We start from the raw sequence: 230,686 nt of genomic DNA on the forward strand, positions 1-230,686 counted from the left end.
GTGGAGGCACCGTTGGGATACCACCCTGATCGTATCTAGGTTCTAACCTGGTACCGTAATCCGGTGCGGGGACAGTGTCAGGTGGGCAGTTTGACTGGGGCGGTCGCCTCCTAAAGAGTAACGGAGGCGCCCAAAGGTTCCCTCAGAATGGTTGGAAATCATTCGAAGAGTGCAAAGGCATAAGGGAGCTTGACTGCGAGACCTACAAGTCGAGCAGGGACGAAAGTCGGGCTTAGTGATCCGGTGGTACCGCATGGAAGGGCCATCGCTCAACGGATAAAAGCTACCCTGGGGATAACAGGCTTATCTCCCCCAAGAGTCCACATCGACGGGGAGGTTTGGCACCTCGATGTCGGCTCATCGCATCCTGGGGCTGAAGTAGGTCCCAAGGGTTGGGCTGTTCGCCCATTAAAGCGGTACGCGAGCTGGGTTCAGAACGTCGTGAGACAGTTCGGTCCCTATCTGTCGTGGGCGTAGGAAATTTGAGAGGAGCTGTCCTTAGTACGAGAGGACCGGGATGGACGTACCGCTGGTGTACCAGTTGTTCCGCCAGGAGCACCGCTGGGTAGCTATGTACGGAAGGGATAAGCGCTGAAAGCATCTAAGCGTGAAGCCCCCCTCAAGATGAGATTTCCCAGTATGTAAGACCCCTTGAAGACGACGAGGTAGATAGGCTGGGGGTGGAAGTGCAGCAATGCATGGAGCTGACCAGTACTAATCGGTCGAGGGCTTATCCAAGTTGCAGGTTTTAATCGCAGGTTTCGTTTCGGATCTAGTTTTCAGAGAATAATCTCTGAACGCATTTGGTATACAAATGCCCGTTTGGTGGCGATGGCGGAGGGGTTCCACACGTACCCATCCCGAACACGACCGTTAAGCCCTCTAGCGCCGATGGTACTTGGACCGCAGGGTCCTGGGAGAGTAGGACGCCGCCAAGCAATTAAAAGACACGATCATTTAATTTGATCGTGTTTTTTTGTTTTATTTTTAACTTTAGGGAGTTTGTTAAAACTACAATGAACTGTCTTTTGTACGCTTGATTGGAGAGATAAAACTCATTTTATACATAAAATACTGGCATTCTCATCATCGAAGCTGTGATACAATAAGTGAGGTCTATATAGAAACGGAAACACGATGTGTACGAGGAGGTACTGGAACACGATGAAATCAGCCCCGTTTATTGCCGTGGAAGGTCCGATTGGAGCGGGGAAAACAACATTGGCTACAATGCTTTCCCAGGAATTGAACCTTCCGCTGGTCAAGGAAATTGTAGAAGAGAATCCATTTCTGGCTTCCTTCTATCAGGATATAGATGAGTGGAGTTTCCAGCTTGAAATGTTTTTTCTGTGCAACCGGTTTAAGCAACTAGAAGACACAGGCACGCACTATATTGAACAGAACACACCGGTCATTTCGGACTATCATATCTACAAAAATATGATATTTGCCGAGCGTACCCTGAAAGGGACAAAGCGGGATAAATACCGCCAAATCTACCATCTATTAACGGATGATCTGCCGAAACCCAATCTGGTGCTCTATATCGAGGCTGAACTCGGTACATTAATGCACCGTATCAACAAACGTGGGAGGTCTTTTGAGCAGGATATGGACCCCGCTTATATGGAACAGTTAATTGCAGATTACAAAACAGGCATGGCCTACTTGGCCGGCAGCCCGAACCCGCCGATGATCATTAAGGTGAATGCGGAGCAGCTCGATTTTGTAGAACATCCGGAACATTTTAAACAGATTGTTAATCAGGTAAAGGAGTATATCACATGAATAACTATGGCATTCCGGCGAATGCATTAATTACGGTAGCAGGCACCGTTGGGGTGGGAAAATCCACACTGACAGCGGCTTTGGCCGAACGATTGAATTTCAAGACTTCTCTGGAGCAAGTTGACCACAATCCCTATCTGGAAAAGTTCTACCATGACTTCGAACGTTGGAGCTTCCATTTGCAGATTTACTTCCTGGCCGAGCGCTTCAAGGAACAGAAGAAAATCTTTGAACTGGGCGGTGGATTCGTACAGGATCGTTCCATCTATGAAGATACCGGCATCTTTGCGCAAATGCATGCGGATCAAGGCACAATGTCAGCGACAGATTTCGAGACGTACAGCAGTTTGTTTGAAGCCATGGTAATGACTCCATATTTCCCACATCCGGACGTACTGATCTATCTGGAAGGCAGTCTGCCATCCATTCTAAACCGGATTACCGTTCGTGGACGTGAGATGGAGATCCAGACAGATCGTTCTTACTGGGAACATATGCACGAGCGCTACTCCGTATGGATTAACCAATTTACGGCTTGTCCGGTGCTACGTTTGAACATTGATGAATATGATGTGAATGACCCTGCATCAGTGAATGCGATATTGGCACAGATCGCTGCTGTCATTCAACCTTCCAACGCAACACAGCTATAAATGGGAATGCACCTGAGATACACTTTCATAAGATAATGAAAGCTTATTAATAAATATAAATAGATGTAAAGATGTCCCCTCTGTGCCCAGCTTTAAGGGCGCTAGAGGGGATATTTGCGTTATTTTGAAATCATAGCATAGCGAACGCATTTATTTTATATGTCAGAAAAAAGTAGAAATTTGTTGAATAAAAGGAGGATTTGTGGTTTCATAGGAAAGGTGAATTCTGGAAAAGAAGCATAAGCATGACTCAGGAGGGAAAGACAACGTGGAAGAGAAACAAGGGATCAAGATCGGCATGCCAATCGTTGGTGGATTATTGGCAGCAATTGTAGGAGGCATTGTGTGGGCAGTGATCGCTGCCTTGACGGAGAGGGAGCTCGGGCTCATTGCTATCGTCATTGGGGCGCTTACAGGCTATGCCGTCGTATTGTTCTCAAACAAACAGATCGCGACGGTACATAAGGTCATCGCAGTTATCTTTGCACTTATCGGCATTTTGCTGGGCAAGTATCTGACAGTGGTGTATTTTACATCGGAATTGTTTAGCGATGCGGGCATGATGGATTTGGTGTTCGATGGTGAGATGGTTAGCGCGTTTGTGGATACCTTTACAGACTATTTCAGCGAACCGATTGACCTGTTATTCATTGTATTGGCCATCGTATCAGCATGGCAAATTCCAGGACGGATGGCGAGAACCAGTCTGGCATCGAATGCATCTTCATCTGACCATGCTCCAAGAGCTTAATTGATCCGACTGGAGACGCAGAAGGACTGCGAATGCAGGACTGCAAGCGTGGAAAGAGGAGTACTCAGAGTGGATGCCCGTAAAAGGCGCGTTCACATTGCGGCTGAGATACGAAAAGAGGGACGTAGCGCCAAGGGCGTACGTCCCTTTTTGAATTAACTTAGCAAGAGCCGCGTCCGAGTGATGTTCAAATCGTGTAAGTAAATGAACACCACCTAATGGCGATGGACATTGGATGATGCAAAATGGGAAGTAAAGCCTAACGTCTGATTAGCTGTTTCGGTCAGCAAACACAGACATGGCATTTCGCATAAAAACAGCTAAACCTTCACCGAATTGATCAATATTCCGTGTGAAACGTTCGTCATCCACATACATCTGGCCCAGCCCTCTAAAGGCTTCAGGGGAATAGGTTCCCATGTTGTTCAGATAGCTGTACCATTCCAAGATTCCGGCCTGAGCCTCGGCAGAGGCTGGGTCTGTGTGACGAAGTGCTGCCAGGCGGTTGTAGATTTCATTCATTTGATCGGAGAGGGCTTTTTGCTCCTCGGGAGACTGGTTCTGTAATTTTTGGTTAGCCTGATCCACTGCTTGATCTCCCCAACGTTCCCGCGCTTCCTGCTCATACGGGTTATGGCTGAAATTGAATCCTTCGAATTGTTCTTTGGCTGTCATCTTAATTTCTCCTCTCACGTGCTGAACTGATTTATCAATGGTGGCAATCATTTGGTCCAATCGCTGGCGCTTCTCCAATAGAATGCGGCGATGCATATTTAGGGCTTCTTCCCGATCGAAAGAGGGATCGCTTATAATCTCCTTGATATCTTTCAAAGAGAAATCGAGTTCTTTGAAAAATAAAATCTGCTGCAGCATTTCCAGATTGGCATCTGAATACAGTCGATATCCGGCAGAAGTCACTTCGTCCGGTGTTAACAGTCCAATCTCATCATAGTGATGCAGTGTGCGCACACTGATCCCGACAAGTTTGGCTACTTCTTTTACTTTCATGGCCATGATTGTAACCTCCTTACACCACCGATTGTACAGCGTCACGTTACGTGAGAGTCAACAGGTGAAATGGAAAAATAAGATGCGAGCATGGAAACCGCATCTTGAGAGTGGATTGGGTGACTGAATGGCTGAGTGTTTGAGTGGATAAATGATTGAGTAAATGTGTAAATTAAATGAATGATTGAGAGGTTGGATAATTTCAACAATCAGTTAGCTTAGGGCGAGCAGGAGCGCTTCTTGTCAATGTTGTAGACTGTTGCGCTGTAGGGGAGTGCGCCTGCCTCCTCTGTTATGGAGAGGAGGCAAGGCGCTTTTATGTGGGCTGCACCATCTATTCGGTGCAGCCCACGGGCTGGCGGTGCAGGGAGCGCATGGCTACGCCTGCATCCCGCGCACCGCCGCAGCGAACTGCGCAGCCGCTGCGCGCACGTCGGCCGCGCCCGCGATGGCGGAAATGACGGCTACGCCGTCGGCTCCTGCCGCCATCACGTCGGCCGTGGTATCGGGCGTAATGCCGCCGATACCCACCACCGGAACTGCGATGCCTGCGGCGCGCAGTTCGGCAACCCCGGCGGGGCCCAGCACAGCGTGGGCATCCGCTTTGGACCGCGTCGGGTACATGGGCCCGACGCCAAGATAGTCGGCGCCCGCCTGCACCGCACGGCGGGCTTCCTCCGCGGAGTGGGCGGATACGCCAAGCATCCGCCCTTCTCCGATGCGGGCGCGTACCAGCGCCGCGTCCGCATCGTCCTGGCCGACATGCACACCGTCGGCCTCCACTGCCACAGCCAGCTCCACATCATCGTTCACGATGAACGGTATCCCGTGCTGGCTGCACACCTCGCGAAGCCGCATCGCAAGCGTGATGCGTGCTTCGCCAACCAGAGCGCCTGTTCCTTTTTCCCGGAACTGGAACAGCGTAATGCCGCCAGCGATGGCTTGGCGCAGCACCTCCACAGGGTCACGCGTGGTATTCACGCTGCCCATCACCAAATACACCTGCATCGCGCGTCGTACCGCTTCTGCATCCAGATGACGCATCACTGCTCATCCCGCAGTCTGCGCTGATACGCAAAATGATTCGTTGGCCCATGTCCGGCCCCGATCCCCAGCTCATCTTCGATGGCTGCCTGAATGAATGCTCGCGCGGTCTTGACGGCAGCCAGCACAGCTGCGCCCTTCGCCAATTCGGCAGTAATGGCCGCAGAATATGTACATCCCGTACCATGGGTATGTCGAGTCACCACCCGAACGTTCTCCAGGTAATGAAAAGACTGTCCATCATAAAGCACATCGACAATCATGCCACTTCCCTCATCATGACCACCTTTTACCAAAGCATACGTAGAGCCCATCTGAACAATCCGCCTGGCGGCTTCTTCGCGCTGACTCAGATTGGTGATAGACATTCCAGTAAGAAGCTCGGCTTCCGGGATGTTCGGTGTCGTGATCAGGGCATGAGGTAGCAATGCTGTAATTAGCGCCTGAATGGCCTCTTGTTGTAGCAGAGGGGCTCCGCCTTTGGCAACCATAACCGGATCGATGACCAGATTGGACCAGCTGTATTGCTGCCATTTCTCGGCAACCAGCCGAATAATCTCGGCACTATAGAGCATACCCGTCTTCACTGCTGTAGGTTGAAAATCATCACCGGTCGAATCCAACTGTTGAGCAATACCTTCATATGAGATGGGGAAGACGCCCTGCACACCGGTTGTATTTTGGGCAGCGATAGCTGTAATTACAGTCATGCCGTATACACTGAGCTCCTGAAAGGTCTTCAGATCAGCTTGAATTCCGGCGCCGCCGCCATTATCGGAACCAGCAATCGTCAAAGCCTGCGCAATACTCATTGTGCACCTCTATCAATCCGGCGAACCTGTGCCCGCTGCGCGAGAATGTCAGGTGTTACTTGGGCCAGTTGGTTCAGCAATTCGATCTGGAAGCTGCCCGGTCCAAGGTCAGCGGTACGTTCCGCCGCAATCTCTGCTGCAACGCCATAGAAAGCGAGTGCCTCCACAACACTGCTCAGCAGGTCGTCTCCCGGTTTCGCTATGGCTGCAAATGCACCAATTACCGAGCTGAGCAAGCAGCCTGCACCAGTCACTTGGGTGAGCAAGGCATGTCCATTACTCGTCAGAAAAGTCGTTTGCCCATCCGTAATGACATCCTCGCGTCCGGTAATGACGACCACACAGCCGAGTTTTTGTGCTGCACGTTCCGCTATTCCGATTCGGTCTCCCTCACCTTGACCTGCATCCACACCTTTGATGTTCCAACGCTCGCCGATGACATTGGCGATTTCGGCCACATTGCCGCGCAATACCGTGAGGCGAATCTCGCGAACGAGCATCTGAACGGTTTCCGTTCGGTACGCGGTTGCGCCAGCTCCAACCGGATCGAGCACAACAGGCACGTTATTTGCATTAGCCGATTGCCCAGCCAGGCGAATCGCTTCAACTACTTTTTCGTCCAGTGTGCCAATGTTGAGTACCACCGCTCCCGACATCTTGGCGACGTCAGCCACTTCTTCAGGCGCATAGGCCATAAAGGGAGATGCACCTAGTGCAAGTAAACCGTTGGCTGTAAAGGGAGCAACGACAATATTAGTAATGTTATGAACAAGTGGATTTTGTGTACGAACACGTTCCAGATAAGACATATAAGATCCTCCTTATAAATATGCAATCTGATTAATAGAAGCAGACAGGGCAGGGTTGCCCTTATATCAGTTGTTAATTCTGCAATGTTGTTGAATTGGGGGGTTCCAATGAATGATAGGAATTGAATCCCGAAATTACTCAGGTGGACGACAGCAATAATGAATCGACAACTTTCAGATTTTGATTGATCTCATCCCGCAAGCGATTCCTTACTCACCCTGCAAGTTGATAAAAGCATCCTCAGCCTTCACGGAATCGGGAATCAATTCACTTTGAACCAGCCATGCACGTACGTTTTCCCAAGAAGAGGCGTCCTGCCCGCCTTTTCATTCATCAGTGGCAGTAAAATATTTAGGCTTTTGGTTTCGATCTCCGGGTCAAGTGGAGAAGTTTCGTTCTCATGCGCGAGCAGAATGTTCAGTGCGTCCTCGGGGTGCTCTGTCACATATTTTTGTCCTTCCTGCATCGCTTTGATAAAGCGGGTAAGCTGTTCTTTTTTCGCTTCAATGCCTGCATCACTTGCAGTCAGTACCAGCTCATAATAATCAGGTACGCCGTAATCGACGGGATTGATTGATTTCACAGCGTGGCTTTCCTTTTCCAGAATCAATTGCTCATGGTTAATAAAACCGCCGATAATGGCATCTGCCTGCCCGGAAGCCAGGGAAGGAATCAGGTCAAATCCCACATCTACCAGATTCATCTTGTCGGGATTACCTCCATCCTGACTGATCATGGTACGCACCATGGCTTCATACAGAGGAATTGAGGAATAGCCGACCGTCAATCCTTCAAGATCTTTAGGCGACTTTACTTTACCGTCTGCTTCAGTCAATAGATGAACGAGTGGATGCCGAACGACGGCCGCAATGGAACGTACAGGAATGTTCTCCCCGCGCGCAAGCAAAATTTGCGGCTGGTAGCTCAGCGCCAGATCGATTTTTCCGGCAGCAACCAGTTTGAGTGAGTCATTGGTGTCGGCAGGCATCTGAACATCAACATCCAGACCTTGATCCGCGAAGTATCCTTTCTCCTGAGCTACATAGATGAAGGAATGCACTGCATTCGGGTACCAATCAAGCATGATGGACAGCTTGTCTTTGGAATCTACTGACGTTTCGGTCGCAGATGATTCTGTATCTTTTGTATTGGAAGCTGAATCCGTAGCAGGCGTGTTGGTGCCCGTCTTGCTGCATCCGCTAACGATCAGCAACAGGGCTATGAGCAGGAGAGGGAGCAGGGAATATATATGCTTATTATTCATTACGTAAGTTCCTCGTTTCTTCCTTGTTATCTGTTATGAAATTCATAAAATTCTACATACCGGTGATTGGAAACCGATGTGCTGCAGTGGCCTCCCAGCGGATAGTAAGGGGAAGACGCTAAGTAAGATAAACCTGTCCCGTCAGGTCTACCTCCGAAAGTTATCCAGCCTTTCTTCTACCTGCATGACGTGGTGCACCGAATCTTCTCTCCAGCCATGCAATGTGTACAAACAGGGCGATACCAAGCAGGGATAACAGCACAATAGCGGCGAACATCGCATCCGTGTTCATGTTGCTCGACATTCTGCGACTGAAATAACCGAGACCCTTGCTTCCACCGAGCCATTCCCCAATCGTTGCACCGACCACACAGTACACCACAGACATTTTTAGTCCCGAAAAGAAGGAGGGAAGGGCATGTGGAATCTGGAGTTTGCGAAAAATATCCCACTTGCTGGCCCCCATCGTCAGCAGCAGTTCACGCTGCTCCGGATCACCCTGACGCAGCCCATCGTAGGTGCTAACTACAATCGGGAAAAATGCGATCAGGAATACCACCGCAACTTTACTCCACAGCGTGTAGCCAAACCACAGGATGAAGACGGGGGACAGGGCAATCAACGGAATCGTCTGACTGATCAAGATGAAGGGATATAACGCTTTTTCAATCGACCGATTCATATACATACCTGTTGCAAGTGCAATTCCGGCACCAATAGACAAGCCAAAACCAACGACAACTTCCATCAAGGTAGCGGGCAGATGTGTAGCCAGCAGAAGGTGGCGATGTTCATACAGCGAACTGGCAATCGCCGTCGGGGCTGGAATGATGAAGGAAGGCACCCATCCCATATGCACAATCCACTCCCAGAGGGCAAGCAGCAAGATCATGAGCAAAAGAAACAGACCATAACGGGCAAGCCAACCTCTTACGCTATGCTTCATGCTATCTCTCAAATTACCGTCTCGCATGCAATTGTTCCTCCAGTAGTCGTCTCATCTGAACGAGAGTCGGTTCGTAGATCATGTCCGAATGTCTTGGACGCGGCAAAGGTACCGTCAGATCCTGCAACTGTTGGCCTTGGCCCACCGGAGTTAACAGGATAATCCGATCACTGAGCAGCAGAGCTTCTTCAATGTCATGCGTGATGAACAACACGGTTTTGCCCAGGCCTTCCCACAGCTCCAGCAGCCACCGATGCATCTCCCGTTTGGTCAGGGCATCGAGTGCGCCGAATGGTTCATCCAGCAGCATGAGCTGGCCGCCTGTCAGCAAAGTACGAAAAAGCGCGACACGCTGGCGCATGCCACCCGACAGCTCGTCCGGGTAAGCAAGCGTGTAGCCGGATAAGCCAAATCTGTCGAGCCCAGCGAGAATGTCCGCTCGCATCCTTGCCTTATCCTGCCGCCCTGAAGCAAGTTCGGAGGGGAGCATGCAATTCTCCATGACGGTTCGCCAGGATAACAGGAGGTCCTTTTGCGGCATGTAGGCCACCTGGCCCAGTCGCTTTTCTTCTTGAACCCAAGGAATTTCAATGATTCCGTGGGTGGGCTCAAGCAAGCCTGCCAGCAGCTTGAAGAGGGTGCTTTTACCGGAGCCGCTGGAGCCGATGATCGAGACGAATTCTCCTCTCGCTACACGCATCGACACATTGGAGAGCACGGGGGAATCCCTTTTTCCCGGGAAAGCATAGCTCATGTTGTGAATGGTGATGTCGTCACCCATTTTCTCGCTTCCTTTCCTCCTCGTTATCAAACAAACAGCAAACTGCGGGATCTCTAATTACACCTTCTGATCTGCCCGCAGAACGCGAAAAAGACCCACCCATTTCCGGAGAAATGAGTGGGTCTGTAAGTTCAAATCACATTAAATTTCATCATCAACATGAAAAAATCCACTTACTGAAAGGCCGCTCCACTTCCCTCCGCTGGTATGATCCAGATCAGGTTCAAAGGGTCCGAATCGTTCGATTCGTCTCAGCCGCAAGGCTCCCCTAGTGCAATGTTCAAGATATGCAGTTGTGTACTCAGCATATATCATAAAGAAGCGGAATGTAAAGAGCCGGATCAGGCAGGTCGTGGTGAGGAAGATAAATGAATGAGGGAGAAGTCATATACCGACTAGGGAATGAGTGCGCCCAGCTCACGGATCAGACGGGCAATCTGCTCAGGTGTACCAATCGTAATCCGAAGCCAGGTAGGCATGCCGAATTCGGCACCGCCGCGAACAGAGATGCCTCGATTCAACAATTCTCTGGTAATGGGGCCACTGTCCTGTAACAGATCAACCATGATGAAATTCGTTTCGGAAGGGATGTAGGGTAATTTCCACTGATCAAAGGATTGCATTAACGTTTCCCGTCCCTGACGATTGTAGTGCAGGCAATGAGAGACAAATTCATGATCATCCAAGCTGGCCGAAGCAGCGGCTTGGGATGTGGCTGTCAGACTGATGGGCAGCTTGACCCGGTTAATGCCTTCAATGATGCTTTCATTCCCGATGCCATATCCGATTCGCAGGCCGGCCAGCCCATATATTTTGGAGAAGGTCCGCAGAATAATCAGATTATTGTACTGTTCCAGCAGCTTAACCGTATCCGGATAATCTTCGCTTTCCGCGAATTCATAATATGCTTCGTCCAGGACAACCACGACATGGGAGGGAACATGTTCGAGTAAACCAAGCAGGGCATCTGCCGTGAAAATGGTTCCGGTCGGATTATTCGGATTGCACAGCCAGATGATTCGGGTTGAAGCATTGATCCGTTGCCGGAATTGCTCCAGGTCCAGCGAATGGTTGACCAAAGGCACTTCATGAATAACACCGCCTGCCAGCAGCGTAGCACCTTTATACCAGTTAAAGGAGGGCACAGGAATGAGTGATTCCTCGCCGGGATTAAGATAAGCTTGGGCGGTAAGGGTCAGTAGCTCGAACGATCCACTGCCAAATACCAGTTGGGAGGTACGCACACCCAGCCGCTCCGCAAGTTTGTCACGCAACAATTGGCTGGAACCGTCGGGGTATTGTGCCAAAAGATCGGAGCCCAGGGATCGGACTGCTTCCGCAGCCAAGGGAGAAGAGCCAAACGGATTCTCGTTCGCTGCGAGTCGATCGACGCTTTCCAGTCCCAACTCCCGCCGAATCTGTTCCATGGATTTGGCAGGCGTATAGGCTGGAATTTGATTTAACAGGTCTTTGACAGGAGGAGAGGGAATGGGTGAAAGGGATTGCATGATCATACCTTCTTTCCAGTAGAATTAGATCGAGAATGATATCTGTTTCTGGGCAATCTGCTGTGCTGTTTCTTGTGGAGGAGTCAACAACCGATTCAGAATCAGGTTTTCAAAATGAGCAAACCCGCTATCCCGAACGCGTGGCCGCTCCAGCGTAATTCGGGTATCCATCGTTATATGACCATCCTCGATTAACAGTACCCTGTCAGCAAGTGCAACCGCCTCGCTGACATCATGAGTGACCAAAATGACGGTCAGCCCTTCTTCTACCCACAAACGTTCGATTAATTGCTGCATCTCAATACGGGTCAATGCATCCAATGCACCGAGCGGTTCATCCAGCAGCAGTAATCGCGGATGACTCGCGAGTGCCCGTGCCAAGGCGACACGTTGTTTTTGCCCGCCTGATAATACTCCTGGCCAGTCACCTTCACGCTCTCCAAGTCCTACATTGCGAAGCGACTGGCGTGCATCCTCCTTGTTCTTGTCGGGGATGCCCAGCCGTACATTGTCGAGCACGGATTTCCAAGGCAGCAGCCGGGCTTCCTGAAACAGAAATCGTGTCTCAGGTGCTGTAGTGCCAAGCTTTCTGTTACCCAGCATAATGCTTCCAGAAGAGGGGGGTTCCAGCCCGGCGATCAGACGCAGCAGCGTACTTTTGCCACAGCCGCTTCGTCCAACGATGGCTACAAACTCCCCTTGTCTCACACTGACGTTGATGTCGGATAGAATCGTGCGCTGATCATACGATTTCTGGACCCCATCCACTTGAAGAAAGGGGCTGATCTGACTTGTGCTCATGGATTCATTCACGCTCCTTTGGCTTTACTTGCGGGATAAAGCCGGGTTCCAGCGCAGCCAGCGCCGTTCCAGCCATTTGGCGATGGTATCGGACAGCTTGCCCAGCAGGGCATATAGCAGAATGCTTAAGACAATTACGTCCATTTGCATGAATTCCCGCGCGTTCATCGCCATGTATCCAATCCCCGCATCCGCTGCAACCGTCTCGGCTACGATAAGTGTCAGCCACATGATGCCAAGTGCGTACCGAATACCCACCAGAATGGAAGGCAGCGCACCAGGCAGGATAATGTCCTTATAAAGGGACCAACGGCTGAGGCCATACACTTTGCCCATTTCAATCAGACCGGGATCGACCGACCGTATGCCGTGGAACGTATTCAGATATACCGGAAAGAATACGCCCAGGGAAACGAGAAATAATTTGGCTTCTTCACCGATCCCGAACCACACAATAACGAGGGGGATCAAGGACAGATGCGGAATGTTACGGATCATCTGGACCGAGGAGTCGGCGATCTTTTCCGCAAGAGAGGAGATGCCATTCAGTACACCCAGCAGGAAACCCAGACCTCCCCCGATGACGAAACCTCCCAAAGCCCGCCTGGCGCTGATACTTATATTGTTCAGCAACTCACCGTTACGAAGCAGACGAAAGAAGGCCTCCAGCACCTGAGCGGGACGGGGCAAAATATTGGCTGCAACGACTCCAGACGCAGTGAGCCATTGCCACAGAGCCAGAATGAGCAGTGGTACAACAAAAGGAATACATTGGTTAAACCATGCCCGGTTAAAAGTGTTAGAACGCACGTTATACATACCTCCTTGCTTCGTTCGTTATTGGCTACCAGGAGCTGGAAGCTGATCACTAAGAGCGTCGCTCCAGAATTGGCTCACGTCCACTGCCTGCTCAAAAATACCCGCTTGCTGAAACGTATCCGCAACGTCCTGTTCGGACTGGATGGCCTCGTCGGATATTGAAACAATGCGTGAGGACCGTTGTGCTTCTCCATCGGTGTAGGTTTTAAGCGCTTGTTCCACAGGCTGGTGGGTGTTGTCTGCTGTAATTTGAGCCCATTCATTCTTATTTGCCCGCGCCCAATCATTGAATTTGTTGATTCGCTCCAGATAATCGGCAAGGGCCTTTTTCTGTTCCTCATTCGCAATAGCTTGATCGGAGGCGGCTACAAGGAAGCTGCCTGACAGGATATCTTTGGCGCTGGCGATCGTCGTTGCTTCATTCTGATGTGCGGAGATGATGGCATTGCCGTAACTCGCAAGGGCATCCACTTTTCCGCTGATCAGGGCGCTGAGTCCATCGGCTGTTGTAAGTTCAACCGGACTGATGTCACTCCAGGTTAATCCGGCTTCCTCCAGCATTTTGAGCAGGAAATAGTGGGCCGTTGTATTTTTCACAAAAGCAACTTTCTTGCCTTTCAGATCGGCAACCGATTTGATCGTTGAACCTTTGGGAACAACAACCTCCTGATTTAAGGTACTGCCTTGTTGTACCGCAATAATTTTGAAGCTTCCACCGTTGGCAGCCTGAGAAGCAAAAATGGGCGGGATTTCACTGGTTACACCGAAGTCCAGTTGGTTTGCAGCCATCGCTTCAAGGATCAGGTTTCCTCCCTGGAATACGTTATAAGTGACTTTATAGGGGGTGTCATCGAGTCCGGCGGCTTTTAGCCCCAATTCGAGATTGCCCCATCCGGTCTGACCAACCCGTATGGTAACGTCACTATTCGAAGCAGCTGATGCCGCTGTCGGTGTTGTGCCTGTACCTGTAGCCTGATGATCAGCTCCTGTAGAGCAGCCCGATACAATCAGCAAGAGAAGTGCGCTCACAAGCGCGGTTAAAGGTAGGGAGTAACGGCGATTTCGACGAATCATAGGGAAGAAACCTCCTTGGTATGTGAAATGCTCTCACTGGAATTACCGGACTCACTGAATTTGCTGGATGCAATAAACGCTCGGCCGATACGGTCTGCCTGAAGAATGGCTTCGGTTACCTGCGCTGTGCTAACTCCGAAGGACAGATGTACCGCACTGCCTTCCCGCAGTTGTAGTCCTGCTGCAATGCGTGCAGCAGCTTCCTGAGACTGTTGTTGTATGCCAAGTTGGGCAAGCGTGATCGGCAGATTCAGCTTATGTAACAGAGTGAGCAGCTCATGAAGCTCATCCCCTGCTTTGCCTTCAAGAATCCACTGGGTAAACAGTCCAAAGGCTACCTTTTCTCCATGTAGTGAAGTGTGTGTTTCGGGTAATTTGGTGAGGCTATCATGTAGTCCATGAGCAATCGCGGCATGAAGTGATCCATCGCTAATGCTGCCCACAAGGCCTGCGAGCACAATAATGGCATCGGCAACATCATGGAATTGAGGTGTACTACCGCTTGTATCGGTGGATTCATAGACATCGATGGCATGCGCTTCAAGAATATCGAGTGCAAGCTTGGCAGTGCTGACACTGTTTCGGAGAGTGAGGCTGGTGGCGTTGCCACTCAGATTAACGGCGAACTCATGCCATTTTACGAGCGTGTCACCGATCCCAGCGGCCAAATATCGCCTTGGTGCACTTCCGAGAATATGAGCATCTGCCAGAACGAGATCCGGCGAGCGGCGCAGGGGGCGATAACCTGCAGATCGCCCTTGATCATCATAGAGCACGGTTAAGGCGGACCAGGCAGCACAGGTTGCGGCGATGGTTGGGACTGTTACGATCGGCAGCCCGGCTTGTTCGGCAACCGCTTTGGACAGATCGAGTACTTTACCGCCCCCGACGCCGATGATCAGATCAACGTCCAGATCGAAGGCTTGCTGGGTGAACGCATCAATCTGACCTGTCGTAACTTCCCCACGAAATAGCTGCACATGGAACTTGACCTGATGCTCTTCCAGTGAAGGCAGAAGGTTGGGCTGTACAGTTTTCAACGCTGACTCACCAGCGATGATGAGAACATGCTGCCCAAGCTGTGCTATACGCGATCCGCTTTGCTCAAGAATGTTAGCCTCGTGTACATATACTGCGGGTGCTTTAACCGTAATCATGGATACACTCCCTTTATAACTTATTATTCTTACGTTTTAACTTGGTTTTTAAATTGTTTAGATTCTAGCATTGCGATCCTGCAACCACAATAACCTGGACAATCAATACATCCTATACTTCGATTGAAAGAATCTATAGGTGACAATAGAAAGGGGAAAAGAGAAACATCGACTCTCTACTCCTCTTACTGGGGCAGGTTTATTTAATAAGAAAGATACGGTACAATGTCTATTAAATTTGCTTTCGGGATATATCAAATGAAAAGGGGGAGTGTTTATGAAAACTATTGGCCTTATTGGTGGAATGAGCTGGGAATCATCGTTAGAATATTATCGAATAATTAACGAAGAAGTGAAAATTAAATTGGGAGGATTGCATTCAGCCAAGTGCATATTATATAGCGTGGATTTTGAAGAAATCGAGCGCTATCAAGCTGAAGGTGATTGGGAAAGCGCTGGTAAATTATTAGGGAATGCTGCTCAGTCTTTGGAAAAGGCAGGAGCTGAAATGATTGTAATTTGTACAAATACGATGCATAAAGTGATGAATCATATTGAAGAAAAAGTAAGCTTACCCGTTGTACACATTGCTGATTCAACTGCAGATCAAATTCATAAGTCCAAAATAAGTACGGTTGGTTTACTTGGCACTAAATATACGATGGAACAAGACTTTTATAAAAAACGAATTGAATTGAATGGTATTAAGGTTTTGATACCGAATGAAGAGGATAGAAAAATTATCAATAAAATAATATATGAGGAATTATGTTTAGGGAAAATTGAACCCTTATCAAGGGACTATTATAAAAAGGTAATCAAGAGGTTAGTTGATGATGGAGCTGAGGGGATAATATTAGGTTGCACCGAAATTGGATTATTAGTAAAACCAGAGGATTCAGAAGTTCCATTATTTGATACAACACGAATACATGCCATTGAATCTGTTAATTTGGCATTAGCTAAATAATTTTGACACAACCAGATAAACTGGTTCTCGGATTTACCTCGGCTCCCGAACCCGATATAATAGTGGTGGCGCATAAGAGCCGGATCACAAATGAGGGTGGGACTGTTCTTTTCCCTCCTAAGCAGAATGGGGACCCCGAGTTGAAAACGTTCAAGAAAGTATATATTGAGATCACAAGTATATGTAATCTGGCATGCAGCTTCTGTCCGCAGACCAAACGTGCCAAAAATTTCATTGACCCTGAAGTCTTCAACAATATATTGGATCAGATTAAACCTCACACCAAACATATATATTTACATGTTAAAGGGGAGCCTTTGCTTCATCCCAAAATTGATCTGTTACTGGATTCCGCACATGAGAAAGGATTCAAGGTCAACATTACGACCAATGGAACGTTGCTGCCCAAGACCCAGCACAAGCTGCTCGGCAAACCGGCACTGCGCCAAATGAACTTCTCTCTGCACAGCTTTGATGGTCATGAAGGTTCCACAGACCGTGAGGGTTATCTAGGCAATGTATTGTCTTTTGTCAGGGAAGCCGTAAAGCACAATGTCATTATTTCATTCCGACTCTGGAATCTGACACAGGATAACTTCACGAATGCCCAGATGAGTAGAAACCGGGAGACACTGGAGGTTCTTGAACGGGAGTTCAACCTGGATTTCCGTATCGAAGAAAAAGTTGTACCGGGGAGCGGTGTCAAAATTGCCCCGAATGTGTACCTGAATCAGGATCATGAGTTCCAGTGGCCAAGTCTTGATGCACCGGAAGACGACGGCAAAGGCTTCTGCCACGCACTTCGCAGTCAGGCGGCTGTGCTTGTCGATGGAACTGTGGTTCCATGTTGTCTTGATGGTGAGGGTGTAATTAACTTGGGCAATGTTCATGAGAAGTCGTTCTCGGAGATCGTGGATGGTGAAAGAGCCAATAATCTGTTCTATGGTTTCTCCAAACGGGAAGCAGTGGAGGAGTTATGTCGGAAGTGCGGATATCGTCAGCGGTTTGGAGCCTAGTATAACGATACACTAAGTGAAAAGTAAAAATTGAAAACATACCAAAATGAAAGATTTAATTTCATTTTGGTATGTTTTTTTATATGGACTAATCCTCTGAAGAAGAAACGAGATGAATCCAGTTTAACAACTTTTTTGTAAAATGATAGATTAATAATCTTGTTTTTATAAATTGTCATGGTATTATTATCCTATTGGCAAGGAGGTGTATTGGTTCTAAAGATTCATATTTTATAGTTTTTTACCTACCAGAAGCCTACAGAGGAGTGTGTCTTAGTTTTGAATTCGAAATGGAAAAAGTTTAACAACAAACTATCTTTAATGCTTTCTACGTCGCTGGTTGTCTCCATGTTATCAATGAGTTTATCTGTATCAGCAGAAGTAGCTACTTCTAAAAGTTCTCTTACTGATATTAATAAGTCGTATGCCAAAACTGAAATATCAAAATTGGTAGAACAAGGTATAATCACTGGATATGCAGATAACACTTTCAAGCCATCGCAATCTGTAACAAGAGCTCAATTAGCAAAAATCATGGTTGGTGCGCTTAATTTGAAGCCAGATGCTTCAGAGGCAATCCAATTTAAGGATGTTAAAGAAGATTTATGGTATGCGGGATATGTCGGTGCACTTGTCAAATCTGGGATAGCCCAAGGTACATCAAAAGAAAGTTTCTCACCTAACAAAAATGTTACTAGAGAAGAATTAGCAGTGTTTTTTGTCAGAGCCTTTGGCTGGAAACAACAAGATGTAACGGGTCAATCTGCTAAACCTTTGTTGTCCGATTTGGATCAAGTATCTAATTGGGCTAAAGAATCAGTAACTATGGCTTATCAATCCGGTTTCATCAAAGGGATGGTTCAAAAAGATGGAACTGTGAAATTTAACCCTTCAGGTGTCGCGGATCGACAGGCTCTGGCGAGACTTGCATATGAATTTGTAACCAACAAGTCTACATATGATAATTACATGACTCCTGCAAAAGCGGAGGAAGCAACAGAAGAATCAAATGAAGCAACACCGGAAAGCCCAAAACCTTCTCAAAGTAGTAATAAAGGAAATAGTGAAAGTAGCTCCAGTGGTAAGGGGAACGATAGTAACAATAGTGGGAATACTGGAGGTAATGAGCAAGTATCCAATAATCTTAAATCTCCAGGTACGTATACACTTGGGAATGTAACTGGAAATGTGACGATCAGTTCTCAAGGTGTTATATTAAAGAACACTAAAATCAACGGTAATTTGAAAGTGCTTCAATCTGTTGGCGACGGTGATGTGACACTTGATAATGTTGTCGTTACAGGAACCACAGAGATCCAAGGTGGAGGACCCAATAGTATTCATGCGGTGAACTCGATTCTGGCAACAGTCATTGTTAATAAAGCAGATGGTAGTATCCGTTTGGTACTTGAGGGTGGAAGCGATGTTCAACAGCTTGAAATCAAATCTGGAGCGATTGTAGAAAACAGCTCGACGGGTAGCATTGGTCCGATTGAAATAGCAGAATCCGTTCCACATAACTCTTTAGTAAGTTTTAAAGGAAGTTTTGATTCTGTATTGGTTCATGCCGAACAAGTGTCTGTAGAATTCGGTGATGATTCTACAATTGGTAATCTTGAAGTATTAGAAAAAGCATTGAGTTCGTCATTTAAAATTGGACAGGGAGCAGTAGTAAACAGGGCCATTTTAAATGCAATTGTTCAATTTTCTGGACAGGGAACATTAGTTTCAGCCCAAGTCAATGTAGATGGAGTTGATTTTAGCCAACTTAGTCAGTCTCCAACCATTGAAGTGGATCCCACAGTGACTCAAGTCGTTTATTCTCCTGGGTCAGTAGAGTTATCAGCAATGAATTCAACACGTCAGATTGTTTTTACTGGAATAACTGGAACGGCTTCTAAAGATATTACTTCCATGGCGAAATGGGAAGCGGAGGATAATTCCATTGTTGTTGTGAACTCAGGTAAGATTGAGGCCAAAGGCAATGGTACGACGCAAGTTAAAGTCCAATATGGCAACTTTGAAATGTATGTTCCTGTAACGGTCGCTGTTTATAATGAAGGGGAAAGTTATCCGACACTTAAAGCGATTCATGTCACAAATGGAAGTGCAAAACTTGAATTTACACCAGATATTGATATGAGCCTTCTGACTTCAGATCATTTCATCGTTACAGCCTATTTAAATGGAGCAGAAAAGCATTTGAATAATCTCCAGTATGCTAACGGAGAGTTTACTTTTGACCCTGTTGACAGTTATGGAAATACTCTATATGTTACTATAGAATCTGATGCTGATAAGACACTTTTTGCTGGAAGTCAAAGTGGAGCAATCAAGCTAACAGGTTTCAGTGGACACATCAAAGATGTGGCTGGAGAAGCAGTTGCGAATCTTGCAATTGATTTCAGAAAAGGTCTGGATAACAAGACGGGTGAAATTGTTGGATCAGTTACGACTGACACCTACGGAAATTATCAAATATATCTTCCTCCAGGCATATATACAGGTGAATTGGGCGGAGGAAGTACAAAGTATATAAAAACATTTTTAGTTGCTGTCGCAGCAGTAAATGTAGAGAATAAAAATGAGAATCAAACAGCAATTGAGGTACCTTCACAAGATGAAACACGAATCGTTTTGACATGGGGGAAAGACCCACGCGACTTAGATTCTCATCTCGTTGGTCCTGCAGGGGATGAGGGCGTATTTCATACGTTCTTCTCAGACAAGCAACATTATTACAATGACGAACTTATGGTTGATCTGGACTTAGATGATGTCACTTCCTACGGGCCTGAGACTACCACAATTCGTCACTTGCTTCCTGGAATGTATACGTTCTATGTACATCATTTTTCTGGAGAAAGTACAATTAAAAGCTCCGGTGCTAAAATTGAAGTATATCATGGAGCAGTAGCCACTCCGAGTGCACAGTATATTGTTTCAGAAGGAAGCGGCAACGAGAGATATTGGGTTGTTTTCAAAATGAACGTCTCGGATACTGGGGCAGTAACTTTTGACGCAGTAAATGAATTTACTAATATAGACCCTTTCTACACATTTCAGTAATCAAATTAGACACGTATTCTGAATAAATCATCGTTCTTATGATGTAATTCTTTTGAAGAGATCCTGTTTTTTATAGACAAGGGTTTCTTTTTTTATAGATTCTTAGTTCTTTTGTTTGAGTTTCAAGCTGTAAATGAAGCATATCTCAAGTTGAGATCAGCACATCATATGCTGTTGAGTGATAGAAGAGGACGTCAGCTACCCAGGTTTTATGCTATATATTGTAATACTGATCTAATGATTATTCTTGTTACCTTCCTTATTTGGTAGTATTAGGTTGTAATTCGGCGGAGGTGCACCTCTGCCGAACTTCCCGTACAAGCTTAGTATTGTACACTACCAAAAAACGAGTGAATAAGGGAGGAATTATTGATGAAAAAAATGTTGACGTTGTTGCTGTCCGCCGGTCTGGTCGCTTCACTATTCGGTGCAATTCCAGCTTCTGCTGCGCCTACGGTTGTAAACTCAACGATTGTTGTACCAAAGGGTACTACCTTTGATGGTAAAGGTCAAACCTATGTAGCCAACCCCTCCACACTGGGCGATGGGTCCCAAGCAGAAAATCAGAAACCGGTATTTCGTTTGGAAGCCGGCGCTTCACTCAAAAATGTAATTATCGGATCACCTGCTGCTGATGGTGTTCACTGTTATGGCAGCTGTAATATATCGAATGTAGTCTGGCAGGATGTCGGAGAAGATGCACTGACACTGAAGTCTTCCGGAACGGTCAACATCACTGGTGGGGCAGCATACAAGGCGTATGATAAAGTGTTTCAAATGAATGCAGCCGGGACAATTAATATTAAAAATTTCAGGGCAGATGATATTGGCAAGCTGGTGCGTCAAAATGGAGGGACGTCCTTCGCCGTGAACATGACGCTGGACAATTCGGACATCTCCAATGTCAAAGATTCGATTATGCGTACGGACAGCAGTACATCACAAGGGAAAATTACAAATACACGTTACTCCAAAGTACCGACCTTGTTCAAAGGCTTTGCATCGGGTAAGACAAGTCAATCGGGGAATACACCATATTAAAAAGGGAGCGTATAGTTTGAATTAAAGGTTCCTCTAAACGATATGAAGCATACAGAAGGGCTGTCTCATAAGTCATGAATATGACGGGGGACATCCCTTGTTCGCGTTATTTTGGTCTAACAAACCTGATACACGCTATTCGCTGCCATTTGCACCGTACTGAGATGTAACGAATCACAGAGACGTTATTTCATCAATGGGGTCGATTTTTAGGCTCGGACGCCGCTTTTGCACTGAAGTAACGTTACTGAAGTTCGTTAAAATTTGCATGCCTTGAGAATCGGCCGTTTAAGGTGGGCAGATTCGTTAGAACGTTGCAAGCTTGACGCATCACGCTACCAGCGGGTGTGGTCAAGCTTACGGAAATGGGAGGCCCTTTCGAGACATTCCCTTGGTGCGATGCGAAGGTTACATGCAAGAAATATGCCTTGAACCAGAAGCATATGTTCACAAGAAAAAACATATATTTAACCACTCTATCTCAAAGGTGATGCATGATTTTCCCTGATCGGGATTGTCACAAATACCCATGTGTTGTACAGTAGAAGCAATGAAATAAGTGAACCGGGAGCTCAATGAAGTTGGGCTGAGAGAGCGGCCTTGTGCCGCTGACCGTAGATCTGATCTGGGTAATGCCAGCGTAGAGAACATGAATTTGCGATGTGCAATGGTAAGGGTAAAGAATAGATGATAAATGTCAGCGTTCTTGGGTGTAGCGTTTTTTTCTGATGCGCACGAAGGATGAGGTCGTTTGTATCTACTTTTTCGATATCCGCTTACTGCGTAGCATCGTAAGAATTGTAAACTGTGCGTATGGCCTGCCAGGGAACCGGGGAGGCTTTTTTTTGTTTGTTTTATAACCCAAGGGAAACAAGGAAGGAAGTAGAGAACATGTCAACAGCAGTAAGCAGCAACAGATTGAAGTTAACCGATATTCTGGTAACGATTGTGATTGCAGTGGTATTCGGGGTGATCTACAAAATATGGGGACCTACATATGATCTGATGAAGCCATTCGGCGTTCATGCGGAGCAGATGATTTACGGCATGTGGTTTATGGCGGGCACCTTTGCCTATGTGATCATTCGCAAGCCGGGTGTAGCCATTCTGGCTGAAGTTGCGGCGTCAACAGTGAGTGCTTTTCTCGGAAGTGAATGGGGCATGTCGACACTGGTGTATGGGCTGTTGCAAGGGTTGGGTGCAGAGATCTTCTTCGCCGCCTTTCTGTATCGGAAAAGCAATCTGTTCGTGACCTGCCTTGCGGCGATTGGGGCAGCGGCGGCTTCGCTTCTGCTGGATTATCAGTACGGGTATATCGATTCCCTCTCAACGTGGAACTATACGCTGTTTATCGGTTTCCGCTTCATTGGCAGCATTCTGATTGCGGGTGTATTTGCCTATTATCTTGCCAAAGCGCTGGAGCTTACAGGGGTGACGCGATCCCTTAGACCGGTGTCGAAGCAGGATTATGAGGCACTGGACTAGATGAACGGAGCGGGGAATGCGCTGGCGGTAAGTGTCACGAATCTAAGATGCAAGTTCCCGGGAGAGAAAGCCTTGGTATTTCAAGGCTTGTCTCTTTCTGTGCGTCAAGGGGAGAAAGTATTGTTGCTTGGACCAAGCGGCTCTGGCAAATCGACCTTGCTGCAAATTCTGAGCGGCCTGATTCCGCGATCTGTGGAGATTCCGATGAAATGCGATGACATTCAGGTGCCTGAGCAGCCCGGTATTGTTTTTCAAGATCCGGACACCCAGTTCTGTATGTCATATACGGATGAAGAGATTGCTTTTGTCCTGGAGAACCGGAATATTCCACGCGAGCAGATGCCTGCTCTGATCCATCAATACTTGGATCAGGTGGGGCTGAGCTTTGAATATAATCGAGTATTCATTCAATCCATGTCTCAGGGCATGAAGCAGCGCCTTGCGATGGCTTCGATTCTCGCCATGAAGCCAGATGTACTCTTTTTGGATGAACCAACGGCACTGCTGGATGACGTGGGAACTTCTCAGGTGTGGGATACGGTGAAACAGATTGCACAGGACAAAACGCTCATTATTGTGGAACATAAAATTAATGAAATTGTCGAGTGGGTAGACCGAATCATCGTATTGTCGCCGGAAGGAAAGATTGTGGCCGATGGTCCTGCGAATCAGGTGTTTACAGATGAGCGGAATATGCTGAGAGAATACGGAATCTGGTATCCGGGCGTGTGGGAAGAGCGAGGCCAGACGAAGGCACAAGTGTTGGTCTCAGGAGAATCTATTCGTTACGGGGCCGCAGAAACGGAAAGTATGGATAACAAGGAGAGACGAGATCCTGCTCTGCTCCAGCCAGCTCTGGAAATGCTGCAATTCACCGGATGGCGCGGAAAAACGCCATTCATTCAGGTGGAACAGGCCAAGGTATGGCATGGAGATTGGGTTGGCATTATCGGGGCTAACGGGGCAGGTAAAAGTTCTTTATTGCTGTCCATGATGAATATCCTGAGAACGACAGGTCATTATGTTGTGGAAGGACAATCGGCTGGAAAAACCGAGCAGCTTGCAGATCACATTGCCTTTGTGTTTCAAAATCCGGAATTTCAATTCGTGACGAATACAGTCCGGGATGAAGTGGGATTTTCCTTGCTGGGCGGCAAACGAACTACTGAAGAAAGAGATGTCCGAACCGATCATATGCTGGAACAATTCGGACTGACAGCTCTGGCCGGGAGGCATCCATATCAACTGTCGATGGGGCAGAAACGACGGCTGAGTGTAGCTTCGGCACTGGTTCGGGAACAGCGGATTCTGTTGCTGGATGAGCCTACATTTGGACAGGATGCACGCAATACCTTTGCCATGCTGTCACAGCTGGAGCGGTTGCGGCGCGAAGGGACCGCCATTGTGATGGTTACACATGACCGGGAAATCGTGAAGCGTTACTGCAACCGAATCTGGACGGTGGATGAGGGGAGGTTGATAATAGATGCAGCTCTCGTTTCCTCATCGTGAGACCTGGCTTCATGCTGTGAATCCTGGGCTGAAAATGATTTTCCTGACATTACTGTTTGTCTTCGTTATCCTTATTCACAACCTGAATGTAATGGCTAATGTGGCAGTCGTCATGCTGTTGTTGCTGTGCTGGACAGGTCACCCATGGCCCAGACTGTTACTGTATGCTTCCCCGTTCATTCTGGTATTTATTTCAACATCTACAGGTATGATCATGTTTGGTAAAGGCGAGACCACCTGGTTTAAGTTGGGATTAATTCATATTACGGAAGAGAGCTTCTATCGCGGGTTACATCTGGGATTTCGTTCGCTGAGTATGGCGGCGGCCGGACTGTTATTCGGACTGACGACCAAGCCTGTTCGGCTCTTTTATTCCCTTATGCGGCAGTGGAAGCTTCCACCCAAGTATGCCTATAGCTTTCTGGCGGCCATGCGTATGATTCCGATTTTGCTGGATGAATTCCAGACGTTGCGATATGCCATCCGTATTCGGGGAACGATGCAGCGTGGCTCTCGCTGGAACATATACGGCATGCTGAAACGATATGCAATTCCGCTACTTGCACAGAGTATTCGTCGTGCGCAGCGTATGGCGGTAGCGATGGAAGCGAAGGGATTTACAGAAGGTGCGAGCCGGACATATTACATCCAGATCGGGTATTCTCGGGCGGATCTGTGGTTTCTGGGGTATTTTATAATTTCGCTAACGTTCGCTTGTATGCTGGGCTTGGCATTCCCGTACCATTCAGGCTTCCTGGATGTCAGATGATTAGCAGAAAAAAAATAAATGGGTAGAAACAGTAACTTTTGCTTGTTCATAACGTCTTAAATGGAAATAACTTCAAATGATTGGAGTGGACTGACGTGAAGACGGGGCGTAAAAGGCAAGGGACGGGCTACCCATGGAACATCGTTGCTGGTATTGCAGCTCTGCTGGTTACGGGGGGGCTACTGATGAATACCCATTCAATGGCGCTGGAGGGGCAAGGGGCGGGTTCAGTTACGCAAGCGCTATCTGTAAAGCAGAATTATAAAAAGGGGGATAAAGTCACGATTGCAGAAGGAGTACCTATTTACAGCCGCGTGATCGATAGTCGTGTTTCTCCTGATCTGATGGGTATAGACGGATATAGCTCCACCCAGGGGAGCTTGACCATAGATACTATTCGCGGGGAATGGATCAAATTAAAAGGTAACGACTACAGTGAATTCTGGATACCTGGCTGGTATGCCTCCAAAGAAAGCCGCAGCCTGACGAAAACAACGCCGCAGACGTTCACACTGCAATCGGGCAGCAAGCTGTACCTGTTTCCGGGAAGTGAGGCAAGCTGGTCTTCAGGAGCATTCCTGAAAGATCAGGCATTGATTGTTACAGCAACGAAGGACTGGTATGGCGTGTCGATTGCCCCGGGCGTCTGGAATAAGGAATCGTCTACCTATCGTCCTGCATTGCTTTGGGTTAAGGCAAAGGATGTAACAGAGCATACCAAGATAGCTGATGGCTGGTTCAGGAAGGAATCGGGAATGCCCACAACGACTGTACGTCATTTGACGGATATTGTGCTGAACCAAAAAACAACCTCGAAACAGGTCACGCAGTGGCTTGGCGAACCGGATTGGCAAGAGCATTCCGGCAATTTGAACGATACAGGTTATGCCATGAGCATTGGGGACACCTGGCGGTACGAGCGAGCAGATGCTCATTTTCTCGTGACATTTAACAAGAACGGCAGGCTGGTTCGAACGCGCTGGAATCTACCGCAGGATAATGGAAATGTTGTGGTTTCCAATTGGAGCACCAGTCGGTTGGGTGAATACGAGTTCACGACTAAAATATATGGCAAGAGGCTGCCTTCGACTTTACCCTGGAAGCCGATATGGACCAATCAGGGAGATATTAACTACACTTTTTTACAAGCGGCTACGGATGATGTGCTCCTGATAAAAGGAGATGATGGTGGATTTAGCGGGGGGTATTATGAAGGTTCTTTTTACGCACTTGATCGTCATTCGGGTAAGAAGTTATGGGAGATCAATGCAGGGTATGGAAGACAGCGGGCAGAGATGGATACGGGACGCCAATACGTTACAATCTATACCGATTATGACCCTGATAAGAAAGAATACGTTGATCGCATACGCCACCTCCAGTTGAAGACCGGTGATGTTGTATGGGAGTATGCTCCCAAGCAAAAATTCAGATTGAATGGCATTACTGCCGCAAAGAATGTAGTTGTTGTGAATAGTCCGGTTGTTGAAGGATCAAGCAATAGCTGGTTAACGGTGTTGGACAGTGCAAATGGAAAAACATTATGGACCAGAAAACTTAGTACAGGATATCAACTGTTAAACAAGGGGGCAGATGACCCTTATGTGATGTATTGGGAGAACAATCAACTGGTTGCAGCCGATCCGAAGTCTGGGCGAACCATATGGAGTATCAAGGTTGGCAAACCGACTGTGGATCATCCTGAGAACAATCCGTACTTTGACGGAGTATACCGTCTTGATCCGTTTTTGCCGGCTCAGCCCGAACGCTGGATGTTGTTGAGAGATCAATGGGTGCTGCTAGATCTGAACACTGGCAAGAAGCTCGCACAATTCTCTGCCAGGACTGGACAGCAAATTGAGGTTCTTAACGATGGCAGGCTGCTGATTCGTGATAACAAAAAGGGAGATATATACGGAGATTACGCGGATTTTACAACGACACTATACGATGGCAAAAGTGGCAAAAAGCTTTGGGTATTAAACGACAAGATTGAACGAGGTCTCGTGGAGGACAATCAATTATATGTAATCAAAAACGGATATCCGGCAGCCCTGGCATATGGTACGGGGGAAATACGCTGGACCTCCCAAAACACGATTGCTGCTTTGCAATACCCTACCAATCAGGGGAGTTACCTGGTATTTGATGATCAGCTTTTGTTACCGATGGGTGATGATCTTCTGGTGATGAACAAACAAGACGGTACTTTGTTGGGGCGTGTGCATGACGTAGTGATGGGTAATCCGGAGCACCGGGATCGGGATGCAAAGAACGGAACCCTGAATCGGATTGGAAATGAAGTCTATATTGGTTCGTCCAATGGGCGGTTTAGTTTATATGAGGCAAGTGCCTTGAAAACGGATATCTCACGTTAAAGCTTGTTTCATGGGGGATGATGATTTATTATAAATAAACAGGATTGCTCGCGCTCCGGTTTTATCGGCTGTGCGGGCTTTCTTCATGTGTTCTTGAAGGACCATGTACGATCAATCGCAGGAGGAATCTCCCATGATTTCATTATACGGGGTAAGCAAGCGTTATAACGAGCGTGGGTCCCGTGAAGATAAGGGATTCGAGGCGCTAAGCTCGGTGTTCCTAGAAGTAGGCCAGGGAGAGATCCACGGCATTATCGGCTCCAGTGGTGCGGGGAAATCTACGCTTCTGCGCATGCTCAATGGATTGGAGAAGCCGGATGACGGCGAAGTTATTGTGAACGGGCAGCATCTAACCCGGATGAGTGAGCAGAGTCTGCGTCAGGTGCGGAGGTCCATTGGCATGATTTTTCAGCACTTCAATCTGGTCAGCAATCGGACCGTGAGCGGCAATGTCTGTATGCCTCTGGAACTTGCGGGTGTCTCCCGTTCCGAACGGGTTGTGCGGGGACATGAAGTCTTGAGATTTGTCGGACTTGAGGATAAGGCCAATCAGTATCCTGCACAGTTAAGCGGAGGTCAAAAGCAGCGTGTGGCCATCGCCAGAGCACTTGCCAGCCGTCCGGATGTGCTGCTCTGTGATGAACCGACATCTTCGCTCGATCCGCAGACAACGAGCGGAATTCTGGATGTGCTGCGACACGTCAATGAGACGCTGGGTGTGACCATTGTGCTCGTTACACATGAGATGGAGGTTGCCCGAAAGCTCTGTGACCGGATATCGGTAATGAAGGAGGGACGGATTGTCAAAACGTTATCGGAGGCGGAAGTCTCCAGCATACCGGTACCGAAGCCTGATCTGCTGACCTCGTTGCTGATGGGTGAAGATGCATCATCCATGAGTGGACCTAATACTTCTCTTCATAACGGGGAGGACAATAATGATGATACCTGAGTCCGTTGTGAAGTATCAGCATGAAATTTGGCAGGCCATCGGGGAGACCTTTGTTATGGTGGGTATCTCCATCGCAGCGGCCGTGTTAATCGGGCTGCCTCTGGGTACACTGTTGTATCTGTTCAGAAAAGGGCAACGGTATCAGAATCGACCTCTGTCCATGATTCTGGGAAGTCTCGTCAACATCATTCGTTCCTTCCCGTTTCTGCTGCTCGTCGTATTTATGATTCCGTTCACACGTCTGGTCGTTGGAACATCCATCGGGACGCTTGCGGCAACCGTGCCGTTATCGGTCATCGCAGTTGCTTATTACGCCAGACTGGTAGAACAGGCATTGCTTGATGTACCGAAGGGGGTAGTTGAAGCTGCCTCTTCCATGGGCGCATCGACCATGCAGCTAGTGGTGAAATTCCTGTATGTGGAGGCTCGCTCAGGACTCGTCCTCGGTTTAACGACGGCAACCATCAGCTTTATCTCATACTCTACAGTCATGGGTATTGTGGGTGGTGGCGGTGTTGGTGATTTTGCCATTCGTTACGGTTATCAGCGATTCGAGACGGAGATCATGGTATTTACCATTATCATTATGATTATCCTGGTACAGATGATCCAATTTACAGGCAGCAGATTGTCCCGCTGGCTTGATCGCAGATCCTGAAGAGGGACAGGCCAGCAAAGAAAGAATGAAATACAGTATGACCAATACAGATTACATGATGAAGGGGTATATACAGATGAAAGCAAAACTAATGCTCATGCTGTTGGCAGTGATGCTGGTGGCAGTCGGATGCGGCAAAAAAGAAGAAACACCTGCGGCGGAGGGAAACAAGGAAGGCAGTCAAGCCGGACAAGAAGTGACGTTGAAAGTAGCTACTTTGATTCCGCCAATGACGGATGTGCTGGATATTGTGAAGCCATTGCTGAAAGAAGATGGCGTTAATCTGGAAGTTGTGGTACTTTCGGATAACGTTCAACCCAACACTGCACTGGCGAACAAAGAAGTAGACGCAAACTTCTTTCAGCACGTACCTTACATGAATCAGTACAATGAATCGAATAACGCGAATCTGGTTGCTGTGCAGCCTATCTACAATGCCATTTACGGAGCATATTCCAAAAAATATAAATCGATCGAGGAATTGCCTGAAGGTGCAACGGTGGCGATTGCCAACGATCCGTCCAACATTGGACGCTCGCTGGTCATGATGGAACAGAACGGCCTGATCAAACTGAAAGAAGGCGTCGGTTTCAATGCAACGCAAGCAGACATCACGGAAAACACGAAGAACTTCAAGTTTAAAGAAGTGGATCTGTTGATGCTCGCTCGCATGTTGGATGATGTTGATCTGGTTGCCATGACTCCGGCCTATGCGAGTCCGCTGGGGCTTACACCGAAGAAGGATGCGCTGTTCACCGAGAAGGATGATTCCCATTTTGCCATTACCTTGGTTGCCCGGGAAGATAACAAGGGTTCGGAAGCCATTCAGAAGCTGGCGAAGCGTATGGCGGGTCCAGAAGTGAAAGCTTTCTTTGAAGAGAAGTATGCGGATATTGCGATCCCGGCATTTCAATAAAACTCTGTTAATCTGCAAACGAAATAATTTTAAAGGTATGTTTCAAAAGAAACACGAAGACCCAGGCTCATTTGCCTGGGTCTTCTTTTACATGCATTACGATGTGAATGGGAAGAACAGCATCAGCTCTTATCAGAGTCGTGTTCTGCCTTCGGTTCCATGAGACGGATCAATTTTCGCTCGGTAGCTGTGTCTATTGCAGGTGTGTAGATGCTGCATCGCAGATCAACATTTCCTTGAACCTGTAGTGAAGTAAGATCAAAAAGCATTTTGCCAGCTTTGGAATGTCTAAATTCAATCAATACATCCGGGGCACTACTGACACTGCTTTGTTTCCAGAGGGTGTGAAAATCAGGATATCTGTCCATCATGTCGTCCAAAAACATGTTATACCATTCATCATCAACATATTGACCGTAATAAGCACGGAAAATAGCCAGGAAGCCGCTAACAAAATCCTCCCAATTGACGGCCAGTCTCCGAAATTCCTTTCGTTCAAACAACAAGCTGATCATGTTCCGCTGTTCCGCAGGAATCTGTTCAAAATCCATAAACACATGCCGGGCGGCTTCATTCCAGCCCACAATGTGACAGCGTCGATCCGAGATGATCGTGGGGCAATTGCGAAGTTCCTGCAATATTTTTTGCAAGGAGGGAGGAATTTGGAGTGGCTTCTCATCCAGGATATGAAGTTCCGAATGGTACTCCAGAGCAAGGGAAAACAAGTACTTCCGTTCGTCTGAGGTGAGCCTGAGAGCTGACGCAATATTGTCCAGCACAGAATGAGATACCTGAATATCCCGGCCTTGTTCAAGCCAGGTGTACCACGTTGTGCTTACGCCTGCCAATTGGGATACTTCCTCTCTTCTTAATCCAGGCGTTCTTCGACGCGAGCCCGCGGGTAAACCGACGGACTCCGGAGAAATTTTGGACCGCTGGTTTTTTAGAAATGCGGACAATGCCTGTAGCCTGACATCATGGTTCAATCCATCACCTTCGATCATTAGTTTATCATGGTAGTGATTATACTATTATATTTGACAACTTGTAATAGGATAATACGAATGGCAATATAAGTGCATAACTAAATTAAACAATTATTCAAGGAGCACTAAAGGAGGATGCGTTATGGAGCGTGTAGTTATTACAGGAATGGGGATTATCTCTCCTTTGGGGAATGATGTGCATACATTTTGGAATGGCTTGGTAGAAGGCAAATCCGGGGTTTCGCCTATTGAGTCGTTCGATACAACATCCTACAAAACGAAGATAGCGGGAGTTGTCCGTGATTTTGACGGAGAGGGGCGCTTTGGACGGAAGGAAGCTCGGCGCATGGACCGGTTCGTGCAATTTGCTGTTGCGGCAGCGGATCAGGCTTTGGCTGACTCCGGTCTTGTGATGGATCATGTGGACAGGGAGCGGGTTGGCGTATATATCGGTTCAGGGATCGGCGGAATCCAGACCCTGATGGAACAAGGCAAGCTCCTGTCGGAGCGTGGACCTTCCCGAGTCAGCCCAACTCTGGTGCCTATGATGATATCCAATATGGCTGCAGCCATGGTGAGCATGAGATTTGGATGTTGGGGTCCTACTCTATCACCAGTGACGGCCTGTTCGATCGGTAATACAGCGATAGGTGAGGCCTTCTGGCTGATTCGTCATGGTGGGGCAGATGTCATTTTTGCTGGTGGGACGGAGGCAGCTGTCACCGAAGTATCGCTTGCAAGCTTTGGTAACGCGACGGCACTATCTACACGAAACGATGCGTATGAAGGGGCGAGTCGACCATTTGATGCTGGCAGAGATGGTTTTGTCATGGCTGAGGGCGCCGGAGTCTTGGTTGTGGAGTCCTTGTCTCATGCCCTTGCGAGAGGCGCAAATATCCTTGCGGAGATTGTTGGTTATGGTGCCAGTTCAGATGCGTATCATATGGTCGCCACCCATCCGGAAGGGCGCGGTGCATACTTGGCTATGAAAGCCGCTTTGGCAGATGCACAGCTTCAGCCGCATGAGATCGATGTCATTAATGCTCATGCTACGAGTACCGAAGCGGGTGATCTCTCCGAGACCAGAGCGATCAAGCAGCTGTTCGGTGCAGAAGCTTATACTGTTCCGGTAACGGCAAACAAATCAATGACCGGACATATGCTGGGTGCTGCGGGTGGAGCAGAAGCCATATCGCTCATTCAAAGCTTGCGTAGCGGTATCATTCCACCGACAATCAATCAGGAGCACAGCGACCCGGAATGTGATCTAGATTATGTACCCAACGTTGCACGAGAAGCTGATCTGAAGATTGGTATGTCCAACTCATTTGGCTTTGGTGGTCATAATGCGGTTATCATTTTGCAGAAATATTCATCCTGAATAGTAGGACCTGAATACGAATCCAATCGACGAATTAACGTCTGTGTGATTCGTTACATCTCAGAACTGTGCAAATGGGAGCAAATAGTGCGTGCCAGGTTCATTAGACCAAAATAACGCGACAAAGGGGCGTCCACCGTCATGCTCATGACTAATGGGACAGCCCCGTTCCGCGTGGTGTTGATTATCTACATTTGTATACAGCAGACTGCGGACGAATACTCCTAATACTCAGGATCTCATAAGGGATGATCAGAATAATTAGGACGTGAGGGACGGAGATTCAGTGATGCTCTTGCTGCTTTTATTCAGCCAGCTGACACGCCAACGCGATTGCATGATTAGAACGAGGAACAAGGACGCAGCCGCAATCAGACTAAGAATGACAAAGCCGGGTGTATAGGAGTGGTAGGAACTGTACAGTTGACCGAGAATGAGGGGCAATGCATATCCGCCCAATCCGCCAGCGGCACCTACAATACCAGTCATCAGTCCAATCTCGTTGCCGAATCGTTGGGGAACCAGTTGGAACACGGAGCCATTCCCGGCACCAAGACACATCATGCCAAGGAACAACATGACGACCACAACGGGAAGTGGTGGCATGAAGGACACGCCAATCAGCATGATACATGCTCCTGTGTACAGAAAGGTCAGCATGCGTGTTCCGCCAATTTTGTCAGACAGGTAACCCCCGACAGGCCGGAAGAAACTGCCTGCGATCACACAGAATGTGGTAATGTCCGCGGCATGAACTGGAGAAAGGCCATACTGGGTGTTGAAGAAGATGGTCAGATAGTTGCATAACCCCACGAAGCCACCAAAGGTAACACAATAAAAGGCACAGAATACCCATGCATCCTTTTGTTTCAGCAGGCTTCCGTATTGAGACAGTTTCTTTGGTTCAGGCCGGTTGGGGCTGTTACGAGCAAAGAGAGAAAAGAGAATAAATACGATTGCGATGGGGATAATCGCCAGTCCAAATACCACTTCCCAGCTGCCATAATGGGTAGCCAATCGATTGGCAAACAACGTTGCGAGTACTGTTCCGCTGTTACCTGCCCCAGCAATACCCATGGCCAGACCCTGATGCTCCTTGGGATACCACTGTCCCGCCAAAGGAAGAGCAGCAGCAAAGGAGGCGCCTGCTACACCAAGCAAGAGAGCTACTACATACAGTTGGCTCAGGGAGTCAACCCACAGCCAGCCCAGTAGCAGAGGCACAAGTGTGACGAGCATCCCGATCTGTGCGGTCAGCTTCGGCCCGATATAATCGGACAGGAAGCCAAGTACAAGTCGCAGAATTGAGCCGCCAAGAATAGGCAAGGCCACCAGATTGGCTTTTTCCAATGGTGTCATTGGATAATCCAGGGCAATCACTACGGCGAGTGGACCAAGCATACCCCATATCATAAAACTGATGTCAAAATACATAAACGCCCCGAACAGGGTAGGCTTATGCCCGCTCTTCCAAAAACTTTTACTCTCCATCATCCATCATCGCTCCTCATCCAATTGAGATCTTCGAGACTTGTCTATGTGCATGTTCAGGCAGAAAAAGGCCGCAATTCGTCCTGATAAGAACGATTTGCGGCCCCGTTGCCGACAGGCGGTACACGTCATTGTGTTCCCGCACCTGAGTTGATCACAGCACTGTGATTTTGATTCAAATTATAAAAAGGGAAATTTGAGATGTCAACAAAAATTACATGAAATTTAAAATATTTTGATTTTTTATGATTTTTATAATCATTATGTTAATTTTATTGACATATGTTTGAGATTACCTTAATCTGAATCTATTATGAGTCTACACAATGGCGTGTGGATTCCGGAGGCAACGGTGCCCTTTTCCGATATATGGAGAAGGGATTTTTCTGTTTATTTTCAGATGTGTGACAGAGATTAGGGGGCAGCCCATGAGCAAAAAGAAACTGGTGATTATCGGGAATGGTATGGCCGGTGTGAAGTGTGTAGAAGAGATTATTGCATTGGAGCCTGACAGATATGAGATTGTGATCTACGGGAATGAACCCCGTCCCAATTACAATCGCATTATGTTGTCGAAAGTGTTGCAGGGTGAGCATTCGCTACAGGATATCATTATTAATGATTGGAATTGGTATAAGGAGCATGGTATTCGGCTCTGTACAGGAGAAACGGTGCACAGGATCAATACTCAGGCGAACTATATAGAGACTGAATCCGGCATAAGGGAAACATACGATATTCTGATACTGGCAACTGGATCTTCTCCGTTTGTTCCACCGATTCCCGGCATAGATAAAGAGAGGGTCATGTCTTTCCGCACGATCGATGATTGTACACGCATGTCGGAGTATTCGAAGGAGTATCGTAAGGCAGCGGTAATTGGTGGGGGATTGCTTGGGTTGGAGGCTGCACGTGGATTGCTGCATCTAGGCATGGAAGCGGTGGTAGTGCACAACGCACATTATATTATGAACCGACAGCTGGATCTGAAGGCTGCCTCGATGCTTCAACAGGAGCTTGAGGCTCAGGGGATGACCTTCCTTTTGGCGAAAAATACTCAGAAAATTATCGGTCGTTCGCAGGCCCAAGGTCTCCTTTTTACCGATGGCTCCAAGCTTGAGGCTCAGGTTGTTGTTGTGGCTGTGGGCATTCGCCCAAATGTGGATCTGGCTAGGCGTAGTGGGATTGCTACGAATCGGGCGATCGTGGTCGATGACTATATGCGTACGAGTGTACGGGGTATATACGCGGTTGGGGAATGCGCTGAACATCGAGGGATCAGTTATGGTCTGGTGGCCCCGTTATACGAACAGGGAAAGGTCCTCGCACGTACATTATGTGGGCAGGACACGCCGGAATATAAGGGATCAATTCCATACTCCCAACTGAAAGTATCGGGGGTCGATGTTTTCTCAGCGGGTGAGATCAGTGGTGAAGGATTGCAGACTGCTATTCAAACGCTGGACGGGATTCGCGGCACATACAAAAAAGTGCTGATGAAGGCTGGTAAGGTGCGTGGAGCCATTTTGTTCGGGGATACGGCTGAGGGGAGAGCATTGCTGGGACTGGTGCAACGCGGGGCAGAGGTCGCGGAACTGGCTCCACGCGAGGATGCCCCCGACCCTGCCGAAATGGCAGCTGCTGCACTGCCGGATCAGGAGACCGTATGTGCCTGCAACAATGTGACCAAGGCTGTCATCATGAAGGCTATTCAGGGGCAGGGTCTTCAGACGGCAGATCAGGTAAGGGAGCAAACTAAAGCTTCAGGGTCATGCGGTGGATGTCGCCCCATGGTTGCTGCTCTGGTGAAACACACACATAATCAGAAGAATAACGGCGGTGCGGGTACGGTAACCCAACTGGAGGAAAAGTCTGTCATACCAGTATGCAGCTGTACATATCTTGGCCACGCCGGACTGAAGGAAGCGCTGGATCACATTCTTAGAGAAGAACACATGGATATATTACATCATCAACCTGTGATAACTCGGCAGATAGACATAACCTTGATCTTACAGAAACTGGATTGGGGCACAGAGCAAGGATGCACGGTATGTCGTCCTTCGATCCACTATTACTTGCAGGTATCCACTTCAACGATGAATGAGCGGGTGACGATTACTGATGAACATCCGGCGGCTGAGCGGGTAGGTATGCAGCAGCATTTAATGGAGGCCGGAATCAAGCGTAAACATGAAATTCAGATCCGCTGGGATGATGGTAATCCTTTGTCATCCTACACCCTGGATGTGGGAGACTTGGCGGCGAAACTTCGTTCGAGCTGGACAGATGCACATATGCCATCCCTCGTGAACGTGGGTATTGCACCTCGGCCTGGCTCATTGGTGAGTGCACTGGTTCAGGACCTTGGCTTGCTGGCTTCTCCTGTAGGATGGGAAATTTACGCAGGCGGACATGCGGAGCATCCAGTCAAGGAAGGCAGATTGCTCGGCGTTGCAGAAACAGAGCTGCAAGCAGCATTGCTCGCAACTGCCTGCCTGCAGTGGTACCGTCAAACTGCTTGGTATGATGAACCATTATGGGCATGGACGGAGCGATTGGGATTTATGGCGATTCGGGAAACGCTTTTGGATGATCAGTTCCAGAAGGAACTTGCGATGGGTATCATAGCTGAAAGGCAGGGATGGGGAAATGAAATTACCCGTGAATTCAGAATTGACAGCTTCAAGGCTTCTTGTAAAGGAGACTCAATGTCCGTATTGCAGTGTGCAGTGCAAAATGACCGTTGAAGAACTTGCTGAACCTGTTAAGGGAGAGCATCGTGGGGAGTATTCGGTTCAGGGCGTTCCGAATGAAGCCTCCCAGGGCAGATTGTGTGTTAAAGGCATGAATGCACATCAGCATGCGCTCAGTGGCCAACGATTGCTGCACCCTTTAATCCGTCGCAATGGCGAACTTGAGACGTGTTCCTGGGAAGAGGCCATCCAATATATCGTAAAGCAATTTCAGAGTATGAAAGATATCTATGGAGCAGATACGATTGGGGTATACGGAGGCGGATCTTTGACAAATGAAACAGCTTATCTTCTTGGCAAATTCGCAAGAGTTGCAATAGGTACGAAGCACATTGATTATAATGGACGATTCTGCATGTCAGCCGCAGCATCTGCCGGGAGCAAAGTATTCGGCATGGACCGTGGACTGACGTTCCGGTTATCCGATATTCCCAAAGCGAGTTGCATTATACTGGCAGGCACCAACATTGCGGAGTGTCAGCCAACCCTGCTGCCATACTTCAATCAGGCAAAGGAGAATGGGGCTTTCATTATTGTTATTGATCCGCGGAGGACTGCCACCGCGGCGATGGCCGATCTTCACTTGCAAGTGAAACCCGGGATGGATGCTTTGCTGGCAGATATGATGCTGAAGGTGATTATGGATGCCGGCCTAGTAGACCCTCATTTTATAGAAGTTAAAACGCATGGATACGAACAATTAACGTATGGTTTGGCAGATTTACAACTGGAGCAGGCCGCAACGGCATGTGGGATTGATCTGGCTCAGGTTCGTCAGGCAGCAATGGCATACGGTAAAGCAGACACTGGAATGATTATGACAGCGCGGGGAGTGGAGCAGCAAACGGACGGTCATTTGGCAGTCAGACATTTTCTGAATTTGGTTCTGGCGACTGGCAAAATTGGCAAACCAGGCTGCGGATACGGGGCCATCACAGGTCAGGGGAATGGGCAAGGCGGGCGGGAGCATGGGCAAAAGGCCGACCAGCTGCCTGGCTATCGCTCCATCGAAAATGAAGCAGATCGTGCCTATGTAGCTTCAGTCTGGGGAGTGGACCCGGCAAGTTTACCAGGAAAAGGGGTCTCGGCCTACGAGATGATGGAGCGTGTGCATAATCAGGATATTCGGGCGTTGCTTGTGATGGGGTCGAATCCGGTGGTATCCAATCCCAATGTGCGTTTGGTGGAGGAGGCACTGCGTAAACTGGATTTCCTGGTGGTGGCAGATATGTTTCTGTCGGAGACAGCCCGATTGGCCGATCTGGTTCTCCCGGTCACGGCCTATCTGGAGAATGAAGGTACACTGACCAATCTGGAAGGACGTGTTTTGTTGCGAGAACAAGGCCGACCTTCCCCCGGAGAAACGCTTCATGATTGGGATGTTTTGTGCCGAATTGCTGCAGAATTGGGCAAAGGCACTTACTTTCAATATGATTGTGCTGAAGACATATTTAATGAGCTTAGGGTAGCCAGCCGCGGGGGGATCGCTGATTATTATGGGATAACCTATGAGCGTCTGCGTAACGAAAAGGGGGTATACTGGCCATGTCCTGCTCCAGAGGAACAGGGGGAAGGGTTGCTATTCAGTGAGCGATTTGCCCACCCGGATGGCAAAGCTGTATTTACAGCCGAGTTAAGCCCGGGCTGGAATGAAGTATCCCCGGAATTCCCCTTGATTCTCACCAATGGACGTGTGCTTCCTCATTACCTGACAGGGGTTCAGACACATCGAAGTGCAGCGCTCGCAGCTCGTGAATTGGAGAACTTCGTTGAACTTCATCCGGCTGCCGCAGCCCGTAATCGTGTACTGGATGGTGAATGGGTAGAAATACAATCGGTGTACGGGAGCTTCACCGTTCGTGCCCGAGTCAAAGCATATATTCGAGAAGATACCTTGTTCGTGCCGATGCACTGGGGTGGTGTTCAGAATGTGAATCGGGCAACAAGACCGGAATTGGATCCCTATTGCCGTATGCCAGGATTCAAGACGGTCGCAGTAACCATTCATCCTTTACGATTAGTCAGGTGAGTAATACGAGTCGAATAACACTATGAGTGTCTGATGAAGAGCTTAACGGCTGTGTAGTCCCATATTTATATGAGACTGCGCGGCTTTTTTTGCGTATTAAACGTAGAAATGCAATAGTTCCGAGGTTCCAGCTAAACATGAGGATTGGCCCATGAATATGGCTGGAATATTCGTTATGATGTTAATTAGGGGCACATATGTACGTATTTTGGAGTGGGTAATGAAACAAGCTGATGATTAAGTTAGGTCCATTATCCATGGTGGTATAGATATAAGGGCTGTATAGAAGCTTCTTATTAATATAAAGCAGTACATAGGAGGGAAAGCGGTGAACGTATGGATTACGGTGAAAAGTCTGGGTAGACGCAAGCCGGCACTTGCCAAACAAGCTGCCGAACTTCCGGAAACAACCGATACGTTGAGACAGCTTATTAAGAACATGGTGGCTCAGCAGGTTAAGGTTCTTCAGGACAAGAACGATGATGCGGAATGGCTTGCATACCTGATGCCAGAGGACATTCAGGAGCAGGGGGCTGCGGGGAAAGTGGGCTTTGGTGCAATTTACAACCAAGAGATTCCCAATGTAGAAGGCGCCATGGATACAGCTGTAACCGCATATGAAGATGGATTATTTAAAGTGTTTCTCAATGATGAAGAACTGCAGGGACTGGACGAGCCGCTAATGTTGCAGGAAGACGATAACGTGGTGTTTATCCGCTTTACAATGCTTGCCGGGCGTCTGTGGTAGATAGTGACGAGGAGGAGAATGGAATGGATCAGGAAGATAAAGTTCAACAGTATCAACAAGAGTTGCAGGAAAAGGTGGAATCGCTGGATGGTGTAGAGCAGGAGCTCGCAGGTTATGTCGCAGAGATGGCTGGTTTCACTTATTTGCGCGAAGACGAAAAGGCCTATTTGAATACAGATGAACTATTGAAGCGTGTGGCCGAGGAGACGCAAACGCCATTGTTCCGTCCTTTGCTTGATGTGCTGGTGCATCTGGTCAGTGAACCATTCCTGGCACGTTTCCGTTATATTGCAGAACGAGCAGTGAATTTTCCTTATAGTAAAAATTATGAGCGCAGACCATTTCGTACGACCGATCCCGAACAGCATATTGGACAGGTTCTTCGTAAAATGATTGCCTTGTTTCGTATGGAGATGCATGGCTTCTCTCTGAACGAATATGTATCCATGCGGGAATACAAGTTTGATTATCTTCATGAGATTAGAGCCGTTTTACCGGATTGCATTGCCTATGAATTGGATCATGAAACCGGCTATATGCAGCAGGCGCTGCATGATATTATCTATGGCGACAATCAGAATGCATTGCTGACCACTGAAATGATCAAAGGTATCTTTATGAGTGATCAGATGGATGCCTACCAGATGGTTGGGGAACTGCTGATTGCGGCCAGACTGCAGGAGGGTCTGCGCCAAAGTATTGTAGAACGAATGGATGAAGGAACGCTTGAGGCGTATATATACATATTAAAAATAATCATCGACAACAACCTGATTCGGTTCAGTTCGGTGGTGAGAGCGCTCGCGGTATGGACAGGGATTGGAATTGAAGCGGCGAATCAGCGTGTTGCTGCGCAATTAATTACACAAGCGCATCAAGCATTGACTGATCCTGCGGTGCGAGAGGAATGGCGGCAAAGTGACAATGCAAACCAATTGTTCATCAGTCTCTGGGCAACCGCAGTCATCGAAGAGAATGAGTTGGAGCGAAAAGTCATCCAAATCATGGATCACGGGAAAGTATATCAGCAGATTGTTGCACAATACGTACTTGCTAACAGTCAGAACAGAGGGCTGCGCTTAAACATGGCACGTCAGTATCTTGAAGTACAGGATATGGAGTTGCTGCATTGGGTGATTGAGAATTATGATGCCATGTACATGTTTAACTGGAGCTTTGAAAATGGGGAGAATCAACGTAGTGTTCACGTCTGGCCACTGCCTGTTTTTGAGGATAAAGCCGTACGTCGGCGTGACTTTGATTTGTTTAAACAAATGCTGGCCTACATTCCGCAAGGAGGGGCTGGTGGACCATCTGGTGTTCTTGAATTTGTTCAATATCGGATCGATCCAGATGATGTAGTGAAAAAAATGCTGTACCTTGCTGCGTATGACATGGACCCGGAATGGATTGGCGAGGTCATTGCACTTAAGGACAAGCTGAGCCCGGACCTGCGAGGAGAATTATTGTCCCAGTTTGTCCATCATCCCGAGATTGAAGTACAAAGAAAATTTATTTTTGACAGTCTGTCGGATAAAAGCATGAACAACCGTGAGAATGCTCTGCTCAAAGCCAAGCTGTTGACGCTGACGCTCGAAGAGATGCTGCAAATGGAGGCGTTGCTCAAACTGAAGACGGGATCGCTGCGTCAGAAGATCATTCAAGTATTATTGCTTCAGCCAACTGATCAGCTGATGGTATCGTTGAAACGACTTATACAATCCAAAAGTGAACTGCAGCGATTGGGTGCGTTGGAACTGTTGACCGAGATCTCCGCAGATCCACAACGCACCGAGCAGCAGGAGCAGATTCAGCCAATCATAGCGTTAATCAAGACACCAACAGCCAAGGAACAGAAACTGCTGGACAAGCTTACAGAACAGAGCAACAGGTATACGGAGGCTAATGGATTCGGCTTGTATGATCCTTCATGGGAAAATCCACGGCTTCATGAAGAACGTGATCTCGGCGGCTTCAAGCCAAAGGACCTGTTTACCCTTTCCCTGGAAAAAGCGAAGCAGTTTCTTGAAGGTTTGGATGCGTTGCTGCATGAGCACAGAGACCATGAATATGAGGCTGAATATTATGCGGGTTACAAAGAAACCTTGCTTGTAGGAGCGACTTTGCGCCCTGTGGTCTTCACCCCTTATGATCAGCGGCAAGATATAGCGTTATTGGAGCAATTCCCCCTCCATAATATTTGGGGGGAATATGTGCAGAAGAGTGGTCTGGATAGTAAGGAACTGCTGCAAATTTTGTTTGCGATCCGTTTGGAGGATCTGAATAAGAAGCTGGATCATTATTATCGATACTATTCCAACGTGTACGACTACAGTGAGTTGGAGAAACACTGGCTGCTGGAAGGATGGCGTAAAGAATTTGCCGAGGAAGTCTATCCGCTTCAGTATATCCAGGACCTAAAAAAGATGACCAGCCAGCTTCGTTACCAAGATCAGGTGAAAACACTGATTGAGGCCGTGTATGAGGACAGTGATAAGTCAGATACATTTGAAATCGCTGAACGGACACTGTATGCACTGATGAGAATGATGCCTGAAGAACAAATGGAAAAGGAATCGGGCATGCTCGATCTTTTGTCTGGTCCATGGTTCTATATTGTGCGGGATCGTGTACATGATGATGACAGTTTCATGCGATACTTTCAGACACTATGTCAATTCGACAGATTAAACAAGGACAGTCATCGAAACTCCTTCCTCACTCTGAACGATTATCTGCGTGCCTATGAACTGGGTTTCATTGATGCTCAGGTAGTCTACAAGCAGCTGCTTGTGGGAGAGTCCCGTGCCCTGTTTATTCGGGAATTGACATCCAGTCGGTCTGACTGGATTGCGGAGAAACCGGTATTGGCAGAACTGCGAAGAGCAGTTGTTGAACGAATTTTGGAGATTGAGTTGACCCGAGGAGAGCTCTCAACAGAAGTAAGTACGCTGGCCATGAAGCTTGAACGCATTGAAGGTATGGAGCATTGGGTGCATCTTGTTGCCGCCATGGATCAGGACACCTTTGTCCGTGGATATATCTATAGCTACGGCGATAATACAACACGTAAAGAAACGTTCAGCCATCTGATTCAGGTTTGCCATCCGCGTGCTGGAGAGGATGAACTGCTGTTGGGACAGTTGCTGGCGAAGCATCCCATTCAGGAAAAAAAATTGTTGGAAGCCGCGATGTACGCGCCGCAATGGATGGAGATCGTTGCGAAGCATCTGGGATGGGAAGGCCTGCGTAGTGCAGCGTGGTACTTCCATGCTCATATTAATGAACGATTCACCGCTGAAAAAGAAACTATTGTGGCGCATTATTCTCCAATTTCGCCCCAGGACTTTAACGAAGGCGCATTTGATATCGCCTGGTTTGAGGAGGCGTATGAGGCCGTCGGTGAGGAGCGGTTCAGTCTGCTGTACGATTGTGCCAAGTATATTTCCGGGGGAGCCAATCACCGCAGATCACAACTGTTCGCGGATGCAGCACTTGGGAAGCTGAAACTTGAAGACATGCGTGAATCCGTGGAAGAGAAGCGAAATAAAGATCATTTGTTGACCTACAGCCTGATTCCGTTTGCGGAAGAAAGGGAACAGGATCTGCGCGAGCGGTATGACTTCATTCAGAAGTTTCTGATGCAGAGCAAGCAGTTTGGTGCACAGCGCCGGGCTAGTGAAAGCCTGGTATCCCAGATTGCCCTTGGCAACCTTGCCCGTAATGCAGGATATGCTGATGTTACCCGGCTGATGTGGGATATGGAAGCTCGCAAGCTGGATGAGATGAAATCCTATTTTGAGCCGCATGAACTGGATGATAGTACTACAGCCCAATTGGTCATTGATGAAGAAGGTCAGCCTGAAATGGTCATCGTGAGCAAAGGGAAGACACTTAAGTCTGTACCTGCCCGGTTCAAGAAAGATGGTTACATCACCGAATTGAAAGAATTAAAGGCGGATCTGGTGGATCAGTACCGCCGGGCAAGACAGGAATTGGAGCGTTCCATGACGGCTGGAACATTCTTCACACGTGAGGAAATCTCCAATCTGATGCAGAATCCAATCCTTCGTCCACTGGTTCGCAGCCTTGTATTCCAGGCTGGTGACAAATTGGGACGCTTCGATGTAACTTCTGGTGGTCTTATTGCTCCAGATTCGGCGGGTACAGATAGCTCGATTCAAACCTTGGCGGAACAGGATACATTGCTGATTGCACATCCATTGCATCTGTTCCAGAGTGGAAGCTGGAGCGAATTCCAACGGGATCTGTTCAACCGTCAGGAACGGCAGCCATTCAAGCAGGTGTTCCGTGAGCTTTATCTTCCTAACGAGGACGAGTTGGCCAACGGTACAGTATCCCGCCGGTATGCCGGTTATCAGATTCAACCCAAAAAGGCGGTTGCCCTCCTCAAAGCACGTCAATGGACCGTCAGTTATGAGGAAGGCCTGCAAAAGGTTAGCTATGAGCATAATCTGATCGCCAATCTCTATGCCATGGCAGACTGGTTCTCGCCCGCAGATACAGAAGCACCTACTCTGGAGACGGTGCAGTTCTATGATCGGAAGACGTATAAACCTGTCGCGTTAAAGGATGTACCGCAGGTCTTCTTCTCAGAAGTCATGCGTGACATCGATCTGGTCGTTAGTGTTGCCCATGTTGGCGGCGTAGATCCGGAAGCCAGCTTGACCACGATTGAGATGCGTCACGTGATTGTGAATGAGTCGCTGCGTCTGTTGAAGGTCGATAACGTACGTCTCGATGGAAATTATGCTCGAATTGATGGTGAACTGGGAGAGTATGCCGTTCATCTGGGCAGCGGCAATGTGTTCAAACAGGCGACGGGCGCACTTCATATCGTACCTGTGCATAGTCAGCACCGAGGCAGGATCTTCCTGCCATTCCTGGATGAAGATCCGAGAACGGCTGAGATTTTGTCCAAAGTGATGCTGCTTGCTGAAGATAAAAAAATCAAGGACCCGCAAATTCTGGCACAGCTTCAACTATAGGAACCGATTGTGCCGCCCCGTTTGGGGCGGTTTTTTTACGTGTTATTCCGAAATCCAATGTAACCAGTGGGGAGAAATGAATGGAATCAATTATACGTTGGAGGAGGGAAAAGTAAAGAAACATCCAACATAAAAGCAGCTGAAGAACCTATTAAAGGGGACCTCAGTTGCTTTTTAATTTTCTATTTATTTATTGGCCGGAATGGTTCCGGTTTCAAAAAGACTTTGGACCCAGGGGATCGCGGAATATTCCTTAATCTGATAATTAATTGAATTAATTGGTTGAACGGATATGGGCCCATTTGACTGTTTTTAAAGGTTAAGAAATTGTTCAACAATAGTTACGGAAATGTAAATAATTCGTTTTCTTGTATTGTTATTTGAACTCGAAGAGGGGTGATGCGAAAGAACTAGAAACGTGTGGAACGCTTTTTTACCAAATTTAAGGGGGTGTAATCTGCGAGCAGGTCGGCTATCGTTAGGAAACGAAATTGCTGTCTTGCTTGCGAGTTGCAGTTTCAGAAGCTCTGTGCAAGATAACCTGAATGCTTGAAAGACTGGGATTAAGCCAGTACGTATTCCCTTGTATACATGTATTCAAGATGTATGCAGAAAAATGATCAAGAGAGAAGGAGAACTTACAACATGAACAGAAGACTCAATCTGATTTTCCTCAAACGATGGTTTATGCTGTTAATCATCGTGGCAGTAGCGGCTATGCCGTTGCACGCCTTCGCCGCAGAAGCGGAATCCGGGGCTGATCGCCCATGGATGAACAAATCCCTGTCTGCGGAGGAGCGTACAGCGTTGTTGCTCAAGGCGATGACACTGGAGGAGAAAGTCGGATTCGTTACCGGTAAAGTAAATAACTATTATGGTTTCTATAATGATGGACTGGAGCGCCTCGGCATTCCAGCGTTACAGATGGCGGATGGGCCTGCTGGGGTACGTGTGGCGAACCCAGATGTTCAGGACAAAAAGTCAACGGCACTGCCCGCACCAATTGCGCTGGCGGCTTCATGGGACACCGATCTTGCCAAGAAATACGGTGATCTTATCGGGCAGGAAGCACACGATACAACACATAATGTCGTTCTTGGCCCTGGGCTGGATATTGCGCGTACCCCATGGGGCTCACGTAACTTCGAATCCCTCGGTGAAGATCCGTTGCTCGCTTCCGGCATGGGTGCAGCGTATGTGAACGGGATTCAAAGTAATCCGGTTATTGCTACTGCGAAGCACTATATCCTGAATAACCAGGAGACGGAGCGTTTCACGACCAATGCAAAAGCAAGTGAACGTTCCATTCAGGAAATCTATGCACGTCCGTTCCAGGCGATGGTCGAAAAAGCGAATCTCGGTTCGGCAATGTGTTCGTTTAACCAGGTGAACGGTACATACGCTTGTGAGAACAAGGAGATGCTGACCAATGTCCTTAGAGACCAGTTTGGCTTCGAAGGGTTCGTCATGAGTGATTACGGTGCAAACTTCAGTACAGCCAAATCTGCCAATGCGGGTCTGGATCTGGAGACACCGGGAGAGCCTTATGGCAAATGGGGAGACAAGCTGCTCGAAGCTGTAAACAACGGCGAAGTTAGCGAACAGACTATTGATGAGAAGGTTAGACGGATTTTGCTTCAGATGTTCGAGAAAGGGCTGTTCGACAGCCCTGTAACGAATACACAGATCAATGCGAAGAAAGATGGCAAACAAGCACGTGAAATTGCGGAGCAGAGTATGGTGCTCTTGCAAAACAACGATAATACGCTGCCATTGTCCAGCAAAAACATGAAATCAATCGCTGTCATCGGACCAGATGCAGATAACGCATCTGCTGCTGGTGGAGGTAGCAGTATGGTTAACCCGACGTATACCGTAAGTCCACTGCAAGGTATTCGTAATCGTGCTGGTAACGGGGTGGATGTAAAATATGCAGCTGGAACTGATCCGATCTCTGCAGGGGATGCATTTAACGGTCCTTCCGCTGTTCCATCCACACTCCTGTCTCCGGCAAATGCCGAGAAGAGCGAGCAGAACTATGGTACGGAGAAAGCAGAGTATGGTCTGCGTGCCGAATACTGGACCAACACGAACATGGAAGGTGATCCTTCTCTGGTTCGTACAGACAATCAGGTCAACATGAATCTTGGATTTTACAACTATGAAGGGTTCAACGCTCAGTCATCCAAGCTTCCGGTGACACCAACGAAATTCAACAGTAAAATGTCCGCTCGTTGGACGGGTTCCATTACGGCACCCAAAACGGGTGAATACAAATTGTCTCTAACGAGTCTGGGCTCTGCGAAATTGTACGTGGATGATCAACTGCTCGTAGACAATCAAGGTGAAAATTTGAGCACGACCAAGAAAGAAATCACGTTAGAAGAAGGCAAGTCCCACAACATTCGCATTGAATATCGTACCGATTTCCCGGTACAGTCGAGTCATGATATGGGTGCCCAAGTTCGTTTCGGCTGGGAAGCACCTGAAGATGCTGTGGATGCCAAGATGCAAAAGGCAGTTGATCTGGCCAAAAAATCGGATGTCGCGGTTGTCGTGACACGTACGTACGACAGTGAAGGTTATGTAGACCGTTCCGATCTGGAACTTCCGAACAACCAGGAGCAGTTGATCCGCGAAGTGGCGGCAGCCAATCCCAAAACGATTGTGGTACAAATGAGTGGGCGCGCCGTGGAAATGGATTCTTGGCAAAAAGAAGTGCCATCCATTGTTCAAGCCTGGTATGCAGGTCAAGAACAAGGTAACGCGGTCGCACGGGTTCTATTTGGTGATGTGAATCCATCCGGCAAACTGCCCGTGACGTTCCCGTCTGATGATTCACAGACCCCGGTATCCACTGCGGAACAATTCCCAGGTGTGAATGGGGTGGGCAACTACTCCGAGGGTATCTTTGTAGGGTATAAAGGATATGACAAAGAAGGCATGACACCGGCGTTTGCTTTTGGACACGGATTGTCTTACACGAACTTTGACTACCGTAACCTGCATGTGAAAAATACAGGCAAAGGTGATAAGGCAACGGTAGAAGTATCCCTGAACCTGCGTAATACCGGTAAAGTTACCGGTGCAGAAGTGGTACAGGTCTATGTTGGCAATCTGCCAACCAAGGTGGAGACACCGGAGAAGCAGCTTGCTGGCTGGGCGAAGGTCGATCTGAATGCTGGCAAGCAGCAGCGTGTCAATATTCAACTGGATCGCAGTGCACTGTCCTATTGGGATGAAACGTCGCATGAATGGGTAATGCCTAAGGGTAAAGTCCAGGTGTATGTTGGCAGTGCATCGGATGATATTCGTCTGACAGGCAGTGTGAATATCGGAAGCAAGTCTGGTAAATAAAAGTTATAAATGAGTCGTGGCCGAATGGCCGCGGCTTTTTCCAATCAACGTGGGAGGAGAGTGATGAGTGATGAACATAGGCTGGCGAGAGCATCCCAAACGATGGATCATCCTATCAATCGCTGTTTGTTGTGTCGCCGTAGGAATCGGGCTTATCATCAACCGAAGCGAATCACCTGTTCCACCGCCAGTAGAGGACAAGCATGCAGAGGCTGAAGTCTGGCTGACGACGGGAGATCAGCAACATTTGCTGGAACCGCAACCAGCGATCCCTATAGCAGATAACCACGATGCTGGCACAACCTCCGTTGATTCCGCATCACAGCAGGCGGAACATTCCCGGTTGGAGTTCACCATACGAATTGACCCGGAGAAGACCTATCAGACCATGGATGGATTTGGCGCAGCTATGACGGGTTCGTCGGCACATCTGATCAACCAGCTCCCAGAGGAACAGCGAGAACAACTGCTGAAGGAACTGTTTACGACTGAAGGGCTGAACATGGATATGGTGCGTCATACGATTGGTGCCTCGGATTATTCGGTGGATGAATCAGGTCAGGCATCAAGTTATACCTATGATGATATCGCGTCAGGCACGGATTACAACATGGAACATTTTTCGATTGATAAGGATCAGGAAGTCGTGAAGATCTTGGAGCAGGTAGCTCGATTAAAGTCGGACCTTAAAGTGTTGGGCACACCATGGACGGCCCCGGCCTGGATGAAATATGGGGAGAAGACCACGAACGGCTGGTATCTGGATTACAACGATCCCCGGGTGTATGAAGCTTATGCGCGATATTTTATGAAGTACATTGAAGCTTATCATGAGAAAGGCATACCCATCTACGGGATAACGTTGCAGAATGAACCGGAGTTTACTACAGCTGACTATCCAAGCATGAGTATGGACGCTGAGGAACAGGCGATGTTCATTCGGGATTATCTCGGTCCGGCTCTCAAAGATGCAGGACTGGACACGCGAATCATCGCGTATGACCATAACTGGGATCAGGCGGTCGAATACACCAGCAAGGTGCTTGAAGATGAGCAGGCTGCTGCATACATCGATGGATCGGCCTTCCATTGTTATGCGGGTGATCCGTCCGCCATGTCGGAAGTATATGATCGGTTCCCGGGCAAAGATATTTATTTTACCGAATGTAGTGGCGGGGAATGGAGCCCTGATTTTGGCGAGAATTTGAGCTGGCAGATGTCAAACCTCATGATCGGTGCTCCGCGAAACTGGACGAAGAACGTGCTGCTCTGGAACATCGCACTTGATCCGCAGGGTGGACCAACCAATGGCGGCTGTGCGAACTGTCGTGGGGTGGTGACGATTGATCCCGAGAGCGGTGAGATAACCCGGAATGTGGAGTATTATGCATTGGGTCATATTAGCAAGTACGTTCGTCCAGGAGCTGTTAGGATCGATTCTACGCAAGAACAGGGCAAGATCGAGAACGTCGTTTTCCACAACCCGGATGGAACCATGGTGATGGTTGCAGCTAACACGGGAGAGGCAGAAGTTTCGTTTGATGTAGTCCTGGACAGAGATTCGTTTCGATACTCATTACCTTCCCACTCGGCAGCAACATTCCGCTGGAATCCGGAAATGGCGGTAGAAAGTTGACTCAAGTTTGGCAATGATGGGTACAGATTGGAGGTTGGACATGTTAATCGCTTCATATCGTGAACAGGATCATGACAAGTTGGTCGAGATTTGGGAGAGCGCAGTTCGGGCAACACATACCTTTCTGGAAGAACATCACATTCAGTTCTATAAAAAAGTGGTGAGCGACGTATTGCAGCAAAGGCAAGTCGAGGTGTGGGAAGCGTTGAATGCTGACAATGAACCCGTTGGTTTTATCGGTTTGGATGATAACTTTATCGAGATGTTGTTTGTAGACGTTAGTCAGCATGGACAGGGTGTGGGACGTCTTCTGGTTAACCATACCCTTAACATCAAAGGCCTCTACCTCAAAGTGGACGTCAACGAACAGAATACCGGGGCAGCCCGTTTCTATGAGAAAATGGGATTTGTACAAATAGGTCGTTCCGAATTGGATGGTTCCGGTAATCCGTTTCCGCTGTTGCATCTGGAGATCAACGCAGATCAACCGATCAAGGCACAATGAAGTCAGTCCTTGATCTGGTCTTGTCGATCCAATCCGAACTCAAGAAAATTGCCGAGCGTTTCCGTACGACGGATCAAGATGCCGTGAACAATGCCCTTATGGCGGCGCTAACCGCAGCGCAGGCAAGCGGGCAACGCAGGGTTACCTGATAGAGTGCCTGCTTGTCGACCCAGAGCTTGGAGTCATGTGGTTGTTTAATACATGGCTAATAGCTAAGAGGGCAGACGGCTCTTCCGTGAGCCTGCCCACAGACAAACACCCCCGCAACCTTCATCGTAAGATGGAAGGGTTGCGGGGGTGTTTCAGATTTCCCTTACCGGTTAGCCGAGGTCGATAGACCGGGCCGGGAGGGGATCTTTTTTTCAAAGATTAGTGTGTCTCTTCGTCCAGAAACGGTTTGTTCACGGCATAGTACATAAAGCCCATCAGCAGCACACCGCCCACCAGATTGCCGAGCGTTACCGGAACCAGGTTGTGGATCACCCCGCCCAATGAGATGGTCCCCGGATGATTCAGTACCAGTGCAATTGCGAACGTACACATATTGGCGACGCTGTGCTCATATCCCGAGATGAAAAAGCAGAAGACAAAGAGCATCATGGCGAACATTTTGGCTCCATTCTCCTTCATGAACATTGGCACAAAGAACGCCAGACATACGAGCCAGTTACACAAAATACCCCGGAAAAAGAGCTGCATGGCCGGAGCCTCCATCTTGTGCTCTACGACACTTAGCAGAAAACCGTTCACTTGAGAAGAATCGAACAGTCCTGTCAGATAGATTAAAAGCGCAAATACCGCGGCACCCATCAGATTCCCGCTGTAACTGGCGATCCACAGCTTGACCACTTCGAACCATTTCAGTTTTTTGCGTAATGCAGCATACGTGTAGTAGAACGTATTTCCGGTGAACAGGTCACCGCCACCATAGGCGATCAGAATAATTGCCGCGCCGAACGTGAGGGCAGCCATAGGGTATGTAAAAGGGGAGTCCTCCATATAAAAGAAGTTACCCGTCTTGAACGCCACGATGACGCCAAACCCGATAAACATGCTGGCGAGCATGGAACGTGCAAGGTACCTGACCAAGCTTTGTTTGTAGATCTTGTGTTTCTTCAGCGCCAGCTTCTCGACGTTGCGTAAACCTTCCGTTTCCATAATTCTCCTCCAATAACGTGATGTCTTGTTTACATTATAACGAAAATATGGAAGTTGGGGAGGGGAGATTGGATTTGTGATTTTTATTTAACGGGATAAGGATACATGCAGCACCTGAGAATTTCTGCCTTCTGCTCTTCTGTACGCTCACGCGGGGCAAGTTCTTCTGCATAGGAACGCTCAAGTTTGTCGCGCATAAATATCTCTGCACGTTCATTTGGCCTGGAGTAGAGGTCTTTGGCGTACGCTCCGAAAACATGGACATCCTGTACTTTTTCCATCACACTGTTCAGTAGCGGGCTACCCGCGTAGAGCAGGGAATCGGTTTCTTCACATTCAAACTTGAGAAAAAGAAGAGCCTTCTGTAATGCATTAATCTCACCCTGGGTAAGGTAAACAGGCTTCGTAGTGTCTATTCCTGATTCTTTATTGCACTGATCAGGGTTCTCATAAGGTTCATGTGTATGAGAACGGTCGTCACGTTTGTTCATTGAATATCACCTTAATTCGGATGAAGTTCCCGTCTCGCAGATGCGCCAAAATCGGGATGGTATTGAAGTGACTCTATTGCGGACCTGGCACCAGAAACATGTTGATGTGCAACAAGAATAGCAAAGGCAGCCCATTTGACCAAAATATACGCATCCCCCTCCAGAACCTCCTGAGCCAATTGGATCTCGGCTTCTGTAATGGGCAATAACGCGAGAGTTTGTAAGACGTAGTTCTGTACATCCTCATCTTCTTCCGAATCTCGAACAAGTTGCGCGGCAGCATGAAGGATCTCATCCAGAAGAGCAGAGGAGCCTGCCATACCAAGAGCACGCCAAGCTTCTATACGTACCAGATCTTCTTCGTGTGAATCCAAGCCAACAGCGAGGACTTGGTGAATAAGGTGGTTATCCGTTTAGCTCAATCAGATCACGAAGTGCCTGCAGTTTTTCTTCTCCACGGACTGCGGCAAAATCGGGCTGTTTATTTTTGTTGTTGTCGTTGTCGTTATAATTCATATCAGACATATCCGATCATTCACCTCCTGAAGTATGTTAGGGCTGGGGCGGAAGAATGATTGGACGAGCAGCCAGGGCTTCCTCCACGATCTGTTCGGGTGTCAAGTCCCGATCATCCCAGAAAATCAGATTACTGATCTCCGCATAAGGCTGCTCTTGCTCTAACTCGTTTAGCATGTCATCCAGTTCATCCTCAGTTCCTTCGGCATTCATCAGCTTGCGAACCAAATCGATTAAATGCACATGGTTGGACATATTCATACCTCCTAAATGATTCATAGAGTGAACAATCTAGTCTTTCATGGGCTGATCCAATGGATCATACGTAACGAGTACTGGTAAAAATTTTGGCTCAAGCATCAGATTAAAGGTTTTTCCGTCTTGATCAGCATAAGAAATGAAATAGCTCCCAAAATGAGATTCATAGATGAAATCCCTGTATTGAAAGGAGCGTTCGGGGTACTTTATGTTCACATATAATGTTGTTACCCCTCTGGAAAAGGTCTCTTTCAACATCGGAATTTGGGCCAAAAGCATAATAGCGGCAAGAACAATGGCTATACGTTTAGCGAGACGGGTCAGATGGATTCCCCCCATTATCGAAAATGATTTTTACCCATTAATGAAGGTCCATCTAAAATCAGATGTCACTCCACGAGTATAGCAAGATTGCCAAACTGCTCGGCCTTTTCCATACGTTCGAATGCTTTCGCTGTATCCTGCAACGGATATATGCCATCGATTACAGGATGTATATCCTGTTGCTCCACCCAATGGAGCATCTGGACAAACTCTTCACGGCTGCCCATGGAAGTTCCAATCAGGCTGATTTGCGGGAAAAAGATGGAGCGGATCGGAACAGTCAGATCATCTCCCGAGCTTGCACCGTACATCACGATACGTCCACCTGGTCTGATTATATCAAAATATTTCGGGAACATGTCTTGTCCGATGCTATCCAAGATGAAGTCAACGGGTTCCAGATCGTTCTGCAAACTCCAATTGGTATGGCTATCCAATGCACGGGTAGCGCCCAGACGCAAGGCCTCTTTTCTTTTGGCTTCACTTCTGGAGGTGACGGTTACCTGGGCACCAGCAGCTACAGCCATGAGCAGGGCATAGGTCGCTACACCGCCACCGATGCCGGGAATGAGGATATGTTCACCCTCACCCTGCTTAAGTGCGCCACGAGTGAATAGTGCGCGATATGCGGTCAATGCCGAAAGGGACAACACGCCTGCTTCCGTCCATGATAGATGAGTGGGTTTTGGCAAGGCATTTCTGGCAGGGAGCGTAATATATTGTGCGAGCGTTCCATCCGCAGGTCCCCCTATAATATCAGGCACGATGGGTACGTCAACTGCGTGCTCCCAACCGAGAGTAGGGTGGATGATGACCTCATCACCCACAGATAATTCGTCTACACCTTCTCCAATCTCTACGATTACACCTGCTCCATCTGAACCAAGAATGAGAGGTGCGTCCTGTGAGGTACGTCCTGCCATGATGAACAGATCTCGATGATTGACTCCAGCGGATTTCAGTTGGATCTGTACTTCACCGGCTTCGGGTGCCCGAGATGTTGTCTCTGTATATTGAAGACCTTCAAGGCCGCTTTGGCCGGAATGTATAATAGCTTTCATTTTCACAATTCCTCCCTGTCTATATAAATACTTCACTACTGAGCCTCATTGTACAGATGGGGCAGATTCACGTAAAATGAACAAAAATGAATGTCAGTATCAATTCAGATCATAGATAACAAGCAGGTGATCAGGGCATGGATGCAGGAGATTTGAAAATATTTCAGACGGTTGCCCGTGAAGGCAGTATCAGCAAAGCCGCATTAGCGCTGAATTATGTGCAATCCAATGTAACAACGCGAATCAAACAGCTGGAAGAACAGCTGCAAGTACCACTGTTTCATCGTTCCAACCGGGGCATGTCGCTCACACCAGCGGGTGAGAATTTGCTTGGATATGCGGATAAAATATTACATTTGTTATATGAAGCGGAGCAGGCAACTCAGATCGGGAACCCACCCGCAGGGATGCTGCGTCTTGGTTCGATTGAGACGGCGGCCTCCAGTTTTCTGACGCCGCTGCTCGCTGAATACCGTTTATGTTACCCCGAGGTGCAGCATTCGTTAATTACAGGGGGTACACATGAACTGAATCAGAAGGTTATTCAACATGAGCTGCATGGAGCTTTAATATACGGACCGATCGACCACCCTGAGCTGAACTATATGAAAGTGTACGACGAGGAGTTGGTACTGATTGCCGAACCTGGAACCCATGAACTGCATGATGTACTGCGCAGACCCATGTTGTTTTTTGAAATAGGCTGTACACATCGCGCGCAGGCAGAAGCCTTTATGAAAGATCAAGGCGTGCACACCCTCAATGTCACGGAATACGGAACACTCGACACCATTATGAATGGCGTATCTGCCGGGTTGGGTGTGTCATTGCTTCCACGTTCCTCGGTTACGAAAGCAGAACGAAGAGGTGAGGTTGCAGTGTTATCTTTGCCTGATCCGTATCGCAGGTTGGAAGTAGGATTCGTGCATTCCCGGAGTGAGCATCGATCCGGAGCGCTGGGTGCATTGGTGCAGATGATGACGAAACAAGGACCAGAACAATAAAAGGAGTGAATAACCTTGAAGGATACAGAGCTAACGTTAGCGGAAGCATTTGATCAGGCGGAGTTTATTATAGGCGGCCATGGCAGCCGTAAAGTCAAAGTGCTTCAGGAAGTGCTGGCGCATGTGGATGGGGAACAATATAGTGATCATTATGGCAACGGTAAAATCATTGATCAATTCCAGCAGCAGATGGCTGACGTTCTGGGCAAGGAATCGGCTGTATTTTTCCCCAGTGGTACGATGGCACAGCAAATTGCCTTACGTATCTGGTGTGACCGCAAAGGTATCAAGCGGGTAGCTTACCACCCTTTATCTCACCTGGAAATTCATGAGGAAGACGGAATGAAGGAACTGCATCAGATTGAATCCATTTTACTAGCGGACAAGGACCGACTGATTCGATTGGAAGATGTAGAGGGGATGAACGAGGACATTGCCTGCCTGCTGCTTGAACTGCCTCAACGCGAGATTGGTGGACAATTGCCTGCATATGAAGAACTGGAGGCAATCTCGGCCTATTGCCGTGAACGCGGGATCAAGCTTCATTTGGACGGGGCACGTCTGTTCGAAATCACGCCTTATTATCAGAAGACACCAGCCGAGATTTGCAGTCTGTTTGATAGTGTCTACGTATCTTTTTACAAAGGCATTGGCGGAATCGCTGGGGCTATATTAGCAGGGGATACGGATGTCATGCAAGAATCGAAAATATGGAAACGGCGGCACGGCGGCGATCTGATCGGCCTATATCCATATATCCTCAGTTCTCAGTATTATTTCAATGAACGGATTGGCAAAATGGGGCTTTATTATGAGCAGGCCAAGGAACTGGCCTCCCTCTTGAATGGGTGTCACGGTATACATACGTTGCCAGAAGTGCCCGTCTCCAATATGTTTCACGTACATATTCCGTTGGCCCAAGCCGAGGTGGAGCGTATTCTGGCATCCATGGCTCAGCAATTCGACATAGGGATTACGTCATATTTGCAACAGACCAGTGAACAGAGTTGTGCCTTTGAACTCTCAACGGGGGATCGGTATCCGAATGTTCCCAAGGACAAGCTGCGTTCAGCACTGGAATGGCTGGATGAAGAGATGCGGAAACATGTGAAATAAAAGAAGCTGACCAAATCGATATGTATAGTTGCTCTATCCGTTTGTTGGATAGGGCTTTTTTTATGTTTTTAAAAGGGCACTCCTGCATGAATGGGCACTTGTCATTAGTCCAAAGTCCGGCTTTTATCTCGAAAATAGGATGAACGGATGCATGAACCTGTAGAGAAAACAGGTATGCAGGATTATTCCAATATTTTCTTTATCATGTAAAATATAAAAAAGGGAATATATTCCATTAGAAATAAAGGAGCGAAACTATACCGTTTATTGATTTCAACTTCATTTTAGGGAGAGAAAGGATGAATATCATGTTTTCACGTCAAAAATTTACGTTAGCTGTAATGTCACTTGCTTTATCTGTAACAATACTGGGAGGCAGTGCAGGATGGTCCGGAGAGGTGTCCGCAGCCGATACAACCGATTCAAGTATATCGATCAATGCCGTCTTATCAGACATGCCTTCGGAATTGAGATCATCCATTGAGTGGGTGTATACCAATCGCATGATTAAGGAAGGGTCAGTTAACCGGAAGAACCTGATCTATGACCAGATCTTTGCAGGCAAAGGCACCATCAATTATGTGGTTCGCTGGCAATCAACCAAGAACCTGACGCTGCAACAGCGCAAGGATATTGAGAAGATGCTTGGACGGCAAATGAACAACTGGACCAAGCATCTGAAAGGATACGATGGTTGGCCTTATGGAGATATTGCGGTTAAGGTTGTGGGTTGGGCTGTAGCCAATCCGGCACAAATTTTGGACAAGCAGTCCAGTGAAATGGTCTACACCACAACAACAGTGGATGAACTGAGCAAAACAGACCCAAGAATCCCGGCGGCTTTGCCGTATGCACCAAGTGAACTGTCGAGATTTGAGCACTTTACGAATCCGAACTATGTCTATCCAGGTGGTCTGGACAAGCGGTTTGACATGTATTTGTGGGGAACGTCCAACTTCGGCGGTGGTGCAGGCGGAGACTGGGGACAGCGGGTGTCCGATGATTACATTTTGAGTACCGTGAACAATAATGAAATACAAATTACCGAGCACGAGATTGGACATGGGTTCGGGATGCCTGATTTCTACGAAGCGCAGGATCGTCCTCCGGGTGGTTTCCCGTTACCGACGATCATGTGGGCGGGCAATTCATCGACGATTACAAATTGGGATGTATGGTTGCTTCGTTATACATGGAGCCAACTGAAGAAGGATACCGCCCGTTTCCCGATTACACCATCCACCAATCAACCTGGTAATGTAGCTTTGAACGCCATAGTGACAACCTCCTATGTTTCTCCTTGGGAAACGATTAATGCACTGAATGATGGTTTGGACCCGGCGCATTCCAATGACCGTACTCAGGCTGTGTATGGGAACTGGCCGGAGACGGGTACGCAATGGGTGCAATATGAATGGGATCGTGCGTATACACTGTCACAGAGTGATATTTACTGGTTTAAGGATAATGGGGGGATTGATGTGCCTCGCTCGTACAAGGTTCAATACTGGGATGGGAATGCATGGCGTGATGTGAGTAACGCCAAAGGTCTGGGCACACAGGCGAACACATATAATACCACGACGTTTGATCCGGTAAGCACGACAAAGATCCGTCTTCAGATGGTGGCAAATAATCCGGCCTCCACAGGCATTCTGGAATGGAAAGTTACAGGTGTCGCGTTATAAGATAGGATTCGATTAATGTGAAATGGCTGATCAGTGGCGAGAGTCCTGATTCAGCCTTTTTTTGCAGGAAAAGAAAGATAGGTGACGAAAGGTACTTTAATGCAGCAATAATGCAGCTTCTGTATCATCACGGCGTTAATAGTGAACATATTCGTGGACCACAATTTCATTGAGTTTCATGTTCAGGAACAGATGAAGTAACAGGCTAGTCGGAAGGGACCTGGACTCCATTGTAGCAATGGCAGATTAATAGGTGAAATATCTTTTAACCTCATCTTTGATACGAAAAAGATATCAATGAGCCTTTCCAGCGGAACTAAAACTTGCAGCTGTATTTAGGCTTGCTCATTGCTCCTGCATGTATTTGCGATAGAGGGCAGGTGTAATCTCCTCGAATTTTTTGAATGTTTTGATAAAATAACCCGATTCATTGAACCCCAGTTCATCGCTGATCTGCGACACGGGCATGTCTGTAACCTCCAGCAATTGTTTGGCCCACTTGATTTTGAGCCGTGCTATATAGGTTGTGAAGTTCTCACCCGTTTCCTTGGCGAACAGCCTGCTGAAGTAACTTGGACTCAGATGGCACAGTTCGGCCATTTGTTTGAGCGAGACCTGCTCACTTTTGTGACTGTGAATATATTCAAAAGCAGGCTGGAGCACCGGGCTAGAACTTTCCGTTTCGCTCGGACTGTTTTTGAGATAGGCATCGGCAATCGCATTGGTCATTTCTTTTTTGATCGACTCAATATTACGAATGGAGTATCCAGGCAGAATGGTGGACAGATTCAGAGACTCCTGATTCCCCGAAGCTTTCTCGAACATCTCCACCAGCAAATTTTTATTGAGCGCTTCCTCGACAATGTAGTTGCAGAGTAAAGAAAGCATGTTGGAGATTTTCACAACTTCTTCATAGGTCATGATAGGCAGCTGGTCATAATCGTCCCGTAATTCCTCCAGCTTTGCAGCATGCATAGGCACGTTCTTGGACGTGACGATCTGTTCCAGATCTGTCCCTTTCTCCGGGTCAGCGAGCTTCACTTGTCCTGCCATTACAGCACCGATATATTTTCCATCAATCGTGATTGGAATGGCAATGTCGACTATATTGAAATGACACAGATACACATAGGGTTCATTTAATCGAACAGCTTCCAGACCCCCGCGGGAATCACATTTTTGGCAGTAGGGAAGCAGTTCAGGATCTTTGCGTACCTTTTGGCAAAAGACTTGGCAGCTGCTATGACTGGTTACGGGAATGCCTTTATAGTCGACGGTTAGAATAGCCAGCTTGGTCACGGTGGCAAGAGAATCTTGTAGACGCTTCCATTTATTCAAATCAAGGATTTTATTGATATGCAGATACTCTTTAATCATGGGTGGAACCCTCCATAGCTAATCTGATGAATGATTTTGTTCGTTAAAAGTTAGCAAGTTGTACATATTAAGATGAGATAACAACGGGTAAATAGTGATGGGAGGTCAAAATTCAACCATCGCATGACAATAAGATACCATGATTCCACTAAAAAGCAAAAAATTACGATTGCAAATTATAATAATTTGTTATCAAAATCCACTGTAACCCGGACATGCATGAGTTATATTTAGACTTAATTATGAGCATCTAAAATTTAATGTATAAGTTCATCCAAGAGATACATCAGGTAGCTTGTTTAAGGCTTTAAGGCATGGCATCCAGGTAATTTATACGTAAGTGAACTTATATCATCCATAGGAGGCAATATTATGAGAAAAGCATTTATTAGCCCAACGAAATACGTGCAAGGTGAAGATGAATTATTGAACCTTGGTTACTTTGTGAAGTCCTTCGGGGAATCTGCATTGCTGATCGCACACCCTGATGATGTACAGCGTGTAAAGACAAAGCTCGATGCAACGGCACAAAAATTTAATATTACGTTTGTTGAAAGCGGTTTTAGGGGTGAATGTTCCCGTGAGGAAGTGGCTCGTCTGCAAGACATTGCAAAGGAAAAAGGATGCACATGCACCATTGGCCTCGGTGGTGGTAAAGCGATCGATGCAGCCAAATGTGTAGCCGAAGGTGATGCACTCATCATCTGCCCAACCATCGCTGCAACGGATGCACCAACAAGTCACTCTGCTGTGTTGTACACGCCGGAAGGTGCGTTTGATGACTACGCTTATTTCAAACAAAGCCCAAGTGTTGTTCTCGTGGATACAACGGTTATCGCAAACGCACCAACCCGGTTCCTTGTATCGGGTATGGGTGACGCGTTGTCTACGTACTTCGAAGCAAGAGCTACAGCGAAATCGTATTCTCGTGTGAACGCAAGTCTGCCAATGGGTTCCCGTGAAGGATACACCCCATCTGCGGTAGGTACAAATGCAGCACTTGCCCTTGCAAAACTGTGTTATGAAATGCTGCTGACTGACGGATTGAAAGCGAAAGTAGCCAGTGACAGCAATGTCGTGACTCAAGCGCTGGAAAACATCGTTGAGACCAACATTCTATTGTCTGGTCTTGGATTTGAGAGTGGCGGTCTGGCTGCAGCACATGCGATCCATAACGGATTCACCATTCTGGAAGGCACACATCACTATTTCCACGGGGAAAAAGTAGCCTTCGGTACGATTGCCCAGCTCGTACTTGAAAATGCCCCGACCGAAGAGCTGCACCAGGTGCTCGACTTCTGTCTTGAAGTTGGCCTGCCGGTATGTCTGGCAGACATCGGTGTAGATACGATCAGCCAGGAAGAGTTGCTAAAAGTGGCTGAAATTGCTTGTATTCCGGAAGAGTCTATTCACGCGATGCCTTTCCCGATCACCGTGACTGAAGTTGCCGGTGCGATTGCTACTGCTGACCGGATTGGCGCGGAGTACAAAGCTCGGCGGGAGGCGAAATAAATGAAGAAAATCATCAATCAGGCTGAACATGTGGTCATGGAAATGTGCAACGGAATTGCGCTCGCGCACCCGGAGCTTGAATTTTTGAGGAAATATAAAGTCATCAAACGCAGAGAGATTCAAGCTGACAAAGTCAGCCTTGTCAGTGGCGGCGGTAGCGGGCATGAACCGGCTCATGCAGGTTACGTTGGTAAAGGCATGCTGGATGCTGCGGTCTGTGGAGATGTGTTCGCGTCTCCTTCCCAGATTCAGGTGTACCAGGCGATCAAGGCCACAGCCAGCAAGAAGGGCACGCTGCTAATCATCAAGAATTACAGCGGCGACATGATGAACTTCAAGAACGCGGCGCATCTTGCAGAGGAAGATGGCATTGACGTGCAATATGTACGGGTTGAGGATGACATTGCTGTACAAGACAGTCTGTATACGGTTGGACGCCGTGGCGTTGCCGGAACCGTACTGGTGCACAAAATCGCTGGAGCCGCAGCTGAAGAAGGCCGCAGTCTGGCAGAGGTAAAATCCGTTGCTGAGAAAGCAGCACAGAACGTACGCAGCATCGGATTTGGATTTACTTCCTGTACCGTGCCTGCCAAAGGCACACCGACGTTCGAAATTGCCGAAGATGAAATGGAATTCGGTGTAGGAATTCATGGTGAGCCAGGTATTCGCCGCGAGAAATTGGTATCTGCGGATGAGCTTGCAGGCCGCATGGTTGAAGCGTTGCTTGCAGACATGAAGCTGGACAAGGATGCATCCGCTGAGATTGCTGTGCTTATCAATGGCTTTGGCGCGACACCTTTACAGGAGCTTTATCTGCTCAATAATTCAGTTCAGCGTGAGCTGGCACAGCGCTCAGGTCTGGGTGTAGCCACGACGTTTGTTGGCAATTACATGACGAGCATTGATATGGCAGGCGCATCGGTGACGATCCTGAAACTGGACGATGAACTAAAAACGTTGCTGTTCAAGGAAAGTGATACACCTGCGTTCAAAGTATCTGGCCCTCCAGTAGCACAAGTGGCATACTCCGAAGCGTTGGACGCAGTCGTGACTGAAGATGTTCCAGTATCCTATGAAGTGGAGACCCCAGCAGCGTCTGCGGTAATCAACAACAATCAGTTCTCCCTGGATAATATCGTCTACCTGATCGATAAGATGAGTGAGATCATCATTAAGAACGAAGTCCCGTTCTGTGAACTGGATTCCCATGCGGGTGACGGCGACTTTGGCATGAGCGTAGCGAAGGGCTTTAGACAACTTAAGCGCGAATGGAACCATATCGTGAACGAAGAGAAAACGAATATCGGTTCATTCCTCGATGCATGCTCTCTGGTCATTATGGAATACTGCGGCGGTGCATCCGGCCCCATCTGGGGTTCGGCCTTCCGGGCGGCGGGCAAAGCCGTAGGTGACAAGCAGCAATTGAATGTTGCCGAATTCGCTGATATGATGCAGGCGGCAGTACAAGGGATTCAATCGACAGGCGAGCGTTCCTTCGGACGTGGTGCCGTTGTAGGTGACAAAACATTGATCGACGCAATCGTTCCTTGTGCCGATGCCTGGACGCAAAGTGCGAAGTCCGGAGATGACTTCAAAACAGCGTTTGCCAAAGGTGCTGAAGCAGCAGTAGAAGGTGCGAAGAAAACAGAAGACATCGTGGCACGTATGGGCCGCGCGGGTGCTGTTGGTGATCGCAGTCTGGGCTACCCGGATGCTGGCGCATATGCGCTGGGGGTTATTTTCACAGAGCTATCCGAGTCCATGAAATAAATATATGCTATGGGTTTGTCTGAAACCACTAGTGCAATTCAGCGAGAATGAAATCAAGCGGCGTATCGCTTGATTTCATTCTCGTTTTTCTTCCCAGTTTGCCGATGGTTCACTTAAATGTACAATGATTATTCGAGGTGATTACAATGGATTAGCAAAAATTAAAGAATATTATTGATGTGACACTGTCCGCTTTAGAAATCACAGACCACAAAAATAATTCTTTACCGATCGTTCTCAAAATGATATAGTAACAGCAAGTTAGATCTAACTTTGTTTTTTTGCGATTTTGAGAACGTTCGTTCTAAAATGGTTTTGCAAGCTTATCTACACTAATCTGAATAATCTGAGGGAGAGAATAAGATGAAATACACAGTGATCACAGGAGCAAGTTCAGGGATTGGATATGAGACGGCATTGGCCTTTGCTGCACGCGGCAAAAACTTGATTTTGGTAGCTAGAAGATTGGATAAATTGGAAGAACTTAAGTCAGCAATTCAGGATATTGATCCTGCTGTAGATGTTATTGTTCATACAAGTGACCTGTCTGTTACAGATCAGGCTTACACGCTGTACGACAATTTAAAAGAATACCAAATTGAGACGTGGATTAACAATGCAGGGCTCGGTGAAGGTTCTTTTGTAGCAGAACAGAAGCTGGATAAGGTTGAAACGATGTTGCGTGTTAATATCGAATCCTTGACCATCCTTTCTACACGATATGTAAGAGATTATGCTGATGTAGAAGGAACTCAACTCATTAACGTCTCATCCGCACTTGGATATGCCATTGCTGTTGGAAGCGTCGCTTACTCTGCATCTAAATATTACGTGAGTGCCTTCACAGAAGGGCTGGCCAAAGAACTCGAACTGAAAGGTGCAAAGCTAAAGGCAAAAATTCTGGCACCAGCTATAACGGAAACGGAATTCGTCAAGAAATCAATAGATGCTGAGGAATTTGATTACAAAGTAAACATGCCTAGGTACCATACTGCCAAACAAATGGCGGGCTTCATGGTGGATTTGTATGATAGCAACGAAGTGGTAGGGATTGTAGACCAGAACTATGATTTCAATCTGAGAGGCCCAATCTATCCAATCATTTCAGAATTTTAAATTCAATTCGACGAAGATTCGAGCATTGTAATTAGCATATCGTTTAGCAATGGCACCGATGAGACCTCATGGCATATATCGTAAATCATGGTGTACAACGGATCGTTGTGCGCCATGATTTATTCACAAACGTTTAATGTCTTCACAAGGTGTATGTTGGTTTAAGGTATTCGCATCAACTCTGATTTAATTAGCAAAGGAAGAGGATGGATCATGAGAGCAGCACAAATACGGAAATATTCAAAAAAAATCCAGGTGGAATTAAATGATGTAAGCATACCACAGATCAATAGCCGTGAGGTGCTTGTCAAAGTAAAAGCAGCAGGTGTAAATCCGTTGGACATTCTTAATATGAATGGTAGCGTTCGGTTGATTGCCGATTATGCGTTGCCATTAACTTTAGGAAATGAACTGTCTGGTACAATTGAAGCCATTGGTGATGATGTTTTGAATTTTAAGGTGGGTGACCCTGTCTATACGAGGCTGCCACTTGCTAAAATAGGTGCTTTTGCCGAATATGCGGCCGTGAATGAAGATGCTTTATCCATCATGCCTGAACATCTATCTTTTATTGAAGCTGCTGCAGTCCCCCTTACTGCCTTAACAGCTTATCAGGCATTGCATGATGTACTTGCTGCCCAGCCGAATAAAAAGCTATTCATTCCTGGAGGGACTGGCGGCTTTGGCGCTATGGCCATCCCCATTGCCAAATCTATGGGATTACATGTTATTACAAGTGGCAGTGAAAGAGGCAGATCTCGTGCAATGTCGATCGGCGCTGATCAATTCATTAATTATAAGACAGAGAATTATGCTGACGTCCTATCCAATATTGATTATGTCATTGACACTTTGGGCGCTAACGAGATCAAAGCTGAACTAGGCATTTTGAAACCACAAGGGAAATTGGTCTCATTAAAAGCCGGGCCTAATTATCGCTTTGCGGTTGACTATGATTTTCCGATGTGGAAAAAAGCTTTATTTGGTTTAGTCGGTGCTCGCTTAGATTCTTTAGCGCGTAAGTATCAGAATGAATATCGATTTTTATTTGTACAAGAAAGTGGAAGTCAGTTACAGAAAATCACTACACTTGTTGAAAATGAAAATATCAAGCCTTCTATAGATACAACGTATTCGTTTGAAGACATTAACAAGGCGTTGATTAAGGTGTCGACGGGTCATTCCCAGGGCAAAGTGATTGTAACCTTCTAGACAGGAGGAATCCAAATGGCCAGAAGCAAAGAGTTCGAAGAGTCCATCGTATTAGATAAAGCGATGAGACTTTTTTGGGAACAGGGCTACGAAAAGACATCCATGACCGATCTTGTCGGGCATATGGGAATCCATCGCAGAAGTTTGTATGACACATTTGGCAACAAACACACGCTGTTTCTAAAAGCAGTAGAGCTTTATGATCAACAAATTAGCACCGCACTTGCAGCAGGGATAAAGCGTTCCGAAACGGCAACGGAAGCACTTCAGTTTATTATGGGCTTCTTGATCGCAGGAGAAGAGAATCCAGCTTCTGGTTGCTTAATCGTGAATTCGACGGTGGAACTTTCTGCCCGTGATGCAGATATGAATAATAAATCCATGGAGATGTTTGCAACTGAAGAACAATTATTCAGGGATATTATTCTGTGGGGGCAGCAAGACGGTGAGTTCACATCAGAGTACGATACTGGGGAATTGGCGGAATATGTGCATAATGTAGCGGTAGGGTTAAGGGTCATAGCCAAAACTTCGATTACCAAAGAAAAACTTCTTCGTATAGCTAATCTATCGATCCAGCTTATCGTAAAATGAAATTTTTTTCACAATATTAGAATGTTCGTTCTACTATTTATTTCTATATAAGAGGTGAGCTAAACTATGGGAAGGACAGTTCTGATCTCAGGAGTATCCGGTGGGATCGGCAAAGAGTTGGCAGATCGTTTCGCCAAGGGTGGACATAATATTGTGTTGGTAGCTCGCAGCGAAGGTAAAATATTGGATCTTGCGCAGGAATATCAGAATAAATACGGTATTCAGGCGACAGTCATTGCCAAGGATGTTGCCGCACCGGGTGTACCGGAGGAGATTTTCAACGAGCTTAAAGAGAAGAAGATCGTTGTTGACTATCTGATCAACAATGCTGGATTTGGTTTATTCGGGACTTTTATGGAGACGGATATGGAGCAAGAGATAAATATGATTGACATCAATATCAAGTCTCTGACGGTGATGACGAAGCTTTTCCTGCCGGATATGATCAAACGTGGACATGGTGGAGTGATGAATGTGGCTTCGTTGGTGGTGGACCTATGATGTCGGTGTATTACGCGACGAAGGCTTATGTGCTATCCTTTACCGAGGCTTTGGAGAATGAAGTAAGCGGTACTGGAGTTACTGTGACGGCACTATGCCCAGGGCTGACATCTACAGGGTTTGTTGATCGTTCGGGTATGGGTGCCTCCAAGATGGTGAGGGGTGCGATCATGGAAGCCGGGCAGGTCGCTGAAGAAGGATATCGAGGCTTTTTGCGCGGTAAGACGTTAATTATGCCAGGTGCCCGAAACCGATTCATCGCGTTCATGCCGCGGTTGTTACCTCGTAAGATAATGACCCGCATGATTAGATCCTCACAGGACAGAACGAATCATTAATCCGAATGAGATATGAAAACACTGAACGATAGCGTATGCTTTCGAAGCAGCCTTCTCCCGAATGATTAGGTTAACCGGAATCCTCCTGGTTGACCTTTTTTGTAATTGTCATGCGATTACGGAAGGCAGAAATTGGCATGAGTCTGCGAGATAGTGTAATCTGTAGTCAAGTACATAGGTAGCCGAGATTGAACGAGAAGGGATTGGGATGATTCGATGACGCAAAAAATCTATTATGACTCCGCGTACACACGGGAGTGGCATACACAAATTACAGGTAGAGTGGACAAGGAAGATGGCATATATGTCACACTGGCGGAAACAGCTTTTTACCCACATGGAGGTGGACAACCTTGTGATCTGGGGCAGATCGGTGGCATTGCCGTACTGGATGTGATCAGTGAGGACGGTGAGGTCTTGCATAAGCTGGAGCGTGCGCCCGAGCAGAATGAGGTGGATTGCCAAATCGATTGGCAGCGCAGATTCGATCATATGCAGCAGCATACCGGGCAGCATTTGCTGTCGGCCATTACGCTGAAGCAGGCAGATGCGATGACGGTCAGTTTTCATCTAGGGACAGATTATATCACGATTGATGTGGCCGCAGCCGAACTGGGAGCGAACCAACTGGCTGCAATTGAAATGGAGGCCAATCAGCAGATTTACAGGAATGCCAAAATCAACAGTTCCTGGGTCACTGCGGAAGAAGCGGCACGTCTGCCTCTGGTAAAGCAGCCTTCCGTAACCGAAGATATTCGCATCGTGGAGATCGAGGGTGTGGAATATAATGCTTGCGGTGGAACACATGTGTCAGCCACAGGTGAGATCGGGATCATTAAACTGTTGAAAACCGAGAAAGTGAAAGGCGGCACCCGGATTTATTTTAAATGCGGATACCGGGCACTGAATGAGTTCAATGCCGCGCAGAGCGTGCTTACCGGGATTACAGCCAAATTGAAGACCAGCCGGGAAGAGCTTGCGGAGCGAATCGATAAAATGGAAGCAGAACAAAAGCAGCTGCAAGCAGAGCTGAACGCTGTGAAAACTTCGAATGACGCTTATTATGCGCAGGAGCTTTTATCTGCACGGGAAGGGCTTGTCATTGCCCAGATTTTTGAGGATAAATCGCTCAAGGATATGCAGAGTCTGGCTACCAAGCTAACGTCAGAACATGAGGGACTTGTGCTCTTTGCGAGCATCTCGGAGGCTAAAGTCGTTCTGGCACAGAACGGACAGCCGCCGGAGTGGGCTTGCGGACCTTTCTTCAAGGGTAATCTCGGAGCCTACCAAGGCAAAGGCGGCGGCAGCGACAAGATTGCTCAGGCGGGCTTTGCCAGCAGCGAAGATGCCATCGCATTTTATGAATTTACGAAGGACCAACTGGGACATCACTGATCTACAAGCCGGCTGATCGATATGATATTGTGCGCTCAGCGCAGCGCATCGTGAGGCGAATCACGCAAGCAGAGGAGGTCCCCATAGATGACAGAACGCATTCCGTGTATACGAGAGGGGTGCCCAAATACGATTTTGCCAGCAACGGCTGCCAGAACAGGCGGATACTGCATGCCGTGCAAGCAGGGGATGGAACGCGAGGCACAACAAAAATACATTGAAGCCAATCGGCGCGATGTGAACTTGTATGAGGGAATGACGGACCCTGTGGAGATTTTGAAAATCATGCATACTCGCCAGGCTCATGACCCACTGATCCGTTATGTACCATATGAGGAATCCCGAGAACAGGTATATCTGTCCTTGTCTATGGAGCAGCAAGCCCTCATGATCGATTATGCGATGCAACGGATTCGTACAGGGGATGAGGATACGGGTAAAGATATTTTGGTATATCTGGTTTGTTACCATGATACCTCGTTGTCCGCACAGATTCCGGAGCTGTTGGAGCGCGAAATCTACTACCCTGTCATTTTGTATAAGAGTGCCTCGGCCGAAGTACGTGATCAACTCTTGCAGCAGGTGAACACCGATGATGAGAATCGGAATAACCTGTTGCTCATGCTTGCCTATATTGGTGACGAAGTTGTCGTACGTCAGTTCCAGCAATGGAGGCAGTCTCCACCTCGCTGGGCAGATCAGCTGCATGTCGCCCCAGAGAACTATGCAACCGAAGCCGGTTGGGAGTTGACGAGTGAAGGCCAGCGCAGGGATTTATTCACCACCCCAAGTTATTCACTCTATAAAGTAAAAGAGAATACAGGGTCTGACGACACCTCAACTGGCGATCCAATCACCATGCTTCTGCCCAGTGCCGATAACTGTAAGTGGTGTGGCAGCCAGTTAACAACCTTAATTGATCTGGATGTACAGCATCCAGCATTGCAGGACGTTGCTTGGAACAGCGAGCGACTTCAAGTGCAGACTTGCGTGATATGCAGCTGTTACGGCGTAGTTTATATGGAGATGGATTCAGCAGGTGAACCGTTTTGGAGTGAGCATAATGTGCTGCCGATGTGGGTAGATGGTCTTGACCCGGATGACTATGTTAAGCTTACACCGGATGCAGGTCGGCAGTTTCGGATAGCGACTGCACCGCGTCAGGCGTTCCATGCCAGTGAGTGGGCAATGGAGCCTTCTTCATCCCAGATTGGCGGCCATCCTGGATGGGTTCAGGATGCGGAGTATCCAAATTGTCCATGCTGCTCTTCGAGGATGAGGGCCGTTGGTCAACTGGACTGGAGCGAGGTTGAGGAGTATGGGGATGGTATGTATTACATGTTCATTTGCGAGCCATGCCAGATGACTGCGGTATCTTACCAACAGTCCTGATGAAGGAAGCAAAGATCTGATATTTCATAGATGGAATTCAGAAGTTGTAAAGACAGTCGAATATTCAAAAGGGGCTATTCCGTATTTAGAACATTACGGAAAGCCCCTTCGTATGACCAGGGGGATGTCCATAAGTCATGAGGATGACACTGGACGCCCCTTGTTCACATTATTTTGGTCTAACGAACCTGACACACGTTATTTGCACCCATTTGCACCATGCTGAGATGTAACGAATTACAGAGACGTTATTTCATCGATGGGGTCGATTATAAAGCTTTGACGCCGTTGTTACACCGAAATAACGTCACTGAGATTCGTTAAAGTTTGTATTTCTCGAGAATCGGCCATTTAAGGTGTAACAGATTCGTTAGCGTCTTGGCCAAATGGAGAAATGAAAATTTAAGATAGTCGCACTATTTGATCGTATTCTCTAACGCTTAGAGTTCTGCCGATGCCTGAGTCAGAAGACGAGTCAACCATTCATAGTCCGGCGTATCTTTTTCCTTGATTTTGATGGTTTTGCGTTCTGCTGGGCCTTCGAATATACCATCTGGCAGGTCAAGCCCGGTTGCATTGAAGATCGTGAAGGATACTGCCGGCTTGGACGGGGAGATGACCGCCGCGTATTTACCGTTTTTCAGGAAATGAGGTTTCTTGTACTGCACACGTTCCTGTACTTCAGGGATCGACTCATGTACCAACTCCCTCAGTTTGCTTGCAACCTGGACTTGCCAGGGAACCGGAATCTGTTCGATAAATTCAGTGACTTCCGCATTCATATTCATGCTTGTCCACCCTCCACATTGATCTGATTATGTGCTTCCCATTCCGGTCGTAGAATGCCCATCCATAGGCGATCGTAGCGTTTGCCGTCACGATACACAGCTGATCTGGCGCGACCCTCCAGCTGAAAGCCGACCTTCTCATAGGCACGGATGCCCTTTGCATTATAGGCGATGACATCCAGACCTACCCGATCCAGATTCAATTCATGGAAAGCATACCGCAAAATAAGATTCAACGCTTCCGTTCCGTACCCTTTGTTGCGATGCTCTGCGAGCCCGATGCCAATGGCAAGCTGTCCGCACCGGTTGTTCCATTCAATGCTGTGAATGACAACGAATCCGATCAGTTGTTCATCCTCACGTGTTCGAAGCCGGAAGTAAACTTCCTTGTCCTTCGTCTCACCTTCATCTTCAAGTTGCCTTTCCGAAAAAGGAATGGCAATATCCGTATCCACATTTCGCAAATATTCGGGATCTTCATTCCATTGCAGCATGGTCTGCACGTCTTCTGCGCGGGGCGGAGTCATTTTCAATCGTTTGCTATAAAACAGATTTTCAGTCGATAGTGTCATGGGGGTCTCCTTTGAATAAGTTAAGTTTGCTTCACCTCAAAACGTCGATTAACTACATAGCTGCTACGCAATATTCTTCGCTCCTTTTGGTTTCAGATAGCCTCACTATAATGGAAATTTCAGGGCATCACAATAGACATTTCATTTGTGTTTTTGAAGTTGTTGTCAGAAAACCTGTCATGGTAGTACTATATAAACCATAGACATGTAACCAGTGATACAACACACAACAAAATTGTCGGCAGGAGTGGTAGATATGGAGATCAAAGTAGACGATCTGAGCGGCCATCAAGTCATTGGATTGATTGCAGAACATTTGCAGGGCATGGCAGCAGATTCTCCGCCGGAAAGTATTCACGCCCTGGATCTGGATGGATTAAAGAAACCTGAGATTACATTCTGGTGTGCATGGGAAGCGGATGAGCTGCTCGGCTGCGGTGCCATGAAGGAGCTGAATTCGGAGCATGCAGAGTTGAAGTCCATGCGGACAGCCAAGGCTCACCTCAGAAAAGGCGTAGCGAGACAAATCCTTGCCCATATTATCGGGGTTGCCCAGAATCGGGGGTATCAGCGGATCAGTCTGGAGACAGGTTCGATGGATTCTTTTATCCCGGCGCGGAAGCTGTATGAGGACTTTGGATTTGTTTACTGTGAGCCATTTGCAGATTATCGTTTGGACCCGAACAGCGCCTTTATGACGAAGGAATTATAGATTGCATGATAGGCAGAAAAACATAGCGGGAACACAGGAAATCAGCATGCTGTTACATACAGGCCGCTGGTTTTTTTTTGCATGGGAATAATTGTTTTGAGAAGTGGTGGATTGCAACAAATTATACATATTGGAGACCAAAGGAAGAGTAGAATGTATTTAATTGAATGAATAGGGATGCTTACAGATTACATCGTATCATTATGGGGTATAAAGCCTAAGTCATGTCGCTATGCGCTTTGGGATGAATTGGCCATACGGAACTGCTGGGCTGAGGCATGGACAATAGGGTATACTGGACATTATGTTTATATAAACATGAAACAGGAATGCAGACGTTTTTTACATCAGGAGGATTGGAATTGGCTCAGACAGAAGGAACATTACAGAAGAAACTTAAACCAAGACATATTAGCTTTATGGCTATGGGCGGTGTCATTGGAACCGGAATTTTCAAAGGAAGCGCCGAAACGATTGGACTCGCAGGTCCGGGAGTCATTGTAACGTACATTTTTGCAGGATTATTGTTACTGGTTGTCATGGCTGCGATGGCGGAGATGGCTACGGTGTACAAGAACAAAAATATGAAAGACTTTGTGCAGGAAGCCTTCGGCAGCAGAGTCTCTTTTATCATGGGATGGATGTATTGTTTCCTATGGTTATCGGTTTGTGTAATTGAGGTAATTGCCGCAGGCAGCTTTCTGCAGTATTGGTTCACGGAAGTGCCACTATGGATACTGAGTCTGGCGTGCGCGCTGTTTATTATACTGATTAATCTGCTGAGTGTAGGCGTATTTGGGGAATTTGAATTTTGGCTGGCGGGTATTAAAATAGCCATGATTATTATTTTTATTATTCTCGGTGCTGGTCTGATCTTTGGAATTATTCCAAGTGACAATACACCATATTTGCAAAACTACACGCAAGCTGGCGGCTTCCTCCCGAACGGTTGGTCATCGATCTTCTCGGCTCTGCTGGTTGTCATGTTCTCTTATGGAGGTTCGGAGTTGATTGGTTTGACCTTAACGGAGACGGAAAATGCAGACAAGGTGATGCCCAAAATTGTGGGGAACTTCATGCTGAGAATCATTTTATTTTTCACGCTGCCGATTCTCATCATCTGTGGGCTCATTCCATGGAATGAGATAGGGCCTGAGAGCAGTCCCTTTGTACAGGTGCTCGCTTCCACGGGACTCCCGGGTGCAGCGCATATTATGAACTTTATTTTGGTGACCGCCGTTCTGTCTGCTGCGAATTCCGGCATTTACGGTGCATCCCGAATGATGCACTCCATGGCGGTAGGTGGTGAAGCACCGAAGGCGTTATCACAAACGAATCGGAGCGGCAGCCCGGTGAATACACTTCTGGTATGTGCGGTCATTCTGCTTGGAGGCTCCATGCTGGGACTGTTCGCACAAGATCAGCTCTTCCGCGTATTACTGGCGGTTCCAGGGTTTGTCGTAATGCTCGTGTGGATCTGTATTGCCACCTCACAGCTGAAGCTGCGCAAGAGATATCCAGTACAACCGACATTTAAGGTCTGGGGATTTCCTTACGTAACTGGAGCTGCTGTGCTGTGTCTCGGTGTCATTGCAGTCATGTTTGTATTTGATGAAGGTAATCGGTTCAGCATCAGCATCTGTTTGTCTGTCCTTGCTGTGCTGATTATCTGGTCTCTGATTCGATTCAGAAAGAACCACGGGTAAGAAGTTTAGTGTTTGTAGAAGCATCATAATAGCTATGCAGTAACAAGACATCTCAGCGTTCGCGCTGGGGTGTTTTTTTGATAAGGAAGGGGGTTTGATCGGAGCTGATTTGAACTAGGACGGTTATATTATGAATGAATAAGGGGTAATACGAACTAGATAAATAAATCGGGAGTAGCTACGAAATGATATTAACTCCTTTTATAACAAAGGGCTAGAGGTGCGTTTGAATCCTACATAAATCAGACTACTCCCTTGTATTCATATAACAACGAATATATTTTGAACGAGTTACCACATGACGACGATAAAAGTAACCCCGGAACAGCTGTTGTCCATCTCCAGACAGTTTGAAGCAGCCCAAAGGCAGGTTTTTCAGATGAACAGCATCCTGAAACAACACTTATTCGAGATCGAAAGACAGTGGGATGGCAGCACGAAGGAACGATTTTATGGTGATTTTGTGGTTGCGCAGAAGGTCATGGATAACTTTGTTTCATTATCTCTGTCCATTGCCAAAGAGCTACAAGGGCATGCAGAGAAATTCAGACTTGCAGATCAGCAAGTTCTGCAATCCTATGATCCAAGGTGCGCAGCACCACCGCCGGATGAATGCAGGGCACCAGCAGCTGATACACGTAATGCTTTTCAGAAGTCTGCCGACAGTTTGGTCGAATTGGGACAAGCCTTTATGCAATCTGCGGATGATCGATATCAGAAGCGATATGATAGTGTAGGTGGATTTTTGGATTACTGGACATTCGGTATTCCGAGTGGTCTGGTTCAGGGGTATGTGGACCGGGCAGATAAAGCCTTCAACTCGCCCAATGATACGGCCAACTGGCTTACGTTAGGCATTCATGGCACAATCCGGGAGGCCACCTTCCCAACCAATGCCTGGTCCAGTGAACACTGGGCGAATATGATTGGTATGGGAGGGCTAATGGTTGGAGGTGGGTATGCTTCCACGATGATTAAGCCGCATAATCTGCTGACTTCATCAGGAGGCGGTGTGAAAATTAATGCCTTTAACCGTCCTCCGGGTACAGGACAAATGACGGGTGGTTTTAATGGTTTTCAGGATAAACGTCTTCAGGTTATGGACAACATTGCCGAGAGCAAAAAAGCGAGAGAATCATCTAATGTGAATGTTTATTTAGAAAATGAAAGACTGCTCTCAAAAAGTATTCAGGAACATAAATTGAATATGAGCACAATTTTTGATAATGAGGGTAATTTCAATCTTGCTGAAGGAGTGCTAAATGATGGGAAAATCAATGAGAGTTATTTGAAAGGATTGGTTCCTCCTGGAGGTTTTAATAAATTCAGACCCGATCCTGGAATCATAGAGGAAGGATTCAAGTATAATTTTCTTCATGAGAATAAGAAGATAGAAGTAAAGTGGCATTCGCCACAGCAAAATTTGCAAGGTATATTGACGGAAGAAGAACTTTTGACGAGTAATTCATATAATGAGTGCACAAATTAAGATTGGTAAAAAATACTTAGGTACAGACGGTAGTCTATATAGAAACAATCAGCAAAATATAACTCATATACCTATTAATATTGGAGGATAAATATGAAACTTTCGGAGATTAAAAATTTACCTGATGTTATGTCGAAAGAATCTTTAGATAAATATTTTGTGGCTTATTTAGATTTGATTGAGAACGAAGAGACTTTGGACAGCATTGAAGTTTTAGAATCACTATCGGAATTAGCTGATAGAAAGGTGTATACCCACGAATTGTTGGAGTCTACTTTGAGAGCAAGAGTAGATCATATTGTACAAAAACTGTGGGATGTTTCATCGGCTGAGCTAGTCGATAATTATGCCTATGTTGTTGTAAATCTTAATTTGATAAAAAGTTATGAGCTAATGAAGTCAGCTTTAAACATGGATTTGGATAAGCAAATTAGGGGAATTATTGAGGAGACTATTGATGAAGTTGGAGAAGACATAGATATTCCTTATAAGTCTAACTGACTGTATCATAGATGGTAACTTAAATTTTAAACTAAACTCTGACACATACGTCGGGGTTTTTTTGTATAAAAGTTTAACCCTTTCATCGAAACGCATAAAGCAGATTACCGGGTTAAAAAAGTTTTTTCTCGGAACTTTAACATTTCAGAGGTCTGTTCGTTATACCTGTGAAAGGTGGTGAAGCATGGACAGTGAACAAATCAATGAACTGCTACAACCAAAGCTAACCGAAATCCGGCATTATTTAATTAGACTTGGCGCTTATCCAGCCGATGCAGAGGATATCTTGCAGGAGACTGTCTATAAAGCTTTCCTATATATAGACTCAATTGAAAATGACAAGTTAAGTGCATGGCTCTATAAAGTGGCTATTAACCGCTATTATGATCTTTGTCGTCGCAAAAAATGGTATATGATTCCAATCGACACGGTAGACATACCGGATTCTAGACTTCCTGAAGATGCTTTGCTGCAACAGGAAAAGAAAGAGGAAGTGGAGGCTGTTCTCAGTCAACTTGCTCCTCTGCATAGGCAGCTTCTAATCATGAAATATGAGATGGAGCTTCCGTACCAAGAAATAGCAGATTTGCTCGGGATACGGATGGAGCATGTCAAATCGTCTTTATATCAGGCGAGACAGCAGTTCAAAAAAAGGTATAGGAGTGAGATGAAATGAACGGACAACATAAAGAGGGCGATTCAGTGAATGTAAGCAAAATGGTCAGGAAAGCGAAGAGAGCTACGACGATTCGAACCGTTGCGATCTCTCTCTTGGTATCTTTAATTGCGTTTTTTGGAGTAATGCTGGGCAATCAATATTTGACAAGCTGGAGTTACAATCGTGCAAACAATAGCGAGCAGATCATGAACCTCATTAGCGGACCTGATGAAAAGCAGACAGGACAGGTCAATTACAGCGGTTTCCTGAATGGAACCTTTCAGTATTATACAGCTAAAGTTATAGAGGGTGTGCCTATCCCGTGGGCAGATAGAAAAATCAATTATAAAGTGTTCCCCTTTATTAATTTTGTCTCCTTTGGGGGGGATACATCACAATCGGTTTCGTTACAGGATGAGAACATGAAAAAACAAGGTTATGAGTATACACGTAGCTACAATGGATTAAATGGACAACGAGAAATGTTATTTTACATTCCCCAAGTCGATTATAATGGTAAAATTCTGAATGATCTCCCATTACTTCAGGAGATGGATCAAGACAAGTTGGTAGAAATGGCAATATCGTTCGACAAAGATTATTCTTTAAGTGAAGTCAAACAGATGACTCCTCCCGGGTTAACCCAATCCTGGTATTGGGTGGATACGTATGACAACAAAGCATTTTATGATCCTTACATTGATGGAAATGGGAATAAGAGTTATGCAACACCGGATGTAGAAGATTGGGTGAAAGGCTTTGGGATCTCACATTCCGATTCAAGTGAAGTGAGCGAGAAAACATTCTTGGAAGCCTTGGAACAGGGAGTTCAACTGAAAGGACATTATCAGTATGAGTTCAATCGGATATACAATTATTTAAAAAAAGACAAGGCCAAACCTGATGAGAGTGATATTCGCATTTTGGGGGCAGTGGTTACAGGTACAGCAAAAGAACTCCAAGTCCTAAACGGACAGCCTTATGTTAGAGGTATAACTTTGGGGGCTGTAGTAGACAAGTACTAATCTCGAACTTCAACCGAGTTAACGGTGAACGGTAGTTTAAAACATCGTCAGTCAGGGACTGTCGGTGTTTATGGGGGGAGTGTTGCGGTAACGACCGAAATTCTCGCTGAATCAACTGAGCAATTCAATCGTGATGCAAACGACATGCTAGAGATGAATAAGAGCGTTGACCAGTCCGTACAGCAGATCAGACAAGGGGCACACACCCAGAAGCAAGGTGCTAGCGACAGCGCAAATGCGATGGAAGAAATCGCTAAAGGAATTAATGATCTTTCGGAATCTTCCACAGCCGTATCCGACGCTGCAACAAGTGCGCTTGCTAAGGCGAGCAGAGCATGACACAAATGAAGAAACAGATGGAGAGCATTTCCGCTGTACCGGCTGAAGTTGTTGCCATGATCCAGAAGGTCGACTCGGAAGTCATAATTGGTCCAGCTCAATTGCCTGTCTGAAGCGTTGGGCAAAGCGCTCTGCGGCAGCAGCAACCTCTTTGGATTCAGTCTGTACAAACCCGATTTGCATTTTGGGCTGGTCGATTGAGGCGATTTCTACCATTTTCGCAATGCCTTCTTTCCATAGCGGATGTTGGTGGAAAGAGAAGTCATGACCAATGGTGGCGGCAATATTGTTTCTCAGGACGGTGCTGATCGCTTCCGAATTGTTCGTCTTGAACAGGATGGACAGAGGGCCGTAATCATACGTGAACTCCTGAAGAAAATCTTCAATAAATCCATCACGGTACAGAGCCAGCTTATGTTCTTTTAATTGTTCGGGAGTGACTCGGCTAAGCTTGGCTAGTTCGGATTGGTGATGTGTGCACACAACCAGTTTGCCTGAATACATGGGACTGAAATGCAGCCCATCGAATTCCCTCAATTGTCTGGCGTAGATGGCGATGAAGCCCAAGTGGGTTTTGTTGTTCCGGATATCCTCGATGATTTCCATGGAACCTTTCTCTTCAATGGCAATATTCAATTGAGGATGCTCGCGTTTCATATCTGCCGCCGTTTGCACAAGATAAGGCATCACACTTGGAAAGGTGGCGACATGCAGTTCTCCGGTTAAAGAGGACGTCTCGGCATTCAGTGATTTCAATTCATCAATTCGCTGCAAAATATCGAGTGCCTTGGCAATAAATGGTTTGCCTTCAGGAGTGGGAAATGTCCCCTGCCGGGAGCGTTCGAACAGGATCATACCGAGCTCATTTTCCAGGCGGTGGATCGACTGGCTGATCGCCGACTGAGTGACATGCAGGTGCTCCGAGGCAGCCGAGAATGATTGGGTTTTGGCAATTTCAACGACATATTCAAGCTGTTCCAGATTCATGGTTTCATCTCCGTTTTAGCATTAGTACAGATAATATTAACATTAGTATCTATAAATATGAATAATACGTGAACAGCGATATAATTAATAGACAGTAGTTGGATTTTAGATGGACCAGACAAACAAAGGGGGATATATCACATGAAAGCAGCAGTATGGTATGCCAAAAAAGATGTCCGGGTCGAAGAACGGGAAATACCGGTAGCCCAATCAGGACAAGTGAAAATTAAAGTCGAGTACGCAGGAATCTGCGGTAGTGACTTGCATGCTTATCATCATGGCGTAGGCATTCAGGAAGGGCAGAACCACCCGCTTTCAGGACAGCAAGCGCCGCTGACCCTTGGTCATGAATTTGCAGGAACGGTCAATGAATTGGGAAGTGATGTAAGCGGTATCAGTGTAGGAGATCGTGTCGTTGTTGAACCGCTGTATCACTGCGGACAATGTGAGTACTGTATCCAGGGGCGCTATAACCAATGTACCCAATTCGGATTTGTTGGGCTGAACGGCGATGGTGGCTTTGCTGAATACGCTGTGGTTGAGGCATATATGGTGCACAAACTGCCGGATAACGTATCCTTCGAAGAGGGCGCACTGATCGAGCCTACAGCAGTAGCCTTTCATGCGGTTCGCCACAGCAAGCTGAAAGTTGGCCAGAAGGTTGCTGTGTATGGCGCGGGTCCAATTGGACTGCTAACGATCCTGTCAGCCAAAGCTGCAGGAGCTTCCGAAATCTATGCGGTAGACGTGTTTGAAGAACGCCTGAATCTGGCAGCCAAGCTGGGTGCCATTCCGGTGAATAGTGCCAAGGTCAATGCAACTGAAGTGATTATGCAGCAATCTGGTGGAATTGACGTGGCGTATGAAGCAGCGGGTGTGCAGCCAACCATGGATAGCGCCGTAGCCGTGATCAAAAAAGGTGGAGAAGTTGTTGTCATCGCAGCCATTCCGAATCCATTGCAGGTGAATTTCTTCGATCTGCTGGTGAAGGAAGCGAACCTGACTGCGACGCTAGCCTATCGTCATATCTTCCCTGAGGTCATCTCTTTGATTGCTGAGGGAGCACTTGATGTGAAACAGGTGATTACCAGAAAAATCAAGCTGGACGACATTGTACAGGAAGGGCTTGAACTGCTGATGAGTGATAAAAGCCATGCGAAAATTTTGGTGGAAATCGGCGGTTAATAGTGCGCGAAATGGTGCGAATAGCATTTGCTGCTCGAGACCGATTTTTCAGCTCAGAATAACGCAAAAAGGGATGTCCCTACGTCAGTTAACTGATGTTGGGACATCCCTTTTTCTGCTATCCACGCTTGTTACCATTTGCGAGAATTATGAATCATAACGGTAGCAGATCGCTTTGCCTCCACTACTTTCGGAACTGAATTCCGGGTCTTCTACAAAACCGAAACGTTCGTATAATCGGATCGCGTTCACCATCTGGCCACCCGTATATAAATACACCGTATTTTTGCCCATGTCTTTGGCAGATTCAACACATTGTTGAAGCAGTTCTCTGGCAATGCCGTGACCTCTCCACTTGGGATCAACGCCCAACAGTCGAATAAACGGATAATCAATAGGCAGCTCGAAGTTCGGGTAAGCCTTATGTGCGGTCTCAAACAATTGGACCGTTCCAACAATCTGATTATCTATTTTGGCAATCCATAATTGCTTAATATAAGGATTGCTCGGCGATTCCCGAATATCCTTCAAATAATGTTCCCATTGTTCCTGTGTTTGGAACGTGTCCCGGTACTCGGAGTAACTTTCAATGAGAATATGTACAATTTCTTCATGGTCAGCTTCTGTAGCGGGATGAATCGTTACTGCCGTTGTCATCTCAAGTTCTCCTTCTGTTCTTGGTTTGATAAGAGATATAGCTGACTTGAATTGTAACACACCTGATGGTGCTGGATTAATTCAAATTTTCTATATATAACTCATGAAATTCTATGAGTTGGTACATTCGCACAAGCACATCCAAGGTTCGCGCCCGTACAAGATTCATTATAAGCGGTTGAGCTGTGTTGAATACAGATTATTGCGATATTCGGTGGGTGTATTGCCTTCGTATTGCTTGAACATGCGCAGGAACAGTTTGTAATCCGAAAAACCGCATTGCCCCGCAATTTCTTTCACACTGGCATTGGTATTGAGCAGCATCTGCTTGGCCCGGCGAATCCGTTCCGTGAGGATATAGGTTTTGAGTCCGATGCCTTTCTCACGTTTCACCATTTTGGAGATATAGTCCTTGTTAAAATTAAAGGTCTCCGCAATTTTGCCTACCGTAATCTCAGTATGAAGATGAATATCCACCCACTTGCAGATATGGTCAACGATTGCATTATGTGGCCGATAACCCGCTTGAGTGTTGCGTTCCAGCTCTTTGAGCAGCAGTAACAATGCCGCATCTGCTTCTTCCGGTGAGAACGATGAACTGTGCAGCAACTGTTTGAACAGCTGATTAGCCGTGGACGGAACCTGAATGGTCGCATGGGTGGGATACTGGTCGAACTCTCCCTCATTCGAATCATAATGAACCCAGTAAAAGCTGACGGGAGCATTGCTGACCTGATAGCCATAGTGGATGCGTCCAGCCCTCAGAAACAGCAGATCATTCGTACGCACCACGTACTGCTGTTCCTCCTCCGCAATGTACATCTCGCCTTCCAGCATCAAAATGACCTCGTGAACAGGCATGCTGCGCTTCATGTGGCTCCAGTTGCCTTCGGATATGAATTTGCCGCACAGGTAATGCTCCAGTGGTTTTTGCATAGGACGGATTTCTCCACCTTTTCTTGGATTATGAGTCTGATGTAGTTGTATTTTATTTGATAATATGAGGATATTCAAGGATTGGATTGAAAAAGAACGCAAGGAATATATGAACCGCAACACGGATTTTATCCTTATCATTCGTACATCCATTAAAGTACATCTGAATATCGACTACATTTCGAGGAGGAGCGAGATAATGATTGAAACGAAAAAAGGTTTTTTGGGACCTGAGCATGTAGATCTGTTAAATGGCGTTTTCCAAACGTCACAAGAGGTTGGGGAACGTTATCTGTTAACACTGGACATTGATCGTTTTCTAGCGCCGTGTTTTGAAGCCCATGGATTACCTGCCAAAAAGGAACGGTACGCGGGTTGGGAAGCACGCACCATCAGCGGGCATTCTCTCGGACACTATCTGTCTGCCCTGGCTGTAACCTATCAGGCGACAGGGAATGAAACGCTAAAACATACCCTGGATTATGCCGTCAGCGAGCTTGCATCCATTCAACAGACAACAGGCAGCGGGTACATCGGCGGCTTGTCCGAAGAAGCTTTCCAGATGGCTTTTCGAGCAGAAAATATTGGTGGCTTCAACATCGGCGAGTACTGGGTGCCTTGGTACAGCGTGCACAAAATCTACCGCGGTCTGATTGACGCTTATAAATTAACGGGGAATCAGCAGGCACTTGAGGTGGTAACACGTTTTGCAGACTGGGCGGTGGAAGGCTTGCTGCCGATGACAGAAGAACAGGTACAGACGATGCTTCAAAGTGAGCACGGGGGCATGAATGAAGTATTTGCACATTTGTATGGGATTACGGGCAAAGCCTTATATCTTGAGATAGCTAACAAGTTCACCCATCAATTGATCCTCAGACCGCTCGAACACAAGCAGGATGATCTTCAGGGCAAACATGCCAATACGCAGATTCCGAAAGTCATCGGTGCAGCCGAAATTTACAATCAGGACCATACCCATGAGAGTTATCGGACAGCGGCGGAGTTTTTCTGGGACACCACGGTTCATCATCGTTCTTACGTGTTTGGTGCGACAAGTATTTCAGAGCATTATGAAGCCAAAGGTATGGAAAGTCTGGGCATCAAAACCGGAGAGAGCTGCTGTACCCACAACATGTTGCATTTGACGAAACAACTCTATACTTGGAACCACGACAGTGCCTATATGGATTATTATGAAAACGCTATCTACAACCACATCCTGGGCACACAGGACCCGGATACAGGGAACAAAACGTACTTTGCGTCAACGCTGCAAGGCCACTACAAAATCTATGGTACTCACGATACCGCCTGGTGGTGCTGCACAGGATCTGGCATGGAGAACCCGGGCAAATACGCCGAGGCGATCTATTTCGAGGATGAACAGGATCTGTACGTCAACCTGTATATCGCTTCCCAGCTGAACTGGAGATCCCAAGGCCTGTCGCTGAAGCTCGAAACCGACTTTCCTTATTCGGAAAAGGGTACCCTGACGATCACCGAAGGCAGCGCCTCGGCCAATCTTAGACTACGTGTGCCCTCATGGCTGCAAGAGCCAATGACGGCAACGGTCAACGGGGATACGGCGCATCCGTATACCCGGATGGAAGAGGGATATCTTTCCATCGACCGCATTTGGACCGCTGGCGATGTTATCACCATTACGCTGCCGATGTCGCTCCATCAATACACGTCCCGGGATGATGCACATAAGGTGGCATTCCTGTACGGTCCGATTGTACTGGCAGGGGCTTTGGGAAGCGAAGGGCTGCCCGAGGATACCATCGTGGATGAGACCGCGCTGAATCCCAAGACCGCACCTGTCCCTGTAATCTGGACAGAGCAGGAGGATGTGAGCGAGTGGATCAAGGTGGTAGACGCAAGTGCGTTAACATTTGAGATCAGCAAGGATGTCACCTCGAATGGCAAACCGGTGAAGCTGATTCCGTTCTATGATGTACATCATGAGTTCTATACGGTCTATTGGCCGTTCAACGATGAAGGGGATGCGCTGGAAAAGGAATTAAATGATATCACCATCGACAGGGTACAGCCTGACGGACAGCAGGATGAGATTGGACATCTTCTGGATAGCAATTGCCGTGCGGACCATCATAACGGTTCCTATACAGACGGCCGCAACAAGCTGCATATGTGGCGGGAAGCATTTGGTGTCAGCGGGGCCTATTTCAGCTACCAGCTGGCGGTGGATGGTTCCGCACCGAACGTTCTATGCGTTGCATACTGGGGCGGGGATCATTCTCCTTTTGAACGAAAGGGTACGAAGTATGAGAGAACATTTCATATCACTGTCGATGGAACGGTAGTCGGTGAACAGCGGATTCATATGAACAAGATTGGCGAAGTGTTCTACGTCATCTATGACATCCCTGAGACGATTACGTCAGGCAAAGACAGCGTTCGGGTTGCATTTCAGGCATTGGGTGATCAGGGTTGTGCCGGTAAGGTTGTGGAGGTACGAACAACGCGGAGTAAACCGGAGTCCGTCTTTTCGTAAATAAAATGAGCACCAACATCATAATCACTCCGGCGCTGGCGTCGGGGTGTTTTTTTGATTTTTATTGAATAAGCCCTATATAAAAAATGACACGCACTCCGTATTACCACGTATTACCTGATAACATTTCTTTTTCCGTTCAAGGGCGCCAGGCTCTTTTTCCAAAGGTTACAAAATCGGTTCCACGTTGTCCCTCTAAAGATGAAATGGGATAAGCCCATGCCACGTATATTATGAATATCCATATTAATCCACCCGAATGCGACGACATCATGTACAATGAAATAAAGTTCCAATGGGAAATATCGACATAAAGGTCCAGCACATAGCGCGAAAGGAGGTCTGATGATTTACATGATAAAGTACATAAAACTGCTGGGGCTGATCTTCGGCGTTGTCGTCATGGATGTGCTGCTGTTCTCGCCAGGATTCATCGGACTAGAGTTTAGTGGGGGAGCATTTACGACAGCGCTCTCGGTGACATGTCTGTTCGGCAGCGTGCTTGCTCTCTTCTATGGAAGCTACACCTTGTTGTTCAGGCAGCCTGTAGTCTTACCCGTGAAGCAGATCGAAACCCATGAAGATTATGTGGAAGCGTTATCCTTTTATCGACGTATTAAAGTGCTTGAGGAAGATATCACACTGGGGTTGTCCCAATTGAACCGCATGAAGAAAAAGAAAGAAACCCTCCTGAACGTGCTGAATCAGCGATTTGATCCGGGGGAACTGAGCTACAAGAAATTTGCTTCGGTCACCCTCGAAGTGGAGAAGCTGTTATACCTCAACATCCGAAGTGTACTTAACCGACTCAATGTGTTCGATGAAGCGGAGTACGCCAGCCTGATGAAGTCCAAATCCGCTACACTTCCCCAGAAGCTTTTTCAGGAAAAGACCAAAGTGTATAACGACTATCTAAGCTATGTGAAGAACTCGCTCCATACCAATGAGGAAATTTTGTTAAAGCTTGACCAGCTGATGCTGGAAATCTCCAGGCTGGACAGCTTTGAAGCCGGAGACATTGAACAGATGCCTTGTATGCAAGAAATTGACCAATTAATCAAGCACACCAAATTATACAGACAGTGAGGGGTTGCCTTATGGCGAAGAAGGGGAAGTTTTTTTTCATATCGATCATGATGCTGTTGCTCGTGTTTGGCCTGGTATATGCAGGGATTACGCTGACATCGAACGTTGGTAAATCCAGTACACAGGTGACCACAGAGAACGCAGGCAAAGAGCTAGGTAAACTGTATGCGGACATTGCACCGGCAACGGCTGAACCGGTCAAAGGACAGATCGATCTCGATCCGGTTGATGTGGCAGAGTCTCTGCCGGATATCTCCAAATTCCCGATTACAGTCGAGAATACAACGAATGATTATGTAGAGATTTTCTCTTCGATCGAGAAGGCGGGAACCGGGGCAGACGGCTGGTTAACCGAGGTGAGTGAAGAATTCAACAAGGCCAACATTACTGTAGGCGGCAAACAGGTATCGGTGAAAATTCGTAATATCGCATCCGGTACGGCGGCCGATTATATCAAGTCCGGCAAATATGTGCCTGATGCGTACACCCCGTCGAATGAACTATGGGGCGAGATGGTAGCTGCAAGCGGCGTGAAGACAGACCTGGTGTCCAAAAGACTGGTGGGGAACGTTCCCGGTATCGTCATCTCCAAAGCCAAATATGATGCACTGGTCGACACGTACGGCTCGGTTAATGTAAAAACCGTGACCGAAGCGATAGCCAACAACGAACTTGCAATGGGGTATACCGATCCGTTTGCCAGTTCCACGGGGCTAAACTTTCTCGTGACTGCACTCAACACATATGATAGCTCTAATCCGCTCGGAGAGAAAGCCATTGAGGGTTTTGAGAAGTTCCAGGCCAATGTGCCGTTTACAGCATCAACAACTATTCAGATGCGTGAAGCAGCCAAGTCGGGGCGTCTGGACGCCTTTGTACTGGAATATCAGACCTATGTAAACACCGCGGATCTGAAAAGCGGATACGTCTTTACACCGTTTGGCGTAAGACATGATAGCCCGCTGTATGCACTGGGACAATTGCCACAGAACAAGCAGGAGATCATCAAGAAGTATGCGGAATTCGTAACCCAAGCGAAGTATCAACAATCGGCTGAGGAATTTGGATTCAACGGCTTGCAGGATTACAAGTCCGAGTTGGCCACAGTAGATGGCGATACGCTGCTGTCTGCGCAGAAAGTATGGAAAGAGAAAAAGAACGGCAGCAAACCGATCGCAGCCGTATTTGTCACCGACGTGTCTGGAAGCATGGACGGCGAACCGCTGAATCGACTCAAGGAATCCTTGCGCAAAGGTCAAAAGTTCCTGGGCACAGACAACAGTATCGGCCTCGTCTCTTACTCCAGCGGGGTAACTGTGAACCTGCCGATTGCGAAGTATGATACGAATCAGCAGTCCATGTTTGTCGGTACGGTGGATAGCCTGCAAGCAGGTGGTGGTACGGCAACCTTCGATGGAATCGTTGTGGCAATGAAGATGCTTGAAGATTATATGGCTACCAATCCGAATGTGAAACCGCTAATCTTTGTCCTCAGTGATGGCGAGACCAACGAGGGTCATACCCTGAAGGATATCCGTGATCTGGTCGAGACGTACAAAGTGCCGATTTACACGATTGGTTACAACGCAGACATCAAGGCTCTGGAGAGCATCTCCAGCATTAACGAGGCAGCAAGCATTAACGCAGATACCGACGACGTGGTGTACAAAATCGGTAACCTGTTCAACGTGCAGATGTAATTGTAATCGGAGTGACTGTGTGTGACATATTACAATATTCATTATTTCATTTATACAGCACGTAATTAAAGGGGGAACTTGGATGTCGTTTTCGATGGAGATACCTAGCCAGAAGGAAATTCAGAAGGTGATTGAGGAAGAAGTAAAACCCGTACCTGCCGAGGTAGCGGAGCTGCAACAAGTGGCAAATGCCAACGTGGAGATGATCATGACACTGGATCTTGAATCGTTGGAGAAACGCAAGGAGATTCTGCAATCCATTGATGGCTTTGGCATGAACACGATGAGATCCTCTTCCGAGAAAAACGCGTTGCTTCAAGTCTCTGTTGGACATCTGTCCAAGACGGGAGACGAGGGCGGCCAGGTCGCCAAAGGCTTGACCGAGCTGCATATGCAGCTGAAGGATCTCGACCCGAGCGTCGTCGATTTTGCCAAGACTGGATTCCTCGGCAAATTGTTCAATCCGCTGCGGGCCTATTTCCTCAAATACCAGAAGGCGGATGCGGTCATTGCAGACATCGTGACCTCACTGGATAAAGGCAGAGCGACCTTGAGAAACGACAACACCACACTGGAGATTGAACAGCAAAATCTGCGGGAACTTACGAAACGATTGCAGAAGGAAATTCAGCTTGGCGTGCTCATGGATGAGTCGATTGATGCGCAGATCGAAGCTGCCAAGGTACGTAACGAGGACCCGGAGAAAGTCCGCTTTATTACGGAAGAAGTCTTGTTCCCGCTGCGTCAGCGGGTCATGGATTTGCAGCAGATGTTGGTTGTGAACCAGCAGGGCATTATGGCAATTGAAGTCGTCATTCGCAATAACAAGGAGCTGATCCGCGGTGTGGATCGGGCCAAAAACGTCACAATCTCGGCATTGAAAATTGCCGTCACTGTCGCGAGTGCCCTCTACAATCAGAAGATTGTATTGCAGAAAATTGAACTGCTCAATCAGACGACCAATGACTTAATCGCAGGTACGTCCAAAATGCTGAAAGACCAGGGAATTGCCATTCAGAAGCAAGCCTATGAAGCCAGCATCTCCGTGGATACGATGAAACAGGCGTTCACCGATGTGCTGTCCGCGCTCGATTCGATCAGTCTTTATAAGCAGGAAGCTCTGCCACGAATGCGCGAGACGATTAACCAGTTCCGTGAACTGGCCGATACCGGGGAGCAGCAGATTCAGCGGTTGGAGAAAGGGCAGAAGCTGGGACTGTAATCAGAAGAGAGAATTGAATACGTATTAGATTGTTATCTTTATTTCTATAATTGAAAAAGCGACTGTTCCCCATTAAGCATGGGGAATGGTCGCTTTTTGGAATTCTATAAGATGTAATGTATTGGATAAATTCACTTCAATGAGCTCATTTCAGGTTGGACTGGACCACCGCAGTGGCGGGTTCGAAATGAATGATTTTGAATAACTCATCTGCCATATAGGCGGGGGTGTGTATGAAATCCTGCCGAATCCACTCCAAGATCATGCCAAAAATCGCATGAGATTGGTAGCTGGCTAACAGCTCTTGGTTGATGTGAGAAGGAGAAACCTCAGTCAGATCCTGCAAGGCAAGGTTACGAAGGACCTCACAGATCATTTGTTGAAAGTTGGACGCAGCCTCGGACTTCACCACAAGCGTGTAGAATTGCGCATGTTGATGCACATGTTCAAATATTTTGATCGCGGAAGAAGGCATATGACTTACTCTGAATAGTTCCATATCCTGATAGGGTTCACGGAAAGAAGCTACCAAATCCTTGATCACATCATCGATCATCTCATTGAACAAGTCTTCCTTGTATTGATAGTGTCTGTAAAAGGTACCCCGATTCAGATCCGCGAGCTGCACGATATCCGTAATGGATATTTCCTTAAACGGCTGCTTCTGCATCAATTGGATGAGGGCATCTTTCAGTGCCGCTTTGGATTTCTTGATTCTTCGGTCCATGGAATTCGGAAGTTCAGTCATAGTACAGCCTCCTTGGAAGAACGTGTTATAAGTTAAGGTACATTTATCATTAAAAGTGTTGAGTAACGTACGTTTGGACAGACTTTTACTGATTGAAGTGAAACGCTATGACTTATTATACTAAGGATAAGAGTTAATGAACATTTGTTTGTTAACTTATTGTAAACGAATACATGGAGGATGATACAACATGAGACTTCAAGATAAAGTAGCTGTAGTAACAGGTGCAGGTTCCGGTATGGGGAAAGCAATCGCCACGTTGTATGCACAAGAGGGTGCCAAAGTGGTTGTATCAGACATTAACGAGGAAACGGCACAAACTGTTGTGAATGAGATCAAGGCCCAAGGTGGGGAAGCAATTGTGGTTCTTGCCAATGTGGCAAAAGAAGAAGATGTGCAAAACCTGATCGATACAACGGTTAGCACGTATGGCACGGTTGATATTCTGGTTAACAATGCAGGGATTATGGATGGCATGGAGCCGGCTGCAGAGGTACTAGATGACAAGTGGGAGCGATTGTTTGCAGTGAACACGACCAGTGTAATGCGTACAACGCGCAAAGTTCTTCCGATCTTCTTGGAGAAACAAAAAGGAGTCATCGTAAACATTGCTTCGGCAGGCGGATTGCACGGTGGACGTGCGGGAGCAGCCTATACGGCTTCCAAACATGCCGTGGTGGGACTTACCAAAAATACAGGTTTTATGTATGCAGAGCAGGGCATTCGCTGCAACGCCATCGCTCCGGGAGGAGTAGCAACCAATATCAGTTCCTCCATGACCGGACTGAGTCAATTTGGTGCGGGCAGACAACAGCTGGGCATGGGCATTAACCCACGCATAGGTACGAGTGAAGAGATTGCTAAGGTGGCCCTGTTCCTTGGTTCGGATGAATCCAGCTTCGTGAACGGAACAGTCGTAACGGCAGATGCAGGCTGGAGCTCCTACTAATCGAGCGTTCATAATCGAAATATGCAAAAGAAGCTCATACCGGGGGATGGGCTTTTTTTGTATGTTCATAAAGTGATTTTATAACTTCAACGCTCATAAACGAAATTCGTCATGGATAAATACAGTTTAAAATCTGGGCAGAGCTAATTAAAGAATCTTGGATAGGCGAGCAAGGTTTCTGCAATTGAAAAAAGAATCCCGGTGATAAAATAGAAGCTTACTGAAGAGTATTCTGCATTAATAGGCGAAAATAAAGAGAAATAGATTGATTTTTAAAGAAGAGTTATTTCTCTTCAAAACTGCGTTCTGTTTGCCAATACCAGAACTTTGAGCCTTGAGAGATAATGAAACGTTCCAGCCAGGTCTCAAAGTTGCTGTAGAATCGTCCTGTATGCTCTTTTGAATATAAACTCTCACAAAGCAATAGATAATGCTCATCCTGGGATCGCCAACGATCTAAGTCGATTAAAACTCGATCATCAAGGATATTCGCCACCACAATCTTACTGTCTGATGCCTCATTGTAGTGTATGACATCCTGAACTGAGTATAAGAAATTTTCCCCGCCATATTCAGGATCTGCAAACAAAGAGGCTCCATCACACAATTGTAAAAATCTTATGTAGTCTGGAGGTAAGGGAGCAGAAAAATAATCGGAAAGCTCTTTAATTTTATCTTCTGATGCACTTGGTTTGAATTTATTGATAGCAGTTGTTTTCCCAGCAGGAGCGAGTATTTCAATGTGACCACCATTTTCGTCAGACCATTTTTTAAAGTCTTTGAATACATCCATTTACATTACTCCTTCTTAAAAAAACTGACTTCACAAAAAGCCTGTGAAGTCAGTTTATCATATTAATACCCTGTGAACCAAGGACTTACAATCGACTCATGCACTCTAGCAGGGATAGGTATTAAATTGTCAAAAGCATTAGTTCCGCCATATTCACGTGGTCTAACATGGTGTATATGGGTCACGGCTCCATCCCAGTTCCAGCCATTACTTGGATACAACTCACTGTATTTTTTAATGTATACACCACGTTCGGTTTTACCCCATGTAACAGATGCAGTTCTTGCCCAATCTGTTCTTGCTGGTTCAGCCATAGTTTTATTGGAGTATGGATCATAATGGTGTGGATAAACAGTAGCGCGCTTATTGGTTAAAATTTGTCTTGTTTGTGAGCTGTCAGTTCCCATGCTCACACCTAGTGCATTCTTGATATTAAGGTCCACTTTGCCAAAATAGTACCCCGTTTGAGAGATCTTCTTGTTGCATACAACTGTTTTCCCTTCCTTGACATTTAGTATCCCTTGAATGGATGCAGTGCAGCCACCTACACTTGTGCCAGTCGTTCCACGTTGCACACCCCGAAAGAGAGTATAAGTAAGATCAATTCTATTGGGTTTTGACCCTACAAAACCATTAATACGAAATGAAATGTCAGCCTCTGCAGCTCCATCGATAGGGGTCAGTAATACACCATATACTACACCGCCCTGAGCTAGAGGTGTGACAGAATCAAGTGTTTCGATTGTTTCATTGGGTTCAAGTAAACGAGTAGATTGTACTCCGGTGGCATTGTTATAACTTAATAAATACTGTACTTCCTTAATTTCATTTGGATTAACATCATTTGGATTATCATTTGAACTTTTTGAAATGGAATCAAGGGGTTCCACAAAAGCTATTTCATTGTTTCCTTCTACTTGCTGCACAGTAATTTCATTGTTGTCTTGAGCAGCGGTCGCGGACACAGGGGATAAACCCAGAATTAATGCTGCTGCCAGAAAACCCAAGAAGCCATTTTTAAACTTGTTCATTTTCTTTGATCTCTCCCTCAAATAATTTAGAGTTTCACATCTTTTGGAAACGGCCCTCCTTTTTTTTGTTATGAGATAACTATATTTGGGTTATTCTTCAAATTAAATACAATAAAATCCTTATCAGTAAAATTGATTCTTAAGGTAAAAAATGCGACAAATAAATTCAGTAATCGACATTTTACCAATTGATAAAATCGTCGAAATATGGTGGATTGAATAATCTATGAGTTGTTATTGACCGCTGGAATAATCAGGAATATAATGGGCTAAAAATGGAATAAGGAGGAATGGCTAGTGGGGGACTTACATATTCAAAACATCACAAACCTAGATTACCTCGTGCAGATGACGCAGATGGCATACAAAACCGAGCAGTTCGAGCGTGTCATACATATTGCCGAACATCTCTATTCAAGTGCTCATGACACATATAACCAAATTCAATATCTAAAGGCGAAAAATAAGAAAAAACGCCTACAAATCAATAGGCCGCTTGTTTATTATTTCGGAATTTCTCACTTGCTTAAGGGCCTTGCTCTTCAGAAGCAAGAACGCTACTATGAATCCTTGGAATGCATTGAGAAGTACCAAGAACTTGGTTGGTTCATTGGGCTTGATGAAGAGGGCTTAACTGTGGTAGAGGATTTCCGTATGTTCGCAAAAGCAAACAGGTATTCTGTCGAAATATTAATGGGAAATAAAGATGTGCTGGATGAATATATTACCTTCCTGCTAGATCACCCTGAAGAAATTATTCCTGAATGCATAACGATTTTAGAAGCAGCTATTGCTAATGGCTGGAGAATAGAAGAGTACCTGGACAGGATTCTTCCTTACAACGAATCATTTGCGATGCTTGAAGAAGCTGAAAATGTGAGTCTTTTTGTGCACTATATGTATTGTCTTGCTTTATACAAGATGCCTCTTTGTAAAAGTGATGCAATAGATGCATTAATTAGGGGAATTGCAGTATCTTGTAAAATAGAGCTTGAAGCGGGTTTTCGCAAGTCTTGTGCCCTGTTTGAAACACTTAGGGAATCTGCTAGTGAGAAACAGGTTGCTCAATACAAAAATATATTAAAAGGAGCCATTTCTAATGAAAAAAACTATGCTTATATTAGCTGTCATGTGTAGCTTTGCATTTATCTCCTTTGTAGGCACGAGTACAACGACAACCTTTACTACAAATAATCACGGGTCTGGCTATTGATATCATACCCTAAAAAAAAGAATCGACTCTCTTCTTATAGAGAGTCGATTCTTTTTGTGATCTTACAAGGGCGAAAACAATAGGACAAACGTTTGCATAAACATGTCTAGGCATTCCCGGACAGCGTAAACAGGGACGAATCCCGAACAATTAAGCGGTGCGGGATGATGACCGGGTTCTGAGGCACCTGCTCCCCATTCAGAATTTTCAGCAGTACCTGAACCGCTGTATAGCCAAGCTGATAGGTTCCAATATCAATCGAACTGAGCGGGGGCGAAGCGAGTTCCGACAAGGCAATATTGTTGAAGCTCACAACACTTATATCTTCAGGAACGCTATATCCCAATTCGGCCAAAGCGCGAAGTACGCCAAAGGCGACATTGTCGTCAATAACAACGAGGGCAGTTGGCCTATCCGGTAGTGACATGAACAGTGACATCGCCCGGAAGCCGCTCTCCTGCAGGAATTCCCCTTCCACGATCCAATCATTGTTAGCATCCAGACCGGCTTCTTCGAGCGCATTTTTGTATCCTAGCATGCGATCATGAGACAGTGTCAGATCGGGCGGCCCGCTGACAAACCCAATGCGTTTATGTCCTTGTGCAATCAGATGCGTAGTTGCATCAAACGCCGTCTGAACATTGTTATTGTCCACCATTGGTGCCTCCGGATGTGTTTCACTGCGCCCAATCAGCACAAAAGGAAACTTTTCCGCTTCCAAAAAAGAAATGATCGGGTCTTCCCGTTTGGAGCCAAGCAGCAAAATTCCATCGACTCGTCGCCCGTGTACCAACCGGGATATGGCATTCAATTCATCGCTGGAAGACGTTTCGGTGGAGAGAAGAAGTTCATAATTCATGCGGGTTGCATGCGTAATAATTCCCCGAAGCAACTCTCCGAAAAAATAGTTCTGAAACAGCTCTTCAGCAGGCCGGGGCAGCATGATCCCAAGTGTTTGAGTCGTTTTGGAAACGAGGCTTTTGGCCATCATATTTGGATGATAATTCAGTTCTTTCATAATTTGCTTCACTTTGACCGACGTTTCCGAACTGATTCTGGGATGGTTGGAAATAACCCGTGAGACCGTAGAAGGGGATACACCCGCCAATTTGGCAATATCTTTGATTGTAATCATGTGAAAAATCCCTTCTGTACAAGCATTTCAACATGTCTCCTATGTTAATTGAAAGGTTTGGATAAATCAATTGCTAACTGCACCATGGGAAAGAGGACGAGAGTAAAATAAAGGAAGATGGCGGGAGATCAAGCAAATGGGAAATTACAGGAACATACACCATAAAAGTGAAGAAAAATGAGCGAAAATGACTTGTGCAAACGTTTGTACAAACAAAGTTTGCTGTTGTATGATGTTATTGTTATTATAGCGCTTACATGACTTGAATCAACATACTTCTAAGAAAATTCATCCCGATTACAACCATATTGGACCAGTCTGAGGTTCGTTTGAGCAAACGTTTGTACTATATTCAAGCAGATGATACACAGAACTTCAGAATGCAGGGACAATACACAGAAAAACGGGAGAAAGCGCGAGTACAGCATGGAGCATGATTACGAAAAGGGGGAAATTCAATGAGAAGATGGCAGCAAGCAGCACTTGCAGGATTCATGGCACTAACACTTGCCGCATGTTCAAGCGGTGGTGGAGGCGGCGCTGCGCCAACCACAACAGACAGCGGCGGAACTGGGGAAACAACAGTGACCGCGGAAAATATTCAGCCGGAAGAGGGCGCAAGCCTTGTCATATGGGAGGATAAAAATCAGCGAAGCTTTATCGAGGAGCGGGCGAAGAAATTTGAAGAGGAATACGGTGTTTCTGTAAAGATTGAGGAATTGCCGCCAACCGATCAGGTGACTAAGCTGACGACAGACGGACCCGCGGGATTGGCTGCGGATGTGGTCGTTTTCCCACATGACAAGATTGGCAGTGCTTCAGAAGCCGGACTGATCTTGCCGAACGATATTTTTGAGCAAAAGACCTCGCAATCCACCAGTGACAATGCACTTAAAGCGGTGACATTCAAAGACATCTTATACGGATATCCCTACAGCGTAGAAACCTATGCGCTGTTCTACAACAAAAAGCTATATCCCGAAGTACCGAAGTCATTTGAGGACATTATCAGCTTTGCCAAAACCTTCAATGACACTAAAAACAACAAGTACACTCTGATGTGGGAGCTGCAGCAATTTTATTACAACTTTGCTTATCTAGCTTCCCAGGGCGGATATATCTTCGGCGATGAAGGCATGAACAGCGAGGATATCGGCCTCAACAATGAGGGAGCCATCAAGGGCGGCCAGTTCCTGCAGACGCTGAAATCAGAAGTGCTGCCTGTGAAGATGGGCGATGTGAATTTTGACATCAAGAAAGGGCTGTTTTCAAGCGGAAAACTGGCCATGGACATTAACGGGCCGTGGGCCATTACCGACTATCGCGATGCCGGTATTGATTTTGGAGTTGCCCCGCTTCCTTCGATTGAAGGTAAACCGATGACCTCCTTCTCTGGAGTCAAGGCATACTACGTCAATGCATTTACAACCTATCCGAATGCAGCCAAGCTGTTTGCGGCATATCTCTCCAGCGCGGAATCCCAGATGGTCAACTTTGAGATGAACGGAACACTCCCGGCCAATAAAGACGTGGCGGCAGATCCGAAGATTCAGGGGGATGAAATTACGAAGGCATTCCTTGAGCAATTCAACAACTCCACGCCAATGCCTTCGCTTCCTGCCATGGACAGCGTCTGGGGTCCCATCGGCGCGGCAATTAGCGACATATGGGATGGTGGCAAGGATGTGAAAACCTCTCTGGATAACGCAGTCAAACAAATCAAGGAGAGCCTTGCAACAGTCCAATAATAAAGGAAAGAGCAAGTGCAGAGGAAGCCAACATGTCCTCTGCACTCTGCTATAACTGATCGGTAACTTCGCTTGCCGGGAAGGAGTAGGAAAGAATGAAACAGCAGCATGTTCCAGTCACTGTCAAGCCGAATAGAGAAAGACAGCATCGCATGACAGCGGCTGTGTTGTCCATTGTCCTGCAAGGACTTGGACAGCTGTATAACCGTCAATGGATCAAGGGCATCTGTTTTCTGATCCTGGAGGGAGTGGGACTCGCCTATCTGATTCCCCGTTTGAATCAGGCCGTATGGGGAGTATGGACACTTGGTGAGCAAACGCAGCGTTTTGTCAAAGTGAATGGATCAACGGTGCTGCAGCAGGGGGACCACTCCATCTTTTTGCTGCTCAACGGAATCATTGTGCTTTTGGTATTTTTCGTTTTTCTTCTTCTGTATATCTTCAATATCCGGGATGCGTACCTCACGGGAAAATTAAGAGAGGAAGGAAAGCAGGCCTCCAGAGCCTCTGCTTCCCTGAGATATCTGCTCGATAAACAATTCCCGTATCTTTTCTTGTCCATTCCTGCACTCGGTATCCTGTTTTTCACGATTATGCCGATTTTATTTACGATTACGTTGGCCTTCACCAACTATTCGGCACCGGATCATATTCCGCCCGCCAAGCTGGTGGATTGGGTGGGCTTCAAGACGTTCACGGATCTGATTCAGCTTAAATCATGGAGCCACACCTTCTTTGGAGTATTAACGTGGACGGTGATTTGGGCCATTCTGGCAACAGTCACCACCTATTTCGGAGGCGTGTTGGTTGCGCTTCTCATCGAACAGAAAGGCATTCGTTTCAAAAAGGTGTGGCGGACGATATTCATTCTTCCTTATGCCATTCCGCAGATCATCTCACTGCTGCTGATGCGTAACTTGTTCAATGGGCAATTTGGCCCCATTAATACGTATATGAAGGCTTTTGGCCTTGAAGGGTTACCGTGGTTAACCGATCCGTTCTGGGCGAAAGTTACCGTCGTCCTTGTCAACATGTGGATTGGAATTCCGGTCAGCATGGTGCTCATTCTGGGCGTGCTGACGGCGATTCCCCGGGATCTGTATGAAGCGGCTGAGGTGGACGGTGCGTCCGGTTTTCAGAAGTTTCGCATTATTACGCTTCCCTTTATCATGTTTGCCACGACACCGGTGCTCATTATGCAGTTTGCCGGAAATTTCAACAACTTCAATGTCATCTTCCTGCTGACGAACGGTAATCCGCTTCGTGGCGATTATCAATATGCGGGATCAACCGATCTTCTCGTGACCTGGTTGTACAAACTGACCTTGGATAACAACAAGTTCAATATGGCTTCGGCGGTTGGTATCATTATCTTCCTGATTATTGCGTCGTTCTCCATCTGGAATTACCGTCGTTCCAAATCGTTCAAGGAGGAGGACATGATTCAATGAAAAAGCGCAACAATCCCATGCGTCTTGCGATCAGTTATGTGCTGTTGGTCATCATTGCCATCGTATCGGTGTATCCGATCTTGTGGATATTTCTCTCGTCGCTGCGTCCAGGGGCGGCGCTATACAGTGAACGTCTGTGGCCTGAAGCGTTCACGCTGGCGCATTACGGGGAACTGTTTACCAACCCGTCGTTCATGTATGGAACATGGTACCTGAACACGTTGAAGATCGCCTTCTTCACCATGATTTTCTCAACGCTTATGGTTACTTTGGGGATGTATGCCTTATCCCGTTTCCGTTTTCGCGGGCGTAAGACCATTCTATCCACGATGCTAATTCTGGGGATGTTCCCCAGCTTCATGAGCATGATTGCCATTTATATTATTTTGCTTCAGATCAAATTGCTGGACACCCATGCCGCGTTGATTTTGGTCTATTCGTCTGGGGCTGTGCTGGGTGGATTTATTGTCAAAGGGTTCTTTGATACCATTCCGCGCAGTCTGGATGAAGCCGCACGAATTGATGGCGCCAGTCATCTGCGCGTGTTCACCAGTATCATTTTGCCATTGTCCCGGCCGATGCTGACCTATGTAGCCCTAACCAGCTTCACGGGTGCGTGGATGGATTTTATTTTTGCCCGGCTGGTGCTTCGGACGAAAGAGAACTGGACACTTGCGGTTGGCATGTGGGATCTGGTTAACCGCTATCAGGACAGCAATTTTACGATGTTTGCTGCCGGGGCCGTACTGATCGCCATTCCGATTACGTTGTTGTTTGTATTCTTGCAGCGTTTCCTTGTGCAGGGGCTGACCTCTGGCGCCTCCAAAGGATAAAAGGATGGACCCTAACTGCATAGACAGCCTGTAGAACATACCCAGGCCACCAATCAGGCGCTTCTGAGAGGTTCCATTCATCGCTGGAACTGCTCCGGAAGCGCCTGCCTGCTGTTTGAGATCCGAATGACAAGAGGAGGAAAAGAACGATGGGAACGCTACAGTCCCCAGAACCGGAATTGGGGCCAAACGGGTCTCGTGCTGCTGCGGAGAGTCAGAAAATGGCCAACAAGGCGCTTTGGCACAATGTGGCTTATCGCAGAATATTGTGCGGTTATGGCATTTCCGTATTTGGTGATTGCTTCAATGGCATTGCCATCAGTCTGTGGGTGCTTCAGACGACCGGAAGTGCCAAGAGCATGGCAGCTGTACAAGTATGTAACATGGTCGTCAGTTTTTTGTTCGGATCATTCGCGGGTACGTTTGCCGACAGGCTGGATCGCAGAACATTGATGCTGTCGTCGGATTTATTTCGTGGAGCCATGGCATTTATCATTGCGGTGAGTCTGTTTGTGCTGCATGCTCCGTTTCCACTCGTACTTCTCATGCTTTCCCTCTCCATGTTCTCCAGCCTGTTTCAGGCGCCTGCATTTCATGCTTCGGTAACCAGTCTGGTGGGGAGGGAGCAGCTGCAGCAAGCTACAGGAACCATCCATCTGGTGGATAATATTGCCCGGATCAGCGGACTGGCCGCAGCGGGGATTGCGGTTTCTGCATTTGGAGGGTTTACAGCCATCATGATTACGGGTGTGACCTTTTTACTGTCTGCAATATGTGTAATGTTGGCCGGGCGTTTCCCGGATGTGCAACGCTCTTCCAGACATAGGGAATCGTTCGTGAAGGATTGGGGAAGCTCGTTTTCCTACATCTTTGCACATCCCTTGATTCGCTCGATTGTGATCCTTAATCCGCTGTTGATTCTCTTCTTCATGTCCGCCATCATGCTGGTTCAGGTCATGGCCGTCAAGGTATGGCAGGCGAATCCTGTCCAGTTCGGACTGATCGAGACGTGTATTCCTCTGGGGTACATGCTGGGTTCCGGGATTCTGATTGCCTCAGGCAATCGGTTGAAACGAAGGGGGCGATGGGTGTTTATCGGTCTACTGGTTCTTGGCCCACTGTATATGCTGTTATCCCATGTCTCTTCCCCTTTGCTGGCCTTGCCGCTGATCATTGCCGGGGGAGCCATGTTTGCGTGCTGTACCATGTTAACCCAGATCATGATGCGTGCCGAGGTTCCTGATGAGCTGCAGGGAAGAATCTACGGCGTGCTCGGTACCATAACAAGTACAGCCCCGATCCTGGGTTTAACGGTAGTTTCGGTTCTGGCGGATCAATGGGGTGCCCAAACGGTGCTGGAGAGCCTGGGAGCGTTGCTGCTGGTGGCCGGGGTGATCGCGGCAACAGGATTGAAATCCATTCGAACCTATCGATAAATCGCATCTTCGATCATTCATAACTATCCATAATTCACAACTTTCGATTGCAATGGATGCCAGCTTGCAGTGAGGAACACAATCAAAGAACCCGGAGCGGACGCTTGACCACGTCTGACTCCGGGTTGATTGATAGGACGATGAAGGAATGACTACTGCCAGTCCACTGTAACGGTTGCGGTTCCACTAGTCGGTGTGGTGAAGGTATGGTTATTGCCATTTTCCCACGTAATGGTAGAGCCGTTCTTTTTGAAAAACTTGAATTCCAGATTGGTTCCAGCAGGTACGCTGACGTCATAATACCAGGTTGGGTAGGAATAGATGACCTGATTAAAGGCTGGACCAATGGCGAGAGGGCCTGTGGACCAGTTGCCCAGCTCCGCAACATTACCCGTCAGATAGAGATTCTGCCCCAGTGTAGTGGAGGCGTTGTTGATGACAAAGCGAACGGAAACCTGGTTGCCACTCAGAATCGTGAAATTGTTATAGGTATTGCTGTTGACCCCGCTCGCTGCGACTTTAACGGCATAGTTGCCGGCGGCAACAGCAGGGACGGTCACTTTGATCTGAGTATCTTCCCAGGATGTAATGGCTGAACCCGTCACAGCGGTTGTACCGAAATAGACCGTGCCTTTGGTCGTACCAAATCCACGACCATCAATGGTAACGGTATTGCCCGCTTTGCCCATGGTAGGACCCACATGCCCGATGGTTGGTGTAGTGGTATTGGCTGTATACTGCCAGACCGCTGTGGCCCCTGCGGCAAGTGTGAAGGCAGAGACGTTTCCTCCTGTGGAGGTAATGTTATTCCCACTGAGCGCACCTGCAAGTACATCGTTGTAGGTTCCTGAAGGGAGCGAAGTGGTCAAACCACTGATGGAAGTGGGAGTTGAAAGATTACGGTTAACCGCTACAACGGCCACATTGTTGCCGAATTTACGTTCGTACACATACACATCATTGTTAATCCAGCGCTGCTGGGTTGTTCCGTAGGCGATGGCTGGATTGCTTTTGCGTAATGGAGCCAGCTTGCTGATGACGTTAAAGGCGGTCGTTGTTTTGGAGAACGAAGGCATTTTGGCACGGTTATCCGGGTCACCGTTACCAGTTAAATACTGCTCCGTGCCATAATAGATGGCCGGTACGCCTCGTGAGGTGAGTGTAAATGCGAGAGCTTGTTCCAGGCGACGGTTGTTCACGGCACTGGTTTTGAAACGATCCATGTCATGGTTGTCAATGAAGGTCACCTGGTCATTCACATGGGCATAATCAGTGGCAGTGCTGGTGATCATGGAATCCAAGGCAACCATCGTGGACGTGTTATCACGGAATACGTTACGTACTGCACTATTGAAACGGAAGTCGAGCAGGCTCATGCCGGATTGGTTAGCGAAGTTGGTGTTATCCGCATCCGAAGCCGAGGAACCCAGGAACCATTCACCGAAGGTGAATACCGGTTGATGGCTGTAGATGGAGGACATCCAGTTTTTTTGCCAGCCCAGTGGCATATGCTTGACCGCATCCACGCGGATTCCGTCAATGCCCATATCGAGCCAGAGCTTGATCGCATCTTTGAAATAGGTGTCGATGGTACTGTTGTTGTGATTTAAGTCAGCGAGGTCATAGAGGTTTTTGTAGATGCCGTTCTCCAGCGAGGAGAAGTCAGATCCGCCATTGTGGTGGAAGAATTTGTTCGTATCATTGGTATATCCGCCAACGAGTGTGCCATTATCGTATAGCTTACCGTTTTCGGCAAATGAAGTGTCGGTCTCCATGGCAGGAGAGGTATGATTGGGAGCGAAATCAATAATGACTTTGATGCCCTTGGCATGGGCTGTGTTGATCAGGTTCTGGAAGTCGGTCATCGTACCGAATGCCGGATTGGTCTTCTTGAAGTCCCGTGCCCAGTATCCGTGATAGGCCGTGTTGTTGACACCGGAGTAGTTGATCAGCGAGTATATGTTCTCGACAGGCTGGGAGATCCAGAGTGCCGTAATGCCCAGATCCGTAAAATAGTTATCATTGATCTTGTTGATCAATCCCTGCCAGTCGCCGCCGCAATAGAGCTTCAGGTTGGTACAGGAGGAATCAGAGGCCCCCCCGGTAGGATTATTCGAGGGATTGCCATCCAGGAATCGGTCGGTAAACACCTGATAAATGACATCGGTGCTGAAATTCTGCTTGTTGGTTACTGCCGTATCGGCATCTGCGAATACAGAGGCAGCCGGGAATAATGGAAGTGCGCTTCCAGCCAGCAAGCTGAGGGTTAGCGTGGTACTGAGGATAATTCGCTTGGTCCATTTGAACATGGTAATCCACCCTTCGTGTATTATATAAATTGAACTGAAGAATATTTACACTTACCACTCCGATGACAGAACAACCTTCCGATCGCTGTTATCCCCAGATTTTTTTGAATCCCTTTTCAAAGGGGGAAATCCGGGGATAAAGGCGAACGTTTCACTTCTTCAGGTTATTTCTATCCTCTCCGTTCTCGTGTAAATGCTTAGTTCGATTTATATAGATTTGTAATCTCTTTCTTGATCAGAAAAGCGCTTTCAATTCAGTCGTTGACCGATTCTCCTTAACGTGTCCCCTCCTTTTTGAATGCCAACAACCCCGGCACCTCCTGCTGGAGTTACCGGGGTTGTCCTAAACCGAATGGGTTTAAAAGCATGGCCCTCTAGTTATAATCACAACGTTATGATAATTAAATAATGGCGGAGTTGTCAATAACTTTTTGTTAAGCATTTTTTTTCTATTTCCATATTTACAAACAAGCCTCAACAGATTTAAACTATTCGCAGACACACTAATATAAGGGCTATGCATTTTAGAACATCTCGGTGTTTTAAAACAACCCCGTCTCTTCTGAGACGGGGTTGTTTGTCGATGCAGCGAAGGGAAGAGTGCAGAATGACTTGTCGAAAACCCGGTATTGTACCGAGGAAAGTCCATAGGAGAGGCGGTTGATGGCTCAGTGAACACTCATTCTGTCATCGAATGTGTGGAAGGTTTCAATGCATCCCGGCTGGGTAACACGAGAACGATATTTATCTATTTGCCACCAGGCTACAAGGAGCATGTGAATCATCGCTATCCAGTGTTATACATGCATGCGGGTCAGAGGGCCTTCGGTCCTTCGGCTGCGGGAAATGAAACGTGGAATGTGGATCAGGTGGCAGACCGGCTGATCGCTCAAGGCTTGATGGACGGGCTGATCATTGTTGGGATTGCCCATGTGCGTCCGGTTACACACAATGAATTCTATCATTTCATTGCGCCTGCAAGAGAAGCGGTGAGCGTGGGCTGCTCAGGCCTGGACTATGAACACTTTATCATTCATGAACTGAAGCCATACATTGACGAGCATTACCGCACGCTTCCGGACAAGGACAATACGGGACTGCTTGGTTCTTCCGCAGCGGCACTCAGCACCTTCCATATCGGAACACGTCATCCTGATATTTTTGGCAAACTGATGATGCTCTCACCTTTCTTCGTGGACGTGCAGCTGGATGGAACGTCGGAGAGCAGGCTGCAGGAAGAGAACATGTACCTCATGCCTGACAGTAATGCTCCGGTTCAAATGTGGATGGATATTGGAGACGCAGAAGGACTGTTTCTGCCTTCCCAGGTAAGGGATATGGTTCATCAGTTGCTTGCTCTGGGATACAAACCTGGCAAGGATATCGCATTTCTGGAACAACCGGATGCCGGTCATCAGGAAGCGGATTGGGGAGAGCGGGTTCATCTGCCGTTAATGTACATGTTTGGACGAATCGGTAACCCAATTTCTCTGGAGCTGAAGGGAAGGGATGTTATCGGATTGAAAGGCGGAATGAGTTGTCACATCAATGCACTGCTTCATTACGACAGCGGGTTCACCATGAGTGTGATTGAAGGGGACTATAAGTCCGATCATCCTGAGGTTCTGGAGGTACGACCAACCGGGGAACTGGTTCCTTTACGACCTGGTAATGCAGTGGTTACCCTGACGGTGGGAGAGCTGTCGGCATCTTGCATGTACACGGTCTTGGAAGAATTATCGGGGTATGTGAGCGTATGTATGAGCGTAGAAGCACCGCCCCAGGATATATATGATGACTCTATCTACGGAGGAATGGGTATGAAGCTTCTGCATACAGGAGGTGGGCGGTATGAGGGCTGCTTCGAGGTTCCGCGTGACAGCGGCTTTCGGTTCAGGTTTACGCGCGGCTTTCGGCAGTTCGAAACCGATGCTGATGGCAAAGCGCTGCCCAATCGGGTGTTCCGAGCCCATGATAACCTGTCTCTTCATTATCAAATCCAGTCTTGGGGCAGCGCGGCTGCCAAAGCCGGGAACAGGAGGTAGCCATGATCATTCATTCGTTTCAACCAACGATGGATATTCCGTATTATTATCCCTGCAATTTTCCTATGATTCATGAAATCCTACAGCGTCAGGGCTTAATAAGCAGTCTGGGCCTGGTGGCCTCCAGCCGCTTGTATAGTCTGCCTTCCTGTTCAGATCGTGGCCTGATCAAGCCTTATTTTCACAAGCTGAATTATGGTGAGCCGATGTGGGAAGTACATGGAGAACGGGAGTTTGGCAGCTTCGAGCAAGGAAAGGAACATATTCAGCGGCGGCTGCGGGATGGGGAGCTTTTTATCGCCACAGGTACAAGCTACTGCCTGCCTTATGGGGAGGATTACCGTAATCCTGAGTATATTCATAAACTCGTTAAACAAGGTTCACGCCTGCATCTGGTCGACCATTGGCTGGCCGTGTACGGAATGGATGAGAAGCAGTTCTATGTTTATGATCCCGTTCCATCCAAATACATGGGAACTGTATCGTTTGCAGACTTCCAGGAATTCTGGAAAGGGAACAAAAATATTTCCGAGCTGGAGGTAGCCCGGCGTAAAGAAACATTGCGGACATATGGCACGATGGAGATCCGTGCTGTGAATACACTTGACTCTGCGGGCTACCAGGACATGTTGCGCACTGCGCTGGCAACGCAGGCTCATGAATTCATCACGGGCAGAACGGTCTGGCAAGGCAAGCGAAGCTATTATTTTGGACAGGCTGTATCCCTGCAATTGTTACAACGTCTACATCCGGATGCTGAGGTGGATCGGGAACAAGAGAAGGCCGTCTCCGCGTTCTTGTTCGATATGCGCTGGAGTCGCTATTTTTTTCGCGATTTGCTGGAAGAGGCCGCCAGATGGCTGGATTCTCCCCATGATCGATATGTGGAGGGGTTCCGTGCAATCATAGCCCGCTGGGAACAGGCGCACAAGTTGCTCCAGATCGCCAGAATGAAGCGAAGCGCGGATTGGCGGGAGCAGTTGACGGGTATCATTCAACAATTGGCAGCGGATGAATTATGCTGGTACGAAGAGCTGATGACCACACATCAACACGCCGAACGGTTTATACAGACCTCTTTGACCGAGAGAAATTTGGCGCCTTCACGCCGGGAAGCCATCGAGCGGATCGTACTGGGGAGCTGCGAAGAGCTCAATCGATACCATAACGCGCCCATTCCTCTGGAGCACGGCATGCAATCGCCTCTGTATGGAAGCCGGGGGAGACTGGACTCTCTTGAACTTGTCACCTTGCTTGCGATTGTAGAGCAAGGGGTTGAGGATGAGTTCGGTGTAGGAATAGCTCTCGCGGAAATGGCGGCTGCTACCATGCCGGAAAGCCCTTATCGGACCGTGGAATCGTTGGTTAATTATCTGGAGGCGCAATTGGAACGTTGCTCAAAGGGGGACACGGGATGAATATCACCTTTCTTCTCGAACGGTTCGCTGCATATGGTAATTGCCCTGCGTTGATATGGGAGGGTGAGCAATATAGTTATAGCTGGCTATTGAATCAGGTACACACCCTTAACCAGTGGATATCCAGAGAAGGGCTTGAAGGGGCGATCGTTGCGCTTGAAGAAGATTACTCCCCTTATTCGGCAGCGGCGTTGATTGCTCTTTTGGAACGGGATTGTATCGTGGTTCCGCTGGATCGTCATCTGGTTGAGGCCAAACGGAATGAATATACAGCACTCGCACAGGTAGAATGGCGTATGAGTGTTGGGAACGGAGAAGTAGTGGTCAGACGCTGCTCTGTGCAGGGCAGTCGATCCCCGATATTGGCCAGGCTGGTTCAGGAAAAGAAAGCAGGTCTGGTGATCTTCTCATCCGGATCGACAGGGCGAAGCAAAGCTGCTGTTCACTGCGCGGATCGAATCTTGGACGGTTTCAGACGGCAAGTCCGGCCGCTCTGTACCATTCCGTTCATGATGTTTGATCATATTGGCGGGTTAAATACAATGCTGCAATCCCTGTCCAGCGGCGGGTGTTTATGTGTCATACCGGATCGCTCACCTGTGGAAGTATGTCGAGCCATTGAGAAGTACCGCGTTCAGGCGCTGCCTGTCTCACCAACGTTCATGAATCTAATGCTCCTTAGCGGAGTCTATCGGGAGTTCGATCTATCCAGTCTCGAAGTGGTCTCTTATGGTTCAGAGGTTATGCCAGAGACGCTGCTCAGCGCATGGAATCGCCAGTTTCCGAATGTACGCACAGTGCAGGCTTATGGCATGTCGGAGCTTGGCATCCTGCCCACTCGTTCCAAAGATTCGGGTTCATTGCTATTTACGGTTCGTGGTGAAGGAGTCAATTATAGGATTGTGGACGGGTTGCTTGAGATCCTGACCGAAACGGCCATGATCGGGTATCTGAATGCTCCATCTCCATTCACGGAAGATGGTTGGCTTCAGACTGGGGACGAAGCGGAGATGGAGGATGGGTACATTCGCATTTTGGGCCGCCGCTCCGAGATCATTAATGTTGGTGGGCGTAAGGTTTACCCTGCGGAAGTGGAGAGTATTCTGGAGCAAATGGATTCCATTGAAACGGCTGTCGTGAGCGGGGAGCCCAGTGGAATTACGGGGCAGATGGTCAAGGCCACGGTCAGACTTACAAGTGAGCAGTCTCTTAAGGAACTGCGAAGACAAGTCTGGGACTTTTGCCAAGACAAGCTGCCTCCCTACAAAATCCCGCAAAAGATCGTCGTTACCCAGGATACTTTAACAAGCCCAAGAATGAAGAAAATAAGAAATGCCGGTCCAATCTACTCCGTTCGGGATGAGGTTGCGGCCAGTATGGAGGAAGATTCGGAAGGGACAAATTAACGAAGTGGATAATAAATGCCAACGTAGGATGGACACAGCGGGTTGCAATGGGAGAGGGGAACCGTAGGCTGCATTACGCGCCAAGGGTTCCCCTTTTTTTGACTTTAAGTGATAAACATATCTGCATCAGCATTATGCATCATTCAATTCAACACGCTCCAGGGCATAAGGCCTGGACGAATAGAAAACATTTCAGATCTAGATCTTGCTGATTGAAAGACGCTATTTGGATTTATGCAAAATGCACATATTACTGTGCAGTATTCTTGCAAATGACCTGGGAAGGCATCGAGAAAGCCTCATAATTCAAGTGGAATATTAAGCGTTCACATGTGACTTGACATCCAGCTGCAACAGGGAGAAACCGTACGCATCCAGCTCCAGCTCCAGCTTGTTATGCTGAGTCTCCTTGGTGGTGGCTGAGAATACATCACGCCAAGTCCCTTGGTGCAGCGGCAGCTCCATGCTGCGGGGTTCTTCGCTTGCATTCAGAACGAGTACAAATTGTTCCCCGGTATCCTGATCCTTGCGTCCAATGGCAATGCACGGATCTCCAGCTTCAGCGTATATCATCGTAATGTCCGCACTGCGCAATGCAGGGTGTTGTTTGCGCAGGGCAATGGTTTGGGTGAAGAAGTCGAGCAGATCCTTGTTCTGCTTCTGTTCGTCCCACTCCATACATTTGCGGCAACCTGGATCATAGCCTCCATCGAGCCCTACCTCGTCACCATAATAAATACAAGGAGCACCTGGATACGTAAGCAGCAGGAGGACGGCCAGCTTCATTTTGCGTACATCTCCCTCACATAAGGTGAGGAGTCTTGGCGTGTCATGACTACCGAGCAGGTTGAAAGCAGCTTCCGTTACAGGCTGTGAATAAGCAGCGAGCAGTTTGCCAATCTCGTTGGCGAATCCGAGACCGTCCAGCTTGCCGAGCACGGCAAAGTCCATAACTGAATTCGTGAACGGGTAGTTCATGACCGCGTCAAATTGGTCCCCTTGCAGCCACATGATGGAATCATGCCAGATTTCGCCGAGCAGATAGGCATCCGGATTAAGTGATTTGACCGTTTGCCGGAATTCACGCCAGAATTGATGGTCCACCTCATTGGCAACATCCAGTCTCCACCCGTCGATTCCCATATCCTGAATCCAGTAGCGAGCTACTTCCAGCAAGTATTCTTTGACCTCGGGATGCTCCGTGTTCAGTTTGGGCATAAGGGGTTCAAAGGCAAAAGTATCATACGTGGGAATACCGTCCTCGATTCGAGCCGGCCATTCTCTGACGTGGAACCAATCCGCATAACGAGAAGCCGCCCCTTTTTCAAGCACATCCGCAAATGGAAGAAACTCTCTCCCGGAGTGGTTGAACACCGCGTCCAAAACAACCCGTATGCCACGTGCATGGCATGCATCCACGAGTTCCTTCAATTTCTCATTGGTGCCAAAGTGGGGATCGACCCTCATATAGTCTGCGGTATTGTACTTATGGTTGGTTGTAGCCTGGAATACCGGGCAGAAATAAATGGCGGTAATGCCAAGCGCACTTAGATGGTCGAGGTGGTTCAGAACTCCTTGCAGATCACCTCCAAAAAAATTGACAGGAGTCGGCTCGCCGCCCCAAGGTTCAGCGTTCTTCGGACTGATCGACGGATCACCATTGGCAAAACGTTCAGGAAAGATCTGATAAAACACAGCGTCCTTGACCCACGCTGGCGGTTCGAAGATATCTGCCGGATTCATAAATGGAAAATCGAAAAATTCCAGCGGATGATCGGGCAGAGCCTGCTCAAATCCCCGTTCCGTCATCCAGACCGATTCCTCTCCCTTAATCAGTTGGAAGCCGTAGCGTAATCTGCGGTAAGGTGGTTGCGCTTCCACTTCCCAATAATCGAACAAGGCATCACGGGCAAAGATTCGCATTGGAAGGTGGAGAACCGTACGATCCCAGGCATATTTATCCCCGATGATGGCAATTACGGCATCCAGGTCTCCCCGTTTGGAACGGAGTCTCAGATGCATGGTCGAACGGTCATACACGTAGGACCAATTCATTTTGGGACGATGATAAATGGCTTCAAGTAACATGGTATTCACTCCTTGTATGGGATGAATCATGCAGCTATAAACGCAAAAAAGGCACAACCCCAATGTTTACGAGGTTGTACCTTTCGGCAGCATAGCCTTTTGATTATACTGCTATTATACGAAGTAACTTGGAAAAAGAAAACACTTTTTTTTCCTTAATTCTCAATTTATCGAATTCAAAACGCAAGATGCGTTTTCGCTTCATATATGAGATAAGGTGATTTGGAATCACCAATCCATTTGGGTTCTATTTACTAAAATTCATACCCAAGTTTATTGGCATAAGCAGAGATTTCTTTGTGATACTTCTCGATGCTTTTCTTGCCGACATCAATTTTGGCGTTAGCTTGTTTCAGGACAGCGCTGTTTACCGTTGTTTTGGAGACAGCTTTTTTAGCAAGTTGGAATCCCTCCAGCTGTGTATAGCTACCTTTGATCAAGTTGGCATGGATTTTTTGCAGCTCCGCATTTTGCGGCTTGATCAACTTCAGCTTGGATACATATTTGGTGTAGTTAGGAATCGCTGTGTTGGTCAATTTCAGGAAAACGGACTTGCGATTGGAGGATGTAATGTAAAATCCCCCTCCCAAAGCATTGAAGGCTTTCTCCTCATATACGGCTGCGATATCCAGTTGATCCAGGTAGTTCAAGAAATCCTCTTCATCGGCTGTAAGTTCCGGCTCTTCTTCTGTCGTGTCAACTTCGGTGTATCCGTCTTCCGAATATGTAGTCGTTGAGTCATCCGCAGCAGCGGCATAGGACCCTGCAGGTGCGAATACCCCGCCGAGCAAAACAAAACTCATAATGATGGATAGTACCCATGATTTCTTCACGTTCTAATTTCCCCTATCTATATATGTGATATTATTCCAATGGATAATCTAACATAGCTCGACAAGAAATTACAGGAATCAATTGGCAGAGATAGAATTTACGTATGGAGATTTTAAGTTTGTTTGCTTCACGTATAAGCGTGCAAGATGCAAGTTTATACGGATATAATAGCGTTGTGAATCAACAAAAAAGGGAGGGAATCTGGATGACTGTTAAACATTTTCATATCCATGTCTCCGATGAGATTCTGGAAGATCTGCAATATCGGCTGCATCACATCCGTTGGCCTGATCAATTGGTAGACTCGGGTTGGGAGCGAGGAACGGATATAAGTTATTTAAAGTCACTCGTTTCCTATTGGAGAGATCATTATGACTGGCGCGCGCAAGAGTCCAAGTTGAATCAATTTACCCAGTTTCGTTGCCAGTTGGATGGAATAGATGTTCACTTCATACATGAACGTGGTAAAGGGCCTAACCCTCTGCCGATTATTCTTACTCATGGATGGCCCGACAGCTATCTTCGTTATCAGAAGATAATCCCTCTCCTGACGGACCCTGCTAGTTACGGAGGTAATCCGGAGGACTCTTTTGACGTCATTGTGCCTTCATTGCCTGGATTTGGATTCTCCAGTCGCCCTGATCAGCCAGGTGTCAACAATTCTCGTGTATCCCGGATGTGGGCCGAACTAATGACCACGGCGTTAGGCTATCACAAATTTGCTGCTGCGGGTGGGGATATCGGCTCTGGCGTTACACGTTATCTGGCATCCAATCATCCTGAACTTTTAGTGGGAATCCACTTAACGGATATTGGTATCATTAGAGATCTCTTATCTTCACAGGATGAGGCTGGACGTTCGGAGAAGGAACGGGAATACAAGAGGCATGCTTCAACATGGATTTCGCAAGAGGGTGGTTATATGTCCATTCAATCGACGAAACCTCAGACGCTCGCGTATGGACTTTCCGATTCACCGGTAGGTTTGGCCGCCTGGATCATTGAGAAATTTCGTGCATGGAGCGATTGCAAAGGTGATCTCCATCAAATATTTAGCATGGATGAGTTACTGACTCATATTATGATCTATTGGGTCACGAACACGATAGGATCATCCACGCGTATGTACTACGAAAATTCGCACTCCTTGCCCCCATTGGGCCGGGTAGAAGTCCCAACAGGCATTGCCATCTTTCCTGCAGATATCGTGCTTCCTCCCAAATCCTGGGCGATGCAAAACCTCAACGTAACACGTTGGACCTCCATGCCAAGTGGGGGGCATTTTACGGCTTTGGAAGAACCGGAGTTGCTGGCTGAGGATATTCGGGCATTCTACAGATCTATTCGGGCAAGGAATAATTAATGTAGTGATATGAGTATTTTGCATAATTTCAAAGAGCGTCTTCCATCAGCGATCGACCGAAATGCTTCTATATGTCTAGACTTGTACCCTGGAGCGAGTTGATTCGAATTATGCAAAATGCTAATAGGATTCAATGGGAGACTTCGTAAGGTTCCGATTTGGATAAATCCATTTTGGACCGTTTTTTTTCTTAAATCGGTCCAAAATGGACGTACAAACGCGGGTCAGATGATATAATCGGGGAAGTGTTAATGTTTCATCATATTATGTTCGAAAAGGTTTTCGGGGATAAGTCTATTTTTGTTTGTAACCGCAATCATAAATACACACAGGAAGTGAGAACTGAGATGAATCAGAAAAAGCTTTTTACAGATGGATGGAAATTTGCGAAAAGTAAGCTGGAGGTTTCGGAACCTGAAGGGTTAATTTTTGAACCGGTCGAACTTCCTCATGATTGGCTAATCTATAATACGCTTGAACTGTATGAGGACAGCATTGGATGGTACCGCAAGACATTCCCGTACACGAAGGATGAGAAGCAGGTTCTGCTTTGCTTTGACGGGGTGTACATGGATTCTTCCGTATATGTGAACGGTCAGCTTGTGGGGGAATGGAAGTACGGCTATTCGGCTTTTGAACATGAAATTACCAATGAGCTGGTGGAAGGCGACAATGAAATTGTAGTCAAAGTGGTGCATCAGAGCCCGAACAGCAGATGGTATTCCGGGGCCGGAATTTACCGCAATGTGTGGCTGAAAACGAGAGATCGGAATCATATCGTCACAGACGGTACCTATGTGTCCATTCAGCAGCAGCCAGAAGGTTGGCAGGTGGAAGTGGATACGGAGCTGAATCTCGACCAGAACGCACAACTGGTGCACACGATTTGGTATCAGGGTAAGCAGATTGTATCCAGCAAAGCGAACGTTACCGCCAAAGCGGATAAAGACGCTGGACATGGAGAGATACAGTCTGACAGCCAACAGCTGACGGTAGATCATCCGAAGTTGTGGAGCCCGGATGAACCAAATTTGTATGATCTGGTAACGCAGCTGCAAGTGGTTACAGGTGAGCAGGGCTATGAGACGATCGAGTGCATCACGCAGCGCATCGGCTTCAGGGATATCAAACTGGATGCGAGCGAAGGCTTCCACCTGAATGGGGTCAAGATGAAGCTGAACGGCGTGTGTGAACACCATGATCTCGGGGCGCTGGGGGCTGCTTTTAACCTGACGGCGCTGCGCAGAAGATTTGTGCTGTTGAGGGAAATGGGCGTCAACGCAATCCGTACCGCTCATAACATGCCTGCCAAAGAGTTCATGGAACTTGCGGATGAGATGGGCATGCTGATTGTTTCGGAAGCGTTCGATATGTGGGAGAGAGCCAAAACTCCTTACGACTATGCGAGATTTTTCCCGGAATGGGCACATACCGATGTGAAGAGCTGGGTGAAGCGTGACCGTAACCATGCCAGTCTGATCATGTGGAGTATCGGTAACGAAATCTATGATACCCATGCGGATGAGCGGGGGCAGGAAGTCACTCGCATGCTGATGGAGTATGTACTGGAATTTGACCCCAAAGGGAATGCAGGCGTGACCATTGGTTCGAACTACATGCCGTGGCAAAACGCGCAAAAGTGCGCCGATATTGTAAAGCTCGCAGGCTATAACTACGCGGAAAAATACTACGACAAGCATCATGAGGAACATCCGGACTGGATTATCTATGGTAGTGAAACGTCGTCTGTGGTGCAGAGCCGTGGGATCTATCACTTCCCGTTTGAGCAATCCATTCTGGCAGATGATGATGAGCAATGCTCGGCGTTGGGTAACAGTACAACAAGCTGGGGCGCGAAGTCGGCAGAATACTGCATTTTGGCAGAACGGGATACCCCGTATTCATTGGGTCAGTTCCTGTGGACCGGATTCGATTATATCGGGGAGCCGACACCGTATCATACGAAGAATTCGTATTTTGGACAGCTGGATACAGCAACGTTTCCGAAAGATTCCTATTATATCTACCAAGCAGCCTGGACGGATTATAAGAAGAGTCCAATGGTTCACGTGTTCCCTTACTGGGATTTCAGCCCTGGTCAGCTCATCGATGTACGCGTGTGCAGTAATGCGCCGAAGATTGAATTGCAGCTGAATGGCAAGACAATTGGCACGTACGATATCGATCATGCAAAGGGAACCCAGCTGGCTGGCTGGTGGAAAGTGCCGTATGAAGAGGGTGAGCTCAAAGCTATCGCTTATGATGAAAACGGCAACGTTATTGCAACCGATGTGCAAAGATCCTATACCGATGCGAAGAAGATTCGCCTGCAAGCCGATCGGGAGCAGCTGCAAGCGGATGGTACAGATCTTATGTTCGTGGAAATTCAAGTAGAAGACGAAGCAGGCAATCCCGTGCAAAATGCAAATAACCGAGTGCAGGTCCAAGTGACAGGTGCAGGCCGTCTGCTGGGTCTGGATAACGGAGACAGCACCGATTATGATCCATACAAAGGGCTTAGCAGAAGATTGTTCAGCGGTAAACTGATGGCGATCATCGGGGCAACGAACGAATCGGGAACCGTGCGGATTGAGGTGACTTCCGAAGGGTTGGAAAGTGCGGTTACTGAGTTCGAATCGCGAGCCGTTGAAGGCGAAGGGAATCGTAACTTCAGTGATTCCGGGGCCGCCGCTGCCAGTCAGGAGCAAACCGTGCTCATGAGTAATACGGATCGTCCGGTATTGACGGGACGCGCGCAGGAGATTCCTTTGCGGAAAATCGAGATTATCAGCGGAGGTGGGCAGCTATTCGATCCATCAAAGCAGGAGATGACGGTGAGCGCCAAGCTGTATCCAGAGAACACATCCTACCGGGATATCGAGTGGGCCGTGGTGAACGATGCAGGGATCGAATCCAACATTGCCAAGGTCGAAGTGATTCATGCGGAATCGGACGTGGATGGAGATAGTCAACATGTAGTGAAGGTCATGGCGCTGGGGGATGGAAAATTCCGACTTCGTGCGACAAGCAGCAACGGTACGGATAAAACGAAACTCATCTCCCAGCTGGAATTCAAAGCAACGGGTCTGGGCACGGCTTACAAAGATCCGTACGGTTTCATTACGGGCGGACTGTATGATTACACCAAAGGGGATGTCGGTAACGGCAATGAACGCGGGGTAGCGACAAGCCGGGATGGGGAGACGCATGTGGGCTTCCGTAATATCGACTTCGGGCCGTACGGCTCCGATACCATTACGATTCCGATCTTCGCACTGTCCAGTGAGGATTACTTCATTCAGATCTGGGAAGGCATGCCGGATGAAGGGGGAAGCACACTGCTTGCGGATGTGGTGTATCAGAAGGAATCCAGATGGAATGTATATCAGGAAGAGACCTATCAACTGTCCAAGCGACTTAGCGGGATCACGTCGATCTGTTTTGTGCTGAAGCAGAAGATTCATATCAAAGGCTTCTCGTTCGAGCGCCAAAGCCGTGCATTCGAGCAGAACACAGCTGCATCATGTGATCATCTCTACGGGGATACATTCAAGATCGAGGGCGCTCATGTTGAGGGGATCGGGAACAATGTATCGCTGGAGTTTGAAAATATGGACTTCACGGCAGAAGGCACATCCAAGCTTGTGATCTATGGGCGTTCTCCTATTGATAAAAACACGATTCATATCCGCTTTGCGGGTGAGGATGGACAGAGCAACCAACTGGTTGAGTTCACACAGTCCGATGGATATGAGGAGCGCGTATTTGAGCTTGAGCAGGTGAAAGGTGTGCAGAAGGTGACCTTTATTTTCCTGCCGGGCAGTCAGTTTGACTTTGGCTGGTTCCGGTTCGAGAAGTAGGACGCATGATGTCCAGTAAGTGAAACGCTATCTTCCATTGCTCCAACGGATGGAGTGTTGTGGTGCTAAAAGAGCAATCCCCTTCAAGTAAACGGTGTTCGTTAAGAACAAGACGTTTATCTGAAGGGGATTTTTTCTATGCTATGCGGCTCGTTTAGCGTCCTGAATCTTTCTGATCAGCATCGTCAATGGTCAGCATAGCTTTTTCTGAATCCCACGACACGTTCAATCCCAAACCACGCAATACCTCAAAAGGCACTGTGGTTGCTCCCGAGTAATTATTTAAGGGTTCAGGCAGCTGCATGACTTGTTCCCTAGACGTATCTGCGGAAGTAATAACATACTGTGTTTCGTGAGGGAGGATTGTGATTGTCCGATTGTCATATTTCAACGTATAGTGGTCCAGGCTACCTTCCACCTCATGAACCTCAAATTCTGCTCCGAGTGCTGCGGCGATGGCCTTAATTGGCAGCTGCACGGTCTTAGGCGTTTCAACAGCGGCATACAACGACTGGAACAGTTCACCGTTCAGATATACATCTGTACCAATTTTGGCTTGAACGGGTTTATAAACCATGCCTCCCGATGATGTTGCAGGTGCACCCGCTTCCTCGTATTTATCACTTCCCCAGCCCCAGACGCTTCCATCCGAGGATAAGGCAAGACTGTGGTAATATCCTGCTGAAATATCAGTAATGCCGGATAGATGGTTTACTTTTCCTTCTTTGCCGTTCACGGTCCTTCCGTAGCTGTACACCTCACCGGATGTCGTGAGTAATAACATATATTGCGAATTTCCATCCATCTTCTTCACCTTGAAGTCGTAATGAAAGCCGAACGCTTTTCCTTTCTCGTCCAACCCCCAAACTTTCCCGTTCTTATCCAGTGCAAGCAGGGATGTATCTGAACTTGTGATCGATGATATGTTGGTCAGGCCTTTTATCTTGGTAGGTTTGGACAGGACTTTACCGGGTTCGTCGGGCTCGTTCCACGTCCATACGGACCCATCTTTCTTCAGAGCATATCCATGCAGACCTGCCGTTCCAACCTGGATGATATCTTTCAGTCCGCTGATCGCATGCGGTTTACGTAAGTGATCAGAATCGCTTCCTTGAGCCGCCGGGTGCTGCCATGACCAGACTGTCCCGTTCTGGAGAAGGGCGACGGTTAAAGTACCAGTCACCACATCCTTCGCAGAGAGGATGCTTTCGACTTTGCTGGGTAGTTTACCAGCACCCCACTCCCAGACGGTTCCATCCGCCTGAACGGCTGCATTAATTCCACCACCGGCGGCCGAAATAGCTATTACATTGGTTAGTTCCGGTATGCGGGTAGGACCAGATGTATGACGATATCGTACCTTTTCGCTCACACCCAGCTCTCCCAGCAGATTGCGGCCCCAGGTCCAGACCGAACCATCACTTCTCAAGGCAACACTGTAATAATAAGCTCCCTCTACAGCGGTATAATGGAGTTTCTTCTCTGTGTTTGTTGCAGTCGATCGAACAGAAGTGTTACTGGTTGAATGCTGTACGTTAGGGGCTGCATGAGCATTTGGCTCAGCTGTCAGCTCAATCAACAGGCTTGACACAACTAATGCTGTAGCCATTGCAATGGCGAGTCGTCGGACCGTTTTACCTTTACCTTTGTTCCTATGATTCAAGCGTGAAGTAGAGCCTCGTTTTTCTTTTGCTGTATCATCGGATGGGTTAACCGAACGCATGGTATCGCCTCTTTTTCGGATGAGATGGATGTGAATGATGCATTGTTATATAAACGCTTTTTGAAGGATTGAAGTTACATACCAATGATAAAATTTCTTTTATATTGAAGTGCGCTGAGTGTTATTTAAGTTATTTCTAACAGCACATAAGTAACATGTACGGAGACTTTAGTGTTGTAAACATGAGGTGATTGGATGAAAAGAGTACTGCTCACGCTTTCGTTAGCGTTAATGTTGTTAACAGCTTGTGAGGCAAATGATCAGACAGTGGATTCTCCAGTGATCTTGAATTCATTTCCGGAAATTATTGAGCCACATAACCCTGAGCAAGCGGAGCAAAGCGGGGATGTTGTTGTACTTCTCGAAGGAATACGGAACGGGGATAAATGGACTACATTTATGAAAAATGTGAAGGGAAAACTTCAGGATCAGGTCCGAGTTACGATGTATACCATTGAAGGTGGGGCCATTATCCATGAATTGATATACGATGGCAAAGCCATTCAATCGACTTATGATAACTCAAGGGATCTCTATGGCTCCAAACAGGGAAGGACGACCAACACCTGCAAAGGGGTCGGGACGATGAAGAGTGAGCAAGGACGTGTTTTTTACGTGTTAACCGGGTGTGAGAAGAAAGGGAGTACTTTTTCCATGCCCAAGCTATGAAAGGGAGATTCAGAAATACGGTTAATGCTGCAAACAAATAATCCTGTGAAGCCGAGGCTTTTCAGGATTATTTGACATTAGCTCCTGTGAAACGAGGATTGTTATTGATAGTATTCCTGAGAACAGAGGGCTCCATTAGGAATGTGAATTTTTATAATGTTCGTGAGGACCAGCTGTTCAATTACGAGAAAATTTTTGATTTGAAAACATACCCGCGCATCTTGTTTTTATTGAAGAAAATCAAATCATTCTTGAAACACAGCAGCCTGAAGAGATGGTTAAGTTTTATGAAAAGAAGTAGGAGAGTAATTAGCTTTCTTGAGATATTGAGAGTGGAGAATGAACGATTAGTAAGACAAAGGACTATGGCAGGAGCTGTTGTCTTTTTTATTGGGCATCCTTTCTAGTTATACGCACACTCTCCGAATGTGCTAATGACATATATATAGGGCATACACATTGTGTGCCTTGGCCTAAGGAGAGTGACCGTTTTGAGGTATCTGAATAAGAGGATAGCTGCGTCCAGCCAATTAAGGTCCAGACGTTCCACACGAAAATGCAGAAACAAATCTCCGGGAAAACGCAGGATGTGCCATATTATCCGTAAACCTTGCCGGAAAAAGCGGCGCTACCTCCGACCGAAGCGCCCAATAAGACAACTGAAAGTAGTCTGTGGCAAAAAAGTCATTGCTTTGCCGAGGGGGATTGGCGTCAACCCGGTATTTCCGGAGCCCGGGTCCCAGCTCGCTCCGATGAGACAACATGAAACGGAGACGGTCGGACCGCCCGGAATGCAAGGTCTAGTTGGGGAGCAAGGTGCCGAAGGCCCTGCTGGCCCTCACGGCGAGCATGGCCCACCGGGGTTTCCCGGAGCCCAGGGGCTTGTCGGCCCACCCGGAGCGGAAGGTCCCGTCGGTCCTCCCGGAGTGCCGGGCGTGCCAGGACTCCCCGGCTCCCAAGGCCCCGTCGGCCCTCCGGGCAAGCAAGGCGAACCGGGCCTGCCCGGAGGACAGGGTCCCGCCGGACCTCCTGGTGAGCAGGGGGTACCGGGGCCTCCCGGTTCCCCGGGCCCCACCGGCCCTAAGGGCGAGCAAGGCGAACCGGGCCTGCCCGGAGCGCAAGGTCCTGTCGGTCCTCCTGGTGAGCAAGGTCCGCCGGGCAGCGTACCCGGAATTGAGATTGTTCCCGCGGTAAACCGTTACTTCTACTTTCCGGAAACCGATCTGGATTTATCGGCCCCGGTTACGATTCCCGCCATGGAATTCATGAATGACGAAGGCGATAGCGCAACCGAATTTGCCGGGCTTGGACTTACCAGCTTCAACAATCTTTATATAAACGGGATTGTCCAGCCGCGCAATTCATATGACGTAAGTGTCGACATGCTGTTCTTCCCGTCACAAAGCGGTGTTCTCTTTGCTGGAACGCCAATCATTGTGGAGATAATTCGACTAACAGCAAATATAACAAATGGTTAAATTTGGTCAAACCTCCTCGTGACTTCGCCTTCACTACTCTCGAATCTACCACATATACTATGTCAGGTAGGAGGTGAGAACTATGCCACTCGTAACCCCATTTCAGAACAGTGTAAGATTTGCTGCAACCATTGGTGACGGAACGGGTACCGGAGCAACGTTTGCGATTGCTGCAACTGCTTTTACGAACGACGCCGGTGCAGCTGCAACGGCATTTCCAAGCACGTTCAATTATTACAATCTTTATATTAACGGCATTATGCAGACAGCAGATACTTCCACTGTTACAACCACCACGATTACGATCCCTGGAGGCGACGCACTGAATGCTGGAATTCCAGTTGTCGTACAATTCGTAGTGTCTTAACGCTTACCTGAATCATGATGCATCATTACCTTGTTCGGCTTCTATCGTAGATAGAAGTCGTTCTTTTGTGCGCCACGAATGGCGATTAACTAGGCGGTGAAAGTCCGCTGTGGGGGTTTGTAGTGACCAAACCACTAGCCAAAAGCAAGGGTGTCCATCGCGAGGTAGAATCTGAAGGAAGCTGGAGGCAAAATTCCGATCCGAGGAATACGAACATCATCAGGCATAAGGCATGGGATGAGTTTGCAGTTCGAATCGCGGTTGAAACAAGATTTGTCATGAGAAGTCAGCAAAAGCGATACTACTTCATGAAGTCGAGGTCATGGAGGAAGGGCTGAACCTTAGGAGGTGTTTAGTCAATGAATGTTTCCAAAACAGGAGTAAAGGGCAGCCAACTTCTAAAGGAAGGCTCACTGCAAAAGAATAGTGCGGAACACGAAGGATATGTGGGAGTGCACGTCCTGTGAGGATAACTGAAAACAACAACACCGACGCAAACAAGTTGAAGAATGTGCTGCTTGAACAGATTGTGAGTAGAGACAACCTGAACCAAGAATACCGAAAGAAGACGGGAAGAAGAAAAGAAACTTGGGAATCCCAACGGCGGTAGACCGAGTGATCCAACAGTCCATCGCACAGGTACTTACGCCCATCTATGAGAAGCAATTCTCAGCGAATAGTACCGCAGCCCGCGCGATAAAAAAACTTGATCTTGGGGTGAACATGTAGAGATTTTGATCGTTCCTATGGGTATCTGATGCTTTTTACAGACCGTAATCGCAACGACCTTCGACAGATACAAAAGACTCGTATGAGGAAAAGGATGTCGAGGGACAAGAACATAGTCCCATAGAAAGTCGCTAATTTAGCGGATTTTCTGTTTTGCGGGTACAAGTTCTTGTCCCGAGCCAAGGACAAGAACTTGTACCGATTGCCGATGAGATAAGTTTATAACTAACGTACTACCGTCCCAAGTGTTGGCTCGGTAATACGTTAAGCGTTGTATTTACGTGAAGTTAGTTGCCTCGAATTTGGCTCCACATGGTCACCATATCGATCCAGCCCCGATGCTCGGCGATCTTGCCGTCCACAACGTGATATTGACGGTACAGCGTGACATCAATCGTATTGCCCGTGGGGGCAGTTCCAAAGAACATGCCTTGATGTGTGCCTTTCACAGTCATTCTCACGAGCACCTTATCCCCTTGACCGATGATCTCTTCCACGGTGTATTGTTTATCAGGAAATGCCTCCAAGATCGTTGCTGCGAATTTTTTCAGGCCATCCTTGGATTGGTAAGCGAGTTCTTGATAATCGTCGGACAGAAATCGATCCACAGAGTCCAATTCACTCTGATTCCAAAATGCCTCGATAAATTGGTTTACCGTTTCCACATTGTTTTGTTCCATCGTTTTCATACTTAAATATCTCCTTATAAGTGGGTTATTAGGTTATTAGGAATTGACTTAACGACGAAATGCCGTTCTTCATAGGCGGTTATTGAGCTTGGATTTGAGGCAAAAGCGTGGCCGTATCGAACCAGCCGCGGTGATCAGCGATGTCCCCGTCGATGACCCGGAATTCGCGGAACTGTGTTGCCTTTACGGTTTTTCCTGTAGGTGCATTTCCTGCAAAATGGCCAGCATGCACAGCCGCCATGAAAATTCTTGCGATGACCTTCTCGCCTTGGGCCAGGATTTCATCCACGGTAAACCGCCGATCCGTAAAAGCCTCCACGATTTGCGGGGCAAAGAATTGATCGGTCTTTGCCAACATGTCCTGATTCGCAATGTCCTCGATAAACGCGGTCACCGCTTCTGCATTTTTTTGTTCCATCGTTTTCATACAAAACATCTCCTTTTGTATTGTTTATTGAAACCAGTTGTACCGGGTCAAACCAAATCAGATTTATAACAGGGACAATGGAATACAATCGGCTAATGCTTTGAATCCGGCATCGCAAGGATGAAGATGATCGCCGAAATCATAGACGGGAAGCAGCTGTTCGGGATGCTCGGGATCAGCCAGCGCAGTGTTAAAGTCGATAATACCGTCAAATACTTCGTTGGTCAGGATCCAGCGGTTCACTTCTTGCCGGATGAGCTCCTTCTCATTGGAGTAGTACGGAGCGCCGCCAAACGGTGGGAGGGTACCTGCAAAAATGCGTAGTCCCTTCTCATGAACCCTGGTTGCGACCCCCTTCAGTCCAGCAATAAGCTGATTTGCTGTCGCATTTCCGAGTCCAATATCATTGATTCCTTCGAGAAAGATCACATCGGTAACTCCAGAATGTAAAAACAGGTCACGATCCAGGCGGGAAAGCACGCTCTCTCCACCTATTGGCATACCAATCTCTGGCCCATTTTTCAATATTTGATTGCCAACGATTCCCGCATTGAGAACGGAGATCGATTGGGAGGGATGTTCTCGACGAAGTCGTTCAAAGAAAATATCCGGCCAACGATGGTTAGCATCTGAAGTAGACGTACTCCCTTCTGTAATGGAATCGCCAAGTGCGACAATGACACGAAAATGCTCATCTTGCGTTAAAACCTCCATACCGGATAGCCAGTAATATGAATGAAGGTTATTTCGGAAAAAATCCGCGTTGCTATCCTCGGCATGATTCCCCTCGGCAACATAAGTGGACCTAGGAGGCGAGAAATGCCATGTTGAGGTTCGGGTCGACTTAGGAACATAAACGCTGACAGCTACGTCAACATGCTCGTTTAATTGGAGATCGACAGGGTCCGTATAAATTTCTTCCCCTGCAGGAATGGCGATGTTGAATTGACCATTCAAGGTAACTTGCCGACCAGTTCCGGGAACGATTCCCTTGTCTTTTGCGGCTAAAGCTGCAGTTACTGTGCCGAAGACCGCAGGCTCGGAACCGTAAAGATTGGAAAACTTCAGGCGGATCTTGGAACCGAAGGCATGCGGATGTATAATCATTCGGATGGTCTGATCCTCGAATCGCTCTTCGGCAAAGTTCCCATCAAAGTACGTTTGACTTGCAAACCAAGATCCCACCCAATGGCTGTCAGAATACTTATGTTCATTCATTATCAAGAATAAACAACTCCTTTGGTTTAATGTTACTATTTGGTAACGTAATAGTGATAAAAAAAGGCTTGTGCTGTTAGTTTGCTGCTGCTGTCGGTGTAAGCTTATGGGTCAAATCCATGAAACTCCCCACCGCATCTCGAATCCGGTCTCTCATTCCCTCATCTAACGGAGCGCCTTCGGGACCAAACGTGTTCGATCCATATCCGATCGAAATCCACTGCGAACAGTTAATTCCGTGTAAATTGCGTACGATAGTCTGTAAATGCGACAGCGAGCTGACTCCGAGCGGACCGCCTGCGGAACTTACGGAAAGCACTGCCTTGCCCGCAACCTGGTTTCCGGTTATATAATCAAGGGCGTTTTTAAGCGCTCCTGATACGGAGCCATGGTATTCCGGGGTAGCAAGGATCAAACCGTCTCCATCTGCAATTGCTTCCAATACATGCTTAACGTTAGGATGGAAATCCCAGTTGTCGGGTGAGAAAAGCGGTAGCTGAAGCTCCGATAAATCAATGAATTGGACAGATATGTTCTGGGCTTCTAAAAGGCTTTCAATATACCGAAGAAGGTTCGTGCTGCTTGCGTTTGTGCGATTACTGCCTGCAATCAAGGTTACTTTCATCTTCAACATCACCTTTCATCTTCAACATCACCTTTCATTTTCAAATGGTTGTCATTGTGGATATGCAAGTCACCGGCTGACAAACAGATCCGTTTGTGATATCATGTGACTATTAGGTCACTTGTTATGGTTTTATAATACGTTACTAATAGGTAACATGTCAAGCGGTTCAAATGAATTTTTTTCAAATCGACAGGAAGGCGGTGTTTTGATGGAGAATGACATTTTCAAAGCCCTTGCGGATCCCAGCCGCCGTAAGCTTTTAGATTTGCTTCATGCTTCTGACGGGCGGACTCTGAGTGATCTCTGCGAGCCCCTCGACATGTCCCGATTCGGCGTCATGAAGCATCTGAATATATTGGAAGATGCCGGACTCATTACCACGAGAAAAGTAGGTCGTGAAAAGCTTCATTATTTGAATGCGGTGCCCATTCGTCAAATTTATGAGCGATGGGTTAGCAAATACGCCGAACCATGGGCGATCGGATTAACATCTCTTCAAAACGAATTGGAGCGTGATATTAATATGGATAAGAAGCCCCGGAATATAAACCAGATAGCGATTAAAGCAAAGCCTGAACAAGTGTGGCAAGCTCTCACGGACCCGGCCAAAACGTCGAAGTTTTGGTTCAACTGCGCCATCCGCACCACCTGGGAAATCGAATCTCCATTCGAACTATGGAACGGGGAAGAGAAGAAAGCGGAAGGGATCATTCTCGAGATGGATCCTCCAAAAAAACTTATGATGAGCTGGCGGTTTATTTCGTTTCCGGGCACGGAGAAGGACACCCCGTCGCGCATTACGTGGGAGATCGGTTCGCATGCCGAACTTCATGGCGTGACCCTCGTAACCGTTGTACATGATGAATTCGAACAGGCGATGAGCACTGCAAAGATTCTTGAGAACGGGTTGCCGATTGTACTTTCAGGTATGAAGACGTTGCTTGAAACCGGGGAGATGCTCGCTGGCGAATAAATGAAGATATTTAATTGACGAGTAAAAGTTCAAGGCGTTCACGAAAGCTTTTCCGCAGGCAGCACGGGATAACTCCAAGCGCAATGAGATCCAGCGGAGGAATGTTTGTCTCCTTTAATCGCTTGGCCATACAGGTAAATCTCAAGGGAGAATAACCGATGAAAGTAAGATTGGCAAAGACGAGAGGCGTTTTGGGGATCAGCGTAACAGCTCCGGACAAGGACGCCAGTCGAGCGATGGATTATTGGGTGGCCGCCGAATATGAAGGATCATTGCCAGGAGGATGGCTGAAGCTTGAGGTACCTTCCTTCCAATGGGCTGTGTTTGAGGTACATGGAACGTTACCTGAAGCCATGCACAACATGTGGAAGCAAATCTACAGCGAAGGTTCCCCTCCAGCGGCTATTTGCAAATGAGTTCTATCGAGTTAGAGTATTACCCTGAAGGTAGCCGGATTACCGGATTATGCGGAGCCGTTGACGTTCTATGAGCATTTGCGTTTTTTGTTTGAGTGAAAAATTCTAATCCCAGCGAAGGTTTTACCTTTGAAGGGATATTTTTTTGCAACTATATCCGCAGATCTATCTTATTATTCAAAGTAGAGTTCTTAATTTGGAAAATAATTGATTCATCATGTTGATTTTTACAATATTTGTTTGTTATGCTACTACATAGAATTACATAGTAGGTGGTGTATGAACTGAAGAATGAAATGATGAAAGGTTATATTGATGGTATTGTACTGTCTGTTCTGAGTAAGCAGGATGCATACGGGTATGAAATATCCAAAACGGTGCATGACGAGACGAACGGTCAGTTTGATCTGAAAGAAGGCACGTTATATCCCGCGCTCAAACGAATGGAGGCTAATGGGTACATTGAGGGCTATTGGGGGGAGCAAATTGGAGGACCACGGCGACGATATTACCGAATAACCTCCCAAGGTCAAACTCAGCTCGACAAATTGAGAACATCATGGACGGATAACATAAAGATCATCAATATTTTCTTGGGAGGGAGTCTTCATGGAAGTCATTGAACGATATTTAGATCAAGTACTCCGTTATACGTTTTTATCCAAACGGGAAAAGTCCGAGTGGAGAGAAGAAATGGCTGCTCATCTCCATTCGTCTACCGATCACTATAGAAATCAGGGCTATTCTGAAGAACAGGCTATTGAACGCAGCATCCAACAATTTGGCTCTATCTCAGAACTACGCAGGACGGTAACCCAAGAAACATATGGATTCAATATGAGGACGATACTTGGCTGTGCTCTAGCAAGTTTTATCCTTTTCATAGTGTCAGTCGTAGGTGGACTAGTAGCCAATCAATACGGTGTACATAACCGATATATCGAGATTATGCCGATTGTTTTGATTACCGTGAGTGCATTAAGCATCTGTATTATTTTCACGCGTAAACGTGTGGATCGACTTTGTCTGCTATCTCTGCCACTGTTATTTGCCTTAGGATATCTGCAAGCTTACTTTCAAATCTTGGTTGATTTTTGGGGTGAGGGATTATCGTTCACCATGTTTGAAAAGTTATTTTTCAGTGGTTCATATGATATTTCCGGTCGGATTGAAGTCATGTTGATCGGCGATTTGTTCCTGTTTACACAGGCGATCATCATTTTTGCTATAAGTAAAAATCGGTACATGTCGATACTCCCGTTTGTCTTTTCCACCATGTATACATTGGTTCATATGATGATGTTCACTCTCTATTACGCATTCTTTACGTCAAAGCAGTTTAGTTCCTCGGTAACTCAGGGATATGGCGTTTTCCTGGATGGTAATATGCAGCGTTTGATGGAGATGGGACTTAACTTGGTTATCGGTGCATTAGTGCTTGTATTATTGATGCTCTGGGGGAAATGGAGTGGGAAAAGAAAGTTGAACTTTGCTTGATAGACGTGATTCAAGTGGCGTAAGAACATGCACTAATGCGCAAAATGGCTGCTTAAGGGATGTTGCCCAATTACCGGATAACCGATGAGAAAATGAATCCTCTGTTTGATTCCAATTCCCTTTCTGACTTGTTAAAATTTAGGTGTATATACTACGGTCAGGTTGGCGGTGAAGAGGGAATGCAACGAATCGAGGTACACCCCGATGTATTGGAAGAAAAAGCCCGGTTGGTCCAGCAAAAGAAACAGGAACTGGAGCGGATGGTCAGGGAACTGGAAAAATCAATTTACCTATTGCAATCCGAATGGTCGGGTGTGACAGGGGAACGTTTCTTTTGGGACTTTATGCAGATGAAAGAAGTTTTCCCTGCTACATTGAAACATTTGGAAGAAATCCATCTCGTGTTCACCTTTGTTGCGAAGAATTTCAGGACGGCAGATGGCTCAGGTGAGGTTGCGCTGTACATCCCAGAGGAACTAAAGCGAAATTTCGCTGTAGGACTGCTTGATAAATCAATAGGAGAAACAATAACGGGAATGGGCCAGACGGCGGAAGCGCTCTTCTATAATCCGTTCAGTACATTAGGCAGTGTGGCATATGCCATGACCGTGGGCAAAGTTGTAGACGTTGGGCGGGGTATTCAATTTGCAAGGGATGCAGCCTGGGGCACGGGAACGGCGAGGTCTGATATAGAGCAATTTGTGGATGAGCAGAAGAAGCAGATCGATGAGAGTGGAGCAGGATATTACGGTGGAGCGATGACGGGTCAGGCCCTGGCTTATGTTTTGTTTGGCAAAGCTCTTCGTTCGAAGGACGACATTGGATCAGGAGGGGGAGGTAAGAAAGAGTCGGATAAGAGTAAAGAAGGGACTGGACAAGATGGTAAACCTGTTGTAGATAAAGAGAGATGGCTCTGGAGTCTACAAAATACAGAAAACTTTAAAACAGGAACTAAAGAAAACGGATTAAGCCATATTTTTGGTGGTGAAATACTCAAAAATGGGAATGCCAATGGTTTTCATTATGAAGGGATGCCAGATAGTAACGGTAAAATTATCGGGAAAGTTGATACACCTAATGAGTTCGGTGTCTATCAAGCCAATGTTGAAATTAATGGAGTACCAAAAGGACCCAAATCCACATTTTTTCCAAAGGAATGGACACCACAACAGGTAATTGATTCAGTAAATGAAGCTTTTAATAATAAAGTAAATATAAAAAACAATAAATATATAGGGAAAACAAGCACAGGAATGGAAATAGAGCTTATTTTAAGAAATGATAAGATAATCTCAGCATACCCAATATACTGAATTGGAGGGTAAATTAGTGATGATAAAATATAAATATAAATTAAAATATATGGATGAATTTAATATGGTTGTATTGGATTTTGACGAGGAAAAATCACTAGAGTTCGCTAGTATGATAAGTGATCCCTTAGGATCTGATATACCTTGGAGATTTAAAGATTTGAAAAAAGATATTGAGAATTATTTTGAATTATTAAGGGGGGATATACCCGAATATAGACATGGAGGAAATGCATCCAGCGTTATATCACATAAAGACTATACAATAATTGAAGATCCATTTTATGATGAGGAAGAAGATGAAACTGAACCGATCTGTAAATTAGAGACAGTTGAATTTGTGAAAATTATATTACTATGGGCTTACGAAACTTACAAATTTAAAAGTAAAAAGGGAGTGATTGCTTTAAAGGAGGCAGAAATGGTTATGAAATGGGTTGAACAAAAGATGTTAGAAGTTGAGAGTATAGAAAATGAATCTATACAATAGATGATGTAAAGCTCATTCCTGATCATGGCCGACAAGCAGTGAAAAGTTGTATCATGTTATTATTGGGAGATTTAATTCATGGGGTTATCATCTTTTATACTATTTAGACATGGAAAGAGCATGCCGACTTATCTTTTATCGAGTGCTGCTCGGAACATATGTAAAAAAGAGAATCTTTTCTTTGATAATGATGAAGAAACTTACAATAGCGAAGGTGCATTAAAATATACTCGATTGTATATAAGCGACACCCCATTCAAGGAGAATTACTCAAGGACGCTTAGCTTTAGTGTATATGATGAACCTTATGAATTTCAAACCGTTACTTATGACTGGGATGATACGCAAAATGAATATTTTAAAGCAGTAGTATCTGATGAATTTGATGATAATGAAGATTTGTTATTTCAGTTCCTTTTTGCTTTTCTAAATGAATTTCCTGATGCAAAAGTATGGATTGAGGAAGATTGGTTTTACACCTTGGAGGATATGAAAAAAATAAAGTCTTCCTACAATAATAATTGGTGCTATATAGATCCAAAAAACATTTAAGTGAAACACAATAATTAAGATTCAGGCACTTCTACCAGACCCTAAGTAGAGGTGCTTTTTCTATAAAATCACAACAACTAGATTTGATAGATAACGAGATTAAAACCTTAGAAAAGGAAAAAAATATGTTTGGTAATTTTTATTTTGGAGGGGATTAAGAAATGTCCATCAGTGCTGTGATACTTGAACCACAAAATCATTTTGAAAAGAGTTTTTTTGTTGCAGTAGCAACAGAAGCTTTTTTCAAAGAGTGCTGGCAACCTGCTGTTGAATCATTAGAGTTAAAATGGATAGATCTCTTTTCAACTGGAGTTGATTTAGAGGAGGAAGACGTACCGATTATTGTTGAGGAACTACTCCTGATAAAGGAATGGGCTGCAAAAAATTTAAAAGATGAGCAAAAGGATAAAATAGTCAAAAGAATAGAGGGACTTCGAGACAAGTTGCCACTTGCATTTCAAAGACAGGATGCAATTGTTTTTATAGGGTAGAGGGATATATGCCCAAATGCCATAACCCAACTCTAATTGGTAAATTGAAGAAATCACTGCGGGATAGAAATGTTGTGTAGTTCTGCCGAGTTTGGACGTGCATTAATTTCAAAAGTGAAATCCAATTGTTTCTGGCAGATCACGGACATGATCCGTTCTTGTTGTAATGTAATAATGTTTGTCTCCGATTTTAGGAAGGTCTCCACTTCAGCGAAAAGTTCACCCTTATTATAGAAGGCATATCCCAAATCGTTCTCGGACTATCCGCTTCCCTTTAATTCATGTCCAATCTGCAACTCGTTATTGTTATACGTTGCATTTCGTGATGATATATTTATTATATTAACATTTTTGGTTTCAATTAGGATTTTAAGTTCAGGCAACATCAAGTCATCTAATTTGCCAATGCTGTGAGCTGCCTATATAAAAAAGGTGCTTGCCCTAAGCTGTTACAGCTTAGGGCAAGCACCCATGAACTACTATACCTATTGTTGATTCTCATCAACAATACGTTTGATTTCTTCTTTAAATGCAGCTAGATCCTGGCCACTTATCATAGCTTTGGATTTCTCCTGTTGATTTACAGAAAATACTCTGTCGCCTTGGATTTCATATTTTCCCTGAAACTCACCTGCAACATAATAAAGTGGGCCAATCTCTTCATCATGTCCAGCCTTCAAAAATAATACGTAACTGTCACCCGGTTTCATAAGCGGGTTATCACGCTGAATAGTGAGTTCACCTGTTTTTTCCCTTTCCTCTTCTACACCAACTTGTGTTAGAATAACTTCTTTCTGCTCACCATCGCCCTTTAACTGGTCTGTAATTGTAGCGGTATAAAATGTAGAGTCCTTTTCAACATCTTCGCTACGAACATCCTTTATCTTCACTTCAGCAATGACGACCGAAGCCGCTTCAAGTTCCTCTATACTATCATAAGAATATGCCAAACTTCCGGAGGTCCCTCCAGTGACAGCCTTAGATTTAGGATCACTTGTTGCTACTGATACTTGATCTGCCGCTGGAGCAGTTGTTTTTTGACTCACTTGGGAGGGAGTCGCAGAACATCCTGCAATTACTGCAACCGCTGCAATAGATCCAACAATTATCTTTACAGATTTCAAATTTACCGCCTCCACTTTCTTTTAATAAAGAGAATTAATACCACTTAAATCATCGGATTGAGGTGTATATACGCCACATGTATCATACCGAGCAGGTGTGTTGTCCCTCATCAGAACACATCCTGATGCATGGTCAAGTCCTAGTACATGGCCGATCTCATGTGCTGCTACGGAACGTGCCTTAAGACTAGAATAGCCGCTAGTGTAGTATGTGTTTATCCAAGTGTAGGAGTAATATGTTGTTCCGTTAACGTCGGTATACCACTGTGCTTTTCCATCATAGTCAGTATTGCTTAGGTGTACACCTTGAAATTCAACATTAGGACTTGATGTTGTCTGCGTAGAAAAATTAGGTTTGGTTGATTGCTGGTTCCAGTTATAGATAGCATCATTCCAAATAGAATTAACCGAATCAGACCCGGTTTTGTTATAGCTTAACTTACTGACTTGATTAGTAGACCATTTAGCTCCAGTGGGAACCCATGCGTACGTTACATCAGTAACTCCGCTAAACGGAACGAGAAGGCCCGACATCATTGCTGCGATGGCAATTTTCACACCTATACGTAATTTTTTTGTTTTCATACTAAAACATCATCCTCCTTTTGTTGGATTCCCTGAACAGGTCTGTAATGGATCGGGCTTTCATACTCTAAACGATCCATCCATGAGAAATGTTTCCAATTTCCAAAAATTCGCAACACCTAACCCCCTCTGATAATATTCATTCTTACTTTACAGGAAGAACGGAAAGCTCCTTTCGATCGGAGCCTATTGATTATAACGTATGAAATACTAAATACTGACCTTTTCTACCAATTTTTTATATATAAGGTATACTATATTTACCCAATATATGATCTAACGCACTTTCATAATTTAATCCTGTATTTGAAGCGAACCATCATTACATACGCAAAATGGGAAGGAGTATACACCAGTTGACGAAGGAAAAATGGTTTTATTTATTACGCAGGCCAATGGAAGAATTGGAAAGTGACCAACATGAAGAAATCTACAAATCATATTACAAATTTATCTATGAAAATTTGTATTCGCTTCTTGGAGATCATGCACTCACAGAAGATTTAATTCATGAGAGTTACCTTAAAATCATTTTAAAGGGACCCGATCTTCAGTCAGAACAAAATATCCCCGCTTGGATTAGAAAAGTTGCCTACAATACCACTATTGATTTTTTAAGAAAGAAAACTAAAGAAAATCAAACATTAAAAGCCCTTATTCCCTTGTACGAGTGTGATACTCATAGGACTAATAATGTTGAATCTGAACTGGAAGTAAAATGGAGGAATGAGAAGCTTTATCAAGCTATTGGGGAATTAAAATTAAATCATCAGATAATGCTCAAAATGTTCTACGTAGAGGGGAAGACCTGTAAGGAAATTGGGGAATCTATTTCTCTGACAGAAGCTACTACCTCTAAGAGATTATCGAGAGCCAGGCAATATCTACGCGAACTTATTATAAAACAGTAATTATTAGCTCTGGGATAGCGCCCGTTGGAGTCCTATAGGGTATTGAAAATATACCTTAAAATTTTTTTAATCTTCACTTTCTAAGGGTCTGACTCATACAGCTAACAACTGAGAAAATGAATCCTCCGTTTGATTCCAATTCCCCTGCTGACTTGTTAAAATTTAGGTACATACTACGGTCAGGTTGGCGGTGAAGAGGGAATGCAACGAATCGAGGTACATCCCGATGTATTGGAGGAAAAAGCCCGGCTCGTCCAGCAAAAGAAACAGGAACTGGAGCGGATGGTCAGGGAACTGGAAAAATCAATCTACCTGTTGCAATCGGATTGGTCGGGTGTGACAGGGGAACGTTTCTTTTGGGACTTTATGCAGATGAAAGAAGTTTTCCCTGCTACATTGAAACATTTGGAAAAAATCCATCTCGTGTTCACCTTTGTTGCGAAGAATTTCAGGACGGCAGATGGCTCAGGTGAGGTTGCGCTGTACATCCCAGAAGAACTAAAGCGAAATTTCGCTGTAGGACTGCTTGATAAATCCATTGGCGAAACGATAACCGGAATGGGCCAGACGGCGGAGGCGCTATTTTATAATCCGTTCAGTACATTAAGCAGTGTGGCATATGCCATGACAGTGGGGAAAGTGGTTGACGTTGGACGAGGTATTGGATTCGCATGGGATGCAGCCTGGGGCACGGGAACGGCGAGGTCTGATATAGAGCAATTTGTGGATGAGCAGAAGAAGCAGATTGATGAGAGTGGAGCAGGATATTACGGTGGAGCGATGACGGGTCAGGCCCTGGCTTATGTTTTATTTGGCAAAGCCTTTCGTTCGGTGGAGAATAAGCATAGCGATCTGGGAGGATCGGGTGCTAAGGCGGGGTCAGGAAAAGATAGTGGTTTAACTAATGAATCAAGGTTAAGAATGGAAGGAAATAAAACGATATACCCTAATCAATTCGGTAATGAGATATCTTGGACCAAACAAGGTTCTAAAGATATAGATGCTATTATCGAGAAGAATTTAAAAAGCTCAAAAGCTGGTGATGTGCTAGAAGGAAAGGTAGCGCAGCTAATAAAAGAAACGGGAAGACTAGAAGGTACGGGTATAGAACTGAAAATGCAAAATAAAAAAGGGCAGGAGATATAGATGTTTTAACAGACTCTCACATTATCGAGGTTAAAAAGTCCTTGAGTGCTTTAGATGAAAAACAACTTGATAAGTTAACAAATCCAATCAATGATAAATATTTTAATTTTGATAACAAAGAAGTTATTTTCTATATTGAAGATGTAACTGTGAAAAACAAAACTCAAGCGGATTTAGTTAAAAAATTAAGCGATCTAGATATAAAATTAATAAGCTCGTTAGATGAATTGAAGGAGGTCATGAGTAAGTGAGTTCAATAATAATTCTAAAAAAAATTATAAATTACTCTCCAGAACAGACACTTAAGAACTTTAATAATGTAGCCAAAAAAGCCGATATGCATAGTTTTCATTTGAAAGTTGATCTTGATACGGATAACAACTTTCTTTCAGCAGAAGGTACATTGTCCGAGGTAGATGAAGTAACGTTAATGAATACTGAGAATGAAGAGGGTATTAGGTATTTTTCTTTTAATGTGAATAGAGTTGTAGAAAATTCATATGATAGTTTTACTTGGCTTACCCAAGACGAAAATTACTTCTGGGCTATAGACATTGAAAATATTAATCATGAATACGAATTTATTTATAGGTTTGTTGTAGAGTATTTTAAAGATAATGTTGAAGATTATTTATGGTTCGATGATGCTGATTGGTATTACACAGCTGACGATATATTAAAATTAAGCCAAAGGCCTTATGACCCTAGGTGGTGCAGTAAAAAAATTGTGTGAGGGTATTTATTCTCTAATGGTAAATGAGTCTAAAGTTATTCACATTGGGATCGGGGCGACTATAAATGTTTCATCGAAAATAGGGATTATCAAGAAAAGTAAGTTTGCATTGAGCATTGTACTATATAATGGTTGTTTTTATTTAATACCCTTGATAAGAGATAAGTCTTATCAAGGGTATTTTTTTGTTTAATCGAACTGAGGAGTGATACAAACATGGAATTTCAAAAAATGTTATTACTAATTGGATGCTTCGGTTTTGCTGTACTACTCGTTTTATCCTACAGTTTCTATAAAGGAAAAAGAATGTACAAAAGCGTTTGAATTCCTTCGCCTCGACTTGAAAAACCTTCGCTGCGAGAGAGTGAACTTGGCATGAGCATGCTTGGCGAAGTGATTCGAGTATTTTTTACAATGAGCGGTACCATCTGGTACTTTCAATCATCGAGATATATCTGGGTCTACCAAAATAGTGGAGGTTCATATCGTCTAAGTCCATGCACGCAAATAATTCTGCTGAGCCGAGGCTTTACAGTTTTTTGATATCGGCATAAAGAAAGTATCGGCAAGACTTTGGTTTCAGCTATAGGAGAGTATCGAAGAGGAATGATTGTTAGAGAAAGAATAAATGCCAAAATTTTCAAAAAAATCACTATAAATTGAAACATTTTATCTTTTTTTACAGTCTATATATTATAGGCCACTGAATTCCAATTATATCAACGGTAAAATGAAATGGCCTATTAATATAGAAAGGGGAGATAAATGTAGATTATAAGCAAGCGGCAGATGGAAGTGAAATCAAATTCATAAAAAACAAAACATTGGAGGTTAGATTGTGAAGAATAAATACTTGTACTTGATGACATTTTCTTTTTTAGCAGTATTTCTGTGTGGAAGCTTTGCCAGTGCGGATTATTTTTCCGGAACCAGAAAAAATGGTTCTAAGCCAATGGCATATTATCATTCATCAGTAGCTGATTATAACTATACTAGTCACTATGATGCAGGGAGAACATACTGGAACGGTAATTCAAGGGTTAATATCGCTAGAACGTTAACAAATTCCACTGTAACTCGCCCAGACATTTATTATATTGGAAATACTGCTACAGCTAATTTTTATGGACAAATTGTTCCATACAATAGTTCCGGATCAACAGTTGGACCCGATGATTATTGGGATTATACCGCAGTGTTTATGTATGACAATACAATGAGGGCAACTGGTTCTGGTTATACGTCAGCTAATATAAGATATAATGCTGCGCATGAAATTGGGCATACCATTAAGATGGCCCATGTTCCCATTCCATACAATTCAGTGATGGTACAAGGTTGGAGGGCTGTTCCTGGTTCAATTACCACATATGACTCTGGAGAAGTTAACAGTAAATGGCCTTCTTTTCCATGATATTAAGGTTGCTCTGCTTCAGACAACTTAAATTACGAATTTTAGGAGGGTTTGTATGAGAAAAATTCAACTGTTTTTATTGGTTTCATCATTCTCTTTACTTGCATTCGCCTGCAGTAATAGTATTATAGAAAAAAATAATTCAGATTCAGTTGGAAAAGATAATATTGAGACTGTTGTTACTCATGGAAATTATAAGGAGTTTGATAAAGAAAATAATTTATTTGATGATGCAGATTTGGTTGTAATAGCCACAACGGATAGTAAATTTGTGGATCGTGAGCATGTTGTTAAATATGCAGATCCTGATACGGCTGGAGCAGATTTACCACAAGCTATTGAAGATTTTTACACGAAAACACCGATTAAGGTTCTCAAAGTATTGAAAAGCCCAGCATCCGCAACAATCACAGAGAATAAAGAAATGAAGATAATTGAACCTGTTTCATTAATTGAAGAAGATGCTAAATCGAAGAAAATTTCCATTGAGAACTATAATGAAATTAAACAAGGCGAAAAGTATGTGCTGTACCTTAAACAGAATACCTATGGGGATTACAGCGTTATTAATATGAACAATGGCAGATTTAGTTTGGAATCAGAAGAAATAATAATAAATTCCTTGGATCACGGTCATGAAAATGACATAGAAAAACATAATGAACTCAAACAAAGCGTTGAAGAACGATTCAAGTCTGAAATTGAAGAAGTAAAAGATATGTAAGGCAACATTCTTATTAAAAACAGAGAGCAGCTTGGTTATAGCTCGGTCAAGGAGACAATAAAAAAAGAAAAATTTCTATTAAGGGCGACCTTTCTCTGAGTTTAACCCGTAGAGGTCGCCTGGTTTTGTTGTGGCAACGGTCCTCGTTGCAGAATGAAGTGTAATCCATAATTTGGTTTCGCGCTTGCTCACTCCATCCAGCGACCACGGTAATGCTCTCACTCCTATTCTAAACCTCCCCATAATCCGACGTAGCCCAGCCTTCTTCCTCTCGCAAGCAAATCGCCTCTCTTTCACTGTCTACACTTTGAGGGGACAATACCAATCAGACCACAAGTAGAGGTACTTTTTTCTAGGGATTCAAAACAACTAATGATATCTTCCACCTATTGGTCGATAATATAGAAGAAACAATTTTTAGCTCATCATATACATAGAGAACGATCCACAACCATCCTACACTCACACGAGGTACATTCATGAAACAAGGCATATATGAACAGCTTATCAACACCATCACCAGACAGGAGATTTCGGCACTGGACCCGGATGTGTATAACATTGGGACCGAGAAGCTGGATGCAGAGGAAGCACGGAAATTGCTGTCCACGTATTTGGCGGCGGTGACCCGGCGAGCGCTCAAGATTGTGCGGGAACAGACGGAAGATAAGACAGCAGTGTTGGCGCAGATTCGAACGTGTAATGAGATTATTGCTACTCTGAAAGGCACACTGGGGGAAGAAGAGTACAACGAATTGCAATTGGATGAGCAGGGGGAAGTGTTGACCCATGTGTATTCCAAGCTGAACAGCATCCGTGCGGTCCGGGATATCGGAATCGTTCGTCCAGATACGCCGATCTCCCAAAGCTCTTTATTCACAGGTGCGAAGTCTGAACCGAGTATGTTACTGGAGTTGCAAAAGGAGATCGTGACCGCCGATCGGATCGACTGGCTGGTGTCATTTATCAAATTCAGCGGGCTTCGCCTCCTTCTGGAACAGCTTCAACAATTCACAGCGGGCGGTGGGAAACTGCGGATCATCACGACCACCTATATGGAAGCAACCGACCTCAAGGCTATTACTGAACTTAGCAAATTACCTAATACAGAGATCCAGATTTCGTATGATACCAAAGTGACACGGCTGCACGCCAAAACGTATATTTTCCACCGTGATACTGGATTCACCACCGCCTATGTCGGCTCCTCCAACCTGTCCAACCCGGCGCTGACCAGTGGTATGGAGTGGAACCTCAAGGTGACGGAGAAGGATTCACTCGACGTGCTGCGCAAGATTGAAGCGACCTTCGAGAGTTACTGGAATGACCGCGAATTCACGCGATATGTGGCTGAGAATGAAGGACATGAGGCACAATTGAAGGCAGCTCTGAATCGTAAAAAAGATCACACAAACGAATTTCATCTCGACATCCAGCCTTACGATTATCAGAAAGAAGTGCTGGAGCAGCTGCACGCTGAGCGTACGCTGTACGGACGAAATCGCAATCTGATCGTCGCCGCCACAGGCGTCGGCAAAACGGTCATCTCTGCCTTTGACTACAAGCGATTCCGGGCAAGCCATGCGGGAGCCAAGCTACTTTTTGTCGCCCATCGGGAAGAAATCTTGAAGCAAAGCCGGGATACGTTCCGGTATATCCTGAAGGATATGAACTTTGGTGAGCTGCATGTCGGGAATCACCGAGCGGAGGCGCTGGACCACCTGTTTGTTAGCATTCAGAGCCTTAACGCTATGAAGCTGACGGAGATCACCAGTCCAGATTATTACGATTACATCATTGTGGATGAATTCCATCATGCCGCAGCGCCTTCGTACCAGAAGTTGTTGTCCCACTACGAACCGAAGATTTTATTAGGATTAACCGCGACCCCTGAACGGATGGATGGCAAAGACATTACCGCCTACTTCGATCATACGATTGCCGCCGAGATCCGTCTAACCGATGCCATTGACCGGAAACTACTGAGTCCTTTCCAGTATTTTGGCGTCACCGATACTGTCGATCTATCCCAGGTAAAGTGGTCGCGCAAAGGCTACGATCTGAACGAACTGGAGAAGCTCTATACTCATAACAAAATCCGTGCCAACCAGATCATCCAAAGTCTGAATAAATACGTAACTGATCTGGACGATGTGAAGGGGCTTGGGTTCTGCGTAGGGGTGGATCATGCGATGTATATGGCAAAAATATTTAACGAAGCCGGCATTCCATCCATAGCCCTGCATGGCGGGTCGAGCGAACAGGAACGTCATTCTGCGAAAGGACAACTGGTGAACGGGGAATTGCGCATGATCTTTGTCGTGGATCTGTACAATGAGGGCGTGGATATCCCTGAGGTGAACACCATCCTGTTCCTGCGTCCTACCGAGAGTCTGACCGTATTCCTGCAACAGTTGGGACGTGGACTACGGATGGTGGAGGGCAAAGAGTGCCTGACCGTGCTCGACTTCATCGGACAAGCCCATCAGGAATACAGGTTCCAGGATAAATTCCGCGCCCTGATCGGCGCTACTAAACATTCCATCTCGTACTACGTCGAGAATGGCTTCTCGAACCTGCCACGCGGCACGTTCATTCAATTGGAAAAACAAGCGAAGGAATACGTCATGCGCAACCTCAAGCAAATGAGTCGTAATCGCAGAGCGTTGATCCAGAAGTTGCAAACGTTCCAGCAAGACACCGGACTGCCACTGACCTTGGCTCATTTTGTAGAGCATCACGGGATGACACTAGTTGAATTGTATGGTGGACGTACGGGCAAAAGGTATTTCCGGGGTATGTTGGCTGAAGCCGGACTGACAGAGCCAATAGAGAATGAGCAGGATGAGTATATCCGCAGACTGCCATCTGTGCTGACGATCAACTCCCGAAGCTGGCTAACGTTTCTGATTGACTACATTGAAAAAGGCGAAGAACCGACCAACGCGGATGAACAGCGCATGTTGATTATGTTCTATTACACCTTCCACCGGGCTGCGCCTGAGAAACTAGGACTGAACAGCATCGAAGAGGGTGTGCAGCGTGTGCTGTCTTGTGAAGCATTCCGAGCAGAGCTTGTGGATATTTTCAAATATAATCGGGCTCATCTGCGATTTGTGGATAAAAGCAATTCGTTCCCGTACACTTGTCCACTGGATATCCACTGTATGTACTCGATCGACCAAGTGCTTGCCGCCTTTGGCTACTGGAATGCCCAGCACTCACCCGCCTTCCGCGAAGGCGTGAAGTATTTTGCCGATGAACAGACCGATATCTTCTTCATTACACTGAACAAATCGGACAAAGATTTCTCTCCATCTACGCTGTATGAGGATTATGCGATAAACGAGCGTTTGTTCCACTGGCAGACACAGAGCCGGGTGTCGGAGCATACGGCTACGGCGCAGCGGTATATTCATCATCGAGAGACGGGTAATCGGATCGTGCTTTTTGTGCGGGAGTATAAGGAGGAGCATAACTATACATCTCCGTTTGTGTTTCTGGGCGAAGCGGATTATGTGAGTCATGAGGGAAACAAACCGATGAGCTTCGTGTGGCGGTTACGGGAAGAGATGCCTGCGAAGATGGTGGCGGTGGCGAATAAGTGTATTGTTTGAAAAAAATATGGATATATGGAATTATAATGGAATGGTTTGATTCTGTAGAAAAGTTAAGTATATCTTTAATGGGTTATAAAGAAGTATAATTCAAGTGAAAAAGACAATAAATATATTTAAGTTGAGAGGTGAAAGTTGACTAAGTAAATTCTCATCAATAAACTTGAAATATCATTGATACGAGGGGGTGTTCATATGAAGTTGTATCCGTTATACGAATTTCCTCCTGATGAGGCATCTTTACTGAAGATATTATTTGAATTTGATAATTCTCAACCAGTTAGTCGTAGTGAAGCAGTGGAAATAGTCCAGCAAGTATATGGGAAACGTCAATCAAGATCTAAAATAATAGTAAGGAATTTTCAGGATTTAGGATTGTTATCCCTTAGCAATCAAAAAATTAATTTATCACAAGAAACTCAATTGTATTTGGATATGAGCAAAAAGGTTTCAGATTTACTTTTAAATTTAACTTTCAGAAATATTGATCTTTTTAAAGTATGTTTTGATATTTGTGAAATACCTAATTACAATGACCTATCTAATCCTAAAATAATAGATTTTCTTGTATATAACATGGGCTATCATAGAGAAAAATTAACAACTGCTAAAGAAAAGATGTTTGCTCTGAGGAGATTAATAAATATTTGTAATCCTAGTGATGAACAAAATGAATTTAAAACATATCAAAGCTTTATAAAGTTTTTAGGTATTCTTGAGAATGAGTACCTTGGAATTACAGGTCAATATTATGGAGAAGCAATACCTCTAAATTTATTAAAAGAAAACATAATTAACAATACTCCTTATAGCTCCTCTCAGATAAATATATATATAGAAAAGTTATATTTAGATATTTTATTATCAAGAAATGTTTCATTTACTAATGCAAATGTTGAGTTTGCCAAAATGGGATACTTTGAGATATCAAAGAAAAATTATTATTTTATTAAAATTTTCGATTCTTTGTATCAGAGTCCACTAGTATTATTTTAATTAAGGGGATTTGTCTAATGAAAACTCAAGGACTAGAAGAAATAGATCACTTATTTGAGAATGTACGTAAAGAGAACCTAACTGCAGAGAGTAGTAAAAATGAGCTGAACGCTATGAGAAACACGCAACCTCCCGAGAAACCTACTTTTTTTGTTAATCAAGAGAGGGCGAAGGAAGAGATTAAAAGAAAACTTAAAGGCTCTTTATCTGAGGACAAATTTTCGTGTATTTTATTACAAGGAGTAATTGGAGATGGGAAAACTCATTTTTTAAATCATATGTATTCGCACTTTAAGAAAAACAAAGAAAATTTTTATATTATTAAATTAAGAGTCGAAGATACTGAAAGATATAAGAGAAATCTAGTCAAAACAATGGTAGCAGAATTATTCTCTAATTACTATGAAGACTTTTTTAATACATTCCATACTATTATTAATGAGATTCCTATGTTAGATGATGTAACTTACGAGAATGAATTGAATATAATCAGAATGAAGTTAAATGTTGCAGATGATTTAGCTAAAGTTCTTATCAAATTAAGAAAAGCTGATACAGCAAGAGCTGCAATAAGAATTTTGGGAGCAAGTAATGGACGCACTGAATTAAAAAAATTAGACGTTAAAGAATTATCTAGCACAGATTATATTGAGGTGTTGCGTCTATTCTCTAATTGTTCAGCAAATGGAGAAAAGTTATTTATTATTATTTTGGATGAGTTTGAGCATGCATATGGTTTACCTTCATATGCAAGAAATATATTTTTTCCAAACTTTAAGCAGTTTTATGATGCTGCCGGACCTGGATTTAAAAGAGTGTCATTTATCGCAGCATTAACTGAACAATCAGCAAAGGCTTCTAAATCAAAAGAAGATATGGAAACCGCCATGTGGACCAGATTAGAACCGAACATTGTTGAATTAGATTCGTTTAGGATCACGCAAGAAAATATTAAGCAATTATTAAATCACATTGCTATACGGTATGAGAAAGCCTACGAATACTTAATAGATAGTTCTATGTCTAATGAGATTATGAAAGAATTACTGAAGCACTTAAATTCAACTCAGGCTACAAACTACAGATATGTGGTGTCAAGTCTTATTAGAATAATAGATTCTAAAAAGGATAACTTTTCATTTAACCTCTCAAAGCCTACTGAAGAACTAGTTATTGATAAAACTGAAGAACTCGAATTTGATTTGTTCTCTTTTTTTGAGAATAGTCAGACTGAGGAAATCTTAGGAAAAGATAATATAAACCTAGATACAAGTCCAAATGCATTGGAGCTTCAAGTTAGTAAATTAAAAAACGAGGCTGTTAATGCTTGGGATAAATCAAGTGGTCAGGGTAGAAACTCTCAAATGAAAACATCATTTGAGAAGGCATTAATTAATTTCGGTTTTAATCTGACCAAAATTTTCACACATAAAAAAGGGACCTCAACCAGAGTAGAAGCATCGAAGAATGTTGATGATCTTTATGTGTTCTATGTAACTACAGCAAAAACAGGAAAAACACTGCTTGAAAAATTTGAAGAGTGCTTAAAACTTAAGGATGATATGATGAACGACGATATACATCGTATAAAGTTATACTTTGTTTATCCTTATGAAGCGAGAAACGATAGTTTAATTGAAAAGTTCATACTACATCCTGAAGTACATGATATGGGACTTGAACAGACTATTTACTATGATTTGCTTACTCTTAGATTAGCTAAAAATAAAGATGAATTAAATTACCTTATTCATAAGATAGAAGATTCCTTTATAAAGAATGGATTGTTAGAGAGGGATAGAAATGAATTTAATAAATAAGAGTGAATGGTATCTTTTAGAAATTATAAGAAATGTAGACGTGAACTTACAAAAGACTCTTGATGAAATCGATGCGGAATACAGATTAGTTGCTGGAGATATCGCGGTTTTTGAGTCATCTAATGGCTTGGATCAAGATAAATTGAATGAATTGAATATAAATATAGTCCGTAATTTGAGAAAAGAGAATATCATTTCAAATGATAATGAAGATTTAGATGATGTGTTTTCCATTGCTGATTCTTCTAAAAAGGAAGTTATATTTACATTTTATATTAATGATGAATCATTAGAAGATGAACAATTAATAGACTTTTTACAAATAATTGGGTTTGTATATGAATATGCTCCAGAACATGAGCATTTTTATAACTTAGAGTATAAGTCTGACTTTAGAACTCCACTGATTCATAATATAAGAACACAAAATTTAGCTATTTTTCTTTCTCAAAGGAAATTTGGTCTTAGTTTTATTGGTTATATGAAAAGAGATAATAGGATGTTTATAAGAATAAAAGCTTTTGATTATGATGAGATACTTGCATTAATTAAGGAATTTGAAAATACGTTCAAAGAAAAAATAATTCATGTTGATAATTTAGCATGGGAGTATCTATACAGTAGAAAGTTTTCTAATGGATATAGAATTACAGATTCATTAGTACTTGAAAATGATTTAACAAAACAATTTCTTAAAACGACAAAAAATAGTGAGTTTGCTGATGATTTTTCTTATACTTTAAACTTATTATTGAAAAGAGGTTACTTAAATGAGATTGAGTACTCAGAAATTTCTAACAAAAAGATAATAGCGAAGTTTTTACATCCATACGTTCGAATTCAAAAAGAAAAGTTGGCAGATTTCATATGGTTCAGTAATATAACAGGAAAGTTTTATAATGAAGCTAACTACACAGATCCAAAACGAATACAGCCGTATGAAGGGGAGAGAATATATTCGTTGACAGATGATCTCCTTTATTACATAAGGAGCCATTGGCATCAAAAGTTTGTAGAAGCTGCTGTAGAAAAAGTTCAGTTTATTTGGGAGCAAGAGGATAGTCCCTTAATTATGTTAAATTTCAACACTGATGAACAGTTTGATTTTTTATCTAATTCAGTCATTAGAGCTACTAAAGATATTGATTGTTTGATTCGAGTGAAAAATAAGGAGAGTAATAATGAATTTATAATTCCTATAGAATCTAAGAGAAACTCTAATGAATTTAAAAATTTCGAGAAGGAAATTATTGATAAAATAGAGAGGAGATATTCTTCAATATTTAGTGGTTTTATAATGGTAGCATATTTTAATAAGGAAAATTCTGAAGTTAATGAGTTAGATATAAACTGGTCTGTTGGAGAGACTACGAAAGCTTATTTATGTGTCAATCATAATTTTAATAAATTAGTTATGTCAATTAAAGATTCTATCGAAAGAATATGTAGGGAATGATCATTCTGAATGTCGAAGAAAAAAATTATATAACACAAGCAAGTGAGTTTTTAAAATCACTTAATTTAGAGAATAATAACAACTTTTATACATTTTATCTTGTTGTATACTTTCATCAATATAAAGAAAATTTCAAATCAATATCTCATAGTAATAATATTGATTTGAAATTGATTACTAATGAAGCTAAACAAAAAGTGAGTAAGGAATTATTTGGAAATTTTACATTAAATGAAGAAGATAATGACATATTTAAATGGATTGTTAAAAATCCTCCACCATTTACTGATGGAGTTGATATACTGGGAAGTATTTACTTAGTGTCTTCTCCCTTTGCTCATCGTAAGAAGCTTGGAGAGCATTATACTAGGCCTGATCTCGCTGATTTTATAGTGGAGAAATATTTTCAAGAGTATCAAACAGAAGAAGATCTTTTGTCACTTAAGATAATCGACCCATCATGTGGGTCGGGGAATTTCTTGATAGCAATAATAAGGAGTTTGGTGTCTAAAGTACATGATAAAAAAAAGATTAGTAATTTTATTAATTCTTATAATCTAATTGGTATTGATATTCAAACAACTGCTTGTTTAATTGCTAAGGTTAGAATTTTAATGGAGTTTATAAGGCAAGAAATTCCGTATAGCACAGGGAAACGTGTACCCATATTAGAGAATGACGCTCTTCTTGATGAAAGTGAAACTCTCTTAAAAGACAGTAAATATGATCTAGTTATTACTAATCCTCCGTATTTAAGGTTACAGTTAATAGAACAATCTTATAGAAATTTGCTTGAAGAAAGATATCAATCTGCAACAGGGAGATATGATTTATATACCTTATTTATTGAGAAGTCAATTAAGCTAGCTAAGAAAAAGAAAGGAAAGGCTATTATTCTGTGTTCTGATAAATTTATGACCTCATCCTATGGGAGAGGAGTAAGAGAATTTGTAAAAGAAAATGCAAACCTTTCCGAAGTGATAGATTTGAGTAGAATTTTTCCTTTTGAAGCTGCTGTAATTTCTTCTGTATATTTTTTTGATAAATCAACAGAACAAAAACCAATCCTTGGAAGAATGGAATTTGTAAACAATGAATTGCAAAATTCATATATAGGAGAAGTATCTGTAGAAGGAGTATGGAGATATAATTATGAGGGATCAGAAGATACCTTCCAAAAAATTATTAATTCTTCAGAAATTCAGTTGAAGGATATCACGAGGATATTTGTAGGGATTAAAACTACAGCAGATTCTGTATTTATTAAGAATTTTACAGTTGATAATTTAAAAGAAATGAAACTCGAGGAAGAGTTAATGTTTCCATTGTTAAGAGGTATTAACGTTAGAAGATGGTCTTATTCATGGTCAGGTAATCAACAAAAGAAAGAAACATTCATACTGTATCCATATATTAAAGATGACATGGGAAATACTATTCCTATAAATCTTGAAGAATTTCCTTATGTTGAAAAATATTTATTGGATAACAGAACTTTGTTAGAATCAAGAAAATACTTCGAAGAAAGTTCCAAATCTTGGTTTGAATTATGGGTACCGCACTCTCATAAAACTTTTCAAATGCCTAAAATTATTACTCCAGATATCTCATCTAAAAATTCCTTTGCGCTTGATTCTCAAGGCTATTTTTGTACTGGGAGTCTTTATGGAATACAGTTTAGAGACGAGAATAGAAATTTAGATGATTATAAGTATTTATTGGGGATATTAAATAGTGAGATAATAGAATTTTTTCATAAGAAAGCAAATCCTAATAAAATTCATTCACACAAATATCGCTTCCAAACTGGAACTATGAAGAATTATCCAATTATATTTCTTGCAAAAGATGACAAGAAATACAGACGTGTTGTTGAACTAGTCAATTTAATTGTAGATGAGATGGAGGTGCAAAAGAAAATAGCTCTCGAAGCGTCCTTAAACGAAGTTATATATAGTATATACAACTTAGATATTTTTGAAGTGAAGTTAATTAAAGATTATCTTATGAGCTCTCAAAATACGTTAAATTAGTTTAAGTTCAGCGTCTTTATTCTAATTGGCTTGATGATCAAAAAGCAAAGTAGCTAGTAAAATCTACTTTGCTTCTTTTTTGTATTAGCTTGATTTGTGACTATTTAGAATCTCACGTATTATATTTTTAGAAAGATGAATAGTACTTATGTCAGCCTCACGTAACATAGTCACAATATCCTGAATTAAAGCCTCCAATTCGGTCATCTCCATGTCTTCATCCACATAAGCAAACAACTGCGATATATTCACTTCCAATGCCTCAGCAATTTTAGCAAGATTAACTAAAGATATATTCTTTTCCCCACGTTCAACTTGTCCAATGTATGTAAAATGGAATCCACCTTTTTCTCCAAGTGCCTCCTGAGATAGCCCCTTCTCTTTCCTTAAAACCTTGATTCGAGCGCCGACTAAATTTAAAATTTCTCTGTCTTCCACTTTATGCACCCCCTCTATGTAAAAGTGTAGACAAGATTTTGGGGGCTAAACATGACTATTTGAATCGTATAATTTTTATTAAATTATATCTTTGAGTATATATTTATTGTATAATACTGGTATTAACTCTTTGGAGGGATGACAATGGCAAGAAATTGGTCCATAACCGAAGCACATTGTAATCACCAAGTAGATTTTACTCCACGTTCGCAAGACCATGATATCTCCACACAACTTAGATCCAAACAAACTCCTGCTTACCATATGCTACATACTACAATATTGGACTATCACCAACATGCTAAGTATCATCTCAAACTTGCCGCCATCATGCGTAATCACAATCAGTTCAAAGCCTGCCTGATTCTATGTGATTGGGCTCTAGCCTCCATGATTAAGGCGCTTTATATCCATAAGTATCATTCAGTTCATCCACCTAAGGAACTCACCATGAATGAAATCTTGCCTTTAGTGCACACGGAGACTGAACCCGGACTAGATATTGCCTTGTTCATCGGTACGATACAACATATGTCTTCCCTAGCAGATTACCCGAACGACCAGCCAATAGAACTGGACAACATCGAAAAGCTTCTTCAACGAACAGAAGAGATATTGGATGAGTTAGCCACTCGAATGAAGAATGATTCATCAGAGTAAGATATTTTTTAATTGACTATTTGGGTTAAATGTTTGATTGATCTATGTTACGCTTACAAGATAACATCATCCAAATAAAGGATATATGATCCAGAGATTACAAAGGATGCTCTTTGCTTTGCATCTGGAAAGCAGGTGTACTTTTTGAAAAGAGCAATTGCTATCGCGTTTTTTATATTATCTATATTGGAATTGGTTACTTTAATCCTAATCGGTAAAAGCATGATGAATGGGTATATGGAACCTAGTACGTTTAGAGGGATGATTACATTCCCGCTATTCGCGATGTACCTATCAATCTGGATGTTCTTTTCACGGCAAGAGTTTACCGGAGGACGAGTCGCGGGACAGATCAGTTTGACAGCGGCACTCTTGACGTTTTGCCCGTTGGTGTGTTTGTTGATTATTTTCTATTAAATCAACCCTTCCCTCAACATAGCAACTTGTATAATGGCAAAAAGGGAGATTCTGGCGCGAGGCTCGAAGGCTCTCCTCTCATAGCAGAAAGGATGATAAACCACATGCCTACATACAACAAATTAGTGCGGGACAAGATTCCCCATATTATCACATCCAGCGGCAAGGAATGCCGCACACGCATTCTGGACCCGGAGGAGTATAAGCAAGAACTAAGAACAAAGCTGCAAGAAGAATCGGAAGAATACATGAGTGCAGGAAGCGATCAGGAAGCTCTGGAAGAACTGGCTGACATGTTGGAGGTGATCCGGGCGCTGGCGGAGGTGCATGGTGCGAATGCGGCCCAACTGGATAAGATGCGGGCAGACAAAGCCGAGGAGCGTGGTGGATTCCAGGAACGGGTGTATCTGATCGATGTCGACGAAGCTTAACGTTAAACTGATTACAGATAACTTGGCAGACGAACTGATTGCCCGGATGCAGCATGCATCCGGGATTTATATTATGACGTCCTTTATTATGCAGTCCGGGGTGAAGTTACTGGCTCCACATTTGAAAAGGGCAGCAGAACGTGGAGCCGAGGTACGGATGCTCGCGGGAGATTATTTGTACATCACACAGCCAGAAGGATTGCGGGCGCTGTGTGAGGTTGATCCACGAATTGAAGCGCGGCTGTGGCGAAGTATGGGGACATCTTTTCACCCCAAAGCATATCTGTTCGATCATGAAAATGGGGAAGGGATGCTTATTGTTGGCTCGTCAAACTTTTCGTTCACGGCGCTGAAGACAGGGTATGAATGGAATCTGGCGATGAATGCGGAGGCGGAGCCGTATACGTTCCAGTCGGCTTTGGAGAAGTTTATGCATAGTTTTTACCACGAGACAACATTGCCGGTTAACCCGGATTCCATTGCATTGTATGAAGAAGAGTATCGCAAATATCACCAGAAGAACCCGGAGATGATCCAGCGGATCACAGAGATGGAAGAAGCGGAGTTCGGCACGAGCTTGCCGGAAGAAACAGAAGAAGAAACCGTTGATCTATCGCTTGGACCGATTCAACCGCGCTTTGCGCAGTTGGATGCCCTCGAATCACTTCATGGCACGATGGAGGAGCAGTACGACAAGGCGATGGTCGTCATGGCGACCGGGCTTGGCAAAACGTATCTGGCGGGTTTCTTCGCCCAGCGGTTCCAGCGGGTGTTATTTGTGGCGCATCGGGAAGAGATTTTGTTCCAGGCGAAGAAGTCTTTTCAACGGATCATGCCGGAGCGCAGTCATGGGATCTATAACGGGCAGTATAAAGATGGAGCGGCGGATTGTGTTTACGCTTCGATCTTTACGCTGAGTATGCAGAAGCACCGGGATGGATTTGCAGTGGATGCATTTGATCTGATCGTGGTGGACGAATTCCATCATGCGGCGGCGAAGACGTATATGTCGGTGATTGAGCATTTCCAGCCAAAGTTCTTGCTGGGCATTACGGCGACCCCGGATCGACTGGATGGCAAGGATGTGTATGCGCTCTGTGATGGGAATGTGGCTTACCAGATGCATTTTATTGAAGCAATCCGGCGAGGGTGGCTGGCGCCATTTCAATATTACGGGGTATTCGACGACACGGATTATTCGCAGATTCGGTGGATCGGGACAAAGTATGATGAAGAACAGCTCATGGCCGTTCAATTGCAAGAGGAGCACGTAGAGACGATCTATGCAGCCTGGGCCCGGCACAAACAGACGAGAACGATTGGCTTTTGCTCGTCGATCCGGCAGGCGGATTATTTGGCTGCGTATTTCCGAAGTCAGGGCGTTAAGGTACTTAGTTTGCATTCCCGTACAACGGAGATGTCGCGGGAGGAAGCCATTCGACGGCTTGATTCGGGTGAGCTGGAGGTTGTGCTGACGGTAGATCTCTTCAACGAAGGTACGGATATTCCACGCGTGGATACGCTATTGTTCGTGCGTCCAACCGAGTCGCTCACGGTGTTTACCCAGCAGGTAGGGCGCGGCCTACGGCTGGCGGAAGGCAAATCACATTGTGTCATCATCGACCTGATCGGGAACTACCGAAATGCGGATGTGAAGCTGAGCCTTCTGGATGTGCGCGGAGACGAGGAACGAATCGGAAAAACGATGGATTCGGCTGTGCCTGAGGTTCCGGCTAACTGTGAAATTCACCTGGAGACCCGGGTAGTGGACCTGCTTCAGGAGCTGAGCCGCAAACGGTTGCCGCGCCGCGAGAAGTTGCATCAGGATTTTCTGGATGTGAAGCGAGAACTGGGGCGTATTCCGACGTATCTGGAGCTGCACCTGATGGGGCGTTCGAAGAGTGTCGGGTATCGGAGTGAATTCGGTTCCTATGTTGGTTTTCTGTATTGGGCAGAGCTGCTGACCCCATATGAGGGAGAGATGTACGTCCGGCACGAGGCTTGGCTGCGTGATGTGGAGAAGACGGTCATGAACAAAAGCTACAAAATGATCGTGCTGCTGTACATGCTGGAGCGAGGCGAAGCGCACTGGATGGACCCGATCACGCCGGGGGAGATGGCAAGCTTTTTCCATACGTACCTCACGGAGAAGGAATACCGGAAACGGAAAGACTTTTCGGATAAGGACAAGCTAGCGCTCTGGGAATGGAACGAGAGGACGGCAACACGTATTGAGAAACTGATAATTGATATGCCAATGTCTATGTGGAGTGGGGCGAAGGTTAGTATGACGCGATTCGAGGATGGCCTGTTCTCGCTGAATGTGCAGGTGCAGGATGCGAAGGAACGGGCACTGCTGTATCGCTGGACGAAGGAGATTTGTCTGTATCGGTTGCATGCGTATTTTGAGCGGGGATAATCCTCTTTTGGTGAGATTCATTGAAGTTGTTTTATAAAGGATAAGTGGCAATGAAGCTGGTAAGACCCTTGCTTTGTTGCCACTTATATTTTTTGATCGATTCATAACGATTAATTTGCTTATCAATCTAGTTTTTAAATTCGTAGATAGCCAGAATTATGATAGCAATTAGTGCTATAAGAAAAAAAATAAAAAGAGTAATTAAAAGTCCGTAACCTAGCACAGAGGCTAACTTAGTGATTAATTTTTTCATAAAAATCAACCTTTCTATTATAGATAAATTTTACAAAATATTTTATATATGATAATATTATACATGTTAATAAATAACATATAAAGAAGGAGAAGTGTGATGAATAATTCTAGTAAGCTACTAAAACCAGTACTTGCATTCTCGTTACTGTCTGCAGCATTTATGCCTTATGCTATTCCTAGCAATACTACTTATGCAGATTCCCTCTCAGTCGAAGCATCAACTCCTATCACGAATGGCGTAAATAATGCCTGGACAGATGGTACTGTAAATAATGAACAGTTGAAAGAAGAAGCAGATTTATCGACTTGGAATATAAGATATGACGATGAGGCAAAGACGGTCTTAAAAGCTATTAAAAGCAACAATATTTCTGCTTTGAAAGCTCAGGCTCAACAAGAGGCTGAGGCCAAATTTTTGGAAGAAGTTCAACAATTTCAGTCTGCTACAAATGCCAATGATCAATTGAATTTTGCAGCGGCAGCAGAAAAAACAAAAGCACAGTATCGTTCTGATTTTAATTTGGTAGCGCTATCACTAGGCTCTTTCTCTTGCCCTTTTGCAGGACAGGCCCTTAAAAATTCGCTTCAGGACTCTCCTTCAGCACTCGATTATGCTGCAGGCAGCAGTCGTTCAAATGCATGGTCACTAACTTCAGCTTACACTACAGTTTCAATACCTATTGCCAAAGCGATTGATAATGCAAATGCTGCTGGGAAAACATTTGTTTCTGGTGATTCCAGTGTTGCTACAAGCGCTGGAAATGCGGGTTTGGATTTTTATCTGGCTCTGGGTAAAGTTACTGTTAGTTGGGCAGCTGAAAAAGTGAGTGGAAGCTGGAAAGTATATATTCATACTTATGATAAGTATGATTTTCAAGATAAAACCGTTCCAAGCAGCTTCCCGAACAACATAATCACTATTGCAAACAATGAAGGTGCTAAAGCTCAAGCAGCCGGAGCTATTGTTCCTTATTTCATTCACATCTATACTCAACAGAATTACAAACCTTAATTAGGAATTGGTACTTCTTAGTATATAACAACTGGAAATGAGTTTAGTTTCCCATTTTTAACAAAAGAGTGACTCTGAACTTCGGAGTCTCTCTTTTTTTGCTTTAGCGCGGATAGATTCGTTTGCAACGAATACTGTTTCGAGAAAAGATCCATATATAAAAATTATTGTGGAAAATTGTGGTTTTATATTGAATAATATACTTATAGCAATTATAGATTTGACTAGGAGCGGTTTGTATGGCAAATACAGTACCAGAGGTTATACCGAAGAAAGCGACTGCAGGAGAAAGATTATTGTTTGAGACTTTAAAGAAACATCTCCCTGAAGACTACATCGTGTACTATGAACCTGATATTCGCGGAAGGCGACCGGATTTTGTTATTATCGGGCCAGATCTGGGCTTGCTTGTCCTTGAAGTGAAGGATTATACCAAAGGAACATTGCATCAGGTGAACCGGGATGAATGGATTTTACACAGTACGGCAGGTGAGACGATTACTGAACCGAGTCCACTGAAGCAAGCAAGAGGTTACGCATTCCTCATAGCGGATCAATTGAAGAAGGATAAGAATCTGATCAAAGAGGGAACCCCAGGATATTTAAAATTCAATTATGGGTATGGTGTTGTTTTTGCCCGGTTGAAGCAAAAGGACTTTCTACATATGGATTTATACAGTGTTATTGATCCGGTGTTTGTGCTGACCAGAGAAGAGGTCAATCCGGAGGATGAAGATTTCTCGGAAGAAATCCTGATTGAGAAGCTTCTGCACATGTTTACGGTGCCTACCCGGAACCGATATAGCTTGACCCATGACGATATACAAACAATTCGTTACCATCTGTTCCCCGAAGTGCGGATTAGTGCGGAGCGCAAAGAAATCGTGCCTCATCAGGACCAGCTATTGTTATCCTTGCACAATATCAAGACGATGGACTTGCATCAGGAAAAGATGGCGAAGCAGGTTGGAGACAAGCACCGCTTAATCCGCGGCGTTGCGGGGAGTGGTAAAACGCTGGTGCTTGTCAGTCGGGCACGGATGCTGGCGAAGGCCAATCCGGACTGGAACATTCTTGTACTATGCTATGGCTCAACTTTGTCCCAATATTTGAAGCAGGCCATTGTGCAGAAGATGGAAGAGCCTGAGGATTTATTTGATTTTGTAGATAATGATGGGGTTTCTACGCTTGGATCCAATATTCAGGTGAGTACGTTCCATTCGTGGCTCGGCAAGCAGTTTCGGATTATGGACAAGAAGTTGCCAGCCTTGCTGGAGAAGATGGAGCAGGGCATACAAGAGTTACCGAAATATGATGCAATATTGATTGACGAGGGTCAGGATTTCGAACCGGATTGGTTGAAGTTGGTGAGTGCCTGTCTCAATGAGGAGACGCAGTCGCTCTTGCTTGTGGAGGATCGTGCGCAAACGATTTTCAAACGAAAAAACAGTTTGGCCCAAGATACGGGACTGGACTTCCGTGGCCGCTCCAAAATTCTGACGATCAATTATAGGAACACGGCACAGATCGTGCAATTTGCGTGGGATTTTTACAAGGAACACTCCAGGTTACAGCACAAAGTCATTAGCACTGCGGCAGATGGAATCGAGATTATACCGCCTCAGTTTACAAAACGCAAAGGTCCAGAGCCTCTTATCTATCAAAGCCAAAGCACGCAGGCGGAGATGGCGTTTGTAGCCAAGTCGATTGACTATCTGCGCCGGGAAAAATCGTTTGCTCTGAAAGATATTGCAATCTTGTATAGGGTACAGGAACATCAAGGAATTAACATTATTGGTGAGATCCAGCAAGCTCTAGACGATAACAGTCTTCCGTATAATTGGGTGACCAAAGATGAACAGAGCAAGAAGAGTTTTGATCGCGAAGAGGAAAGCATTAAAATGTTAACCATCGATAGCGCTAAAGGGCTTGATTTCAGGGCTGTGTTTATCATTGCCATTGAAACGATGCCACGTAAGGTGGGGAAAACAGATGAAGTGGATGAACGGGAGGTCTCCCGTTTCTATATCGGTATGACACGAGCCTTGGAATGGCTGTTCCTGAGCTACTCTGGTGAATCCCGATTCACGCAATATCTGGATGAGGTGCAGCAGCAACGAACGGTGAAACAGAAGGATAAGGTTATAAGGTAATTGTAAATGCTCGTAAGTTAAAACGAAGAAATAATTCATTCATTCATGTGAACGTGTGAACAACCGAAAAAACGTACCTACCATAACGTTGGGTGATGGAGGTACGTTTTTTTGTTTTGTGTTCTTTAGCGTAATTTCCCACCCACACAACGCTAGTTCTATGCTTCCTCACCCTTAACAAAAACCATAATCGCTTGATACAAAAACCTCAAAAAATCCCCATCACCAAACTGATCGAAATAACCCGCATAGCGATGATCCGTCGTGTAGGCCTCCGCAATACATCTCAGAATCTCAGCATCACAGACCATGAAATGTTCCATGCAACTCTTCCATTCACGCACTAACGCTTGTACCTCACCAGAATCAGGGGGAAGATCCTGATGTTTCGCCAGCTTACGAAATACCTGCTCCATGTTGGCCGAGAACTGCTGGTAGGCTTGTTGTTGCTCTTCCTTGGACAGTCGGTTCACATTGGCTTCGAATTCCTGATATTTCTCGGTATCTCCATATACAAACTTTGCCTCAGATTCATATTGCTCTTGAATGGACAGAATGGAAGAGTCGCCAAACAGATCAAGATGAGAGATATCCGTTCCGTTCACATACGCATCCAACTGATCGATGGTGGTTTCGAGTTTTTGTTTTCGTTCAACGAGTGTACTGCGATGCTTTCTTAGGATATCTTTCTGTTCTTCTTTGGAGAGCAGCATCATGGCTGCAATGTCTTTCAATGAGAAATTCATTTCTTTGAACAACAGAATCATTTGCAGATTCCCCAGTGCCTCTTGATCGTAATACCGATAGCCGTTGTCCTCGACTTTGCTCGGTTTCAAAAGACCCGTTCTATCGTAATAATGTAATGCGCGTTTGGTGATGCCTGTAATCTGAATGATATCTTTAACGGTGAAATAGGGTGTCTTCATTCCAAAAGTCCTTTGTTTCCGCAAGAATGGTACTTGCCGGAGTGATGGTTGCCTCGGTAATCGATTTGCCTGTTTTGTTCAAATAATATTGGATTAAGTGATAACCACAGGCATAACCAGCCGCATAGGGCATCCCTACGGGCGTGAAGTTTTGCAGTCTTGCAAGTTCATCGCCAAATAGATATGGATTGATATGTTCGAAGCCTGTTACATGCAGCTGGTCTTTCATTTTCGGCTTGATTACGGTATTCAATGTCTCCATATCCGTTTTGGATACCCAGGGTCCTAGTAAGTCTTCTCCATACAACGATGTCGCAAAGTTCTCTGCCAACCCCTCACTAACAACCATTTCTCCAAGCGTAATCTGTGGATTCCACTGGATAAATTGATATCTCACATTATGATTGCATTCATGAGCTAACACGGATTGAATACGAGGTAAAGTATACGCATCCGGAATCAGGTTAGCAATAATATAACCAGGAATGCCGCCATCTCCGCAAATGCCTTCATTCATCTGTAGCGACGGGCTGTTCTTGTCTCCCAATAAAATGGTGTACAGATATTCGTAGACCGGTAGTTCAATCCCGTGATCAGTAAAGGTGGAAAAGCTTGTTGTAACGGCTTCATGACACTTTTGCCAAAATGCTTCAGACGAGATTGCTGCTAACGGTTCGTTAATCTCAGTCGTTATATCTGCGGGAGCGATATTCATAAAATTGTTCATCATAATCACGTCGAAGCCGTTAGGCTCACTGGATCGAAACGGAATCTGTTGAATGTTCCACTTGTTCATAAATGGACGCATCATATGCTCGCGATATAGCTCCAATTTTTCTTCGGGTGCGGCATTGGTGATCTCTTCATAGATTTTATCCGAGCGTAATGCGGTAATCTTCATCACTAATCTTCCCTTCATGTAAGCTTGAGTTTATTATCAAGTATGACCTTACGTTACAGTCAAGCCCTGAATATACGACACGTACTGCGGTTACAGCGGCCTATAAAAAAATAACCCGGAAGCCCCTCACAGGTCTTCTGGGTTATCGATATAAAATACTACACATGGTGGGTGTTACGCTGATTCTCTGAATGATTCTGCATTTTAAAGGTGAATAACAGACCAGACAGGATATAGACCAGGCTTAACAAAAGGTAAGGCAGTTGTAACGAAAATACTCTATCGAATGTTGTTTCGCTGATTCGAACCAGTAATCCGCCAAGCAAGGTACCAACGGCACTAATCCCAAAAGACAAAAAGCGAAACACGCTTCCAACCCTGCCGAGCAACTCATTAGGTACGGAACGTTGCAGGATTGAAGAACGTGTAACATTGTAGACAATAATGAAAAATGCAGCACAAAAATACAAGCCGCCTACCCAATAGGCGTTCGTAGTTAGACCTACCACACCGTAGATGATCCCCATACACAAAATGGAGGAGATAATTAATTGTTTCGTACTCCATTTCTTACGCATATAAGAGACAGCCTGGCTTCCCACGATGCTGCCGATCGTTGCAATGGAGATTAATATACCGAATGCAAAAGAATCCAACTGAAGGACATCTCGTACAAAGAAGATTTGAGTGGCCAGAATGATCGAATACATCAGCGTAATCGTGACGGACAGAATCGCCAAACCACGGAGAAAACGATCCTGATAGACATATTGAATCCCGGACCACATCTCCCGTTTCCAATTCTTCATTGGGCGAGCTTCCTTCTTGGTTGCTTCCGTATCCCCTGGGTAGAAGTTTCCCTTCAAACTGATCAAAAAGAGCAGAGCAATGACAGCCGTCACGGCGTCTATGGCAAATGGAAAGACAATATGCAGGGTTATGATGAACCCTCCGAGAGCAACGCCCAGAATATCACTCGTAATTAACTGTCCTGCGGTGAACTGCCCATTGGCTTTTTCTAATCTATTTTCATCTACAAGTTGCGGAATGATCGTCTGCACAGTGCTGTCGAATACGACTCGACTCAGTCCGATACCAAACATGAACAGAGCCAGAATCGGAATGCTCACCCAGTCTCCCCATATACATAAAGTCAGCACAAGGAGAAGAATCATTCGAGTAAAGCCTGCTCCGATCAGCATATATTTGCGAGAATATCGGTCGATTAGAACGCCCACGGGCAGACTGAAGAGAAGCCAAGGCAAACGGAGGGCCGTCATGGTTATGGAGGCATATAAAGTATCGCTCGTAAGATTGGAAATGAGCCATGGAACCGCAGCGAGCGTAAGTCCATCACCCAAGAAAGTAAGAGAGAACGCACCAAAGAGTTTAGTATAGTTCGACTTGATCTTCATAGTTTCCTCCACCATCAGATTCAAAGCAGTTCTACATCGCCGTGTGCAAACCGTATTTATTCCTTTTAATACAAATTTAAGTTATTATGTAATGGAGTGCAAACCTAATTTTACTATTTGGAGGATAAGAATTATGGAAGTATTATTCGCCCTAAAAAGCGAAAGGCCGCGCATCTATGGGTCATTTTAAGGAAACGGCTACCTTTAATCGACGAAGTCCAGCATGCGAGCGTTTTGATTTTCATAGAAAAGAAATAATGATTTGACATTTTCTATGGGGTAAGTTATCTTTGCCTATATAGTTAAGTTATTAACTAAATGGAGATGACAGAACACATGGATAACCTTCAAGAAGAGAACTTACTGCCAATTGATCCCAAAAAAGATACGCTGCAAGAATATTTGCTTAGTCTGCCACTGCCCAATGAAGCTTTTTTTACGATGGTTGAGGCGACTGCCAATCTGGTGGCCGTGTCGGAGAAATACTGGCAATCCCAAGGGCTGAATGGAGCAAGAATTCGCATACTTGTAGAGATTGCAAAAGATGGGGGAACGATGCTGCCTTCAGTGCTTGCCGAAAAAATCGGTGTCACCAAGGCCAACATTAGCTTGCTGCTGACTCCGCTGGAGCGTGATGGCTACATTGCGAGGGCTGAACATGCCCGGGATGGTCGCAAGACGGTGATTTCCATTACCGATGCAGGACGGACATTATTGAGGGAGCATCTGCCAGGTAACCGTGAAGCTGTGGCTGGGCAAATGGGCAAGTTGGATGAACAGGAGCAGCATCAGTTGATTGTTTTGTTACAGAAGCTGAACAGGTCTTAATCCTTAATACACTTTAAAACGATACTAAGACCAGTCGATTCTGAGGCAGGATATGTTTGGAAAGGGATGGGATTGGTTCAGCGAGGAATGTGTTGTAGTCCAGTGAATCACTCTGTTCATTTAGTTAATAGCTTAACTACTTGATGCAATTCATTTACAGGAGGGAAAAGCAGGATGACGATTATGATTACTGGAGCCACTGGACAATTAGGCAATCTGATTATTGCAAATCTGCTAGACAAGATCCCGGGTACAGAAATTATCGCAGGTGTCCGTAATTGGGGGGAGTCCGCAACCTTGGAAGCTTTAAAAAATCAGGGTGGAGAGGTTCGCTGCATGGACTATGATAATCCGGAAACATGCCAGAAAGCTTGTACCGGTGTGAATAAACTGCTGCTGATTTCCAGCTCACATACCGATGATACAGTCCGGCTAACTCAACATACAAGTGTAATCAATGCGGCGAAGAAGGCTGGAGTTGAACATATCCTTTATACCAGTTTTGCTTTCCCACAGACGGGTCTTAAGGGTTCGAGTAGCGTGCATAGACTTACCGAGCAGGTCATATTTGATTCGGGGATGAAGTATACGATTTTGCGCAATGGGCTGTATATTGATTTTGTGAATGTCCTTGGACTACAGGAGGCGATACAAAATGGCGTGCTAACAACTCCAGCCGGAGATTGGCGGTTTAATGCGGTTACACGCAGTGATCTTGCACGGGCCATTGCGAACGTGCTTGCAGAGAAAGGCCATGAGCAGAGGATATATGAGTTGGCCGCGCCAAAGACTTGGAACTTTGCTGATCTGGCTAAGGTGCTCACAGCATTGGCAGATAAACCCGTCATACACATCGAGGATGTGTCGGTACAGCATTGGATCTATCCTTTTTTAAGCAGTATTGATACCGGATCTACGTCTAAGGACCTTGAGCAATTGATGGGTCAACCGATAACTTCGTTGAAGGAGAGCATTGCACCTTTTCTGAATTAATCGAATTACATTGGAGTGACGTTAAGCCCGTATAATTGTGAAGACATCAACTTTCAAAAAACGCTTACAAACTTTCAATTCTACCCTACCTTTTCGGAAACGAAGCTGAGATAATGGAAAAGTAAACGGGCATGAAGTAATCCCGCTATCGTTCATCATTCACGTAGAAAAATAAATGCTGCATATCCATAGGAGGATTATTAATGACTACACAACCATTGGCACTGATCCAATCCACTTCAGGCCAAGCGTTGCTTGCCCAAATGTATGGTCAGCAACAACTGGAAGAACAGACAGCACGTTACACGCAGCTCAATGAATCATTCGAACAGTATTTTGGCGTACAAGAGGGCAGCAAGTTATTCAGCGCGGCTGGACGCAGCGAAATTGGGGGCAACCATACGGATCATAACCATGGTAAGGTGCTCGCGGGCAGTATTACGCTGGATACGATTGCGGTGGCTGCGCCAACGACAGATTCGGTAATTACCTTTTATTCGGAAGGTTATGACCAGAAATATGTAATCGATCTCACGGATTTGGCACCGAAGGCGGGAGACGATGGCACTACGGCTTTGATTCGTGGTATGGCTGCAGGATTCGGGGAGTTCGGATATAAGGTGGGTGGCTTCCAGGCGTACATCTCCAGTAACGTATTCTCGGCGTCGGGGCTGAGCTCGTCGGCATCGTTCGAGATGCTGATCTGTACGATTTTGAATCATTTCTACAACGAGAGTACGCTGGATGTCGTAACTCTGGCGAAGATTGGTCAATACGCGGAGAATCACTATTGGAACAAACCGTCCGGTTTGCTGGATCAGATGGCTTGTGCCTATGGTGGGCTGATTGCAATTGATTTTGAAAATTCGGCACAGCCGGTGATTGAGCCTGTAAAGTGGGATTTCCAGGAGAACGGATACTCTCTCGTGATTGTGAATACAGGTGGGAACCACGCGGATCTGACAGAGGATTATGCTGCTGTTCCTTATGAGATGAGAGCTGTTGCTCAGGCGCTGGGCAGTGAGTATGTTCGGGAAATTACGGCTGAGGCAATCTATGCCAATCTCAAGCAGGTCCGTGAGGCTGCAGGGGATCGCGCGGTACTGCGTGCGCTGCATTTCTTGGAGGAAAACAATCGGGTAGACGGTCAGGTAAAGGCTTTGCGTGAAGGGCGTTTTGTTGATTTCCTGAATCTGATTACGGCATCCGGGAATTCTTCCTGGAAGTGGCTCCAGAATGTATATCAGAGCGGTTCGGTGAAGGAACAGGAGATTGGGATCGCGCTGGCACTGACAGAGAATTATTTGCATAACTTGGGTGATGGCGCTTGTCGCATTCACGGTGGAGGCTTCGCTGGCGTCATTCTGACGATCCTTCCCAACGCTAAAGTTGAGGAATATATGTCCTGGATGCACGGCATGCTGGAGACGCCAATTATTGTGGTTAATGTGCGCGAGCAGGGTGCGGTATGTTTGAATGCATTGTTGAATAGTTAAGCTGGATTTATGAATTTTAAACGAATAAAACATTTGTTATAACTGCATAAATGCGCATTGCTATTGGCGTGTAAATTCTATAATATGGATGAAAAGTGAAGAACAACCTCCTGAAACATCATGGATCTGAAGGTTGTTCTTTTTGTTTGTCGAATTTTGTAATAAAATGTAGAACGTTTAAAAAATAGATGATATCCCTTTATAAAATACTTCATGGTATATGAGATGTTTTTGTTTTTATATGTAGAAAAATGACAAAATATAGAGTATAGTAAAGGGATAATTTAACTATTTTATGTCATGAATTAGGATGTAATGATGTATATTGTATTTTGATAGTTTGCAAAGGAAGTTGAAATGAAATGAATCTAGTAACGGAGGATTAGAATGAGCTCATTCCGAAATTGGCTTAACTCGACAAAGCAAGGTCTTGAGGACCAGGTTAAACGATTCAAGAACAAGGATTTTATGGATGCTGTAGTGGCAGGTTGTGCCTTAGTTGCTTTTGCAGATGGTACGATCGATGCTGCGGAGAAAAACAAGATGGCGGGGTACATAAATCTTAGTCAGGAATTGAAAGTATTTGATATGACTGTTGTTATCGAACGTTTCAATCATTATGTAAATAATTTTGAGTTTTCTCCCGAGATTGGGAAGCAGGAGGCCTTGAAAGCTATCGCTAAGTTCAAGGCCAAGCCGGAAGTCGGTCGTGTCATTGTGGGTGTATGTAGTGCCATTGGTTCCGCTGACGGAAACTTCGATGATCAAGAGCGTAGAGTCGTAGCTGAGATCTGCACGGTTCTTGGGTTGAATCCAAGTGAATTTAGTCTGTAACCATAACCAATAGCTGAAAGGAGGTGAATATCAGTGGCTGGTATTAATTTGGTCAAGGGACAAAAAATTGATCTAACCAAGGGTAAAGCAGGGTTAACTCAAGTTATAGCCGGTTTGGGTTGGGACCCTTTAGCCTCCAAAGGATTTTTCGGAAGAAAAAAGCAGGCGAATATTGATTGTGATGCTTCGGCTTTGCTGTTGGATGAGAATGGCAAGTTAACGAAGGAAACCAATCTGGTCTGCTTCCATAACAAGCAAAGTCTTTGTAGATCTGTAGTTCATTCAGGAGATAATCTAACTGGCGAAGGTGAAGGGGACGATGAGCAGATCAAAATCAACCTCTCCTCTGTACCTGCCGATGTTCATAAAATTCTTATCGTCGTTAATATTTATGACTGTGTGAATCGTAAGCAGGACTTTGGCATGATTGAACGAGCTTATATCCGTATTTTGGATGGGAGCAACTCACAGGAATTAATAAAGTTTAATCTATCCGATAATTATGCAGGTATGACAGCCCTCATCTGTGGCGAATTGTATCGACATGGTGGAGAGTGGAAATTCTCTGCAATCGGTGAAGGCGCTCATGCGGTACATATCGATGAGCTTGCACGTCGCTATACGTAGAAATATATTGGATTTCCGGAATAACATTTTGTATCTAATTTTACAGCGAAGCGGAGATGAATCGAATGGCTATCAATCTATCCAAAGGTCAAAAGATTGACTTAACGAAAACAAATCCAGGGCTGGCCAAAATCACTGTAGGTTTGGGCTGGGATACGAATAAGTATGATGGCGGCAAGGACTTTGACCTGGATGTATCCGTATTTTGCGCTAATGCGGACGGTAAGGTTGACGGAGAGAAGAATTTTATTTTCTTCAATAACCCGCAAAATGAAAATGGTTCGGTAGTGCATACGGGCGACAACCGTACGGGCGAAGGAGATGGCGATGATGAGCAAGTAAAAATCGATCTGCCTAATGTTCCGGCAAATATCGAGAAAATTGCGTTCACCATCACAATCTATGAAGCTCAGGAACGCAGCCAGAATTTTGGACAAGTGTCCCGTGCATATGTACGTATTCTGAATGAAGCGAATTCCGAAGAACTGATCCGTTTCGATCTGGGCGAAGACTTCTCCATCGAAACAGGTGTTGTTGTTGGTGAATTGTACCGTCATAGCGGTGAATGGAAATTCAGCGCGATTGGTAGCGGTTATCAGGACGGTCTGGTCGGCCTTACGCGCGACTACGGTCTGCAATAGGATTCATTTATTAATCTGTGACCATATAAAAGTCAGGGAAGCCGTCAATTTGGCGGTTTTCCTTTTCATTAGAGAAAGGTATTTCAACAATAAAGAAAGGTGGACGAATATATGACAATTAGCTTGGCTAAAGGACAGCGTATTGATCTAACGAAAACAAACCCTGGCTTGACACGGGTTGTCGTAGGCCTTGGATGGGATACCAATAAATATAGCGGTGGAGTCGACTTTGACTTGGATGCTTCTGCGTTTCTGCTTCATGAAGATGGCAAAGCCAAAGGTGCGGACGACTTCGTCTTTTACAACAACCCAACGGGTGGTGCCGGTTCATTAACTCATACTGGGGATAACCGTACAGGCGAGGGAGAAGGCGATGATGAGCAGATTATCGTGGATTTCAGCAAAGTTCCTGCAAATATTACTCGGATTGGCATTACCGTAACCATTTATGATTATGAAGCGCGCGCACAGAATTTCGGTCAGGTGTCCAATGCGTTTGTTCGCGTCGTAGATGCATCCAATGAGCGAGAGGTTTTACGTTATGACCTGGGAGAAGACTTCTCTACCGAGACAGCTGTTGTTTTCTGTGAATTCTACCGCTCGGGTGCGGATTGGAAGTTCCAGGCGATCGGCAGCGGTTTTGCTGGCGGACTTGCGGCTCTGTGTCAGAACTACGGATTGGACGCCCAATAAGAGAAGAAGAAAGGTGAATTTGTTATGGCTGTAACTGTCGTCAAAGGGCAAAAGACGGACTTGACCAAAACCAATCCCGGGCTTTCCCGTCTAACGGTTGGCATTGGATGGGACTCTTCCTCAGCTCTTGAGCTTGATACATCTGCATTTCTTCTTGGCGCTGGCGGCAAAGTATCCGGTGATGAAGATTTTATCTTTTATAACCAGCCGACAACGGCATTTATTACGTACAAGGATACGCCACAACAATCGGACAAAAAGCAATTTGATATTGATCTGAGCAAAATCCCTGCTCGTATTGAGAAGATTGCGTTCAGTCTGACGATTTATGAAGGTGAGTCCAGAAACCAAAGCTTTGGGCAGGTTCAGCATACCTATATCCGCTTTGGGAATGCCAATAGTGGACAGGAAGCATTGAGATATGACTTAGTCAGTGGGTTTACAGTCGAGACGGCGATCGTCATTGGCGAGCTGTACCGACATAATGGGGAGTGGAAATTTAATGCAGTGGGTTCCGGTTTTGCTGGCGGACTGAATGCACTGTGCGGCAATTTTGGAGTGAGTGTAGAGAGTGATACTTCTTCTTCACAGCCTGCCCCCCCGGTACCTCAGCCGCCCGCACCGAAGCCCCCAGCTCCACCTGCTCAGCCGCCTCAACCCAAGATTGAACTGAACCTTAACAAGATTGAACTGAAGAAAAAGGGCGACACGATCAACCTGAAGAAAAATTCTGGCGGACTCGGGGAGATTTTAATTAATCTCAACTGGAATCAACAGACCAGCCGAGGGTTATTCGGGCGAAACAAGAGTGTGGATCTGGATCTCGGTTGCCTGTTTGAAATGAAGGATGGTAGCAAAGGAGTCATTCAGGCACTGGGAGAATCATTCGGGTCCTTGAACCGATATCCATACATTGCGTTGGATGGAGATGACAGAACAGGGTCCGTGAGAACTGGAGAGAATTTACGCATTAACGGTGCGCATATCTCCGATATCGAGCGCATTCTGGTGTTCACTTACATTTATGAAGGGGTTACGAATTGGTCACAAGCCGATGGCGTAGTCACGATCAACCAGAAAGACGGTCCGGATATTATCGTGCGCATGAATGAATACGGAAGTTCCTTGGGAATGTGTGGAATTGCTATGTTCCGCAACGTAAATGATGAGACGTTTAGTATTGAGAGAATTGTCCAGTTCTACAATGGACACCGTGCCCTGGATGAAGCCCATGGATGGGGAATGCGCTGGACTGCCGGCAGTAAATAACAATTTGAGTTAGCGGAGGCTCTCTTTTCATGTTAAGTGATTTTTTCAAAAGTATTAGCGAGAACTATGGCCATTTTTTCTCTTGGACCGAGATTGTGGCTACGCTCTCTGACCCTGTAAGTTGGGGAATTATTGGTAGTCTGATCTTGCTGGAAGGGCTTCTATCCGCAGATAATGCGTTAGTGCTGGCCGTTATGGTTAAACATTTGCCTAAAGAACAACAGAAGCGCGCGTTGTTTTATGGTATTTTAGGAGCTTATATTTTCAGGTTTATTGCCATTGGGCTGGGGACCTTCCTCGTCAAGATCACCTTGATCAAAGTGCTCGGAGCGTTATACCTCTTGTACATTGCCTACAAAGGACTATTCAAGTCTCAGGCAGAGGAGAATCAGGAGGGCAAGCAATATTCTTTCTGGAAAACTGTGCTTATGGTCGAGTTGATGGATATTGCTTTCAGTATTGACAGTGTTATTGCAGCATTTGGTATCAGTGAGCAGATTTGGGTACTTTTCCTCGGAGGCATTATCGGGGTGCTCATGATGCGTGGTGTTGCACAGGTTTTCCTTAAACTCATTGACAAGTTCCCTGAACTGGAAAAAGCAGCATTTGTCCTTATTGCTATTATTTCAGTGAAAATGATGTTGAGTGCTTTTGGTTTCCATATCTCAAATGTGATCTTCTTCTCGTTACTGATTGCTGTATTTGCTGGAGCCATGCTCCTCAGTTCTGCCAGAAGAAAAAAAGAAAACAAAGGTCAGGCCTAATCATTTTCGTCACATTTGCCACATCAATCCCTCCGCTTCTTGGAGGGATTGGTTTTTATACCCCGACAGCATTCATTTGACGATGCAGACTGGCTTCAAGTCAGATGTGTAAGGAGGAGAATAACCTGAAATATTTTAATTTTTTGAACTCAGAGGAGGAAGAAACGTTATTTTTTTCTTCGCCCGTATCGTTTAGTCATCGAACCTCCAAAGAAATACTGGCATACGCTGTTGGGGCTGCTTTGTACATGCCGGCTACCCGTCCGCATATTGCGGACGATATTATGAACGGTAAGCATGAAGGACTCACCACCATCATTATTGATCTGGAAGATGCTGTAGGAGATGAGCAAGTTGAATTTGCCGAACAATGTTTGGCCCAGCATCTTACTCTTGTTGCTGAGTACATGGAGACAGGAATGCTGCTTTCCAGCAGAATGCCTTTGCTTTTTGTACGGGTAAGATCTCCAGAACAGTTGGAACGTCTTTTTGAAGTACTGGGTGAACGGATATCCCTGCTGACAGGTATTGCCTTGCCGAAGTTCAACTGTGAAAATGGACGTGCTTATTTGCAGCTTGTTCACGAATATAATCAGCAGAAAAGTAGCGCACATGCAATCCTATACGCCATGCCAATTTTGGAGACGGCGGAAGTGATTTACCGTGAGACGCGCTGGGATACATTGCTCCAGTTGAAGCAGATCGTGGATAAGTATGCACAGTATGTACTGAACATTCGAATTGGAGCGACGGATTTCTCAAGCCTCTTTGGACTGAGAAGAAGTCCGGAACTCACCATATATGATATTGCAACCATTCGTGATTGCATATCTGACATTATCAATTTATATGGACGCGTAGACAATGGTTATGTGATATCGGGTCCAGTCTGGGAATATTTTAGCCAGCGTGAACGAGTGTTTAAGCCGCAATTAAGACAGACACCATTTGAGGAATCACTGGGCAAGACAGGCCGGAATCTCAGAATGAAATATATTTCGAACTCCATGGACGGAATGATGCGTGAAGTCATGATGGATAAGGAGAACGGTATTATAGGAAAAACAATCATTCATCCGACACATATCAAGCCCGTTCAGGCAATGTATGTTGTTACGCATGAAGAGTTCATGGATGCACAAGGTATTGTATCCCGTAATGATGGAAGCTTAGGGGTTTTCAAAAGCGCGTATACCAACAAAATGAACGAGATCAAGCCGCACTTGAGCTGGGCTAAACGAATTTTAATCCGATCACAAATATATGGGGTGTTACATGAACAGCAACATTATGTTGGGCTCTTGCCCAAACACGAACCAACTTACGTTTCCTATTCTTGATCAGTTCAATGTCACGATTGAGGCTACCCACAATCCTTTGGAAATCCCACTGGAGAATCTATTCTCCATGGCGGCTCGCTTGAATAAAAAGAGATCATTTCTCTTTGTCAGTAAGTTACTTGGCAAGCATATTGCCGTCAATCCCTATACCTCGCTATTAAGCGGGGCTGCCCTAGCCGTTCTTCTGTATGAAGATCTAAGTCACGGAGAAGACAAGCGTATTTCAGAATGGAAACAACGGATGGTTCACGGATTGACAGACCCGGATCAAGCTCGAGAGGCTTATGAGTATTTAATGGATGTCGGAATGACTTTGCCTGAAGAGGTGAAATTCGTCGGTTTCGCCGAGACAGCCACTGCTCTCGGTCACAGCATGTACGAATTATTCGCTGATCATGCAACGTACATTCATTCTACAAGGGAGTATCTGCCTGAAATAGAGCCTGATATTCAATTCGAAGAGGAGCATTCTCATGCGATGTCTCATCGCTGTTACGCTTTGGACTCCGAATCACTCGCAGAGGGTAGACCTCTTGTCCTTGTGGATGATGAGATTACAACGGGCAATACAACATTGAACATTATTAGGGATATCCAGCGCACTTATCCGCGCAAGCAATATTATATCGCTTCTTTGCTGGATTGGCGCACAGATGCGGATGAGCAAAGATTCTCTGCACTGGAAAATGAACTTGGAATAACAATTACACCATTATGCTTGTTAAAAGGGAAAATTCAGGTCATGGGTGAACCATTGATCGATGCTTCCAGAGAGAAACTGGTGAATGAACCCTCATCGTCGATAAGTGTTTTGTCTGTAGCAGGTGAAATGGAGCAATGGGCTGCTGACTCTGCTGATTCGGAGGGGAATCGCTCGTCAATTCCCTATCTTCGACATACAGGACGATTCGGAATTCATTCAGCCCATAATCCCGTTCTTAGTTCAGGTATTTCAAGGATCGCAGCGCTTTTGCGAGAAAAAAGGAAGGGCCAGCGCACCCTTGTTATGGGCACAGGCGAGTTTATGCATATTCCGATGCGGGTTGCAGCTGAAATGGGTGACGGGGTGCTGTACCAGTCCACGACTCGAAGTCCCATCTATCCTGTGAATCACCCAGGATACGCTGTTATTGCAGGTGAAGGATATGCTTCGCCTGAAGATCCGGCTATCCAAAATTACATCTATAATGTATCCCCGGGGCAATATGATGAGATTTTTGTACTGATGGAAAGACATATGTCCGATGTTCGCATGCAGCCCATGATGGATGTTTTGTCACAACTCGGATGTAAGCAAATATACGTGGTGTACTGCGGTGTTCCACAGGAGGGCTGAGAAGACAAGCTATGAATTTATCTACGATTGAAAGTATGATGAAGCGCAAGATTAAATCCCCTGAGCCACTGGGCAGTTATGACTCGTCCGATGTTGTGTTTTTATTAAAGGACTTAAGCAACATTCATTTGGAAAAAGAGACCGGAGAGCGTGAACATGCCATTCAGTCGGGTGTGCATTATTCGGAAATGCTGCCCGTGGAGTATCACCCTACGGATGAATATATGGAGTTATTTCATGATACTTTAGCACAATCGGCGGAGAAAGTGGCTATGGCTGCTGCCGTGGTAGCAGAGATGATCGTGCGCAAGAGGGGATTGGACACCGTTCTGGTCTCGCTCGCTCGTGCAGGAACGCCAATTGGCATTTTGGTCAAACGTTATATTTCAATGAAATATAACGTGAATATGCCTCATTACAGTATTTCCATTATTCGCGGAAAAGGAATTGATGAGAACGCCATTCTATATATTTGGCAACAGCATGGATTGAATGCACCTATTCAATTCATTGATGGATGGACGGGTAAGGGGGCAATTCGTAAAGTACTGGTTGAAGCCTGCGCGAAGATGGAGGAGCGTTACGGTATTCGACTAAATGATGATCTGGCCGTGCTTGCTGACCCAGGCCAATGTTCTGAAACCTATGGCACTCGAGAGGATTATTTAATTCCGAGTGCTTGTCTGAACTCGACAGTGTCCGGTCTGATGAGCCGTACCGTACTACGGGAGGACCTCATTGGACCAGATGACTTCCATGGAGCCAAGTGGTATAAGGAGTGGGCCACTTCGGATCTGTCGATTGTTTTTGTGGACAAGGTAGCTGGTTACTTCTCTAAGGTTGAACAAGAGGCAACACTTCAAGCCGATGAAGCACTGTCTCATCCCTCAGAAGTGACTTGGAAGGGAATGGAAGATATCCAATCCATTCAACAGGCATTTGGTATCCAAGATGTGAATCTGATCAAGCCGGGGATTGGAGAGACTACACGCGTACTTTTGCGTCGTGTACCTTGGAAGATCCTGATTGATCGCCCAAACAATCCTAATCTGAAACATATTATGCTTCTGGCGGAGGACCGTGGAGTCCCCGTTGAAGTGTTTCCTGGATTGAGCTATTCATGCTGCGGTATTATTCAATCGGTAAAGGGGGGCGGCGAATGATCTATGCAAGCGATCTGGATCAGACCCTGATCTATTCTCGCCGCTCCATGGGCGTTTCCGACGATTCTTCGGGATTGGTTCCAGCCGAATGGATTCGGGGTGAGTTATCAGCCTTTATGTCAGGTGAAGCGTTACATCAGCTTAAGACTCTCCCCAAAGATATCTTTTTTATCCCTGTAACTACACGGACCGTAGAGCAGTACCAACGCATTCGGATTTTTCAGCAGGACGTCATTCCGGCTTATGCGATAACGAGCAATGGGGGGAATATTCTGATTGACGGTGAAGTGGACCTGTCCTGGAACAAGTATGTCCGCTCTCAACTTCAGCAGCATTCGGTGGAGGCTGTTGAGGTGAGGCAGATGTTTGGCGATGTGCTGAACAGCGACTGGGTTGTAGGGGAGCGACTATGTGATGACTTGTTCTTTGCCTTTGTGATTCACCGTGACCGTATGCCGATAGAGCAAGTCACAGAGAAGATTCAGGCTTTGGAAGCACTAGGATGGGAGGCCTCCATTCAAGGGCGCAAGCTATACCTTGTTCCTTCTGGAGTAAATAAGAGAGCTGCGGTAGAACATGTTCGGAAGCAGATCGGAAATGTACCTGTTATTGCTTCAGGGGATTCTCTACTGGACCGTTGTCTACTTGACTTCGCAGATTATGCTATTGCTCCGCGCCATGGTGAACTTTACCGAGAGAAGCAGCGGAATCCCGATTTGATCCCTTACCAATTTACCAAACAATCCGGTATATTTGCCGCCGACGAGATATTGGAATATGTCCGTTCTATACACCACGTTGCGATAGGAGATGCTGTCTCATGAACAAGACCCGTATTTATTTTAATCGTTGGTTTTCGGTGGCATATCACTATATGAATCTGATTCGAAACAACGAAGATGGTTTGCAGTTCGAGATCTACGGCACACATTCCGATCCGAACAACATGGCGCTTCAGGGATGTGACCACGCAGAGCTAGAGCCGAAGGTTACGGGAAGAGAGTACGTTGATTTCTGTCTGGATTTTTGCCGTAAACACCAGATTGATGTGTTTATTCCACGTCTCCATATGCTGGATATTAGTAAGCATGTTCACCTCTTCGAAGAGATTGGAACCAAAGTCTTGGTTTGCACAGATACAGAATTACTGGCGCAACTGATGGAGAAGGATCGTTTCTATGAATCTGTGCGTGAATTGGGAATTATGAATATTCCGGATTATTTCACCGTTAGCAACGCTTCGCAGTTCAAACAGGCTTATGAGGCACTCTCTGGCTCTGGTCATGAGGTGTGTTTCAAACCATGTAACGGTGAAGGTGGGATGGGATTCAGGGTTATCGATAACAGTCGCAATCCGCTAGAGGAGTTGTTTGGGCATACCCAGAACCGCATCTCTTTTGAAGATGCATTCCGTGCATTTTCTTCTGTGGAATCCTTCCCCAATATTATGGTCATGGAACGACTCGAGGGGTATGAATACAGTATTGATTGTCTAGCTGACAGTGAGGGGAATCTACTGGCGGCTGTCCCTCGCTGCAAAGCAGGTGGACGTTTAAGAAGGCTTGAAGAGCATACTGAACTATTGAAAGTTGCCAGTGATGTTGCTGCTGCTTATCGCATTCCTTATAACTTCAACATCCAGATGAAATATCGCAAGGAGACTCCGAAACTTCTGGAGATTAATCCACGAATGTCTGGAGGATTACACGTATCCTGTCTATCGGGAATCAACTTCCCTTATCTGGCTGTGAAGCTGGCTCTAGGTTATGAAGTAGGTCCCTTATATCCACAATATGGTATATTGGGGAGTCATGTAGAACAGCCACTGATTATGGATGCGCAGAAGGTTAGGAACATTAAAGTTTAGTTTCCAAACATTGACACCTTCTGACTGGTTTTTTTACAATACGATTATATAGATGATCTTGAGAGTTACACAGAAACGAAGTGATCAAGTGTAGTCTTCATTTGTTCATTGTATACCATGTGTTGTTACAGGCAGGAGGATACAGGATGTTACGCAAAACAAAAATTGGACTGGGCGCGTTGATTGGATATGGTATCGCGGCCGCCAGTAGTCCCTTTGTTCCCGAATTTGTCTCATGGGCAATTCCAGCTCTGGCTACTATGGTAGGTGGTTTGATCCCCTCAACCAAGCCTCAGCAACGGCAAGTTGAAACATCAGGGGCAGCCCAGAGGTCTGTTAAGGGTCAAGGAAATGGTGGAGAATTGGAGAGAGCCACCAATGACCAATCTATCCTGACACCCACGGATGATAAATCTCAGATGACAGCACAATCAGGAGGAACCAGAACGGGACGCCAGCATGATCAGTCCGAGCAGGATCTTGTATTTGGACCTGTTATTGAATATCTCGAAGTATTGGAAGATATGGTCATCTCCGAAGGACAGAAGAATGAATTGGATAATGAGATTGTTGAGAAGTCGTTAGCCTTATTTGCAAGATTGCAGCGTGTTATCCCTGCACTGAAAGAATTAAACAACGGGGACATAAACCACACGATGCGCAGATTGGTTTTGAAGGATCTAAATGGTTTCATCAATCCATTCCTTCGTCTGAGTGGAGAAGCCAAGCGTACAAACCGACGGATGTTGTTAAACGGATTGAAAGATGTGGATTCAAAAATTTCCGAGATTGTATCTACCATAGAACATAAAGATTTATTGGAGCTTCAGAACAAGGCAGAGCTTATTCATCAAAGGTATAATAGCTCCGAATTATAGGAGGGATTGGCATGGCAACTGATTATGTTCCATTAAAGCAGGAAGACGAACAGCGAATTAACCAGGAAGCGACCCAACTGATTCAAAAGGTATCGCAGAGTGATGTATTTCATCTGGATACATTAATGGATGATATCGGCAAGCTGGGTGTAAGAACACAGGAAAAAGCCGGCCAAACGCTGAAAATGCTGGATCGTCCTGTGAATGACCTCATGTCCGGAAATCGGGCTGAAGTGTCGAACATGATATTGAAATTGCGTGATGAGTGCGAAAGTCTGCAACAGAGCAAGAACGTCAGTTTTGTAGGACGTTTACTTCGCAAAAGTCCCTTGAAGAACTATGTATACCGATATCAGTCTGTTCGAACCAACATAGACAGCATCATCAACGGGTTACGTGATGGGAAGGACAATTTGGAAGAGAGTATCGTAAACATGCGTCAGCTGAAACGTTCCTCGATCCAGGAGATATACAACCTGCAGACCAAGATTGCTTTTGGTAATCAGCTTAAAGGATTATTTGAGGAAGAGATTGCCAAGCCGGAGAATGAGAACCGTAAAGCACATCTGGAGCGTGGATTGCGCAAAGTTGTTACACGTACACAATCTATGACTGAGATGATCATGCTGTATAATCAGGCAATTGCGGCGACAGATATCATTAATGACAACAATGACAAACTAATTGACTCCGTGAATAACGCTATAGACAAGACGGCTAATTTGATTACGGTATCCGCGATGATTGCTATGGCTTTAAATGATCAGGAGAAAGTTATTTCGGCTGTAGAAGCTACGAACAAAACGATTGAAGATCAGTTTAAGGAAAATGCGAGATTGCTGCGTACCACAACGGAGAAGACCAATGACCTATTATCCAAACCGTCCATGTCTATTGAGTCCGTTAATCAGGCGATCGGAGACTTAATGGCTGCTCTTGATCTGTCTGAGCAGTCCAATCGCCGTATTATTGAGAGTTGTAATGACTATACAACCAAGATGACCGCATTGAACGCAGGCATGAGTGAGAGATTGGGACTGGAGGCTCCGAAGGCTGCAGCCATTCAGGGGAAAGGCCAACCTGATACCAATTCGTTAAGCTCTTATTTGGATTAAAACTCGTTTTCGTTAAAAAGAGACGCTGCGGCGTCTCTTTTTGTTTTCATAAATAGATTTATAGAGATCCACACTTGAAATGGATTTGGTTTATTAGCGTCTTTACCCGGCAATAATAGGCATACCTCGAACTCTCCTGCATACAATCTGGTAAGTAAAGAAGGATGCATTCTTCATAGGAAAGGAGTTGGATTTATGCTAACTATAGTTATTGCCGGCATTGCTTGCGTTTTAATCGTTGTTGCCAGCAGTGAGAAAGCAGAGTCGATTGCGGAGTTGAATGACCGTTAATCTTCTGTATTTTTTATTGAGCGTTTGATAGAATGAAGGTAAACTTTGGAAATGTGTGAAGGAGCTTACTCAACATGCTGGAATTTTCATTCGAGATTATTGATGAGACTAAGATTAACATTCAGTACAAATACGGGAATGAGTTTTTTAATTTTAATCTGTTTTGGTCCAATGGCAATTGGACATTGCATCCTTTTGATGGCATTCTTATCGAAAATCGGGAGATGTGCAGTCTAATTGTAGCGGAATTGCTGAAGAATAAGGATTTTCATGTGATGCTTGCAAAAGAAAAGATTATGCTTTCCCATTTACGAACTACCGTAAATCTTCAACCAGACGACGAACCGGAAGAGTTCGAATTAAACCGTCGAATTGCCGATCGGTCATATCAGGATGATGATGGTCTGATGAGTTACATAGAAAATCATAGTTTTGAAGAGATTCTTCAGCTGGAGCAGCAGCAGATCCATGCAAGAGTGGAATTTTTCCAGCAAATTATTCAGAGAATGTTTATGGAAGGTATTGGACCAGAAGATGCTGATTTTGGCAAGGTACAATCCATTATTCGAATCTACAAGGATACCCTCGATAGACTGGGGAATATCAATGATACCAATATGGGCGATTACAATAGCAAAAGATGGTAGAGGTTTTTGAATCTGATCTATTGGTGAGAGGTTTTAAAGATTGATAAAGAAGGGATTTGATCCCTTCTTTTTTTTGGTCTTCGGGAGGTTCGTTCTTGTATGGTCTGCTTCCTCAGGAATAGAATGATACGGAAGATTATCATGTACAGGACATGACGATTAAGCAGATATGGGCTTATATGAACATATGGAGCTTCTACATGTATGGTGACGGCAGCTTTTCGATAAAACTCCAAACTTTGGATAGTGTTACCGTGTTAATTAGGTTAGGGAGGGGATAAGGGATGACGAGACCTATAGTGGCTGAGCAGGAAGAGGCGCGCTTATATGGCGAGTTGCAACGTGCGCTGGAGGATGTAGAAGAAGGGGAACAGCGGCAAAAAATATTGAATCATATGATCAGACAAGTTAAGTTTACCCAATGGCGAACACGGCGACTCCGCAGGTTTGATCAATACTTCCAGAATATAAGGCCAGCATCACTTTGGATCATGTTAGCTACTGGGGCGCTTATGCCAGTTGTGTTATTCAGCATATTTATATGGGTATCCTTATGGGTGGAATGAGCCTAAGAAGAAGAGAGTAAGTACCTTTGTTGAATGAATTGCATTTTAATGTGAGGGGGCAGTGGCAAATGTATGAAGCATGTGTACAGTTACTGCCTCACGTATACACGCAAAAGTGTGAGATCGTTTCTGGTAACAACTGCCTAGGTATTTGAATGAGTCTGCTTCTACTGCTCAAAAGAGATAAAGACTTTTTGCTCATTTTTCAGTTGTTATATACACGTTACACCGAAGATGCACTATAATGATTCTACTTCTTTGGGAAAAAGAGGATGAAATCTGTTGTATTGGGTCCCTATTACATAATTAAAGAGCCTTATTATTAAAGGCCCTCTGATAAAAAATCGTATATGTTCCTATGAGTTAGAAAGAGTTCATTTATTTAAGAGGTTTGATTTCTTCAGGTACTGAACCCGTCTTGACTTCATAGGTATCATAATCAACCATAGCGAATATTTCTTGATCTTTGTTTCCCTTCACATATCCTGTCAACGAGACGGTATGGGATAAATCAGCGGGAATAAATTTATGGTCCGTGAACTCAACATCAATACCATAGGTCTCTTTAAAATAGTCGAGGCTTGCTACTTGGGCTTTTTGGATAATCTCTTTTTTCTCGTTGGACATACATCCTCCTAAAGTGAATGATATGGCGCAGATCATTAATATAAAAAGTAATCCTGGTTTTTTCAATTAATCACCTCATATTCCTAATGTTGTCGTTTGATAATGTGCATTATACAACTTCCTTTAACTAGAAGAAAGGGTGAATAGGATGGATAGGTACATGACTGACGAATTATATTTAAAAATATCTGAGCTTGCATATACGGATGTTCCTGTAGGCCGTAGTGATATTTTGGACAAGGATGAGTACAAAGATTGGAAGACGGTTGAACCCAAGGGGGCAAATCTACACAGCGCGTATTCAGGATTTGATGCTGTAGTGCTTGAGAATCCCAAAACAAATCAAGTTATCATCGGCTATAGAGGTACTGAACCTGAAGGTATTATTGGAAAGGCAGCTGATATTGAGACAGATGCCTTCGATGTGGTAGGTGGTAGAACCAGAAGGCTTGAAGATGCGGTAACCGATCCAGAGCGCCATAATATATTTAAAAATAGTCCCTTCAAGCTGATGAAGGATAATATGGATTGGGAAAATAATCAGTTTCACCAAGCTGAGGAATTGTATGAGGCGGTGAAGGTGGCGTATCCTGATTCAGACATTTCATTGACGGGGCATTCCCTTGGTGGCGGTTTGGCTCAATATGTAGCTGCTCGTCAGGATGTGTCTGGGATGACGTATAGCGCTCCTAGCGTAACGAATCTCCTGGATGATGTAAGCTTGGCCAAGGTGAATGAAGGTCATTTTGATAACAAAATGGTTAACGTGGTTCATCCCAATGATTCTGTAGGAGCTGGGGGAATAAGTGAATATGACAGGCACGTAGGAAGTACCGTGTATAAAGGTCAGGACTTTGACACCGCGAATGCGATGTATCAGAACTGGAAATTTCAGCTTCAGTTAAAAATTCCTTTTCAACCTCTGGGTGCAGGCTCACCAATGTTAGTTCATGACGTAGGAATAGGTGTGGATCTGGACAAGCTTCATGTTGGTGATATTATGAGATTTTTTGATTCATTCTCGAAGGACGAAGGCAAGGGATATCATTCCATGGATCAATATGAGTTCGATGAGAATGGAAATCTGAAAGGTCCGCTAATAGACCGGAGCACAGGGGAAACCATCGATATTTCTCCAAGGTGGACGGCCCATCAGGAAGCATTAGCCATGTTCTCCAATTTGATGTCAGGCATTGTTCCGCCATTAATCGCAGCGGCTACAGGAAATGTTGGTGGATTGGGCGGGGGTAAGATTCAATTAACACCGGAAGAGTTAGCACAGGCTGCTAGGGAGATGAGGCTAAGTTTGAGTGGCTTCTCGAATGATGCCCGGGCTTCGATTCAGATGTTTCAGACACATATATCTACGAGCGAAAGTCATTCCTTTACGCCCATCGCCTATAACGCAACAGCAACACTGCAAGGAATCAATCGTTGGTATCAGGAATCCATCAGCGAAATTGCGGAATATATTGAACGTAAAAGAGAGGATTTTGTAATCGCGGACCAACACTAATTCATCTCTACATAGAAGGAATAACAGGAGGAAATGGACAATGGGCAGAATATCCGTATCCTTGTCGGATTTAAGAAGGGCTGTTCAGCAATGTGAGCAGTTGCAGCAACGGCTTATGCAGCAGGAACAGAAAATACGCTCCATTCATGGCCGATTGCAGCAAGATTGGATTGGGACATCCGCAACAGAACTGACATATAAGATGCAGTCATTTATGGAGGGGGCATCTGCAAAGCAGACTGAACTCGAAGCTCATAAAGAAGAACTGAAGCAATATATTCGTAAAATGGAGGAAGCAGACAGAGAAGATCGCAGGGATCGCAGCAGGGTACAATAAACCTTTTCACAAGAAAATAGTTAGACAGGAATAACCTTCCCATCTAACTATGGTTTGTTTTGTTTATGCATCGGTATAGAGTAACGTCATACGAGTAGCTATTGATTAATGTGTGGCTGAGTTAGCTTTGTTCAACGTCTGAATCTTCTCCTGGATGTACTGGTGGTAATCGCGAAAGCTGCTAATGTGGTGCAAGGAGTCGGAGTTTTCAGATTGGATCTTGATTTTCCCGTCCTGTGGTAAATCTTTCATCTCGGTAATCACTTGTTTTGAGCCCTGAATATCTCCCGACATGTCCTGAATTCGCTGTAACAGGGTCGGATGACCTTCATGTTGCAGCATTTCAGCGAGCGGTCTCATTTCCTCCAGCTTCTGGCTTGACCGTTCAAGGGTGGTCATCACTTTGTCTCCATCCATGCTCGCATTCAGCGAAACCATGCGATGGATGTGATCCTTCTCCATCCGCTCCAGTGCCTCCAAGTGAGAAGCCTCCAGGCGTTTGGGATCGTTCCAACTCTCGGATTGCACAGTATCCGTCTGCTCCGAAGCATGATTAATATTGGTATTGCCACAGCCCCATAACAGCAGCGCGGAGCAAGTTAACACTGTTCCAACGGCGATGATGCTTTTTAACCTCATGCTGTCACTCCTTCAATATTTTCCTGAAGGTAGTATGAGCTATATTATCCAAAATCATGCTTCATTTATTCATTTCTTTCCCAGAATTAAGCATATTTCCGATCGGACTGGTAAAAACGTCCTATAAGCATTCCAATATATTTAGCTATTTTAGAATGAAATTACAGACTTTCTGCTTATTTTTGTCAGCAAGTGTTTTCGGATATGTAGATATTGAATTATAATGGATGGATTATAAATAAAGAGAAATTTCCACGAATAAACTTCGTATAACAACTATAAAAATAGATCCGAAAATTTTCTCCAGGTCATATCTAACGGAAATATAAAATATATTCGTCTATCTCTTTGCAGAGTTTTCTCAGGAAGAAGGCACTTCCTTTTTCGGATTTCGGCTATCGATAAACCAGCCTGGTCCTTCTACACTGAGAACCTTCTGTGTTTCGTAATTATAGGAGACGGTGATACGTTCATCCTCATGTCCTGTTATATGACCGTAAAGATATAGGCGTGAATGGATGGAAGGGTCATCAATATCATGACTCGTCACAATAAAGTCCGCATTGTAGTACTTTTTTATGTACTGAACACTTATTGGTGTAGCTGTTTCTATAATATTTTGCTTATCTGAGGTAGACATACTTGAACATCCTCCGAATAAAAATAAAAAAATAAGTAAGATCAGAGCTACGGGTTTTATTTTCATAGAGTATTAGTTCTCCTTTTATGGAAATAAAATCTAAATAAACTTTAATATAAATTATGGTAATATGCAAGATTGGAAGGGAGAGTCTGCAGCGCAGTTGTCTGCAAAAATGTCGACATTTCTTGAAGGGACTACATCAAAATTAGCTGAGCTAGAAGCACATAAAGAGCAATTAAAACGATATATAAGGAAGATGGAAGAGGCAGACCGCGAAGATCGGCGTATAGCGCGGTCTCCTTATTAATCGCGTTTACTTGCCGAGCAAGGAGGTATTATGTTTATCTACCACAAACCGATCTGGTGCTGGTCCATTAATCTTCTGTATCCTGCCATTATCTTTGTCTTCCAGAGCTGGGGAACACGATTGGATTCCTGGGCTGTTCCAATCGTGTTTGTCGCGTTGTTCTGCTTTCTGTGGAGCGGGGTGAAGGACATGTTCATCTCGACTGGACTGACATGGTTTGTTGCCATCCCGTGCTGGTGGTACTTCATTGAGCTCCCCAAACCATCGTTTGGTGCAGAGAATTTTGCTGCTCATCTGGTGCTGATCGTGCCGCTATTTATATTTGTGGTGCTGCTGCCACAGACCCTGATATTGACCACACGCTTGCGAATTATGGAGTACTATAGGCAGAATGGAAAATAGTCTTATAGACGGCCGCTGCCTATTGGTGCATACGGATAATTTAATATCATACATGACCTCTTAACCTATGTGTTGGAGGTCATTTTAATAACAATCCCCTAGCCATTCGATACGGCAGGGGATTTGTTATAGCTACACTTTTCTACGAAATTTACCCGTGTATGGAATCGTAATATGAATGTTCAGCTTCTGAATGGAATCTTCCGTAAGGATCATCTTCGAGCCGTTGTTGGACAGCTTACGCCAAAGACTTGGATTTTTGCGATAAAGTTTCTCCTGAAGTCCATAGATATCGACCCCTTGTTGCAGACCTGCGCGATATGTTTTCAGGATTTGATCACGTATCGTTTTCTCGCTGAATTGGACCATTTCATCATAGGAAATTGGGTTGAGATATTCATACAAGGCGGTCAAGAACTTGGCATCGATATTGAAATGAACTTCATTCCCACGAACGACAGGGTCAATCTTGATTTTGGGCAAACCCACGCTGAGCACGCCATAGATCGTTCCCTCATTTTCAATAATTAATGGCGCTCGCCGCATGTCTTTGAGTAGCCAAGGGTATCCAGAAAGCTTGCTGTGGGTCAAATATTCGAAATCATTCCCGGTTCTTTCAAAAAAAGCGCCGTCAATGATAAACAGTTCATGATTCTTTTTGTTCTGAGACCAATGATCCTTGTTCAACGCGATGCAAGGCAGATAGGTTGTCGTGGATGCATCGTTATGTGTGGCAATGAGCTTGAAACTGAGCACCGGAGGGTACAGCGATTCTTCCAGAAATGAGGGAAGAGGGTTATGCAGAATGCTGTCCAGCGGCGACATATTATATATGGATGTGGCACTCAAAATATTTTCCAGCGGTTCTCGAGTGCCATACACCCAAGTTGTATATCGTGATTCCGGAAAGCGTCCCAGCATATCAAATACATCCTTGATGTGATTGCTTGTCAGGATGCTTTCGGCCATGACAATGGCCGTCACATGCCCCCAGGCGATATGAAGCTGGGAACTTCGGAACAGCTCGTTGACTGCCAAATTAAATGTTTTTCCCGCTGCATGTCCAACCCATACGGGCGGGGTTTCCGCTGTTTTGGTTGGACTGTCACTCTTGGCCACACTGGCAAAGTCCATGGTCTGAACATACATGTGGTACATTCCGTCCTTGTAATCTATTCCGATCGCTTTGGCATAGTCCACCTGTTGAATCTCATAAGCACTCCAGCATCCGCTGGTTACCAAACATAGAGAAAGACTTAGCAGTCCTAGCGTCCATCGGCGTAGAACCCGATTCATTGATCATTACCTTCTTTGCGCGGATTCTGAGTTTCCAGATAGACAGGTCTGCGTTTCGTCCATCCCTTGGGCAGCTTGAATAAGGAGGCCAGAGCTTGTTTGAAATGAAGCGGACTTAGCGGCGTCAGATAAGGGATGCCAAACGATTTCAGATCGGTCAGATAGATCAGGAACAGAATAATGGACAGAATGAACCCGTATATCCCGAGGGATGCCCCCAGTACAAAACAGAAAAAGCGCAGAATCAGAACTGAGCTGGTCATGACCTGATTCACAATGGTTGCCCCGGCCACCACGGTAACGGCAATGACAACAATCATGAGCGGGGAAACCATCCCTGCACGGATGGCTGAATCCCCGATAATCAATCCTCCAACAACGGTCAGTGTCTGACCGATGGCGCTCGGAAGCCTTACCCCCGCTTCCCGGAAGAGCTCCATCAAAAGCATAATGAGAAACATCTCTACACTGGATTCCATGGGCAGGCCCATTCGTCCAACCGAGATCGTGGCTACCAGCGGAAAAGGCAGCTGATCCATATGATATGAAGTTAGCGCAATATAGAAGCCGGGCAGGAATACGGTCACCAATAGCCCGATAAAGCGCAGCATGCGGCCCACATTCACCGGAAGGAATGGGAAGCTGGCATCCTCGGGGGATTTGAGAAGCAGAAACAGATTAACGGGACCAATGATGACGCTGGGATTGCCATCCACGATGAGGATGAAGCGGCCGTTCAGAAGACATTCGGCTGCAAAATCGGGTCTGCCGGTGTAATGGGTTAACGGAAACAGTGTAATTCTCGAAGGAGACAGCAATTCTTCCAATTCATTAGCTGTCATGATTCGCTCGATGTCGATTTTGCGCAGTCGATCCTTGACATCATCGATTAACTCGGGATTGGCTATATTCTTGATGTACATCAGGGCTACTTTGGTCATGGAGCGAGAGCCGATTAATTCAATATTACAGGCTAATTCTGCTGTACGCAGACGTGTACGAATCAAGGCAATATTGACGGACAAGCGTTCGATAAATCCGTCTCGCGCTCCACGGATGGATACTTCAGTGGTGGATTCTTCCGGTGTCCGGGTCGGAATGTTGGATATATCCATGCTCCACATCGTCTGAAGAGAAGGGACGCAGATGAGCATATGTCCCTCAAATACCCGCAGTGCCATGAGTTCCGTCCCCAGTGCCTCATTTTCCAGATCCATACGGGTCCATTGAAGTGTGACGGACTTTTCGATATCGGATGTCCGAACAAAATGAGTACTCTCGTAGGTTCGCTTCAATTCGGGAAGAATAATATCATATATGGATTTGCTATCTACCATGCCACTGCAATATACAACAACAATCTGTAGGGAAGAATCCCCGATCATATGACTGCTGATAATGACATCGTCTGAACCTGCAAAAAACGTCGTCAGATTATGCTCATTGATTCGGAATGGCTCAGCCAGATGAGGGTTCTTCTTTGGTGCTGTTTTGATCGGCATGGGTCGGAGCCTCCTTGTCTTTTTTGTGAATAAGTGCGGCCAGGGTCAACAGGATGGTGACGACAGATACATAGGTCAGCATGACGGGAAACTGAATATGGTTTACATAATAATCAACGTAATCTATCCTCCACCACTGTACAGCAATGGAGCACATAATGAAGGTGACGATTAGAACGGCGATGTACCTTTTCTTCGGTCTGCGAAAATTGAGCAGATCCACGATAAGATAAATGGAGATAGCCACTCTGGCAAAAGAACCGCTCAGCCATTGATATATGGAAAGGAAATCCACGTGCTGAAGCAACTTCCCGATGTTTACCAGCTTCCATTGCTCGTAGGGGCTATTTCGTTGTTTGGCGGCTTCTTCTGGACCAAACTCAACAATGGCTCCGAGGGTAGGCCCGACGGCCATACTGAGCATGAATAGTCCCAGCAGAAGGAGATGCCACCAGCGAATTTTGCTTTTGACATCGTGTTGAAACAGCATCAGTATCCATATCTCCATCAGTCCGGCAAGCGAATAGATCATGCCTTTCAGGACAGGACCGGCACCATATTCCATGATTGGGAACAGTTGTCCATAGTCTTTATATTTCATGTTCGCTGACATCACGAAGTATCCAAGCAGGATCACGAAGGGAAGCAGAATGCTTGAGGTCATGGCAATGGAACGTATGCCTTTGGCAGCTGCCCAGGCAGCAACCAGTGCACTGCCTCCTGCAAGCACATAGGGTGGGGTGAATTGCAGATAGGTAGACACCGTCCAATTGGTTGTTTCATATAACGTATGTGTTCCCAGACTGAGCAACAGCAGCGATGCAGTAATCCGAAAAATCCATGAAGGCACCATGCCGAATTCGCGGGTAATCCAATCTGTTATCCGCTGTCCCTGTACCCGCTTGATGATAATAAACATCATACAGAGAAATAACATAAATAAAGGTGCAGCAGCCAGTACAGATAACCAGCCGTCTCTGCCTGCCTGATCCAGAATTGCCGGAATGGACAGAACATGACATACGAGCCCGGCACTCAATAAAATGATGGAAAAGGAAAGCCAAATCGTGATTTCACCCTTTTCACGACTCATGGGAATCCTCCTTTCCGAACGAGGAAGTTTCCGTTAGGTTGTACAGGAAATGGATTTTCGATTCCTGTTTTATCTTTTTGAACAATAGAAGACGAAACAAGATAGACGGAAGAGACAGAAAGCATTAACATACAGATATAGCACGTTTAGAAGACAAGCTCCCAAAAGAAACAGAGAGAAATGAGGAGGAAACCTACGATGACAAATACGACGAAGGCACCTGGAGAGACAAAAGTTGGCTTTATCGGTACAGGCGTGATGGGCAAAAGCATGGCAGGTCACATCCAGCAGGCAGGCTACCCGCTGCATGTCTATACGCGCACGGCCGCCAAAGCGGAAGCGTTGGTGAAAGAAGGTGCCGTATGGCATGACACACCAGGCAAACTGGCAGCCGAGTGTGATGTCATCATCACGATGGTGGGGTATCCGAAGGATGTCGAGGAGATTTATCTCGGTGAAGATGGTCTCGTGGCGAACGCCAAACCAGGATCTTACTTGATTGATATGACCACATCCAGTCCGCTGCTGGCTGCACGTATCTATGAAGCCGCTGAAGCCAAAGGACTGCATGCATTGGATGCACCTGTATCCGGTGGAGATATCGGAGCACGGGATGGCAAGCTGTCCATCATGGTCGGCGGTAGTACGGAGGCATTTGAAGCGGTTCGTCCGTTGTTCGAGCAGATGGGCACCAATATTGTGCTGCAAGGCAAGGCGGGAGCAGGACAGCATACCAAAATGTGCAACCAGATCGCCATTGCTTCAGGCATGATGGGTGTATGCGAGGCACTTGCCTATGCCAAGACATCCGGTCTGGACGCGGAGAATGTGCTGAAGAGCATCGCTACCGGTGCAGCCGGAAGCTGGTCGCTTAGCAATCTTGGTCCACGTATGATCGCAGGCGATTATGAGCCCGGATTCTATGTGAAACATTTTATCAAAGACATGGGTATCGCTCTCGAATCTGCCCAAGCCATGGGCATGAAGACGCCAGGACTGGCGCTGGCCGAATCCTTATATCAGGAAATCTCAAGGAACGGTCTGGATGAGAAGGGTACACAGGTGCTTTACACATACTATTTACAGGCTTAATCGCCACAACCAACCAGACCAGCAGCGTGTTCTTTTTCTTCAATAAGAAAGGAATGCGCTGTTTTTTTAAAATCTCCCCTCTTCTATGCGTCTAAAGTCACAGTATTGGTTAAAGAATCGTATATACTTTAGTTAAGTGTGGAATTTTGGTTCTCTTCCCTTTATTTTTGCCCCTCTTTATCCGACATAAGTAATAGAAGTATACATAATGGATGTGCAAGGACGTATCTCAACCCCTTAACGGTCACCTGTAACTCACACTATATAGAACGGAGCTTGCCCATGTTTAAAAAGATCCTGTCTCTGTTCAAGACACAACCAGAGCTTGCCAACCAGATTACAGCTTCCGCTCCACCTATGCCGACATCCGGACCTGCGCCTACACGCCTGGTTCGCAGTCGGCGCAAATCCAAATCGCAAGAGGAGTGGACCCGTCAGCCGGAGGAGCCGAGTACTGCCCAGCAGCTGCATGGTCTTCCTGGTGAATACAAAGTTCTAAATGACTTGCTCGTTGCCAATACCAAGTCCCGCTCGGGTTATTCATCGATTGATCATGTCGTCATTGGTCCCCGGGGTATCTTTGTCATTGAGACACGAAACCTGACGACAGGTGAGATTCGCGGCGGCCGAAGAGAGGCTAACTGGACCGTCAGCAGCAGCCGAATCAAGATGTATAACCCACTGATGCAGCACCGAGGGCATGTTGAGGCTATTCAGGCACACCTTGGCGATTATAAACGAGTTCGACTGATCTCCATGGTGACCTTCACCAATCGCTGCCGGATCAGCGTTGATCCCGCTGTGCGGTATGTCAATTCAGATGAACTGATTATCTATGATCATGAATTGGTGGAGACCATTCTGCGTAAAACGGAAAGGCTTGAGACCGAGGTTCCCGAAACGTTGTATAAAGAACAGGATGTTCAGGCGATCTACAACTTGTTGTCCGCAGTCAATTCCACTGATCCCCAGATTCGGGCTGATCATATGGAGAAGGCCAAAGGTATCAAATAAGCGGAACCTGAACCTGTTGCATCAATCAAGCGCGACGAATTGGAATTGAATAATTTGTGCTCTTTATTTCGGTCCATCACTTGATGTTAAAGTATGAATGAAATGAAGAGCACTGGATACATATCAACACGGTTATCCTTTCATGGATGACCGTGTAGTTTGTGTTTTGTCCGGGAAATTAGGGAATAGGTGAGGTTACATAAGGATTCAGGCATATTGTCGTATACACCCAGTATTTAACTTATGATAAAATAAAGACCAGATTATATGTTGAAGTACCCATGTAATCCGAAAGGGTACTTATGGAATAAATAGGCTGTACATGCATTAAAGTAGAGGTTAATGCAATTCAGGTAACGTAAGATAAGGGGAAGATTATACAATGAGATGGAATCATAGAATCAAAATGTTTACGGCCATTTTCAGCTTGGCTGCAATACTGACTGCATGTGGCGGAGGGGCAAAGGACGCAACAACGAATCAACCTGCTCAGGAAGCGGGTACAGCGAGCAATACTTTGGACACGTCCAAGACCGGAACAACGGCAGCAGATAGCGGTGACAAGGATTCCACCGACACAACGACTGCGGATGCAAATGACTCTGCATCTGAAGAGGGCAAGATTGGTTTGGATTCTACACTGGAGGAATTGAAGCAGAAGTATGCCGACAAGCTTGGCTATATTCGTGTCCCGCTTAATGACCATCCAGTTCGCAGGGTAAGTGAAGAAGGATCCAAAAATATTAACATTGCCAATTACAGTGATGCGGTAGTGGGTATGAACACAGGCATTCCGATTCATTCCGATTCACAGCGTTTGATCGATGATGCCTTTCCTTTTTTCACAACCGTTCAGGTGCCAGACGTCTCCTATATTACGTGGGAAGAAGCAACCAACCTGGAGCGTGCCATGGTCAAAACGTTGTTTATCTCTCGTGAAGGTCTGCTCATCACCGAAGATGCAATGAATAATAAGGACTACAGCAGTAAATCATTTCAGGATTCCATGGACTTCTTTGAGGTAACAGCCAAATTTGAATCCATGGCACCGGTAGCGCAGCATCCATATGACATCACATTAAGCCAACTCTACGACAAAGCGCGGGATTCGTGGGGAAGGCTGGCTGCAATAGATCCTTCTCAAGACGAGGCGGCATTTGCAGAGATGTATAAGACGGCTCGAACAGACGCAAATAACGCAATGGGGCTCCTGAACATTTTGCTATCCACCAATGAAGAAGAGCGTATGGAAGAGACGTACGGGAAATAGATAGGAACTCTGACTACCATAAATGTGGGGTCAGGGTTTTTCTGTTTTTTTGGATGGGGGTATGATATCTTTTTTTAGAAAGAGCTGGTGTGGGACAAGGGTGAGGTGCGCAGGGCAATGAGGTGGTTTCATTTATGTAAACGCTTTAAATTCAGAACGAAACTGATTTTGTTTTTGTCGGCGGCGACCGTTTTGATATCAGGCATCACGGGGTTGATCACTTATCGCATACATATCTCGCTTTTTAATGAGGAAGTTAGTCGCCAGTATAGTCTTACCGCAGAACAGGTACTTGCAAGACTCGACTCCAGAGTCCACGACATGTATAAAGTGACCGACTACATTACGCTGAACCCCTCCGTGAAAAATGCAATCAGGACACAGGCTGCGGGCATTTCTTCCTATGATCAGATGAAGCTGGAGGATGAACTGGATGACCAGTTGTACCAGGTGCGTCTTGATGCACCCGAGATCATGGGAATCCGAATTTATGATTTTAAAGGAAATATATTTAATCTCGGCACATTTGCCAGCTCGTTTCAACAGATGGACCCTTCATATTTGGCTAAGATGGTCCATAAGCTGGAAGGGACGGGAGGAGAGTATGTATGGAACCGTCTGGAAGCAGAGGCTTTCCTTCAGGAGGAAAAATCGAACTGGATTCTGGCAGGGCGTTTAATGCGATCGGTTGATCTGGAGACCTATGGAGTCATGTTAATCCTTTTTAATACTTCCCTGTTTGAATCCTATCTGAAGGACCTGCGTCTTAATGAGGATATTGCCGCGTATTTATTGGATGCAGATGGGAAACAGGTATATGCGTTCCATAATCAGGACGCAGATCCACCACCGCTTACTCAGCTGAGCATGGGGGCAACCGAGATTAGGGACGAGCAGGGGACTACCCATTTGTATACGAAACAAACGTCGGACAAGACCAGATTTACATTGATCAGCAAAGTTTCGCTGGCACAAATTCAAAACAAGGGCAAGATCATCGTAAAAGTTGCCGTATTCTCTGCGGTAGCCAGCGTTCTGTGTTCCTGGATCATTATTACCATCATCAGCCGCAGGCTGCTGCGTCCGCTGGCCAGTCTGGTGAACGCAATGAAAAGGGTGCGGGACGGACGATTTGATACACGCGTTCCGATTCAGACACAGGATGAGCTGGGTTTCATCGGAGAACGCTTCAACGCCATGGCATCACGGATCGATACGTTGATTCATGAAGTGTATGAGCGTGAATTAAGTGAAAAACAAGCCGAACTCAAGGCTATTCAGGCACAGCTGAATCCGCATTTTCTGTATAATACGTTAAGCATGTTTTTCTGGAAATTCTATATGCTTGGAGATGAGAAGTCGGCGCGTCTGGTCACGGCCTTGTCCGAGATGTTGCAATATACACTGGAACCGGTTCAGCGGTTGACCACGCTGCAGGATGAGATGACCCAGATTGACCATTACTTGCAGATTCAGCAGGCCCGGTATCAGGAAGCATTGTCAATTGAAGTTTCCGTTCCTTCTGAATTGCTTCGTTGCCGGGTTATTCGGCTGCTTCTGCAACCCATCGTGGAGAATGTTTTTGTACATGCCTTTGCGAACAAAAGAGACAATCGCCGTCTGGAGATTCGTGGATTTTGTAACGGAGGAGATGATGCAGAACCGGACATGCTCATCCTGGAGATAACAGATAACGGATGCGGGATGGACCCGTCCATGATGGATCGTATTTTTGCTCCCATGGCACACGCCGATGAGGAACGCCAACACATTGGCATGCGAAGTGTGCTCAGACGAATCGAGCTGATTCATGGTGAGCCTTATGGTGTTCAGATCGAATCTACTGCTGGGCTGGGCACGTTAGTAAGGCTTCGGTTGCCATATCAGGTGGAATAGGTTGCTGGACGTAAACAGATAAAATGCTGAGAGGAGAACATTCATTGAATGGACGAATGCTGGTAGTCGATGATGAAGCGATGTTTCGGCAAGGGTTGATACATCTGGTTCGCAACAATCCGCTCGGTTGGGAAGTGGTTGGAGAAGCGGCCGACGGAGAAGAAGCGCTACAGGCCGTGGGCAGCTGTACACCGGATCTGATCATAACGGATATCAACATGCCGGTGATGGACGGCTTGGATCTGGCGGAACAGATCCATGATAGCGGTCAGGACATTATGATCATTATTTTGACTGGCTACCGGGAGTTCGAGTATGCACAGCGCGCCATCCGTTATGGCGCCATGGAGTTTCTGCTGAAGCCTTTCTCTCTCGATGATGCCTGTCGTGTTCTGCGCAAAGCGCATGAGCGATACCGCCAGCGACAATCCGATAACCGGATCAGGGAACAGTACAGTCAGGCAGATCGTTTGGAGAGGTTGCGAGAGGAACTGGCCTCGCTATTGTTGAATCATCAAGTCCCACAGATGGAAGCGCGGATTGAGGAGTTGTTCAGCAAAGCCTCACGGATGCCTTTACCCGAATGCAAAGCCGAGATTCAGATGCTCATGAAGGTGATGACCGATCTGCTTGTACAGCAGTTGCGTATACAGGAGTCTGCGGGGGCTGACAAGTTCGGCCCTGATCCGTTGTTATGGATTCATACGGTTCAGGAAGTGATGGCTTGGGCACGCTGCAAAAGTAAAGAATGGCTTGTTATGTTGGTGCGACTTATGCAGGAACAGCAGGATCATGTGGTCCCACGGGTCCTTCAGTATATCGAGATGAACTATTCCACCAACTGCACACTACAGGCCGCCGCCGCATATGTTCATGTGACCCCCAACTATCTCAGTCACCTGTTCAAAAAAGAAATCGGTCATGGTTTCAGCCAATACGTCAGCAAGCGTAGAGTGGAGAAAGCGAAGCTGCTGCTGCGCAGCACCCGGCAGAGCATGGCGGACATTGCCGAACAGACCGGGTTCGATAACTCCAGTTATTTTACAACCGTGTTCAAACAGATCACCGGTCTGTCGCCCCGTGAATTTCGCAAGCAGCCGAGCCTTGAGAGCAACGGATAGAAGTGGGTGGAATCAGTCATCTTTTGTCTAAGCCAACCATGATCAAGATGGTCCTAACACCATGCTCGCTATCATCACAGCCCCACGATGTGGGGTTATTTTGCGTAGAAATTTAAAAAAGGATCGTTGAATATCGAATGTTTACGCTTACATTATTATCTAAAATACAACTATAGACATCAGCAGCAGAGAGGAGTGGTGAATATGAAGGGAGAACTGGCCGTCAGGCCGCCAGGGCTGGAACCATCTGACAATGAAGTAATGCAGAGAATTCGACAGCAGCGGCTTCGCCGTTTCAAAACCAATATTCCGTTAATTTTGATGTTTCTGCCGGTGATCCTTTTTTATCTTACCTTCCGTTATGCACCGATCGGAGGGCTGGTCATCGCCTTCAAGGATTACAACTTCTATGACGGACTCTGGAACAGTCCATGGGTGGGCTTGGATCATTTTCATACCCTATTCAGCGATCCACGTACCGTGGAGATTATCCGTAACACCCTGTTCCTCAGTCTGTTGAGCATCATCGTAGGTTTTCCCATTCCGATTATTCTGGCGATCATGCTGAACGAAGTGAGAAACATGGCATTTAAGCGGACCGTGCAGACCGTGGTGTATATGCCCCACTTCTTCTCATGGGTCATCATTGCGATGATGATTATGACCGTATTTTCACTGGAGAACGGAATTGTGAACCGATGGGTGGAAGCCTGGACGGGAGAGCCGTATCCGTTTATGTATAACAAAGGCTCCTGGATCGCCGTATTTGTCGGGTCAGGTATCTGGAAGGACATGGGTTTTAACGCCATTATTTTTCTGGCAGCACTAACGACCATCGATCCTAGCCAGTACGAAGCTGCACAGATGGATGGGGCGAGCAAGCTGCGGCAGATCTGGCATGTCACCCTTCCGGGCATCCGCTCCACCATTATTTTGCTGCTTATTCTGTCGATGGGGCGCGTAATGGAAGTAGGATTCGACCAGGTGTATATGCTTCAGAACTCCAATGTGAACGAGATAGCCGATGTAATCAGTACGTATATTTATCGCGCAGGCCTTCAGGGAGCACAGTTCAGCCTGACGACGGCCATGGGATTATTCGAATCGCTGGTCGCATTCATTCTCATTTACTGTGCCAACTATATCGCGCGTCGATTTAACGAAGGTTTGTGGTAGGAAGGGGGAGCAGCGTGAGAAGAACTCGCGGAGAACAAGTCTTTTATATGATCAATTATGTATTGTTAACATTGGTCGCCATCAGCTGTATCCTGCCTCTCCTGAATATTGTGGCCTTGTCATTAAGTGATGCGAGAGCCGTAGTATCCGGTAAAGTGGGGCTATGGCCGGTCGACTTCACCTGGTTTTCCTATCATAGTTTATTGACCGGGACGCCGATCCTGAATGCGTTCTGGAACAGTGTAGAGATTACATTAATCGGCACAGGGCTCAGTATGGCTGTTACGATTATGGCAGCGTATCCGCTGTCGCGCAGGCATTTTTATCACCGCAGATTTTTTACGATGGCGATGGTGTTCACGATGATTTTCAATGGTGGATTGATTCCGACCTATCTGGTGGTGCAGAACCTTGGACTGGTGAACAGCTATGGTGCACTCTGGCTGCCGGGTCTGGTGAGTACGTACAACATGCTGATCATGAGATCCTATTTCGAAAATCTGCCGGGGGAAGTGGACGAAGCTGCACGCATCGATGGCTGCGGAGAACTCGGTCTTTTGTTCCGAATCGTGCTGCCGCTCTCCAAACCACTGCTGGCGACCATTGCTCTGTTCTACGGTGTAGGGTACTGGAATTCATTCATGAGTGTGATGATTTATATCAACGATACCTCCAAATACAACATGACCGTGCTGGTTCAGAATATGATCATGTCCAATCTGAATGTGCAGGATTTTACCGATCCAACAATGATTTCGAACCTGACGCCAGAGGGCATCCGGGCAGCGGCCGTGATCGTAATGGTTATTCCCATTTTGGCAGTATATCCGTTCTTGCAGAAATACTTTGTTAAAGGAGTTATGCTGGGTTCCATCAAAGGGTAGCGCAGGCTGCAATCCATTCGCTTGTTTCGTTTCATATTATATAAGAAAGTGGGTCTGATCTTATGGTGATGTCCATCAAGGCATGGGTGAAGTCCGGTCTCGTTCTGGGCCTGATCGGCGGAATACTGGCGGGATGTTCGGGAGAAGGCGGAAGTGAGCAGGCTGAAGGAGAAGGCGGGCGCGGCAACATAACGTCGACGATCTATGATCGGGGCGCCGTACCAAGCGGCATGGGCACGATTGAGGATAACATGTGGTCCAAGTGGATCAATGAGAATGGCCCGGCTAACGTCAAATATACGGCGGTTCCCCGCTGGGAATCCCAATCCAAATTAAACGTGTTGTTCGCCTCAGGCAGTGCACCGGATGTTATTTTTGAATTTGGGACGCCTATTCGCAATACGTTATTTAATCAAAAACAATTAATGCCTCTGGATGATCTGATCGAGAATTCCAGTGTGGAGTATAAAGCGCTGATGGAGAAGTATCCACAGTTAAAGAAGGCTGGGATCAAGAGTGACGGAAAGTTATATGAGGTTGGCCGGATGAATGAGGTATTTCCGCTGACCAGTTTCTTTATCCGTGAAGATTGGCTGGAAAAGCTGAATCTGGAAGTGCCGACGAACGAAGCAGAGATGCTGGCGGTCGCCAAGGCTTTTACAGAGAATGACCCGGATGGGAACGGCGCAAACGATACATATGGGATCGGAGGTTTGCAGTTCGGGGACACTGCTGGACTATTTCGCTACATGTACAATGCCAATTGGGTTAACGTGGAGGACGGGGAGATCGTCGTTGGCCCTAATCACATGAAGGAAGCGACGTCGTTTAAGCGAGCATTGTTTGAGGCGGGAGTAGTAGACAAGGATTTTCTGACAGATAAGGACGGAGCGAAGTCCAAGCAGGATTTCCTGAACGGGAAAATCGGCATGTATGCGGCCATGACATCCGATTATACGGGATTTGCGGCCAAGGAGCTCGATACGCTCATGCAAAATGTACCTGATGCCAAGCTGAAAGTCATTGCTCTGCCTTCCACATCGGTGGGTCAATATACCATGGTATGGAATAACCCGGTACAGATGACGGCTGTTGTGAATGCCCGTGCCAAAAATCCGGAAGCCGTTATTCAATATATCGATTTCCTCACCAAAACAGAATCAGGTCGCACGTTCAAAAACGGATTCGAAGGCACACACTATACATTGAACGAACAGGGCTGCCCGCGCATATCTGACCAGGAAAAGTACAAACAGGAAATTAGCTGGGCCGGAGATTACGCGATGTTGTACAGTCGCCTGGAAGAGGGGAAATGCGGATACACCGAAATGCTGTTCAGTGAGGAGATCCCGTCTCAGAAGGAAGGACTTCGTCTCTTCAAGGAAGCTCGGGAAGTATACATGAACGATCTTCCGGTGGGCGAAGGCGTTACCCATTCGGAACATATGCCCCAGCTGCCCAAAGAGCTTCAGGTGAAGCTTACCAATGTGACGACAGCCATTAATGATATTTTCACACGTTCCATTATTAGCGGCAGTAAGTACACGGTTGAGCAGGCTGCTGCAGAAGCGGAGCAAAAGTGGGAGCAGGGTGGTGGCCCGGAGATCGAAGCGTGGTACAAAGACTGGTGGAGCAAGGAAAAGGACAATGTCCTTGTCTGGGACGACTTCTATGAAATCTATGAACAGCAGCAGGCTGACTTTAAGAAGTAGAGTGACTTAAGTGACGTTCCAACACGGTGTGAAAATCATTGTCATAGATAGAAAATTAAAGGGGTGGTCTCAAAAGCTCTAAAAAACATATCGATTGGGAGCAATAACACTGATATGTTCAAACGGGACGAAGCAGAGGTCTATTCTGTTTCGTCTCGTTTGCGTTTTTCCGTGATCTGGCTTTCATGAGTAGATTGTGGGCAAGGCCAAGCCACCCAAGATTTCGACATAATTAGTATCACAGCTATGTTAAGTTGTCTAGGTCTGTTTGTTAAAATTTATTGACAATTTGGATTTGATGTTGTTTCATATGATTAAACTATGTTGAATGACGCTTAGTTAGGAGATCAATGAAATGGAACTGGGAAGCAAAATCCGAAAGCTTCGAAAGGAACAAAACCGTAGTCAAGATGACATCGCAAAGGTTTGCGGATTTACCAAAAGCTTGTTGTCCAAAATCGAAAACGGGAAGACGGTTCCTCCCATCGGTACGCTGATCAAGATTGCCGAAACGCTTGGAACCAAAATTTCCATTTTGCTGGACGATAACGATTTTAACGGAACGGTGTACACGCCAAAAGCCAGGAGCATGGAAAAAATGGTCCAGACGGATCGAGGGTATCTGTTTTCCGCCATAGCGGCCGAACGGCCGGAAAAACTGATGCAGCCGTTTTACTTTGTTGCACAGAAAGGCAAAACGGGCAAAAGAACGATTTCCCATGTCGGGCAGGAATTTATCTATGTCCTCGAAGGCACAATGATTTATTACGTAGGGAAGGAAGAGTACACTTTAAATGCCGGTGACAGCTTGTATTTCGATTCGGTGGAAAACCATAAATACATGCTGGTGACCGATGAAGTCAAGTATTTGTCGGTATTCTGCTCCGACACGAATGGTTAGGAGAGGGGATGAAATATGTTAAACATTTTGGTTGTGGATGACGAACCGAAGCACAGAAGAGGACTGTCCCGAATGCTGAAGGCTCTGAAACCGGAGTATAACATTTTTCATGCCAGAGATGGGGAGGAGGCTTTGCAAAATTTGAATGTTCATCCGATGGATCTGGTGTTCACGGACATTCAGATGCCGGTTATGGACGGCCTGGAATTAATGGAACAATTGACCCGCCGCGGAGGAAATGAAAGCGTTGTCATACTGAGTGCTTATTCGGATTTTGTTTATGCCCAGCGTGCGCTCCAGTTAGGCGCCAGCGATTATTTGCTAAAACCGGTGGAAGAACAGAACATCCTGCCGCTGCTTGCAAAAGCGGAGCGTAAAGCCAGCACTGCCCGTCTTGCATGCATAGAATCTGCACTTTCCGAACTGTTGGAAGGATGTCCGTCCAATCAAGATTATCGATTATTGGAGAGCGCATTCCCGGAATTTAAGCAAGGGATCGTTCTGACCGCTGTTTTTGGCATGGCGAAGGACCATCAATTTCTGCTCAGCAGCCTCCAAGACCGGCTGCTCAACATGATGGAGAAATCCGGATTCTCCTGCGCTTTTTGCATGAAGGAACAAATGCTCACCGCCTTGATTATGAACTCCGAGTCTTCCTCCATGGTGACTGCCGGCTTTGAAGACAAGATGCAAGAGGTCATTCAACACTTCCTACGGGCATACGGGGCGGAATTAACGCTTGGCCTTGGACGTTATTTTGCCGAATGGCAAGAAGCCAGGCAAGCTTACCAGCAGGCGTGCCATGCGCTCAAAGCCAGGTTTTATAAAGGCGGAGGGGCGCTGTATGGAGCCGAGCAGATGAATAATGGAGACCGGCCTGCCGTCGTGAAGCTTGAAGTAAACGGGCTGACCCGAGCGGTCCTGTCCGGAAACAAGCCGGAAATTGAAGCCTGTCTGGATTCGGCTGTTTGCCAGGATTCCGGGAACGGCTTTCCCGAGCCAGAAAAATTGAAATACTTTCTCGCCGCCTCGATCGATCAAGTTATCTCCCTTTTAATGGAAAAAGGGCTTGCGCCCTTACATAGCACTGCCTATGAGGAAGCTTTGCTTCACTGTCATACCGTTGATGAACTAAAAGAGGCGGCCCGGGAGTGGCTCTTCGAGCTGACGGATCGTCTGGATCAACGGCGGCAGTGCAAAGCCGAGTCCATTATCGACAGCTGCAAAGCCTATATTGATACGCACTATGGCGATGGCGATTTGTCATTGAGCACGCTGGCAACGAAATTTCATTTTAATCCCTCGTATTTTTGCATGTTGTTCAAAACACATTCCCACATGACCGTCCATCAGTACATCGCCCACACCAGAATGAGGGCGGCTGCTGGCCTGCTGCTGCAGACCTCCCAGAAGGTTTACCAAATTGCCGAGAGCGTAGGATATAAGGACGCAAAGTACTTCATTCGTCTGTTTCGCAAGGAGTTTGGCACAAGCCCCGAAGAATATCGCCATTTATCCGCTACTCTCTAAAAGGAAGGGATGTCATTTGAGAGGACGTTGTCTATTGCCGCGTTTTAAGGATCTCAGCTACAGGTTCAAGCTTTTCCTGACCTATGCACTCATCGTTTCGCTCCCCCTCAGCATCCTGAGCTGGATGTATTTTCATTCAAGCCGGGAATTTGTCTCCGAATTTGCAAGGAAAAATCTGTATTCCATCGTAAAGCAAAATAATGAAATCATGGACGCCGAGCTCGCGCAGGTGGAAGAAAGCAGCCTGGCCATCATCGCGGATCAAACGTTGTATGAGCAGTATCTGCATGCAAACCCTGCAGATGAATACAGTATGATCTCGATGGAGAAAAAGGTTAGCCGGACGTTAAACACGTATTTTACGGACTTGGGGCAGATATATTCCATACATCTCATTACCAGTTATTCCAATATTGGCCCAACGGGCGCCTCCGCATTTATTCCGTATAGTAATTTCAACCAAACAGCATTGTACCGGGCTGCTTTACAGGGGGAAGGGGCTATGGAGTGGGTGCCGACCTTCTCGTTTGATCAGATGTTTAAGCAGGATATCCGCCGCTCCAAGCCTCCCGAATATGTTCGCCTGCTGGCGGGTGCCCGCTTGCTGAAGCTGTTCAATATCAATAACGGCGAAGTCGTCGAACTGCAGGGCAAGGCCGAGCTTCCCGTGCTGGCCGTTGTTTATCGGCCGGAAATCTATCATTCCCGCTTCGCCGACACGCTCCCTTCCGCCGGAGCTTCTTTTTTTGTGGTCAGCCCGGACGGACAGCCTGTGGCGGGCACGTCCATGGAGCATGGAATGGCAGGCATCGATCTCGCTTGGCTGGATGAAATGACGGAGATGAAAAGTGGCACCTTGACGGTGATGCAGGATGGAAAGCCGCTCATCGTTTGTTTTGATACGTCTAAGGTGACGGGATGGATCTCGGGTGTCACCATCTCGCCAGAAGCGATGGTAGCGGCTTTTTTGCCAGAGATCAAATCTTATACCTTCTATTTGGCCATTATTCTCCTGTTTATTTCGCTCCTGCTCGCGTATGTTTTTGCCAATTCCATTACCAGGCCCATTCATCAGCTACTCCAGGCAATCAAAAAAACGAGCGAAGGTGAATTCGACACGCGAATACCCGTGGAATCCTACAACGAAATGGGGCTGTTAATCCACAAATTTAATCAAATGAATGTCAAAATCAACAATTTGATTGAAGAGAATTACAAAGTCAAGCTGCGGGAAAAAGAAACAAAGATCATGTCGCTGAACATTCAATTGAATCCCCACTTTATGTACAACACGCTGAATATCATGAATTGGACGGCGCTTGAAAACGACCAAAAAGAGTTGAGCCGCATGATTGTCAGCTTGTCCTCCATGTTGCAGTACACCTCCGAGAACAGCCAGGACATCGGCGATTTGGCCCAGGACCTGAACTGGCTGAAACATTATATTTACATTACCAATCAGCGTTTCGAAGATCGGTTTACCGTCAACTATTGCCTTGCCCCTGAACTGTATGCATACCAAGTTCCCAAGCTGTTCCTGCAACCGTTTATCGAAAACGCGATTGTTCACGCATTTTCCCGTTTGCACAGCGGGGGAAGGATCACCATCCGGGGATGGATGGCTGACGGTGAGCGTTTTTTTACAGTGGAGGATAACGGCACGGGTATCGCTCCAGACAAATTAGAAGAGCTTGCAAAACTTGAAGGCGAGTCGATCGGTATCCGGAATGTGGACAAAAGAATCAAACTCATCTATGGAGACGGCTATGGCGTCACTCTGACTTCAGTTGAAGGACAGGGCACAACGGTAACAATCAACCTTCCTGTATCAAACGTGTGAAAATACTCCACCAATACAAATATGTTGGAATTTTATTCGGAACGGCTTTTTTTTACAATAAATATACAAACCATCAGCCAATGAATGGAGGTTTCGTAGATGAACAAAGCCAAACGTGTCGCAGGAGTGGTCTTATCGTCTGTTCTGACGATCAGCTTGTTGCTGACGGGATGCTCGGACAGCGGAGGAGGTCCCGAAGCCCAAGGTGGCAAGAACGGCCAAAAGGAGCCGGTCACGCTTAAATTTTCCTTCTGGGGAGACACCATTGAAAAGAAAACGGTTACAGAAGCGCTTGAGCGCTTTGAGCAGGAAACCGGCATCCAGGTAGAGCCGATGCATGTTCCAGCGGATTATTTGACCAAAATGACAACGATGGTCGCAGGGAACGTTGCGCCGGATCTCGGTTATTTGTCATCGGGGGCCGCTCTGAGCTGGGGACGTGACGGGAAACTGCTAAACCTCACACCGTTTATGGAGAACGACCCTGATTTTAAAAAGGAGGATTATCTGGACCAGATATGGTATGAAATCGAACCTGGCAACATCATCGGGATGAGTACCGCCGTCGAAGGTTATGGTCTTATGTACAACAAGGATTTGCTGCTGGAAGCTGGGGTCGAGCTGCCTCCAACGGATGCGAACAAAGCATGGGATTGGGACACGTTTGTGGAGTACGCCAAAAAATTAACGCTGGACGATCAAGGAAGAAATGCGTTGGATCCGAATTTTAACCCGGATAAAATCAGACAGTTTGGCCTTCAGTACGATCCGTATAACATGATGGCGGCGGTAGTCTCCAATGGTGGCAACTTCCTGACCGAAGACGGCACAGGCTTCGGGCTTGCCCGGCCGGAAGCGATCGAAGCGATTCAAAAGCTTGCAGATCTGATGTATGTGCATCATGTTTCCCCTACTCCGCTGCAGACCAAAAACATGCCGGACACGGCGCTTCAGACCAAAAAAGTCGCCATGACGGTATCCGGCAACTGGGCGCTTCAAGCCTTTGCGGAACAGGATTTTAATCTTGGCGTCGGGGTCCTGCCAAAGCTGAAGGAAAGCAACACGCTGCTGGACGGCGCGCCAACGGTCATTTTCAAATCAACCAAACATCCTGAAGAAGCTTGGCTGCTGTACAAATATATGACGGACCCTGAATCGGTGCTGCCGCTGATCGAGGGCGGATTATGGATGCCGCTGAAGAAAGAGTGGTACACGAATCCCGAGCTGATCAACAAATGGGCAGCAGGGAACAAAGCGCATCCGGAAGGCTACACGGAAGCCTTTATGAAACAAACCATTGAAAACGGATTCCGCACTCCCGGTTTTGAAGTGAAGAATCTCGACAAGATCAACGCGCTCGTCACGCCCGCACTCGATTTGGTGTGGACGGGCAAACAAAAAGCGGAAGAGGCGCTAAAAGGCGTGGAGCCCAAAGTACTGCCGCTTATTGAGGGATATTACGGAAGGTGATCCTTTTCCGGCGGCAGCAGCAAACCGCGTTCTGTTCATGACTTGAAGGATATTCATTGAAGATAGGGGGGATTCATATTCAACATAAACGCCGAATCGCAATGGCGGGCATTCTGTTTGCCCTACCCAGCATTTTGGGACTGATGTTGTTTGTCATGCTGCCGATGCTTGCCAGTTTGCTGCTCAGCTTTACGGATTACCGGATTGTCAACACGCCTAAATTTATCGGACTCGCCAATTATATTCGGCTCTTTGACGGAACGGACCCCTATTTCTACAACTCGTTATGGGTCACCTTGAAATACGTGATTCTCCGTGTTCCGCTGGGCCTTGTGTTCTCTTTTATGGCTGCGTTTTTGCTGAACATGCAATTCATTCGCGGCAAATCCGTCTTTCGCACGATCTTTTACTTGCCGTCTATTGTGCCTGCTGTCGCCTCTTCCATGATCTGGCTCTGGTTGTTCAGTCCCGATCTGGGATTGTTCAACAGCTTTCTTGAAGCGTTGAATCTGCCCACGCTCAACTGGCTGTATTCCGAACAAACGGTGGTGCCTTCGATTGTGCTGATGAGTCTTTGGGGGATGGGCAGCACGATCATCATCTTCCTGGCGGGCTTGCAAGGGGTGCCGCGATCCTTGTATGAGGCGGCCACTGTGGATGGTGCCGGCGCCCTCCGGAAATTCCAGCATATTACGATTCCGATGATGACGCCAATTATCTTCTTTAATTTGATCATGGGGTCAATCGGAGCCTTTCAGGTGTTTACTGAGGCGCTGATTATGACGCAGGGAGGTCCCAATAACGCCAGCCTGTTTTATAACTACTATATTTACCGGCAGGCCTTTCAGTTTGGCGAAATGGGGCAAGCCTCCGCCATTGCGTGGATTCTTTTTATCATCATCCTTTTGGTTACGGTTATATTCTTCCGCACATCGAAGTCCTGGGTATTCTATGAAAGCGAGGTGTAGCTCCCTGTGAAGAAAAGCCGCCGTATTCAGCAAATTATCGTGTATTTGTTCCTCATTGGGGGAGCTGCCTTCTGTTTACTCCCGCTGTTTTGGCTGGTACGCAGTTCGATGATGAATTCGCTGCAAATTTTTGAGATGCCTCCGAAGTGGATTCCTTCGCCGTTTCGGCTGCAAAACTATGTGGAGGCACTGACCACCATCGACTTTTTCCAGTTTTTCCGCAACACCTTGTTCATTACCGTCAGCTGTCTGTTTGGAGCACTCTTTAGCAGCTCGATTGGAGCCTACAGCTATGCCAGACTAGAATGGCCGGGAAGGCGGCTCTTCTTCGGCTTGCTGCTGGCCAGCATGATGCTTCCCAGCGCCGTCACCTTGATTCCCACTTTTATCGGCTGGAGGTTTGCCGATCTGATCAATACGTATTTTCCGCTGATTCTGCCGGTATGGTTGGGCTCTGCCTTCGATATCTTTTTGCTCCGGCAGTTTTATTCCACGATACCGAAAGACATGGATGAAGCCGCATATGTGGATGGGGCAGGCCCGTGGACCATTTTCACCCGGATCATCATTCCTTTGTCCAAACCGCCACTCATCGTGATTGGATTGTTTTCCTTTATGAATTCCTGGAACGACTTCATGGGACCGCTGGTGTACTTGAATGAGGAGAGAAAGTTCACGCTGGCACTAGGCCTGCAGATGTTCCAGTCGCTTCACAGTGCGCAGTGGCACCTTCTGATGGCGGCCTCGACCGTGGTCATTTTACCGGTCATCGTGGTTTTTTTCATAGGCCAGCGTTATTTTATCGAAGGGATTACGTTGACCGGAATGAAAGGGTAACTCGGGCGTAGGCATAGCCATAATTCAACATTATTGAATATAATTCAATTCAGTTTCGTAACATGCTGTAAAGGCAGCAATTTCGGCTTTGTCACAATACGGAGGGAGCGTAAAAAATATGGAAGCTCAGCGACTCAGCAAGGTAAGGGAAGAGATCGAGCAGCAGGAAATGGATGCACTGTTGATTTCCAGTCCGTTTAACCGGAGATATGTTACCGGCTTTACGGGAACTGCCGGTTGGGCTGTAATTACTCAGGATCAAGCGTGGCTAGTGACCGATTTTCGTTATGTCAGCCAAGCGGGGCAGCAAGCCAAGGCATTTGAAGTGGTGCAGCATGGGGGTCAGCCGCTTGAGCTGATCCACGAAAAACTGGGCGCCGCCGGCGTCAAGAAAATGGGATTTGAAAAACATCATGTTCCCTTTGCCGACTATGAAACGTACGAGCGCACGTTTGCCGGCATCGAACTAACGCCAATTGGGAACGTCATCGAAAAGCTGCGAGGCATTAAGGATGAGGGGGAGCAGCACTGTATTCGGAAAGCAATCGAAATTACGGAAAAGGCCTTTGCGTTTATTCTGGGTGTAATGAAGCCTGGCGTTACCGAAAGGGAGGTGGCGGCGGAGCTGGAATATTTCATGCGCAAAAACGGCGCGGTGTCGTCGGCGTATCCGATCATCGTCGCTTCCGGCGCGCGCTCGGCACTTCCGCACGGATTAGCCAGCGACAAGCCACTCGGAATGGATGAATTCGTGACCATGGATTTTGGCGCGAATTACGAAGGATACTGTTCCGATTTGACGCGCACGGTTTTTATCGGCAAACCGACCGAACGCCATCGGGAGATTTACCAGATCGTGCTGGAAGCGAACCAATCCGTCCTGGAGGGGCTGAAACCGGGAATGACCGGGAAGGAGGGTGACTCGTTGGCCAGGGAATATATTTCCGGCCGCGGGTATGGGGATTATTTCGGTCATGGTCTCGGCCACGCCTTCGGTTTGGAGATTCACGAGCCCATGCGGTTTTCCCAACAAACGGAGGATAAGCTGGAGCCCGGCATGATTATGACGGTTGAACCCGGCATTTACCTGCCTGATTTTGGGGGCGTCCGCATCGAAGACAACATTCTGGTTACCGATACGGGCATCGAGGTGCTGACAACATCGAATAAAGAACTGATTGTGCTGTAAGAGGGGAGGCAAGGGATCGATTCATGAATGCTGAATCTGCGGAGGTTGTTGTTATCGGCGGCGGGATTATCGGCATGTCCATCGCTTATTATACGGCGAGGCAAGGTATGGATGTGGTTGTGGTGGAGCGGGGAGAACTCGCCGGAGGGACCTCTTCCAAATGCGACGGCAATATTCTTGCGATTGACAAGGATCCCGGCTTTGACAGCCAGATGTCCTTAAAATCGCAGGAACTGGTGGCGGAATGGGCCCGGGAGCTCGATGAGGAATTTGAGTATCGCGCCCCCGGAAGCATCCTTGTCTGCGAGACGGAAGAGGAGATGCTTGCCGCCGAAAACTGGGTTTTACGCCAGAGGGAGGCCGGCCTTCCGTTCCGCATGCTCGACCAAAAAGATCTGCGCAGCGAATGGCCAGCGCTGGCCGAAGATCTGCTCGGCGGCTTAGAGTGCGCAACGGATTCCACGGTAAATCCGGTGCTGCTCACCTATTCGCTGGCATCCGCCGCTCGCCGGTATGGAGCCAGGCTGCGGGTTCATACATCCGTTACGGCGATTATGCTTGATGCTCAGCGGAGAATCCGCGGGGTAGAGACCACCGGCGGCACGATTCATGCACAGACCGTCATCAATGCTGCCGGGGTATGGTCGAAGCATATTGGACAAATGGTCGGGCTGGATATTCCGATTGAACCCCGCAAAGGGCACATTCTGGTCGCTTCCCGCTGGGAAAGCATCGGGAAGCGAAAGGTGATGGAATTTGGTTACCTGATCAGCAAGTTTGGCGGAAAGCGGAGCGTGGACCCGAAATTTGAACAATACGGGATCGCGCTTGTATTCGAACCGACCGCATCGCAAAATTTTCTGATTGGATCGAGCCGCCAATTTGTAGGGATGGACGCTCGCGTGGACCAGGAGGTCATCCGGCTTATCGCCGAAAGGGCAATTCGCTTTTTCCCTGCCCTGGAACAGATTCCGCTGCTTCGAACCTACGCGGGATTGCGTCCCTGGACACCGGATCATCTGCCGATTGTATCTGCCGTTGATGAAATTCCCGGGTTCTACATCGCGGCCGGACACGAAGGTGATGGCATCAGCCTGGCCGCCGTTACGGGAAAAGTCATTAGCGAAATGCTGAACGGAGCGGAGACCTGTATTCCGGTTGATCCGCTGCGTTATGACCGTTTCCGCCACGAGGCGGGCCGACAGGAGGTAATCTTTTGAGAATATCCAAGCTGGTGAGCACAATCGACACGCACACGGGGGGGAACCCCACCCGGACCGTGACAAGCGGAGCACCCGAGCTGATCGGCCGTACAATGACCGAGAAGATGGTGTACATGTCCGAACATTACGACCATTTCCGCCGGGCTCTAATGCTGGAACCGCGGGGGCATGAAGTGATGTCAGGCTGCATTTTGACCCCGCCGTGCAATAAAAGTGCAGACATCGGGGTTGTCTTTATCGAAAGCGGTGGATACTTGCCGATGTGCGGACACGACACGATCGGCCTATGCACGGCACTGATCGAGGGAGGAATTTACCCCGGGAACAAAGACGTTATCCATTTGGATACGCCAGCAGGAATGGTTAAAGCAAAGCTTACAGTGGAGGACGGGAAGGTAAAGAAGGTTTCGTTCACGAACATCGCTTCTTTTTTATACCAATCGGATGTACGGGTTCGCGTTGAGGGTATTGGCGTCATTTCCGTTGATATTGCGTATGGCGGCAATTTTTACGGGCTTGTGGACGCGCGCCCGCTTCATCTGCCACTCGTTCCCGGACGGGGTTCGGAGATCGTGGAGCTGGCGATCAAGATCCGGGAGGCGATCAATCGCGAAATCGAGGTGGTACATCCCGAAATTTCCGTCATTCGCGGACTCACCCATATTGAGTTTTACAGTGATCCGGTCTCGCCGTCCGCCAACTGTCGGAATACGGTTGTCGTACCCCCTGGCGGCATCGACCGCTCTCCATGCGGCACGGGAACTTCTGCGAAAGTTGCCGTGCTTCACGCCAAGGGGGAGCTAAAAAAAGGGGAGGAGTTCGTGCATGAGAGCATCGTAGGCTCCTTGTTCCAGGCAAAAGTATTGGAAGAAACGACCGTGGGCGGTTTGGCGGCAGTCATTCCCGAAATATCCGGTTCAGCGTGGATTACGGGCTTTCATCAGTTTGTTTATCAGGAGCAGGATCCGTTGAGTCAGGGATTTTTCCTGCTCTAATGAATTTTACCGGAGGGCGGCATTATGGAAACAACGAAGTGGTATGCGGCGCTCGATACGCATTCCTGCGGTCAGCCGCTGCGGATCATCACCGGGGGGGTGCCTCAGATCAATGGCTCCTCTCAGCATGCGAAGTCTTTATTTTTCAAACGGCATTTCGATTCCGTCAGGAAGCTGCTGCTGGCTGAACCGCGAGGGCATCGTGAGATGACGGGAGCGATTGTAACGGCATCGACAACGCCAGAAGCGAGCTTTGGATTGTTATTTCTGAACCAGGAAGGCCTTTCGGCCATCAGCGGCCACGGAATCATCGCGGCCGTTGCGGCATGGGCGTCGACGGGACAGCTATCTGCTTCGGACGCTGCCAACGGCGTTCTGATCGATTGCCCGGCCGGAACAGTCAAGGCATTTGCAGATTTCGACGGGCATGAAGTCCGGTCAGTTTCTTTTTTGAATGTCCCAAGCTTCGTTTATGCCGAGCAGCTTGCGGTGAAGGTTCAAGGCATGGAGGCAAGGGTCGATGTCGCTTTTGGCGGTGAGTTTTATGCTGTGGTCGATATGTCAGCTTTGGGAGACGGGGATGTGTTCAACCTTCCGAAGCTGCGTGAATGGGGCAGGCTGATCCGCGAGGAGGTCGAACGGCGGCTTGAGGTGAAGCATCCGCACCTGGACTGGATATCCGGAATTCACGGCGTCTTTTTTTATCAAAGGGGAGATGCATCGTGCGATGACCGAAACCCGAACCGGCTCGCATATCGCTGCACGGCTGCATTTGCCGGAGAGCAGCTTGACCGGTCGCCAGGAGGGGCTGGCGCCTGCGCTCACATGGCGGTCCTGCATTCCTGCGGTTCGTTGAAGCCAGGGCAGCAGATCGTTTATGAAGGGATCACTGGCGCACGAATCGTGGGAAGCATCGAAGGGGAAAAGGACATTTACGGGTATAGAGCCGTCATTCCTCGGCTCACCGGAACCGCTCACATCCTGGGATTCATGAATTTCTTGCTCGATCCGTCAGACTCGCTGCCGGAAGGTTTTGTTCTGTACTGAATCGAGGTTGATATTGAAATGGATAACACTGAAGGGAGAAATGTCAATATGGCAACATTTGAAGGGGTTTATGTCGCGCTTGTCACACCGTTTACAGCGGATTACGAGGTCGATTACAAACGTCTGGCGGAGCTTTGCGATGACCTTATCTCACAAGGCGTGAATGGCTTGATCCCGACTGGATCATTAGGCGAATATGCGACATTAACGCGGGAGGAGCGGGCCAAGGTTGTGGAGACGGTCATCGAAACCGCGGCAGGCCGAGTGCCTGTAGTGGTCGGTTCCGCGGCGCCTTCCACCAAGCAAGTGGCAGATTGGGTACGGCATGCCAAGGATGCGGGAGCTGCCGGCGTGATGGCACTGCCACCGATTAATTACAAGCCGCTTGAGTCTGAGGTTATCGCTCATTATGAAGCGGTGAATGAGGTGGGTTTGCCGATCATCGTTTACAACAACCCGCATGATTACAAAGTTGATTTGACTCCCCAGCTGCTTTCCAGGCTTTCCGAGCTTGAACATGTCGTGGCCGTGAAGGAATTCTCCGGGGACATCCGCCGCGTGCACGATATTTTGGCCCATACGGATCTGGAAGTGATGATCGGCGTTGACGATTTGGCTATGGAAGGTGCGCTGTGCGGGGCAACGGGCTGGATTTCGGGCGTGCCAAATGCTCTGCCTAAGGAAGGAGTGGAGTTATTCAATCTGGCGAGACAAGGCAAAGTTCGGGAGGCGACTGTTCTATATCGCCATCTTCTCCCTTTGTTCCACTTTGATGCCAGTCCGCAGCTTGTGCAATCTATCAAATATATGATGGAACTGGCCGGATTCCCGGTAGGACCGACGCGTCCGCCTCGCCTGTCACTCCCGGCAGCCGACTATATCGCCATCAAAGAAGCATTTGAGTTTGCCGTGAAGCGCGAAATAAGCCAGCCATGAAGCCTTAACCAATAAAGCTGAATTATGAATCCTGCAAAAGGAGGAACGCAAATGAAAAACAGCCGCAACTGGATCGGGGGAGAATGGATAGAGCCGACAGCAGGAGAGTGCGCCGTAATCAACCCATCCAACACCAAGGAGCAGGTGGGGGTGCTGCATTTATCGGATTCATCACAAGTCATTCAGGCAGAGCAGGCGGCGCGTGAAGCTTACGGCTCCTGGTCTGGCTTGAGCGGCCCTGTCAGAGCCGGTCATTTGGAACGGATGGCGGATTTGCTTCAGTCAAAATCGGATGACGTCGCTAACCTCGCAAGCATGGAGATGGGGAAGCCGATTGCGGAAATGCGCGGGGAAGTAAGCCGGGGAGTGAACCTGCTGCGTTATTACGCCGCCGAGGGACTCCGGGCGAACGGGGCGGTCATCCCTTCCAGCGAGCAGAATGTGCTGCAATTCACTAGGAAGGTTTCTCTCGGCGTGGCGGGCATCATTACGCCATGGAATTTCCCCGTTGCCATTCCGATCTGGAAAATAGCACCCGCGCTGATTTGCGGAAACACAGTGGTATGGAAACCGGCGGAGCTTGCATCGCTGACCGCGACCAGGCTGGCGGAACTGTTTGAAGAAGCTGGGCTTCCGCCAGGTGTCATCAATCTGGTTATCGGCAAGGGCAGCCAGATCGGTAAAGCGATGCTTGAGCAAACTCCTTTGGACGCCGTAAGTTTTACCGGCTCCACGTCCACAGGCCTTGGCATTGCCCAAATTTGCGCCAAGCGCAATATCAAATATCAGACGGAAATGGGCGGCAAAAATGCTGCTGTCGTATTAAACGACGCTGATCTTGAAACGGCTGTGCCGCTCATTGTCAGCGGTGCGTTTCAGTCGGCGGGCCAAAAATGTACGGCAACAAGCCGGATTATCGTTGAGTCGGGAATCTACGATTCGTTCATCAAGAAATTGTCGTATGCCTTGTCCAAAATCAAGCTGGCTCCGGCACTTGACAGCGAGGCTTACCTTGGTCCCGTGGCTTCCGCAAGCCAGTACGAAACCGTGATGTCTTATGTGCATATGGCGAGCGAACAAGCGGATATTCTGGCGCAAGGTCCGCCGCTCTCCGGAGATCAGGATGGTTATTATATCCGGCCGATCGTGGCCGCTGGCGTAGGCGCAGGACACCCCCTGATCCAGGAGGAAATATTCGGACCCGTCGCCACGGTGCTGGAAGCAGCCGACTTTGACGAAGCGGTGGCTTTGTGCAATCAATCGATTTACGGGCTGAGCGCTTCGCTGTTTACTCAAAATTTATCGCATGCCCACAGGTTCCTGGATGAGGCCCGGGCCGGAATGGTCCGTGTCAATCAGGAAACCGCGGGTGTTGAGTATCAGGCGCCTTTTGGCGGCATGAAGCTGTCAAGCTCCCATACGCGCGAACAGGGCCAGGCTGCACTGGACTTCTTTACCGAGCTTAAGACGTGTGCCATTTCTTATCGATAGGAGGGTTCCCATGAAACGCTCTTCCATGATCATTTGCCGATGCGAAGAAGTAACCCTCATTCAATTGGAGGCCGCATACGAGTCAGGATGCCATACTTCAAGGCAGCTAAAAATGAAAACACGGGCCGGTATGGGAGCCTGCCAGGGCAGGATATGCAGGCATCTCCTCGAAACCTGGGTGCATGCCAAAAATCCGGAGTCTGCCCGCGATCCGGAACTGCTGCCCCACCGTCCTCCGGTGCGGCCGGTGACCTTTGGCCAGCTGGCTAATGGTGAAGCGTAATGGAACGGATTACGAATCATCCGATTTTGGGTCCGCTGAAGAGGGGGAAGGAACCGGTCAGCTTTACGTTTGACGGCAGAACGCTGACCGGACTTCAGGGCGAACCGATTGCTGCGGCCCTACTGGCCTCGGGGATTCGCAGACTGCGCAGGCATGAGGAGTCCGGCACCGCTCGCGGGCTGTATTGCGCCATCGGCCACTGTATGGAATGCCGGCTGAACGTGGAAGGAAGGGGGCAGGTGCGCTCCTGTCTTACCCCGCTCGAAGAGGGGATGCGCATTTCGGAAGGGCGGCAGCTTTCCAATGAAATTACGGGGAGGAAGCTGCCATGACGTCATTCGATCTGTTGATTGTTGGAGCTGGTCCGGCTGGATTATCAGCCGCCGCAGCGGCGGCCGAGCATGGCTTGAGCGTAGCTGTGCTGGATGAATTCCCACAGCCGGGCGGGCGCATGTTGGGACAGTTCCACGAGGAAAAAGGGAGCTGGTGGGTTGGCAGGCAGGTTGCGGAGCAGCTGATAGAAAGATGCAGCGTCATGGGAGTGGATATCCGCTGCGGCGTTTCCGTTCACAGCATGCTTCGGATTGAACATCGCTGGGTCGTAAGAACGGCGGGGGGATCGTTCACGGCTGCAAGGGTATTGCTCGCCACCGGCGCCGCCGAAATTCCTCAGCCGACGCCGGGCTGGACGCTGCCAGGGGTAATGTCGATCGGGGCCGCCCAGGTGATGGCCAATGTGCACTATGTGAAGCCGGGGCACCGCGGGCTAATCATCGGCGTGAACGTGCTCGCCATGGCGATTGCTCGCGAACTGTCCGTTAGCGGGATTTCGCTCGCCGGGATCGTGCTGCCAGAACGAAATTCCATATCTGGTAAAGAAGCCCTGCCAAAAGAAGCGGTGAAACGTCTGCTGGACCTTGCTCATTTGGCACCGTCTCCGCTAATGAGAATCGGAGGAAAGCTGGGCGCGAGCTTTCGGTTGGCTGGCGCGGTATCCCGCTTTTATCCGCGGGGCGGGCTTAAAATATGGGATATTCCTTTACGGCTCCGCACTTCCGCGATATCCATTAACGGCGAACATCACGTGGAATCCGTGACGCTGGCGGATGTAACCGGGAGAGGCGAAATTATTCCGGGCAGCGAGCGGGAGGAGAACGTCGATTTTGTGGCCCTTGCCGGCGGTTTATCTCCACTTGCGGAATTGGCCGCGGTGGCTGGGTGCCCCCTGGTGTATGCAGAGGAACTGGGCGGTCATATTCCGCTGCACAACGAGGAAATGCAGACGCCAGTAGAGGGCTTGTACGTCGCCGGCAACATTACGGGAATCGAAAGCGCGCTGGTCGCTATGGCTCAAGGCAGTGTTGCGGCGGTCGCCATTTGCCGGGATGCTGGAGTGCTGGGGAAGGATCGGGAACATAACCTGCTTGAAGCGATGGAGCATGTCCGCCGGATTCGCGCCGCTGCTTTGATTCAATTTCATTCAGGCATTTCGGATGCCAGAGAGCAGTTTTATAAGAAATGAAATGAGGAGGAATGAACATGAAAAAATGGTTATCCATGGCGCTGAGTTTTGCGCTGTTGTTTTCCTTATGTGCATTCCCGGCCGCGGCCGAGCCCGTGAAACCGGAACCAACCAACGGCGAGGCGAAGATCATTGACATTTTCGGAAGAACGCTCAACGATTACGGCGTCGAACTGGTAGACTGGCAGGGATACATCGCTAACCCGTATGTGAAACTGAACGTTGTTCCGCCGAAAGACGCCGCCTATCCATTGACGATTGACATCAAGGCCAAAGGTACCTCTCGCCTGATGATGGACCGGCCGAGCACCTTGAGCGAGACAGGGGCGGCAAAGACGCTGACGTTTCAAAATACCGGCGAAAGCAAGCACTTTCTGCTCGAAATTCATCCCGACCGAATTGGAGGCAACGGTGAAATCGAACATTATACGCTGGAGTTCACGGTCACGGATGCCAATGGCAATGTCCAAAAACAAACCACCCCGATTCGTGTATGGGACCAGGATGATGCCAGAGAGCCGAGCCTGCCGCTGAAATTTGATTATAGATATGACACGATCCAGCCTTATTTCAGCGATCCCGCGATCCGAAATGCCAGCGAGCAGGCGATCAAGGATTGGTTCTATTTCTTCGATATGGAGCCCTTCGATACCGTCCCGGCGAACTCGGAAGTCACCCGGCTGCCGCAGGATAATTTTGACGGGCATATCTCGGTGACCAATAATGAGCCTTACAACGGAATGTGGGTCTATCTCAGAGGGCTTAACGAGCCTTATTCCACTGGCGGAGCGTCCGACAACGGGAAATATCATAAACGTAACGGAGTGACGGTTCCCGACAGAATCCATCGTTCGCTTCTCACCATTTTGGACTTTTACGATACTGTGACGCCGTTTAGCTCGCTGGATGATGAGAAATGGTACCTGACGGAGATGTCAGACACCTCTACGGATGTGTACGGACTCATCATGCACGAATTCGGGCATGCGCTTGCGTTTTCCCACAGCTGGAGAGGGATGGCTGCCTATAAACGCAGCGGAGGAACGGCGGACAATATCGTTGCGTACCAAGGGGTTCCGGTTCCGCTGGATGACACCTACCATATTCCTGGAGAACCGCAATACTGGGACCGGATCAGCGGGCAGAACGGCGGCCGTACGCATCTCTTTCACAACAAGCGCTGGATGCTGACCAAACTGACGCTGTTGATTGCGGAAAAAGCGGGCTGGACATTGAATCGTTCACTGACGCCTTTCCTTAGCCCTGCCATTAAAAACACCCCGGTTCCCAATGCTAAGCCAGGACAGAATTATGAGCTGAAGCTTCAGGCGGAAGGCGGAGTCCCTTTCTATGATTGGTATATTGCAGGGGGAACACTGCCGGAGGGATTGACGCTGGACCGTTTTACGGGCAAGATCGCGGGAAAAGTATCCGGTGGGGCCAAAGGCAGCTACAGGTTTACGGTACAACTCCAGGATTATGACGAAAAGAGTGCCCCGGTTCAAAAGGAATTCACATTAAATGTCGGCCAGGGAGAACTGGCGGGAGATTACTTGTTTGATGAAAAACAGGCCGAGGATTCCGGTATCGCCCTGGATTATTCCGGTGCGGGCCATGATGCTGCCGTTTATCATGCTTCTCGGACGGACGGCGCAAGAGGCGGAGGATTGGGCTTGAACGGTTCGTCAAGCTACATGAAGCTTCCGGATCGGATGCTGAAAGGAGCCCAACACTTCACATTCTCCGCATGGGTAAATGCTGCCGGAGGGCCGGGTGCCTCATCCTCCGGCGGTTCTGATATAAACGCAGCCAGCGCGCGCATTTTCGATTTTGGCTCACCCTCAGGCAAATCCATGGCGTTATCCATCGAAGCCGACGGAACGTTACGATTGACGGCACCGGGCCTGCAGGGAACGGGAGCCGAGAGCGTTACGGGAAGCGGCGTTACATCCGGACAATGGCATCATGTGGCGGTCACCGTATCCGGAAGCACGGCAGTTCTTTACCTGGATGGGGCTGAGCTGGCCAGGACCTCGGATGTGAATCCAGGCAGCATCCGATCCCTTCTGAATGGAGCGAACAAGTATATCGGAAAGTCCGGGACGAACGAACATTATTTTGCCGGAAGTCTCGATGAAATCAAGCTCTATTCGCGTGCGCTGCTTGCTGCCGATATCACCGCTCTTGCCGCGGATAAACCATCTCCGCCCGTTGTCGAACCGCCGGGACCGATAAATCCAAACGTCGCGGTTGAAGGAAACGTTACGGCCTCCTACGTCTCGCCTTGGGAAAGTCTGGTGGGACTAAATGACGAATACGAGCCGACAAGTTCGGCCGACAGGGGACACCCGATTTACGGGAACTGGGATACCCATGGGACCGAGCAATGGGTGCAGTATGACTTTGACCGGCCGTTTACCCTCTCGTCAAGCGAGGTATACTGGTTTGACGATCATGACGGGATCGATCTGCCAGCGTCGTTTTACATCCAGTATTGGACGGGAACCGATTGGGTGGAGGTATCAAATCCTTCCGAATATGGCGTTCTTCCGAATCAGTATAATGTGACCTCCTTCGATCCGGTAACAACGACGAAAATCCGCCTAACCATGAAGGCCAAGGCAACGACATCCACAGGCATTCAACAGTGGAAGGTGATTGGAACATCCACAAGCGAATAGGGGGGCATGACATGGGTTTGGTTAAAGAGGATGAAAGCATCGTAATCAAGGATATGGAGACGCTGTATTTAGGCAATCTGGCCACGGTGGAATTCGATCTCCGCTTGCCCCGGGAAGGGAAATACGGCTCAAAAATCTCCTGGACATCAGGGGATTCCCGTTTTCTCCATGACGACGGCACGGTAACCCGGCCGAAATACGGCATCGGCAAACGCACGGTTGCTCTGCGCGCGACGTTTCGATACGGCGATTGCATCAAGGAAAAGGTCTATGAAGTGACCATTTTGGAGGAAGAGAATCAAATTCGAGTGTCACGGATTTATCCGATACGCCTGAAAGAGGAAATGGGAAGACCGTTTTATTTGCCGGTGGTCGCCGTGGTCGAAACGGCCGAGGGCGAGATCATTTCCCATGCCGTGGATTGGGAACAGGGAGAGGAATGCATTGTTGATGAGCCCGGTTCTATCATGTTTAAAGGGGTCCTGAAAGACACGGCTATTCCGGTAAGTGCGGAAGTTTGGGCGGCAGCCGGGCAGCTTGAACGAGAAACGATGGATACCACTCCTGCCGTGCACAGCTTTCCTGCTGAGGCGGTGGTGCTGAAGGACGGAACCGTCTTTAAAGCGGCTCAGGACAGAAGCCTGGCCTTCTTGAAAAAGGTCAATGACGACCAGATGTTATATAATTTCCGAGCCGCCGCCGGACTGGATACGCGCGGAGCTCCGGAAATGACCGGTTGGGATTCGCCCGACTGCTTGCTGAGGGGGCATACGACCGGGCACTATCTGTCCGCGCTGGCATTGTGCTATGCGGCTTCGGGGGATGAGGACATCAAGCGGAAGGCAGAGTACATGATCGCTTCGCTGGAAGAATGCCAGCATGCTTTTGCAGGCCAAGCCGGATTTCATGCCGGCTTCCTCAGCGGGTACTCAGAGGAGCAGTTTGACCAACTGGAGAAGTTTACCCGCTATCCGGAAATATGGGCTCCTTACTACACCCTGCACAAGATTTTTGCCGGATTGCTCGACTGTTACCGCCATTTGGGAATCCCTACGGCGCTGACAATCGCCGATCAGCTCGGCGACTGGGTGTACCACCGTTTGAGCAGGCTCCCTAACCGCGTGCTCAAAACCATGTGGGGCATGTACATCGCCGGCGAATTTGGCGGCATGAACGAATCGCTTGCCGAGTTATACTCCATTACGCATAAGCCCGAACATCTGGCGGCGGCAAACCTGTTTGACAACGACCGTCTGTTTGTGCCGCTGCGCGAGGGTATTGACGCCCTCGGCGGACTCCATGCGAACCAGCATATTCCTCAGGTCATCGGCGCCCTGAAGATATTCCAAGCTACCGGGGAGAAGGCGTATTACGACATGTCCCGTTTTTTTTGGCAGGCCGTTACGGGCGCGCATATCTATTCAATCGGCGGCACGGGAGAAGGCGAAATGTTCCGGCAGCCAGACAGAATTGGAGAGTGTCTCAGCGATAGAACCGCGGAAACTTGCGCCTCGTACAACATGCTGAAATTGACGAAGGAATTGTTTGTGTATCATCCGGCAACGGAATATATGGATTATTACGAGCGCACGATGTTTAATCATATATTGGCCTCCTGCGATCACCAACCGACGGGAGGAAGCACCTATTTCATGCCGCTGGCACCCGGCAGGACCAAATCTTTTGACGTATCGGGGAATACCTGCTGCCATGGCACCGGATTGGAGAACCATTTTAAGTATCCGGAGGCGATTTATCATTACGATGAATCCGCGCTATATGTTAATTTATTGATCCCTTCAACCCTCCATTGGCGGGAACGGCAGGTGAAGCTGGCGCTGGACACGGAGCGATACGATCCAGGGAAAGCGACGCTGCGGGTGGAGGGGACAGGGGTTTTTGCATTGAAGATTCGCCGTCCTTACTGGGCCGTGCCGGACTGCCGCATGGAGATCAACGGCCAAAAAGCCAACGTGGCTGACGACTCCACAGGGTATATGTGCATCAGCCGGGATTGGCAGGATGGGGACGAGATCAAGCTCTTCTTCGACTGCAGGCTCCGCCTGGAAACGTCGCCGGATCGGAAGGAACTGGTGTCTCTTGCATATGGGCCGTACATTTTGGCTGCGCTCTCTGAAGAAAGTGACTATTTGCGGCTTCAGCTGCGCGAAGATGCCCTTCAGGAAAGTTTCACCAAGGAAACCGGGCCGCATGGGTTTGCTTTCCGATATACCGATGATAATTTGTTGTTCATTCCGCTTGCGAATGTATTTCACGAACGATATCACGTGTATATTGAACGGAATACGATGCTCCAGTAGGAGGGGAAATTAAGCGCACACTTTTGCGGTGTGCGTTTTTTTTGTGTTTGAACTTGAGGTCTGAAAGTGTATCAGGCATGCGTGGTTACCCGGAGCGGATTTGACGCTTAGCCCCGATCTGCTGAACGCAGGAATGGCTGGATGCCTCCCGGCGCAGGCGCTAAAGAGAAGGGTACGCCCTTTCAGTACGACGCATGATCGAGCCCGAGAGTGTGTTTGAGCAAATGAAGAACAATCGGGGTTTTCGAAGGTTCCTGCTTAGCGAATTTTGGAGAAAGATCGTTCTCTCGTTGACATTATCCATATCCAGAGCAGTAGCACTCCCCATTTGCATTCCTGATTTAGGCACGCTGCTCCGTTTTTTTATCATAGATCGATGTTCCCATGTCCATTTCAGGTTAATAATAAGAAGGAAAGTAAGATATTAACGATTTGATGATGCAAAATGCGATATAATAAGCGTATTGGATACGTGAAATTTTACATAGAATTATGGAATGAGACTAATGGAGCTGGCTGCGTAGACACAAAAAAATGAGTCACGGTAACAAGCGCTCCGGGCCGGAGGAATGGTAAATGATCAAGCTGTTGTACTACTTGAAGAAGTATCGAGTCGCCGCCATCGCAGCACTGGTCATGATGCTGATTGAATTGACGGTCGAATTGGCGCAACCCTATTTGATCTCGAAGATCATTGATAATGGTATCCAGCAAGGAGATCTGTCGGTGGTTTGGCTATGGGGTGGGGTGCTCGTGGGCAGTGCCATCGTGGCGTTTGCCGCGGGAATTGCAAGTTCGTTTTTTGCGTCACATGCGAGTCTTGGCTTCGGGTATGATCTGCGGGAGAAGCTGTATGACAAAGTGCAAGCGCTCTCTTATGCCGTCTTTAACCGTTTTTCTACATCATCCCTGATTACCCGATTGACCGGGGACGTTACACAGGTGCAGGATACGATATTTATGAGTCTGCGATTCATGACGCGTGTGCCGCTCGTAGTGATTGGCAGCATGATCATGGCGGTTGTGGTGAATCCGAAGCTGGGTCTGCTGCTCGTGGTGATGGTGCCTGTATTACTTGTGGTTGTCGTCTGGATGATCAAAAAGGCTGCGCTGCTGTTCCGCAATGTGCAGCGCAGACTGGATGCCGTGAACGGAGTCATCCAGGAAAATCTGACAGGCATTCGGCTGATCCGTGTCTTCGTCCGGATGGGCCACGAGATTGAACGCTTCGCCACATACAGCGGCAAGCTGATGAAAGGCACGATCTCCGCGCTGCGCCTGACGGAGACAACGATGCCATTCATGCTGCTCATGATGAATGGCTGTATCATCGCCGTACTGTGGTTCGGACGACGTGATATCATTACCGGAAATGCAACCGTGGGTGAAGTCGTTGCAGTCATTAACTATCTGCTTCGGACCATTGGTGCCATGTCTGCACTGTCCTGGATTCTGGTAACCTTCTCCAGAGCGAGTGCTTCGGCACAGCGGCTTAATGAGGTTTTTGATACGGAGGATGTATCGGAAATGGCAAAAGGTGAAGGGAAAGCCGAACACACAGGACAAAAAACAAAGCAATCAACAGAGCAGCCAAGTCTTTCTTTAAAACCAGATCGTTCCGTACAAGCTGGGAAAGGAAATGCTGTTATCCAGGGTGCAGTTGATTTTCGGGGTGTGGGATTCAGCTATCCCAATAGTGAAATTACTGTCCTGGAAGATATTACGTTCTCAGCGAACCGAGGAGAACGTATCGCCATCATGGGAGCGACGGGTTCGGGGAAATCCTCACTGGTTCAGCTCATTCCAAGACTATATACCGAAGATCAGGGCAAGGTGCGTATCGATGGCAAAGACGCAGCTCGCCTGGATATTGCTTCACTGCGTGGAGCTATCGGTTATGTACCGCAGGAAGTGGTTCTCTTTACCGGATCGGTAAGAGATAACATCGCCTGGGGTCGGGAGGACGCAACGCTCGAAGAGATTAAGGAAGCAGCGCGGCGTGCCCAGATTCACAAGACCATTGAGAAGTTGCCAAATGGCTACGATACACAGCTGGGTCAGCGGGGAGTCAATCTGTCGGGTGGACAGAAGCAGCGGCTCTCGATTGCCCGAGCATTGATACGTCGTCCGAGTATTTTGATTCTGGATGACAGTACAAGTGCACTCGACGTAGCGACAGAAGCAAGGCTGCTGGATGCGCTGGAAGAACTGTCATGTACAACGTTCATTATTACGCAGAAGATCAGTTCAACCACCTCTGCGGATCTGATTCTGCTGCTGGACGATGGGCGTCTGATTGGTCAGGGAAAACATGAGGATTTGATGGGTTCCTCCGAGCTGTATCGCCGAATCTATGAATCACAATACGGGGAGGGTACACCACATGTTCAAAGCATTCACTGAACCTTTCCGTCAGCCCCCACCGTCGATTGATCCCGAGACGCTGAAGGCGGGTGGAGGACGCAAGCCTAAGGCACGGGCGAAGAATTGGTCTGGTACGTTAGGCCGGATCTGGACGTATCTGGCACGTCGCAAGGTCAAGCTGGCTATGGTGCTGCTAATGGTATTTGCCAGTTCCGCACTCGCTTTGCTTGGACCTTATATGGTCGGTGTAGCTGTGGATAAATTCATTGATGGAGAAGCAACGAGTTCCAGCTGGACGACATTTTTATTGGGTCTGGTGGCAGTCTATGTTCTGTTCTCCCTGACATCATGGCTGCAAAATATATGGATGATCGAAATTGCACAGGAGACCGTGTTCCGCATGCGGTATGATCTGTTCGCTCATCTGCACAAACTGCCGATTCCATTCTTCGGCAAGCGTCAGCAGGGTGAGATTATGAGCCGGGTTACGAATGACATCGAGAATGTCAGCGGTACGCTGAACAGCTCAGCCATACAGATTTTTTCCAGTATATTAACCTTGCTTGGAACGTTTGGCGTGATGCTCTGGCTAAGTCCATTGCTCACCTTGCTTACATTTATCGTAGTACCGCTGATGGCTATTGGCATGCGCTGGATTACACGCAGAACCGGGCCGTTGTTCAAGCAGCGTCAGCGTAATCTCGGGGAACTCAATGGGTATATAGAGGAAACATTGTCCGGGCAGAAAATTATCAAGGCGTTCTCTCAGGAGGAACGGGTCATTCGCGGGTTTGAGGAACGAAATACGAACATCCGGTTGTCCGGTTTCTGGGCGCAGACGATCTCCGGCTTTATTCCCAAGCTGATGAATGGTCTGAACAACCTGAGCTTTGCAATTGTTGCAGGCATCGGTGGAATTCTGGCGATTCAGGGTTCGGTTACAGTCGGGGTGATTATTATCTTTGTGGAATACGCTCGTCAGTTCACACGCCCGCTTAATGATTTGGCGAACCAGTGGAATACGTTGCTCTCTGCAATTGCTGGTGCAGAGCGGGTGTTCGAAGTGCTGGATGAGGATGAAGAAGCGAAGGATGAAGGCGCAGCAGTGTCTCTCGATAAGGTGGAGGGAGCCGTTCGCTTCGATAAGGTATCCTTTGGATACGATGAAGGACGCAATATTTTGCATGAAATCAGTTTTGAAGCGAAGCCTGGTGAGATGATTGCTCTGGTTGGTCCGACTGGGGCAGGGAAAACAACATTGATTCAGCTGTTATCTCGCTTCTATGATCCTACAGACGGTGCGTTGACAGTAGATGAACGTGACATTATGACCATTCGTCGTGAGAATTTGCGCTCACACATGGCATTTGTCCTTCAGGATTCATTCCTGTTCCAGGGCACGATTCGGGAAAATATCCGTTTTGGACGCCTGGATGCAACCGATGAAGAGGTGGAAGCTGCTTCGAGACTGGCGAATGCTCATTCGTTTATTATACGGATGAAAGATGGATACGACAAAGTGCTTCAAGCCGACGGAAGTGGAATCAGTCAGGGACAGAAGCAGCTGCTTGCGATTGCCCGGGCAATTTTGGCCGATCCTTCCATCCTTGTATTGGATGAGGCGACGAGCAGTATCGATACCGTCACGGAGATTAAAATCCAGGAAGGGTTGCAACGTCTGATGCAAGGCCGCACCAGCTTTGTCATCGCCCACAGGCTGAACACAATTCGCCAAGCCGATCGAATTCTCGTACTGAAGGATGGTCAGCTGCTGGAGCAAGGTTCGCATGACGCATTGCTGGAACAAGGCGGTTTCTACAGCGAACTGTATTACAGCCAGCTGCGGAACAAGGCACAGTAGTAAAAAAAAGAGCAAGTAACTGAACCTTGGGCTTGGGCGTGTTTAGCCGTATCAAATAAACACAACAAAAAAAGAGGAATGATTTCAATCGACGGCTTTTTCCCAGAACTCTATTGGGGAACGTCGTTTTTTTTTTGAAAGCATTTCTCGTTGTAGAACGAACGAAACATGGACCCTAATTTGGATTTGGAATTTGATTTAGTGCTCACTCCAGATTCTGAGTTTCCCCTAAATATCACTTTTTCACCTTTAAATGGTTCCTGTAAGCCTGTGTTTTATAAGTAGCTTAGCGTAGTATGCTGTCGTATATCTCTATGTCGTTCCTAACAAGTTTCAAGTCATTTATCCTCAGAAAACCTTGTTTTGAGTATTTTCGTTTCGGCAGTATCCGGGGGTGTCCTCTCCCTGCGGTTGGAGCAGAGGGTGAAGCACTAAGGAACTTGAGACACTCTATTCAGGGGTTTGAGGCACATGTGGCTGGGTAAGGAACCTGAGACGCGCTATTTTGAGATTTTGGGCCGTTTTTGGCATTTTATTGTGAAAATTCAGAAAATAATGTGTTTGGTGTTCCTTACGTTTGAAAAAGAAGGCTTGGGGCCCAAATAAGACGTCCTAGGTTCCTTAGAAAAGAGAACACTGACTGATTCCTCCTCCCACTCCTTTTCCAAGAACCTGATTGAAACACAAAAGATCCACAAAAAGGTCACTTCTTAAAGTGTTTTTTGTGGATCGCAGTTCAAAATTGGAGTCTCTTATTTTGGCATGATTAAAAAAAGAAACGCATTAAGAGCAGGAATGAGAGGATCATAGCCCATTCCTGCTCTTTGCATATTCAATACATGGGGAGGTAACTTGAAACAGAAGTTCCTGATTACTCAAAGGTAACTCAATGTTACTTCGTTACACTGCTCAGCTTGAATGAGCCGTCGGTCAGCTTGTTCGTATTGGCAAAGTCCACGCCAGGTTTATTCGTTTCCGGATCAATGATCGCAATCGCGATATCATAGGTTCCGGCGGCAAGACCGGAGACCGGAATGGAGTCGGTCAGGGTGTAGGTGCCCGTTTTCCACGTGGTCAGATTAACAGTTGTTGTTTTCTTGGCAACCACTGTATTACCACTGCGCAATTGAATTTCAACCGGCCACGCAAATGGGAAGTGCTGTACGCCCTTATTTTCCACCTTAATCGTTGTTGTAAATGTACTTCCGCTAATGGTGGATGGATGCGAGATTTCTTTCACGACAAAGTGGTAACCCATTCGTTTCTTGAGTGCATCGATGTTGGCCTGTAATGCATGATTCAAAGGAAGCGAGGCAGGGGAGTTCGGTCCCAGCCAGCTCGGCTTGCTCAGCTCCGTTTGACGCAACGTTTCCGTAAATCCGCTGCCACTGGTCAATGCCGCAAGCATGCCGGAAGCTCCCCCGTAAAATTCTCCACCGGAAATTCGTGTCTCCCAGAAGTTCGCATGTGCAGGCTGCTGCTGGCCGATGTCATCCCAATAGCCATTCTGGGTGCCTGTGTACCAGCCCCAATCCGCATCGAAGCTGTCTTTATGTCCAAACACATCGTTGAACATGCCCATGACCATGCCTTTGTTATTGGTTTTGGCAAGGGCAATACTGCGCCGGATCAGAACCTGCATTTTGTCCTCTTTGCCAGCAAAGGCATCGATATAATGCTGAACATACTTGTTCGAGATGTCATTGGTAGGGAAAGCGCCTGTGTAATTGGATTCACCATTTGGTCCGACATAAGGCCAGGTATGGAACTCGCCCCAGTGTCCGAGGGAACCGATCTGGACAAAGGCGACCGGACGATCATTAGTGTTGTACCTTGCCGCAATGGCATCGATGGCTAATTTGTGCCGTTCTTGCAGATAGGTGGAGTTGTAGTTGGGGGAGAAGCCCATGTTGTTGCCTGTGCCCATGCCCCCGGTTGTATCGTTGTAAACTGTTCCGGGAGATTCTCCACGGGCAATCATATCATTGTAGAGCCAGTCGGGTATATCCCGGTGAGCCTGTCCAGTTGGACTGTCCAGAATGAAGCGAAACACCACTTTGACCCCTTTGCTTTTCCAGTAGGCAAAATTGTTGGCGGCTTCAATCGCGCTAAAATCGTATGTGCCTTTGGTGGACTCAAGCTCTTTCCAGGTCACTCCGGCGTATACGAGCCTGTGCGGTTGTGCATATGTCGTGCTTTTGGCCGAAGGCGCCCAACCTTTGAATGGATTGTTCAGCGGGCTGTCCAGCTCTGCCGGATTCACCACAGTATTCCCCGTACCACCACCGGACCCTGTCAAAAGGTAAGCGGGCAGCGTTTGTCCCGCCGCGGGCAGTCTCGACGTATCCGAGCTGTTGTCGATATACCCGACCCGTACCGTGCTGCCTGCACTGATTTGCAGTGTAGAGAGAGGAATAGCGACCTCAATGACGGAAGAGCTTCGATAGAATTGGGAGCTGGTCAACGTGCTGTTGAAATTCCAACTCCAGTCCGTTCCGCTGCCGCCATAGCGGTATAACCCCGTATTTTCAAGCAGCCACTCCACACCTGTAGCCCCCCAGCCCGCAGCCTGGTATCCGGTTGAAGTATTGTTATCGGTATTGATCCAGAAATTCCCCATTGTTGTACTCAGTCCTGATCCCTGAATGAGCAGATAGAGGTTGGTTCCATCATTGGTCACTTTGAGCGTTTGGGCTGTGCCACTACTGGTTGTAAGAGCACTAACGCTGCTCCAGTCGCTGACATTGCCATCAATGGTGATGGTTGCAGCGGAAGCTTTTGGTAAGGCACCCACTGGCAATAGCAGGGTAATCATGAGGATAAAAGCCAAAAACAGTCCAAGACTCCGTTTGCTTTGATCAAATAATCTTGTCATGGTATACCTCCTGAACAATGGATTTTTGAATGAGTACTCGTTCTGCCTCGCCCCTACATGTCTTCATGAGGGAGAGTTAAGAAAGTTCAACTCCTTTCTGAACCGCCAAAGTGGCAGGATGATGACGTTTTATGTAAGAGTCATGGTAGTAAATAGGGGATAAGCAACTGAAAACGATCATATTTTGGTTTGCGGCAAATATAAAATGTGCTTTTAGTTTTTGAGTTCCGCGTCTAAATTGCATTATAGGGGACGGGAAAAGGAGATTCAACAGATTTTTTTCCATAATTTATTTGTTTTTCTATTGAAAATAGAGGTGTATCATTGAAGATTGAACATATTTCATTGTAGTGAACAGGTTTAATTTGCCGCAAATATAATTGGATTCACATTAAAGTATATGATAATAGAATAAAAATGTAAACGCTTAATTTATGATAGATAAAGAGTTATACTGTTTATTAGTATACAAATAACGCTACAAAACTGTTGCCGCAAAAATATTAAAAATTTAGCCAAAATCAATTGACAACCAATCAAAACTATTTTACTATCGTTACATAGTCACAATCCTGTTAGATTTCTTAACATCAAATTGGCTTGATGGCATTTGCCGCAAATTTACGAGCAACGGAGAGTGTAAGCATGGGGAAGATAAAAATGGCTTTTATCGGTGTAGGAGACATGGGGTCACATCATTGTATTGGTTTTGATTTGCTCGAGGATAGTGAGGTTCGTTATATCTGTGATATGAATGAAGCCAATGTGGCACGTACGCTGGCTGAACTTAAGAACAGTAATCCCACCATCGTTAGCGATTATCGTGAGCTGCTTGCCAAGGAAGATTTGGATGCGGTGGTCATCAGCGTACCGAACTATTTGCATCGCGAAGTGGCAGTCGCTTTTTTGGAAGCAGGCAAGCATGTATTTCTGGAGAAACCGGTCGCCCATACCATTGAGGACTGTGATGCCATTATAGAAGCTGCGGAAGCCTCGGGACGGGTATTGCAGATCGGATTGGTTTATCGGTATTCGAATCTGTATCGACGAATGGAGAAGGAATTGGAGAACGGACGTCTTGGTGACGTGAAATTGATGTGGTGCAAGGAATTCCGCGATCCGTTCCCACCTGCAGATTGGTTCTATGACAAGACCAAGTCCGGGGGAGCGATTGTAGAGAAGGATTGTCATCACTTCGATATTTTCAACTGGATGATCCAGGCGAAGCCTGTCCGCGTGTTTGCCTCTGGAGGCCAGCATGTCATGAAGCAAGGAGAGCCCAATCGGATTCAGAATTCATACAGTCACTATCCGACGAAAGAAATTTCGGATACCTCCATCGTCGACCATGCCTTTATCACCATTGATTATGATAACGGCAGCAAAGCCAATCTGGGTCTGTGCATGTATTTGAAACCGCGCAATCTGATGGGAGAAGGGCTTGAGATCGGCTTGATCGGAGAGAATGGCGGTCAGATGGTGGCGCGGAATGACAAGACGATTGATATTGTTGGCGGGCAGGACTGGACGAAGGACCACCTGGACATTGATGTGTCGTCGGATTCCATCATGGGTGGACATACCGGAGGACAGACCCAGCGTATTGATTTTCTGAAATGTGTACAGGAAGGCAGACAGCCTTTTGCGAGTGCTCAGGTTGGTCGTAACGCGCTGCTTATCGCCCTGGCGGCAGAGAAATCCATTGTGGAAGAACGGTATGTCTATTTAGAAGAAATTTCAGGCTGAGGGGTGTCATCATGAACAGATTGAGAAAATATGACACGCTGCTGTTTTTTCTCTTCATTTTGCCTTGGATCATCGGATTTATTACCTTTTTCCTTTTTCCTTTCGGAACCTCGGTCTTCTACGCTTTTACAGATGCGAGGCTCCCAGGAGCGACCAACTTCAACTTTGTCGGCATTGATAATTTTACACACATGATGGACGATCCCATCTTTTTGAAAAGCTTGATGAACACGATGTTTTTCGTTGTATTCGGTGTTCCGATCGTTACGGCGGGCATGCTCGGTTTGGCGATGCTGCTTAATTTTAATGTCAAAGGCATTGCGTTGTTCCGCACCTTCTTCTATTTGCCGACCCTGGTGCCCATTGTGGCAACAGTCATTATCTGGCGGCTCGTATTCAACTCCGAATTCGGCATCCTGAATGCCGGACTTGGCGCGCTTGGTATAAGCAAAGTGGATTGGATTGGCGGGGAACATACGATCAAGCCAGTCATCATCATGCTTCAGGTCTGGATCTCCGGCAGCGGCGTGCTGATCTTCCTGGCTGCACTGAAAAATGTCCCCCGACATTTGTACGAAGCTGCTGCGATTGACGGTGCAAGCGGGATTCGCCGATTTTTCCAAATTACGCTGCCGATGATCAGTCCTTCCATTCTGTTTGTCATCATTATTCAGACGATGTATAACTTTCAGATGTTTACGGAAGCGCTGCTGCTGTCTAAGGGGGGGCCGAACTACTCTGCTTATACGTTTGTCTACAATATTTATAAATCGGCCTTTACCGATCTGAAATTCAGTATGGCGATGACGCAGTCGATTTTCCTGTTCGCCGTGATCTCGCTTGTCACCCTGATCCTGATGAAAGTATCAAACCGCTTTGTGTATTACGAGGGAGAACGATAGGAGGAGAGTTACATGAACAGCCGAAAAATAGCGGTAAAAGCGTCTCAATATACATTGCTGATCGCAGCGTTAATGCTGTTTGCAGGGCCTCTGGTATGGATGCTCTCGACCATGCTGAAAACCAAAGCGGAGACCTACAAGGTACCTCCAACCATCCTGCCGGACACATTCAGTCTGGAAGCCTTTGAACGATTGTTCGCCGTACAGCCGATGATGTGGCAGTGGATTCAGAACTCCTTTATCATTTCCTTTTTTGTTGCAGCGGGAGCGGTGGTGTCCAGTTCACTTGTCGCCTACGGTTTCTCCCGTTTTGCAACCAAATATCGGGATATTCTGTTCCCGGTTGTACTGGTTACTTTGATGATTCCTCCATCCATTATGATGATTCCCTCGTATGTCCTTTTTTCCAAGCTGAACTGGATTGACACCTGGTTGCCGCTCATTGTGCCAGCCTGGCTCGGAGGCGCCTATTATATCTTCCTGTTCCGACAGTTTTTCATGACCATTCCCCAGGAGCTGGATGAAGCTACATATCTCGACGGCGGCAATCGCTGGACGGTATATGCACGAGTCATTATGCCGCTGTCCAAACCGATTATTATGACAACCATTATTTTTGCCTTTGTGAACTCCTGGCTCGATTTTCTGGGGCCGTTCCTGTATATCAAAAACGCAGAAATGTTCACGCTGAGCGTGGGCTTGCAGCTGCTGATTGGTCAGACGAGCCAGGATTTGCCGGCGCTCGCTGCGGGTGCATTTATCAGTATTGTACCTATTGGACTGCTGTATATGTTTGCACAACGTTATATCGTTGAGGGGGTGGTGCTTACGGGCACCAAAGGGTAGAATGGCTGCCTCGCTTTCCGGTTTTCGGGTGGATAGAACTTTTTTGACTTTTTGATATGACATGACATAAAGGGGAGCTGTGTATATGAGAGCGAAGAGTAAGCGGCTATTCAATGTATGGGCACTTGTACTTGCGACAATGGTGGTGATCAGTGGATGTGGAAATGGGGGATCGTCCGAAAACGCCGACTCTGCTGGTTCCGGCAGCAGCCAGAGCGAGCCTGTAACGATCACATACTCTCAGTGGGGGACGGCAGAAGAGCTTCATCGTACACAGGAACTGTTGGATCAGTTCATGAAGGCCAATACCGATATTAAGGTGAAACTGGAAGGCAAGGATTGGGGCAGCTACTGGGATGGACTCACAGCGAATGCAGCTGGGGGCACACTCCCGGACGTATTCAAAACCAGTTATGCATATGTGGAGAAATACGCCGAGCTTGGCATTTTCAAGGAATTGGACGGCTTGCTGGCGGAAAATCAGTTTGATCTGAATAATGTGGACAAAAGTCTGCTGGGCCTTCACCAATATCAGGGCAAACAAGTATCCTTGCCCATCGATGCCAACGTCATCGTATGGTATTACAACAAAGCGATCTTTGAGAACGCAGCAACCAATCCTCATAACGCCCCGGTTCCATCGCTGGAACCAACCTGGGATGAAATTACCGACATTGCAACCAAGATGACGCTGGATAAAAACGGGAAAAGTGCTGACGAGGCGGGTTTTGATGCCGAGAACATTGTGCAGTGGGGCTTGTCCATTTCACCGGGATCAACGATGGATTGGTTCCTGGAGCCAGAGCTGTGGTCCAACGGTGCCAAGCTGGTGAATGACGATGGTTCCCTTGCCCTTGAGACACCTGAAGCGATGGAAGTGCTGAACTATTTTATCGATTTGACCAAAAATAAAAAGATTAACACCACACCTGCACAGATTGAAGGTTTGGGTGGACAGGTGAATCTTGCAATTACTACATCCAAGGTAGCCATGAATCCGGGTGGCAGCTGGAATACAACCAACTACCAGGAGGCTGGCGTGGAGTACGGCATCTCGTATTTGCCAAAATTCAAAACCAACCAGACTGTCGTTCAGCCAGCAGGTCTGGCAATCAGCTCCAATACCAAGCATGAAGAGGCGGCTTACAAGCTGCTGGCCTGGCTTGCCGGTCCGGAAGGACAGACTGAACTCGCGAAGCAGGGATATTCCATTCCGGCTAATAAAGCCGCAGCGGATGCTTATATTGCCACTGTAGGCGAAGATAATAAAATCTTCCTGGATGCACAGCAGTATGGTATTGTATCTCCCTTTACGACCAAGAAAACCGATCTGGTCTGGACGTATGGTGAGCAATCGCTCAAACTTCCACTTGCCGGGGACGGTGATCTGAACGCAGCGCTTAAGGATTTGGTCTCCAAGATGCAATAAAGGGATAAAGGTGAATGAAGTTTCATGATTTTTCTTCTTAAAGGATAACGATTTGGCGGCAGTCATGGGGATAGCAAGCTCCCTGACTGCCGCCATTATTTTATAAAAGACCGCATCCGTGCACCATTTCATTGACTTCTGGCGAGTAGAAATATAGAATTATATTTGCCGCAAATTTGTGTTTGCAGGGATGAAATTGCCCCAATACAAATGGGGTTTAAATATATGTTTAGAGAAAAGGTGGGGACTTCACATGGCTAAATTGAAGGATATTGCAGACCGGGTAGGTGTATCGATCTCTACCGTTTCGCGTGTGATGAAGAACGATGTCAATCGCTCGGTCAGCGATGAAACCCGCAAAAAAATCTGGGATACCGCTGAGGAGCTGGGTTATCGTTCGCAGCGACCGGCCAAGAAGAAAAAGGTGGAGCCCAAAACGGCATATGCAATCGGCTGTGTGGTTGCAATCCCGCAAAATAAATACAATAGCCCTTATTTTTCAGTCATTATGGAAGGGATCGAGAAACAGCTTGCTGAAGCGGGCATGCGTCTGGAATTTGTGTACAGCATCGAGAACGATGGGGACATCGTGCAGTTGCAGTCTCTGGTGAAGGAGCATCGGATTGATGGCATGATTGTAGTGGAACGAATTGACCCGGAAGCCTATCGCTGGCTCAAAGCCAATGTACGGACCGTAGTAGGTGTAGATATCACGGACCCGGACATCCCTGTCGTCGGTTATGACCGTGAAGAGGCGGCCCGAGAGGCGACGAATCATCTGATTGCGCAAGGGCATCGGATCATTGCCTATATTGGCGGCGCGGAGTACAAGAATGATTTTCGTGAGGAAAAACGTTTCCTTGGTTATCGGCGTGCAATGAATGATGCGGGATTACCTGTTGATGATGACTGGGTGATCGATGTGAAATGGGATGTTTCGCTGAGTTATGAATTGACCAAGCAGGCATTTACCAACAATGCAAACAGACCTACCGCAATATTTGCAGCCAGTGACATGATGGCAATTGCAGCCATGCGTGCTGCAACCGAACAGGGTCTGCGTATTCCAGAGGACATCGCCTTTTTTGGGGTGGATAATATTGAAATATCCGAATTCACCTCTCCGCCGTTATCGACCATTCATGTTCCCAAGCTGGAGATGGGCATGTTCGCGGTTAAACAGCTGCTCGATTATCTGGATCACCATTATGAAGTTGCTGTCAAAATGATCGTTCCGTATCGCTGTATATTCCGCCAGTCTTCCAATGGCAAAATAGAATAGCTATCAACCAAAGAGTTCCCGTGTCCAGAGTTGGACAGAGGGGACTCTTTGGTTAAGAATTAATCGTAGATCACATTTTTTCCTTCTTCACTTAATTTTTTTAAAGATGTAAGCATATGATTTATCTCTTCATCGGAGTGTCTTTCCCATGAAGCTAATTCAGCTACTATTTTTAGAGGTGATTTGGATCTATATGAGCGTGTTGGGTTGCCAGGAAATCTTTTATCAGTTAAGTTAGGATCATTTTCAAAATCTCCTAATGGTTCTACAATGTAGATTCTTTCTTTTGAATTCGTTTTTGCTAATTCAGCACCCCACTTGGCAGCGTTTAATGTTCCCGTAAAGTAAATGTGGTTAGATTTTTTATCTTGGTAATTGGATAAGTATTGCGGTTCTAATAAATCTCCAATCTTCAGTTCTGCTTTAGTACCATGAAAAAAAGGACCATTATCTAAGACGTTTTTTTGGTCATCCATACCGAGCACCTCTTCTTTTTTAGATTTGTATTTAGCAGTATAGTGTAGGAATTGCAAAAAAAACAGTCTATAAAAAACATATAAATAACGGTATAATATAAGTAGAGAGAATGATATTCAAGAATCGGACAAGTGGGGGATGCCACGAATAAGCATTCCAAACTGGAAAAAAGTAAGAGAAGCGAAGAAACAAGCCAAAGAGCGACGATTGAAGACGTCATGCGATTCATTGCCCAACGAAATTCGTATCAAATTAAAATAAATAATGTGTGATGCTTAACAAGAAGGCAGCCGATCATAGTGATCGGCTGCCTTTGTTCAACAAACGGGCGGGATAGTGGAATATTTAGGATTACGTCCTTTTCATTGAACTAAGAATGTATCTAAAAAGCCCCGTACCGACGATAAGCACGGGAAATAGTTGAGTTAAATTTTCTTTGGTAGAATTTTTATGTCAACATTTTTTACTGATTGCAAAAGCTAGGACTGGTACTATATACAAATGGGTAATTATTCATTTTTTACGTCATGAGGAGGGGAAGATATGTCAAAGCCGTATTTAATAGTTGTCACTGGTAGGCCAGGTTCCGGGAAAACAACATTTTCTAAGGAGCTTGGTAATGAGATTTTTATGCCAGTAATCAGCCGGGATCAGATTAAGGAAGGGTATGTGCATACTTTAGGTAAAAGTCATAACGAACTTCCGGAGGACGCCAATAAAATAGCCACGGAAATCTTCTTTGATACGCTCATGGGACTAATAACAAACAACGTGTCGGTGATTGCTGAAGCAGCGTTCCAGCACAGGATATGGTCGACCAAGCTTGAACAGTTCATGGGAAAGGCGCAGGTCTTTCTCTTGATTTGCAAGGTTGACGAAAAGATCGCGCTCGACAGGTTTGTCCGGCGGGGGCTGGACAACTCGCTTCGGGAGTACTTCCATGGTGATAAGGGAGTCGACATGGCCAGAAAAGGAATTGAACTGAACGTGAGCTCTTACGAGGAACCCCTTATCGACGTCCCTATATTCAATATTGACACTTTAGGTGAATACGACCCCTCTATTAAGGAATTAAGCAAAAAAATTTTCGGTGACTAGCTAGGCAAACTAGAGCTAGAAAAGAAATCAATGAGAAGCCAAAGGACCCGAAGTGTGAATAGCTGTTCCTTCGAAAAAAAGAGATTTACGTTCAACTAACGGGAAACATTAGTTCAATGAAAACAGCGATAGTCTAATATTGTATTCTCTTCTGACAATACGGGAATCGATTGACAAATAAGAGAAGAGCCTGAGGGGGACGACGAAATCACGAAACCCTCCAGGCTCTTCTCTCTTATTATCTTCATAACCATATTATTAGTGATTATTTATTGAGAACATCCGCGTATTCGGAGATACGTTCGAATCGACCTTTGGCAAACGGGCATAAGGGTAAAATCTTAATACCGTTTTCCCGCGCGTATTCCACCATAGCTTCGATAAGCTTATCGCCAAGCCCTTGTCCTCGGTAAGCATTTTCGACAAAGGTGTGATCGATAATGTAAAGTTCCGGACTTGAGATTACATACGTCATCACCGCAGCAATGCCGCCGTTATCTTGGATAAGAAATCTTTTATTAGCGTTTTCATGTTCTACAACATGCATGTTCATCCCTCTTTCTCTGTTAAATATTCCCCATCCAGACGTCTATACGTCAGTGCTCCACTTGGGCATGTGTCAATATGCCGGGCAATTGCCTCCGTAGTGTCAGCATCTGGATTGATCCATGGACGCTTGTTTAAATCAAAAACACCAGGGAGGCCTTTTACGCAAATACCGGAATGAATGCATACCTCCGAATTAAACATTACCTCGATATCTTTACCGTAGTATACTTTCTGCTTAGTCATCATTTCTTCACATCTTTCACTTTTGAGTTTGTTTAAAGACCAAATCCATTCTTCGAGAGCTGTCAGAATCTTTCCAAATAGCGAGACGTTGATTCGCCTTCCAGTTCTCCGGTTTCATTCAATTATTCTTTTTTGAATCTGCCCGCTTTTCGAATGCTTTTCTTTAAATTCGACAACCGACCGGGGGATTGTCTTGGCTCTTGATGTCCGAATTATAAAGAGGAATCGTTGGTAAGTCAACGTGATGAATTACCCAATGCTTTTGCGAAAGTTCGTCGGTATCCTTTAAAACCCTTTTAATTGAAAGAACCCTCGGAAGTCTTCCGCATATGGCAGTGATGGTGTGGGGAGATATTCAGGACGGTTTTGAGTTAGCTTATGGACCGAATCCCCCTGCATTCAAGGGGTTTCGGAGTTCTTTTTTAGATTCAACCTTGAGCAGTGCTATTCTTCATTTCATAAATTTTTTGGAGTATATGGACTTGCTTCGCCTTCTCTTCATCGTCCTCTGCATGGAGATACCCCTCCACTAGCCTGTACCCGAATATGAGAAGGATCAGCTCGTAGACGCAATGATCGGCGACAGGGGATACATCTGCATACTCCGAAAAGCCTTTGTAATACGCGGGGACACATCGCTGGTAGTATTCGACCATATGATCGGTATCCGCTTCATCCGCAATCAGGCTTGCGAGATCCTCGCCCAAGTAGCCCCATCCCGATGTATCCCAGTCGATGAGCGCGATTTTCCCATCGGCGTAGATCAAGTTGGTCACCCAGAAGTCCCGGTGGCATAGCACGAGGGGTAATCTTTCGATGCGGGCAAGTATTTCGTCTGCGTGCACATCGATGCCGATAAGCATTTGCCGCACGTGCTGCGGGAATTTGCAGTCCTCCGAACGAATATAATCGTAGACGACTGGCCATGACCGATAATGCAGATACGTATTCTTCATGAGATCCGCATGACTCAGGTTTGTCAGGCTCTGCAGTACAGTCGGCTGTTTCGCATACAGTTTACCTTGAAAGCGTCCTAACTCCAACGCAGCCTGTTCATACATGTCAACGGTCAAGTCTAAACCTGTTACACCATCGATATATTCCAGCCATAGCTGGAATTCATCTTCTTCGGTATTCATCTCGGCGTGATAACATGCTGGCCAACGTAAGGCATCTGAGAATGTGGCTCCCAAGTCAGACTCATAGAGATCATATTCCCGGCGCCATGAGCCCGGATCGCCGTAACGCTCCCACTTTTTCTGAATTTTAAGTACGATACGGTACGGCATTTTTTTGACACCCGCGGTTTCTGCGATCCCGGTTACCAGGTGCACATTTCCCACAGTACCACCCTGTAACGGCATGGTTTGGCAGTCGGCCGAGACAATATCCTTCTTGAACTTTCGGCTTAAGGCATAGATCAGCGTTTGGAGATTAATATTCATAGCTTCCAACCTCCGTTATTCTTCGTTTGCTGGCTCTGCATAACGATCGTTTGGTCAAAATGACAACCGGCTGGCCACCGCTCTGCCTGGCTTGTGTCAGGTATCGCATGATGCGGGTAACGTTGAAATCCGAATTCAGAGAAGAAAGGATAAACACGTAGTCAAAGTTGGTTGCGACGACCTGTTCCAGCACGGTTTTGGCATAGCCTGTGGCATGCCCTGAGTAATCCGCGCGTGAGAACTTGGAGCGGCGGGGTAGTACCGTAACGATGAGTGAATTTCCGCTCTCGTTGTGGTGCAGCAGGACAAAATCACCGACACATGGAAAGTCCACGCGTGTTTCCGCGCCGTGATAGAAAGTTCCTTTGAGGACTGCCGTTACTTCCCCACGCTCGGTCATGAGCGTGAAGCGCTCTCGCCGAAGCTCCGTCACCCTGCCGGGTAATAATCCGCCTTGAATTGCATCTATTTCTGTATAGCCATAGGTTTTCAAATCCATCATGTTTTTTTGTTAGCTCCTTTAATGTTGTTTTTTGGACGCAAAAATGCCATGGACAAGCAGCCTCTAAAGAAGCTGCTGTCGCACGGCATCAGGACGCAAAAAAAGATACCACCTTCATCGTATCTGCAAACAGCAATATTCACGAAAGGTTACTTTGGATGGCATACCAAATAATACGGCCGTTTTCCCGCTTTTTTCGCATATGCCTACTATTCGGTTTTAAGACGAAACCACCATATAAGTAGTTGCCATTAAAAACATCTCCCTTCGTGTCAGGAACTTGCTTATCACTAAGCTGTCTATAAAATAACCTTTTTTGGAAAAAAAATCAATGCTGAATACGACTAACCGTAAATTAACCTACTTTATCATATAGAATTCGCTTATTTAAAGCTCTCTTAATGTTCCGATAATCATTCAGCTAACGGGAAACGTTAGTTCAAAAAGCATGGGGCAGACTGCAGATTGGCAGGCTGCTCCTTTTTTTATAACATTCTGGACAACTTCCGATATTCCCGGGGCGAAATGCCTTCATATTTGCGGAACATGCGGCTGAAATAATGAATATCCGGGTAACCGCTTTGTACACCCACAGCCTCAATGGAATGATCGGTTTCCCGCAGCAGCTTACGTGCTTCGCTTAGACGGATGGATTGAATATATTCGTTGGGCGGCATGCCCGCCATCTGTTTGAACAATTTGGCCATGTGATCCACGCTCAGGTTCAATTGTTTAGCGATGCTCGAATTGGTCCACGGCTCAGCAGGTGCCACCTCTATACGTTTCATAAGTCCCAGCAGCTTCTCCCCATGCACCGAATCATGGCGTGGTGATTTTCGCCAGGATGAACGCAGCAGATGGGTTAATAATTGCAGCATCAGAGCTTTACATACCAGTTCATATCCCGGTGGACGCATGGTGAATTCATGAACCAGTTGTTCCATGAGCTGCACGGCAGCAGGAGAAGGGGTATAGACCGGATTGGAAGATAACGGCGTCATGCCCTCTGCGCATGCTTCGACTGCGAATTTATGAGGCTGAACCGTTTCTTCGTTAACCACCATATCTGCCTCGGTCTGAATGGTCAATTCGTTGAAGAAATCAAAATGAATGCCGATAAAACGAGCTTCCGGGCTGGATACGACCTGATTCTGGTGATAGACACCGGATGGCAGCATAATCAACTGTCCCGCCTTCAGAGTATGGTTTTTACCGTTCATGTAGGTTGCGGCTTCACCTTGAGAGACGTACAGGAGTTCAAAATC

The 230,686-nt window shown here is 46.4% G+C and carries 197 protein-coding genes, 2 rRNA genes and 1 riboswitch (1 of these 200 cut by a window edge); of the genes, 142 read left to right on the plus strand and 57 right to left on the minus strand.

Features of this window, described 5'->3' with window-relative positions; genetic code table 11:
* The 5 genes from ACFTRD_RS00005 to ACFTRD_RS00025 form a co-directional block, all read left to right on the plus strand.
* Positions 1-738: ribosomal RNA gene (locus tag ACFTRD_RS00005) — 23S ribosomal RNA — on the plus strand; the annotation flags it as partial.
* 83 nt (positions 739-821) lie between these two features.
* Positions 822-938: ribosomal RNA gene (gene rrf, locus ACFTRD_RS00010) — 5S ribosomal RNA — on the plus strand.
* Positions 939-1,164: 226 nt separating this feature from the next.
* A complete protein-coding gene (locus tag ACFTRD_RS00015) occupies positions 1,165-1,788 on the plus strand; it encodes a deoxynucleoside kinase (protein WP_379376795.1) in 624 nt (207 codons plus the stop codon).
* Positions 1,785-2,441, plus strand: coding sequence for a deoxynucleoside kinase (locus ACFTRD_RS00020; RefSeq protein WP_379376797.1), 657 nt, complete (start codon positions 1,785-1,787; stop codon positions 2,439-2,441). Before ACFTRD_RS00015 ends, ACFTRD_RS00020 begins: the two co-directional genes overlap by 4 nt.
* 268 nt (positions 2,442-2,709) lie before the next feature.
* The gene (locus ACFTRD_RS00025) at positions 2,710-3,192 is read left to right on the plus strand and encodes a hypothetical protein (protein ID WP_379376799.1); all 483 of its coding nucleotides are present in this window, start codon (positions 2,710-2,712) and stop codon (positions 3,190-3,192) included.
* A gap of 270 nt (positions 3,193-3,462) precedes the next feature.
* On the opposite strand, the gene ACFTRD_RS00030 is transcribed toward ACFTRD_RS00025, so the two are convergent.
* The 12 genes from ACFTRD_RS00030 to ACFTRD_RS00085 form a co-directional block, all read right to left on the minus strand.
* Positions 3,463-4,206 (minus strand): MerR family transcriptional regulator, encoded by a 744-nt coding sequence (locus ACFTRD_RS00030; protein ID WP_379376801.1) that lies wholly within the window; start codon positions 4,204-4,206, stop codon positions 3,463-3,465.
* Between the two features lie 372 nt (positions 4,207-4,578).
* Positions 4,579-5,244 (minus strand): thiamine phosphate synthase, encoded by a 666-nt coding sequence (gene thiE, locus ACFTRD_RS00035; protein WP_379376803.1) that lies wholly within the window; start codon positions 5,242-5,244, stop codon positions 4,579-4,581.
* Positions 5,244-6,056 carry a bifunctional hydroxymethylpyrimidine kinase/phosphomethylpyrimidine kinase gene (gene thiD, locus ACFTRD_RS00040; protein WP_379376805.1) on the minus strand — a complete coding sequence of 271 codons (813 nt, stop codon included), beginning with the start codon at positions 6,054-6,056 and terminating at the stop codon, positions 5,244-5,246. The genes thiE and thiD overlap by 1 nt, the downstream gene beginning before the upstream one ends.
* Positions 6,053-6,865, minus strand: coding sequence for a hydroxyethylthiazole kinase (thiM, locus tag ACFTRD_RS00045; RefSeq protein ID WP_379376807.1), 813 nt, complete (start codon positions 6,863-6,865; stop codon positions 6,053-6,055). The genes thiD and thiM overlap by 4 nt, the downstream gene beginning before the upstream one ends.
* Positions 6,866-7,128: 263 nt before the next feature.
* Positions 7,129-8,130, minus strand: coding sequence for an ABC transporter substrate-binding protein (locus tag ACFTRD_RS00050; protein WP_379376809.1), 1,002 nt, complete (start codon positions 8,128-8,130; stop codon positions 7,129-7,131).
* A 160-nt stretch (positions 8,131-8,290) separates the two neighbouring features.
* Complete coding sequence (locus ACFTRD_RS00055) at positions 8,291-9,103, minus strand: ABC transporter permease (RefSeq protein ID WP_379376811.1); 813 nt, start codon at positions 9,101-9,103, stop codon at positions 8,291-8,293.
* Positions 9,090-9,857, minus strand: a complete 768-nt coding sequence (locus ACFTRD_RS00060; RefSeq protein WP_379376813.1) for an ABC transporter ATP-binding protein — start codon at positions 9,855-9,857, stop codon at positions 9,090-9,092. The genes ACFTRD_RS00055 and ACFTRD_RS00060 overlap by 14 nt, the downstream gene beginning before the upstream one ends.
* A gap of 177 nt (positions 9,858-10,034) precedes the next feature.
* Positions 10,035-10,137, minus strand: a riboswitch (TPP riboswitch).
* A 115-nt stretch (positions 10,138-10,252) separates the two neighbouring features.
* Positions 10,253-11,365, minus strand: coding sequence for a histidinol-phosphate transaminase (gene hisC / locus ACFTRD_RS00065; RefSeq protein WP_192263452.1), 1,113 nt, complete (start codon positions 11,363-11,365; stop codon positions 10,253-10,255).
* 24 nt (positions 11,366-11,389) lie between these two features.
* Positions 11,390-12,166, minus strand: a complete 777-nt coding sequence (locus ACFTRD_RS00070; RefSeq protein WP_379376816.1) for an ATP-binding cassette domain-containing protein — start codon at positions 12,164-12,166, stop codon at positions 11,390-11,392.
* A gap of 24 nt (positions 12,167-12,190) precedes the next feature.
* Entirely contained in the window at positions 12,191-12,976 is a 786-nt protein-coding gene (locus ACFTRD_RS00075) for an ABC transporter permease subunit (RefSeq protein WP_379376818.1), read from the minus strand.
* A gap of 27 nt (positions 12,977-13,003) precedes the next feature.
* Positions 13,004-14,059: an ABC transporter substrate-binding protein gene (locus tag ACFTRD_RS00080; RefSeq protein WP_379376820.1), complete on the minus strand. Its 1,056-nt coding sequence runs from the start codon at positions 14,057-14,059 to the stop codon at positions 13,004-13,006.
* Positions 14,056-15,216, minus strand: coding sequence for an iron-containing alcohol dehydrogenase family protein (locus ACFTRD_RS00085; RefSeq protein ID WP_379376822.1), 1,161 nt, complete (start codon positions 15,214-15,216; stop codon positions 14,056-14,058). The genes ACFTRD_RS00080 and ACFTRD_RS00085 overlap by 4 nt, the downstream gene beginning before the upstream one ends.
* A gap of 277 nt (positions 15,217-15,493) precedes the next feature.
* Here ACFTRD_RS00085 and ACFTRD_RS00090 point away from each other — a divergent pair, with 277 nt between their 5' ends.
* From ACFTRD_RS00090 to ACFTRD_RS00145, 11 genes are all read left to right on the plus strand, one after another.
* Positions 15,494-16,186 (plus strand): aspartate/glutamate racemase family protein, encoded by a 693-nt coding sequence (locus tag ACFTRD_RS00090; protein ID WP_379376824.1) that lies wholly within the window; start codon positions 15,494-15,496, stop codon positions 16,184-16,186.
* 140 nt (positions 16,187-16,326) lie between these two features.
* Complete coding sequence (locus ACFTRD_RS00095) at positions 16,327-17,202, plus strand: radical SAM/SPASM domain-containing protein (RefSeq protein ID WP_024628996.1); 876 nt, start codon at positions 16,327-16,329, stop codon at positions 17,200-17,202.
* A 279-nt stretch (positions 17,203-17,481) separates the two neighbouring features.
* A complete protein-coding gene (locus tag ACFTRD_RS00100) occupies positions 17,482-20,271 on the plus strand; it encodes an S-layer homology domain-containing protein (RefSeq protein ID WP_379376827.1) in 2,790 nt (929 codons plus the stop codon).
* Positions 20,272-20,643: 372 nt separating this feature from the next.
* Complete coding sequence (locus ACFTRD_RS00105) at positions 20,644-21,312, plus strand: pectate lyase (protein WP_192263473.1); 669 nt, start codon at positions 20,644-20,646, stop codon at positions 21,310-21,312.
* 891 nt (positions 21,313-22,203) lie between these two features.
* Complete coding sequence (locus tag ACFTRD_RS00110) at positions 22,204-22,797, plus strand: ECF transporter S component (protein ID WP_379376830.1); 594 nt, start codon at positions 22,204-22,206, stop codon at positions 22,795-22,797.
* Entirely contained in the window at positions 22,798-24,309 is a 1,512-nt protein-coding gene (locus ACFTRD_RS00120; RefSeq protein ID WP_483875040.1) for an ABC transporter ATP-binding protein, read from the plus strand.
* Positions 24,284-25,078 carry an energy-coupling factor transporter transmembrane component T family protein gene (locus ACFTRD_RS00125; protein ID WP_379376832.1) on the plus strand — a complete coding sequence of 265 codons (795 nt, stop codon included), beginning with the start codon at positions 24,284-24,286 and terminating at the stop codon, positions 25,076-25,078. The genes ACFTRD_RS00120 and ACFTRD_RS00125 overlap by 26 nt, the downstream gene beginning before the upstream one ends.
* Positions 25,079-25,173: 95 nt before the next feature.
* Positions 25,174-27,456: an outer membrane protein assembly factor BamB family protein gene (locus ACFTRD_RS00130; protein ID WP_379376834.1), complete on the plus strand. Its 2,283-nt coding sequence runs from the start codon at positions 25,174-25,176 to the stop codon at positions 27,454-27,456.
* Positions 27,457-27,589: 133 nt separating this feature from the next.
* Complete coding sequence (locus ACFTRD_RS00135; RefSeq protein ID WP_379376836.1) at positions 27,590-28,408, plus strand: methionine ABC transporter ATP-binding protein; 819 nt, start codon at positions 27,590-27,592, stop codon at positions 28,406-28,408.
* Positions 28,395-29,066, plus strand: a complete 672-nt coding sequence (locus ACFTRD_RS00140; RefSeq protein ID WP_379376838.1) for a methionine ABC transporter permease — start codon at positions 28,395-28,397, stop codon at positions 29,064-29,066. The genes ACFTRD_RS00135 and ACFTRD_RS00140 overlap by 14 nt, the downstream gene beginning before the upstream one ends.
* Before the next feature lie 76 nt (positions 29,067-29,142).
* Positions 29,143-29,982, plus strand: a complete 840-nt coding sequence (locus ACFTRD_RS00145; RefSeq protein ID WP_379376840.1) for a MetQ/NlpA family ABC transporter substrate-binding protein — start codon at positions 29,143-29,145, stop codon at positions 29,980-29,982.
* 122 nt (positions 29,983-30,104) lie between these two features.
* On the opposite strand, the gene ACFTRD_RS00150 is transcribed toward ACFTRD_RS00145, so the two are convergent.
* Positions 30,105-30,968, minus strand: a complete 864-nt coding sequence (locus ACFTRD_RS00150) for a helix-turn-helix transcriptional regulator (protein WP_379381073.1) — start codon at positions 30,966-30,968, stop codon at positions 30,105-30,107.
* 142 nt (positions 30,969-31,110) lie between these two features.
* Here ACFTRD_RS00150 and fabF point away from each other — a divergent pair, with 142 nt between their 5' ends.
* On the plus strand, positions 31,111-32,349 hold the full coding sequence (gene fabF, locus ACFTRD_RS00155; protein WP_379376842.1) for a beta-ketoacyl-ACP synthase II: 1,239 nt from the start codon (positions 31,111-31,113) through the stop codon (positions 32,347-32,349).
* Positions 32,350-32,610: 261 nt separating this feature from the next.
* On the opposite strand, the gene ACFTRD_RS00160 is transcribed toward fabF, so the two are convergent.
* On the minus strand, positions 32,611-33,840 hold the full coding sequence (locus ACFTRD_RS00160) for a nitrate/nitrite transporter (protein ID WP_379381075.1): 1,230 nt from the start codon (positions 33,838-33,840) through the stop codon (positions 32,611-32,613).
* Positions 33,841-34,268: 428 nt separating this feature from the next.
* On the opposite strand from ACFTRD_RS00160, the gene ACFTRD_RS00165 reads away from it, so the two are divergent.
* The 8 genes from ACFTRD_RS00165 to ACFTRD_RS00200 all read left to right on the plus strand — a co-directional run bounded on the left by ACFTRD_RS00165 (position 34,269) and on the right by ACFTRD_RS00200 (position 50,029).
* On the plus strand, positions 34,269-36,590 hold the full coding sequence (locus tag ACFTRD_RS00165) for an FAD-dependent oxidoreductase (RefSeq protein ID WP_379376844.1): 2,322 nt from the start codon (positions 34,269-34,271) through the stop codon (positions 36,588-36,590).
* Positions 36,493-38,625, plus strand: coding sequence for an assimilatory nitrate reductase catalytic subunit NasC (gene nasC / locus ACFTRD_RS00170; protein ID WP_379376846.1), 2,133 nt, complete (start codon positions 36,493-36,495; stop codon positions 38,623-38,625). Before ACFTRD_RS00165 ends, nasC begins: the two co-directional genes overlap by 98 nt.
* A gap of 328 nt (positions 38,626-38,953) precedes the next feature.
* Positions 38,954-39,373, plus strand: coding sequence for a hypothetical protein (locus ACFTRD_RS00175; protein ID WP_379376848.1), 420 nt, complete (start codon positions 38,954-38,956; stop codon positions 39,371-39,373).
* Positions 39,374-39,396: 23 nt separating this feature from the next.
* Positions 39,397-44,382 carry a DUF4132 domain-containing protein gene (locus tag ACFTRD_RS00180; protein WP_379376850.1) on the plus strand — a complete coding sequence of 1,662 codons (4,986 nt, stop codon included), beginning with the start codon at positions 39,397-39,399 and terminating at the stop codon, positions 44,380-44,382.
* Between the two features lie 645 nt (positions 44,383-45,027).
* Positions 45,028-47,739, plus strand: coding sequence for a glycoside hydrolase family 3 C-terminal domain-containing protein (locus ACFTRD_RS00185; RefSeq protein WP_379376852.1), 2,712 nt, complete (start codon positions 45,028-45,030; stop codon positions 47,737-47,739).
* A 70-nt stretch (positions 47,740-47,809) separates the two neighbouring features.
* On the plus strand, positions 47,810-49,375 hold the full coding sequence (locus tag ACFTRD_RS00190) for a glycoside hydrolase family 30 protein (RefSeq protein WP_379381077.1): 1,566 nt from the start codon (positions 47,810-47,812) through the stop codon (positions 49,373-49,375).
* A 40-nt stretch (positions 49,376-49,415) separates the two neighbouring features.
* Complete coding sequence (locus tag ACFTRD_RS00195) at positions 49,416-49,880, plus strand: acetyltransferase (protein WP_379376855.1); 465 nt, start codon at positions 49,416-49,418, stop codon at positions 49,878-49,880.
* Positions 49,877-50,029, plus strand: coding sequence for a hypothetical protein (locus ACFTRD_RS00200; RefSeq protein ID WP_379376857.1), 153 nt, complete (start codon positions 49,877-49,879; stop codon positions 50,027-50,029). The genes ACFTRD_RS00195 and ACFTRD_RS00200 overlap by 4 nt, the downstream gene beginning before the upstream one ends.
* A 220-nt stretch (positions 50,030-50,249) precedes the next feature.
* Here ACFTRD_RS00200 and ACFTRD_RS00205 read toward each other — a convergent pair whose 3' ends face one another.
* From ACFTRD_RS00205 to ACFTRD_RS00225, 5 genes are all read right to left on the minus strand, one after another.
* Positions 50,250-51,038, minus strand: coding sequence for a formate/nitrite transporter family protein (locus ACFTRD_RS00205; protein WP_379376859.1), 789 nt, complete (start codon positions 51,036-51,038; stop codon positions 50,250-50,252).
* An 83-nt stretch (positions 51,039-51,121) separates the two neighbouring features.
* Complete coding sequence (locus ACFTRD_RS00210) at positions 51,122-51,529, minus strand: hypothetical protein (RefSeq protein ID WP_379376861.1); 408 nt, start codon at positions 51,527-51,529, stop codon at positions 51,122-51,124.
* 11 nt (positions 51,530-51,540) lie between these two features.
* Positions 51,541-51,903: a hypothetical protein gene (locus ACFTRD_RS00215; RefSeq protein ID WP_379376863.1), complete on the minus strand. Its 363-nt coding sequence runs from the start codon at positions 51,901-51,903 to the stop codon at positions 51,541-51,543.
* Between the two features lie 178 nt (positions 51,904-52,081).
* Positions 52,082-52,300 carry a hypothetical protein gene (locus tag ACFTRD_RS00220; RefSeq protein WP_379376865.1) on the minus strand — a complete coding sequence of 73 codons (219 nt, stop codon included), beginning with the start codon at positions 52,298-52,300 and terminating at the stop codon, positions 52,082-52,084.
* A gap of 392 nt (positions 52,301-52,692) precedes the next feature.
* A complete protein-coding gene (locus ACFTRD_RS00225; RefSeq protein ID WP_379376867.1) occupies positions 52,693-53,688 on the minus strand; it encodes a quinone oxidoreductase family protein in 996 nt (331 codons plus the stop codon).
* Between the two features lie 137 nt (positions 53,689-53,825).
* On the opposite strand from ACFTRD_RS00225, the gene ACFTRD_RS00230 reads away from it, so the two are divergent.
* The 3 genes from ACFTRD_RS00230 to ACFTRD_RS00240 all read left to right on the plus strand — a co-directional run bounded on the left by ACFTRD_RS00230 (position 53,826) and on the right by ACFTRD_RS00240 (position 57,496).
* Positions 53,826-54,692 (plus strand): LysR family transcriptional regulator, encoded by an 867-nt coding sequence (locus tag ACFTRD_RS00230; protein WP_379376869.1) that lies wholly within the window; start codon positions 53,826-53,828, stop codon positions 54,690-54,692.
* Between the two features lie 15 nt (positions 54,693-54,707).
* Positions 54,708-55,808 (plus strand): threonine aldolase family protein, encoded by a 1,101-nt coding sequence (locus ACFTRD_RS00235; RefSeq protein WP_379376871.1) that lies wholly within the window; start codon positions 54,708-54,710, stop codon positions 55,806-55,808.
* Between the two features lie 308 nt (positions 55,809-56,116).
* Complete coding sequence (locus tag ACFTRD_RS00240; protein ID WP_379381079.1) at positions 56,117-57,496, plus strand: discoidin domain-containing protein; 1,380 nt, start codon at positions 56,117-56,119, stop codon at positions 57,494-57,496.
* A 345-nt stretch (positions 57,497-57,841) separates the two neighbouring features.
* Here the strand turns inward: ACFTRD_RS00240 and ACFTRD_RS00245 are convergent, their stop codons facing one another.
* Positions 57,842-58,873: a PocR ligand-binding domain-containing protein gene (locus ACFTRD_RS00245; protein WP_379376873.1), complete on the minus strand. Its 1,032-nt coding sequence runs from the start codon at positions 58,871-58,873 to the stop codon at positions 57,842-57,844.
* A 372-nt stretch (positions 58,874-59,245) separates the two neighbouring features.
* Between ACFTRD_RS00245 and ACFTRD_RS00250 the strand changes: the two genes are divergently transcribed.
* From ACFTRD_RS00250 to ACFTRD_RS00290, 9 genes are all read left to right on the plus strand, one after another.
* Positions 59,246-60,385 carry a glycerol dehydrogenase gene (locus ACFTRD_RS00250; protein ID WP_379376875.1) on the plus strand — a complete coding sequence of 380 codons (1,140 nt, stop codon included), beginning with the start codon at positions 59,246-59,248 and terminating at the stop codon, positions 60,383-60,385.
* Positions 60,386-62,155, plus strand: a complete 1,770-nt coding sequence (gene dhaK / locus ACFTRD_RS00255) for a dihydroxyacetone kinase subunit DhaK (RefSeq protein WP_379376877.1) — start codon at positions 60,386-60,388, stop codon at positions 62,153-62,155.
* 363 nt (positions 62,156-62,518) lie between these two features.
* A complete protein-coding gene (locus ACFTRD_RS00260) occupies positions 62,519-63,271 on the plus strand; it encodes an SDR family NAD(P)-dependent oxidoreductase (protein ID WP_379376880.1) in 753 nt (250 codons plus the stop codon).
* A 213-nt stretch (positions 63,272-63,484) separates the two neighbouring features.
* On the plus strand, positions 63,485-64,483 hold the full coding sequence (locus ACFTRD_RS00265; protein ID WP_379376882.1) for an NADP-dependent oxidoreductase: 999 nt from the start codon (positions 63,485-63,487) through the stop codon (positions 64,481-64,483).
* Positions 64,484-64,498: 15 nt separating this feature from the next.
* A complete protein-coding gene (locus ACFTRD_RS00270) occupies positions 64,499-65,077 on the plus strand; it encodes a TetR/AcrR family transcriptional regulator (protein ID WP_379376884.1) in 579 nt (192 codons plus the stop codon).
* A gap of 66 nt (positions 65,078-65,143) precedes the next feature.
* Positions 65,144-65,578 carry an SDR family NAD(P)-dependent oxidoreductase gene (locus tag ACFTRD_RS00275; RefSeq protein WP_379376886.1) on the plus strand — a complete coding sequence of 145 codons (435 nt, stop codon included), beginning with the start codon at positions 65,144-65,146 and terminating at the stop codon, positions 65,576-65,578.
* Positions 65,575-65,916 (plus strand): SDR family NAD(P)-dependent oxidoreductase, encoded by a 342-nt coding sequence (locus ACFTRD_RS00280; RefSeq protein WP_379376888.1) that lies wholly within the window; start codon positions 65,575-65,577, stop codon positions 65,914-65,916. Before ACFTRD_RS00275 ends, ACFTRD_RS00280 begins: the two co-directional genes overlap by 4 nt.
* 216 nt (positions 65,917-66,132) lie before the next feature.
* Positions 66,133-67,311 carry an alanyl-tRNA editing protein gene (locus ACFTRD_RS00285; RefSeq protein ID WP_379376890.1) on the plus strand — a complete coding sequence of 393 codons (1,179 nt, stop codon included), beginning with the start codon at positions 66,133-66,135 and terminating at the stop codon, positions 67,309-67,311.
* 87 nt (positions 67,312-67,398) lie between these two features.
* Positions 67,399-68,703, plus strand: a complete 1,305-nt coding sequence (locus ACFTRD_RS00290; protein ID WP_379376892.1) for a DUF1963 domain-containing protein — start codon at positions 67,399-67,401, stop codon at positions 68,701-68,703.
* A gap of 440 nt (positions 68,704-69,143) precedes the next feature.
* Here the strand turns inward: ACFTRD_RS00290 and ACFTRD_RS00295 are convergent, their stop codons facing one another.
* Together ACFTRD_RS00295 and ACFTRD_RS00300 are read right to left on the minus strand one after the other, a co-directional pair.
* Positions 69,144-69,485, minus strand: coding sequence for a DUF1801 domain-containing protein (locus ACFTRD_RS00295; protein WP_192273166.1), 342 nt, complete (start codon positions 69,483-69,485; stop codon positions 69,144-69,146).
* Positions 69,486-69,487: 2 nt separating this feature from the next.
* Entirely contained in the window at positions 69,488-70,063 is a 576-nt protein-coding gene (locus ACFTRD_RS00300; RefSeq protein ID WP_192263585.1) for a GNAT family N-acetyltransferase, read from the minus strand.
* A 256-nt stretch (positions 70,064-70,319) separates the two neighbouring features.
* Here ACFTRD_RS00300 and ACFTRD_RS00305 point away from each other — a divergent pair, with 256 nt between their 5' ends.
* The 7 genes from ACFTRD_RS00305 (at position 70,320) to ACFTRD_RS00335 (ending at position 76,493) form a co-directional block, all read left to right on the plus strand.
* Positions 70,320-70,775, plus strand: coding sequence for a GNAT family N-acetyltransferase (locus ACFTRD_RS00305; RefSeq protein WP_192263587.1), 456 nt, complete (start codon positions 70,320-70,322; stop codon positions 70,773-70,775).
* A 362-nt stretch (positions 70,776-71,137) separates the two neighbouring features.
* On the plus strand, positions 71,138-72,481 hold the full coding sequence (locus ACFTRD_RS00310; RefSeq protein ID WP_379376895.1) for an amino acid permease: 1,344 nt from the start codon (positions 71,138-71,140) through the stop codon (positions 72,479-72,481).
* Positions 72,482-72,779: 298 nt separating this feature from the next.
* The gene (locus ACFTRD_RS00315) at positions 72,780-73,970 is read left to right on the plus strand and encodes a WXG100 family type VII secretion target (RefSeq protein WP_379376897.1); all 1,191 of its coding nucleotides are present in this window, start codon (positions 72,780-72,782) and stop codon (positions 73,968-73,970) included.
* Between the two features lie 93 nt (positions 73,971-74,063).
* Positions 74,064-74,471 (plus strand): hypothetical protein, encoded by a 408-nt coding sequence (locus tag ACFTRD_RS00320; RefSeq protein WP_379376899.1) that lies wholly within the window; start codon positions 74,064-74,066, stop codon positions 74,469-74,471.
* A gap of 184 nt (positions 74,472-74,655) precedes the next feature.
* Entirely contained in the window at positions 74,656-75,147 is a 492-nt protein-coding gene (locus ACFTRD_RS00325) for an RNA polymerase sigma factor (RefSeq protein ID WP_379376901.1), read from the plus strand.
* Positions 75,144-76,154, plus strand: coding sequence for an anti-sigma factor (locus tag ACFTRD_RS00330; protein WP_379376903.1), 1,011 nt, complete (start codon positions 75,144-75,146; stop codon positions 76,152-76,154). Before ACFTRD_RS00325 ends, ACFTRD_RS00330 begins: the two co-directional genes overlap by 4 nt.
* 24 nt (positions 76,155-76,178) lie before the next feature.
* On the plus strand, positions 76,179-76,493 hold the full coding sequence (locus ACFTRD_RS00335; RefSeq protein ID WP_379376905.1) for a hypothetical protein: 315 nt from the start codon (positions 76,179-76,181) through the stop codon (positions 76,491-76,493).
* A gap of 81 nt (positions 76,494-76,574) precedes the next feature.
* Here the strand turns inward: ACFTRD_RS00335 and ACFTRD_RS00340 are convergent, their stop codons facing one another.
* Positions 76,575-77,480 carry a LysR family transcriptional regulator gene (locus ACFTRD_RS00340; RefSeq protein ID WP_379376907.1) on the minus strand — a complete coding sequence of 302 codons (906 nt, stop codon included), beginning with the start codon at positions 77,478-77,480 and terminating at the stop codon, positions 76,575-76,577.
* Between the two features lie 141 nt (positions 77,481-77,621).
* On the opposite strand from ACFTRD_RS00340, the gene ACFTRD_RS00345 reads away from it, so the two are divergent.
* A complete protein-coding gene (locus ACFTRD_RS00345; protein WP_379376909.1) occupies positions 77,622-78,665 on the plus strand; it encodes a 2,3-butanediol dehydrogenase in 1,044 nt (347 codons plus the stop codon).
* A gap of 147 nt (positions 78,666-78,812) precedes the next feature.
* Here ACFTRD_RS00345 and ACFTRD_RS00350 read toward each other — a convergent pair whose 3' ends face one another.
* Positions 78,813-79,322 carry a GNAT family N-acetyltransferase gene (locus tag ACFTRD_RS00350; protein ID WP_379376911.1) on the minus strand — a complete coding sequence of 170 codons (510 nt, stop codon included), beginning with the start codon at positions 79,320-79,322 and terminating at the stop codon, positions 78,813-78,815.
* 168 nt (positions 79,323-79,490) lie between these two features.
* On the minus strand, positions 79,491-80,258 hold the full coding sequence (locus ACFTRD_RS00355; RefSeq protein WP_379376913.1) for a helix-turn-helix transcriptional regulator: 768 nt from the start codon (positions 80,256-80,258) through the stop codon (positions 79,491-79,493).
* Between the two features lie 199 nt (positions 80,259-80,457).
* On the opposite strand from ACFTRD_RS00355, the gene ACFTRD_RS00360 reads away from it, so the two are divergent.
* From ACFTRD_RS00360 to ACFTRD_RS00375, 4 genes are all read left to right on the plus strand, one after another.
* The gene (locus ACFTRD_RS00360; RefSeq protein WP_379376915.1) at positions 80,458-82,779 is read left to right on the plus strand and encodes a beta-L-arabinofuranosidase domain-containing protein; all 2,322 of its coding nucleotides are present in this window, start codon (positions 80,458-80,460) and stop codon (positions 82,777-82,779) included.
* Positions 82,780-83,133: 354 nt separating this feature from the next.
* A complete protein-coding gene (locus tag ACFTRD_RS00365; protein WP_379376917.1) occupies positions 83,134-83,865 on the plus strand; it encodes a hypothetical protein in 732 nt (243 codons plus the stop codon).
* A gap of 11 nt (positions 83,866-83,876) precedes the next feature.
* Complete coding sequence (locus tag ACFTRD_RS00370; RefSeq protein ID WP_379376919.1) at positions 83,877-85,565, plus strand: vWA domain-containing protein; 1,689 nt, start codon at positions 83,877-83,879, stop codon at positions 85,563-85,565.
* 82 nt (positions 85,566-85,647) lie between these two features.
* Entirely contained in the window at positions 85,648-86,787 is a 1,140-nt protein-coding gene (locus tag ACFTRD_RS00375; RefSeq protein ID WP_379376921.1) for a toxic anion resistance protein, read from the plus strand.
* Between the two features lie 145 nt (positions 86,788-86,932).
* Here the strand turns inward: ACFTRD_RS00375 and ACFTRD_RS00380 are convergent, their stop codons facing one another.
* Positions 86,933-87,535: a TetR/AcrR family transcriptional regulator gene (locus ACFTRD_RS00380; protein ID WP_379376923.1), complete on the minus strand. Its 603-nt coding sequence runs from the start codon at positions 87,533-87,535 to the stop codon at positions 86,933-86,935.
* Between the two features lie 190 nt (positions 87,536-87,725).
* Between ACFTRD_RS00380 and ACFTRD_RS00385 the strand changes: the two genes are divergently transcribed.
* Positions 87,726-88,484, plus strand: a complete 759-nt coding sequence (locus ACFTRD_RS00385) for an SDR family oxidoreductase (RefSeq protein ID WP_379376925.1) — start codon at positions 87,726-87,728, stop codon at positions 88,482-88,484.
* A gap of 283 nt (positions 88,485-88,767) precedes the next feature.
* On the opposite strand, the gene ACFTRD_RS00390 is transcribed toward ACFTRD_RS00385, so the two are convergent.
* A complete protein-coding gene (locus tag ACFTRD_RS00390; protein WP_379376927.1) occupies positions 88,768-89,277 on the minus strand; it encodes an SMI1/KNR4 family protein in 510 nt (169 codons plus the stop codon).
* Positions 89,278-89,339: 62 nt separating this feature from the next.
* Positions 89,340-90,308, minus strand: a complete 969-nt coding sequence (locus tag ACFTRD_RS00395; protein WP_379376929.1) for an HNH endonuclease signature motif containing protein — start codon at positions 90,306-90,308, stop codon at positions 89,340-89,342.
* Positions 90,309-90,605: 297 nt separating this feature from the next.
* On the opposite strand from ACFTRD_RS00395, the gene ACFTRD_RS00400 reads away from it, so the two are divergent.
* Positions 90,606-91,445 carry a DNA-binding protein gene (locus tag ACFTRD_RS00400; protein WP_379376931.1) on the plus strand — a complete coding sequence of 280 codons (840 nt, stop codon included), beginning with the start codon at positions 90,606-90,608 and terminating at the stop codon, positions 91,443-91,445.
* A 182-nt stretch (positions 91,446-91,627) separates the two neighbouring features.
* Here the strand turns inward: ACFTRD_RS00400 and ACFTRD_RS00405 are convergent, their stop codons facing one another.
* Positions 91,628-92,656: a LacI family DNA-binding transcriptional regulator gene (locus ACFTRD_RS00405; RefSeq protein WP_379376933.1), complete on the minus strand. Its 1,029-nt coding sequence runs from the start codon at positions 92,654-92,656 to the stop codon at positions 91,628-91,630.
* 458 nt (positions 92,657-93,114) lie between these two features.
* Here ACFTRD_RS00405 and ACFTRD_RS00410 point away from each other — a divergent pair, with 458 nt between their 5' ends.
* The 4 genes from ACFTRD_RS00410 (at position 93,115) to ACFTRD_RS00425 (ending at position 98,124) form a co-directional block, all read left to right on the plus strand.
* Positions 93,115-94,404 (plus strand): sugar ABC transporter substrate-binding protein, encoded by a 1,290-nt coding sequence (locus ACFTRD_RS00410; RefSeq protein ID WP_379376935.1) that lies wholly within the window; start codon positions 93,115-93,117, stop codon positions 94,402-94,404.
* A gap of 95 nt (positions 94,405-94,499) precedes the next feature.
* Positions 94,500-95,855 carry a carbohydrate ABC transporter permease gene (locus ACFTRD_RS00415; protein ID WP_379376937.1) on the plus strand — a complete coding sequence of 452 codons (1,356 nt, stop codon included), beginning with the start codon at positions 94,500-94,502 and terminating at the stop codon, positions 95,853-95,855.
* Positions 95,852-96,688 carry a sugar ABC transporter permease gene (locus tag ACFTRD_RS00420; RefSeq protein ID WP_379376939.1) on the plus strand — a complete coding sequence of 279 codons (837 nt, stop codon included), beginning with the start codon at positions 95,852-95,854 and terminating at the stop codon, positions 96,686-96,688. The genes ACFTRD_RS00415 and ACFTRD_RS00420 overlap by 4 nt, the downstream gene beginning before the upstream one ends.
* A gap of 149 nt (positions 96,689-96,837) precedes the next feature.
* A complete protein-coding gene (locus tag ACFTRD_RS00425; RefSeq protein WP_379376941.1) occupies positions 96,838-98,124 on the plus strand; it encodes an MFS transporter in 1,287 nt (428 codons plus the stop codon).
* Positions 98,125-98,276: 152 nt separating this feature from the next.
* Here ACFTRD_RS00425 and ACFTRD_RS00430 read toward each other — a convergent pair whose 3' ends face one another.
* Positions 98,277-100,433: an alpha-amylase family glycosyl hydrolase gene (locus tag ACFTRD_RS00430; RefSeq protein WP_379376943.1), complete on the minus strand. Its 2,157-nt coding sequence runs from the start codon at positions 100,431-100,433 to the stop codon at positions 98,277-98,279.
* Between the two features lie 671 nt (positions 100,434-101,104).
* Between ACFTRD_RS00430 and ACFTRD_RS00435 the strand changes: the two genes are divergently transcribed.
* From ACFTRD_RS00435 to ACFTRD_RS00445, 3 genes are read left to right on the plus strand one after another with little or no spacing between them, the layout of a single operon-like run.
* On the plus strand, positions 101,105-102,478 hold the full coding sequence (locus ACFTRD_RS00435) for an alpha/beta hydrolase (protein WP_379376945.1): 1,374 nt from the start codon (positions 101,105-101,107) through the stop codon (positions 102,476-102,478).
* Between the two features lie 2 nt (positions 102,479-102,480).
* Entirely contained in the window at positions 102,481-103,896 is a 1,416-nt protein-coding gene (locus tag ACFTRD_RS00440; protein ID WP_379376947.1) for a hypothetical protein, read from the plus strand.
* Positions 103,893-105,302, plus strand: a complete 1,410-nt coding sequence (locus tag ACFTRD_RS00445) for an ANL family adenylate-forming protein (RefSeq protein ID WP_379376949.1) — start codon at positions 103,893-103,895, stop codon at positions 105,300-105,302. The genes ACFTRD_RS00440 and ACFTRD_RS00445 overlap by 4 nt, the downstream gene beginning before the upstream one ends.
* A 318-nt stretch (positions 105,303-105,620) precedes the next feature.
* Here ACFTRD_RS00445 and ACFTRD_RS00450 read toward each other — a convergent pair whose 3' ends face one another.
* Together ACFTRD_RS00450 and ACFTRD_RS00455 are read right to left on the minus strand one after the other, a co-directional pair.
* Positions 105,621-107,390, minus strand: coding sequence for an alpha-glycosidase (locus tag ACFTRD_RS00450; protein ID WP_379376951.1), 1,770 nt, complete (start codon positions 107,388-107,390; stop codon positions 105,621-105,623).
* A gap of 254 nt (positions 107,391-107,644) precedes the next feature.
* Positions 107,645-108,223, minus strand: a complete 579-nt coding sequence (locus ACFTRD_RS00455) for a hypothetical protein (protein ID WP_379376953.1) — start codon at positions 108,221-108,223, stop codon at positions 107,645-107,647.
* Positions 108,224-108,429: 206 nt separating this feature from the next.
* Here ACFTRD_RS00455 and ACFTRD_RS00460 point away from each other — a divergent pair, with 206 nt between their 5' ends.
* Together ACFTRD_RS00460 and ACFTRD_RS00465 are read left to right on the plus strand one after the other, a co-directional pair.
* Complete coding sequence (locus ACFTRD_RS00460) at positions 108,430-109,587, plus strand: epoxide hydrolase family protein (protein ID WP_379376955.1); 1,158 nt, start codon at positions 108,430-108,432, stop codon at positions 109,585-109,587.
* Between the two features lie 347 nt (positions 109,588-109,934).
* Complete coding sequence (locus ACFTRD_RS00465; RefSeq protein ID WP_379376957.1) at positions 109,935-113,447, plus strand: glycoside hydrolase family 2 TIM barrel-domain containing protein; 3,513 nt, start codon at positions 109,935-109,937, stop codon at positions 113,445-113,447.
* Positions 113,448-113,601: 154 nt separating this feature from the next.
* Here the strand turns inward: ACFTRD_RS00465 and ACFTRD_RS00470 are convergent, their stop codons facing one another.
* A complete protein-coding gene (locus tag ACFTRD_RS00470; protein WP_379376959.1) occupies positions 113,602-115,170 on the minus strand; it encodes a stalk domain-containing protein in 1,569 nt (522 codons plus the stop codon).
* A 195-nt stretch (positions 115,171-115,365) separates the two neighbouring features.
* On the opposite strand from ACFTRD_RS00470, the gene ACFTRD_RS00475 reads away from it, so the two are divergent.
* From ACFTRD_RS00475 to ACFTRD_RS00490, 4 genes are all read left to right on the plus strand, one after another.
* A complete protein-coding gene (locus ACFTRD_RS00475) occupies positions 115,366-115,839 on the plus strand; it encodes a DUF4362 domain-containing protein (RefSeq protein ID WP_379376961.1) in 474 nt (157 codons plus the stop codon).
* Positions 115,840-116,330: 491 nt separating this feature from the next.
* Positions 116,331-117,317, plus strand: coding sequence for a DUF4183 domain-containing protein (locus tag ACFTRD_RS00480; protein ID WP_379376963.1), 987 nt, complete (start codon positions 116,331-116,333; stop codon positions 117,315-117,317).
* 82 nt (positions 117,318-117,399) lie between these two features.
* Positions 117,400-117,684, plus strand: coding sequence for a DUF4183 domain-containing protein (locus tag ACFTRD_RS00485; RefSeq protein ID WP_379376965.1), 285 nt, complete (start codon positions 117,400-117,402; stop codon positions 117,682-117,684).
* Positions 117,685-118,272: 588 nt separating this feature from the next.
* Complete coding sequence (locus ACFTRD_RS00490) at positions 118,273-118,413, plus strand: hypothetical protein (protein ID WP_379376967.1); 141 nt, start codon at positions 118,273-118,275, stop codon at positions 118,411-118,413.
* Positions 118,414-118,700: 287 nt separating this feature from the next.
* Here ACFTRD_RS00490 and ACFTRD_RS00495 read toward each other — a convergent pair whose 3' ends face one another.
* The 4 genes from ACFTRD_RS00495 to ACFTRD_RS00510 all read right to left on the minus strand — a co-directional run bounded on the left by ACFTRD_RS00495 (position 118,701) and on the right by ACFTRD_RS00510 (position 121,381).
* Positions 118,701-119,102 carry an ester cyclase gene (locus tag ACFTRD_RS00495; RefSeq protein ID WP_379376969.1) on the minus strand — a complete coding sequence of 134 codons (402 nt, stop codon included), beginning with the start codon at positions 119,100-119,102 and terminating at the stop codon, positions 118,701-118,703.
* A gap of 79 nt (positions 119,103-119,181) precedes the next feature.
* On the minus strand, positions 119,182-119,529 hold the full coding sequence (locus ACFTRD_RS00500; RefSeq protein ID WP_379376971.1) for an ester cyclase: 348 nt from the start codon (positions 119,527-119,529) through the stop codon (positions 119,182-119,184).
* A gap of 63 nt (positions 119,530-119,592) precedes the next feature.
* Positions 119,593-120,747: an SGNH/GDSL hydrolase family protein gene (locus ACFTRD_RS00505; protein WP_379381082.1), complete on the minus strand. Its 1,155-nt coding sequence runs from the start codon at positions 120,745-120,747 to the stop codon at positions 119,593-119,595.
* A 76-nt stretch (positions 120,748-120,823) separates the two neighbouring features.
* Positions 120,824-121,381, minus strand: a complete 558-nt coding sequence (locus tag ACFTRD_RS00510) for an NADPH-dependent FMN reductase (RefSeq protein ID WP_379376973.1) — start codon at positions 121,379-121,381, stop codon at positions 120,824-120,826.
* A 202-nt stretch (positions 121,382-121,583) separates the two neighbouring features.
* Here ACFTRD_RS00510 and ACFTRD_RS00515 point away from each other — a divergent pair, with 202 nt between their 5' ends.
* The 8 genes from ACFTRD_RS00515 to ACFTRD_RS00550 all read left to right on the plus strand — a co-directional run bounded on the left by ACFTRD_RS00515 (position 121,584) and on the right by ACFTRD_RS00550 (position 127,107).
* Positions 121,584-122,348: an ArsR/SmtB family transcription factor gene (locus ACFTRD_RS00515; RefSeq protein WP_379376975.1), complete on the plus strand. Its 765-nt coding sequence runs from the start codon at positions 121,584-121,586 to the stop codon at positions 122,346-122,348.
* Positions 122,349-122,506: 158 nt separating this feature from the next.
* Positions 122,507-122,764, plus strand: coding sequence for a GyrI-like domain-containing protein (locus ACFTRD_RS00520; RefSeq protein ID WP_379376978.1), 258 nt, complete (start codon positions 122,507-122,509; stop codon positions 122,762-122,764).
* A gap of 296 nt (positions 122,765-123,060) precedes the next feature.
* Positions 123,061-123,387, plus strand: coding sequence for a PadR family transcriptional regulator (locus ACFTRD_RS00525; protein ID WP_379376980.1), 327 nt, complete (start codon positions 123,061-123,063; stop codon positions 123,385-123,387).
* Complete coding sequence (locus ACFTRD_RS00530; RefSeq protein ID WP_379376982.1) at positions 123,374-124,261, plus strand: permease prefix domain 1-containing protein; 888 nt, start codon at positions 123,374-123,376, stop codon at positions 124,259-124,261. Before ACFTRD_RS00525 ends, ACFTRD_RS00530 begins: the two co-directional genes overlap by 14 nt.
* Before the next feature lie 179 nt (positions 124,262-124,440).
* Positions 124,441-125,574 carry an EndoU domain-containing protein gene (locus ACFTRD_RS00535; RefSeq protein ID WP_379376984.1) on the plus strand — a complete coding sequence of 378 codons (1,134 nt, stop codon included), beginning with the start codon at positions 124,441-124,443 and terminating at the stop codon, positions 125,572-125,574.
* 19 nt (positions 125,575-125,593) lie between these two features.
* Positions 125,594-126,064: a hypothetical protein gene (locus ACFTRD_RS00540; RefSeq protein WP_379376986.1), complete on the plus strand. Its 471-nt coding sequence runs from the start codon at positions 125,594-125,596 to the stop codon at positions 126,062-126,064.
* A 78-nt stretch (positions 126,065-126,142) separates the two neighbouring features.
* Positions 126,143-126,616 carry a hypothetical protein gene (locus ACFTRD_RS00545; protein WP_379376988.1) on the plus strand — a complete coding sequence of 158 codons (474 nt, stop codon included), beginning with the start codon at positions 126,143-126,145 and terminating at the stop codon, positions 126,614-126,616.
* Positions 126,617-126,777: 161 nt separating this feature from the next.
* A complete protein-coding gene (locus tag ACFTRD_RS00550; RefSeq protein ID WP_379376990.1) occupies positions 126,778-127,107 on the plus strand; it encodes a hypothetical protein in 330 nt (109 codons plus the stop codon).
* A gap of 485 nt (positions 127,108-127,592) precedes the next feature.
* On the opposite strand, the gene ACFTRD_RS00555 is transcribed toward ACFTRD_RS00550, so the two are convergent.
* Both ACFTRD_RS00555 and ACFTRD_RS00560 read right to left on the minus strand, forming a co-directional pair.
* Complete coding sequence (locus ACFTRD_RS00555; RefSeq protein WP_379376992.1) at positions 127,593-128,231, minus strand: hypothetical protein; 639 nt, start codon at positions 128,229-128,231, stop codon at positions 127,593-127,595.
* A 21-nt stretch (positions 128,232-128,252) separates the two neighbouring features.
* Positions 128,253-128,816, minus strand: coding sequence for a matrixin family metalloprotease (locus tag ACFTRD_RS00560; RefSeq protein ID WP_379376994.1), 564 nt, complete (start codon positions 128,814-128,816; stop codon positions 128,253-128,255).
* A 356-nt stretch (positions 128,817-129,172) separates the two neighbouring features.
* Between ACFTRD_RS00560 and ACFTRD_RS00565 the strand changes: the two genes are divergently transcribed.
* The 6 genes from ACFTRD_RS00565 (at position 129,173) to ACFTRD_RS00590 (ending at position 133,744) form a co-directional block, all read left to right on the plus strand.
* Entirely contained in the window at positions 129,173-129,727 is a 555-nt protein-coding gene (locus ACFTRD_RS00565; RefSeq protein WP_379376996.1) for an RNA polymerase sigma factor, read from the plus strand.
* Between the two features lie 201 nt (positions 129,728-129,928).
* Entirely contained in the window at positions 129,929-130,873 is a 945-nt protein-coding gene (locus ACFTRD_RS00570) for a WXG100 family type VII secretion target (RefSeq protein WP_379376998.1), read from the plus strand.
* A gap of 41 nt (positions 130,874-130,914) precedes the next feature.
* Complete coding sequence (locus tag ACFTRD_RS00575) at positions 130,915-131,124, plus strand: hypothetical protein (RefSeq protein ID WP_379377000.1); 210 nt, start codon at positions 130,915-130,917, stop codon at positions 131,122-131,124.
* Positions 131,121-131,606, plus strand: a complete 486-nt coding sequence (locus tag ACFTRD_RS00580; RefSeq protein WP_379377002.1) for a hypothetical protein — start codon at positions 131,121-131,123, stop codon at positions 131,604-131,606. The genes ACFTRD_RS00575 and ACFTRD_RS00580 overlap by 4 nt, the downstream gene beginning before the upstream one ends.
* Before the next feature lie 838 nt (positions 131,607-132,444).
* Entirely contained in the window at positions 132,445-133,020 is a 576-nt protein-coding gene (locus ACFTRD_RS00585) for a hypothetical protein (protein WP_379377004.1), read from the plus strand.
* A 55-nt stretch (positions 133,021-133,075) separates the two neighbouring features.
* Positions 133,076-133,744: a hypothetical protein gene (locus tag ACFTRD_RS00590; protein ID WP_379377006.1), complete on the plus strand. Its 669-nt coding sequence runs from the start codon at positions 133,076-133,078 to the stop codon at positions 133,742-133,744.
* A 78-nt stretch (positions 133,745-133,822) separates the two neighbouring features.
* Here the strand turns inward: ACFTRD_RS00590 and ACFTRD_RS00595 are convergent, their stop codons facing one another.
* Positions 133,823-133,966, minus strand: coding sequence for a hypothetical protein (locus tag ACFTRD_RS00595; RefSeq protein WP_379377008.1), 144 nt, complete (start codon positions 133,964-133,966; stop codon positions 133,823-133,825).
* A gap of 257 nt (positions 133,967-134,223) precedes the next feature.
* On the opposite strand from ACFTRD_RS00595, the gene ACFTRD_RS00600 reads away from it, so the two are divergent.
* From ACFTRD_RS00600 to ACFTRD_RS00620, 5 genes are all read left to right on the plus strand, one after another.
* Positions 134,224-137,361 (plus strand): DEAD/DEAH box helicase, encoded by a 3,138-nt coding sequence (locus tag ACFTRD_RS00600; RefSeq protein WP_379377010.1) that lies wholly within the window; start codon positions 134,224-134,226, stop codon positions 137,359-137,361.
* 195 nt (positions 137,362-137,556) lie between these two features.
* The gene (locus tag ACFTRD_RS00605; RefSeq protein WP_379377012.1) at positions 137,557-138,357 is read left to right on the plus strand and encodes a hypothetical protein; all 801 of its coding nucleotides are present in this window, start codon (positions 137,557-137,559) and stop codon (positions 138,355-138,357) included.
* Positions 138,358-138,374: 17 nt separating this feature from the next.
* Positions 138,375-140,177 carry a hypothetical protein gene (locus tag ACFTRD_RS00610; RefSeq protein ID WP_379377014.1) on the plus strand — a complete coding sequence of 601 codons (1,803 nt, stop codon included), beginning with the start codon at positions 138,375-138,377 and terminating at the stop codon, positions 140,175-140,177.
* Positions 140,161-141,633, plus strand: a complete 1,473-nt coding sequence (locus ACFTRD_RS00615; protein WP_379377016.1) for a hypothetical protein — start codon at positions 140,161-140,163, stop codon at positions 141,631-141,633. Before ACFTRD_RS00610 ends, ACFTRD_RS00615 begins: the two co-directional genes overlap by 17 nt.
* Positions 141,630-143,666 carry an Eco57I restriction-modification methylase domain-containing protein gene (locus ACFTRD_RS00620; RefSeq protein ID WP_379377018.1) on the plus strand — a complete coding sequence of 679 codons (2,037 nt, stop codon included), beginning with the start codon at positions 141,630-141,632 and terminating at the stop codon, positions 143,664-143,666. Before ACFTRD_RS00615 ends, ACFTRD_RS00620 begins: the two co-directional genes overlap by 4 nt.
* 84 nt (positions 143,667-143,750) lie before the next feature.
* Here the strand turns inward: ACFTRD_RS00620 and ACFTRD_RS00625 are convergent, their stop codons facing one another.
* Positions 143,751-144,104 (minus strand): helix-turn-helix domain-containing protein, encoded by a 354-nt coding sequence (locus ACFTRD_RS00625; protein WP_379377020.1) that lies wholly within the window; start codon positions 144,102-144,104, stop codon positions 143,751-143,753.
* A gap of 144 nt (positions 144,105-144,248) precedes the next feature.
* Between ACFTRD_RS00625 and ACFTRD_RS00630 the strand changes: the two genes are divergently transcribed.
* The 5 genes from ACFTRD_RS00630 to ACFTRD_RS00650 all read left to right on the plus strand — a co-directional run bounded on the left by ACFTRD_RS00630 (position 144,249) and on the right by ACFTRD_RS00650 (position 151,451).
* Complete coding sequence (locus tag ACFTRD_RS00630; protein WP_379377022.1) at positions 144,249-144,764, plus strand: HEPN domain-containing protein; 516 nt, start codon at positions 144,249-144,251, stop codon at positions 144,762-144,764.
* A 521-nt stretch (positions 144,765-145,285) separates the two neighbouring features.
* Entirely contained in the window at positions 145,286-145,612 is a 327-nt protein-coding gene (locus ACFTRD_RS00635; protein WP_379377024.1) for a phosphoribosyl-ATP pyrophosphohydrolase, read from the plus strand.
* Positions 145,596-148,031 carry a DEAD/DEAH box helicase family protein gene (locus ACFTRD_RS00640; protein ID WP_379377026.1) on the plus strand — a complete coding sequence of 812 codons (2,436 nt, stop codon included), beginning with the start codon at positions 145,596-145,598 and terminating at the stop codon, positions 148,029-148,031. Before ACFTRD_RS00635 ends, ACFTRD_RS00640 begins: the two co-directional genes overlap by 17 nt.
* Positions 148,032-148,383: 352 nt before the next feature.
* Positions 148,384-149,298, plus strand: coding sequence for a hypothetical protein (locus ACFTRD_RS00645; RefSeq protein ID WP_379377028.1), 915 nt, complete (start codon positions 148,384-148,386; stop codon positions 149,296-149,298).
* Positions 149,299-149,537: 239 nt separating this feature from the next.
* On the plus strand, positions 149,538-151,451 hold the full coding sequence (locus tag ACFTRD_RS00650) for a 3'-5' exonuclease (RefSeq protein WP_379377030.1): 1,914 nt from the start codon (positions 149,538-149,540) through the stop codon (positions 151,449-151,451).
* 158 nt (positions 151,452-151,609) lie between these two features.
* Here ACFTRD_RS00650 and ACFTRD_RS00655 read toward each other — a convergent pair whose 3' ends face one another.
* From ACFTRD_RS00655 to ACFTRD_RS00665, 3 genes are all read right to left on the minus strand, one after another.
* Entirely contained in the window at positions 151,610-152,377 is a 768-nt protein-coding gene (locus ACFTRD_RS00655) for a MerR family transcriptional regulator (protein ID WP_379377032.1), read from the minus strand.
* Positions 152,352-153,278, minus strand: a complete 927-nt coding sequence (locus tag ACFTRD_RS00660; protein ID WP_379377034.1) for a DUF2268 domain-containing putative Zn-dependent protease — start codon at positions 153,276-153,278, stop codon at positions 152,352-152,354. The genes ACFTRD_RS00655 and ACFTRD_RS00660 overlap by 26 nt, the downstream gene beginning before the upstream one ends.
* 158 nt (positions 153,279-153,436) lie before the next feature.
* Positions 153,437-154,693 (minus strand): MFS transporter, encoded by a 1,257-nt coding sequence (locus ACFTRD_RS00665; RefSeq protein ID WP_379377036.1) that lies wholly within the window; start codon positions 154,691-154,693, stop codon positions 153,437-153,439.
* 336 nt (positions 154,694-155,029) lie between these two features.
* Here ACFTRD_RS00665 and ACFTRD_RS00670 point away from each other — a divergent pair, with 336 nt between their 5' ends.
* From ACFTRD_RS00670 to ACFTRD_RS00755, 18 genes are all read left to right on the plus strand, one after another.
* The gene (locus ACFTRD_RS00670) at positions 155,030-155,521 is read left to right on the plus strand and encodes a MarR family winged helix-turn-helix transcriptional regulator (RefSeq protein ID WP_379377039.1); all 492 of its coding nucleotides are present in this window, start codon (positions 155,030-155,032) and stop codon (positions 155,519-155,521) included.
* A 174-nt stretch (positions 155,522-155,695) separates the two neighbouring features.
* Positions 155,696-156,514, plus strand: coding sequence for an SDR family oxidoreductase (locus ACFTRD_RS00675; protein WP_379377041.1), 819 nt, complete (start codon positions 155,696-155,698; stop codon positions 156,512-156,514).
* Between the two features lie 203 nt (positions 156,515-156,717).
* Positions 156,718-158,010, plus strand: a complete 1,293-nt coding sequence (locus tag ACFTRD_RS00680; RefSeq protein WP_379377043.1) for a galactokinase — start codon at positions 156,718-156,720, stop codon at positions 158,008-158,010.
* Between the two features lie 387 nt (positions 158,011-158,397).
* On the plus strand, positions 158,398-158,844 hold the full coding sequence (locus ACFTRD_RS00685; protein ID WP_379377045.1) for a tellurite resistance TerB family protein: 447 nt from the start codon (positions 158,398-158,400) through the stop codon (positions 158,842-158,844).
* 33 nt (positions 158,845-158,877) lie between these two features.
* Positions 158,878-159,471, plus strand: coding sequence for a TerD family protein (locus ACFTRD_RS00690; RefSeq protein WP_192263791.1), 594 nt, complete (start codon positions 158,878-158,880; stop codon positions 159,469-159,471).
* A 65-nt stretch (positions 159,472-159,536) separates the two neighbouring features.
* A complete protein-coding gene (locus ACFTRD_RS00695; protein WP_192263794.1) occupies positions 159,537-160,112 on the plus strand; it encodes a TerD family protein in 576 nt (191 codons plus the stop codon).
* A gap of 111 nt (positions 160,113-160,223) precedes the next feature.
* Positions 160,224-160,805, plus strand: a complete 582-nt coding sequence (locus tag ACFTRD_RS00700) for a TerD family protein (RefSeq protein WP_379377048.1) — start codon at positions 160,224-160,226, stop codon at positions 160,803-160,805.
* Between the two features lie 24 nt (positions 160,806-160,829).
* Positions 160,830-162,074: a TerD family protein gene (locus tag ACFTRD_RS00705; protein ID WP_379377050.1), complete on the plus strand. Its 1,245-nt coding sequence runs from the start codon at positions 160,830-160,832 to the stop codon at positions 162,072-162,074.
* Positions 162,075-162,103: 29 nt separating this feature from the next.
* A complete protein-coding gene (locus ACFTRD_RS00710; protein WP_379377052.1) occupies positions 162,104-162,838 on the plus strand; it encodes a TerC family protein in 735 nt (244 codons plus the stop codon).
* A 104-nt stretch (positions 162,839-162,942) separates the two neighbouring features.
* Positions 162,943-164,178 carry an HpcH/HpaI aldolase/citrate lyase family protein gene (locus ACFTRD_RS00715; RefSeq protein WP_379377055.1) on the plus strand — a complete coding sequence of 412 codons (1,236 nt, stop codon included), beginning with the start codon at positions 162,943-162,945 and terminating at the stop codon, positions 164,176-164,178.
* The gene (locus tag ACFTRD_RS00720) at positions 164,114-165,514 is read left to right on the plus strand and encodes a phosphoribosyltransferase family protein (protein WP_379377057.1); all 1,401 of its coding nucleotides are present in this window, start codon (positions 164,114-164,116) and stop codon (positions 165,512-165,514) included. The genes ACFTRD_RS00715 and ACFTRD_RS00720 overlap by 65 nt, the downstream gene beginning before the upstream one ends.
* 11 nt (positions 165,515-165,525) lie before the next feature.
* Positions 165,526-166,677: a cysteine protease StiP family protein gene (locus ACFTRD_RS00725; protein ID WP_379377059.1), complete on the plus strand. Its 1,152-nt coding sequence runs from the start codon at positions 165,526-165,528 to the stop codon at positions 166,675-166,677.
* Complete coding sequence (locus tag ACFTRD_RS00730) at positions 166,674-167,501, plus strand: HAD family hydrolase (protein ID WP_379377061.1); 828 nt, start codon at positions 166,674-166,676, stop codon at positions 167,499-167,501. Before ACFTRD_RS00725 ends, ACFTRD_RS00730 begins: the two co-directional genes overlap by 4 nt.
* Positions 167,498-168,544, plus strand: coding sequence for an ATP-grasp domain-containing protein (locus ACFTRD_RS00735; RefSeq protein WP_379377063.1), 1,047 nt, complete (start codon positions 167,498-167,500; stop codon positions 168,542-168,544). Before ACFTRD_RS00730 ends, ACFTRD_RS00735 begins: the two co-directional genes overlap by 4 nt.
* Before the next feature lie 146 nt (positions 168,545-168,690).
* The gene (locus ACFTRD_RS00740; protein ID WP_379377065.1) at positions 168,691-169,422 is read left to right on the plus strand and encodes a hypothetical protein; all 732 of its coding nucleotides are present in this window, start codon (positions 168,691-168,693) and stop codon (positions 169,420-169,422) included.
* 11 nt (positions 169,423-169,433) lie between these two features.
* Positions 169,434-170,537, plus strand: coding sequence for a toxic anion resistance protein (locus ACFTRD_RS00745; RefSeq protein WP_379377067.1), 1,104 nt, complete (start codon positions 169,434-169,436; stop codon positions 170,535-170,537).
* Between the two features lie 365 nt (positions 170,538-170,902).
* A complete protein-coding gene (locus tag ACFTRD_RS00750) occupies positions 170,903-171,475 on the plus strand; it encodes a hypothetical protein (protein WP_379377069.1) in 573 nt (190 codons plus the stop codon).
* Between the two features lie 284 nt (positions 171,476-171,759).
* Positions 171,760-172,041 carry a hypothetical protein gene (locus ACFTRD_RS00755; protein ID WP_379377071.1) on the plus strand — a complete coding sequence of 94 codons (282 nt, stop codon included), beginning with the start codon at positions 171,760-171,762 and terminating at the stop codon, positions 172,039-172,041.
* A 378-nt stretch (positions 172,042-172,419) separates the two neighbouring features.
* Here ACFTRD_RS00755 and ACFTRD_RS00760 read toward each other — a convergent pair whose 3' ends face one another.
* Positions 172,420-172,668, minus strand: a complete 249-nt coding sequence (locus ACFTRD_RS00760; protein ID WP_379377073.1) for a DUF1433 domain-containing protein — start codon at positions 172,666-172,668, stop codon at positions 172,420-172,422.
* A gap of 160 nt (positions 172,669-172,828) precedes the next feature.
* Between ACFTRD_RS00760 and ACFTRD_RS00765 the strand changes: the two genes are divergently transcribed.
* Positions 172,829-174,184, plus strand: a complete 1,356-nt coding sequence (locus tag ACFTRD_RS00765) for a Tle-like phospholipase domain-containing protein (RefSeq protein WP_379377075.1) — start codon at positions 172,829-172,831, stop codon at positions 174,182-174,184.
* A 40-nt stretch (positions 174,185-174,224) separates the two neighbouring features.
* Complete coding sequence (locus tag ACFTRD_RS00770; RefSeq protein WP_379377077.1) at positions 174,225-174,521, plus strand: WXG100 family type VII secretion target; 297 nt, start codon at positions 174,225-174,227, stop codon at positions 174,519-174,521.
* Positions 174,522-174,626: 105 nt separating this feature from the next.
* On the opposite strand, the gene ACFTRD_RS00775 is transcribed toward ACFTRD_RS00770, so the two are convergent.
* A complete protein-coding gene (locus tag ACFTRD_RS00775; RefSeq protein WP_379377079.1) occupies positions 174,627-175,160 on the minus strand; it encodes a hypothetical protein in 534 nt (177 codons plus the stop codon).
* Between the two features lie 361 nt (positions 175,161-175,521).
* A complete protein-coding gene (locus ACFTRD_RS00780) occupies positions 175,522-175,866 on the minus strand; it encodes a hypothetical protein (protein ID WP_379377081.1) in 345 nt (114 codons plus the stop codon).
* A gap of 274 nt (positions 175,867-176,140) precedes the next feature.
* Here ACFTRD_RS00780 and ACFTRD_RS00785 point away from each other — a divergent pair, with 274 nt between their 5' ends.
* Complete coding sequence (locus tag ACFTRD_RS00785; protein ID WP_379377083.1) at positions 176,141-176,512, plus strand: hypothetical protein; 372 nt, start codon at positions 176,141-176,143, stop codon at positions 176,510-176,512.
* 132 nt (positions 176,513-176,644) lie between these two features.
* On the opposite strand, the gene ACFTRD_RS00790 is transcribed toward ACFTRD_RS00785, so the two are convergent.
* Genes ACFTRD_RS00790 through ACFTRD_RS00800 form a run of 3 tightly spaced genes read right to left on the minus strand, consistent with a single transcriptional unit; the run spans position 176,645 to position 180,403 of the window.
* Positions 176,645-177,808 carry a Ger(x)C family spore germination protein gene (locus ACFTRD_RS00790; protein ID WP_379377085.1) on the minus strand — a complete coding sequence of 388 codons (1,164 nt, stop codon included), beginning with the start codon at positions 177,806-177,808 and terminating at the stop codon, positions 176,645-176,647.
* Complete coding sequence (locus ACFTRD_RS00795) at positions 177,805-179,310, minus strand: spore germination protein (protein WP_379377087.1); 1,506 nt, start codon at positions 179,308-179,310, stop codon at positions 177,805-177,807. Before ACFTRD_RS00795 ends, ACFTRD_RS00790 begins: the two co-directional genes overlap by 4 nt.
* Positions 179,267-180,403, minus strand: a complete 1,137-nt coding sequence (locus tag ACFTRD_RS00800; protein WP_379377089.1) for an endospore germination permease — start codon at positions 180,401-180,403, stop codon at positions 179,267-179,269. Before ACFTRD_RS00800 ends, ACFTRD_RS00795 begins: the two co-directional genes overlap by 44 nt.
* 180 nt (positions 180,404-180,583) lie before the next feature.
* Here ACFTRD_RS00800 and ACFTRD_RS00805 point away from each other — a divergent pair, with 180 nt between their 5' ends.
* The 27 genes from ACFTRD_RS00805 (at position 180,584) to ACFTRD_RS00935 (ending at position 216,027) form a co-directional block, all read left to right on the plus strand.
* On the plus strand, positions 180,584-181,495 hold the full coding sequence (locus ACFTRD_RS00805) for an NAD(P)-dependent oxidoreductase (protein ID WP_379377091.1): 912 nt from the start codon (positions 180,584-180,586) through the stop codon (positions 181,493-181,495).
* A gap of 282 nt (positions 181,496-181,777) precedes the next feature.
* Complete coding sequence (locus ACFTRD_RS00810; protein WP_379377093.1) at positions 181,778-182,509, plus strand: nuclease-related domain-containing protein; 732 nt, start codon at positions 181,778-181,780, stop codon at positions 182,507-182,509.
* Between the two features lie 382 nt (positions 182,510-182,891).
* On the plus strand, positions 182,892-183,779 hold the full coding sequence (locus ACFTRD_RS00815) for a hypothetical protein (protein ID WP_379377095.1): 888 nt from the start codon (positions 182,892-182,894) through the stop codon (positions 183,777-183,779).
* Between the two features lie 117 nt (positions 183,780-183,896).
* The gene (locus ACFTRD_RS00820; RefSeq protein ID WP_379377097.1) at positions 183,897-185,675 is read left to right on the plus strand and encodes a sensor histidine kinase; all 1,779 of its coding nucleotides are present in this window, start codon (positions 183,897-183,899) and stop codon (positions 185,673-185,675) included.
* Positions 185,676-185,719: 44 nt separating this feature from the next.
* Positions 185,720-186,796, plus strand: coding sequence for a response regulator transcription factor (locus tag ACFTRD_RS00825; protein WP_379377099.1), 1,077 nt, complete (start codon positions 185,720-185,722; stop codon positions 186,794-186,796).
* Between the two features lie 261 nt (positions 186,797-187,057).
* On the plus strand, positions 187,058-187,972 hold the full coding sequence (locus tag ACFTRD_RS00830) for an ABC transporter permease (protein ID WP_379381084.1): 915 nt from the start codon (positions 187,058-187,060) through the stop codon (positions 187,970-187,972).
* A 14-nt stretch (positions 187,973-187,986) separates the two neighbouring features.
* Positions 187,987-188,856 (plus strand): carbohydrate ABC transporter permease, encoded by an 870-nt coding sequence (locus ACFTRD_RS00835; protein WP_192263881.1) that lies wholly within the window; start codon positions 187,987-187,989, stop codon positions 188,854-188,856.
* 62 nt (positions 188,857-188,918) lie between these two features.
* The gene (locus ACFTRD_RS00840) at positions 188,919-190,568 is read left to right on the plus strand and encodes an extracellular solute-binding protein (RefSeq protein WP_379377102.1); all 1,650 of its coding nucleotides are present in this window, start codon (positions 188,919-188,921) and stop codon (positions 190,566-190,568) included.
* 355 nt (positions 190,569-190,923) lie between these two features.
* Positions 190,924-191,469, plus strand: coding sequence for a helix-turn-helix domain-containing protein (locus ACFTRD_RS00845; RefSeq protein WP_062320999.1), 546 nt, complete (start codon positions 190,924-190,926; stop codon positions 191,467-191,469).
* A 15-nt stretch (positions 191,470-191,484) separates the two neighbouring features.
* The gene (locus ACFTRD_RS00850) at positions 191,485-192,999 is read left to right on the plus strand and encodes a response regulator (RefSeq protein ID WP_379377105.1); all 1,515 of its coding nucleotides are present in this window, start codon (positions 191,485-191,487) and stop codon (positions 192,997-192,999) included.
* A gap of 34 nt (positions 193,000-193,033) precedes the next feature.
* A complete protein-coding gene (locus tag ACFTRD_RS00855; protein ID WP_379377107.1) occupies positions 193,034-194,839 on the plus strand; it encodes a cache domain-containing sensor histidine kinase in 1,806 nt (601 codons plus the stop codon).
* Positions 194,840-194,938: 99 nt separating this feature from the next.
* Positions 194,939-196,309: an ABC transporter substrate-binding protein gene (locus ACFTRD_RS00860; RefSeq protein ID WP_247900969.1), complete on the plus strand. Its 1,371-nt coding sequence runs from the start codon at positions 194,939-194,941 to the stop codon at positions 196,307-196,309.
* Positions 196,310-196,473: 164 nt separating this feature from the next.
* On the plus strand, positions 196,474-197,277 hold the full coding sequence (locus ACFTRD_RS00865) for a carbohydrate ABC transporter permease (RefSeq protein WP_082704040.1): 804 nt from the start codon (positions 196,474-196,476) through the stop codon (positions 197,275-197,277).
* Between the two features lie 6 nt (positions 197,278-197,283).
* Positions 197,284-198,114: a carbohydrate ABC transporter permease gene (locus ACFTRD_RS00870; protein WP_192263905.1), complete on the plus strand. Its 831-nt coding sequence runs from the start codon at positions 197,284-197,286 to the stop codon at positions 198,112-198,114.
* Between the two features lie 118 nt (positions 198,115-198,232).
* Positions 198,233-199,303 (plus strand): M24 family metallopeptidase, encoded by a 1,071-nt coding sequence (locus ACFTRD_RS00875; protein ID WP_379377110.1) that lies wholly within the window; start codon positions 198,233-198,235, stop codon positions 199,301-199,303.
* Between the two features lie 23 nt (positions 199,304-199,326).
* Positions 199,327-200,523 (plus strand): NAD(P)/FAD-dependent oxidoreductase, encoded by a 1,197-nt coding sequence (locus tag ACFTRD_RS00880; protein WP_379377113.1) that lies wholly within the window; start codon positions 199,327-199,329, stop codon positions 200,521-200,523.
* Positions 200,520-201,521, plus strand: coding sequence for a proline racemase family protein (locus ACFTRD_RS00885; protein WP_379377115.1), 1,002 nt, complete (start codon positions 200,520-200,522; stop codon positions 201,519-201,521). The genes ACFTRD_RS00880 and ACFTRD_RS00885 overlap by 4 nt, the downstream gene beginning before the upstream one ends.
* Before the next feature lie 24 nt (positions 201,522-201,545).
* Complete coding sequence (locus tag ACFTRD_RS00890; RefSeq protein WP_379377117.1) at positions 201,546-202,568, plus strand: proline racemase family protein; 1,023 nt, start codon at positions 201,546-201,548, stop codon at positions 202,566-202,568.
* Positions 202,569-202,616: 48 nt separating this feature from the next.
* A complete protein-coding gene (locus tag ACFTRD_RS00895) occupies positions 202,617-203,504 on the plus strand; it encodes a dihydrodipicolinate synthase family protein (RefSeq protein WP_379377119.1) in 888 nt (295 codons plus the stop codon).
* A 51-nt stretch (positions 203,505-203,555) separates the two neighbouring features.
* Positions 203,556-204,995, plus strand: coding sequence for an aldehyde dehydrogenase family protein (locus tag ACFTRD_RS00900; protein WP_379377121.1), 1,440 nt, complete (start codon positions 203,556-203,558; stop codon positions 204,993-204,995).
* A 10-nt stretch (positions 204,996-205,005) separates the two neighbouring features.
* Entirely contained in the window at positions 205,006-205,278 is a 273-nt protein-coding gene (locus ACFTRD_RS00905; protein ID WP_379377124.1) for a (2Fe-2S)-binding protein, read from the plus strand.
* Positions 205,278-205,610, plus strand: a complete 333-nt coding sequence (locus ACFTRD_RS00910; RefSeq protein ID WP_192263924.1) for a (2Fe-2S)-binding protein — start codon at positions 205,278-205,280, stop codon at positions 205,608-205,610. Before ACFTRD_RS00905 ends, ACFTRD_RS00910 begins: the two co-directional genes overlap by 1 nt.
* Positions 205,607-206,800, plus strand: a complete 1,194-nt coding sequence (locus ACFTRD_RS00915; RefSeq protein WP_379377126.1) for an NAD(P)/FAD-dependent oxidoreductase — start codon at positions 205,607-205,609, stop codon at positions 206,798-206,800. The genes ACFTRD_RS00910 and ACFTRD_RS00915 overlap by 4 nt, the downstream gene beginning before the upstream one ends.
* Before the next feature lie 17 nt (positions 206,801-206,817).
* On the plus strand, positions 206,818-209,481 hold the full coding sequence (locus ACFTRD_RS00920; protein ID WP_379377129.1) for a LamG-like jellyroll fold domain-containing protein: 2,664 nt from the start codon (positions 206,818-206,820) through the stop codon (positions 209,479-209,481).
* 11 nt (positions 209,482-209,492) lie between these two features.
* The gene (locus ACFTRD_RS00925; protein ID WP_379377131.1) at positions 209,493-211,802 is read left to right on the plus strand and encodes a beta-L-arabinofuranosidase domain-containing protein; all 2,310 of its coding nucleotides are present in this window, start codon (positions 209,493-209,495) and stop codon (positions 211,800-211,802) included.
* A 576-nt stretch (positions 211,803-212,378) separates the two neighbouring features.
* Positions 212,379-214,205 carry an ABC transporter ATP-binding protein gene (locus ACFTRD_RS00930; RefSeq protein ID WP_379377133.1) on the plus strand — a complete coding sequence of 609 codons (1,827 nt, stop codon included), beginning with the start codon at positions 212,379-212,381 and terminating at the stop codon, positions 214,203-214,205.
* The gene (locus ACFTRD_RS00935; protein ID WP_379377135.1) at positions 214,186-216,027 is read left to right on the plus strand and encodes an ABC transporter ATP-binding protein; all 1,842 of its coding nucleotides are present in this window, start codon (positions 214,186-214,188) and stop codon (positions 216,025-216,027) included. Before ACFTRD_RS00930 ends, ACFTRD_RS00935 begins: the two co-directional genes overlap by 20 nt.
* Positions 216,028-216,919: 892 nt before the next feature.
* On the opposite strand, the gene ACFTRD_RS00940 is transcribed toward ACFTRD_RS00935, so the two are convergent.
* On the minus strand, positions 216,920-218,902 hold the full coding sequence (locus ACFTRD_RS00940; protein WP_379377137.1) for a DUF4832 domain-containing protein: 1,983 nt from the start codon (positions 218,900-218,902) through the stop codon (positions 216,920-216,922).
* 645 nt (positions 218,903-219,547) lie between these two features.
* On the opposite strand from ACFTRD_RS00940, the gene ACFTRD_RS00945 reads away from it, so the two are divergent.
* The 5 genes from ACFTRD_RS00945 to ACFTRD_RS00965 all read left to right on the plus strand — a co-directional run bounded on the left by ACFTRD_RS00945 (position 219,548) and on the right by ACFTRD_RS00965 (position 225,107).
* Positions 219,548-220,648, plus strand: coding sequence for a Gfo/Idh/MocA family protein (locus tag ACFTRD_RS00945; protein WP_379377139.1), 1,101 nt, complete (start codon positions 219,548-219,550; stop codon positions 220,646-220,648).
* Positions 220,649-220,659: 11 nt separating this feature from the next.
* Positions 220,660-221,550 carry a carbohydrate ABC transporter permease gene (locus tag ACFTRD_RS00950; protein ID WP_192263951.1) on the plus strand — a complete coding sequence of 297 codons (891 nt, stop codon included), beginning with the start codon at positions 220,660-220,662 and terminating at the stop codon, positions 221,548-221,550.
* Positions 221,551-221,562: 12 nt separating this feature from the next.
* Entirely contained in the window at positions 221,563-222,396 is an 834-nt protein-coding gene (locus ACFTRD_RS00955; protein WP_379377142.1) for a carbohydrate ABC transporter permease, read from the plus strand.
* Between the two features lie 85 nt (positions 222,397-222,481).
* On the plus strand, positions 222,482-223,825 hold the full coding sequence (locus tag ACFTRD_RS00960) for an ABC transporter substrate-binding protein (protein WP_379377144.1): 1,344 nt from the start codon (positions 222,482-222,484) through the stop codon (positions 223,823-223,825).
* A 253-nt stretch (positions 223,826-224,078) separates the two neighbouring features.
* A complete protein-coding gene (locus tag ACFTRD_RS00965) occupies positions 224,079-225,107 on the plus strand; it encodes a LacI family DNA-binding transcriptional regulator (RefSeq protein ID WP_192263959.1) in 1,029 nt (342 codons plus the stop codon).
* Between the two features lie 59 nt (positions 225,108-225,166).
* On the opposite strand, the gene arr is transcribed toward ACFTRD_RS00965, so the two are convergent.
* Positions 225,167-225,583 (minus strand): NAD(+)--rifampin ADP-ribosyltransferase, encoded by a 417-nt coding sequence (gene arr, locus ACFTRD_RS00970; protein ID WP_379377147.1) that lies wholly within the window; start codon positions 225,581-225,583, stop codon positions 225,167-225,169.
* A 544-nt stretch (positions 225,584-226,127) separates the two neighbouring features.
* On the opposite strand from arr, the gene ACFTRD_RS00975 reads away from it, so the two are divergent.
* On the plus strand, positions 226,128-226,682 hold the full coding sequence (locus tag ACFTRD_RS00975) for an AAA family ATPase (RefSeq protein ID WP_379377149.1): 555 nt from the start codon (positions 226,128-226,130) through the stop codon (positions 226,680-226,682).
* 265 nt (positions 226,683-226,947) lie between these two features.
* On the opposite strand, the gene ACFTRD_RS00980 is transcribed toward ACFTRD_RS00975, so the two are convergent.
* From ACFTRD_RS00980 to ACFTRD_RS01000, 5 genes are all read right to left on the minus strand, one after another.
* Positions 226,948-227,229: a GNAT family N-acetyltransferase gene (locus ACFTRD_RS00980; protein ID WP_379377151.1), complete on the minus strand. Its 282-nt coding sequence runs from the start codon at positions 227,227-227,229 to the stop codon at positions 226,948-226,950.
* Between the two features lie 2 nt (positions 227,230-227,231).
* Positions 227,232-227,474: a (4Fe-4S)-binding protein gene (locus ACFTRD_RS00985; protein WP_379381086.1), complete on the minus strand. Its 243-nt coding sequence runs from the start codon at positions 227,472-227,474 to the stop codon at positions 227,232-227,234.
* A gap of 428 nt (positions 227,475-227,902) precedes the next feature.
* Positions 227,903-228,919 (minus strand): phosphotransferase, encoded by a 1,017-nt coding sequence (locus ACFTRD_RS00990; protein ID WP_379377153.1) that lies wholly within the window; start codon positions 228,917-228,919, stop codon positions 227,903-227,905.
* Positions 228,909-229,421, minus strand: a complete 513-nt coding sequence (gene rsgA / locus ACFTRD_RS00995) for a GTPase RsgA (protein WP_379377155.1) — start codon at positions 229,419-229,421, stop codon at positions 228,909-228,911. Before rsgA ends, ACFTRD_RS00990 begins: the two co-directional genes overlap by 11 nt.
* 485 nt (positions 229,422-229,906) lie before the next feature.
* Positions 229,907-230,686, minus strand: the 3' portion of a protein-coding gene (locus ACFTRD_RS01000; RefSeq protein ID WP_379377157.1) for an AraC family transcriptional regulator. It continues 195 nt past the right edge of the window; only the last 780 of its 975 coding nucleotides appear in the window; its start codon lies off the right edge, out of view — the gene reads right to left on this strand; the stop codon is at positions 229,907-229,909.

Source organism: Paenibacillus sp. NPDC056933 (genome assembly GCF_042674385.1).
Taxonomy (GTDB): Bacteria; Bacillota; Bacilli; order Paenibacillales; family Paenibacillaceae; genus Paenibacillus.

Excerpts from the sequence above, each read along its gene's own strand:
- ACFTRD_RS00015 (WP_379376795.1), top strand. The coding sequence starts at position 1,165 with ATGAAATCAGCCCCGTTTATTGCCGTGGAAGGTCCGATTGGAGCGGGG.
- ACFTRD_RS00020 (WP_379376797.1), top strand. The coding sequence starts at position 1,785 with ATGAATAACTATGGCATTCCGGCGAATGCATTAATTACGGTAGCAGGC.
- ACFTRD_RS00030 (WP_379376801.1), bottom strand. The coding sequence starts at position 4,206 with ATGGCCATGAAAGTAAAAGAAGTAGCCAAACTTGTCGGGATCAGTGTG.
- thiE (WP_379376803.1), bottom strand. The coding sequence starts at position 5,244 with ATGCGTCATCTGGATGCAGAAGCGGTACGACGCGCGATGCAGGTGTAT.
- thiD (WP_379376805.1), bottom strand. The coding sequence starts at position 6,056 with ATGAGTATTGCGCAGGCTTTGACGATTGCTGGTTCCGATAATGGCGGC.
- thiM (WP_379376807.1), bottom strand. The coding sequence starts at position 6,865 with ATGTCTTATCTGGAACGTGTTCGTACACAAAATCCACTTGTTCATAAC.
- ACFTRD_RS00050 (WP_379376809.1), bottom strand. The coding sequence starts at position 8,130 with ATGAATAATAAGCATATATATTCCCTGCTCCCTCTCCTGCTCATAGCC.
- ACFTRD_RS00055 (WP_379376811.1), bottom strand. The coding sequence starts at position 9,103 with ATGCGAGACGGTAATTTGAGAGATAGCATGAAGCATAGCGTAAGAGGT.
- ACFTRD_RS00060 (WP_379376813.1), bottom strand. The coding sequence starts at position 9,857 with ATGGGTGACGACATCACCATTCACAACATGAGCTATGCTTTCCCGGGA.
- hisC (WP_192263452.1), bottom strand. The coding sequence starts at position 11,365 with ATGCAATCCCTTTCACCCATTCCCTCTCCTCCTGTCAAAGACCTGTTA.
- ACFTRD_RS00070 (WP_379376816.1), bottom strand. The coding sequence starts at position 12,166 with ATGAGCACAAGTCAGATCAGCCCCTTTCTTCAAGTGGATGGGGTCCAG.
- ACFTRD_RS00080 (WP_379376820.1), bottom strand. The coding sequence starts at position 14,059 with ATGATTCGTCGAAATCGCCGTTACTCCCTACCTTTAACCGCGCTTGTG.
- ACFTRD_RS00085 (WP_379376822.1), bottom strand. The coding sequence starts at position 15,216 with ATGATTACGGTTAAAGCACCCGCAGTATATGTACACGAGGCTAACATT.
- ACFTRD_RS00090 (WP_379376824.1), top strand. The coding sequence starts at position 15,494 with ATGAAAACTATTGGCCTTATTGGTGGAATGAGCTGGGAATCATCGTTA.
- ACFTRD_RS00105 (WP_192263473.1), top strand. The coding sequence starts at position 20,644 with ATGAAAAAAATGTTGACGTTGTTGCTGTCCGCCGGTCTGGTCGCTTCA.
- ACFTRD_RS00110 (WP_379376830.1), top strand. The coding sequence starts at position 22,204 with ATGTCAACAGCAGTAAGCAGCAACAGATTGAAGTTAACCGATATTCTG.
- ACFTRD_RS00120 (WP_483875040.1), top strand. The coding sequence starts at position 22,798 with ATGAACGGAGCGGGGAATGCGCTGGCGGTAAGTGTCACGAATCTAAGA.
- ACFTRD_RS00125 (WP_379376832.1), top strand. The coding sequence starts at position 24,284 with ATGCAGCTCTCGTTTCCTCATCGTGAGACCTGGCTTCATGCTGTGAAT.
- ACFTRD_RS00135 (WP_379376836.1), top strand. The coding sequence starts at position 27,590 with ATGATTTCATTATACGGGGTAAGCAAGCGTTATAACGAGCGTGGGTCC.
- ACFTRD_RS00140 (WP_379376838.1), top strand. The coding sequence starts at position 28,395 with ATGATGATACCTGAGTCCGTTGTGAAGTATCAGCATGAAATTTGGCAG.
- ACFTRD_RS00145 (WP_379376840.1), top strand. The coding sequence starts at position 29,143 with ATGAAAGCAAAACTAATGCTCATGCTGTTGGCAGTGATGCTGGTGGCA.
- fabF (WP_379376842.1), top strand. The coding sequence starts at position 31,111 with ATGGAGCGTGTAGTTATTACAGGAATGGGGATTATCTCTCCTTTGGGG.
- ACFTRD_RS00160 (WP_379381075.1), bottom strand. The coding sequence starts at position 33,840 with ATGGAGAGTAAAAGTTTTTGGAAGAGCGGGCATAAGCCTACCCTGTTC.
- ACFTRD_RS00165 (WP_379376844.1), top strand. The coding sequence starts at position 34,269 with ATGAGCAAAAAGAAACTGGTGATTATCGGGAATGGTATGGCCGGTGTG.
- nasC (WP_379376846.1), top strand. The coding sequence starts at position 36,493 with ATGAAATTACCCGTGAATTCAGAATTGACAGCTTCAAGGCTTCTTGTA.
- ACFTRD_RS00180 (WP_379376850.1), top strand. The coding sequence starts at position 39,397 with ATGGATCAGGAAGATAAAGTTCAACAGTATCAACAAGAGTTGCAGGAA.
- ACFTRD_RS00185 (WP_379376852.1), top strand. The coding sequence starts at position 45,028 with ATGAACAGAAGACTCAATCTGATTTTCCTCAAACGATGGTTTATGCTG.
- ACFTRD_RS00190 (WP_379381077.1), top strand. The coding sequence starts at position 47,810 with ATGAACATAGGCTGGCGAGAGCATCCCAAACGATGGATCATCCTATCA.
- ACFTRD_RS00195 (WP_379376855.1), top strand. The coding sequence starts at position 49,416 with ATGTTAATCGCTTCATATCGTGAACAGGATCATGACAAGTTGGTCGAG.
- ACFTRD_RS00200 (WP_379376857.1), top strand. The coding sequence starts at position 49,877 with ATGAAGTCAGTCCTTGATCTGGTCTTGTCGATCCAATCCGAACTCAAG.
- ACFTRD_RS00205 (WP_379376859.1), bottom strand. The coding sequence starts at position 51,038 with ATGGAAACGGAAGGTTTACGCAACGTCGAGAAGCTGGCGCTGAAGAAA.
- ACFTRD_RS00210 (WP_379376861.1), bottom strand. The coding sequence starts at position 51,529 with ATGAACAAACGTGACGACCGTTCTCATACACATGAACCTTATGAGAAC.
- ACFTRD_RS00220 (WP_379376865.1), bottom strand. The coding sequence starts at position 52,300 with ATGTCCAACCATGTGCATTTAATCGATTTGGTTCGCAAGCTGATGAAT.
- ACFTRD_RS00225 (WP_379376867.1), bottom strand. The coding sequence starts at position 53,688 with ATGAAAGCTATTATACATTCCGGCCAAAGCGGCCTTGAAGGTCTTCAA.
- ACFTRD_RS00230 (WP_379376869.1), top strand. The coding sequence starts at position 53,826 with ATGGATGCAGGAGATTTGAAAATATTTCAGACGGTTGCCCGTGAAGGC.
- ACFTRD_RS00240 (WP_379381079.1), top strand. The coding sequence starts at position 56,117 with ATGTTTTCACGTCAAAAATTTACGTTAGCTGTAATGTCACTTGCTTTA.
- ACFTRD_RS00245 (WP_379376873.1), bottom strand. The coding sequence starts at position 58,873 with ATGATTAAAGAGTATCTGCATATCAATAAAATCCTTGATTTGAATAAA.
- ACFTRD_RS00250 (WP_379376875.1), top strand. The coding sequence starts at position 59,246 with ATGAGAAAAGCATTTATTAGCCCAACGAAATACGTGCAAGGTGAAGAT.
- dhaK (WP_379376877.1), top strand. The coding sequence starts at position 60,386 with ATGAAGAAAATCATCAATCAGGCTGAACATGTGGTCATGGAAATGTGC.
- ACFTRD_RS00260 (WP_379376880.1), top strand. The coding sequence starts at position 62,519 with ATGAAATACACAGTGATCACAGGAGCAAGTTCAGGGATTGGATATGAG.
- ACFTRD_RS00265 (WP_379376882.1), top strand. The coding sequence starts at position 63,485 with ATGAGAGCAGCACAAATACGGAAATATTCAAAAAAAATCCAGGTGGAA.
- ACFTRD_RS00270 (WP_379376884.1), top strand. The coding sequence starts at position 64,499 with ATGGCCAGAAGCAAAGAGTTCGAAGAGTCCATCGTATTAGATAAAGCG.
- ACFTRD_RS00275 (WP_379376886.1), top strand. The coding sequence starts at position 65,144 with ATGGGAAGGACAGTTCTGATCTCAGGAGTATCCGGTGGGATCGGCAAA.
- ACFTRD_RS00280 (WP_379376888.1), top strand. The coding sequence starts at position 65,575 with ATGATGTCGGTGTATTACGCGACGAAGGCTTATGTGCTATCCTTTACC.
- ACFTRD_RS00285 (WP_379376890.1), top strand. The coding sequence starts at position 66,133 with ATGACGCAAAAAATCTATTATGACTCCGCGTACACACGGGAGTGGCAT.
- ACFTRD_RS00290 (WP_379376892.1), top strand. The coding sequence starts at position 67,399 with ATGACAGAACGCATTCCGTGTATACGAGAGGGGTGCCCAAATACGATT.
- ACFTRD_RS00295 (WP_192273166.1), bottom strand. The coding sequence starts at position 69,485 with ATGAATGCGGAAGTCACTGAATTTATCGAACAGATTCCGGTTCCCTGG.
- ACFTRD_RS00300 (WP_192263585.1), bottom strand. The coding sequence starts at position 70,063 with ATGACACTATCGACTGAAAATCTGTTTTATAGCAAACGATTGAAAATG.
- ACFTRD_RS00305 (WP_192263587.1), top strand. The coding sequence starts at position 70,320 with ATGGAGATCAAAGTAGACGATCTGAGCGGCCATCAAGTCATTGGATTG.
- ACFTRD_RS00315 (WP_379376897.1), top strand. The coding sequence starts at position 72,780 with ATGACGACGATAAAAGTAACCCCGGAACAGCTGTTGTCCATCTCCAGA.
- ACFTRD_RS00320 (WP_379376899.1), top strand. The coding sequence starts at position 74,064 with ATGAAACTTTCGGAGATTAAAAATTTACCTGATGTTATGTCGAAAGAA.
- ACFTRD_RS00325 (WP_379376901.1), top strand. The coding sequence starts at position 74,656 with ATGGACAGTGAACAAATCAATGAACTGCTACAACCAAAGCTAACCGAA.
- ACFTRD_RS00330 (WP_379376903.1), top strand. The coding sequence starts at position 75,144 with ATGAACGGACAACATAAAGAGGGCGATTCAGTGAATGTAAGCAAAATG.
- ACFTRD_RS00340 (WP_379376907.1), bottom strand. The coding sequence starts at position 77,480 with ATGAATCTGGAACAGCTTGAATATGTCGTTGAAATTGCCAAAACCCAA.
- ACFTRD_RS00345 (WP_379376909.1), top strand. The coding sequence starts at position 77,622 with ATGAAAGCAGCAGTATGGTATGCCAAAAAAGATGTCCGGGTCGAAGAA.
- ACFTRD_RS00350 (WP_379376911.1), bottom strand. The coding sequence starts at position 79,322 with ATGACAACGGCAGTAACGATTCATCCCGCTACAGAAGCTGACCATGAA.
- ACFTRD_RS00355 (WP_379376913.1), bottom strand. The coding sequence starts at position 80,258 with ATGCAAAAACCACTGGAGCATTACCTGTGCGGCAAATTCATATCCGAA.
- ACFTRD_RS00360 (WP_379376915.1), top strand. The coding sequence starts at position 80,458 with ATGATTGAAACGAAAAAAGGTTTTTTGGGACCTGAGCATGTAGATCTG.
- ACFTRD_RS00365 (WP_379376917.1), top strand. The coding sequence starts at position 83,134 with ATGATAAAGTACATAAAACTGCTGGGGCTGATCTTCGGCGTTGTCGTC.
- ACFTRD_RS00370 (WP_379376919.1), top strand. The coding sequence starts at position 83,877 with ATGGCGAAGAAGGGGAAGTTTTTTTTCATATCGATCATGATGCTGTTG.
- ACFTRD_RS00375 (WP_379376921.1), top strand. The coding sequence starts at position 85,648 with ATGTCGTTTTCGATGGAGATACCTAGCCAGAAGGAAATTCAGAAGGTG.
- ACFTRD_RS00380 (WP_379376923.1), bottom strand. The coding sequence starts at position 87,535 with ATGACTGAACTTCCGAATTCCATGGACCGAAGAATCAAGAAATCCAAA.
- ACFTRD_RS00385 (WP_379376925.1), top strand. The coding sequence starts at position 87,726 with ATGAGACTTCAAGATAAAGTAGCTGTAGTAACAGGTGCAGGTTCCGGT.
- ACFTRD_RS00390 (WP_379376927.1), bottom strand. The coding sequence starts at position 89,277 with ATGGATGTATTCAAAGACTTTAAAAAATGGTCTGACGAAAATGGTGGT.
- ACFTRD_RS00395 (WP_379376929.1), bottom strand. The coding sequence starts at position 90,308 with ATGAACAAGTTTAAAAATGGCTTCTTGGGTTTTCTGGCAGCAGCATTA.
- ACFTRD_RS00405 (WP_379376933.1), bottom strand. The coding sequence starts at position 92,656 with ATGATTACAATCAAAGATATTGCCAAATTGGCGGGTGTATCCCCTTCT.
- ACFTRD_RS00410 (WP_379376935.1), top strand. The coding sequence starts at position 93,115 with ATGAGAAGATGGCAGCAAGCAGCACTTGCAGGATTCATGGCACTAACA.
- ACFTRD_RS00415 (WP_379376937.1), top strand. The coding sequence starts at position 94,500 with ATGAAACAGCAGCATGTTCCAGTCACTGTCAAGCCGAATAGAGAAAGA.
- ACFTRD_RS00420 (WP_379376939.1), top strand. The coding sequence starts at position 95,852 with ATGAAAAAGCGCAACAATCCCATGCGTCTTGCGATCAGTTATGTGCTG.
- ACFTRD_RS00425 (WP_379376941.1), top strand. The coding sequence starts at position 96,838 with ATGGGAACGCTACAGTCCCCAGAACCGGAATTGGGGCCAAACGGGTCT.
- ACFTRD_RS00430 (WP_379376943.1), bottom strand. The coding sequence starts at position 100,433 with ATGTTCAAATGGACCAAGCGAATTATCCTCAGTACCACGCTAACCCTC.
- ACFTRD_RS00440 (WP_379376947.1), top strand. The coding sequence starts at position 102,481 with ATGATCATTCATTCGTTTCAACCAACGATGGATATTCCGTATTATTAT.
- ACFTRD_RS00445 (WP_379376949.1), top strand. The coding sequence starts at position 103,893 with ATGAATATCACCTTTCTTCTCGAACGGTTCGCTGCATATGGTAATTGC.
- ACFTRD_RS00450 (WP_379376951.1), bottom strand. The coding sequence starts at position 107,390 with ATGTTACTTGAAGCCATTTATCATCGTCCCAAAATGAATTGGTCCTAC.
- ACFTRD_RS00460 (WP_379376955.1), top strand. The coding sequence starts at position 108,430 with ATGACTGTTAAACATTTTCATATCCATGTCTCCGATGAGATTCTGGAA.
- ACFTRD_RS00465 (WP_379376957.1), top strand. The coding sequence starts at position 109,935 with ATGAATCAGAAAAAGCTTTTTACAGATGGATGGAAATTTGCGAAAAGT.
- ACFTRD_RS00470 (WP_379376959.1), bottom strand. The coding sequence starts at position 115,170 with ATGCGTTCGGTTAACCCATCCGATGATACAGCAAAAGAAAAACGAGGC.
- ACFTRD_RS00475 (WP_379376961.1), top strand. The coding sequence starts at position 115,366 with ATGAAAAGAGTACTGCTCACGCTTTCGTTAGCGTTAATGTTGTTAACA.
- ACFTRD_RS00485 (WP_379376965.1), top strand. The coding sequence starts at position 117,400 with ATGCCACTCGTAACCCCATTTCAGAACAGTGTAAGATTTGCTGCAACC.
- ACFTRD_RS00495 (WP_379376969.1), bottom strand. The coding sequence starts at position 119,102 with ATGAAAACGATGGAACAAAACAATGTGGAAACGGTAAACCAATTTATC.
- ACFTRD_RS00500 (WP_379376971.1), bottom strand. The coding sequence starts at position 119,529 with ATGAAAACGATGGAACAAAAAAATGCAGAAGCGGTGACCGCGTTTATC.
- ACFTRD_RS00505 (WP_379381082.1), bottom strand. The coding sequence starts at position 120,747 with ATGAATGAACATAAGTATTCTGACAGCCATTGGGTGGGATCTTGGTTT.
- ACFTRD_RS00510 (WP_379376973.1), bottom strand. The coding sequence starts at position 121,381 with ATGTTGAAGATGAAAGTAACCTTGATTGCAGGCAGTAATCGCACAAAC.
- ACFTRD_RS00515 (WP_379376975.1), top strand. The coding sequence starts at position 121,584 with ATGGAGAATGACATTTTCAAAGCCCTTGCGGATCCCAGCCGCCGTAAG.
- ACFTRD_RS00520 (WP_379376978.1), top strand. The coding sequence starts at position 122,507 with ATGAAAGTAAGATTGGCAAAGACGAGAGGCGTTTTGGGGATCAGCGTA.
- ACFTRD_RS00525 (WP_379376980.1), top strand. The coding sequence starts at position 123,061 with ATGATGAAAGGTTATATTGATGGTATTGTACTGTCTGTTCTGAGTAAG.
- ACFTRD_RS00530 (WP_379376982.1), top strand. The coding sequence starts at position 123,374 with ATGGAAGTCATTGAACGATATTTAGATCAAGTACTCCGTTATACGTTT.
- ACFTRD_RS00535 (WP_379376984.1), top strand. The coding sequence starts at position 124,441 with ATGCAACGAATCGAGGTACACCCCGATGTATTGGAAGAAAAAGCCCGG.
- ACFTRD_RS00540 (WP_379376986.1), top strand. The coding sequence starts at position 125,594 with ATGATAAAATATAAATATAAATTAAAATATATGGATGAATTTAATATG.
- ACFTRD_RS00545 (WP_379376988.1), top strand. The coding sequence starts at position 126,143 with ATGGGGTTATCATCTTTTATACTATTTAGACATGGAAAGAGCATGCCG.
- ACFTRD_RS00550 (WP_379376990.1), top strand. The coding sequence starts at position 126,778 with ATGTCCATCAGTGCTGTGATACTTGAACCACAAAATCATTTTGAAAAG.
- ACFTRD_RS00560 (WP_379376994.1), bottom strand. The coding sequence starts at position 128,816 with ATGAAAACAAAAAAATTACGTATAGGTGTGAAAATTGCCATCGCAGCA.
- ACFTRD_RS00570 (WP_379376998.1), top strand. The coding sequence starts at position 129,929 with ATGCAACGAATCGAGGTACATCCCGATGTATTGGAGGAAAAAGCCCGG.
- ACFTRD_RS00590 (WP_379377006.1), top strand. The coding sequence starts at position 133,076 with ATGAGAAAAATTCAACTGTTTTTATTGGTTTCATCATTCTCTTTACTT.
- ACFTRD_RS00600 (WP_379377010.1), top strand. The coding sequence starts at position 134,224 with ATGAAACAAGGCATATATGAACAGCTTATCAACACCATCACCAGACAG.
- ACFTRD_RS00605 (WP_379377012.1), top strand. The coding sequence starts at position 137,557 with ATGAAGTTGTATCCGTTATACGAATTTCCTCCTGATGAGGCATCTTTA.
- ACFTRD_RS00610 (WP_379377014.1), top strand. The coding sequence starts at position 138,375 with ATGAAAACTCAAGGACTAGAAGAAATAGATCACTTATTTGAGAATGTA.
- ACFTRD_RS00615 (WP_379377016.1), top strand. The coding sequence starts at position 140,161 with ATGAATTTAATAAATAAGAGTGAATGGTATCTTTTAGAAATTATAAGA.
- ACFTRD_RS00620 (WP_379377018.1), top strand. The coding sequence starts at position 141,630 with ATGATCATTCTGAATGTCGAAGAAAAAAATTATATAACACAAGCAAGT.
- ACFTRD_RS00630 (WP_379377022.1), top strand. The coding sequence starts at position 144,249 with ATGGCAAGAAATTGGTCCATAACCGAAGCACATTGTAATCACCAAGTA.
- ACFTRD_RS00635 (WP_379377024.1), top strand. The coding sequence starts at position 145,286 with ATGCCTACATACAACAAATTAGTGCGGGACAAGATTCCCCATATTATC.
- ACFTRD_RS00640 (WP_379377026.1), top strand. The coding sequence starts at position 145,596 with ATGTCGACGAAGCTTAACGTTAAACTGATTACAGATAACTTGGCAGAC.
- ACFTRD_RS00645 (WP_379377028.1), top strand. The coding sequence starts at position 148,384 with ATGAATAATTCTAGTAAGCTACTAAAACCAGTACTTGCATTCTCGTTA.
- ACFTRD_RS00650 (WP_379377030.1), top strand. The coding sequence starts at position 149,538 with ATGGCAAATACAGTACCAGAGGTTATACCGAAGAAAGCGACTGCAGGA.
- ACFTRD_RS00655 (WP_379377032.1), bottom strand. The coding sequence starts at position 152,377 with ATGAAGACACCCTATTTCACCGTTAAAGATATCATTCAGATTACAGGC.
- ACFTRD_RS00660 (WP_379377034.1), bottom strand. The coding sequence starts at position 153,278 with ATGAAGATTACCGCATTACGCTCGGATAAAATCTATGAAGAGATCACC.
- ACFTRD_RS00665 (WP_379377036.1), bottom strand. The coding sequence starts at position 154,693 with ATGAAGATCAAGTCGAACTATACTAAACTCTTTGGTGCGTTCTCTCTT.
- ACFTRD_RS00670 (WP_379377039.1), top strand. The coding sequence starts at position 155,030 with ATGGATAACCTTCAAGAAGAGAACTTACTGCCAATTGATCCCAAAAAA.
- ACFTRD_RS00675 (WP_379377041.1), top strand. The coding sequence starts at position 155,696 with ATGACGATTATGATTACTGGAGCCACTGGACAATTAGGCAATCTGATT.
- ACFTRD_RS00680 (WP_379377043.1), top strand. The coding sequence starts at position 156,718 with ATGACTACACAACCATTGGCACTGATCCAATCCACTTCAGGCCAAGCG.
- ACFTRD_RS00685 (WP_379377045.1), top strand. The coding sequence starts at position 158,398 with ATGAGCTCATTCCGAAATTGGCTTAACTCGACAAAGCAAGGTCTTGAG.
- ACFTRD_RS00695 (WP_192263794.1), top strand. The coding sequence starts at position 159,537 with ATGGCTATCAATCTATCCAAAGGTCAAAAGATTGACTTAACGAAAACA.
- ACFTRD_RS00700 (WP_379377048.1), top strand. The coding sequence starts at position 160,224 with ATGACAATTAGCTTGGCTAAAGGACAGCGTATTGATCTAACGAAAACA.
- ACFTRD_RS00705 (WP_379377050.1), top strand. The coding sequence starts at position 160,830 with ATGGCTGTAACTGTCGTCAAAGGGCAAAAGACGGACTTGACCAAAACC.
- ACFTRD_RS00710 (WP_379377052.1), top strand. The coding sequence starts at position 162,104 with ATGTTAAGTGATTTTTTCAAAAGTATTAGCGAGAACTATGGCCATTTT.
- ACFTRD_RS00715 (WP_379377055.1), top strand. The coding sequence starts at position 162,943 with ATGTGTAAGGAGGAGAATAACCTGAAATATTTTAATTTTTTGAACTCA.
- ACFTRD_RS00720 (WP_379377057.1), top strand. The coding sequence starts at position 164,114 with ATGAACAGCAACATTATGTTGGGCTCTTGCCCAAACACGAACCAACTT.
- ACFTRD_RS00725 (WP_379377059.1), top strand. The coding sequence starts at position 165,526 with ATGAATTTATCTACGATTGAAAGTATGATGAAGCGCAAGATTAAATCC.
- ACFTRD_RS00730 (WP_379377061.1), top strand. The coding sequence starts at position 166,674 with ATGATCTATGCAAGCGATCTGGATCAGACCCTGATCTATTCTCGCCGC.
- ACFTRD_RS00735 (WP_379377063.1), top strand. The coding sequence starts at position 167,498 with ATGAACAAGACCCGTATTTATTTTAATCGTTGGTTTTCGGTGGCATAT.
- ACFTRD_RS00740 (WP_379377065.1), top strand. The coding sequence starts at position 168,691 with ATGTTACGCAAAACAAAAATTGGACTGGGCGCGTTGATTGGATATGGT.
- ACFTRD_RS00745 (WP_379377067.1), top strand. The coding sequence starts at position 169,434 with ATGGCAACTGATTATGTTCCATTAAAGCAGGAAGACGAACAGCGAATT.
- ACFTRD_RS00750 (WP_379377069.1), top strand. The coding sequence starts at position 170,903 with ATGCTGGAATTTTCATTCGAGATTATTGATGAGACTAAGATTAACATT.
- ACFTRD_RS00755 (WP_379377071.1), top strand. The coding sequence starts at position 171,760 with ATGACGAGACCTATAGTGGCTGAGCAGGAAGAGGCGCGCTTATATGGC.
- ACFTRD_RS00760 (WP_379377073.1), bottom strand. The coding sequence starts at position 172,668 with ATGTCCAACGAGAAAAAAGAGATTATCCAAAAAGCCCAAGTAGCAAGC.
- ACFTRD_RS00765 (WP_379377075.1), top strand. The coding sequence starts at position 172,829 with ATGACTGACGAATTATATTTAAAAATATCTGAGCTTGCATATACGGAT.
- ACFTRD_RS00770 (WP_379377077.1), top strand. The coding sequence starts at position 174,225 with ATGGGCAGAATATCCGTATCCTTGTCGGATTTAAGAAGGGCTGTTCAG.
- ACFTRD_RS00775 (WP_379377079.1), bottom strand. The coding sequence starts at position 175,160 with ATGAGGTTAAAAAGCATCATCGCCGTTGGAACAGTGTTAACTTGCTCC.
- ACFTRD_RS00780 (WP_379377081.1), bottom strand. The coding sequence starts at position 175,866 with ATGAAAATAAAACCCGTAGCTCTGATCTTACTTATTTTTTTATTTTTA.
- ACFTRD_RS00785 (WP_379377083.1), top strand. The coding sequence starts at position 176,141 with ATGTTTATCTACCACAAACCGATCTGGTGCTGGTCCATTAATCTTCTG.
- ACFTRD_RS00790 (WP_379377085.1), bottom strand. The coding sequence starts at position 177,808 with ATGAATCGGGTTCTACGCCGATGGACGCTAGGACTGCTAAGTCTTTCT.
- ACFTRD_RS00795 (WP_379377087.1), bottom strand. The coding sequence starts at position 179,310 with ATGCCGATCAAAACAGCACCAAAGAAGAACCCTCATCTGGCTGAGCCA.
- ACFTRD_RS00800 (WP_379377089.1), bottom strand. The coding sequence starts at position 180,403 with ATGAGTCGTGAAAAGGGTGAAATCACGATTTGGCTTTCCTTTTCCATC.
- ACFTRD_RS00805 (WP_379377091.1), top strand. The coding sequence starts at position 180,584 with ATGAGGAGGAAACCTACGATGACAAATACGACGAAGGCACCTGGAGAG.
- ACFTRD_RS00810 (WP_379377093.1), top strand. The coding sequence starts at position 181,778 with ATGTTTAAAAAGATCCTGTCTCTGTTCAAGACACAACCAGAGCTTGCC.
- ACFTRD_RS00815 (WP_379377095.1), top strand. The coding sequence starts at position 182,892 with ATGAGATGGAATCATAGAATCAAAATGTTTACGGCCATTTTCAGCTTG.
- ACFTRD_RS00820 (WP_379377097.1), top strand. The coding sequence starts at position 183,897 with ATGAGGTGGTTTCATTTATGTAAACGCTTTAAATTCAGAACGAAACTG.
- ACFTRD_RS00830 (WP_379381084.1), top strand. The coding sequence starts at position 187,058 with ATGCAGAGAATTCGACAGCAGCGGCTTCGCCGTTTCAAAACCAATATT.
- ACFTRD_RS00840 (WP_379377102.1), top strand. The coding sequence starts at position 188,919 with ATGGTGATGTCCATCAAGGCATGGGTGAAGTCCGGTCTCGTTCTGGGC.
- ACFTRD_RS00845 (WP_062320999.1), top strand. The coding sequence starts at position 190,924 with ATGGAACTGGGAAGCAAAATCCGAAAGCTTCGAAAGGAACAAAACCGT.
- ACFTRD_RS00850 (WP_379377105.1), top strand. The coding sequence starts at position 191,485 with ATGTTAAACATTTTGGTTGTGGATGACGAACCGAAGCACAGAAGAGGA.
- ACFTRD_RS00860 (WP_247900969.1), top strand. The coding sequence starts at position 194,939 with ATGAACAAAGCCAAACGTGTCGCAGGAGTGGTCTTATCGTCTGTTCTG.
- ACFTRD_RS00865 (WP_082704040.1), top strand. The coding sequence starts at position 196,474 with ATGCTTGCCAGTTTGCTGCTCAGCTTTACGGATTACCGGATTGTCAAC.
- ACFTRD_RS00875 (WP_379377110.1), top strand. The coding sequence starts at position 198,233 with ATGGAAGCTCAGCGACTCAGCAAGGTAAGGGAAGAGATCGAGCAGCAG.
- ACFTRD_RS00880 (WP_379377113.1), top strand. The coding sequence starts at position 199,327 with ATGAATGCTGAATCTGCGGAGGTTGTTGTTATCGGCGGCGGGATTATC.
- ACFTRD_RS00890 (WP_379377117.1), top strand. The coding sequence starts at position 201,546 with ATGGAAACAACGAAGTGGTATGCGGCGCTCGATACGCATTCCTGCGGT.
- ACFTRD_RS00895 (WP_379377119.1), top strand. The coding sequence starts at position 202,617 with ATGGCAACATTTGAAGGGGTTTATGTCGCGCTTGTCACACCGTTTACA.
- ACFTRD_RS00900 (WP_379377121.1), top strand. The coding sequence starts at position 203,556 with ATGAAAAACAGCCGCAACTGGATCGGGGGAGAATGGATAGAGCCGACA.
- ACFTRD_RS00905 (WP_379377124.1), top strand. The coding sequence starts at position 205,006 with ATGAAACGCTCTTCCATGATCATTTGCCGATGCGAAGAAGTAACCCTC.
- ACFTRD_RS00910 (WP_192263924.1), top strand. The coding sequence starts at position 205,278 with ATGGAACGGATTACGAATCATCCGATTTTGGGTCCGCTGAAGAGGGGG.
- ACFTRD_RS00915 (WP_379377126.1), top strand. The coding sequence starts at position 205,607 with ATGACGTCATTCGATCTGTTGATTGTTGGAGCTGGTCCGGCTGGATTA.
- ACFTRD_RS00920 (WP_379377129.1), top strand. The coding sequence starts at position 206,818 with ATGAAAAAATGGTTATCCATGGCGCTGAGTTTTGCGCTGTTGTTTTCC.
- ACFTRD_RS00925 (WP_379377131.1), top strand. The coding sequence starts at position 209,493 with ATGGGTTTGGTTAAAGAGGATGAAAGCATCGTAATCAAGGATATGGAG.
- ACFTRD_RS00930 (WP_379377133.1), top strand. The coding sequence starts at position 212,379 with ATGATCAAGCTGTTGTACTACTTGAAGAAGTATCGAGTCGCCGCCATC.
- ACFTRD_RS00935 (WP_379377135.1), top strand. The coding sequence starts at position 214,186 with ATGTTCAAAGCATTCACTGAACCTTTCCGTCAGCCCCCACCGTCGATT.
- ACFTRD_RS00940 (WP_379377137.1), bottom strand. The coding sequence starts at position 218,902 with ATGACAAGATTATTTGATCAAAGCAAACGGAGTCTTGGACTGTTTTTG.
- ACFTRD_RS00945 (WP_379377139.1), top strand. The coding sequence starts at position 219,548 with ATGGGGAAGATAAAAATGGCTTTTATCGGTGTAGGAGACATGGGGTCA.
- ACFTRD_RS00950 (WP_192263951.1), top strand. The coding sequence starts at position 220,660 with ATGAACAGATTGAGAAAATATGACACGCTGCTGTTTTTTCTCTTCATT.
- ACFTRD_RS00955 (WP_379377142.1), top strand. The coding sequence starts at position 221,563 with ATGAACAGCCGAAAAATAGCGGTAAAAGCGTCTCAATATACATTGCTG.
- ACFTRD_RS00960 (WP_379377144.1), top strand. The coding sequence starts at position 222,482 with ATGAGAGCGAAGAGTAAGCGGCTATTCAATGTATGGGCACTTGTACTT.
- ACFTRD_RS00965 (WP_192263959.1), top strand. The coding sequence starts at position 224,079 with ATGGCTAAATTGAAGGATATTGCAGACCGGGTAGGTGTATCGATCTCT.
- arr (WP_379377147.1), bottom strand. The coding sequence starts at position 225,583 with ATGGATGACCAAAAAAACGTCTTAGATAATGGTCCTTTTTTTCATGGT.
- ACFTRD_RS00975 (WP_379377149.1), top strand. The coding sequence starts at position 226,128 with ATGTCAAAGCCGTATTTAATAGTTGTCACTGGTAGGCCAGGTTCCGGG.
- ACFTRD_RS00980 (WP_379377151.1), bottom strand. The coding sequence starts at position 227,229 with ATGCATGTTGTAGAACATGAAAACGCTAATAAAAGATTTCTTATCCAA.
- ACFTRD_RS00985 (WP_379381086.1), bottom strand. The coding sequence starts at position 227,474 with ATGACTAAGCAGAAAGTATACTACGGTAAAGATATCGAGGTAATGTTT.
- ACFTRD_RS00990 (WP_379377153.1), bottom strand. The coding sequence starts at position 228,919 with ATGAATATTAATCTCCAAACGCTGATCTATGCCTTAAGCCGAAAGTTC.
- rsgA (WP_379377155.1), bottom strand. The coding sequence starts at position 229,421 with ATGATGGATTTGAAAACCTATGGCTATACAGAAATAGATGCAATTCAA.